At 74.1% G+C, this 225541-nt stretch carries 186 protein-coding genes, 5 tRNA genes and 5 pseudogenes; 55 read left to right on the top strand and 141 right to left on the bottom strand.

What is annotated here, in order from left to right:
* Together GQ466_RS31340 and GQ466_RS05660 are read right to left on the bottom strand one after the other, a co-directional pair.
* On the bottom strand, positions 1-7605 hold a 7605-nt coding region (locus tag GQ466_RS31340; protein ID WP_161101660.1), incomplete at its 3' end, for a type I polyketide synthase.
* Positions 7606-7618: 13 nt separating this feature from the next.
* On the bottom strand, positions 7619-22036 hold the full coding sequence (locus GQ466_RS05660) for a type I polyketide synthase (RefSeq protein WP_161101659.1): 14418 nt from the start codon (positions 22034-22036) through the stop codon (positions 7619-7621).
* A gap of 573 nt (positions 22037-22609) precedes the next feature.
* Here GQ466_RS05660 and GQ466_RS05655 point away from each other — a divergent pair.
* Positions 22610-24154: an FAD-binding oxidoreductase gene (locus tag GQ466_RS05655; protein WP_161101658.1), complete on the top strand. Its 1545-nt coding sequence runs from the start codon at positions 22610-22612 to the stop codon at positions 24152-24154.
* A gap of 99 nt (positions 24155-24253) precedes the next feature.
* Here the strand turns inward: GQ466_RS05655 and GQ466_RS05650 are convergent, their stop codons facing one another.
* The 14 genes from GQ466_RS05650 to smc form a co-directional block, all read right to left on the bottom strand.
* Positions 24254-27034 (bottom strand): AAA family ATPase, encoded by a 2781-nt coding sequence (locus GQ466_RS05650; protein WP_161101657.1) that lies wholly within the window; start codon positions 27032-27034, stop codon positions 24254-24256.
* A gap of 608 nt (positions 27035-27642) precedes the next feature.
* Positions 27643-28356, bottom strand: coding sequence for a ribonuclease HII (locus GQ466_RS05645; RefSeq protein ID WP_161101656.1), 714 nt, complete (start codon positions 28354-28356; stop codon positions 27643-27645).
* Between the two features lie 111 nt (positions 28357-28467).
* Positions 28468-29346, bottom strand: coding sequence for a signal peptidase I (gene lepB / locus GQ466_RS05640; protein WP_161101655.1), 879 nt, complete (start codon positions 29344-29346; stop codon positions 28468-28470).
* A 139-nt stretch (positions 29347-29485) separates the two neighbouring features.
* Entirely contained in the window at positions 29486-29839 is a 354-nt protein-coding gene (gene rplS, locus GQ466_RS05635) for a 50S ribosomal protein L19 (protein WP_161101654.1), read from the bottom strand.
* A 117-nt stretch (positions 29840-29956) separates the two neighbouring features.
* Entirely contained in the window at positions 29957-30739 is a 783-nt protein-coding gene (gene trmD / locus GQ466_RS05630) for a tRNA (guanosine(37)-N1)-methyltransferase TrmD (RefSeq protein ID WP_161101653.1), read from the bottom strand.
* Between the two features lie 20 nt (positions 30740-30759).
* Positions 30760-31311: a ribosome maturation factor RimM gene (gene rimM / locus GQ466_RS05625; RefSeq protein WP_161101652.1), complete on the bottom strand. Its 552-nt coding sequence runs from the start codon at positions 31309-31311 to the stop codon at positions 30760-30762.
* A 2-nt stretch (positions 31312-31313) separates the two neighbouring features.
* The gene (locus GQ466_RS05620; RefSeq protein WP_103563665.1) at positions 31314-31556 is read right to left on the bottom strand and encodes an RNA-binding protein; all 243 of its coding nucleotides are present in this window, start codon (positions 31554-31556) and stop codon (positions 31314-31316) included.
* Position 31557: 1 nt separating this feature from the next.
* Positions 31558-32013 (bottom strand): 30S ribosomal protein S16, encoded by a 456-nt coding sequence (rpsP, locus tag GQ466_RS05615; protein WP_161101651.1) that lies wholly within the window; start codon positions 32011-32013, stop codon positions 31558-31560.
* Positions 32014-32254: 241 nt separating this feature from the next.
* Positions 32255-33796: a signal recognition particle protein gene (ffh, locus tag GQ466_RS05610; protein ID WP_161101650.1), complete on the bottom strand. Its 1542-nt coding sequence runs from the start codon at positions 33794-33796 to the stop codon at positions 32255-32257.
* An 89-nt stretch (positions 33797-33885) separates the two neighbouring features.
* Positions 33886-36159: a [protein-PII] uridylyltransferase gene (locus GQ466_RS05605; protein WP_161101649.1), complete on the bottom strand. Its 2274-nt coding sequence runs from the start codon at positions 36157-36159 to the stop codon at positions 33886-33888.
* Positions 36159-36497 (bottom strand): P-II family nitrogen regulator, encoded by a 339-nt coding sequence (locus GQ466_RS05600; protein ID WP_103563669.1) that lies wholly within the window; start codon positions 36495-36497, stop codon positions 36159-36161. Before GQ466_RS05600 ends, GQ466_RS05605 begins: the two co-directional genes overlap by 1 nt.
* Entirely contained in the window at positions 36494-37813 is a 1320-nt protein-coding gene (locus GQ466_RS05595; protein ID WP_202419977.1) for an ammonium transporter, read from the bottom strand. The genes GQ466_RS05600 and GQ466_RS05595 overlap by 4 nt, the downstream gene beginning before the upstream one ends.
* 269 nt (positions 37814-38082) lie before the next feature.
* Positions 38083-39246 carry a signal recognition particle-docking protein FtsY gene (gene ftsY / locus GQ466_RS05590; protein ID WP_161101647.1) on the bottom strand — a complete coding sequence of 388 codons (1164 nt, stop codon included), beginning with the start codon at positions 39244-39246 and terminating at the stop codon, positions 38083-38085.
* 60 nt (positions 39247-39306) lie between these two features.
* Complete coding sequence (smc, locus tag GQ466_RS05585) at positions 39307-42975, bottom strand: chromosome segregation protein SMC (RefSeq protein WP_161101646.1); 3669 nt, start codon at positions 42973-42975, stop codon at positions 39307-39309.
* A 112-nt stretch (positions 42976-43087) separates the two neighbouring features.
* Between smc and GQ466_RS05580 the strand changes: the two genes are divergently transcribed.
* Positions 43088-43981: an alpha/beta hydrolase gene (locus GQ466_RS05580; RefSeq protein ID WP_161101645.1), complete on the top strand. Its 894-nt coding sequence runs from the start codon at positions 43088-43090 to the stop codon at positions 43979-43981.
* A 124-nt stretch (positions 43982-44105) separates the two neighbouring features.
* On the opposite strand, the gene GQ466_RS05575 is transcribed toward GQ466_RS05580, so the two are convergent.
* The 13 genes and pseudogenes from GQ466_RS05575 to GQ466_RS05520 form a co-directional block, all read right to left on the bottom strand.
* Positions 44106-44303: a hypothetical protein gene (locus GQ466_RS05575; protein WP_161101644.1), complete on the bottom strand. Its 198-nt coding sequence runs from the start codon at positions 44301-44303 to the stop codon at positions 44106-44108.
* 175 nt (positions 44304-44478) lie between these two features.
* Complete coding sequence (locus GQ466_RS05570; protein ID WP_161101643.1) at positions 44479-44769, bottom strand: acylphosphatase; 291 nt, start codon at positions 44767-44769, stop codon at positions 44479-44481.
* Between the two features lie 11 nt (positions 44770-44780).
* Positions 44781-45677 (bottom strand): bifunctional DNA-formamidopyrimidine glycosylase/DNA-(apurinic or apyrimidinic site) lyase, encoded by an 897-nt coding sequence (gene mutM, locus GQ466_RS05565; protein WP_161101642.1) that lies wholly within the window; start codon positions 45675-45677, stop codon positions 44781-44783.
* On the bottom strand, positions 45670-46377 hold the full coding sequence (rnc, locus tag GQ466_RS05560) for a ribonuclease III (RefSeq protein ID WP_237417753.1): 708 nt from the start codon (positions 46375-46377) through the stop codon (positions 45670-45672). Before rnc ends, mutM begins: the two co-directional genes overlap by 8 nt.
* Positions 46378-46684: 307 nt before the next feature.
* A complete protein-coding gene (gene rpmF, locus GQ466_RS05555) occupies positions 46685-46864 on the bottom strand; it encodes a 50S ribosomal protein L32 (RefSeq protein ID WP_103563677.1) in 180 nt (59 codons plus the stop codon).
* 1 nt (position 46865) lies between these two features.
* Entirely contained in the window at positions 46866-47474 is a 609-nt protein-coding gene (locus GQ466_RS05550) for a YceD family protein (protein WP_337193332.1), read from the bottom strand.
* Positions 47475-47627: 153 nt separating this feature from the next.
* Positions 47628-48104, bottom strand: coding sequence for a pantetheine-phosphate adenylyltransferase (coaD, locus tag GQ466_RS05545; protein ID WP_161101639.1), 477 nt, complete (start codon positions 48102-48104; stop codon positions 47628-47630).
* Positions 48105-48200: 96 nt separating this feature from the next.
* Positions 48201-49649: a penicillin-binding transpeptidase domain-containing protein gene (locus tag GQ466_RS05540; protein WP_161101638.1), complete on the bottom strand. Its 1449-nt coding sequence runs from the start codon at positions 49647-49649 to the stop codon at positions 48201-48203.
* Positions 49650-49703: 54 nt separating this feature from the next.
* Positions 49704-50276, bottom strand: a complete 573-nt coding sequence (gene rsmD / locus GQ466_RS05535) for a 16S rRNA (guanine(966)-N(2))-methyltransferase RsmD (RefSeq protein ID WP_337193396.1) — start codon at positions 50274-50276, stop codon at positions 49704-49706.
* 79 nt (positions 50277-50355) lie between these two features.
* Positions 50356-51342, bottom strand: coding sequence for a HEAT repeat domain-containing protein (locus GQ466_RS05530; protein ID WP_161101636.1), 987 nt, complete (start codon positions 51340-51342; stop codon positions 50356-50358).
* Between the two features lie 178 nt (positions 51343-51520).
* Positions 51521-53185: pseudogene (locus tag GQ466_RS31335) on the bottom strand (ATP-dependent DNA helicase RecG); the annotation flags it as partial.
* A 1020-nt stretch (positions 53186-54205) separates the two neighbouring features.
* Positions 54206-54733, bottom strand: a pseudogene (locus GQ466_RS33080) (OB-fold nucleic acid binding domain-containing protein); the annotation flags it as partial.
* 21 nt (positions 54734-54754) lie between these two features.
* On the bottom strand, positions 54755-56350 hold the full coding sequence (locus GQ466_RS05520) for a DAK2 domain-containing protein (protein ID WP_161101634.1): 1596 nt from the start codon (positions 56348-56350) through the stop codon (positions 54755-54757).
* A gap of 220 nt (positions 56351-56570) precedes the next feature.
* On the opposite strand from GQ466_RS05520, the gene rpmB reads away from it, so the two are divergent.
* The gene (gene rpmB / locus GQ466_RS05515; protein WP_103563682.1) at positions 56571-56765 is read left to right on the top strand and encodes a 50S ribosomal protein L28; all 195 of its coding nucleotides are present in this window, start codon (positions 56571-56573) and stop codon (positions 56763-56765) included.
* A 64-nt stretch (positions 56766-56829) separates the two neighbouring features.
* Here the strand turns inward: rpmB and GQ466_RS05510 are convergent, their stop codons facing one another.
* The 4 genes from GQ466_RS05510 to GQ466_RS05495 all read right to left on the bottom strand — a co-directional run bounded on the left by GQ466_RS05510 (position 56830) and on the right by GQ466_RS05495 (position 59614).
* Positions 56830-57039, bottom strand: a complete 210-nt coding sequence (locus GQ466_RS05510) for a hypothetical protein (protein ID WP_161101633.1) — start codon at positions 57037-57039, stop codon at positions 56830-56832.
* Between the two features lie 101 nt (positions 57040-57140).
* Entirely contained in the window at positions 57141-57950 is an 810-nt protein-coding gene (gene thiD, locus GQ466_RS05505) for a bifunctional hydroxymethylpyrimidine kinase/phosphomethylpyrimidine kinase (RefSeq protein ID WP_161101632.1), read from the bottom strand.
* Between the two features lie 19 nt (positions 57951-57969).
* On the bottom strand, positions 57970-58560 hold the full coding sequence (locus GQ466_RS05500) for a cellulose binding domain-containing protein (RefSeq protein WP_161101631.1): 591 nt from the start codon (positions 58558-58560) through the stop codon (positions 57970-57972).
* 115 nt (positions 58561-58675) lie between these two features.
* Positions 58676-59614, bottom strand: coding sequence for a thiamine-phosphate kinase (locus tag GQ466_RS05495; protein ID WP_161101630.1), 939 nt, complete (start codon positions 59612-59614; stop codon positions 58676-58678).
* A 118-nt stretch (positions 59615-59732) separates the two neighbouring features.
* Here GQ466_RS05495 and GQ466_RS05490 point away from each other — a divergent pair, with 118 nt between their 5' ends.
* The 4 genes from GQ466_RS05490 (at position 59733) to GQ466_RS05475 (ending at position 62159) form a co-directional block, all read left to right on the top strand.
* A complete protein-coding gene (locus tag GQ466_RS05490) occupies positions 59733-59966 on the top strand; it encodes an Lrp/AsnC family transcriptional regulator (RefSeq protein WP_161101629.1) in 234 nt (77 codons plus the stop codon).
* Complete coding sequence (locus GQ466_RS05485; protein ID WP_337193331.1) at positions 59959-60423, top strand: DUF3515 domain-containing protein; 465 nt, start codon at positions 59959-59961, stop codon at positions 60421-60423. Before GQ466_RS05490 ends, GQ466_RS05485 begins: the two co-directional genes overlap by 8 nt.
* A 23-nt stretch (positions 60424-60446) precedes the next feature.
* On the top strand, positions 60447-61211 hold the full coding sequence (locus GQ466_RS05480) for a hypothetical protein (RefSeq protein ID WP_161101628.1): 765 nt from the start codon (positions 60447-60449) through the stop codon (positions 61209-61211).
* A gap of 105 nt (positions 61212-61316) precedes the next feature.
* Positions 61317-62159: a lipase family protein gene (locus GQ466_RS05475; protein ID WP_161101627.1), complete on the top strand. Its 843-nt coding sequence runs from the start codon at positions 61317-61319 to the stop codon at positions 62157-62159.
* Positions 62160-62211: 52 nt separating this feature from the next.
* Here GQ466_RS05475 and GQ466_RS05470 read toward each other — a convergent pair whose 3' ends face one another.
* Together GQ466_RS05470 and GQ466_RS05465 are read right to left on the bottom strand one after the other, a co-directional pair.
* Positions 62212-63426, bottom strand: a complete 1215-nt coding sequence (locus tag GQ466_RS05470; protein WP_161101626.1) for a zinc-dependent alcohol dehydrogenase — start codon at positions 63424-63426, stop codon at positions 62212-62214.
* Positions 63427-63517: 91 nt separating this feature from the next.
* Positions 63518-64534, bottom strand: coding sequence for an SDR family oxidoreductase (locus GQ466_RS05465; protein ID WP_161101625.1), 1017 nt, complete (start codon positions 64532-64534; stop codon positions 63518-63520).
* Positions 64535-64639: 105 nt separating this feature from the next.
* Here GQ466_RS05465 and GQ466_RS05460 point away from each other — a divergent pair, with 105 nt between their 5' ends.
* A complete protein-coding gene (locus tag GQ466_RS05460) occupies positions 64640-66409 on the top strand; it encodes a thiamine pyrophosphate-binding protein (RefSeq protein ID WP_161101624.1) in 1770 nt (589 codons plus the stop codon).
* A 15-nt stretch (positions 66410-66424) separates the two neighbouring features.
* On the opposite strand, the gene GQ466_RS05455 is transcribed toward GQ466_RS05460, so the two are convergent.
* A complete protein-coding gene (locus GQ466_RS05455) occupies positions 66425-67501 on the bottom strand; it encodes an enolase C-terminal domain-like protein (protein ID WP_161101623.1) in 1077 nt (358 codons plus the stop codon).
* A complete protein-coding gene (locus tag GQ466_RS05450; RefSeq protein ID WP_161101622.1) occupies positions 67498-70395 on the bottom strand; it encodes an FAD-binding and (Fe-S)-binding domain-containing protein in 2898 nt (965 codons plus the stop codon). Before GQ466_RS05450 ends, GQ466_RS05455 begins: the two co-directional genes overlap by 4 nt.
* Before the next feature lie 141 nt (positions 70396-70536).
* Here GQ466_RS05450 and GQ466_RS05445 point away from each other — a divergent pair, with 141 nt between their 5' ends.
* Complete coding sequence (locus GQ466_RS05445; protein WP_161101621.1) at positions 70537-70896, top strand: DUF3140 domain-containing protein; 360 nt, start codon at positions 70537-70539, stop codon at positions 70894-70896.
* Positions 70897-70948: 52 nt separating this feature from the next.
* Here GQ466_RS05445 and GQ466_RS05440 read toward each other — a convergent pair whose 3' ends face one another.
* Complete coding sequence (locus GQ466_RS05440; RefSeq protein ID WP_161101620.1) at positions 70949-72130, bottom strand: RsbRD N-terminal domain-containing protein; 1182 nt, start codon at positions 72128-72130, stop codon at positions 70949-70951.
* 257 nt (positions 72131-72387) lie between these two features.
* On the opposite strand from GQ466_RS05440, the gene GQ466_RS05435 reads away from it, so the two are divergent.
* Positions 72388-74667 (top strand): FdhF/YdeP family oxidoreductase, encoded by a 2280-nt coding sequence (locus GQ466_RS05435; RefSeq protein ID WP_337193330.1) that lies wholly within the window; start codon positions 72388-72390, stop codon positions 74665-74667.
* 96 nt (positions 74668-74763) lie between these two features.
* Here the strand turns inward: GQ466_RS05435 and GQ466_RS05430 are convergent.
* From GQ466_RS05430 to GQ466_RS05415, 4 genes are all read right to left on the bottom strand, one after another.
* A tRNA-Tyr gene (locus GQ466_RS05430) sits at positions 74764-74848 on the bottom strand.
* Positions 74849-74863: 15 nt separating this feature from the next.
* A tRNA-Leu gene (locus GQ466_RS05425) sits at positions 74864-74940 on the bottom strand.
* A 179-nt stretch (positions 74941-75119) separates the two neighbouring features.
* Positions 75120-76184 carry a PDR/VanB family oxidoreductase gene (locus tag GQ466_RS05420; RefSeq protein ID WP_337193329.1) on the bottom strand — a complete coding sequence of 355 codons (1065 nt, stop codon included), beginning with the start codon at positions 76182-76184 and terminating at the stop codon, positions 75120-75122.
* Positions 76181-77059 carry a metal-dependent hydrolase gene (locus GQ466_RS05415; RefSeq protein ID WP_161101618.1) on the bottom strand — a complete coding sequence of 293 codons (879 nt, stop codon included), beginning with the start codon at positions 77057-77059 and terminating at the stop codon, positions 76181-76183. Before GQ466_RS05415 ends, GQ466_RS05420 begins: the two co-directional genes overlap by 4 nt.
* Positions 77060-77225: 166 nt before the next feature.
* Here GQ466_RS05415 and GQ466_RS05410 point away from each other — a divergent pair, with 166 nt between their 5' ends.
* Positions 77226-77546, top strand: a complete 321-nt coding sequence (locus GQ466_RS05410) for a DMT family transporter (protein WP_161102416.1) — start codon at positions 77226-77228, stop codon at positions 77544-77546.
* Here the strand turns inward: GQ466_RS05410 and GQ466_RS05405 are convergent.
* The 4 genes from GQ466_RS05405 to GQ466_RS05390 all read right to left on the bottom strand — a co-directional run bounded on the left by GQ466_RS05405 (position 77543) and on the right by GQ466_RS05390 (position 81306).
* Positions 77543-78223 (bottom strand): acetamidase/formamidase family protein, encoded by a 681-nt coding sequence (locus GQ466_RS05405; protein WP_337193328.1) that lies wholly within the window; start codon positions 78221-78223, stop codon positions 77543-77545. The genes GQ466_RS05410 and GQ466_RS05405 overlap by 4 nt on opposite strands.
* Positions 78224-78354: 131 nt before the next feature.
* A complete protein-coding gene (locus GQ466_RS05400; protein WP_161101617.1) occupies positions 78355-79467 on the bottom strand; it encodes a D-alanine--D-alanine ligase family protein in 1113 nt (370 codons plus the stop codon).
* 52 nt (positions 79468-79519) lie between these two features.
* Positions 79520-80509 carry an NAD(P)H-dependent glycerol-3-phosphate dehydrogenase gene (locus tag GQ466_RS05395; protein WP_161102414.1) on the bottom strand — a complete coding sequence of 330 codons (990 nt, stop codon included), beginning with the start codon at positions 80507-80509 and terminating at the stop codon, positions 79520-79522.
* Positions 80510-80526: 17 nt separating this feature from the next.
* A complete protein-coding gene (locus GQ466_RS05390) occupies positions 80527-81306 on the bottom strand; it encodes a lysophospholipid acyltransferase family protein (RefSeq protein WP_161101616.1) in 780 nt (259 codons plus the stop codon).
* An 84-nt stretch (positions 81307-81390) separates the two neighbouring features.
* Between GQ466_RS05390 and cofC the strand changes: the two genes are divergently transcribed.
* Both cofC and GQ466_RS05380 read left to right on the top strand, forming a co-directional pair.
* Positions 81391-82077 (top strand): 2-phospho-L-lactate guanylyltransferase, encoded by a 687-nt coding sequence (gene cofC / locus GQ466_RS05385; protein ID WP_161101615.1) that lies wholly within the window; start codon positions 81391-81393, stop codon positions 82075-82077.
* Positions 82078-82087: 10 nt separating this feature from the next.
* A complete protein-coding gene (locus GQ466_RS05380) occupies positions 82088-82291 on the top strand; it encodes a cold-shock protein (RefSeq protein ID WP_161101614.1) in 204 nt (67 codons plus the stop codon).
* Between the two features lie 55 nt (positions 82292-82346).
* Here the strand turns inward: GQ466_RS05380 and GQ466_RS05375 are convergent, their stop codons facing one another.
* From GQ466_RS05375 to leuC, 4 genes are all read right to left on the bottom strand, one after another.
* On the bottom strand, positions 82347-82625 hold the full coding sequence (locus GQ466_RS05375; RefSeq protein ID WP_103563704.1) for an HU family DNA-binding protein: 279 nt from the start codon (positions 82623-82625) through the stop codon (positions 82347-82349).
* 158 nt (positions 82626-82783) lie between these two features.
* Positions 82784-83023: an SCO5555 family protein gene (locus tag GQ466_RS05370; protein WP_237417598.1), complete on the bottom strand. Its 240-nt coding sequence runs from the start codon at positions 83021-83023 to the stop codon at positions 82784-82786.
* A 109-nt stretch (positions 83024-83132) separates the two neighbouring features.
* Positions 83133-83720 carry a 3-isopropylmalate dehydratase small subunit gene (leuD, locus tag GQ466_RS05365; protein ID WP_161101613.1) on the bottom strand — a complete coding sequence of 196 codons (588 nt, stop codon included), beginning with the start codon at positions 83718-83720 and terminating at the stop codon, positions 83133-83135.
* A 12-nt stretch (positions 83721-83732) separates the two neighbouring features.
* Positions 83733-85130 (bottom strand): 3-isopropylmalate dehydratase large subunit, encoded by a 1398-nt coding sequence (leuC, locus tag GQ466_RS05360; RefSeq protein ID WP_161101612.1) that lies wholly within the window; start codon positions 85128-85130, stop codon positions 83733-83735.
* 100 nt (positions 85131-85230) lie between these two features.
* Between leuC and GQ466_RS05355 the strand changes: the two genes are divergently transcribed.
* The 5 genes from GQ466_RS05355 (at position 85231) to GQ466_RS05335 (ending at position 87941) form a co-directional block, all read left to right on the top strand.
* Positions 85231-85950 carry an IclR family transcriptional regulator gene (locus tag GQ466_RS05355; protein WP_103563708.1) on the top strand — a complete coding sequence of 240 codons (720 nt, stop codon included), beginning with the start codon at positions 85231-85233 and terminating at the stop codon, positions 85948-85950.
* 86 nt (positions 85951-86036) lie between these two features.
* The gene (locus tag GQ466_RS05350) at positions 86037-86414 is read left to right on the top strand and encodes a YidH family protein (RefSeq protein ID WP_161101611.1); all 378 of its coding nucleotides are present in this window, start codon (positions 86037-86039) and stop codon (positions 86412-86414) included.
* Positions 86411-86719, top strand: a complete 309-nt coding sequence (locus tag GQ466_RS05345; protein WP_161101610.1) for a DUF202 domain-containing protein — start codon at positions 86411-86413, stop codon at positions 86717-86719. The genes GQ466_RS05350 and GQ466_RS05345 overlap by 4 nt, the downstream gene beginning before the upstream one ends.
* Before the next feature lie 11 nt (positions 86720-86730).
* Entirely contained in the window at positions 86731-87537 is an 807-nt protein-coding gene (locus tag GQ466_RS05340; protein WP_161101609.1) for an SAM-dependent chlorinase/fluorinase, read from the top strand.
* Between the two features lie 5 nt (positions 87538-87542).
* The gene (locus GQ466_RS05335; RefSeq protein ID WP_161101608.1) at positions 87543-87941 is read left to right on the top strand and encodes an NUDIX hydrolase; all 399 of its coding nucleotides are present in this window, start codon (positions 87543-87545) and stop codon (positions 87939-87941) included.
* Between the two features lie 17 nt (positions 87942-87958).
* On the opposite strand, the gene GQ466_RS05330 is transcribed toward GQ466_RS05335, so the two are convergent.
* A tRNA-Glu gene (locus GQ466_RS05330) sits at positions 87959-88031 on the bottom strand.
* Between the two features lie 172 nt (positions 88032-88203).
* Here GQ466_RS05330 and GQ466_RS05325 point away from each other — a divergent pair.
* Positions 88204-88668 carry an SRPBCC family protein gene (locus tag GQ466_RS05325; protein ID WP_161101607.1) on the top strand — a complete coding sequence of 155 codons (465 nt, stop codon included), beginning with the start codon at positions 88204-88206 and terminating at the stop codon, positions 88666-88668.
* 188 nt (positions 88669-88856) lie between these two features.
* Here the strand turns inward: GQ466_RS05325 and GQ466_RS05320 are convergent.
* From GQ466_RS05320 to GQ466_RS05300, 5 genes are all read right to left on the bottom strand, one after another.
* Positions 88857-88929: transfer RNA gene (locus GQ466_RS05320), tRNA-Glu, on the bottom strand.
* A gap of 25 nt (positions 88930-88954) precedes the next feature.
* Positions 88955-89026 (bottom strand) — tRNA-Gln (locus GQ466_RS05315).
* Between the two features lie 145 nt (positions 89027-89171).
* Positions 89172-89936, bottom strand: a complete 765-nt coding sequence (locus GQ466_RS05310; protein WP_161101606.1) for a fumarylacetoacetate hydrolase family protein — start codon at positions 89934-89936, stop codon at positions 89172-89174.
* A 44-nt stretch (positions 89937-89980) separates the two neighbouring features.
* Positions 89981-91147, bottom strand: coding sequence for a cellulose binding domain-containing protein (locus GQ466_RS32655; RefSeq protein ID WP_161101605.1), 1167 nt, complete (start codon positions 91145-91147; stop codon positions 89981-89983).
* 56 nt (positions 91148-91203) lie between these two features.
* On the bottom strand, positions 91204-91590 hold the full coding sequence (locus GQ466_RS05300) for a hypothetical protein (protein ID WP_161101604.1): 387 nt from the start codon (positions 91588-91590) through the stop codon (positions 91204-91206).
* A gap of 218 nt (positions 91591-91808) precedes the next feature.
* Here GQ466_RS05300 and GQ466_RS05295 point away from each other — a divergent pair, with 218 nt between their 5' ends.
* Positions 91809-92150 carry an antibiotic biosynthesis monooxygenase family protein gene (locus tag GQ466_RS05295; protein ID WP_161101603.1) on the top strand — a complete coding sequence of 114 codons (342 nt, stop codon included), beginning with the start codon at positions 91809-91811 and terminating at the stop codon, positions 92148-92150.
* 3 nt (positions 92151-92153) lie between these two features.
* On the opposite strand, the gene GQ466_RS05290 is transcribed toward GQ466_RS05295, so the two are convergent.
* The 18 genes and pseudogenes from GQ466_RS05290 to GQ466_RS05205 all read right to left on the bottom strand — a co-directional run bounded on the left by GQ466_RS05290 (position 92154) and on the right by GQ466_RS05205 (position 115120).
* Positions 92154-92435: a GNAT family N-acetyltransferase gene (locus GQ466_RS05290; protein ID WP_161101602.1), complete on the bottom strand. Its 282-nt coding sequence runs from the start codon at positions 92433-92435 to the stop codon at positions 92154-92156.
* A gap of 20 nt (positions 92436-92455) precedes the next feature.
* Entirely contained in the window at positions 92456-94033 is a 1578-nt protein-coding gene (gene cimA, locus GQ466_RS05285) for a citramalate synthase (RefSeq protein ID WP_161101601.1), read from the bottom strand.
* A gap of 233 nt (positions 94034-94266) precedes the next feature.
* Positions 94267-95367 (bottom strand): branched-chain amino acid aminotransferase, encoded by a 1101-nt coding sequence (locus GQ466_RS05280; protein ID WP_161101600.1) that lies wholly within the window; start codon positions 95365-95367, stop codon positions 94267-94269.
* Positions 95368-95536: 169 nt separating this feature from the next.
* Positions 95537-96592 carry a 3-isopropylmalate dehydrogenase gene (locus tag GQ466_RS05275; RefSeq protein WP_161101599.1) on the bottom strand — a complete coding sequence of 352 codons (1056 nt, stop codon included), beginning with the start codon at positions 96590-96592 and terminating at the stop codon, positions 95537-95539.
* A 382-nt stretch (positions 96593-96974) separates the two neighbouring features.
* Positions 96975-98564, bottom strand: a complete 1590-nt coding sequence (serA, locus tag GQ466_RS05270; RefSeq protein WP_161101598.1) for a phosphoglycerate dehydrogenase — start codon at positions 98562-98564, stop codon at positions 96975-96977.
* Between the two features lie 167 nt (positions 98565-98731).
* A complete protein-coding gene (locus GQ466_RS05265) occupies positions 98732-99334 on the bottom strand; it encodes a thymidylate synthase family protein (protein ID WP_337193327.1) in 603 nt (200 codons plus the stop codon).
* A 124-nt stretch (positions 99335-99458) separates the two neighbouring features.
* Complete coding sequence (locus tag GQ466_RS05260) at positions 99459-100988, bottom strand: DUF2079 domain-containing protein (protein ID WP_161101597.1); 1530 nt, start codon at positions 100986-100988, stop codon at positions 99459-99461.
* A gap of 52 nt (positions 100989-101040) precedes the next feature.
* Positions 101041-101592, bottom strand: coding sequence for a PadR family transcriptional regulator (locus GQ466_RS05255; RefSeq protein ID WP_161101596.1), 552 nt, complete (start codon positions 101590-101592; stop codon positions 101041-101043).
* A gap of 131 nt (positions 101593-101723) precedes the next feature.
* A complete protein-coding gene (gene ilvC / locus GQ466_RS05250) occupies positions 101724-102707 on the bottom strand; it encodes a ketol-acid reductoisomerase (RefSeq protein WP_161101595.1) in 984 nt (327 codons plus the stop codon).
* Positions 102708-102777: 70 nt separating this feature from the next.
* Positions 102778-103302, bottom strand: coding sequence for an acetolactate synthase small subunit (ilvN, locus tag GQ466_RS05245; RefSeq protein WP_161101594.1), 525 nt, complete (start codon positions 103300-103302; stop codon positions 102778-102780).
* A 5-nt stretch (positions 103303-103307) separates the two neighbouring features.
* A complete protein-coding gene (locus tag GQ466_RS05240; protein WP_337193395.1) occupies positions 103308-105143 on the bottom strand; it encodes an acetolactate synthase large subunit in 1836 nt (611 codons plus the stop codon).
* 195 nt (positions 105144-105338) lie between these two features.
* A complete protein-coding gene (locus tag GQ466_RS05235) occupies positions 105339-108380 on the bottom strand; it encodes a putative bifunctional diguanylate cyclase/phosphodiesterase (RefSeq protein WP_161101592.1) in 3042 nt (1013 codons plus the stop codon).
* A gap of 398 nt (positions 108381-108778) precedes the next feature.
* Positions 108779-109549, bottom strand: coding sequence for a DUF4253 domain-containing protein (locus tag GQ466_RS05230; protein WP_161101591.1), 771 nt, complete (start codon positions 109547-109549; stop codon positions 108779-108781).
* Between the two features lie 91 nt (positions 109550-109640).
* Positions 109641-111143 (bottom strand): Asp-tRNA(Asn)/Glu-tRNA(Gln) amidotransferase subunit GatB, encoded by a 1503-nt coding sequence (gatB, locus tag GQ466_RS05225; protein ID WP_161101590.1) that lies wholly within the window; start codon positions 111141-111143, stop codon positions 109641-109643.
* Complete coding sequence (gatA, locus tag GQ466_RS05220; RefSeq protein ID WP_378186635.1) at positions 111140-112651, bottom strand: Asp-tRNA(Asn)/Glu-tRNA(Gln) amidotransferase subunit GatA; 1512 nt, start codon at positions 112649-112651, stop codon at positions 111140-111142. The genes gatB and gatA overlap by 4 nt, the downstream gene beginning before the upstream one ends.
* Entirely contained in the window at positions 112648-112947 is a 300-nt protein-coding gene (gatC, locus tag GQ466_RS05215; RefSeq protein ID WP_103563731.1) for an Asp-tRNA(Asn)/Glu-tRNA(Gln) amidotransferase subunit GatC, read from the bottom strand. The genes gatA and gatC overlap by 4 nt, the downstream gene beginning before the upstream one ends.
* A 163-nt stretch (positions 112948-113110) precedes the next feature.
* A pseudogene (locus GQ466_RS05210) lies at positions 113111-113860 on the bottom strand (ABC transporter substrate-binding protein); the annotation flags it as partial.
* A gap of 48 nt (positions 113861-113908) precedes the next feature.
* Positions 113909-115120, bottom strand: a complete 1212-nt coding sequence (locus GQ466_RS05205) for an RNA-guided endonuclease TnpB family protein (RefSeq protein ID WP_161101588.1) — start codon at positions 115118-115120, stop codon at positions 113909-113911.
* Positions 115121-116016: 896 nt separating this feature from the next.
* Between GQ466_RS05205 and GQ466_RS05200 the strand changes: the two genes are divergently transcribed.
* Both GQ466_RS05200 and GQ466_RS05195 read left to right on the top strand, forming a co-directional pair.
* Positions 116017-117462 (top strand): ATP-binding protein, encoded by a 1446-nt coding sequence (locus tag GQ466_RS05200; RefSeq protein ID WP_202419976.1) that lies wholly within the window; start codon positions 116017-116019, stop codon positions 117460-117462.
* On the top strand, positions 117459-118133 hold the full coding sequence (locus tag GQ466_RS05195; protein ID WP_161101587.1) for a response regulator: 675 nt from the start codon (positions 117459-117461) through the stop codon (positions 118131-118133). Before GQ466_RS05200 ends, GQ466_RS05195 begins: the two co-directional genes overlap by 4 nt.
* A 19-nt stretch (positions 118134-118152) precedes the next feature.
* Here the strand turns inward: GQ466_RS05195 and GQ466_RS05190 are convergent, their stop codons facing one another.
* The 4 genes from GQ466_RS05190 to mnmA form a co-directional block, all read right to left on the bottom strand.
* Complete coding sequence (locus tag GQ466_RS05190) at positions 118153-120264, bottom strand: putative bifunctional diguanylate cyclase/phosphodiesterase (protein ID WP_161101586.1); 2112 nt, start codon at positions 120262-120264, stop codon at positions 118153-118155.
* 172 nt (positions 120265-120436) lie between these two features.
* On the bottom strand, positions 120437-122605 hold the full coding sequence (ligA, locus tag GQ466_RS05185; RefSeq protein ID WP_161101585.1) for an NAD-dependent DNA ligase LigA: 2169 nt from the start codon (positions 122603-122605) through the stop codon (positions 120437-120439).
* Positions 122606-122657: 52 nt separating this feature from the next.
* Positions 122658-123662, bottom strand: coding sequence for a uroporphyrinogen decarboxylase/cobalamine-independent methonine synthase family protein (locus GQ466_RS05180; RefSeq protein WP_161101584.1), 1005 nt, complete (start codon positions 123660-123662; stop codon positions 122658-122660).
* A complete protein-coding gene (gene mnmA / locus GQ466_RS05175; protein ID WP_161101583.1) occupies positions 123659-124729 on the bottom strand; it encodes a tRNA 2-thiouridine(34) synthase MnmA in 1071 nt (356 codons plus the stop codon). The genes GQ466_RS05180 and mnmA overlap by 4 nt, the downstream gene beginning before the upstream one ends.
* A gap of 77 nt (positions 124730-124806) precedes the next feature.
* Between mnmA and GQ466_RS05170 the strand changes: the two genes are divergently transcribed.
* Positions 124807-125868: a DUF695 domain-containing protein gene (locus GQ466_RS05170; protein ID WP_237417597.1), complete on the top strand. Its 1062-nt coding sequence runs from the start codon at positions 124807-124809 to the stop codon at positions 125866-125868.
* An 18-nt stretch (positions 125869-125886) separates the two neighbouring features.
* Here GQ466_RS05170 and GQ466_RS05165 read toward each other — a convergent pair whose 3' ends face one another.
* Positions 125887-126726, bottom strand: a complete 840-nt coding sequence (locus GQ466_RS05165) for a DUF1206 domain-containing protein (RefSeq protein ID WP_161101582.1) — start codon at positions 126724-126726, stop codon at positions 125887-125889.
* A gap of 62 nt (positions 126727-126788) precedes the next feature.
* A complete protein-coding gene (locus tag GQ466_RS05160) occupies positions 126789-127964 on the bottom strand; it encodes an aminotransferase class V-fold PLP-dependent enzyme (protein WP_161102409.1) in 1176 nt (391 codons plus the stop codon).
* A 108-nt stretch (positions 127965-128072) separates the two neighbouring features.
* Here GQ466_RS05160 and GQ466_RS05155 point away from each other — a divergent pair, with 108 nt between their 5' ends.
* The 3 genes from GQ466_RS05155 to GQ466_RS05145 all read left to right on the top strand — a co-directional run bounded on the left by GQ466_RS05155 (position 128073) and on the right by GQ466_RS05145 (position 131688).
* Positions 128073-128594: a TetR/AcrR family transcriptional regulator gene (locus GQ466_RS05155; RefSeq protein ID WP_161101581.1), complete on the top strand. Its 522-nt coding sequence runs from the start codon at positions 128073-128075 to the stop codon at positions 128592-128594.
* Positions 128595-128682: 88 nt separating this feature from the next.
* A complete protein-coding gene (locus GQ466_RS05150; RefSeq protein WP_161101580.1) occupies positions 128683-129879 on the top strand; it encodes an MFS transporter in 1197 nt (398 codons plus the stop codon).
* A gap of 60 nt (positions 129880-129939) precedes the next feature.
* The gene (locus tag GQ466_RS05145) at positions 129940-131688 is read left to right on the top strand and encodes a serine/threonine-protein kinase (RefSeq protein WP_161101579.1); all 1749 of its coding nucleotides are present in this window, start codon (positions 129940-129942) and stop codon (positions 131686-131688) included.
* Between the two features lie 57 nt (positions 131689-131745).
* On the opposite strand, the gene GQ466_RS05140 is transcribed toward GQ466_RS05145, so the two are convergent.
* From GQ466_RS05140 to GQ466_RS05110, 7 genes are all read right to left on the bottom strand, one after another.
* Positions 131746-132696, bottom strand: coding sequence for an electron transfer flavoprotein subunit alpha/FixB family protein (locus GQ466_RS05140; RefSeq protein WP_161101578.1), 951 nt, complete (start codon positions 132694-132696; stop codon positions 131746-131748).
* Positions 132697-132719: 23 nt separating this feature from the next.
* Positions 132720-133499 (bottom strand): electron transfer flavoprotein subunit beta/FixA family protein, encoded by a 780-nt coding sequence (locus GQ466_RS05135; RefSeq protein WP_161101577.1) that lies wholly within the window; start codon positions 133497-133499, stop codon positions 132720-132722.
* Between the two features lie 298 nt (positions 133500-133797).
* Positions 133798-135072 carry a hypothetical protein gene (locus GQ466_RS05130; protein WP_161101576.1) on the bottom strand — a complete coding sequence of 425 codons (1275 nt, stop codon included), beginning with the start codon at positions 135070-135072 and terminating at the stop codon, positions 133798-133800.
* A gap of 28 nt (positions 135073-135100) precedes the next feature.
* The gene (locus tag GQ466_RS05125) at positions 135101-136939 is read right to left on the bottom strand and encodes a serine/threonine-protein kinase (RefSeq protein WP_161101575.1); all 1839 of its coding nucleotides are present in this window, start codon (positions 136937-136939) and stop codon (positions 135101-135103) included.
* A gap of 179 nt (positions 136940-137118) precedes the next feature.
* On the bottom strand, positions 137119-138066 hold the full coding sequence (locus tag GQ466_RS05120; protein ID WP_161101574.1) for an acyl-ACP desaturase: 948 nt from the start codon (positions 138064-138066) through the stop codon (positions 137119-137121).
* A 216-nt stretch (positions 138067-138282) separates the two neighbouring features.
* Positions 138283-139062: an SDR family NAD(P)-dependent oxidoreductase gene (locus tag GQ466_RS05115; RefSeq protein WP_161101573.1), complete on the bottom strand. Its 780-nt coding sequence runs from the start codon at positions 139060-139062 to the stop codon at positions 138283-138285.
* Positions 139063-139200: 138 nt separating this feature from the next.
* Complete coding sequence (locus GQ466_RS05110; protein ID WP_161101572.1) at positions 139201-139977, bottom strand: enoyl-CoA hydratase-related protein; 777 nt, start codon at positions 139975-139977, stop codon at positions 139201-139203.
* A 126-nt stretch (positions 139978-140103) separates the two neighbouring features.
* On the opposite strand from GQ466_RS05110, the pseudogene GQ466_RS33075 reads away from it, so the two are divergent.
* The 3 genes and pseudogenes from GQ466_RS33075 to GQ466_RS05095 all read left to right on the top strand — a co-directional run.
* Positions 140104-143079, top strand: a pseudogene (locus GQ466_RS33075) (SNF2 helicase-associated domain-containing protein); the annotation flags it as partial.
* Complete coding sequence (locus tag GQ466_RS33070; protein ID WP_378186430.1) at positions 143059-144471, top strand: DEAD/DEAH box helicase; 1413 nt, start codon at positions 143059-143061, stop codon at positions 144469-144471. The pseudogene GQ466_RS33075 and the gene GQ466_RS33070, both read left to right, overlap by 21 nt.
* A complete protein-coding gene (locus GQ466_RS05095; RefSeq protein ID WP_161101571.1) occupies positions 144471-145148 on the top strand; it encodes an SWIM zinc finger family protein in 678 nt (225 codons plus the stop codon). Before GQ466_RS33070 ends, GQ466_RS05095 begins: the two co-directional genes overlap by 1 nt.
* A gap of 1 nt (position 145149) precedes the next feature.
* On the opposite strand, the gene GQ466_RS05090 is transcribed toward GQ466_RS05095, so the two are convergent.
* The 5 genes from GQ466_RS05090 to GQ466_RS05070 all read right to left on the bottom strand — a co-directional run bounded on the left by GQ466_RS05090 (position 145150) and on the right by GQ466_RS05070 (position 151697).
* Complete coding sequence (locus GQ466_RS05090; RefSeq protein WP_161101570.1) at positions 145150-146694, bottom strand: hypothetical protein; 1545 nt, start codon at positions 146692-146694, stop codon at positions 145150-145152.
* A complete protein-coding gene (locus tag GQ466_RS05085; RefSeq protein WP_161101569.1) occupies positions 146691-147551 on the bottom strand; it encodes an OmpA family protein in 861 nt (286 codons plus the stop codon). Before GQ466_RS05085 ends, GQ466_RS05090 begins: the two co-directional genes overlap by 4 nt.
* Positions 147548-150037, bottom strand: a complete 2490-nt coding sequence (locus GQ466_RS05080; RefSeq protein ID WP_161101568.1) for an Hsp70 family protein — start codon at positions 150035-150037, stop codon at positions 147548-147550. Before GQ466_RS05080 ends, GQ466_RS05085 begins: the two co-directional genes overlap by 4 nt.
* Positions 150034-150672 (bottom strand): nucleotide exchange factor GrpE, encoded by a 639-nt coding sequence (locus GQ466_RS05075; RefSeq protein WP_161101567.1) that lies wholly within the window; start codon positions 150670-150672, stop codon positions 150034-150036. The genes GQ466_RS05080 and GQ466_RS05075 overlap by 4 nt, the downstream gene beginning before the upstream one ends.
* A 254-nt stretch (positions 150673-150926) precedes the next feature.
* Positions 150927-151697, bottom strand: a complete 771-nt coding sequence (locus GQ466_RS05070) for a GntR family transcriptional regulator (protein ID WP_337193326.1) — start codon at positions 151695-151697, stop codon at positions 150927-150929.
* 157 nt (positions 151698-151854) lie between these two features.
* Between GQ466_RS05070 and GQ466_RS05065 the strand changes: the two genes are divergently transcribed.
* Positions 151855-152055, top strand: coding sequence for a hypothetical protein (locus tag GQ466_RS05065; RefSeq protein ID WP_161101565.1), 201 nt, complete (start codon positions 151855-151857; stop codon positions 152053-152055).
* Positions 152056-152321: 266 nt separating this feature from the next.
* Positions 152322-152702, top strand: a complete 381-nt coding sequence (locus GQ466_RS05060) for an ACT domain-containing protein (RefSeq protein WP_161101564.1) — start codon at positions 152322-152324, stop codon at positions 152700-152702.
* An 87-nt stretch (positions 152703-152789) separates the two neighbouring features.
* Here GQ466_RS05060 and GQ466_RS05055 read toward each other — a convergent pair whose 3' ends face one another.
* Entirely contained in the window at positions 152790-153677 is an 888-nt protein-coding gene (locus GQ466_RS05055) for an NUDIX hydrolase (protein WP_161101563.1), read from the bottom strand.
* A 135-nt stretch (positions 153678-153812) separates the two neighbouring features.
* On the opposite strand from GQ466_RS05055, the gene GQ466_RS05050 reads away from it, so the two are divergent.
* From GQ466_RS05050 to GQ466_RS05035, 4 genes are all read left to right on the top strand, one after another.
* A complete protein-coding gene (locus GQ466_RS05050) occupies positions 153813-154241 on the top strand; it encodes a DoxX family protein (protein ID WP_161101562.1) in 429 nt (142 codons plus the stop codon).
* Between the two features lie 82 nt (positions 154242-154323).
* Complete coding sequence (locus GQ466_RS05045) at positions 154324-155889, top strand: serine/threonine-protein kinase (RefSeq protein ID WP_161101561.1); 1566 nt, start codon at positions 154324-154326, stop codon at positions 155887-155889.
* A gap of 41 nt (positions 155890-155930) precedes the next feature.
* Positions 155931-157643 carry a signal peptide peptidase SppA gene (gene sppA / locus GQ466_RS05040; protein WP_161101560.1) on the top strand — a complete coding sequence of 571 codons (1713 nt, stop codon included), beginning with the start codon at positions 155931-155933 and terminating at the stop codon, positions 157641-157643.
* 38 nt (positions 157644-157681) lie between these two features.
* Entirely contained in the window at positions 157682-158140 is a 459-nt protein-coding gene (locus tag GQ466_RS05035; RefSeq protein ID WP_161101559.1) for a flavin reductase family protein, read from the top strand.
* Here GQ466_RS05035 and GQ466_RS05030 read toward each other — a convergent pair.
* Positions 158127-158681 carry a hypothetical protein gene (locus tag GQ466_RS05030; RefSeq protein ID WP_161101558.1) on the bottom strand — a complete coding sequence of 185 codons (555 nt, stop codon included), beginning with the start codon at positions 158679-158681 and terminating at the stop codon, positions 158127-158129. The genes GQ466_RS05035 and GQ466_RS05030 overlap by 14 nt on opposite strands.
* A gap of 63 nt (positions 158682-158744) precedes the next feature.
* Positions 158745-159296: a hypothetical protein gene (locus GQ466_RS05025; protein ID WP_161101557.1), complete on the bottom strand. Its 552-nt coding sequence runs from the start codon at positions 159294-159296 to the stop codon at positions 158745-158747.
* Positions 159297-159385: 89 nt separating this feature from the next.
* Here GQ466_RS05025 and GQ466_RS05020 point away from each other — a divergent pair, with 89 nt between their 5' ends.
* Entirely contained in the window at positions 159386-160039 is a 654-nt protein-coding gene (locus GQ466_RS05020) for a response regulator transcription factor (RefSeq protein WP_161101556.1), read from the top strand.
* Complete coding sequence (locus GQ466_RS05015) at positions 160036-161154, top strand: sensor histidine kinase (protein ID WP_337193325.1); 1119 nt, start codon at positions 160036-160038, stop codon at positions 161152-161154. The genes GQ466_RS05020 and GQ466_RS05015 overlap by 4 nt, the downstream gene beginning before the upstream one ends.
* Before the next feature lie 2 nt (positions 161155-161156).
* On the opposite strand, the gene GQ466_RS05010 is transcribed toward GQ466_RS05015, so the two are convergent.
* Genes GQ466_RS05010 through hutH form a run of 6 tightly spaced genes read right to left on the bottom strand, consistent with a single transcriptional unit; the run spans position 161157 to position 168624 of the window.
* On the bottom strand, positions 161157-161702 hold the full coding sequence (locus tag GQ466_RS05010; RefSeq protein WP_161101555.1) for a ferritin-like domain-containing protein: 546 nt from the start codon (positions 161700-161702) through the stop codon (positions 161157-161159).
* 58 nt (positions 161703-161760) lie between these two features.
* On the bottom strand, positions 161761-162927 hold the full coding sequence (gene hutI / locus GQ466_RS05005) for an imidazolonepropionase (protein ID WP_161101554.1): 1167 nt from the start codon (positions 162925-162927) through the stop codon (positions 161761-161763).
* Positions 162924-164231: a formimidoylglutamate deiminase gene (locus GQ466_RS05000; protein WP_161101553.1), complete on the bottom strand. Its 1308-nt coding sequence runs from the start codon at positions 164229-164231 to the stop codon at positions 162924-162926. Before GQ466_RS05000 ends, hutI begins: the two co-directional genes overlap by 4 nt.
* Positions 164231-165427, bottom strand: a complete 1197-nt coding sequence (locus GQ466_RS04995) for an allantoate amidohydrolase (protein ID WP_337193324.1) — start codon at positions 165425-165427, stop codon at positions 164231-164233. Before GQ466_RS04995 ends, GQ466_RS05000 begins: the two co-directional genes overlap by 1 nt.
* On the bottom strand, positions 165424-167067 hold the full coding sequence (hutU, locus tag GQ466_RS04990; protein WP_161101552.1) for a urocanate hydratase: 1644 nt from the start codon (positions 167065-167067) through the stop codon (positions 165424-165426). The genes GQ466_RS04995 and hutU overlap by 4 nt, the downstream gene beginning before the upstream one ends.
* Before the next feature lie 12 nt (positions 167068-167079).
* Positions 167080-168624, bottom strand: coding sequence for a histidine ammonia-lyase (gene hutH / locus GQ466_RS04985; protein ID WP_378186394.1), 1545 nt, complete (start codon positions 168622-168624; stop codon positions 167080-167082).
* Positions 168625-168718: 94 nt separating this feature from the next.
* On the opposite strand from hutH, the gene GQ466_RS04980 reads away from it, so the two are divergent.
* The 3 genes from GQ466_RS04980 to GQ466_RS31315 all read left to right on the top strand — a co-directional run bounded on the left by GQ466_RS04980 (position 168719) and on the right by GQ466_RS31315 (position 170704).
* Entirely contained in the window at positions 168719-169495 is a 777-nt protein-coding gene (locus GQ466_RS04980; protein ID WP_337193323.1) for an IclR family transcriptional regulator, read from the top strand.
* Positions 169496-169685: 190 nt separating this feature from the next.
* Complete coding sequence (locus tag GQ466_RS04975) at positions 169686-170507, top strand: helix-turn-helix domain-containing protein (protein ID WP_161101549.1); 822 nt, start codon at positions 169686-169688, stop codon at positions 170505-170507.
* On the top strand, positions 170504-170704 hold the full coding sequence (locus GQ466_RS31315) for a DUF397 domain-containing protein (RefSeq protein ID WP_161101548.1): 201 nt from the start codon (positions 170504-170506) through the stop codon (positions 170702-170704). Before GQ466_RS04975 ends, GQ466_RS31315 begins: the two co-directional genes overlap by 4 nt.
* Positions 170705-170756: 52 nt before the next feature.
* Here GQ466_RS31315 and GQ466_RS04965 read toward each other — a convergent pair whose 3' ends face one another.
* From GQ466_RS04965 to GQ466_RS04925, 9 genes and pseudogenes are all read right to left on the bottom strand, one after another.
* Positions 170757-171617: a methyltransferase domain-containing protein gene (locus GQ466_RS04965; protein ID WP_337193322.1), complete on the bottom strand. Its 861-nt coding sequence runs from the start codon at positions 171615-171617 to the stop codon at positions 170757-170759.
* Between the two features lie 406 nt (positions 171618-172023).
* Positions 172024-172878: a Scr1 family TA system antitoxin-like transcriptional regulator gene (locus GQ466_RS04960; RefSeq protein WP_161101547.1), complete on the bottom strand. Its 855-nt coding sequence runs from the start codon at positions 172876-172878 to the stop codon at positions 172024-172026.
* A complete protein-coding gene (locus tag GQ466_RS04955) occupies positions 172875-173387 on the bottom strand; it encodes a DUF6879 family protein (RefSeq protein WP_161101546.1) in 513 nt (170 codons plus the stop codon). The genes GQ466_RS04960 and GQ466_RS04955 overlap by 4 nt, the downstream gene beginning before the upstream one ends.
* Entirely contained in the window at positions 173371-173565 is a 195-nt protein-coding gene (locus tag GQ466_RS04950) for a hypothetical protein (RefSeq protein WP_161101545.1), read from the bottom strand. The genes GQ466_RS04955 and GQ466_RS04950 overlap by 17 nt, the downstream gene beginning before the upstream one ends.
* Positions 173566-173698: 133 nt before the next feature.
* Positions 173699-174613: an ABC transporter substrate-binding protein gene (locus GQ466_RS04945; RefSeq protein ID WP_161101544.1), complete on the bottom strand. Its 915-nt coding sequence runs from the start codon at positions 174611-174613 to the stop codon at positions 173699-173701.
* A gap of 58 nt (positions 174614-174671) precedes the next feature.
* Positions 174672-175370, bottom strand: a complete 699-nt coding sequence (locus GQ466_RS04940) for an ABC transporter permease subunit (protein WP_161101543.1) — start codon at positions 175368-175370, stop codon at positions 174672-174674.
* Entirely contained in the window at positions 175367-176074 is a 708-nt protein-coding gene (locus GQ466_RS04935; protein WP_161101542.1) for an ABC transporter permease subunit, read from the bottom strand. Before GQ466_RS04935 ends, GQ466_RS04940 begins: the two co-directional genes overlap by 4 nt.
* Positions 176074-176877 (bottom strand): annotated as a pseudogene (locus GQ466_RS04930) (ABC transporter ATP-binding protein); the annotation flags it as partial. The gene GQ466_RS04935 and the pseudogene GQ466_RS04930, both read right to left, overlap by 1 nt.
* A 255-nt stretch (positions 176878-177132) precedes the next feature.
* Positions 177133-178131: a substrate-binding domain-containing protein gene (locus tag GQ466_RS04925; RefSeq protein WP_161101541.1), complete on the bottom strand. Its 999-nt coding sequence runs from the start codon at positions 178129-178131 to the stop codon at positions 177133-177135.
* A gap of 115 nt (positions 178132-178246) precedes the next feature.
* Between GQ466_RS04925 and GQ466_RS04920 the strand changes: the two genes are divergently transcribed.
* The 3 genes from GQ466_RS04920 to GQ466_RS04910 all read left to right on the top strand — a co-directional run bounded on the left by GQ466_RS04920 (position 178247) and on the right by GQ466_RS04910 (position 180622).
* Positions 178247-179179, top strand: a complete 933-nt coding sequence (locus tag GQ466_RS04920) for an amidohydrolase family protein (protein ID WP_161101540.1) — start codon at positions 178247-178249, stop codon at positions 179177-179179.
* Entirely contained in the window at positions 179169-179747 is a 579-nt protein-coding gene (locus GQ466_RS04915; protein WP_161101539.1) for a cysteine dioxygenase, read from the top strand. Before GQ466_RS04920 ends, GQ466_RS04915 begins: the two co-directional genes overlap by 11 nt.
* Before the next feature lie 125 nt (positions 179748-179872).
* Positions 179873-180622 (top strand): SGNH/GDSL hydrolase family protein, encoded by a 750-nt coding sequence (locus tag GQ466_RS04910; RefSeq protein WP_161101538.1) that lies wholly within the window; start codon positions 179873-179875, stop codon positions 180620-180622.
* A gap of 6 nt (positions 180623-180628) precedes the next feature.
* Here the strand turns inward: GQ466_RS04910 and egtD are convergent, their stop codons facing one another.
* The 4 genes from egtD to egtA are packed head-to-tail and all read right to left on the bottom strand — an operon-like array spanning position 180629 to position 184825.
* The gene (gene egtD, locus GQ466_RS04905) at positions 180629-181579 is read right to left on the bottom strand and encodes an L-histidine N(alpha)-methyltransferase (RefSeq protein ID WP_161101537.1); all 951 of its coding nucleotides are present in this window, start codon (positions 181577-181579) and stop codon (positions 180629-180631) included.
* Positions 181564-182322: an ergothioneine biosynthesis protein EgtC gene (gene egtC, locus GQ466_RS04900; RefSeq protein ID WP_161101536.1), complete on the bottom strand. Its 759-nt coding sequence runs from the start codon at positions 182320-182322 to the stop codon at positions 181564-181566. Before egtC ends, egtD begins: the two co-directional genes overlap by 16 nt.
* Positions 182322-183629: an ergothioneine biosynthesis protein EgtB gene (egtB, locus tag GQ466_RS04895; RefSeq protein WP_161101535.1), complete on the bottom strand. Its 1308-nt coding sequence runs from the start codon at positions 183627-183629 to the stop codon at positions 182322-182324. Before egtB ends, egtC begins: the two co-directional genes overlap by 1 nt.
* Positions 183626-184825: an ergothioneine biosynthesis glutamate--cysteine ligase EgtA gene (gene egtA, locus GQ466_RS04890; RefSeq protein ID WP_161101534.1), complete on the bottom strand. Its 1200-nt coding sequence runs from the start codon at positions 184823-184825 to the stop codon at positions 183626-183628. Before egtA ends, egtB begins: the two co-directional genes overlap by 4 nt.
* Positions 184826-185004: 179 nt before the next feature.
* Here egtA and GQ466_RS04885 point away from each other — a divergent pair, with 179 nt between their 5' ends.
* Positions 185005-186225 carry an RNA polymerase sigma factor gene (locus GQ466_RS04885; protein ID WP_161101533.1) on the top strand — a complete coding sequence of 407 codons (1221 nt, stop codon included), beginning with the start codon at positions 185005-185007 and terminating at the stop codon, positions 186223-186225.
* Positions 186226-186295: 70 nt separating this feature from the next.
* Positions 186296-186946 (top strand): TetR family transcriptional regulator, encoded by a 651-nt coding sequence (locus GQ466_RS04880; RefSeq protein ID WP_161101532.1) that lies wholly within the window; start codon positions 186296-186298, stop codon positions 186944-186946.
* Here the strand turns inward: GQ466_RS04880 and GQ466_RS04875 are convergent, their stop codons facing one another.
* On the bottom strand, positions 186947-187612 hold the full coding sequence (locus tag GQ466_RS04875) for an endonuclease (RefSeq protein ID WP_161101531.1): 666 nt from the start codon (positions 187610-187612) through the stop codon (positions 186947-186949). It lies immediately after the preceding gene.
* Between the two features lie 135 nt (positions 187613-187747).
* On the opposite strand from GQ466_RS04875, the gene GQ466_RS04870 reads away from it, so the two are divergent.
* Positions 187748-187978 carry a DUF397 domain-containing protein gene (locus tag GQ466_RS04870; RefSeq protein ID WP_161101530.1) on the top strand — a complete coding sequence of 77 codons (231 nt, stop codon included), beginning with the start codon at positions 187748-187750 and terminating at the stop codon, positions 187976-187978.
* A gap of 20 nt (positions 187979-187998) precedes the next feature.
* On the opposite strand, the gene alc is transcribed toward GQ466_RS04870, so the two are convergent.
* From alc to uraD, 11 genes are read right to left on the bottom strand one after another with little or no spacing between them, the layout of a single operon-like run.
* Complete coding sequence (gene alc, locus GQ466_RS04865) at positions 187999-189030, bottom strand: allantoicase (protein ID WP_161101529.1); 1032 nt, start codon at positions 189028-189030, stop codon at positions 187999-188001.
* On the bottom strand, positions 189027-190337 hold the full coding sequence (allB, locus tag GQ466_RS04860) for an allantoinase AllB (protein ID WP_161102403.1): 1311 nt from the start codon (positions 190335-190337) through the stop codon (positions 189027-189029). The genes alc and allB overlap by 4 nt, the downstream gene beginning before the upstream one ends.
* Positions 190331-191467 carry a glycerate kinase gene (locus GQ466_RS04855; protein WP_337193321.1) on the bottom strand — a complete coding sequence of 379 codons (1137 nt, stop codon included), beginning with the start codon at positions 191465-191467 and terminating at the stop codon, positions 190331-190333. Before GQ466_RS04855 ends, allB begins: the two co-directional genes overlap by 7 nt.
* Complete coding sequence (locus GQ466_RS04850; protein ID WP_161101528.1) at positions 191464-192213, bottom strand: TIM barrel protein; 750 nt, start codon at positions 192211-192213, stop codon at positions 191464-191466. Before GQ466_RS04850 ends, GQ466_RS04855 begins: the two co-directional genes overlap by 4 nt.
* 13 nt (positions 192214-192226) lie before the next feature.
* Positions 192227-194527, bottom strand: a complete 2301-nt coding sequence (gene pucD / locus GQ466_RS04845; protein ID WP_161101527.1) for a xanthine dehydrogenase subunit D — start codon at positions 194525-194527, stop codon at positions 192227-192229.
* Positions 194528-195877, bottom strand: a complete 1350-nt coding sequence (locus GQ466_RS04840; RefSeq protein WP_161101526.1) for an 8-oxoguanine deaminase — start codon at positions 195875-195877, stop codon at positions 194528-194530. It abuts the gene before it with no gap.
* Positions 195874-196347: a (2Fe-2S)-binding protein gene (locus GQ466_RS04835; protein ID WP_161101525.1), complete on the bottom strand. Its 474-nt coding sequence runs from the start codon at positions 196345-196347 to the stop codon at positions 195874-195876. The genes GQ466_RS04840 and GQ466_RS04835 overlap by 4 nt, the downstream gene beginning before the upstream one ends.
* Before the next feature lies 1 nt (position 196348).
* Positions 196349-197224, bottom strand: a complete 876-nt coding sequence (locus GQ466_RS04830; protein ID WP_161101524.1) for an FAD binding domain-containing protein — start codon at positions 197222-197224, stop codon at positions 196349-196351.
* Positions 197225-197239: 15 nt separating this feature from the next.
* On the bottom strand, positions 197240-198124 hold the full coding sequence (pucL, locus tag GQ466_RS04825; protein WP_161101523.1) for a factor-independent urate hydroxylase: 885 nt from the start codon (positions 198122-198124) through the stop codon (positions 197240-197242).
* Between the two features lie 2 nt (positions 198125-198126).
* Positions 198127-198441 carry a hydroxyisourate hydrolase gene (uraH, locus tag GQ466_RS04820; protein WP_161101522.1) on the bottom strand — a complete coding sequence of 105 codons (315 nt, stop codon included), beginning with the start codon at positions 198439-198441 and terminating at the stop codon, positions 198127-198129.
* Entirely contained in the window at positions 198438-198953 is a 516-nt protein-coding gene (gene uraD / locus GQ466_RS04815; protein WP_237417595.1) for a 2-oxo-4-hydroxy-4-carboxy-5-ureidoimidazoline decarboxylase, read from the bottom strand. Before uraD ends, uraH begins: the two co-directional genes overlap by 4 nt.
* 138 nt (positions 198954-199091) lie before the next feature.
* Between uraD and GQ466_RS04810 the strand changes: the two genes are divergently transcribed.
* Entirely contained in the window at positions 199092-199346 is a 255-nt protein-coding gene (locus tag GQ466_RS04810) for a hypothetical protein (protein ID WP_161101520.1), read from the top strand.
* Between the two features lies 1 nt (position 199347).
* Here the strand turns inward: GQ466_RS04810 and GQ466_RS04805 are convergent, their stop codons facing one another.
* The 5 genes from GQ466_RS04805 to GQ466_RS04785 are packed head-to-tail and all read right to left on the bottom strand — an operon-like array spanning position 199348 to position 204704.
* Positions 199348-200280, bottom strand: a complete 933-nt coding sequence (locus GQ466_RS04805) for an NAD-dependent epimerase/dehydratase family protein (RefSeq protein ID WP_161101519.1) — start codon at positions 200278-200280, stop codon at positions 199348-199350.
* Entirely contained in the window at positions 200277-201764 is a 1488-nt protein-coding gene (locus tag GQ466_RS04800) for an AMP-binding protein (RefSeq protein WP_161101518.1), read from the bottom strand. Before GQ466_RS04800 ends, GQ466_RS04805 begins: the two co-directional genes overlap by 4 nt.
* The gene (locus GQ466_RS04795) at positions 201761-202954 is read right to left on the bottom strand and encodes a cytochrome P450 (RefSeq protein ID WP_337193320.1); all 1194 of its coding nucleotides are present in this window, start codon (positions 202952-202954) and stop codon (positions 201761-201763) included. The genes GQ466_RS04800 and GQ466_RS04795 overlap by 4 nt, the downstream gene beginning before the upstream one ends.
* Positions 202951-203703 carry a glycosyltransferase family 2 protein gene (locus GQ466_RS04790; RefSeq protein WP_161101517.1) on the bottom strand — a complete coding sequence of 251 codons (753 nt, stop codon included), beginning with the start codon at positions 203701-203703 and terminating at the stop codon, positions 202951-202953. Before GQ466_RS04790 ends, GQ466_RS04795 begins: the two co-directional genes overlap by 4 nt.
* Positions 203703-204704 carry a 3-oxoacyl-ACP synthase III family protein gene (locus tag GQ466_RS04785; protein ID WP_161101516.1) on the bottom strand — a complete coding sequence of 334 codons (1002 nt, stop codon included), beginning with the start codon at positions 204702-204704 and terminating at the stop codon, positions 203703-203705. Before GQ466_RS04785 ends, GQ466_RS04790 begins: the two co-directional genes overlap by 1 nt.
* A 754-nt stretch (positions 204705-205458) precedes the next feature.
* On the opposite strand from GQ466_RS04785, the gene GQ466_RS32215 reads away from it, so the two are divergent.
* On the top strand, positions 205459-205965 hold the full coding sequence (locus GQ466_RS32215) for a hypothetical protein (protein ID WP_161101515.1): 507 nt from the start codon (positions 205459-205461) through the stop codon (positions 205963-205965).
* 7 nt (positions 205966-205972) lie between these two features.
* On the opposite strand, the gene GQ466_RS04775 is transcribed toward GQ466_RS32215, so the two are convergent.
* Positions 205973-206314 (bottom strand): hypothetical protein, encoded by a 342-nt coding sequence (locus GQ466_RS04775; RefSeq protein WP_161101514.1) that lies wholly within the window; start codon positions 206312-206314, stop codon positions 205973-205975.
* Between the two features lie 619 nt (positions 206315-206933).
* On the opposite strand from GQ466_RS04775, the gene GQ466_RS04770 reads away from it, so the two are divergent.
* From GQ466_RS04770 to GQ466_RS04755, 4 genes are all read left to right on the top strand, one after another.
* Positions 206934-208142 carry a cytochrome P450 gene (locus GQ466_RS04770; RefSeq protein ID WP_161101513.1) on the top strand — a complete coding sequence of 403 codons (1209 nt, stop codon included), beginning with the start codon at positions 206934-206936 and terminating at the stop codon, positions 208140-208142.
* 273 nt (positions 208143-208415) lie between these two features.
* On the top strand, positions 208416-209711 hold the full coding sequence (locus tag GQ466_RS04765; RefSeq protein ID WP_161101512.1) for a glycosyltransferase: 1296 nt from the start codon (positions 208416-208418) through the stop codon (positions 209709-209711).
* A gap of 46 nt (positions 209712-209757) precedes the next feature.
* Positions 209758-210519, top strand: a complete 762-nt coding sequence (locus tag GQ466_RS04760) for a class I SAM-dependent methyltransferase (RefSeq protein ID WP_202420174.1) — start codon at positions 209758-209760, stop codon at positions 210517-210519.
* On the top strand, positions 210509-211636 hold the full coding sequence (locus GQ466_RS04755; protein ID WP_161101510.1) for a prenyltransferase: 1128 nt from the start codon (positions 210509-210511) through the stop codon (positions 211634-211636). Before GQ466_RS04760 ends, GQ466_RS04755 begins: the two co-directional genes overlap by 11 nt.
* Positions 211637-211662: 26 nt before the next feature.
* Here the strand turns inward: GQ466_RS04755 and GQ466_RS04750 are convergent, their stop codons facing one another.
* Positions 211663-212343: a class I SAM-dependent methyltransferase gene (locus GQ466_RS04750; RefSeq protein ID WP_161101509.1), complete on the bottom strand. Its 681-nt coding sequence runs from the start codon at positions 212341-212343 to the stop codon at positions 211663-211665.
* Positions 212344-212541: 198 nt separating this feature from the next.
* Between GQ466_RS04750 and GQ466_RS04745 the strand changes: the two genes are divergently transcribed.
* Positions 212542-214395 carry an endonuclease/exonuclease/phosphatase family protein gene (locus tag GQ466_RS04745; protein ID WP_337193319.1) on the top strand — a complete coding sequence of 618 codons (1854 nt, stop codon included), beginning with the start codon at positions 212542-212544 and terminating at the stop codon, positions 214393-214395.
* 137 nt (positions 214396-214532) lie between these two features.
* On the opposite strand, the gene GQ466_RS04740 is transcribed toward GQ466_RS04745, so the two are convergent.
* Together GQ466_RS04740 and GQ466_RS04735 are read right to left on the bottom strand one after the other, a co-directional pair.
* The gene (locus GQ466_RS04740; RefSeq protein ID WP_161101508.1) at positions 214533-216917 is read right to left on the bottom strand and encodes a sialidase/neuraminidase family protein; all 2385 of its coding nucleotides are present in this window, start codon (positions 216915-216917) and stop codon (positions 214533-214535) included.
* Between the two features lie 132 nt (positions 216918-217049).
* Complete coding sequence (locus tag GQ466_RS04735; RefSeq protein WP_161101507.1) at positions 217050-217616, bottom strand: DUF1707 SHOCT-like domain-containing protein; 567 nt, start codon at positions 217614-217616, stop codon at positions 217050-217052.
* 137 nt (positions 217617-217753) lie between these two features.
* Between GQ466_RS04735 and GQ466_RS04730 the strand changes: the two genes are divergently transcribed.
* A complete protein-coding gene (locus GQ466_RS04730) occupies positions 217754-218425 on the top strand; it encodes a cupin domain-containing protein (protein ID WP_161101506.1) in 672 nt (223 codons plus the stop codon).
* A gap of 58 nt (positions 218426-218483) precedes the next feature.
* Here the strand turns inward: GQ466_RS04730 and GQ466_RS04725 are convergent, their stop codons facing one another.
* Genes GQ466_RS04725 through GQ466_RS04710 form a run of 4 tightly spaced genes read right to left on the bottom strand, consistent with a single transcriptional unit; the run spans position 218484 to position 222363 of the window.
* Positions 218484-219089, bottom strand: a complete 606-nt coding sequence (locus GQ466_RS04725; RefSeq protein ID WP_161101505.1) for a GTP-binding protein — start codon at positions 219087-219089, stop codon at positions 218484-218486.
* A complete protein-coding gene (locus GQ466_RS04720; protein WP_161101504.1) occupies positions 219070-219486 on the bottom strand; it encodes a DUF742 domain-containing protein in 417 nt (138 codons plus the stop codon). The genes GQ466_RS04725 and GQ466_RS04720 overlap by 20 nt, the downstream gene beginning before the upstream one ends.
* 1 nt (position 219487) lies before the next feature.
* On the bottom strand, positions 219488-219919 hold the full coding sequence (locus GQ466_RS04715; protein ID WP_103563822.1) for a roadblock/LC7 domain-containing protein: 432 nt from the start codon (positions 219917-219919) through the stop codon (positions 219488-219490).
* Positions 219916-222363 (bottom strand): sensor histidine kinase, encoded by a 2448-nt coding sequence (locus GQ466_RS04710; RefSeq protein ID WP_161101503.1) that lies wholly within the window; start codon positions 222361-222363, stop codon positions 219916-219918. Before GQ466_RS04710 ends, GQ466_RS04715 begins: the two co-directional genes overlap by 4 nt.
* A gap of 279 nt (positions 222364-222642) precedes the next feature.
* On the opposite strand from GQ466_RS04710, the gene GQ466_RS04705 reads away from it, so the two are divergent.
* Positions 222643-223491 carry a sirohydrochlorin chelatase family protein gene (locus tag GQ466_RS04705; RefSeq protein WP_161101502.1) on the top strand — a complete coding sequence of 283 codons (849 nt, stop codon included), beginning with the start codon at positions 222643-222645 and terminating at the stop codon, positions 223489-223491.
* Positions 223492-223634: 143 nt separating this feature from the next.
* Here the strand turns inward: GQ466_RS04705 and GQ466_RS04700 are convergent, their stop codons facing one another.
* Together GQ466_RS04700 and GQ466_RS04695 are read right to left on the bottom strand one after the other, a co-directional pair.
* A complete protein-coding gene (locus tag GQ466_RS04700; protein WP_161101501.1) occupies positions 223635-224537 on the bottom strand; it encodes an SDR family oxidoreductase in 903 nt (300 codons plus the stop codon).
* 237 nt (positions 224538-224774) lie between these two features.
* Positions 224775-225491, bottom strand: a complete 717-nt coding sequence (locus GQ466_RS04695) for a DedA family protein (protein ID WP_337193318.1) — start codon at positions 225489-225491, stop codon at positions 224775-224777.
* Positions 225492-225541 lie beyond the last annotated feature (50 nt).

The raw sequence follows: 225541 nt of genomic DNA, 5'->3' as shown, positions 1-225541 counted from the left end.
CCGGTCGAGCGCTTCGGCGGTCTCCTGGATGCCGACGCCGAGGACGGGGTGGGAGCTGACCTCGATGAACGCCGAGAACCCGTCCTCGATCAACGCGGTCACCGCGTCCTGGAACCGGACGGTGTGCCGCAGGTTCCGGTACCAGTACGCGCCGTCCAGCGGCCCGTCGCCCAGCCAGTCGGCGGTCACCGACGACAGCATCGGGATCCGCGGCTTTTGAGGAGCGAGGCCGTTGAGAACGTCCAGCAGGTCGGTCTCGATGGCTTCCACCTGCGCGGAGTGGGACGCGTAGTCGACCGGGAGGCGGCGGACGCGCGTTCCCTCCGACTCCAGCGCCGCCAGCAGGGCTTCCAGCTCGGCGGGATCCCCGGCGGCCACGACCGAGCCGGGGCCGTTGACCACCGCGATCTGCACCGATCCGGACAGCCGCTCCCGCACCTGCTCGGCGGGCAGGGCGATGGAGGCCATCGCGCCGCGACCGGCCAGGACGCCCGCGATCAACTGGCTGCGCAGCACCACGACGCGCGCCGCGTCCCGCAGGCTGAGCCCGCCCGCCACGTACGCGGCGGCGATCTCGCCCTGGGAATGGCCGATGACGGCGTCCGGGGTGACGCCCAGCGACTCCCACAGCCGGGACAGCGCGACCATCACCGCGAACGACACCGGCTGGACGACGTCCACCCGATCCAGTGAGGGGGCGTCCTCGGCCTGCCGGATCACGTCCAGCACCGACCAGCCCGCGAACTCCTCCACGGCGGCCGATATCTCGGCCAGCGCCTCGGCGAACACCGGAGACTGCTCCAGCAGGTCCGCGCCCATCCCGGGCCACTGCGCCCCCTGGCCCGGGAACACCCAGGCCACGCGACCCGGGGCTTCGGCTGCTCCGACCGGGGCCGCGCCGGAGGCGAGAGCGTCCAGGCCCGCGAGCAGTTCCGGACGGTCGGAACCGAGCACGACGGCTCGGTGCTCGAAGACCGACCGGCCCGACACGAGCGACCACGCCACGTCCACCGGCCGCAGGCCGTCGTCGGCGCGGACGAACGCGGCGAGACGCGCCGCCTGCGCCCGGACCGCCGCCTCCGACCGGGCCGACACCACCCACGGCGTCACGCCGGGCGCGTCGTTCTCGACGGGCTCGACGGCGTCGCCCTGCTCCAGCACGACGTGCGCGTTCGTTCCGCTGACGCCGAACGCCGACACCGCGCACCGCCGAGCGCTCCCGGTCTCAGGCCACTCCCTCGCCTCGGCAAGGAGTTCGACGGCACCAGCGGACCAGTCCACGTGCGGCGTCGGCTCGTCCACGTGCAAGGTCTGCGGCAGAACGCCGTGCCGCATCGCCATCACCATCTTGATCACACCCGCGACGCCAGCAGCCGCCTGCGTGTGACCGATGTTCGACTTCACCGACCCCAGCCACAGCGGACGATCCACCCGAGCTTGTCCATAGGTCGCAAGCAGGGCTTCGGCCTCGATCGGGTCGCCGAGCGTGGTTCCGGTGCCGTGGGCCTCCACGGCGTCGACGTCCCCGGCGGTGAGCTGGGCGTTGGCGAGCGCCTGCCGGATCACGCGCTGCTGGGACGGGCCGTTCGGCGCCGTCAGGCCGTTGGAGGCGCCGTCCTGGTTCACCGCCGACCCGCGCACCACCGCCAGCACCCGATGGCCCCGGCGACGCGCGTCCGACAGGCGTTCCACGGCCAGCAGGCCGACGCCCTCGCCCCAGCCGGTGCCGTCCGCCGACGCCGCGAACGCCTTGCACCGCCCGTCCGCCGACAACCCGCGCTGCCGCGAGAACTCCACGAACGCGGTCGGCGTGGCCATGACCGTCGCGCCGCCGGCGAGCGCGAGATCGCACTCGCCCGACCGCAGCGCCTGGACCGCCAGATGCAGAGCGACCAGCGACGACGAGCACGCGGTGTCGACGGTCAGCGCCGGGCCGATCAGACCGAGCTGGTACGCGATCCGGCCCGACACGACGCTGGCCGCGTTGCCCGTCACGCGGTAGCCCTCGGTCTCGTCGGACGCCCGGGCCGCGATCGTCGCGTAGTCCTGCCCGTTCCCGCCGACGAAGACGCCGGTCGGCGTGCCGCGCAGGGACGCCGGGTCGATGCCCGCCCGCTCGAACGCCTCCCAGGCCGTCTCCAGCAGAAGCCGCTGCTGCGGGTCCATCCCGAGCGCTTCGCGCGGCGAGATGCCGAAGAAGGCGGTGTCGAAGTCCGCGACGCCGCTCACGAAGCCGCCCTCGCGGACGTAGCTCTTGCCCGGACGGTCCGGATCCGGGTCGAACAGCGCGTCGGTGTCCCAGCCCCGGTCGGACGGGAACGGCGTCAGCGCGTCGGTCCCGTCCGCGAGCAGGCGCCACAGGTCCTCCGGCGAGGACACGTCGCCGGGGAACCGGCAGGCCATGCCGACGATCGCGATCGGCTCGCCGTCGGCCCGCGCGGCGGCGATTGCGCCGGTGTCGGGGACGGTCCCGGCCAGCGCGGCGAGTAGATGGTCCGCGAGGGCCGTGGGCGTCGGGTGGTCGAAGACCACGCCCGCCGCGAGCGGCAGGCCCGTCGCCGCGCGGAGCCGGTTGCGCAGTTCGACGGACATGAGCGAGTCGAAGCCGAGGTCGCGGAACGGGCGTCCGGCGTCGACGCGCCGGGCGTCGGCGAAACCGAGGACGGAGGCCGCCTGGGCGCGGACGAGGTCGGCGAGGAACGGGCCGCGCTCGGGCTCGGGCAGGTCGGCGAGCCGCCGCGCGAGGTCGGTGCCGCCGGTCGCGGCGCGGCGCCGGATCGCCGTGCCGGTCAGGCCCCGCAGGACCGGCGCGAGGGCGTCGCCCTGGGCGCGCAACGCCCGGACGTCGAGCGCGGCGGGCACGGCGACGGCCCGGCCGAGCGTCCGGGCGGCGTCGAGCAGCGCGAGCCCTTCGCCGGGGTCGAGGGGCACCAGGCCGGTGCGGGCGATGCGCTGGACGTCGGTCTCTGACAGCTCGCCGGTGATCCCCCCGGCCTGCTGCCACAGGCCCCAGGCGAGGGACGTGGCGGGCAGGCCCAATGCCCGGCGGTGTTCGGCGAGGGCGTCCAGGAAGGTGTTGGCCGCCGCGTAGTTGGCCTGCCCGGCCCCGCCGATCAGCCCGGACACCGACGAGTACAGGACGAACGCCGACAGATCCAGGTCACGGGTGAGTTCGTGCAGGTTCCATGCGGCGTCGACCTTGGGACGGAACACCGTCGCCAGACGGTCGGGGGTCAAGGAGCCGAACACGCCGTCGTCCAGGACGCCCGCCGTGTGGATCACAGCCGTCAGCGGACGCTCCTCCGGAACGGCCGCCAGGATCATCGACAGCTCGTCCCGGTCGGCGGCATCGCCCGCGGCCACGGTCACGAGCGCGCCCGACGCCTCCAGCTCGTCGCGCAGCTCGACCGCGCCCGGAGCGTCCAGGCCGCGTCGGCTGACCAGCAGCAGGCTCCGCACGCCGTGCTCGGCGACGAGGTGACGGGCGGCCAGCGCGCCCAGCCCGCCGGTCCCGCCCGTGATCAGGACGGTTCCGTCCGGATCCCAGGACACCGGTTCACCGACGGTCGCGCGGGCCAGACGCGGGACGAGCACCGCGCCGTCCCGCAACGCCACCTGCGGCTCGCCCGACGCCACCGCCGCAGGAAGCCCGTCCAACGACCCGTCGGCGTCCACCAGCACCAACCGGCCCGGGTTCTCCGTCTGCGCGCTGCGCAGCAGGCCCCACACGCTCGACTGCGGTAGGTCGACCGCGTCGCCGTCCGTCGCCCGCACCGCGTTCCGGGTGACGACGACCAGCCGGGACCCGGCGAACCGCTCCGAAGCCAGCCATTCCTGCGCCAGCCCGAGGACGTCCGAGGTCACCGAACGCACGGCGCCCGGCACGTCGTCCGTCCCCGGCGTCGGCGAGGACACGACCACGACGTCGGGAACCGCGTCCGCCAGCGACGGCAGATCGGCGTGGGACGGGACACCGTCCAAGCCTGTCTCGCCGAGGGACGCCCAGTTCTCTGGAGAGGACGGCTCGGCGTCGACCGGCACCCAGTCGACCTGGAAGAGGGAGGCGGGCCGCGCGCCGCCGACGGCGCGCAGCCACTCGCGGGGCTCGGCGCGGAAGCGCACCGACTCGGCCGTCAGAACCTCGGCGCCGGTGTCGTCGGCCGCCGTGACGCGCACGCCGCCGTCCACCGCCGACAGCCGGACCCGCAGCCGCGCCGCGCCCGCCGCGCGCACCCGCACGCCCGACCACGCGGACGGCAGGCTCCCCGGGAAGGGGTGCAGCAGGGCGTCCCAGAGCGCGGGGTGGAGGACGAACCCGGCCGCGTCCTGCCCGTCGGGGAGGGCGATCTCGGCGAAGACGTCCCCGTCCCGGCGCCACACGCGCCGCAGCGCCTGGAACGCCGGGCCGTGCTCGTGCCCTTCGTCGGCCCACCGGGCGTAGACGTCCGCGGGGTCCTCCTCGGCGGCGCCGGGCGGCGGCCACGCGGCCGGTTCGGCGCCGGAGACGCCGGTTCCGGCGGTCGTCAGCGTGCCGGAGGCGTGCAGTGTCCAGGGCGACCCGTCGCCGGATCGGGAGTGCACCGCGACCGGGCGCCGTCCCGCGTCGCCCGCACCGACGGTCACCTGGACCTGGACGCCCGCGTCCTCCGCGAGCGGCAACGGCGCCACCGATGCCAGGTCCGCGACCCCGTCGCAGCCGACGCGGTCCCCGGCCGCGACGGCCAGTTCGAGGAACAGCGCGTCCGGGACGAGCGGGCCGCCGAACACCGCGCGGTCCGCCAGCCAGGGGTGGTCGCGGAGCGAGAGCCGCCCGGTCAGCACCAGGCCGCCGTCCGCGGCGAGTTCGACGGCGGCGCCGAGCAGCGGGTGCCCGGCGGCGCTCATCCCGGCGGCGGCCAGGTCGGCGGCGCCGGTTCCGGCGTCGAGCCAGTAGCGCTCCCGCTGGAAGGCGTAGGTGGGCAGGTCCGTGCGGCGGGCGCCGGGCAGGAGCGGGGTCCAGTCGGCGCCGGTGCCGCGCGCGAACGTCCCGGCGATCGCGGCCACGAACGAGGCGGGCTCGGGGCGGCCCGCGCGCGTCGCGGAGAACAGGGCCGTCGCGTCGGGGTCCGCCAGACAGTCCGCCGCCATCGCCGACAGGACGGCGTCGGGGCCCAGCTCCAGGAGCGTGGTGACGCCTTCGGACTCCAGGCTGCGGACGGCGTCCAGGAACCGGACGGGTTCGCGGATGTGCCGGACCCAGTACTCCACCGAACCGATCTCGTCCGGATCCGCGAGCCGCCCGGTCACCGCCGACACCAGCGGAATCGCCGGCCGCCCGAACGTCACGCCTTCCAACGCGTTCCGGAAGTCCGCCAGCATCGGATCCATCAGCGGCGAATGGAACGCGTGGCTGACCGTCAGGCGCTTCACGCGGCGTCCCTCGGCGCGCAGTGCCTCTTCGATGCGCGCGACCACGGAACCGTCGCCCGAGAGCACGACCGCCGCGGGCCCGTTCACCGCCGCGACGCCCACCTGCTCGTGGCCGTCCAGGACGCGCGCGATCTCGTCCTCGCCCGCCGCGACGGCCAGCATCGCGCCGCCCGCGGGCAGCCGCTGCATCAGCTCGCCGCGCGCGACCACCAGCCGGACGGCGTCATCGAGCCCGATCAGCCCGGCCACATGTGCGGCCGAAATTTCACCGATGGAGTGGCCCGCGACGAAATCGGGCCGGAGCCCCCACGATTCGGCGAGACGGAACAGCGCCACCTCAACAGCGAACAGCGCCGGTTGCGTGAACCGGGTCTCCCCCAGTTCCTCGCCCGAAGCGATCACCTCGCGCAACGAGCGCCCCAGCAACGCGTCCGCCCGCGCGCACACCTCGTCCAGCGCCGCCGCGAACACCGGGAACGCGTTCGCGAGTTCCGCGCCCATCCCGGCGCGCTGCGATCCCTGGCCGGTGAACACCACGCCGACCCGGCCGTCCACGACGGCGGGCGCGGCGCCGCCCGACGCCAGGCTCTCCAGCCCGGCCAGCAGCTCGTCCCGGTTCGCACCCGCGACGACCGCGCGGTGCGCGAACAACGACCGCTCGTTGACCAGCGACCATGCCACGTCCACCGGCCGGACGTCGCGCGCCGCGACGAACTCCGCCAACCGCGAAGCCTGCGCCCGGACCGCTTCCTCCGACCGACCCGACACCACCCACGGCACCACCGGCGCGTCGTCCGCGACGACCTCGGACGGCTCCTCGACGGCCTGCTCCAAGATCACGTGCGCGTTCGTCCCGCTGATCCCGAACCCGGAGACCGCGCAACGCCGCGTTTCGGACGGCCAGTCCCGCGCCTCGGTCAGCAGTTCGACGGCACCAGCGGACCAGTCCACATGCGGGGTCGGCTCGTCCACGTGAAGCGTCTGCGGCAGGACGCCATGCCGCATCGCCATCACCATCTTGATCACGCCGCCGACGCCGGCGGCGGCCTGAGCATGACCGATGTTCGACTTCAACGACCCCAGCCACAGCGGACGATCGTCCGCCCGGTCCTGTCCATAGGTCGCGAGCAGCGCTTCCGCCTCGATCGGGTCGCCGAGCGTGGTCCCGGTGCCGTGGGCCTCGACCGCGTCCACGTCCCCGGTCTCCAGCCGGGCGTTGGCCAGCGCCTGCCGGATCACCCGCTGCTGCGACGGCCCGTTCGGCGCGGTCAGCCCGTTCGACGCGCCGTCCTGGTTCACCGCCGTGCCGCGCACCACCGCCAGCACCCGGTGCCCCAGCCGCCGGGCGTCCGACAACCGCTCCACCGCCAGCAGGCCCACGCCCTCGGCGAAGCCCGTCCCGTCGGCGGCGGCGGCGAACGGCTTGCACCGGGCGTCCGGCGCCAGGCCGCGCTGCCGGGCGAACTCCACGAAGACGCCGGGGGACGTCACGACCGTCACGCCGCCCGCGAGCGCCAGCTCGCACTCGCCCGACCGCAGCGCGTCCACGGCGAGGTGCAGCGCCACCAGCGACGACGAGCACGCCGTGTCCACGGTCATCGCGGGCCCGGTCAGCCCGAACTGGTAGGCGATCCGGCCGGACGTGACGCTCAGCGTCGTGCCGGTCAGCAGATGCCCCTCGACCGCTTCGGGCGCCTCGTGCACGCGCGGCCCGTACTCCTGCGGGACGGCGCCGACGAACACGCCGGTCCGGCTGCCGCGCAGCGACCCCGGGTCGATGCCCGCCCGCTCGAACGCCTCCCACGCCGTCTCCAGCAACAACCGCTGCTGCGGGTCCATCGCCAGCGCCTCACGCGGCGAGATACCGAAGAAGCCCGCGTCGAACTCGGCCGCGTCATGGACGAACCCGCCGTCGCGCACGTAGCAGGTGCCGGACGCGCCCGGATCGGTGTCGTAGAGCGCGTCCAGGTCCCAGCCCCGGTCGCCGGGGAACGGGCCGACGGCGTCCCGCCCGGCGGCCACCAGGTCCCACAGATCCTCGGGCGACCGAACGCCGCCGGGGAACCGGCACGCCATGCCCACGATCGCGATCGGCTCGTGCCGCTCGTCCGTCAGGGCCTGCACCTGACGGCGGGCCTCCCGGCCGTCCGCGATGGACCGCTTGAGGTATTCGCGCAGCTTCTCTTCGTCAGCCATGGGGGCTCCCGGGTCAGGCGCGCTCGTCGACGAACGCGAACAGCTCGTCGTCGGAGGCGGAGTCGAGGTCTTCCTGATCGGCGTCGCCGGCCGGGCCGACGAGGTCCAGCAGTTCGCGCAGCGCCGCGGCGATCCGCCGCCGCGCGTCGTCGTCGTGCTCCCCGGACGCGAGGTCCGGCTTGAGGCGGGTGAGGCCGGCGAGGACGGACGGGCCGTCCGGCGCCGTGTCGTCCAGGCCGAGGCGCGCGCCGACGGCCGCCGCCAGCTCGCCGGGCGTCGGATGGTCGAAGACGACGGTGGCGGGCAGGCGCAGCCCGGTCAGCGCGTTCAGCCGGTTCCGCAGCTCGACCGCCGTGAGCGAGTCGAAGCCCAGTTCCTTGAACGCCCGGTCCCGGTCCACGCTGTCGCGTCCGGTGTGGCCGAGGACGGCGGCGGCCTCGTCGCGCACCACGTCCGTCAGGTGGCGGAGCCGCTCGTCCGGCGCCAGGGCGGCGAGCCGTTCGGTGAGGGCGGGCCCGGTGCGGTCCGGGCTCGCGGCGGCGGTCCGGCGGACGATGCCGCCCGCGAGGCCGCGCAGGAGGCCGCGCGGTTCGCCGGGCCGCGCCGCCGGGTCGAGCCGGGCGGGGACGACGGCGGCGAGCCCGAGATCCTGCGCCCGGTCGAGGAGGTCCAGGCCCGCCGGCGACGGCATCGGGACGAGGCCGTCGCGGGCCATCCGCCGGACGTCGCGGGCGTCGAGATGGCCGGTCATGCCGCTGGCGGCCTCCCAGTAGCCCCAGGCCAGGGACACGGCGGGCAGTCCCCGGGCGCGGCGGTGCTCGGCGAGCGCGTCCAGGAACGCGTTGGCCGCCGCGTAGTTGGCCTGGCCCGCCGTCCCCGCCACGCCCGCGAACGACGAGTAGAGGACGAACGCGGACAGGTCGCGGTCCCGGGTGAGTTCGTGCAGGTGCCACGCCGCGTCGACCTTGGGGCGGAACACCGTGGCCAGGCGGTCGGGAGTCAGCGCGTCGAGCACGCCGTCGTCCAGCACGCCCGCCGTGTGGATCACCGCCGAGAGCGGCACGTCGGCCAGGAGCCCGGCCAATTCGTCCCGGTCGGCGACGTCGGCCGCCGCGATCGTCACCCGCGCGCCCAGCGCCGTCAGCTCGTCGCGCAGTTCATCGGCGCCCGGTGCGTCCGGCCCGCGTCGGCTCACCAGCAGCAGGTTCCGCACGCCGTGTTCGGTGACGAGGTGCCGCGCCGCCAGCGCGCCCAGCCCGCCGGTGCCGCCCGTGACCAGGACCGTGCCGTCCCCGTAGGGCGCGGCCGGGACGGTCAGGACGATCTTGCCGATGTTGCGCGCCCGGGACAGGAACCGGAACGCGTCCGGGGCCCGGCGGACGTCCCAGGTGGTGACCGGCGGCACGTGCAGCACGCCGCGCTCGAACAGGCCGACGACCTCGCGCAGCATCTCCTGGACGCGGTCGGGCCCCGCGTCCATCAGCTCGAACGCCCGGTACTCCACGCCCGGGTGCGCGCGGGCGACCTCGGCGGCGTCGCGCAGGTCGGTCTTCCCCATCTCGACGAACCGGCCGCCGCGCGGCAGCAGCCGCAGCGACGCGTCCACGAACTCGCGGGCCAGCGCGTTGAGCACGACGTCGAAGCCCCGGCCGCCGGTCGCGGCGGCGAACGCCTCCGCGAAGCCGAGCGTGCGCGACGACGCGAGGCGGTCTTCGGTGAAGCCGTCCGCGCGGAGCACCGGCCACTTGCCGGGGCTCGCCGTGCCGTAGACGTCCGCGCCGAGATGCCGGGCGATCTGCGTCGCGGCCATGCCCACGCCGCCGGCCGCCGCATGGACGAGCACCGTGTCGCCCCGCCGCAGCCTGCCGAGGTCGACCAGGCCGTAGTAGGCGGTCAGGAAGACCACCGGGATCGCGGCGGCCTGGACGAACGACCACGCGGACGGCATCGGCGCGAGCATCCGCCGGTCTGTGACGGCCACCGGCCCGAACCCGCCGGTGAGGAAACCGAACACGCGGTCGCCCGGCGCGAGGTCGGTGACGTCCGGGCCGGTCTCCAGGACGATCCCGGCGCCCTCGCTGCCCGGGACCGCCGTCTCGTCCGGGTACATGCCGAGCGCGATGAGGACGTCCCGGAAGTTGAGACCGGCGGCCCGGACCGCGATCCGGACCTCGCCCGCCCGGAGCGGGCGCGCGGCGTCGGGGGCGGGCAGGAACGTCAGGTTGTCGAGCGTGCCCCGGGCGGTCAGGCCGAGCCGCCAGTGCGGGGTCCCGTCGGGCGGGACGAGGCTCGCGTCCGGGCGGGCGAGCCGGGGCGTGCGCAGCGCGCCGTCGCGGACCGCGATCTGCTCCTCGCCGGACGCGACGGCGGCGGGCAGCGCGTCCCGGGCGTCGCCGTCGAGGTCCACGAGGACGAACCGGCCGGGCTGCTCGGTCTGCGCACTGCGCAGCAGGCCCCACACGCCCGACGACGCCAGGTCGACCGCGTCCGCGTCCTGCGCCCGGACCGCGTTGCGGGTGACGACCACCAGGCGCGCGTCGGCGAAGCGCTCGTCGGCGAGCCAGCGTTGCACCACGTCCAGCACGCGGGCCGTGGACGACCGCACGGCTTCGGGCACGGAACCGGCGGCGGGTTCGACCTCGTACACCACCGTGCCGGGGACGTCTCCGGCCTCGGCCAGCGCCGCAAGGTCGCGGTGGGCGGGAAGCTCGGCCCCGCCGATCGTGACGGGCGCGGGGCCGATCAACGCCCAACCGGCGACGTCCGCCGCGTCGGCCGCCGGGACGTCGGTCCAGTCCAGGTGGAACAGGGAGTCGCGGTGCGGGCCGGCGGCCCGGCGGAGCGCCTGCTCGGACACCGGGCGCAGGACGAGCGATCCTGCGGTCGCGACGGGGGCGCCTTCGGCGTCGGCGGTGTGGAGGGCGTAACCGTCGGTGCCAGTGGGGGTGAGGTGGACGCGCAGGTGGGTGGCGTTGGTGGCGTGGATTTCGACGTCGGACCAGGCGAACGGGAGGCTCAGTTCGCGTTCTTCTCCGGCGATGCCCGGGAGAAGTGGGTGGAGGGCCGCGTCCAGGAGGGCGGGATGGACGGCGAACGCGTCCGCCGGTTCGTCCAGCGCCACTTCGGCGAAAATTTCCGCGCCGCGTTTCCACACGCGTTGGAGGCCCTGGAAGGTCGGGCCGTAGTCGTAGCCGCGTTCGGCCACGCGGGCGTAGTCGACGTCGACTTCGACCGCGTCCGCCGGGGGCCATTGCGTCAGTGTCGGCGCGCCCGTCGGCTCCCGGGTCAGCAGGCCGGACGCGTGGAGCGTCCAGGCGTCCTGCTCCCGGGGACGAGAGTGGATCTCCACCGGGCGGCGGCCGGTCTCGTCCGGGGCGCCGACGACGACCTGGAGCTGGACGTCGCCCTGCTCGGGGAGCGGCAGGGGCGCGGCCAGGGTGAGGTCGTCGATCCGGGCGTATCCGGCGCGGTCGGCGGCGGTGATCGCCAGTTCCACGAAGGCCGTGCCCGGGAGCAGGACGGTTCCCAGAACCGCGTGGTCGGCCAGCCACGGGTGCGTCTTGAGGGAGACGCTGCCCGTGAGGATCACGCCTCCCTGCTCGCCGGCCAGCTCCACGACCGCGCCGAGCAGCGGATGCTCGACGTCGTTCAGCCCGGCCGCCGTCACGTCCCCGGCCGCGCGGGAGCCGGGTTCGAGCCAGAACCGCTCGCGCTGGAACGCGTAGGTCGGGACGTCCACCCACCGGCCGCCCGCGCAGACCTCGGACCAGTCGACGGCGATGCCGTTCACGAACGCCTCGGCCGCCGAGGACAGGAACCTCTCCCATCCGCCTTCGTCCCGGCGCAGCGACCCGACCGTCACGACGTTCCGGTCGAGCGCTTCGGCGGTTTCCTGGATGCCGACGCCGAGGACGGGATGGGAGCTGACCTCGATGAACGCCGAGAAGCCGTCCTCGATCAACGCGGTCACCGCGTCCTGGAACCGGACGGTCTGCCGCAGATTCCGGTACCAGTACGCCCCGTCCAACGGCGAGTCACCGAGCCAGTCGGCGGTCACCGACGACAGCATCGGGATCCGCGGCTCCTGCGGTTCAACGTCCGCGAGGACGGTCAGCAGGTCGGTCTCGATGGCCTCCACCTGCGCGGAGTGGGAGGCGTAGTCGACCGGGAGGCGTCGCACCCGTGTTCCCTCGGACTCCAGCGTCGTCAGCAGCGTTTCCAGCTCGGTGGGATCTCCCGCGATCACCACCGAGCCGGGGCCGTTGACCACCGCGACCTGCACCGACCCCGACAGCCGCTCGTGTACCTGCCCGGCGGGCAGTGCGACCGACGCCATGCCGCCGCGACCCGCCAGGACGCCCGCGATCAGCTGGCTGCGAAGGACGACGACGCGCGCCGCGTCCCGCAGGCTGAGCCCGCCCGCCACATAGGCCGCAGCGATCTCGCCCTGCGAGTGACCGATCACCGCGTCGGGCGTCACGCCCAGCGACTCCCACAGCCGAGCCAACGCGACCATGACCGCGAACGAGACCGGCTGCACGACGTCCACCCGGTCGAGCGACGGCGCGTCCTCGGCCTGCCGGACGACGTCCAGCACCGACCAGCCCGCGAACTCCTGCACAGCGGCCGAGACCTCGGCCAGCACCTCGGCGAACACCGGCGACTGCTCCAGCAGCTCCGCACCCATCCCGGCCCACTGCGCACCCTGGCCGGGGAACACCCAGGCCACACGTCCGGTCGACGTGGCGGTACCCGAGATCGCTCCCGGGCCGTTCGCCGCGAGGCTTTCCAGCCCGGCCAGCAGTTCCCGCCGGTCAGCTCCCGTCACGACGGCGCGATGCTCGAAGACCGACCGGCCCGACACGAGCGACCAGGCCACGTCCACCGGCCGGACGTCGCTCGCAGCGACGAACTCCGCCAGCCGGGAAGCCTGCATCCGGAGCGCTTCCTCCGTGCGGCCCGACACGACCCACGGCACCACGGTCGCGTCGTCCGCGACGGGGTCGGACGGCTCCTCGGCGACCTGTTCCAGGATCACGTGCGCGTTCGTCCCGCTGATCCCGAACCCGGAGACCGCGCAGCGCCGCGTCCCGGACGGCCAGTCCCGCGGCTCGGTCAGCAGCTCCACGGCTCCGGCGGACCAGTCCACGTGCGGGCTCGGCTCGTCCACATGAAGCGTCTGCGGCAGGAGCCCGTGCCGCATCGCCATCACCATCTTGATCACACCGGCGACACCGGCGGCGGCCTGCGTGTGGCCGATGTTCGACTTGACGGAGCCCAGCCACAGCGGACGGTCGTCCGCCCGCCCCTGCCCGTAGGTCGCGAGCAGGGCCTCGGCCTCGATCGGGTCGCCGAGCGCCGTCCCGGTGCCGTGGGCCTCCACCGCGTCGACGTCGGCGGTGTCCAGCCCGGCGCTGGCCAGCGCCTGACGGATCACGCGCTGCTGCGACGGGCCGTTCGGCGCGGTCAGGCCGTTGGACGCGCCGTCCTGGTTGACCGCCGTGCCGCGCACCACCGCGAGAACCCGGTGACCCAGACGCCGCGCGTCCGACAACCGCTCCACGGCCAGCAGGCCGACGCCCTCGCCCCAGCCGGTGCCGTCGGCCGACGCGGCGAACGCCTTGCACCGACCGTCCGGAGAGAGACCGCGCTGCCGGGAGAACTCGATGAACGTCCCGGGCGTCGCCATGACGGCCGCGCCGCCCGCGAGCGCCAGGTCGCATTCGCCCGACCGCAGCGCCTGCACCGCCAGGTGCAGAGCGACCAGCGAGGACGAGCACGCGGTGTCCACGGTCAGCGCCGGGCCGGTCAGCCCGAGCTGGTAGGCGATCCGGCCCGAGACCACGCTGCCGGTGTTGCCGGTCAGCAGGATCCCTTCCAGGTCGGCGGGCATCTCGCGCGCCGACGGCGCGTAGTCGTGGTACATCAGGCCCGCGAACACGCCGGTCTGCGTGCCGTGCAGCGACGCCGGGTCGATGCCCGCCCGCTCCAGCGTCTCCCACGCGATCTCCAGCAGGAGCCGCTGCTGCGGGTCCATCGCCAGCGCCTCGCGCGGCGAGATGCCGAAGAAGCCGGGGTCGAAGTGGCCCGCGTCCCGCAGGAATCCGCCGTGGCGGGTGTAGGTGCGTCCGGGACGGCCGGGGTCGGGGTCGTACAGCTCGTCGAGGGCCCAGCCCCGGTCGGTCGGGAACGTCCCGATCGCGTCAGCGCCGTCGGCGACCAGGCGCCACAGCTCCTGCGGCGACGACACGCCGCCGGGGAAGCGGCACGCCATGCCCACGATCGCGATCGGCTCGTCCGTCCGCGCGGTCGTCGCCGTGACGGGACGGGCGGTGTCGGGGCCGTCGGCGAACTCGGCCGCGAGGAGGCCCGCGACCTCCGCCGGGGTCGGGTGGTCGAAGACCAGCGTCGTCGGGAGCCGGAGCCCGGTGGCGGCGTTGAGCTGGTTGCGCAGCTCGACGGACGTCAGCGAGTCGAAGCCGATGTCGGTGAACGGACGGTCGGTGCCGACGGCGTCCGGATCGGCGTACCCGAGGACGTCCGCGACCTTCCGCCGCACGAGGTCGAGCAGCTGCCGCGCCCGGTCGGCGGCGGAGAGCCCGGCCAGGCGTTCGGCGAGCGGCGAGGTGCCCGCGTCCCGGCCGCGCCGCGCCGGCGTCCGGACGAGGCCCCGGAACACCGCAGGAACCGCCGCGTTCCGCGCCCGCAGGGCCACGGCGTCGAGCTTCACCGGGACGACCGCGGCCCGGCCCGCCGCCGTCGCCGCGTCGAACAGCGCCATGCCCTCGGCGGCGTCCAGGGTCGCGACGCCGGAGCGGGCCATCCGCTGGACGTCGCTCGCGGACATCGCCGCCGTGAGTCCCCCGGCGTCGGCCCACAGGCCCCAGGCGAGGGACGTGGCGGGCAGGCCCAGCGCGCGGCGGTGCTCGGCGAGGGCGTCCAGGAACGTGTTGGCCGCCGCGTAGTTCGCCTGCCCGGCACCGCCGATCAGCCCGGACACCGACGAATAAAGAACGAACGCCGACAGATCCAGGTCACGCGTGAGTTCGTGCAGGTTCCACGCCGCGTCGACCTTCGGACGGAACACCGTGGCCAGACGCTCGGGAGTGAGCGAGCCGATCACGCCGTCGTCCAGGACTCCGGCCGTGTGGATCACGGCCGTCAGCGGACGCTCGGGAGGGATCACCGCGAGGAGGGTCGACAGGGTCTCGCGGTCGGCCACGTCACCGGCCGCCACCGTCACCAGCGCGCCCGACGCCTCCAGCTCGTCGCGCAGGTCGGTCGCGCCCGGAGCTTCGAGACCGCGCCGACTGACCAGCAGCAGGCTCCGCACGCCGTGCTCGGCGACGAGGTGGCGGGCGGCCAGCGCGCCCAGCCCGCCGGTCCCGCCCGTGATCAGGACGGTGCCATCCGGATCCCAGGACACCGGGTCGCCCACGGTCGCGCGGGCCAGACGCGGGACGAGCACGGCGCCGTCCCGCAACGCCACCTGCGGTTCGCCCGACGCCACCGCCGCGGGCAGCCCGTCCAAGGACGCGTCGACATCGGCCAGCACCAGCCGGCCGGGATTCTCCGTCTGTGCGCTGCGCAGCAGGCCCCACACGCCGGACGACGCCGGCTCGACCGCGTCGGCCTCCGCCGCGCGCACCGCGTTCCGCGTCACCACGACCAGCCGCGCGCCGGCGAACCGGTCGTCGGCCAGCCAGTCCCGCACCAGCGCGAGAACGTCCGACGCGACCGACCACGCGGCGTGCGGCACGTCGCCCGACGGTTCCGGCGGCTGCGCCACCACCACGTCCGGAACGTCGCCGGTCTCGGCGAGCGCGGGCAGGTCGGCGAAGGACGGCAGGCGCGTCCCGCCGATCGTCACCGGCGCGGCGCCGACCGACGCCCACCGCCCGGTGCCCGCCGTGGCCTCCCCGGTCGGCGTCCGCCGCCACTCCACGTGGAACAGCGAGTCCTGGTGCGCGGCCGTGGCCTGGCGCAGCGCGTCCTGCGACACCGGCCGCAGGACCAGCGCGCCGACGGTGGCGACGGGCGCGCCGGCGCCGTCGGCGACCTGGAGCGCGAGGCCGTCCGCGCCCGCCGGGGCGAGGCGGACGCGCAGCCGCGACGCGGCCTGCGCCGCGTGGACCTCGACGCCCGACCAGGCGAACGGCAGGCTCAGCTCCCGGCGCTCGTCGGCGAAGCCGGGCAGGACGGCGTGCAGGGCGGCGTCCAGCAGGGCCGGGTGGACGGCGAACGCGTCGGCGTGCCGTTCCTCGTCCAGCACGACCTCGGCGAAGGTCTCCGCGCCGCGTTTCCAGACGCGGCGCAGCCCGTGGAACGTCGGGCCGTAGTCGTAGCCGCGCTCGGCGACGCGGGCGTAGCCGTCCTGGACGTCGACCTCGACCGCGTCCGCCGGGGGCCACTCCGCGAGCGGCGCGGGATCCGCCTGGGCGGGGCCGAGGAGGCCGGACGCGTGGAGCGTCCAGGCGTCCTGCTCCCGGGAACGGGAGTGGATCTCCACCGGGCGGTGCCCCGCCTCGTCCGGGGCGCCGACGACGACCTGGAGCTGGACGTCGCCGTGCTCGGGAAGGGCGAGCGGCGCGGAGAGCGTGAGGTCTTCGACGCGTCCGCATCCGGCGCGGTCGGCGGCGCTGATCGCCAGTTCCACGAACGCGGTGCCCGGGAGCAGGACGGTTCCCAGCACCGCGTGGTCGGCCAGCCACGGATGGGTCTCCAGCGACACGCTGCCGGTGAGGATCAGGCCGCTCTGGTCGCCGGCCAGTTCCACGGCCGCGCCGAGCAGGAGGTGGTCGACGCCGTCGAGTCCGGCGGCGGTCACGTCCCCGGCGGTGCGGGGGCCGGGTTCGAGCCAGAAACGCTGCCGCTGGAATGCGTACGTCGGGACGTCCACCCACCGGCCGCCCGCGCACGCCGCGGACCAGTCGACGGGCACGCCGCGCGCGAAGGCTTCGGCCGCCGACGACAGGAACGCGTCCCATCCTCCCTCGTCGCGGCGCAGCGACCCGACCGTCACCACGGTCCGGTCCAGAGCCTCGGCGGTCTGCTGGATCCCGACGCCGAGCACGGGATGGGAGCTGACCTCGATGAACGCCGAGAAGCCGTCCTCGATCAACGCGGTCACCGCGTCCTGGAACCTAACGGTCTGCCGCAGGTTCCGGTACCAGTACGCGGCGTCCAACGGCGAGCCGCCGAGCCAGTCGGCCGTCACCGACGACAGCATCGGAATCCGAAGCTCCTGCGGCTCGACCTCGGCAAGGGCCGCCAGCAGGTCGTCCTCGATGGCTTCGACCTGGGCGGAGTGGGACGCGTAGTCGACGGGGAGGCGCCGGACGCGTGTCCCTTCGGACTCCAGGACCGTGAGCAGCGCCTCCAACTCGGTGGGATCCCCGGCGACGACCACCGAGCCGGGGCCGTTGACGACCGCGATCTGCACCGACCCCGACAACCGCTCCCGCACCTGCCCGGCAGGCAACGCGACCGACGCCATGCCGCCCCGGCCCGCCAGGACGCCCGCGATCAACTGGCTGCGCAACACCACCACGCGCGCCGCGTCCCGCAACGACAGGCCGCCCGCCACATACGCCGCCGCGATCTCACCCTGCGAGTGGCCGATCACCGCATCGGGCGTCACGCCCAGCGACTCCCACAGCCGGGCCAGCGCGACCATCACCGCGAACGACACCGGCTGCACGACGTCCACCCGATCCAGCGACGGCGCATCCTCGGCCTGCCGGACCACGTCCAGCACCGACCAGCCCGCGAACTCCTCCACCGCCGCCGAGACCTCGGCCAACGCCTCGGCGAACACCGCAGACTGCTCCAGCAGCTCCGCGCCCATCCCGGCCCACTGCGCACCCTGACCCGGGAACACCCACGCCACGCGCCCCGTCGACTCGGCCGCTCCGACCGGCGCCGCGCCCGACGCCAGAGCGTCCAGGCCCGCGAGCAATTCCTGACGATCGGATCCGGTCACCACGGCGCGACGCTCGAAGACCGACCGGCCCGACACCAGCGACCAGGCCACGTCCACCGGCCGGACGTCGTGCGCCGCGACGAACTCCGCCAACCGCGAAGCCTGCGCCCGGACCGCGTCCTCCGACCGGCCCGACACCACCCACGGCACCACGGGCGCATCGTCCGCGACGGCCTCGGCCGGCTCCTCGGCAGCCTGCTCCAAGATCACGTGCGCGTTCGTTCCGCTGACGCCGAACGCCGACACCGCGCACCGCCGGACGCTTCCGGTCTCAGGCCAGTCCCGCGCTTCGGTCAGCAGCCGCACGGCGCCCGCCGACCAGTCCACATGCGGCGTCGGCTCGTCCACGTGCAAGGTCTGCGGCAGGACGCCATGCCGCATCGCCATCACCATCTTGATCACACCACCGACGCCCGCGGCGGCCTGAGCATGACCGATGTTCGACTTCAACGACCCCAGCCACAGCGGACGATCGTCCGCCCGGCCCCGCCCGTACGTCGCGAGCAGCGCTTCCGCCTCGATCGGGTCGCCCAGCGCCGTGCCCGTGCCGTGCGCCTCGACCGCGTCCACCTCGGCCGCCGCGACGCGCGCGTCGGCCAGCGCGCGGCGGATGACGCGCTGCTGGGACGGCCCGTTCGGCGCCGTCAGCCCGTTGGACGCCCCGTCCTGGTTCACCGCCGACCCGCGCACCACCGCCAGCACCCGATGCCCCCGGCGACGCGCGTCCGACAACCGCTCCACCGCCAGCAACCCGACGCCCTCGCTCCACCCGGTGCCGTCCGCCGACGCCGCGAACGCCTTGCACCGACCGTCCGCCGACAGCCCGCGCTGCCGCGAGAACTCCAGGAACATGCCGGGCGTGGCCATCACGGTCACGCCGCCCGCGAGCGCCAGGTCGCATTCGCCCGACCGCAGCGCCCGCACCGCGAGATGCAGCGCCACCAGCGACGACGAGCACGCCGTGTCCACCGTCAGCGCCGGACCGGTCAGCCCGAGCTGGTAGGCGATCCGGCCCGACATCACGCTGGACGTCCCGCCCGTGAGGACGTGCCCTTCGACGCTCTCGGGCGCGTCGGCCATGCGCGGGCCGTAGTCCTGCCCGTAGCCGCCGACGAACACCCCGGCCGACGTTCCGTGCAGCGACGCCGGGTCGATGCCCGCCCGCTCCAGCGTCTCCCACGCCGTCTCCAGCAGGAGCCGCTGCTGCGGGTCCATCGCCAGCGCCTCACGCGGTGAGATGCCGAAGAAGCCCGCGTCGAACTCGGAAGCGTCGAGCAGGAACCCGCCGCCGCGCGCGTACGTGCGTCCCGAACGCCCGGGATCGGGGTCGTACAGGCCCTCGACGTCCCAGCCCCGGTCGGACGGGAACGCACCGATCGCGTCCCCGCCGTCGGCGACCAGGCGCCACAGCTCCTCCGGCGACGACACCCCGCCCGGGAAGCGGCACGCCATGCCCACGATCGCGATCGGCTCGTCTGATCCCGCAACGTCCGCGAGATCGTCCGGTTCGCCGGTCTCCCCGGCCAGCCGGGCGCGGAGATACCCGGCCAGCGCGTCGGGCGTCGGATGGTCGAACAGCAGGCCCGCAGGAAGGGCGAGCCCGGTCGCGGCGGCGAGCCCGTTGCGGAACTCCACCGCCGTCATCGAGTCGAACCCGAGGTCGGAGAAAGACGTGCGGAACGGGACGCGCTCGTCGGCGGAATAGCCGAGCGCCACCGCGACGTGCCGGGCGACGAGACCGGCCGTGTCCGTCGCGGCGCGGACGGGCTCGGGATCGGCGGACGGCGCCGGAGCGTCGACCCAGTACCGGCGGCGCTGGAACGCGTACGTCGGCAGGTCCACCGTGCGGGCGCCGGTCCCGGCGAACAGGGCGGGCCACGCCACGTCCACGCCCCGGACGAAGAGGTGCGCCAGGGCCGTCAGCGCCGCGCCCGGCTCGTCCCGGTCCGCGCGCAGCAGCGGCACGGCCCGCACCGCGCCGGGCGCGACGGCGCACTCGGCGGCCATCGGGGCGAGGACCGCGTCCGGCCCCAGTTCGAGCAGCGTCGCCGCGCCCGCCGCCTCCATCGCGCGGACGGCGTCGAGGAACCGGACGGGCACGCGGGCGTGCCGCACCCAGTAGTCCGGGGAGCGCAGCTCGTCCGCCGCGATCCGGCCCGTGACGGCCGAGACCACGGTCATCTGCGGCGCCGCGAACGACAGGTCCGCCACGACGGCGCGGAAGTCGTCCAGCATCGGGTCCATGAGCGGCGAGTGGAAGGCGTGGCTGACGTTCAGCCGCTTGGACCGGCGGCCCTGCGCGCGCACGGCGTCCCGGATCCGGTCGATCTCGCGCTCGTCCCCGGCCACCACGACCGACGCGGGTCCGTTGACGGCCGCGACGGCGACGCGCCCGCCGTCGCCGAGCAGTTCGAGCACGTCCTCCTCGGGCGCCTCGACGGCGAGCATCGCGCCGCCCGCCGGGAGCGCCTGCATGAGCCGTCCGCGCGCGACGACCAGCCGGACGGCGTCCGCGGCCGACAGGACCCCGGCGACGTGCGCGGCGGCGATCTCCCCGACCGAGTGGCCCGACACCCAGGCGGGCCGCACGCCCCACGACTCCACGAGCCGGAACGCCGCGACCTCGACGGCGAACAGCGCGATCTGGGTGAACGCGGTCCGGTCCAGGCCGTCCCCGGACGCGATCACCTCGCGCAGCGACCGGCCGAGCAGCGGATCGGCCAGCGCGCACACCTCGTCGAACGCCGCCGCGTAGGCGGGGAACGCCGCGTGCAGCTCCAGCCCCATCCCGGCGCGCTGCGCGCCCTGGCCGGTGAACAGCACGCCGAGCCCGCCGCCCGCGACCTCGCCGGACACGACGTCCGGCGCCGGATCCCCGGCGGCCAGCGCGTCCACGCCGGCGAGCAGCGCGTCCCGGGTCCCGCCGAGGACGACGGCGCGGTGGTCGAACAGGGTCCGGGTCGTGGCCAGCGACCAGCCGACGTCCGCCGGTGCGGCGGCCGGGGCCGCGTCGCTGAGCCGGGACGCCTGGCCGCGCAGCGCCTCCGCCGACCGTCCGGACAGGATCCACGGCGTCACGGGGACGCCCGTCGCGGGGGCCGGCGGCGCGGAGGCGGAGGCGGCCTCGCGCGGCCCTTCCGACAGGACGACATGGCAGTTCGTGCCGCCCATGCCGAACGCGCTGACGCCCGCGACGAGCGTCCGGTCCGCGTCCGGCCACGCGCCGGGCTCGCGCCGCACGGACAGGTTGAGGTCGTCCAGCGGGATGGCCGGGTTCGGCGCGGCGAAGTTGAGGCTGGGCGGCAGCTCGCGGCGGCGCAGGCTCAGCGCCGTCTTGATGAGCCCGGTGATGCCCGCCGCGCCCTCCAGATGCCCCACGTTCGTCTTCACCGAGCCGACCGGCAGCGGACGGCCGGGCGCGCGGCCCGCGCCGAGGACCGCGCCGAGCGCCGCCGCCTCGATCGGGTCGCCGAGCGGGGTCCCGGTGCCGTGCAGCTCGACGTACTGGACGTCGGCCGCCGCGACGCCCGCCCTGCGGTAGGCGGCGCGCAGGACGTCCTCCTGCGCGGGCGCGGCCGGGGTGGTCAGGCTGCTCCCGGCGCCGTTGTTGACGGCGCCGCCGCGCACGACGCAGTAGATCCGGTCGCCGTCGGCCAGCGCGTCGCCGAGCCGCCGCAGCAGGACCGCGCCGCCGCCCTCGCCGCGGACGTAGCCGTTCGCGCGGGCGTCGAAGGTGTAGCAGCGCCCGTCGGGTGACAGGCCGCCCCACGCGCCGGACACGACGGACGACTCCGGCAGCAGCGCGAGGTTCACGCCGCCCGCGACGGCCGCGTCCGCCTCGCCCCGCCGCAGGCTTTCGCAGGCGAGGTGCACCGCGACCAGCGACGACGACTGCCCGCTGTCGACCACCATGCTGGGCCCGCGCACGCCGAGGACGTAGGACAGCCGGTTCGCGATGATCCCCCGGTGCACGCCGGTCATCGTGTGCTGCGTGCTGGCCCGCGCCCCGTCGCGGTAGGCGAGCCGGGCGTAGTCGTCCCAGATCGCGCCGACGAACACCCCGACCCGGGCGCCGCGCAGGTCGGCCGGGACGATGCGCGCGTCCTCGACGGCCTCCCAGCCCAGCTCCAGCATGAGCCGCTGCTGCGGGTCCATCGCGGCGGCCTCGCGCGGCGAGAGGCGGAAGAACGCCGGGTCGAACCGGTCGACGCCGGACAGGAACGAGCCGTGCCGGGGCCACCGGTCGCCGTCGTCCGGCGCGCCCGTCGACGCCCAGAGCGCGCGCCGCTCGGCGGGCGTCTCGGCGACGGTCTGCCCGCCCGTCCGCAGCAGGTCCCAGAATTCGTCCGGATTCGCGGCGCCCGGATAACGGCAGGCCATTCCCACGATCGCGATCGCGTCCTCGGGATCGAAGGAGTGACCGTCATTCGCAGTCGCGCGGCTGCCCATAACCATCCTTCGCAAGGGAGCAAGAACGAAAGCGCGCACGGGGAGGCGGGAAAGAACGATGGCCCGTGGCGCCGGTGGACGCGGACCGCACCGGCATCTTCGCCGTGCGGCGGCGTTCGGGCTCCATGATGTGAACAGCCGCCGCGAGCCAACAACCCCTAACCCACCCCCCAATAACCCCCTAGCGCCCCTGACGATTTGTTGCGCCGCACCGGTTCAGTACATCGTTTGTGCAGGTCAGAGCGGCAACAACCCGAAGCCGACCACAACTCGACCCCCCTGCCCGCACGAACGAAAGGGACGCGTCCAATGAGCCGCAACACCCATGGCACGGACCTCCAGACCTTCCCCGATCCTCGGCCCGTGAACTCTTCCTCTTGCTCTACTCATGAGATAACGAATCAATAACGAACAATATCGCGTTGTTCCGCCGGGACGGCGCCGCGAGGTTTCATGCAGTCGAGCGCCCCCTGCCCGAGAACCCCGGACCCCGGCCTTCGCCGATCGCCCGGCGGCGTGCGCCGCGCCGCATCGACTTCCCGTGCCGACCGGCACCCACGAAAAGGTGTTCGCATGCGTGAGACATCCCGAGAACCGTCGCTGTCGCCCGTCGGCCCGGTCACGGTCACGCCGCACGACCGGCGCTACGCCGAGCTGCTGGACCGCGGCTACAACAAACGGACCGTGGGCAGCCCGGACCGCGTCCACGTCGTCGGGACGACCGAGCACGTCGTCGCGGCCGTGGACGACGCCGTCCGGGCGCGCCGGCGGATCGGCGTGCGCTCGGGCGGCCACTGCCTGGACGGCATCGTCGGCAACGACGAGGTCCGGGCGCTGATCGACTTCGCCGAGATGCGCGCGCTCGCCTTCGACCCGGAGATGAACGCGTTCGCGATCGAGCCCGGCGTGACGATGGGCGAGCTGTACCGCAGGCTGGAGTTCGGCTGGGGCGTCACGCTGCCCGGCGGGGACTGCAACGCGGTCGCGGCGGGCGGCCACATCCCGGGCAACGGCTTCGGGACGATGGCCCGCCGCCTCGGGCTCATCGCCGACCACCTCTACGCCGTCGAGGTCGTCGTCGTCGGCGCGGACGGCCGGGCGCGCGCCGTCGTCGCCACCCGCGAGGAGTCCGACCCGAACCGGGACCTGTGGTGGGCGCACGTCGGCGGCGGCGGCGGAACGTTCGGCATCGCGACGCGCTTCTGGATGCGCTCGCGCGACGCCGAGGGCACCGATCCGGCCCGGCTGCTGCCGACGCCCCCGCGCGCCCACGCGACCGGGCACGCGGTGTTCGACTGGTCGGCGATGACGGAGGAGGCGGTCGTCCGGCTCGCGGCGAACTTCGGCGCCTGGTGCGAGAACAACAGCGCCCCCGGCTCCCCGGGCACGCACCTGTACGCCACGCTGAGCCTGCGCCGGATCGAGGCGGGAATCGTGCAGGTCGTCGGGCACATCGACCCGACCGTCCCGGGCAGCGAACGGCTCCTGGACGACTTCCTCGGCGAGGTCACCGCCGGCGTCCCCGCCAAGGCCACGTTCGGCCGGTCCGCGACCCGGCCGTGGCTCACCGCCGCGCTCGGCTTCCCGGACTCGTCCGTCGCGCAGGGCGTCCTCGGGCCGCCGCGCTGGAAGTCCAAGATCGCCATCCTGCGGACGCGGTACACCGACGAGCAGATCGCCCGCGCCTACCGCCACCTGACCCGCGACGACTACGCCAGCCCGTCCTCGGGACTGTCGCTGACGACCTACGGCGGGCAGATCAACGCGCTCGCCGAGGACGAGACCGCCTTCCCGCACCGCGGCGGCACGATCCTCGCGGGCATCTACAGCGTGTGGGACGACGCCTCCCGCGACGCCGAGCACCTCGCGTGGAACCGGCTGCTCTACCGGGACCTGCACGCCGAGACCCACGGCGTGCCCGAGCCGGACGACCACACCGACGGCATCGCGCCGAACTGGCCCGACCTGGACCTGCTCAGCCCCGAGTGGAACTCCTCACCGATCCCGATCGGCGTCCTGTACCACAAGGACAACTACCCGCGCCTCCAGCGCGTGAAGGCCCGGTGGGATCCGCTCAACGTCTTCCACCACCCGCTCTCGGTGGCGCCGCGCCCCTGACCGTCCGCCGGGGGCCCTCCCGCTCGTCCCCGGCCGCGCACCGGGCGGGCGGCGACCCTCATCGGGGTCGCCGCCCGCCCTTTCGCGTGCGCACGCGCGTCACCGGCGCGCGGGCCGGCCCGTGCCCCGCAGCCCGAGGCTCACCGGCAGCTCCTCGCGCTGGCGCACCTTGAGCTTGCGGAACACCTTCGTCAGGTGCTGCTCCACGGTGCTGCTCGTCACGAACAGCTCCGCCGCGATCTCCCGGTTGGTGTAGCCGCGCGCCGCCAGCGACGCGACCTGCCGCTCGGCGTGCGTCAGCGACTCCACGCCCGCGTCCGAACCGGCCGGCGCCGCGTCGGGCCGGGGCGCCAGCGCCGCCACGCCGCAGTCCCGGGCGATCTCCTGGGCGAGCCTGGTCTCCACCCGGGCGCGCCGCGCGGCGCCGATCGAGCTGTGCACGGCGCCGAGGTCCATCAGCGTCCCGGCCAGCTCGAACCGGGCGCCGGACGCGCGCAGCAGCTCCTCGGCCTCGGTGAGCAGGGCGCGCCGCTCCTGCACGTCGGCCGCGCGGGCCAGGAGGCGCAGCGTCATCCCGCGCACCCGCGGATACCGGTCGCCGACGAGGGCGAGCTGCTCCTGGAGCAGTTCCCGCGCGCGCTCGGGGCGGCCGAGCCGGAGCAGCGCCTCGGCCGCCCCGGCGCGCCAGGGCACCAGGGTCGGCGCGTCGAGACTCCACGCGCGGGCGAGGTCGCCGCAGTCCACGAAGTCGTCCAGCGCGGCCTGCGGGTCGCCGGTCGCGAGCCGGAACCGCCCGACCGCGTACCGGTAGCCGAGCCCGCTGCGGCTCTGAAGGAACCCGAGCGGCACCCGCCGCTCGACCAGCTCCGCCGCCTCGTCCAGCTTGCCGAGCGCGATCTGCGCCTGGAGGAGGCAGCCCAGCGGGAGTTCGGACACCGCGCCCCAGCGGCGCTCGGCGAACAGCGCCGTCACGCGGCGGGCGGCGCGCTCGGCGGCGACCAGGTCCCCGGTCCGCAGATGGATCTCGGCGCGCAGGCCGAGGAGCATCGCGTGGCAGGGCGACCCGTCCCGCTGCGCCGCGACGGCGAGATGGCTGTCGCACCACTGCGCCGCCTCGGCGAACTGCTCGGAGTACAGCAGCGTGAGCAGGGCCGAATAGACCGACTCGAAGCTCAGCTCGCTGCACAGCTGGCTCTGGAGGACCTGGCGCGTGTGCAGCAGGACGTGCCGTCCCGCGCCGTTGGCCAGCACCTCGGCCAGCGCCTCGGCGGAGCGCATCCGGACGTCGATGCCGTTCAGGAGCGTTCCAGGGCACCCACTTCCCCCGCCCGGCGGCGGCAGGAGCCTTGCGAGCACCGGGAACGAGTGGAGCAACCACAACTGGAGGATCCGGACGAACGGCGACGACGCCACCGCCGGGTCGTCCATCGCGGGGGCGAGCGACGTCAGCGCCTCGGCGGCCTCGCTGATCCGCCCGCACCACAGCAGGTGCCGGATCAGCGTGACCGTGTGGCTCGCTTCGAGCCCGCCGTGCGCCATCGCCGCCGTCAGGCTCGCGACGTACTGCTCGGCGCCGTCGGGATCGACGCGCCACATCACGTCCAGGAGCATCGCGTGCGTCTCGGCGCGCCGGCCGCCCTCGCGGTCGTCCTCGACGGCCGTCCACGCCGCCAGCTCCAGACAGGTGCGGGCGGTGTCGGCGTCGTGCTCGGACGTCGCCAGGCGGGCGGCGGCGTGCAGCACGTCGATCGCCCACGGGGCCCCGGCCCGGTTGGCGGCGATGACGTGCCCGGCGACCGTCCGGGTGGACTCCCCCGCGTCGTGGAGCAGTTCCGCCGCGCGCCAGTGCAGGTCCGCGCGGGCCTGCGGCGCCATGGACGCGAGGACCGACCGGCGCACCCGGCCGTCGCGGAACCCGCCCCGGTCGAGCAGGCCCATGCCGGTCAGCTCGGCGATCCCCGCCTGGACCGCGTTCGGCTCCATCTCCACGAGCCGCGCCGGCAGGACGGACGCGCGCGCCGCGCCGAGCACCGCGATGCCCTGGGCGAGCTTGGCCACCTGCTCCGAACCGCGGTACAGGCAGCTCAGGACGGCCCGGTCGAAGGACTCGCCGAGAACCGGGTCGTCGCGGTCGGGACGGGCGAGCAGGTCCCCGACCGGGTTGTCGTCGAGGATCGCCTCGACGAGCCGGGGGCTGCCGCCCGTGATCCGGTGGCAGGCCGCCGCGAACGCGTCGACGTCGACGGTCCCGTCGAGCCGGGCGCCGACGAGCTCGCGCACCCCGGCGGGCGACAACGGACGCGTCCGGACCGACCGGTACCCGGCCTGGGACAGCAGTTCCCCGTGCGTCAGCGCGCTCTCCGCGGCCGGGCCGTCGGACCGGGCGAGGAGCATGATGAACTGTGGCGGCCGGAGCCTGCGCAGGGCGAAAAGCAGGCAGTGCGCCGACGCGGCGTCCATGTGGTGCGCGTCGTCCACGCAGACGACCACCGGGCACCGCTCGGTGAGGCGCTGGAAAAAGGCCAGGGTCTCGCGGCAGGCCGCGTTGACGAGGGCCCCCTCGGCTTCGGTGCCGACGGCGGACATGGCCCGCTCGACGAGCGCCCGGACGGCGGGTTCGGCCGCCGCGTGCGGCTCGCGGTCCTGGAGCAACTGGTGGACGGCCGCCAACGGCATGTCCTGTTCGAGGCGGGAGCACGCGGCGCTCAGCACCAGCGCCGCCGCGTCCGCCGCGTCCGCGGCGAAGGCCCGCAGCAGCCGGGTCTTGCCGCTTCCGACCGGGCCCTCGATCGCGACGACCGTGCCCGTGCTCGTCCCCGTGCCGTACTGGAAGGCGTCACGGAGAACCGAGAGTTCCGCACTCCGTTCGGTCAGCGTCATTCCCTGAAACGAGCGACTGGTCGACAACTCGCTGGTCCTCCCTGAGATCAGTGCGCCGGGCGACTGGGGAAGTGCGTATTCGCCGAGGAAACCTCGTACGGTGACCCTTGCACAGGATAGCAAGCGAGAGTAAAGGGCAAGTTAAGTAACGCGGCGTTCTCCGGCGCACACCATGAGTGAGAGCTATTCGGGACGCCGATATTCCGGCCGCGAAGAAACGGGCCGCCCGGCGCTTCCGGGCGGGCGGCGTCCCGGCGGGCGCGCGGCGCCCGCCCCGGCGCGCGCGACCGCACGTCCGGCGGCCGACCGCCTGCACCATCCCCCATGGAGTCAATATTGTAGGAAAAGGCGGAAATGACAATGCGGGGGTGACGAAGGCCACAGTGCCGCGTCCTTCAGCCCGGCCACGGCGCCGTACCGCTACCGAGACTCACCCAACGTCACCGGGCGAAAAGGGCCGTCGAGCGCGACGACAAGAGACGGCCGCACGATCGAACGGTCCAAATTCCGCGCCTCCCGCCATTACCGCGCGGCCGGGAATTACCCGGAGTTCCCGCCCGCTCTCGTTCCGCTGGGAACGCAGCCAATTCGCGGGGAACGGAACCGGGTCAGCGCAGTTCGGGTTCGGCGAGCGGGGCCGGAAAAGGCTCGTCCGCGGGGGCGCGGCGCTCGCTCGCGCGCAGCGCGCGGTCGACGTTGACGTAGGAGAACCGGTGCTCCAGGCACGGGCCGTGCTCGCTCAGGGCGGCGGAGTGCTCGCGCGTCACATAGCCCTTGTGGACGTCGAAGCCGTACGCCGGGAAACGCTCGTGGAGGTCCACCATGATGCGGTCGCGCGTGACCTTGGCGACCACCGAGGCCGCCGCCACGCACGCCGCCACGCGGTCGCCCTTGATGACGGGGAGGCCCGGGACGTCCAGGCCGGGGACGCGGAAGCCGTCGCTCAGCACGTAGTCGGGACGGACCGGCAGCGCCGCCAGCGCGCGGCGCATCCCCGTGATGTTGCACCGGTGGACGCCGATGCGGTCGATGTCGTGGCACGGGATCACGATCGCGCTCCACGCCTCCGCGCGCGCCACGACCTCGGCGTAGATCTCCTCGCGCCGCGCCGGGGTGAGCAGCTTGGAGTCCGTCAGGCCCTCGATGAGGCCGCGCCGCCCGGACGGCAGGATTACCGCGCCGACGACCAGCGGCCCCGCGCAGGCGCCCCGGCCCGCCTCGTCCACGCCCGCGACACGGCGGAAGCCGGCGTGCGCCAGCGACCGCTCGTACGCGTACAGACCCGCGTCACGGCGCGGCGTGAAACGAAGGGGACGGTCCATGCACCGCAGCGTACGTCCCCCCGCCGACACCCGCGCCGGAGCGCGGACGCACCGCACCCCGGCGACCAGGGACGCCGCGGCGCGGCGTGACCGAGATCACGCCCCGGCGCGTCAGGAGCGCTGGTGGCGCCGGACGCGGATGCGCCGCAGCAGCAGCGTCACCGGGACCGCGCCCACGAAGCCCGCCGCGAGCGGCGTCCCGGGCAGGACGGTCGAGGACGCGCGGACGCCCGGCTGCTTGAACGTCTCCGGAATCCCGAGCCCGCCCATGTGCCCCACCGGCCAGACGATCACGAACGCGCGCCCGATCACCTTGTCGACCGGGATCGCGCCGCCCCCCGGGTCGCCCCGGTGGTTGCGCGAGTCCCAGGACAGGTCCCGGTGGTCGCCCATGACCCAGATGTGGTCCTTGGGGACCGTCACGTCGAACGCGGTCTCGGACGGCTTGTTCTGCTCGTGCGTCACCGGATCGGTGAAGAGATAGGACGACTCCGACAGCGGCTTGCCGTTGACCGTCACACGGCCCGCCTCGCAGCACCGCACCCGATCGCCCGCGACCCCGATGACCCGCTTGATGTAGTCCTTCTCGTTCGGCGCTACGCCGAACGCGGACCCGATCGCGCGCAGCACCTTGGAGACCGGGTTCGACGGCTTCGGCACCGTGGTCTCCGGGTCCCACGAGTCGAGCCCGTTGAAGACGACGATGTCGCCCGGCTTGATCGACCGCGTGTGATAGACGATCTTGTTGACGAGCACCCGGTCGCCGACCTGCAGCGTGTTCTCCATCGACCCCGAGGGGATGTAGAACGCCTGCACGGCGAACGCCTTGATCACGAGCGCCAGCACGATCGCGACGACGATCAGGACCGGCAGCTCCTTCCAGAACGAACCCGGCTTCTTGCGCTTGGGTTCGTCCCCGGCGGCGGTGTCCTCGCCAGAGGTCACGGTCTCCTCATCTTCGGGCACCGCGCCCTCGGCCTCGGATCGCACGTCTCTCCGATCGTTCTCGCTTGTCATCAGGGCGAAAGCCTAGCGGCGCGCACGCCCCCGCACCGCGCGCACGCGCGTGTCGCCGCCGAAACGCCAACGCCCCGGGAAACGGCCGTGTTCCCGGGGCGCAGGCGAACGGTCAGAAGTCCCGCTTCTCCTTGATGCGCGCGGCCTTGCCCCGCAGGTTGCGGAGGTAGTACAGCTTCGCGCGGCGGACGTCGCCGCGGACGACCACTTCCAGCTTCTCGATGTGCGGGCTGTTCAGCGGCCAGGTGCGCTCGACGCCGTAGCCGCCCTTGCTCACCTTGCGGACGGTGAACGTCTCGCGGGCGCCGCCGCCCTGGCGGCGGATGACCACGCCCTCGAAGATCTGGACGCGGGTGACCTTGCCCTCGGTGATGCGCGCGTGCACCTTCACCGTGTCGCCGGGACGGAAGGCCGGGTGGTCGGAACGCAGCGCGGCCTTCTCGATCTCCTGGATCAGGGTGTGCATGACTTCCTCAAGGGTCGAACGCGGACGTCGAGAGGCTCCGGTGCCTGCGCTGAGGTGGGGCGTCGCGCCGCGAGAGGCGGAACAAGATCGCGCCGTGTGCAGGGCACACGGGACATCTCAGTGTGCCACATCTTCGCCGTCGACCGGAAAACCGGTGTCGGCGAGGACGGCCCGGTCACGGGCGTCCAGCCCGCCGGCGGCGAGGCGGGCGAGCAGCTCGGGACGGTGCCGGGCGGTACGGCGCAGCGCCTCGTCCCGCCGCCAGCGCGCGATCGCGCCGTGGTGGCCCGACAGCAGGACGTCCGGGACGGCGCGGTCCCGCCAGACGGGCGGCTTGGTGTAGACGGGCCCTTCGAGCAGCGACTCCATCGAGCCGGGCGCGAACGAGTCGTCGGCGACGGACTCGGCGTTGCCGAGCACGCCGGGCAGCAGCCGCCCGATCGCCTCGACCATGACCAGCACGGCCACCTCCCCGCCCGCCAGGACGAAGTCGCCGAGGCTGACCTCGTCCACCCGCATCCGCGTGGACGCGTCCGCGACGACGCGCGCGTCGATGCCCTCGTAGCGCCCGCAGGCGAACAGCAGCCACGGCTCACCGGCGAGTTCGGCGGCGGTGGCCTGGGTGAACGGACGTCCGCTCGGCGTCGGGACGACGAGCCTCGGCAGTTCGGGACCGGGCGCGATCGCGTCGAGCGCCTCGCCCCACGGCTCGGGCTTCATCACCATGCCGGGACCGCCGCCGTAGGGCGTGTCGTCCACGGTCCGGTGCCGGTCGTGGGCCCACTGCCGCAGGTCGTGGACGGCGACGTCCAGCAGCCCGGCGCGGCGCGCCTTGCCGAGCAGGGAGATCTCCAGCGGCGCGAAGTACTCCGGGAAGATCGAGACGATGTCGAGTTTCATGGCCTTCCTCGCGCGCCGGCTCAGACCGCCCCGTCGTCCAGGAGGCCGGGCGGAGGGGTCACGACGACGCGGCCCGCGGTCAGGTCGACCTCGGGGACGAGCGCGGACACGAACGGGATCAGCGCGTCGTCGGCGCCGGGGCGCGCGACGACCAGCAGATCCTGCCCGTGGTGCAGGACGTCGGTGACGGTGCCGACGTCCGCGCCCGCGTCCGTGACCACCGCGAGCCCGACCAGGTCGCGGTCGTGGAACTCGTCGGGGTCGGACGGGGCGGGGATGTCGGCGGGGTCGACGACCAGCCACACGCCGCGCAGTTCCTCGGCGGCGGTGCGGTCGCCGACCCCGGCGAAGCGCAGGAGCAGGCGCCCGGAGTGCAGGCGCGCCTGGGCGACGGTGAGCGGGCCGGCGGTGGCGGGATCGGTGGCGATCTCGGTGCCGACGGCGAACCGGGATTCCGGATCGTCGGTCCGCACGTCGATCGCGACCTCGCCGCGCACGCCGTGCGCCCGTCCGATCCGGCCGACGACGAGCCGCTCGCCCGACGGCCGGGCCGTGCCCCGGCGGGGCGGCACGGTCAGCGGACCTCGTTCACGTCGAGGAGGTCCACCCGCACGTACCGGCCCCCGGACAGGGCGCTGATCACGGTGCGCAGGGCCTTGGCGGTGCGTCCGCTGCGGCCGATGACCTTGCCGAGGTCATCGGGGTGCACGCGCACCTCGAGGACCCGGCCGCCCCTGATGCGGCGGGCGCGGACCAGGACGTCGTCCGGGCTCTCCACGATCCCCCGCACCAGGTGCTCCAGCGCTTCTTCGAGCACGTCAGCCCTCGACTTCGCTACTGCTGCTGTCGTCGGCGGCGGGGGCCTCGGCCGGCTTCTTCGGCTCCGCCTTCTTACGGGTGCGCGGCGCGGGCGCCTCGCCGGCGTCGGAGCCCAGGGACTCCTTGACGGCGTTCTCGAAGACGGCCTTCTTGTCCTGGCGCGGCTCGGCGACCTTGAGGGTGCCCTCGGCGCCCGGCTCGCCCTTGAACTTCTGCCAGTCACCGGTGATCTTCAGCAGGTTGAGCACCGGCTCGGTCGGCTGCGCGCCGACGCCCAGCCAGTACTGCGCCCGCTCGGAGTCGATCCGGATGAGCGAGGGCTCCTCCTTGGGCTGGTAGAGCCCGATCTCCTCGATGGCGCGGCCGTCCCGCTTGGTGCGGGCGTCGGCGACGACGATCCGGTACTGCGGGTTCCGGATCTTCCCCAGACGCTTGAGCTTGATCTTGACTGCCACGGGTGTGGTGTTCTCCAGACTTGGTACAGGTGCCCGATCCGGGCCAGGTGGGGAACACCGGCGCCATGCGGGCAGAGGATTCCGGCCGCGCAGGACGAGAGAGGGCGCCTCGCGCTGATCCGGGATTTCCAGTGTCACATTCTGCCAGACGATCCGAGCGGTGACGCAATCACACGGGCCCGGCGACGCCCCGGGCGTGGCGTCCGCCTCGCAAGTCACAACAAAGCGGACGCCCCGGCCGTCACTTCTTCTTGCGGCCCTGCAGCTTGCCGAGATCGGGCATCTGGAAGCCGGGCGGGAGCTGACCGCCGCCGAGGCCGGGCGGCAGGCCCGGGGGGACGCCGTCGGGCGCCCCGGCGGGCGTCTCGGCGCGTCCGGCGGCGCGCTTGCGCGGGTCACCGCTGCGCTGCTTGCCCTTCTTCTTGGCCGCCTTGGCGGCCTGCTTGGCCTTGCGGCGGCCGGGTGTACCGGGCAGGCCCATGCCGCCCGCCATCTGCCGGACCATCTTCTGCGCGTCGAAGAACCGGGTCACGAGGCTGCTGACCTCGCCGACGCCGACGCCCGAGCCGCGCGCGATGCGCGCCCGCCGCGACCCGTTGATGATCTTGGGGTTGCTCCGCTCCTCCGGCGTCATCGAGCGGATGATCGCGGCGACGCGGTCGAGGTCCTTGTCGTCGATCTGGCTGATCTGGTCCCGGACCTGGCCCATGCCGGGCATCATCCCGAGCAGGTTCCCGATCGGCCCGAGCTTGCGGATCATCATCATCTGCTCGAGGAAGTCCTCCAGGGTGAAGTCCTCACCCGAGACGAACTTCGTGGACATCCGCTGCGCCTGCTCGGCGTCGAACGCCTGCTCGGCCTGCTCGATCAGGGTGAGGACGTCGCCCATGTCGAGGATGCGCCCGGCCATGCGGTCGGGGTGGAAGACGCTGAAGTCCTCCAGCTTCTCGCCGGTGGACGCGAACATGATCGGGCGGCCGGTGATGTGCCGGACCGACAGCGCGGCGCCGCCGCGGGCGTCGCCGTCGAGCTTGGTGAGCACGACGCCGTCGAAGCCGACGCCGTCCATGAACGCCTGGGCGGTGTTGACGGCGTCCTGGCCGACCATCGCGTCCACGACGAACAGCACCTCGTCGGGGCTGACGGCGTCGCGGATGTCGACGGCCTGCTGCATCATCTCGGCGTCGATGCCGAGGCGGCCCGCGGTGTCGATGACGACGACGTCGTGCAGGGCGCGGTTGGCGTGCTCGATCGAGCGGCGCGCCACGTCCACCGGGTCGCCGACGCCGCTGCCGGGCTCGGGCGCGAACACCGGCACCCCGGCGCGCTCACCGACGACCTGGAGCTGCTGGACGGCGTTCGGCCGCTGGAGGTCGGCGGCGACGAGCAGCGGCGTGTGGTCGGCGGCCTTGAGCCAGCGGGCGAGCTTGCCGGCGAGGGTCGTCTTGCCCGCGCCCTGGAGGCCCGCGAGCATGATCACGGTCGGCGGGTTCTTGGCGAAGCGGATCTCGCGGGTCTCGCCGCCGAGGACGGTGATCAGTTCCTCGTTGACGATCTTGACGACCTGCTGCGCCGGGTTGAGCGCCTGCGAGACCTCGGCCCCCGCCGCCCGCTCCCTGATCCGGGCGATGAAGTCCTTGACGACGGGCAGCGCCACGTCGGCCTCGAGCAGCGCGACACGGATCTCGCGGGCCGTCGCGTTGATGTCGGCCTCGGAGAGCCGGCCCTTGCTGCGCAGCGACGAGAAGACCGTCGTCAACCGGTCGGAGAGCGTCTCGAACACGTGTCTGGACCCGTCCTTGGAAAGCTTCTGGGATCGCCCTTCAGACTATCGGGTCGCGCGCGCCGGTCGCCCGGTCGAAGATCGCCGGGTCAGCGCAGCGCGGCGAGGACGCGTTGCCGGACGTCGGAGAGCACGGCCGGGTCGGCGGGCGGTTTGCCGTCGGCGTCCACGACGTAGAAGACGTCCACGGCCTCGGCGCCGAGCGTGTCGACGCGCGCCGCGCGGACCTGGAGCCCGCACGCGCCGATGGCCTGCCCGACCCGCCAGAGCAGGCCGGGACGGTCGTGGGCGCGGACCTCGATCACGGTGGCGACGGCCGAGGCGTCCTCCACGACCGTGACGCGCGGCGGCGCGACGGGCACTCCGGGACGGACCCGGACGGACCGGGCGCGGCGTTCGAGCCGTTCGGCGACGTCCAGCCGGTCGGCGAGCAGGCGGCGCAGATCGGCCTCCAGCGCGGCGGGCTCGGGCGGCGTCCCGAACTCGGGCAGCGCGGTGAACTCCAGCACAGCGGTCCCGTGGTCGGCCACGGAGGTGATGCGGGCGCTGCGGACGACGAGCCGGTGCAGCGCCAGCACGCCCGCGACGCGCCAGAGCAGCCCCGGACGGTCCGGCGCCGCGATGGTGATCTCCGACCCCGCGATCCGGACGGCGGCCCCGTCGTGCCGGACGAGCGCGAGCCGGGGGGCGGGCGGCGGCGGCAGGGCGTCGCCGGACAGGGCGGCGCGGACGCGGCGGGTCAGCTCGGCGATCTGCCCGGCCTTCCACGCGTTCCACGCCGACGGCCCGGTGGCCTTGGCGTCGGCGACGGAGAGCGCGGCGAGCAGGTCCAGCAGCTCGGCCTCGCGCCCCGGGACGGCGGCGACGGCGGTCAGCACGGTCTCGATCGTGGCCGGGTCGTCGATGTCGCGGCGCGTCGCGGTGTCGGGCAGCAGCAGGTGGTACCGGACGGCGGCCTCCAGCACGGCGACGTCCCCGGCGTCGAAGCCGAGGTCGGCGGCGATGTCGCGGGCCAGCGCCGCGCCGGTCACCGAGTGGTCGCCGGGCGAGCCCTTGCCGATGTCGTGCAGGAGCCCGCCGACGAGCAGCAGGTCGGGCCGGGCGACCTCGCGGGTCAGCGCGGCGGCCCCGGCGGCGGCCTCGACCAGATGGCGGTCGACGGTGTAGCGGTGGAACGGGTTGCGCTGCGGACGGTTGCGGACGCGCTCCCACACCGGCAGCAGCCGCACGATGAGCCCGGCCTGGTCCAGGTCCTCCCAGACGGGGATCGCGGCGGGCCCGGCGCCGAGCAGCGCGACGAGGGCGTCGCGGGCGGACGCGGGCCAGGGCGCCGCGGGCAGGACGGCGTGCTCGGCGAGCCGGTCCACGGTGGCGGGCGCGAGCGGCAGCCCGGCGTGGGCCGCGCCGGCGGCGACGCGCAGCACGAGCGCGGGGTCGGCGAGGTCGGCGCCGCGCGCGAGGACGACCTCGCCGTCCTGCTCGACGGCGCCGTCGGCGACCGGGCGGCGCTCGGCGGGACGGCGGAGCCTGCCGCGGCGGCGCGCCGCGAGGAACCGGTCGACGTGGTGCCAGAGGTGGTCGGAGGCGTGGACGACCGTCCGGGCGGCCTCGGCGGTGGCGCGCAGCAGCCGGTCGGCGTCGCCGAGCCCGAGCGCGGCGGCGACCGGGTTCTGCTCCTGCAGCACGAGCCGGTCGGCGGAGCGCCCGGTCTGGTCGTGCAGGGCGTGCCGGACGTCCAGCAGCAGGTCGTGGGCGGCGCGGACGCGCTCGTCCGGCGCCGAGGCGACCCAGGACGCCCCGACGGCCTGCATGACGTTGACGTCGCGCAGCCCCCCGTGCGCCTCTTTCAGGTCGGGTTCGAGCAGGAAGGCCAGTTCGCCCTGCGACTCCCAACGCTCCCGGCACATCTCGCCCAGCTCGGCGAGGCGGGAGCGGGCGTCGGAGCGCCAGTCGGCGAGGACGGCGGCGCGCAGTTCGTCCACGAGCGCGTGCTCGCCCGCGATGCGGCGGGCCGACAGCAGCCCGAGCGCGGCCTTCATGTCCGCGCGGGCGACCTTGCGGGCCTCGGCGACCGTCCGGACGGAGTGGTCGAGGCGGAGCCCGGCGTCCCAGATCGGGTACCAGAGCCGGTCGGCGAGGGCGGCGACGTCGGACCGGCCCCGGTGGACGAGCACGAGGTCCAGGTCCCCGCCGGGGGTCAGCTCGCGGCGGCCGAGGCTGCCGACGGCGACGAGCGCGACGCCCTCGGGCACGACGCCGTCCCCGGCGGCCAGCAGGCCCGCGAGCCAGCCGTCCAGCTCCGCGCAGCGCTCGGCCCGCGCCGCCGCGAGGGCTGCGCGGGCCGAGTCGGGGGAAACGGTCACTACAGGGCTTCCGGACCGGTCTCTCCGGTACGGACGCGGACGATGGTGTCGACCGGGACCGCCCAGACCTTGCCGTCGCCGATCTTCTCGGTGCGGGCCGCCTTGACGATCACGTCGATGATCTCGTCGGCGTCGGCCTCGTCGACCAGCACCTCGACGCGGAGCTTGGGCACGAGGTCGACCTTGTACTCGGCGCCCCGGTAGACCTCGGTGTGGCCCTTCTGGCGGCCGAAGCCGCTGGCCTCGCTGACGGTGAGGCCCTTGACCCCGGCCGTCTCCAGGGCCGCCTTGACCTCGTCCAGCTTGAACGGCTTGATGACCGCCGTGATCAGCTTCACGCTTCCGCCTCCACCTTCGTCTGGTCGCTGCCGCTGCCGGCGAGCGTGCCGCTGGAAATCGCCGACCCGGCGTGGACCGTGCCGAAATCGTAGGCCGTCTCGGCGTGGGCGGCGCTGTCGATGCCGGAGATCTCGTCCTCGGCGTCGATCCGGAAGCCCATCGTCAGGTCGATGACCTTGGCGATGATGAACGTGACGACGAAGGAGTAGACGAGCGTGGCGACGACCGCGATCGCCTGCTTGCCGAGCAGGTCCAGCCCGCCGCCCGCGAACAGGCCCTTGGCGCCCGCCGGGTTCACGGCGGTGCTGCCGAGGAACCCGATGAGCAGGGCGCCGATGATGCCGCCGACCATGTGGACGCCGACGACGTCGAGCGAGTCGTCGTAGCCGAGCTTGTACTTCAGGCTGACGGCGAAGGCGCAGACCGCGCCCGCGATGAGGCCGAGGACGAGGGCGCCGAGCGGGGTGACGAACGCACAGGCGGGGGTGATCGCGACGAGCCCGGCGACGAAGCCGGACGCGATGCCGAGCGTCGTGGACGCGCCGTCGCGGAGCTTCTCGACGACGATCCAGCCGAAGCCCGCCGCGCAGGTCGCGACCATCGTGTTGATCAGCGCCACGCCGGCGATGTCGTTGGCCGCGAGGGCGGAGCCGGCGTTGAACCCGAACCAGCCGAAGAACAGCAGGCCGGCGCCGAGGAGGACGAACGGCAGGTTGTGCGGGCGCATCGGGTCCTTCGGCCAGCCGCGCCGCTTGCCGAGGACGAGGACGACCGCGAGGGCCGCGACGCCGGCGTTGATGTGGACGACCGTGCCGCCCGCGAAGTCGAGCGCCTTGACCTTGTCCATGATCCAGCCGCCGCCCCAGACCCAGTGGGCGATCGGCGCGTAGACGAGGGTGACCCAGACGAGGGAGAACACCACCCACGCGCCGAACTTGGTGCGGTCGGCGATCGCGCCGCTGATCAGCGCGACCGTGATGATGGCGAAGGTCGCCTGGAAGGCCACGAAGACGAGGCTCGGGATGCCGGTCCCGTCATCGAGGGTGGCGGTCTTCTCCAGGCCGACGAGACCCCAGTCGTCGAGGCCGCCGATGAACTTGTTCGCCCCGCCGCCGTCGTGGAAGGCGATGGAGTAGGCGTACACGACCCACGCCATGCCCACGACGGCGATGCTGACGAAGCTCATCATCATCATGTTGAGCACGCTCTTGGCTCGGCTCATCCCCCCGTAGAAGAACGCGAGCCCCGGGGTCATGAGCAGGACGAGCGCTGTGCTCGCCAACATCCAGGCAGTGTTGCCGCTGTCGATTTTCATCTCGGGGGCTGTCCCTCCTCGGCCACATGATTCTGATGGCTCAGAGACTCCGGCCCAGCCGTTTCGCCAGGGGGGCGGCAATGTTTCGATGGTGTGAAACCACACCAGAGAGTGTTTCGGCAGTGTTTCGGACGGATCACCAAACCGGTTGACGCTAGGAGACTTTGCCAGTGAGCGACGGTGTCAGGGCGCGGTTCCTCGTCTGCTCCTGACAAAAACACTCCGCCCGCGCGGTAAGGCGCGGGCGGAGGGTCAGGCCGTGCGGACGGTCAGTCGCCGAGGATCGCGTCCACGAAGGCTTCCGGTTCGAAGGGGGCGAGGTCGTCCGCGCCTTCGCCGAGACCGACGAGTTTCACCGGAACGCCCAGCTCCCGCTGCACCTGGACGACGATGCCGCCCTTGGCGGTGCCGTCCAGCTTCGTGAGCACCACGCCCGTGACGTTCACCACTTCGGCGAAGACGCGCGCCTGCTGCATGCCGTTCTGGCCGGTGGTGGCGTCCAGGACGAGCAGGATCTCGTCGATCGGGCTCTGCTTCTCGATGACCCGCTTGACCTTGCCCAGCTCGTCCATCAGGCCGGTCTTGGTGTGCAGACGGCCCGCCGTGTCCACGATGACCGTGTCGGTCTTGTCGTCCATGCCCTTCTTGACCGCGTCGAAGGCGACGCTGGCCGGGTCGGCGCCCTCGTCGCGCCGGACGACCGGGGCGCCCACCCGCGACCCCCACGTTTCGAGCTGGTCGGCGGCGGCGGCGCGGAAGGTGTCGGCGGCGCCGAGGACGACCGTCCGCCCGTCCCCGACCAGGACGCGCGCGAGCTTGCCGCAGGTCGTGGTCTTGCCGGTGCCGTTGACGCCCACGACGAGCACGACGGCGGGCCGGGTGCCGTGCGGGGCCGTCTTCACCGAGCGGTCCACGTCCGGGCCGATCTGCTTGATCAGCTCGTCCCGGAGCATCCCGCGCACCTCGTCCGGCGTGCGGGTGCCGAGCACCTGGACGCGGGTGCGCAGGTCCTCGGTGATCTGCCGGGACACCGCGACGCCCATGTCGGCGCCGATCAGCGTGTCCTCGATCTCCTCCCACGCCTCGTCGTCCAGCGTGTCGCGCGACAGCAGGCCGAGCAGCGCCTTGCCGAACGTCCCCTGGGAGCGGGCGAGCCGCGCGCGCAGCCGGACGAGCCGGCCCGCCCCGGGCGGCGGCCTCTCGATCTCCGGCTCGACCCGGGCCGACGGGACGGGCGGCGGCTTCTCGATGACCGGCGCGGTCGCGCGGCCGTCCTCGACCGTGGCCGCCGGGGCCTCCCCCGCCTCCGCGCGGGGCCGTTCCTCCGGTTCTACGGGTGGGCGCGGCCTGCGGCGCGCGGGACGCAGGAACATGACGCCGCCGACGACCACGATCAGCGCGGCGAGCACGGCGAAGAGGATGACGTATTCCATAGCCCGTCCAGTTTTCCAGACCGGCCGCGCCGCGCCGAACAGGAGCCGGTCGCGGCGCGGTCAGACGGCGTCGGCGTCGCGGAGCCGCTGGCTGATCACCTGGGTGACGCCGTCGCCGCGCATCGACACCCCGTACAGCGCGTCGGCGCCCTCCATCGTGCGCTTCTGGTGGGTGATGACGATGAGCTGGGACGACTCGCGCAGCTCCTCGAACACCGTGATGAGCCGCTGCGTGTTGGTGTCGTCGAGGGCGGCCTCGACCTCGTCCAGCACGTAGAACGGCGACGGACGGGCCTTGAACACCGCGACGAGGAACGCGATGGCCACGAGCGACCGCTCCCCGCCCGACAGCAGCGACAGCCGCTTCACCTTCTTGCCCGGCGGGCGCGCCGAGACCTCGACGCCGGTGGTGAGCATGTCGTCGGGCTCGGTCAGCGACAGGCTGCCCTCGCCGCCGGGGAACAGCCGCGCGAAGATCCGGACGAACTCGCGCTCGGTGTCGGCGTAGGCGGACCCGAACACCTGCTGGACGCGGTCGTCGACCTCCTTGACGACGTTCATCAGCTCGCGCCGCGTCTTCTTGAGGTCTTCGAGCTGCGTGGTGAGGAACGCGTGCCGTTCCTCCAGCGCGGCGAACTCCTCCAGCGCGAGCGGGTTGACCTTGCCGAGCTGGGCGAGCTGCCGGTCGGCGGTCTTGGCGCGCTTCTCCTGCGCGGCCCGGTCGTAGGGCTGCGGCACGGCGTCCTCCGCCGCCTCCGGGCCCGGCGGGACGGGCTGGTCCGGCCCGTACTCGGCGACGAGCGCCTCCACCTCAAGACCGAACTCCTCCAGCGCCCGCTGCTCGTACTGCTCCAGCCGCAGCCGCTGCTCGGCGCGCGCGACCTCGCTGCCGTGGACGACGTTGACGAGCCGTTCCAGCGTGCTCGACAGCTCCCGGACCTGGCCGCGCACGACGCGCAGCTCGGCGTCGCGGGCGGCGCGGGCGCGCTCGGCCTCCTCGCGCCGCGCGACGGCGTCGGCGAGCGACCGCTCGATGTGCTCCAGCGCGGTCAGCGCGCCCCGGTGGACGGCGGCGGCGACCTTGGCCTGTTCCTCCCGGCGGGCGCGGCGGCGGGCGGCGCGGGCCCGTTCCTCGCGCTCGCGGCGGGCGCCGTGCTCCAGCGCGTCCGCGCGCCCGGCGATGGCCTGGACGCGTTCCTCGGCGGTGCGGACGGTCAGCCGCGCCTCCATCTCCACCGACCGCAGTTCCTGGCAGCGGGCGTTCAGCTCGTCGCGCGCGGCGGTGTCGTCGCCCGCCTCGTCGGCGACCTCGGCGGCCTCCTCGGCCTCGGCGAGGCGCAGCGCCAGCTCCTCGGCGGCCTCGGTGTCGGCGGCGAGCGCGTCGGTGGCGGCGTCCAGCGCCTTGGACAGCCGCTCGGTCTCGCCGCGCGCCGCCCGCGCGTCGGCCTCCAGCCGCGCGGCGCGGCGGGCCTCCTGCGCGACCTCCGCCTCGGCCTCGCGGACGCGGGCGCGCACCCGGTCCAGTTCGGCCTGCGCGTGGTTGACGCCGGTCTGCGCCTCGGCGGCGGCGGCCTGCGCGGCGTCCAGCGCGGCCTGCGCGTCCTGCTCGGCGGCGGTGGACGCGGCGAGCGCGGCGGCGGTCTCGTGGGCGGCGGTCTCGGCGGCGGTGAGGTCGGCGGCGGTCTCGTCCAGCGTGGCGCGCATCTGCAGCAGGCCCTGCGCGCCGCCCGCCGCGCCGCCGCGCGCCCAGTGCGCCCCGACGAGGTCGCCGTCGCGGGTCACGGCGCGCAATGTGGGCTGCCGCCGGACCAGCGCCGTGGCGGCGGCCAGGTCGGCGGCGACCGCGACGTCGCCGAGCAGGTACGCCAGCGCGGGCCGGACGGCGTCGGGGGCGGTGACGGCGTCGATGACGTAGTCCACGCCGTCGACCCGGTCGGCGGCTGCTCCGGCTCCCCCGCCGACGAGCAGGTCCGCGCGGCCCGCGTCGCGGTCGCGCAGCAGGGCGAGCGCGGCCTCGGCGGTGTCCAGCGACCCGACGGCGACCGCGCCGGCCACGTCGCCGAGCGCTGCCGCGACCGCCGTCTCGTAGCCGGGCCGGACGGTGAGCAGCGCCGCGACCGTCCCGAGCACGCCGGGCAGCGACCCGTCGCCGGACGCCGCGAGCAGCGCCTCGCCGCCGTCCGCCGCCGTCGCCAGCGTCAGGTTCAGCGCCTCGACGCGGGCCTGGAGCGCGGCGACGTGCTTCTGCGCGGCCTGGTCGGCGGAGCGGGCCGCCGCGACGGCCGCCCGCGCGTCCTGGAGGCCCCGGCGGGGCGTCTCGACGGCGGCGCGGGCGGCCTCGGCGGCGTCCCGCGCGGCGGCCAGCGTGTCCTGCGCGGTCTCGTGCGCGGCGGCCAGCTCGGGGTCGACGGCCGTCTCGGACGCGAACGCCGCGAACTCCTCCTGCGCGATCTCGGCGCGGCGCTCGGCCTCGGCGCGGGCGTCGGTGAGCCGTCCGATCTCCGCCTGCCCGGCCTGGGCCTTGCTGCGCAGCGCCTCGACGCGTCCGCGCAGCCGGGCCAGCCCCTCGCGGCGGTCGGCGGCGGCGCGCGCGGCGGCCTGGAGGCGGCGTTCCTCGGCGGTCAGGGCGTCCTCGGCGGCGGAGCGCTCCCGGACGGCGCCGTCCAGCCCGTCCTGCGCCTCCTCCAGCGCGGCGCGCAGCATCTCCTCGCGCTCGCGGACCTCGGCGGCCTCGCGCTCCATGTCCTCGGGGTCGCGGCCCCGGCGCTCCTCGGCGCGGTCCTCGGCGGCGTTGCGGTGCCGCTCGGCGGCGAGGTCGGCGACGCCGCGCAGCCGCTCCTTCAGCGCCGACAGCCGGAACCACACGTCCTGCACCTGCGCGTACTGCGGCGCGGCCTCGGCCTCCTCTGCTTCGAGGACGGCCTCGCGCTCCTGCGTCTCGGCGAGCGCGCGCTCGGTCTCGACGCGGCGCTCGCGGATCCGCGACTCGTCGGCGGCCTCCTGGTCGAGCCTGGTCCGCAGCGTGACGAGGTCGTCGGCGAGCAGCCGGGCGCGGGCGTCGCGCAGGTCCGCCTGGATCACGGCGGCGCGCCGCGCGATCTCCGCCTGGCGGCCGAGCGGCTTGAGCTGGCGGCGCAGCTCGCCGGTGAGGTCGGTGACGCGGTTGAGGTTGGCCTGCATCGCGTCGAGCTTGCGCAGCGCCTTCTCCTTGCGCTTGCGGTGCTTGAGGACGCCCGCCGCCTCCTCGATCACCGCGCGCCGTCCCTCCGGACCCGCGTGCAGCACCCGGTCGAGCTGGCCCTGCCCGATGATGACGTGCATCTCGCGGCCGATGCCCGAGTCCGACAGCAGCTCCTGGATGTCCAGCAGGCGGCAGGAGTCGCCGTTGATGGCGTACTCGCTCTGCCCCGACCGGAACATCAGCCGGCTGATCGTGACCTCGGAGTAGTCGATGGGCAGCGCGCCGTCGGAGTTGTCGATCGTCAGCACGACCTCCGCGCGGCCGAGCGGCGCGCGGTTGGCGGTGCCGGCGAAGATGACGTCCTCCATCTTGCCGCCGCGCAGCGACTTGGCGCCCTGCTCGCCCATCACCCACGCGAGGGCGTCCACCACGTTGGACTTGCCGGACCCGTTCGGGCCGACGACGGCGGTGATGCCCGGCTCGAACCGCAGCGTCGTGGAGGACGCGAACGATTTGAATCCGCGCAGCGTCAGAGTCTTCAGGTACACGGCGCCGTCGACCTCCTCCCCGGGAACCCGTCGAACGATACCGGCGACCGGCCCCGGACACGGGATTCACCGGCGCGACGTGCCATGATCGGCGCCGGAACGGGGGACGCGGATGGTCGGCAGACGGCTGGTGCTCGGCGGCGCGGGCGGGCTCGCGGCGCTCGGTCTCGCCGGCCTCGGCGGCTTCGGGCTCGTGGAGACGCGCGTCCTGCCGGGCCGGGTGCGGCTCGACCGGGCGCTCGGGCGCTGCGGGTCGGCGCCGCCCGTCCCGGACGAGAGCGCGGACGTCCGCGAGGAGCGCTGGCGGTCGGCCGCGCGCGGCACCGACGTCGCGATGACGGTCGTCACGCCGCGCGGCGTCCCGGCGCGCGGACTGCCCGTCGTCGTCGCGCTGCACGGCGCGGGCGGCGACCACCGGGCCGTCCTCGCGCTGCGCCTCGACCGTTACCTCGCGCACGCCGTCGCGCACGGCACGCCGCCGTTCGCCGTCGTCGGCGTGGACGGCGGCGCGACGTACTGGCACCGCCGCGCGACCGGCGACGACCCGCTCGCGATGATCACCGGCGAGGTGCTGCCGCGGCTCGCCCGGCGCGGCCTGCGCACCGAGCGGATCGGTCTGCTCGGCTGGTCGATGGGCGGCTACGGCGCGCTGCTGTCCGCCGAACGGCTCGGCGCCGGGCGTGTCGCCGCCGTCGCCGCGTCGTCGCCCGCGCTGTTCACCTCGCTGGCCGCCGCGCGCGGCGCCAACCGCACCGCGTTCGACGACCCCGACGACTTCGCCCGCAACGACGTCTTCGCCGGACTGGACGCACTGCGCCCGGTTCCGGCGTGGATCGACTGCGGCACCAGCGACACGTTCGCCCCACTGGCCGGACGCCTGCGCGACCGGTTGCGGCCGAAGCCCGCGGGCGGCCTGTTCGGCGGCTGCCACGACGGGCCGTACTGGATGCGCCGCGCCCCCGGCCACCTGGACTTCCTCGGTCGCCGGCTGGCCCGCGGCGTCTAGCGGGCGGCCCGCCGTCCGGTGCGCGAACGGCGGGCGAACACGTGCAGGCACGTGTAGATGGGGACAAACAAAAGGGACGCCCGCGTCGCGGCGTCCCTGTCGTTGTTCTCGGTTTGGACGCTGATCAGGTCAGCGCCGGTTCACGGTCCTTCACCGCGAGCGACAGAACGTCGTCGCCGTTCGCCGTCGCGAGCTCGTCGTTCTCCTCCTGAAGCCGTACCAGCTCGGCTTCCAGATCCCGTACGCGCTGCTGAAGACGCCGCATCTCCGCGACCATCCGGGGGTCGGGACCGCCGACGTGGCCGAGTAGAGCCTTCGCCATGACTAAGGGTCCTCCACGCTGAGTAACCAGCAGGAATCGCGCCCGCAGAAGAGTTGTCGGTGCGCGTTTCATCTAGAGTCGCACCGGCGCGTGTCCGGGTCAAGATGGACATCACGGGCCGGTAACAACCTGTCTTCTCCAGTTTAGCAGGTTTAAACCGGGTCTCCCTACCCGATCACCTCTCCACGAAACCGGAGAGGCCCCCGCGCGGCTCCGACCAGCGGGACGCCGCGCCTTCGACGGTTCCCGGACGCCCGGGCGCGTCGGGCGCGGCGAGCACGTCCAGCAGCGCCGCGCACGCCGCGCGCGGCCCCTCGGCGACGACCTCGACGCGTCCGTCCCGCAGGTTGGACGCGCTGCCGACCAGGCCGAGCTCCAGCGCGCGCGACCGCACCCACCAGCGGAAGCCCACGCCCTGCACGTGCCCGCGCACCCAGACGGTGAGCCGCGCCGCGTCGGTCGTCATCGGCGGTCCTCTCAGAAGCGCGCCCGGCGCGGGCGCGGCTGGCAGACGGGACAGGTGAAGGACGAACGGTTCATGAACGCGTCGCGGCGGATCGGCGCGCCGCACCGGCGGCACGGCTGGCCCTCGCGTCCGTACGCCTCCAGCGAGCGGTCGAAGTAGCCGCTCTCACCGTTGACGTTGACGTACAGCCGGTCGAACGAGGTGCCGCCCGCCGCGAGCGCCAGCGCCATGACCTCCCGGGCGCCCGCGAGCGCCCGTTCGGACTCGGCGCGCGTCAGCGTCTCGGTCGGCCGCGCGCCGTGCAGCTTCGCCCGCCACAGCGCCTCGTCGGCGTAGATGTTGCCGACGCCGCTGATCAGCGACTGGTCCAGCAGCGCGCGCTTGAGTCCGGTGCGGCGGCGGCGCAGGCGGCGGACGAACTCGGCGTCGTCGAACGCGTCCTCGATCGGGTCGGGCGCGATGTGGCGGATCGGTTCGGGGACGGTCTCGTCCGGCGCGCCATGAGCGTCCGGGACGAGGTCGGCGACGAGCAGGTGCCCGAACGTCCGCTGGTCCACGAAGCGCAGGTCCAGGCCGCCGTCGGCGAACGTCAGCCGGACGCGCAGGTGCTTCTCGCGCTCGCGGCCGGGCTCGCCGACCAGGAGCTGCCCGCTCATCCCGAGGTGGGCGAGCAGGGCCTCCGACGGTGCGGCGCCGTCCCCGGTGAACAGCGGCAGCCACAGGTACTTGCCGCGCCGCCGCACGGCCGCGACCTCGGCGCCCGCGAGCCGTCCGGCGAAGTCGCCCGCGCCGGCGGTGTGGCGGCGCACGGCGCGCGGGTGCAGGACCTCGGCGGCGGCGACCGTCCGGCGCGCGACCCAGCGTTCCAGGCCGCGCCGGACGGTCTCGACCTCGGGCAGCTCAGGCATCGCCGGCGGCGGAGTCCGCTTCGGCGGCGCGGCGGACGGTGGCGGCGCGGATCGCCGTCCACGCCGCCTCGGCCGCGTGCTGCTCGGCCTCCTTCTTGCTGCGTCCCTCGCCCGTCCCGTAGGCCGTGCCGCCGACGTGCACCGACGCGCGGAACGTCTTCTGGTGGTCGGGGCCGCTCTCGGTGACGTGGTAGTCCGGCACGCCCAGTTCCTCGACGGCCGTCAGCTCCTGCAGCGAGGTCTTCCAGTCCAGGCCCGCGCCGAGCCCGGCCGAGCGGGCGATGAGCGCGTCGAACAGCCGGTGGACGAGCGCGGCGGCCTCGTCCAGGCCCCGGTCCACGTAGACGGCGCCGATCAGCGCCTCCAGCGTGTCGGCGAGGATTGACGCCTTGTCGCGTCCGCCGGTGCCCTCCTCGCCCCGGCCGAGCCGGATGTGCGCGCCGACGCCGAGGGCGCGCGCCACCCCGGCGAGCGCCCGCATGTTGACGACGGCCGCGCGCAGCTTGGCGAGCTGCCCCTCGGGCAGGTCGGGATGGCCGCGGAACAGCGTGTCGGTGACGACGAGCCCGAGCACCGAGTCGCCGAGGAACTCCAGGCGCTCGTTGGTCGGCAGGCCGCCGTTCTCGTAGGCGTAGCTGCGGTGCGTCAGCGCGCGGTCCAGCAGCTCGGGGGTGACCGCGACGCCGAGCGCGCGGGTCAGTTCCGCCGTGTCGGCGGCATGGCCGGGTTTCCTCCCGCTCACGTGCCCTCCTGGGAGCAGCGGCGACCGCGGTCGCCGATGAGGCGCGTGACGGACGGAACGCCCGGCGGTCTGGGAAGGTCCGCGGAGACGAGGTGCGCGCCGGTGGTGGAGCGGGCCCGGCGTGTACCACGGCTCCGGGCGCGGTCCCCGGAGACGGCCGTGGCACCGGCGTCAGCGCCGATGACGGACCGGACGGCGGGCGCCGCCCGGGACGGACGCGGTCACGGGGGACGGTCGGGCGACCGTCCCCCGTGCTCGCGGACGTTCAGGACGACGGGCTGATGACCTGCCGCCGGTCGTAGGTGCCGCACGTGGCGCAGGCCGTGTGCGGCAGCTTCTTGTCGCGGCACGTCGGGCACTCGACGAGGGTCGGCGCGACGGCCTTCCACTGCGAGCGCCGGTGGCGCGTGTTGCTGCGGGACTTCTTCCGCTTCGGGACGGCCACGTCAGCCCTCCTGCTTTCCTTCTCGTGGGTCGATCGGTCCGCGAGGGCCTTCGCCCCCGCTCCCCCCGGGGGAGGAGCCCGGCGCTGCGTTCGGCGTTGCGCCGTCGCCGGTCAGGTCCTTGAGCGCCGCCCATCTCGGGTCGGCGACATCGTGGTGGTGGTCCGGCTCGGCGTCCGCCAGCCGGGCACCGCACTCCGGGCACAGGCCGGGACAGTCGTCCCGGCACAGCGGGGACAGCGGCAGCGCGAGCACCACCGCGTCCCGGAGCACCGGTTCGAGGTCGATCAGGTCGTCCTCGAGCCGGAGTTCGTCGTCCTCGGCGTTCCCGCCGGAGCGGGTGTCAGGATAGACGAAGAGTTCCTGGAAGTCCGCCTCGAAGGTCGAGGAGATCGGGTCCAGGCAGCGGGCGCACTCCCCCGTGAGCGGCACCGACGCCGTGCCGCTGACGAGCACGCCCTCGAGGACGGCCTCCAGCAGCAGGTCCAGTTCGATGTCCGCGCCTTCGGGGACGCCGACCATCTCGCCGCCGAAGTCGGCCGGGGCGGGCACCTTGTGCTTCTCCCGGCGGGACGAGCCCGGCTGCCTGCCGAGAGCCCGGGTGTCGAGCACCAGCGGGGCGCTTGGATCGAGGCGAGACAGCGGAGACTCCAACGCTCAAGAGGAAGAGACGGCCCGGTGTTCGAGCACGGCGGATCGCAGCCGCCGTGCGGCCGGTACACCAGGGTATCCGACGGCGGGAGCGCCCCCCAACTCGGCGGGCGGTCACTCCTGGAGGCGCTCGGCGAGGCGCTGGTGGACCATCTCGGGAATGAGGCCGGTGACGTCGCCCCGGTATTTGACGATCTCTTTCATGAGGCTCGACGAAAGGTAGGAGTACAGCGGGTTGGTGGACATGAACATCGTCTCGACGCCCGCCATGCGGTGGTTCATCTGCGCCATCTGCAGCTCGTACTCGTAGTCGCTGACGGCGCGCAGCCCCTTGACGATCATCGGGATGTCGTTCTGGCGGCAGAAGTCGACCAGTAGACCGTGCCAAGTGTCGATCCGGATGTTGCCGTACTCCCGGGTGACCTCTTCGAGCATCGCGACGCGCTCGTCGATCGTGAAGAGGCTCTTCTTCGTCTTGTTGATGAGGACGGCGACGACGACCTCGTCGAACAGCCGCGACGCCCGGCTGATGATGTCGAGGTGTCCGTTGGTGACGGGGTCGAACGATCCGGGACATACGACGCGGCGCACGGGGTGGCTCCCATCCTGGCGACTCTGCCTTGGTGCAGGTGAGGACCCTGCGGCGCGACGGTACCAAATCCGTCTCAAGTGACTTTCACCCGGGCTTCAGTCCCTCAAAGCGCCCAGGATCCGCGCGGCGAGGCGGCCGGACTCGATGCCGTAGCCGTCCGCCTCGGTCATGACCGCGACCGCGTATTTCGGGTGGTCGCGGGAGTCGAAGCCGATGAACCAGCGGTCGTTGTACGAGGCGCCGTCGATGTCGGCGGTGCCGGTCTTGCCGCCGCCGACCGGGCCGCCGCGCAGCGTCTTGCCGGTGCCGGTCCGGACGACCTCGCGCATCATCGCCAGCAGGTCGGCCGCCTGCGCGCTCGTCAGCGGGCGCGACATCCGGCGCGGGCGGGCCTCCTCGACCACGCTGCCGTCCGCGCCGCGCAGCTTGTCGATCAGGTAGGGCCGCATGACCGCGCCGTCGTTGATCGTCGCCGCGGCGACCAGCGCCATCTGGAGCGGCGTCGCGACCGTGCTGCCCTGGCCGATCGAGCCGAGCGCGCTCAGCGACGGCTGGTCGGTGCGCTGGAACGAGCTGGCGGCGGACGTCATGCCCTTCTCGATCGGGATGCCTTCGTAGAAGCCGTATTTGCGCGCCTGGTCGGCGATGGCGGTGTTGCCGGGCTCCTCGGCGCCCATGCGCGCGAACGTGGTGTTGCACGACTGGGCGTAGGCGTCCAGCAGCGAGATCGCCGACCGGTCGCAGAGGCCGCCGATGTCGCCCTCGTCGTTGTTGATCGGACGGGTCGTGCCCGGCGGCAGGTAGCTGCGCCCGGTCCGCACGGACGTCTCCGTCGTCGCGCCCCCCACGAGGTCGGCGGCCGACACGATCGTCTTGAACGTCGAGCCCGGCGGGAACACCTCGCCGGTGGCCTTGTCCAGCAGCGGCTTGCGGGGCGCGGCGTTGAGCCGGTCGAACGCCCGCTGCGCGGCCTTGGCGTTCAGCGTCGAGACGTCGCCCGCGTCGTAGGACGGGTAGGAGGCCAGCACGCGGATCGCGCCGGTCGACGCGTCCAGCACCACGGCCGCGCCGCGCCGGGCGCCGCTGCCGCGCAGGGCGGCGTAGGCGGCGCGCTGCGCGTCCGGGTCGATCGTCGTGTCGGCGGTGCCGCCGGGGACGTGCTTGCCGGTCAGCTTGTCGAGGAAGCTCGTCGTCGCGAGCCGCGCGTCGGTGCCGTCGAGGATGTGGTTGGCGGCGTTCTCCACGCCGGTCTGCGCGAACAGCGAGAAGTAGCCGGTGACGGGCGAGAACACGAGGCTGTCCTTGTAGCGGCGCTCGTAGCGGTGCTCGCCGACCGGCACCGACCACGCCAGCCGCTCGCCGCCCGCCGTGATCGGCCCCCGGTCGGTGGTGTTGCGGTCCTGGAACTGGCGGGCGTTGAGCGCGTTGTCGCGCAGGTCCTGGGCCTGGAAACCCTGGACGTACGTCACGTTCACGAGCAACGCGACGACCATGATCAGGGTGAGGATCCACGCCCTTCTGACGGCTCTGTCGATGCCGTCCATGTCCGACCTCCGTCCCCGGGGAGCACAGTCTGATCCTCTCCAGGGAACGAACGATCAACCCGTGGCGCGCCCGTACCGGAAGACGGCCTCGCCGTAGCGGCGGTCGCGCTCGGCGGCGTACCCGTCCGGCCAGACCTGTTCGGGGCCGCGCGCGGAGCGTTCGAGCACGACCAACGCGCCGTCCGCGAGCCAGCCGTTGTCGCGCAGCGCGGCCAGCAGGTCCAGGACGGCCGCGTCGGCGAGCGCGTACGGCGGGTCGGCGAACACGAGGTCGTAGGGGGCGCCCGGGGCGCGGCGGACGACGCGCTCCACCCGGTCGGCGACGACCTCCGCGCCGGGCAGGCCGAGCGCGGCGGCGTTCTGCCGCACGACCTTCACCGCGCGCGGATGGGACTCGACCAGCAGCGCGTGCGCGGCGCCGCGCGACAGCGCCTCAAGGCCGACCGCGCCGGACCCGGCGTACAGGTCGGCGGCGCGCAGCCCGTCCAGCGGGCCGAGCAGGGCGCCGATCGTCGCGAACAGGCCCTCGCGGGCGCGGTCGCTGGTGGGACGGGTGTCGCGCCCGGCCGGGACGGCCAGCCGCCGTCCGCCCGCGCTGCCCGCGATGACCCTGCTCATGCCGTGAATCTTAGAGAGAACACAGAGCGGGCGAGGCGTCCCCACCCCAGGGCGCCCCGCCCGCGGCTCTGCGGTCAGGCCCGCGGCGTCATGCCAGCGCCCAGCGGGCCTGCGTGCGGACCCCGGGGTCGGGGTCGTTGAGGGTCTCGGTCAGCGCGGTCACCGCGCTGGGGACCTCGCCCGCCCACTGCTCCAGCGACTGGACGGCGGCGCGCCGCACGTCCACGATCGTGTCGCGCAGCGCGCGGACGAGGGCGGGCACGGCGGTGTCGGGATCGGCCGAGCCGAGCGCCAGCGCCGCGCGGCGCCGGACCTGCCAGCTCCCGTGCCCGAGCGCGGCGACGACGCGCGCGTCCAGCGGTTCGGGCACGCCGAGCGCGGCGGCGGCGTCGAGCGCGGCCATCCGCACCACGGCGTCGTGGTCGTCCAGCAGGTGGGCGAGCGTGCTCAGCGGGACGCCGGCGGCGGCGGGCTCGGCGAGCCGCGCCAGCCCGTCCACCACGGCGACGCGGACGTCGCGGGACGGGTCGTCGGCGGCCTGCGCCGTCTCGGCGACGGCGCGCAGCGCGACCAGCCCGAGGACGGCCTGGACGCGGATCTGCACCTCGTCGTCGGCCAGCCCCTGCGCGTACAGCTCCAGCGCGGCGCCGACGAGCCGACCGAGCAGCATCGACGCGGACTCGCGGGTCTGCGCGTCCAGGCCGCGCCCGGCGGCCAGGTGCAGCGCGGCCACGCCCTCCTCGCCGAGGAACAGCTCGGGCAGGCCGTGCAGGAGGCGGGCGGCCAGGCGGCGGACCTCGGGGTCGTCGTCGCTCAGTGCCCAGGCCAGCGCGTCGCCGGTGGCGCGCGACGCGGTGCCGCGCCGGACGGACCGGCCGAGCACCCGCAGCGCGGCGGCGCGGACCTCGGGTTCGCGGTCGGCGAGGTAGGGCCGCAGGTCGTCCAGGCCAGGGTCGGCGAGGCGGTGCAGTTCGATGACGCGGTCGAGCAGGCCGGGCGCGCGGTGCTCACGGGTTTCGGGCCGCTCGTGGCGGTGGCGGCGGCGGGCGGTGCGGGTGCGGTCGATCAGGGTCATGGTGGGTCTCCGGGTAGCCGTCGGATCCGGTCGGTCGGTGCGGGATCAGCGACGGGAACACAGGTCGCTCGCCTGCCGCCGGAGGTCCACGTGGCGGCGGGCGGTCAGGAGCTCGTTCGGAGTCACATGTTCATGATGACGCCTCGCCCGACCTTAGTCAACCAAATAAGTAGGATTACTAGGCTTTTTCGAGGAACCCGGCGCGCTCCTCGTCCAGCAGCGCCGCCAGCTCCGCCGCGAGCCCCGGATGCCGCGCCAGCTCCGGATCGTCGGCGACCAGCGCGGACGCCGCGTCGCGGGCGGCGTTGATGACGTCCTCGTCGCGCAGCAGCGTCAGCAGCCGCAGGCTGGACGACCGGCCCGCCTGCGCGGCGCCCAGCACGTCGCCCTCCCGGCGCTGCTCCAGGTCGAGGCGCGACAGCTTGAACCCGTCCGTCGTGGACGCCACCGCGTCCAGCCGCTCCCGCGCCTTACTTCCCGGCTCGGCGTCCGTCACCAGCAGGCACAACCCCGGCAGCCCGCCGCGCCCGACCCGGCCGCGCAACTGGTGGAGCTGGGACACGCCGAACCGGTCGGCGTCCATGATGACCATCACGGTGGCGTTCGGGACGTCCACGCCGACCTCGATGACGGTGGTGGCCAGCAGGACGTCCAGCTCGCCCGCCGTGAAGCGCGCCATGACGGCGTCCTTCTCGTCCGGGACGAGCCGCCCGTGCAGCACCCCGATCCGCAGACCGGGCAGCAGGTCGTCCAGCTTGGGCAGCAGATCCATGATCCCGAGCGGAGACCGCCGCTCCCCGTCGTCCAAGGGGACATCACCCTCATCCCCGTCCCCAATGCGCGGACAAACAAGATAAATCTGCCGCCCCCCGCGCGCCTCCTCCGCGATCCGCTCCCACACGCGAGCGAGGAAGTTCGGCTTCTCCGGCGGCACGACGACGGTCTGGATGCCCGCCCGCCCCGCCGGAAGCTGCCCGAGCACGGACGTCTCCAGATCCCCGAACACGGTCATCGCCACAGTGCGCGGAATCGGCGTGGCCGTCATGACCAGAACATGAGGCCGCCCAGCGCCGCCCTTCTCCCGCAACGCGTCACGCTGCTCCACCCCGAACCGATGCTGCTCGTCCACCACGACGAGCCCGAGATCGGCGAACGCCACCTTCTCCTGCAACAGCGCATGCGTCCCGACGACGATCCCCGCCGCCCCCGACGCGACGTCCAGCAACGCCGCCCGCCGCGCCTTGGCCCCGAGCGACCCGGTCACGAGCGCGACCCGCGTCGCCCTCTCCGCCCCGCCGATCTCCCCCGCCCGCCCGAGATCCCCGAGCATCGACTGGATCGACCGGAAATGCTGCTGCGCGAGCACCTCCGTCGGCGCGAGCAACGCCGCCTGCCCACCCCCGTCCACCACCTGCAACATCGCCCGAACCGCCACAATCGTGTTGTGGGTGGGCGTCCAGCCGTCGGTCACGTACTGGCGGTCGGGATGCGCGACGGAGATGCACTGCACCTCTTTGCGCCCGACGTACTCGATGGCGCGGATCGCCTTGCGGCGACGCTCGTACTTCGACCGCCGCCGGAGCCTTTCCGCCTTGCGGGCCAGGCGGAAAGGCGGGACGTCGTTCGGAAGCGCGACGCTCGTCAGCCAGTACGGCCGGCCGACCTTCGTGACCTGCCGGCAACGCGCGTACCCGCCGAGCGACCGGACGAGCCACGCGACGTCCTCGGCCAGGCGCCGCGACGCCGAGCAGAAGCTGACATCGCGGCCCTCCGCCCGGAGCGTCCCGTCCGTGTCCAGCAGCCCTTGCAGGAGCGCGTGCCGGTCCTTCACCGGCGCGGCGAGGTATCCGGCCGGGACGAACTTCTCATAGGCCCCGAGCCCGTAGACGCCGAGCGCGCGGAGGGCGGCGATGAGCGGGTTGCCCGCGCCGCGCCGCTCGCCGAGGATCTGCCAGTCCAGCGGCCGGTCCTTCTTCTGCCGCATATGGCATTCCGGCGGGATGAGATCGGCGACCGCCCGCACGATCTCGTCGTCCGCCGTCGAGATCTCGACCCGGCCGTACTTCGCGCTGCCGTCGCCGAGCAGGAGGCCGAGGAGGTACGGCGGCACCGGACGCGCGTCGAGGCCGTCCAGCTCCGGTGCCTCGACGAGCGGCAGGTACCACTTGCTGCCCCCGTTGCGCCGGTGCAGGTCCTGCCGGAGTTCGCGGGTCGTCAGGACCTTCAGGGGCGAGCCGCGATGCCAGCCGGTGTCGGTCTTCACGGGCCACAGGTGCTCGTCGTCGCACTCGACCCGCGTGCCGTCGGACATGACCAGCGCGTACACGTCGCGCGTTCCCTGCGGGAAGACGCCCGTGACGACCGTGACCTCGCCGGACGGCGTGACGACCTCGTCCCCCACCGCCATCTCGCCCATCGGGCGGAACCCGCGCGGCGTGAGCACCGGCGCGTCGAGCGGCTGCGCCTTGCCGGCTCCGACGTCGCCCTGGAGGAGACGGTGCATGGGGTGGGAGCGGGTGAGGTCGGCGGCGATCTCGGCGCCGACCGCTCGCTGGCCTTCGGTGAGGGTGAAGGGGAGTTGGCGGTCGAAGGCGTCCAGGAGGCCGTCGGGGGTCGCGGGGCGCGGGACGGCCGGGAGGGCGGCGGCGGCGCGACGGCGCTGGGCCAGGGCGATCTGGACGACGAAGGCCTCGTCCCACTTGAGGCGGTTGCGGGCGCGGGCGAGTTCTTCCCAGGCCTTCGGGCGGTGGATGCCCTCGTAGGCTTCGGCGAGGCCGATCAGGTTGCGGGACGCAAGCAGGTCGGCGGGCATCGGGTCCGGGCCGAGGTCGACGCGGTTGAGCGCGACCTCGATGGACTTGCCGATCGTCTCGATGTCCAGGCCCTTGGTGGACGGGTAGATCGAAATGATCTCGTCCGCCCACTCCTGCGCCGCCTCTTCGCCCGCGCGGTCGGGGACGACCTTGTACTGCGGGTGGGCGAGCTGGCGGCGGGGGCGGCCGGAGCGCGGGCGGTAGGTGCTGATCTTGCCGGCGAACAGGCCGCGCGTGCCGGGCGACAGGTCTTTCTCGGCGCGGTAGGAGCCGCGGCGGCCGAAGAAGCTGAGCGAGAGTTCGCCCGTGCCGTCGGTGACGGTGATCTCCAGGACGTAGCCGGGACTGCGGTTCAGGGAGCGGCCCTGCACTTTCACGACCTCGGCCATGACCGTGACGTGCTCGTCGTCGCGCAGCTCGGCGAGCGGCGTCAGCTCGCCCCGGTGCGCGTAGCGGCGCGGGTAGTGGTGCAGGAGGTCCCCGACCGTGTGCAGGTCGAGGCCCTTGGCGAGCACCTTCGCGGTCTTGTCCCCGATGACTTTGTGCAGCGGCTCGTCGAGATTCGGCACGTCGTCCATTCAAGCCCATCCCGGGGACGGTCACTCCACGCCGACGAGCAGCGGGTAGAGGACCTGGCCGCCGTCGTACACGCCGACCTCGACGTCCGGGTGGCGGTCGCGCAGGTGGTCCTCGAGGACGCCGACGAGCCCGGCGGCGGCGTGGACGCCCCCGATCAGCGTCACGAGTTCGCCGCCGCCCGACAGCATCCGGTCCAGGACGCTGCGCGCGGCGGTCTCCTGGTCGGCGGCGATCAGCGCGACGTCGCCCTCGATGAGGCCGAGGACGTCGCCGGGACGGCACAGCCCGACCGACGTCATCGCCTCCTCCCCCGCGATCTGCAACTGCCCGAAGCGGGTCGCGCCCGCCGCGCGGGTCATCGCGATGACGTCCTCGCCGAAGCGGCGCAGCGGGTCGTGGACGGCCAGCGCCGCGAGTCCCTGCACCGACGCCTTGGTCGGGACGACCGCGATGCGCGCCCCGGCGTCGCGGGCGCGTTCGGCGGCGGCCTCGGCGAGCGCGAGGACCTCGGGCTCGTTGGGCAGGACGGCCACCTCGTCGCCCGCCGCGAGGATCGCCTCGGCGAGGACGGCGAGCGGCGGGACCGCGCCCGGCTCGCGCCGCACGACCCGCGCCCCGCAGCTCTCGAACAGCGCGGCGAGGCCCCCGGCGGCGGTGACGGCGACGACGGCGCGTCCGGCGTGCGGTCCTGGGCGGTGCGCGGCGTCGTCGTCGGGCGGCGGCGCGTGCAGGTACGTCACGCGGACGCGGTGCGGTCGGCCCGCCGCGAGCCCCGCCTCGATCGCGGCCCCCGCGTCGTCGACGTGGACGTGGACGTTCCACAGCCCGTCCCCGCCGACGACGACGAGCGAGTCGCCGAGCCCGTCCAGGGTCTCGCGCAGCGCGGGGACGGCGGCGTCGGCGGCGTCGAGCAGGTACATGACCTCGTAGCCGGGCACGGGCGAGGGCGCGGCGGGCTCGGCGCGGACGATCCCGGGCACCCGCGCCGGGACGTCGTAGTGCTCGGGGTACTCGTCGGTGACGACGGCGACGAGAGCGTCCAGAACGACGCAGAGTCCGGCCGCCCCCGCGTCCACGACCCCGGCGGACGCGAGCGCGCCGAGCTGGCGCGGCGTCTCGCGCAGGGCCCGGCGCGCGTCGGCGGCGGCGGCCCGGACGGCGTCGGCCAGCAGCGCCTCCCGCCTCGCCGCCGCGGCGGCGAGGACGCTGAGGATCGTCCCCTCGACCGGATGCTCCACCGACCGCCGCGCCAGGTCGGACGCGTGGCGCAGCGCGGCGCCGAACGCGGGGCCGTCGGCGGGCCCGGCGTCGGCGAGCCGGTCGGCGAGGCCGCGCAGGACCTGGCTGAGGATCACGCCGGAGTTGCCGCGCGCGGCGAGCAGCGCGCCGCGCGCGAGGGCGCGCCAGGTCTCGGCGGTGCCGGCGGCGGGGACCGCGTCGAGGGCGTCGGCGGCGCCGAGGACGGTCAGGTGCAGGTTCGTGCCGGTGTCACCGTCGGGCACCGGGAAGACGTTGAGGGCGTCCAGGTCGCCGCGCACGCCGCCGAGGGCGTCGGCGGCGAGCCGGCACCAGCGCCGCACCGCGGCCCCGTCGAGAACGCCGAGGACCTCGCCCACTCTCGCTCCCTCCCGCGCCGGTTCCGCTCGTGTACCCCCGCGTTCCCCTCTGTACCGCGCCGGACGTGCCGGGGGGAAGCGGGAACGTGCCGATTCGCGTCGCGGTCCCGGGGTCGGCTAGTCTGGTCCGTGCGCCTCGTCCGAGGCGCCGCTGCGAGCATCCCGGCGACGACCGTCGGCCCGCTCGCCCTCACTGCTTCGACACCCACTTGGAGTTTCCGTGGCTTCCGTCTGCGACGTCTGCGGCAAGGGACCCGGTTTCGGCATGCGCGTCTCCCACTCGCACCGCCGCACCCCGCGCCGCTGGAACCCCAACATCCAGCGCGTCCGCGCCGTCGTGAACGGCGGGACCAAGCGGATCAACGCGTGCACGTCGTGCATCAAGGCGGGCAAGGTCACCAAGCCGTCCGTCTGACCGATACGTCCGCACCGGCCCCGTCGACCTTCGGTCCGGGGCCGGTTGTCGTGTTCCCGGGCGTTCACGGGTAGGAGACGAGCCGGACGCCCGGCGCGGTGTCGGCCGGGGGCGGGGTGACCTTGGCGGGCGCGGGGCCGCCGTCCCGGCCGAGCAGCCCGGCGTCGTGGGCGAGCAGGCCGAACACCGACGCGCAGGCGAGCAGCAGCAGGGCCAGCACGATCACCGCGAGCCGCGTCGGCCGCCCGGTGCCCGCGTGCGCCTCGTCCAGCATTGCTCTCCGCCCTTCCCGCCGGATTCGCCCGGCCCGGGGCATCATGGCACGAACAGCATGTTACTGGCACGGAACTGTCCGTCAGTGCGTAAATCCGGCGGTCAGCCGGGACGTTCCGCGCGGATTCGCCACCCGTGGTCGACCGGGCCGATGCCCGCGCCGAGCGGGAACCCGGCGGCGATCGCGCCGGTGACGTACTCCTTGGCGCGCGCGACGGCGGTGGGGACGTCCGCGCCGAGCGCCAGGTGGGACGCGAGGGCGGACGCGAGCGTGCAGCCCGTCCCGTGGGTGTGCCGGTTGTCGTGGCGGGGCGCGGTGAAGCGGTACTCGCGTTCGCCGTCGAACAGCAGGTCGGCGGGCTCGCCGGGCAGGTGGCCGCCCTTGACGAGCACCCAGGCGGGACCGAGCGCCTTGACCGCCTCGGCGGCGGGGCGCAGGCCGGTCTCGTCCACGACCTTGACGCCGGTGAGCTGCTCGACCTCCCACAGGTTCGGCGTGACGACGGTCGCGACCGGCAGCAGGACGTTCCGTACGGCGTCCACCGCCGACGGCTGCAACAGCGCGTCACCGTGCTTGGACACCCCGACCGGGTCCACGACGACAGGCGCCGCGACGTCCGCGAGCACGTCCGCGACGGTCTCGACCAGCGCGGCGGACGCGAGCATCCCGGTCTTCACCGCGTGGACGCCGATGTCGGACAGCACCGAGTCGAGCTGCGCGCGGACGGCCTCGGGCGGCAGTTCCCAGTACCCCTGGACGCCGACGGAGTTCTGCGCGGTGACGGCGGCGACGACGCTCATCCCGTGGACGCCGAGCGCGAGCATCGTCTTCAGGTCGGCCTGGATCCCGGCGCCGCCGCCGGAGTCGGAACCGGCGACCGAGAGGACGAGCGGCGGCGAGTTCTGCGGCATACCGCCCACTTTACGGGGATCAGATCCGATCGCAGGTGACCCGGTTGAGGACGCAGGTCGACGGGCTGTGCGGCGCGCCCGTCGCGCGGAACACGACCCGGACCGACGCGCCGGGCTCCAGCGCGGGCGCCGTCCCGGGACTGCGCACCCACGCCCGCCTGCCGAGCGCGACGACCTCCGCGCCCGTCGCGGACACCACGCGCGCCTTCGGGATGGTGAACGCCAGCGCCCACCGCCGGACGGCCCGTTCGCCCCGGTTGGTGACGGTGACGCTCGCGGTGAACGCCCCGGCCTGCCGCTTCAGCAGTGCGAAGTCGACGACGAGCCCGTCGGCGCGGGCGCTGCGGCGGCGCTGGGAGACCTGGCTGTCGTGGATGCCCTGGGCCTTCGGCTCGCGCGCGGGCGGGGCGAAGTTCAGCGAGATCTGCTTGGTGCTGTAGGCGTAGGAGACGACGCCGATCGCGATCGTGAGGGCGAGGATCGGGAGCAGGGGGACGGGGACGCGCCGTCGCGGGCGCTCGTCCGCGGGGGGCTGCGGCGGCGGCAGTGCCGCGTCGTCGCCGGGCGGCGGGTCGTCGTCCGGTTCCCCGAATCTGGTGTGTCGTCCCATCCCGTTCCTCATCGCGATCAGAGGATGTATACCAAAGCCGCCTCAACCCTGCCTACCGGATGAGGAATCGCGCAGCCCACCGCGCTCCCGGCTTCATACCCCCAAATCACCCCGGCTACCTGGGACGACGCGGGAAATGATCCCAGCCGCCGCCGTCGAACGGGCGCCCGTCCACGCGGACTCCGGAACCCTCGGCGACGCGGCCGATCGCCGTCCACGCGGCGGGGACGCGGCCGGGCGGGAACGCGGCGGCGAACCCGTGGTCCTCCCCGCCGGTGAGGACGTGCCGGACCCCGTCCGCGCCGAGCACGGCCGGGACGGGCAGCGCGGCCGTGTCGATCTCGACGCGCACGCCGGACGCCGCCGCGACGTGTCCGAGGTCGCGCACGAGGCCGTCGCTGACGTCGATGAGCGCCGTCGCGCCCGCCGCCCGCGCCTCCGCGCCCGCTTCGTAGGGCGGCCGGGGGCGGCGGTGCGCGGCGAGCAGTTCGGCCGGGCCGGACGCGCCGCGCTCCAGCAGGTCGAGCCCGGCGGCGGAGAACCCGAGCGCGCCCCGGACCGCGACGACGTCGCCGGGCCGCGCGCCGGAGCGGGTGAGCGGCGGCGCGCCGCCGAGGTCGCCGAGCGCGGTGATCGCGAGCGTGACCGCGTCGGCGCCCACGACGTCGCCGCCGACGATGGACGCGCCCGCCGCCGCGCACTCGGCGGCGAGCCCCGCGTACAGGTCCTCGGCCCACGCGGCGGGCGTCTCGGGCGGCAGCGCGAGCCCGACGAGCAGCGCGGTGGGCCGCGCGCCCATCGCGACGACGTCGGCGAGGTTCTGCGCGGCGGCCTTGTGCCCGATGTCGGCGGGCCCGGACCAGTCGCGGCGGAAGTGGCGGCCCTCGACCAGGAGATCGGCGGTGGCGACGACGCGGCCGTCGGGCGCGGCGACCACGGCGGCGTCGTCGCCGGGCCCGAGCGCGACCGCCGGCGCCTGCGGCAGGCCCCGGGTGAGCCGGGCGATCAGCCCGAACTCGCCGAGGTCGCCGACCCGTTCGACCGCCCCGCCCATCTCGCCCCGATTCCCGGTTATGTCCCGTGTGACCGCCTTCGACCCCGGGGGGCCGCAGTGGCGCACAACACGATACGGTGACCGTCCGACCGTTGAATCTCCGCCCGGGGAGGACGTGATGGTGCAGGCCTACATCCTCATCCAGACCGAGGTGGGCAGGGCTGCCGACGTCGCGGACCAGATCTCCGGGATCGCGGGCGTGATCAAGGCGGAGGACGTCACCGGCCCGTACGACGTGATCGTGCGCGCCGAGGCCCGGGACGTGGACGAGCTGGGCAAGCTCGTCGTCTCGCGCGTTCAGCGGATCGAGGGCATCACCCGGACTCTGACCTGCCCGATCGTCCGTGTCTGAGCGGAGGACCCGCGCGTTCCTGGCCGTCCCGCTGCTGGCGACGACCCTCGCGGGGTGCGGCGCGGGAGCGGTCGCGGTGCCCGTCCCGGCGGCGGACGCGACGACGACCCGGTTGTGCGAGGGGCTGCGGCTGCCCGAGCGCGTCCACGGCGAGAAGCTGCGCGGCACCTCGCCCGCGTCGCCGCTGACGGCCGCGTGGGGGTCGCCCGCGATCGCGCTGCGCTGCGGGGTGCCGCTCCCGGCGGGGCTGCGGCCGACGTCCCAGCTCCAGGACATCAACGGCCTGTCGTGGTTCGGGGTCCCGGCCGACCGTCCGGTCACCTGGACGGCCGTGGGACGCCAGGCGTACGTCGAGGTGACCGTCCCGCCGAAGTACGCGCCGCCCGGCGACGTGCTCATCGAACTCGGCGAGGCGATCGCGGCGACGATTCCCGCCAAGCCGGAGGGGCGGCTTTAAACGGTCCGGCTACGCTGGCGGCGATGGGCGTGGACTGGGTCAGGATGCGACCGCTGCCGGGCGTTCCCCGCGCCGTGCTCGACGATCTGGTCGAGGCGCAGGCCGACTGGTACGCGGCGTCCGGGGCGCTGCCCGACGATCTGCGGCATCTGCCCGTCCCGCCCAAGCCGCGCGCCGACCCGGCCGAGCTGCGCCGCCATGTCGCGCGGGACGGCACGTCGAGCTTCCGCGTCGCGGCGTTCGCGCTGAACCCGGTGTTCCCGGCCGAGTGGCGCCGCGCGGCGTTCCGCACCCACCTCCCCGGCGACCTGGCCCGGCGGCTGCGCGGCTGGACGCGGCATCGCGCCGAGGTGCGGGCCGGACGGCACCGTCCCTACCTGCGGGCCTGGCACGCGCACGTGACCGTCCGCAACCTGGTGGACGAGTGGACGCCGCTGCGCGAGCGCGCGTTCGAGGCCCGGGACCGGACCAGCGCGTGGGCGGTCCGGCCGGAGCTGGCGGAGATCCGGGAGCGGATCCTCGCGCTGCCCGTCCCGCAGCCGCCGCCCCCGCCGCGCTGGGACGACCCGCCCGCCGCCGGCCTGCCGCTGCCGTTCGAGGTCGCGCCGTTCGCGGCGCTGGCGCGCGAGTGGAACCGCCGCGTCCCGCGCGGGCAGAAGGCGTACGTGACGCCGCCGGTCGGGTTCGCGTCGTTCCTGGCCGCCGCCGTGGACGACGCGTGGCTCGACGCCTGCCTGGCCTGGCTGGACGACGCGGTCCGCGACGGATGCGGCGTCCTGCTCTGGTGACACCCGGCTTGCCATTCGGTGAGTCATTTGTCGCGACAGCGATAATCCCACTGTGGGTAATTATCCGATAGCGACATGTCATCAGGAAGAGACGGAGGCCACGTGATGCACGTGATCCCCTTCGATCGCTCCCGGCTCCCGTTCGCGCGCCACCTCGCCGAGGCGGCGCGGCTCGCCTACAAGGAACCCGGCGCGGTGCGGCGGCAGGCCGCCGCGTGGGGCTATTCCGACGTGCGGACCTTCTGCGTCCCGCACCAGGTGCCCTTCCCGCTGGAGGACACGCAGGCGTTCGCGATGGGGAACGCGGAGACGGTCGTCGTGGCGTTCCGGGGCACCGAGCCCGGCGAACTGCGCGACTGGCTGACCGACTGCGGCGCCCTCATGGTGCCGTACTCGTGCGGCGACGGAATGGTCCACCTCGGGTTCGAGCAGGCGCTGGACGCGGTGTGGCCGCAGATCCTCACGGCCGTCCGCGAACTGCGCACCGGAGACCAGAAACTGTGGTTCACCGGCCACAGCCTCGGCGGCGCCCTCGCGATGCTGGCGGCGGCGCGGATGTACTTCGCCGATCCGCGGCTGCTCGCGGACGGCGTCTACACGTTCGGGCAGCCCCGGACGTGCGACCCGGTCCTCGCCCGCGCCTACGACACGGCGTTCAAGGGGCGGATGTTCCGGTTCGTCAACAACAGCGACATCGTGCCGAAGCTCCCGCCCGACCCGCTGTACCGGCACGTGGCGCTGGAGCAGTACTTCGACGCGTCGGGGCGGCTGCTCCCCCGTCCGCCGTCGCTGCTCGTCCGGGTGTGCGACGCGCTGCGCGGCCATCTGCGCAGCCCGGCGTCGTTCGGCGTGGACGCGTTCCGCGACCACGGCATCGGCGCCTACATCACCTGCCTGGCGGCCAACGCCGAACCCGCCCACGAGGCGGACCTCCCCCGGGCCGCGTGAGCCCGGCGGCGGCGCGCCGGGGCACCGCGCCCCGGCCCGCCGGGCACCGGCGTCACCCGGCGACCTCCAGGGACACCTTCGTCCAGCCGGGCTCGCGCCGGTCGAACGCCTCGAACGCGTCCAGGACGTGCGGCAGCGCCTCCTGCTGCGTGATGATCGTCGTCGGGTCGGCGGCCCCGGTGGCGATCTTGGACAGCAGGCCCGGCACGTAGCGGCGGTGGTTGCAGTTCCCCGCCTGGACGGTCAGGTTCCGGTTCATCATCGTCCCGATCGGGAACCGGTCGAAGCCGGGCGGGTACACGCCGACGATGCCGATCGTCCCGGCCTTCGCGACCGCGTCCACGGCCCAGCGGATCGCCTGGCTCGGCGCGTCGCCGGGCCGCCACAGGTCGCCCTGGACGTTCGTCTCGGGCGCCGCGACGTGCACCTCCGCGTCGTACTGCTCGATGTGCTCGCCGGCCGGACCGGCGGCGGGTCCGCCGGACGGGCGCTGCGCGTCCACGCCGACCGCGTCGATGACCCGGTCCGCGCCGATGCCGCCCGTCATGTCCTTGATCGAGGTGACGGGGTCCTCGGCGTTGAAGTCGATCGTCTCGGCGTTCTGCAGCCGGGCCGTCTCCAGCCGGTCGGCGTTGCCGTCCACGATGAGGACGCGGCCCGCGCCCTGCATCCGCGCCGACAGCGCGGCGAGCTGCCCGACCGGCCCGGCGCCGAAGATCGCGACGACGTCGCCGGGCGTCACCTGCGCGAGCCGCGCCCCGAACCACGCGGTCGGGAAGATGTCGCTGACCATCAGCGCCTGCTCGTCGGTCACCCCGGGCGGGATCGGGACGATGTTGGTGTGCGCGAACGGCACCCGCGCGTACTCGGCCTGCAACCCGTCGAACGGCCCGGTCGAGATCGGGCCGCCGTAGAAGGACGTCCCGGCGTCGCGGCCCTGCGGGTTCACCACGTCGCACTGCGCGTAGTAGCCCGCGCGGCAGTAGACGCACCGGCCGCAGCCGAGCGTGGACGGGATCACCACCCGGTCGCCGACGGAGAAGTTGCGCACCTCGGGCCCCAGCTCCTCCACGACGCCGACGGCCTCGTGGCCGAGGATCGTCCCGGGCCGCATCCCCGGCATCGTGCCGCGCACGAAGTGCAGGTCGGTGCCGCAGATCGCGCTCCCGGTGATCCGGACGATCGCGTCCGCGGGCTCCTGGAGCTTCGGTTCGGGCACGTCCTCCACGGTGATGTCCCCGACGCCCTGCCAGATCACGGCCTTCATAGCGTTGCCTCCTGGTAAGCGGGTTCAGCGAAGTGCGGCCCCTTGCCAGTGACGCGGCGGCTGACACATGACCGAATCCCGGACGCGCGACTCACCGGGTCCGCAGGTAGGCGGCGCCGCCGACGCCCGCCAGGCCCGCCGCGCCCGCGGCGAGCAGGCCCCGGTGCTCGGACGCCCAGCGCTGGAGGCTGCGCGGGTGCGCGCGGTCGTCGAAGTCGCCGTGCGCGCCGAAGTCGTGGCCGCCGGTGTCGTCGGCGGGCCGCCACAGGTTGGCGGGCGCGTCCGGGTCGGCGGGACGTCCGGTCTGCTGCGAGCCGTAGCCGGTCCGGGCGAGGTAGCGGTCCAGCAGGCCGGGCGCGATCCGGTTCCCGAGGATCGTCCCGACCGTGCTGCCGCCGACCCAGTACTCGCGGCGGCGCGGGTGCGCGGCGGCGTGGACGAGCGCCCGCGCCGCCACCTCCGGCTGGTAGATCGGCGGGACGGGCTGCGGCCGGTCCGGCAGCCGGTTCTCCACCCAGTCGAACTGCGGGGTGTTCACGGCGGGCATGTGGACGATCGTCGTCCGCACGTGCGACCGCCGGTGCAGCAGTTCGGTCCGCACCGACTCGTGCATCCCCTGGACGGCGTGCTTGGCCCCGCAGTACGCCGACTGGAGGGGGATCCCGCGCTTGGCGAGCGCCGAGCCGGTCTGGACGATCGTCCCGCGGTCGCGCGGCAGCATCCGGTCCAGCGCGGCGCGCGTGCCGTGGACGAACCCGAGGTAGGTGACCTCGGTGACGCGGCGGAACTCGTCCGGGTCGATCTCGGTGAAGGGCGCGAACACCGAGGTGAACGCGACGTTGATCCACACGTCGACGGGGCCGAGTTCGGTCTCGACGCGCTCGGCGGCGGCGTCGACCTCCGCGAAGTCGGCGACGTCCACGGGGATGGGCAGCGCGGTGCCGCCCGCGGCCCGGACGTCGCGCGCCGCCGCGCCGAGCCCGGTCGCCCCGCGCGCCAGCAGCGCGACCCGGTCCCCCCGCGCGCCGAGCAGCCGCGCGGTCGCGCGGCCGATGCCGCCGCTCGCCCCGGTCAGGACGACGACGCGCGGCGCTCGCTGCCGAGCCATGAGCTCCACCTTCCTCCCGCCGGACGTGTCCGGGCGGCCTACCCGAGCGCGGCGCGCCCTAACGAACACCGTGTCAAAGGCGATTTCAGGGGCACGGGACCCCACATGGGGAAAATCGCATCGGAAGCGCTGATCGAACGGCTCATCGACTGGGGGGTCGACACGATCTTCGGCCTCCCGGGGGACGGCATCAACGGCATCATGGAGGGCCTGCGCCGGCACAAGGACAAGATCAGGTTCGTGCTCGTCCGGCACGAGGAGGCGGCGGCCTTCATGGCCACCGGCTACGCCAAGGCCACCGGGAAGATCGGCGTGTGCCTGGCGACGTCGGGGCCGGGCGCCGTCCACCTGCTGAACGGGCTCTACGACGCCAAGCTCGACCACACGCCCGTCCTCGCGATCACGGGGATGCAGGAGACGTCCGTCCTCGGCACCGGGTACCAGCAGGAGGTCCACACCGAGCACCTCTTCGCGGACGTCGCGGAGTACAACCTCGTCATCGACAACCCCGCGCAGCTTCCGGGCGTGGTGGACCTCGCCGTCCGGACGGCCCTGGCCCGGCGCGGCGTCGCGCACCTGACGTTCCCGAACGACGTCCAGGTCGCGGACGCCGACGCCGACCCGTACGCGCACGTCGCGCCCGCCCGGCCGCCCGCGACGGCCCCGGTGTTCCTGGAGCCGCCGGGGGTGCCGCGCGCGTCCGACCTGCGCGCCGCCGCGAACGTCCTCAACGACGGGAGCAAGGTCGCGCTGCTCGTCGGCGTCGGCGCGCTGCACGCCCGGGACGAGGTCCTGGCCGTCGCGGACGCGCTCGGCGCGCCGGTGATCAAGACGCTGCCCGGCAAGGCCGTCATCCCGGACGACTCGCCGTTCGCGGTCGGCGGGATCGGCCTGCTCGGCACCCGGCCCGGCGAGGAGCTGATCGAGGAGTGCGACACGCTCTTCATGGTCGGGACGAACTTCCCCTACACCCAGCACCTGCCCGAGCCGGGCAAGGTCCGGGTCGTCCAGCTCGAGGCCGACCCGTCGCGCGCCGGGGCGCGGATGCCCACCGAGGTCCCGATGATCGGCGACGCGAAGGAGGGGTTGGCGGCGCTGCTCCCCCTGCTGGAGCGCAAGAAGAAGCGCGGCCACCTGGAGAAGTTCCAGAAGTCGATGGACAAGTGGCGCAAGGACATGGACGCGCTGGAGAACCCCAAGCGCACGCCGATCGCGCCGCAGTACGTCATGGGCGTGCTGGACGACCTCGCGTCCGACGACGCGATCCTCACCTGCGACAGCGGCACGATCGCGACCTGGGCCGCGCGGCACTGGACGATCCGCGGCGACCGGGGCTTCTACCTGTCGGGCAACCTCGCCACGATGGCGCCCGGCCTGCCGTACTCGATCGCGATCCAGCACGCGTTCCCCGGCCGGCAGGTCATCGCCTACGTCGGCGACGGCGGGTTCTCGATGCTGATGGCGGACTTCATCACCGCCGTCCACCACCGCCTGCCGATCAAGGTGGTCATCAACAACAACAACTCGCTGGGGCAGATCCTCTGGGAGCAGATGGTCCTCGGCTACCCCGAGTTCGGCATCCGGTACTCCGACGAGCCGGTGGCCGACTTCGCCGCCTGGGCGCGGTCGTGCGGCGGCTGCGGGCTGAAGGTCACCGACCCGCGCGACGTGGAGAAGGCCGTGCTGGAGGCGCTGAACCACGACGGCCCCGCGCTGGTGGACGTCCAGGTCGACCCGGACGAGCCGCCGATGCCCGGCAAGATCCAGTACGACCAGGCCAAGAAGTTCGGCAAGGCGTTCCTCAAGGGGCAGCCGCGCCGGTCGTCCATCGCGACGACGCTGTTCAAGGACAAGATCCAGCAGCTCGGGAAGTGACCGGCGGGCACCGGGTCAGCGGACCCGGTGCCGCTCCGCGTCGGCGGCGCGGAACGTCAGGCCGTGGCCGGGCGCGTCGGCGTGCGGCCGGATCACGCCGTCCTCGACTTTCAGGGCGCCGTCGAACAGCATCCGCTCGATTCGCACGTGGTCGTGGAACCACTCGATGTGCCTTGCGTTCGGGAGCGCGGCCATCACGGCGGCGTGCTGGTTCGGCGCGCAGTGCGCCGACAGCGGCCGGTTGTGCGCGCGGGCCAGCGCCGCGACGCGCAGGAACTCGGTGATGCCGCCGACGCGCGTGACGTCGGCCTGCGGCTCGTCGACGGCGTCCAGCAGCCGCAGGTAGTAGGGCAGGTCGAAGCCGTACTCTCCCGCCGCGACCGGGCAGTCCACGGCGGCGCGGACGCGGCGCAGGCCGTCGGGGTCGTCGGACGACACCGGCTCCTCGAACCAGCCGAGCGGCGGCGCCTCCCGCGCGATCGCGACGGCCTGCTTCGGCCGGTAGGCGCCGTTGGCGTCGGCGTACAGCTCGGCGCGGCCCGCCGTAAGGTCGTGGACGAGCCGCAGCCTGCGCAGGTCGCGGTCCGGGTCGTCACCGATCTTGATCTTGACGGCCGCGGCGCCCTCGGCGAGCCATCCTTCGACCTGCTCGCGGGTGCGGGCGTCGTCGTAGGTGGTGAACCCGCCCGAACCGTAGATCCGGACGGACGCGTCCGGCGCCGCGCCGAGCAGCCGGTGCAGCGGGACGCCGAGCAGCCGCGCCCGCAGGTCCCACAGCGCGCAGTCCACCGCCGAGAGCGCCTTCCCTCCGATGCCGGGCCGGCCCGCGTTGCGCAGCGCCCGGCACTGCGCCTCGTGGACGGCGGCGGTCGCCAGCGCGTCGGCGCCGTACACGACGGTGGCGAGCAGTTCGGCCACCACCCCGGCCGTCGCGGCGGGGCCGTACGTCCAGCCGGTGCCGGTCGTGTCGTGGGCGGTCGCGGTGACGAGCACGAGCGTCGTCGCCGTCCAGGACAGGGTGCCGTCGGCCTCGGGCGCGTCGGTCGGGATCGTGTACGCGGCGGCCTCCAGTGCGGTGACCGGGGCGCTCACATCACGTCCCGGAGGAGTTCGGCGAGGTGGCGGGGGGCGGCGTCGGTGCCGGTCTCGATCTGGGTGCGGCAGGAGAAGCCGTCGGCGAGGACGGCCGTCCCGGGCGGCGCGGAGCGCACGGCGGGCCAGAGTCCGAGTTCGGCGGCCCCGACCGACACGTCGTAGTGGCCGCGTTCGAAGCCGAAGTTCCCCGCCAGGCCGCAGCAGCCGACGTCCAGCACCTCGGCGTCCACCCCGGCGCGCGCCAGCACGGCGCGGTCGGCGTTGAAGCCCATGATCGCGTGGTGGTGGCAGTGCGGCTGCGCGATGGCCTTCAGCTCGTGCGCGTTGGGGAACGGGACGTCGTGCTCGTCCAGCAGTTCGGCGAGCGTGCGCGTCCGGTCGCGGAGCAGCCCGATCTCCGCGTCGCCCTCCAGCAGCTCCGGCGCGTCGGCGCGGAACACGGCCGCGCAGCTCGGTTCGAGCACGACGACCTCCTCGCCCGCGCGCAGCCGGGGGCCGAGCACGCGGGCGGTGCGGCGCAGGACGCGCTCGGCGGTGCCGAGCTGGCCGGTGGAGATCCAGGTCAGGCCGCAGCACAGGCCGTCGCGGGCCGTCCCGAGCGCGGACGGGCGCGGCGGCACCTCCACCCGGAAACCCGCCTTCTCCAGCACGTCCACGGCCGCCTTCCCGGCCTCCGGATGGAACGAGTCGGTGAAGGTGTCCGGCCACAGCACGACCGGGCCGCGCCAGCCGGAGCCCTGGGGGCGCCGTCCCCGGAACCAGTCGCTGAACCTCTGCGCGGCGAAGCGCGGCAGCTCGCGCCGCCGGTCCACGCCGCCTGCGGCCTTGACGACCCGGGACAGCCCCGGCGCGTGCGTCACCGCGTTCGCGGCGCGCGGCGCGGCGCTCGCCAGGCCCGCCCACAGCGGCAGCCAGCCCATCGCGTAGTGCGCGGGCGGACGGATCCGTCCCGCGTAGTGGTGGGACAGGAACTCGGCCTTGTAGGTGGCCATGTCCACGCCGACCGGGCAGTCCTGGCGGCAGCCCTTGCAGGCCAGGCAGAGGTCGAGCGCGTCGGCGACGTCCTTGGAGCGCCAGCCGTCCTGGATCACCTCGCCGCGCATCATCTCGTTCAGCAGCCGGGCGCGGCCCCGCGTCGCGTGCTTCTCCTCGCCTGTCACGCGGTAGCTCGGGCACATGACGCCGCCGGAGCTGCCGCGGCAGTTGCCGATGCCGACGCAGCGCTCGGCGGCGTGGGTGAAGCGGTGGTGGTCGTGCGGGTAGGAGAAGTACGTCTTCGGCTCGGACGGGTGGTAGCCGTGCCGGTCCAGGTGGTCGTCCAGCCGTTCGGGACGCTGTTTGCGGCCCGGCGTCGCGACCTTGCCCGGGTTCATCCGGTCGTCCGGGTCGAAGATCGCCTTGAACCGGCCGAACAGCTCGACCATGGCGTCGCCGAACATCAGCGGCAGCAGCTCGGCGCGGGACTGGCCGTCGCCGTGCTCCCCCGACAGCGACCCGCCGTAGGACACGACGAGCCGCGCCGCGCGCTGCACGAAGGCGCGGTAGCGGGCGACGCCCGCGTCGTCGGACAGGTCGAACGGGATGCGCGTGTGGACGCAGCCCTGCCCGAAATGCCCGTAGAGGGAGATGGGTGCGAGGCCGAACTCGTTGACGAGCGCCCGGAAGTCGCGCAGGTAGTCGCCCAGCTTGTCGGGCGGGACGGCGGCGTCCTCCCAGCCCTCGTGCGTGTCCGGCTCGCCGGGCGGGTAGGCGGTGGCGCCGAGGCCCGCCTCGCGCACCTTCCACAGCTTGCGCTCCTCCGCCGGGTCGTGCCGGTCCTGGACGCTCGGCGGGTTCGGCGCCGTCGCCAGGGCGTCCACCAGCGCGTCGGCGCGCTCGTCGGCCTCGTCCTGCGACCGGCCGCCGAACCGGACCATCAGCCAGCCCGCGCCCTCCGGCAGCTCGCGCCACACGTCGGTGCTCATCAGCAGGTCGGCGCGGGCGAGGCGGACCAGCTCGTCGTCCAGGCCCTCCAGCGCCAGCGGCGCGTGCGCGGCCACGGCCGGGACGGCGTCGGCCGCCGCCGCGATGTCGTCGTAGCCGAGGACGACCAGCGCCCGGGCCTTCGGCGCCTCGAACAGCCGGATCTCGGCGTGCAGCACGGTGACGAGCGTGCCCTCCGAGCCGACCAGCGCGCGGGCGACGTTGAAGCCGTTCTCGGGCAGCAGCTCGTCCAGGCCGTACCCGGACACGCGGCGCGGGATGTCGGGGTACCGGGTGCGCAGCAGCGCCAGGCCGTCGTCGCGCAGCGCGCGCAGCTCCCGGTAGATCTCGGCGCGGCGGCCCCCGGCGGCGAGGATCCGCGCGTACTCGTCGTCGTCGGTGGGGCCGACCCACGTCCGGACGCCGTCGTAGGTCAGGATCTCCAGCCGCTCCACCGACGCGGTCATGCGCCCGTACGCCTGCGCGGTCGCGCCGCACGAGTCGTTGCCGATCATCCCGCCGATCGTGCAGGTCGCGTGCGTGGACGGCCGGGGGCCGACGGTCAGGCCGTGCGGTTCGAGGGCGGTGTTGAGGTCGTCCAGGCAGGCGCCGGGCTCCACGATCGCCGTCCGCGCCTCGGCGTCCAGCGCGACGAGCCGGTTGCAGTTCTTGGACCAGTCGAGGACGACGGCCGTGTTGCAGCACTGCCCGGCGAGGCTCGTCCCGCCGCCGCGCGACAGGACCGGGACGCCGTTCTCCCGGCACACCGCGACGGCCTCGGCGCCCGCGTCCACCGTGGCCGGCACCACCACCCCGAGCGGAGGCCATCGGTAGTTCGACGCGTCGTGCGCGTACATCGCCCGCGACCCCGCGTCGAACCGGACCTCGCCCGCCACCCGCGCCCGCAGCTCCCGCTCCAGCCTCTCCATGGCCGCGCGCCTACCCGGACGCAACGGCGTGAACCCGGCGGCCCGTCGGGCAAGGGCGCACCAAGAGTCCTTGGCCCGCCCCGGACTCTGCGCGGGGCGGCGGCCGGGAACGGGACAGGAAGCCGTGCGAAGGAGGCCAGGGTGAAGCAGAAGATCGCGCCGGACGTGGCAGAGCTGTGGGACGAGTTCCACGGGGCGGTGAACATGACGTCGGAGGAGCTGCGGGAATGGCTGCTCACCGACGCGTCGGGCGTGGACGCGCTGCCCGCCGCCCCCGGCTCGGGCGTGCCCGACCTCGGCCGCCACGTCGCGCTCATCCTCCGCAAGCGGAAGATGGACCTGACCCGCGAGGACGTCGACACGATGCGCCGCGTGGTGGACCGGATCCACGACTACCTGGCGAACCCGCCCGCCGAGGGCGCGTCCCGCGAGTCGTGGCGGCACGGGCTGATGAACCTCGGCCACGACCCGCTGAAGCCGGAACCCCACCTCGACGTGTGACGCTCACGGCGGCGGGGCGTCGAGGAACCCGCGCCAGGCAACAGGCGGGGGTTCAGGTCGCGGGGCCGAGACGCAGGGCCTGGACGGCGGCCACCAGTTCGGCGACGGACCCCGGGTCGGTCAGCGAGCGTCCAGTGAGTTCGCGGATCCGGCGCATCCGGTACCGGACGGTGTTCGCGTGGCAGTGCAGCACCTGCGCGGCCCGGTCCGCCGAGCCGCCGTTGCCGAGGTAGGCGTCCAGCGTCTCCAGCAGGAAGTCCCGTTCCTCGGCGGGCTGGTCCAGCAGGGCGCCGAGGACCGCCCGCGCCAGCCGCCGTCCCTCGTCCGGGTCGTTGGCGAGGAACGCGGCGAGCGGGCTGGACCCGAACGCGCGGACCTGCGCCGTGCCGGGCGGGAGGGCGGCGAGCGCCGTCCGGGCGAGGTGCAGGGCGCGGGGCGTGTCCGTCAGCGACCGGTAGGGCGGGCTCACGCCGGTGCGGGCCACGGCGGTCTCCCGCAGGACGTCCAGCATCGGGTCGAACTGCTCGTCGCGCACCGACACCACGCCCGCCTGGAGCGTCGGGGTGAGCTGCCACGCCGAGACGATGCCGAGCCGCGCGAGCCGCCGCTCGACGCCGGCCAGGCTCTCCTCGGCGAGGCCGCGCGTCTCCGCCGCGACCACGGCCAGCCGCCCGTCCAGGGACAGCCCGAGCAGCTTCCCGGCCTCCCACGGCCCGGCGCCCGCGACGCGGTGGCCGGTGAACAGCGCCTCCGCCAGCGCGGACCGCCGCCGCTGCTGCGCGACCAGCAGGTCCGCGTTCGCGGCCCGGTACGCCTCGGTGAGCCGCACCGCGTGCTCGTCGGTGACGCGCCAGAGCAGCCCGGCGAGGTTCACGAGCGCGTCCGCCCGCGCGCCGGTGCGGGCGTGCCGGACGAGCAGGTCCCACAGCATCGCGCAGGCGATCCGGTAGACCTGCAGCACCTCCGGCAGCGGCGCGCCCTGGTGCGCGCGGCGGCGGCCCGTCTCCTCGGGCGCGGCCTGGTCGGGGGCGGCGGTCCCGGCGAGCGCGGCGACCACGAAGCGCAGGTTCACCGCGATCGAGCGGCGCAGGTCGGCGCGCGGGACGATCTTCTCGTCCCGGTAGAGCGCGATCCGGTCGAGCACGGCCGCGTGGACGTCCTCGATCAGGCGCGGCAGCCGGGCCTCGGCCCACGTGACGAGTTCGGCCGGGGCCGTGTCCCTCGCCTCCGCCACGGCGCGGCCCGCCTTCCCTGAAAAGAGGTCCGAATTACGGGTGCGCCCCGTCCGGAAATCGATGCTCCACGGTCTACGTGCCGTCCGGAGAAGTGTCAAGCGGCCGACGGTCGCGCGCAGCCGATCGTCGGACGCGCCAAAGATGTTCGTCGCGCCGCACAAAGTGCCGCGTGAGCCCCGCCACGCGAGGAAATCTTCAATTTTTCCCTGACAAAGGTGTGTTTGAATCGGCGCACGGCGGCAGCGGGAGGGTGACGGTGGACGATCGGCGCGACAGCCGGAGACCGGAGTTCAAGCCCTACCGCCACCCGGCCGCGGGCTGGGGCGCGGCCAAGAGCGTCACGGGCTTCATCCTGCGCCAGCGCGAGCCGATCGACGGCGCGCGCGCCCTGCTGCGGATGAACCAGGAGAACGGCGGCTTCGACTGCCCCGGCTGCGCGTGGCCGGACGATCCGGGCGGCCTCCACCTGGACGTCTGCGAGAACGGCATCAAGCACGTCACGTGGGAGATGACCGGCAAGCGCGTCGGCCGCGACTTCTTCGCCGCCCACCCGGTGCGCGAGCTGGCGAAGTGGAGCGACACGGACCTGGAGGCGCAGGGACGGCTGACCGAACCGCTGTCCTACGACCCCGGGACCGACCGCTACGTCCCGATCTCCTGGCCGGACGCGTTCGCGCTGGTCGGACGCACCCTGCGCGACCTCGACAGCCCCGACCGGGCCGCGTTCTACACCTCCGGACGGCTCGGCAACGAGGCCACGTTCCTCTACCAGCTCATGGCCCGCGAGCTGGGCACCAACAACCTCCCCGACTGCTCGAACATGTGCCACGAGGCGAGCGGCCGGGCGCTGAAGGCGGCGATCGGCACCGGGAAGGGCACGGTCGACGTCCACGACTGGGAGCGCGCCGACGCGCTGTTCGTTTTCGGGGTCAACGCCGCGTCCAACGCGCCCCGGATGCTGACCGCGCTCGCCGGGGCCTGCCGGCGGGGCGCGCAGGTCGTCCACGTGAACCCGCTGGTCGAGGCGGGCGCGACGCGGACGATCATCCCGCACGAGTTCGCCCGCATGGCCGCCTTCCGCACCACGCCGACGTCGACCAAGAACGTCCAGCCGCGCATCGGCGGGGACATGGCGCTGGTCAGGGGCGTCGCGAAGGCGCTGCTGGAGCTGGCCGAGACCGACCCGAACGCGCTGGACGCCGACTTCCTCGCCGCCCACACCACCGGCTTCGAGCGGTACCGGGACGTCTGCGCCCGGACGTCGTGGGCCGAGATCGAGCACCAGTCCGGCGTCGCCGTCGCCGAGATCCGCGCCCTGGCCGCCGTCTACCGCGCCGCCGAGCGGACGATCGTGAGCTGGTGCCTCGGCGTGACGCAGCACGAGCACGGCGTCGACACCGTCCGCGAGATCGTGAACCTGCTGCTCCTGCGCGGGAACATCGGCCGGGAGGGCGCCGGGCCGTCCCCGGTGCGCGGGCACAGCAACGTGCAGGGCAACCGGACGTGCGGCATCGACCACCGTCCCGACCCGGCCTTCCTCGACCGGCTCGGCGCGGTCTGCGGGATCGAGCCGCCCCGCCGCCACGGGCTCGACACCGTCCGGACGATCGAGGCGATGCGCCGGGGCGAGGTGACGGTGTTCGTCGGCATGGGCGGCAACTTCGCGCTCGCCGCGCCGGACACGCCCTACACGGCCGAGGCCCTGCGGAACTGCGACCTGACCGTCCAGGTCAGCACGAAGCTCAACCGCAGCCACCTCGAACACGGCCGCCGCGCGCTGATCCTGCCGTGCATCGGCCGCACCGAGAAGGACCACCAGGCGGCGGGCGTGCAGGCCACGTCGGTCGAGGACGCGATGAGCATGGTCCACCTGTCGACCGGCATGAAGCGCCCCGCGTCGCCGCACCTGCTGTCCGAGCCCGCGATCATCGCCGGGATGGCCCGCGCGGCGCTGCCGGACAGCGCGACGCCGTGGGAGGGCTACGTCGAGGACTACGACCGGATCCGGGACACGATGGCGCAGGTCCTGGACGGCTTCGAGGACTTCAACCGCCGCGTCCGGCAGCCGCACGGGTTCCGCATCCACCAGCCCGCGCGCGACCGCGAGTTCCGCACCGCGTCCGGGCGCGCGGAGTTCTCGGCGGCGGGCCTCCCGGACGTCGTCCCCGCGCCCGGCACGCTGGCGCTCGGCACCATGCGGTCGCACGACCAGTGGAACACGACGATCTACTCCGACAACGACCGCTACCGGGGCATCAGGAACCTGCGGACGCTGGTCTTCATGAACCCCGACGACATGCGCGAACGCGGCCTGGCCGAGTTCGACGAGGTCGACGTCACGAGCGTCGCCAAGGACGGGAGCACCCGGTCTCTGCTGCGCTACCGCGCGGTGCCCTACGACATCCCCCGGGGCTGCGCGGCCGGGTACATGCCCGAGATGAACGTCCTGTGCGCGATCGGCGACTACAGCGCCCAGAGCGACCAGCCGCTGATGAAGCACCTCAAGGTCACCGTTGAGCCGTCCGGACGCGGCTGACGGCACGACCCCCCGGACGAAGGTCTCCGATCATTCCGCCGTTCCGGGGAGATTTCCCGGGCTCGTTCAACACTTCACGGATGGGCGGGCAAAAAGTGGGGCGGGCGGGATTCGAACCCGCTCAGCGCTGTGGCACCTGCTTTACAGGCAGGCCCGACTCTCCGAACGTCGGCGCCGCCCCGCGGAAAAAGGGGGATGGTGCGGCTCCCGGGATTCGAACCCGGAACGTCCACCTTCTGAGGATGGCCCCTCTGCCGATTGGGGTAGAGCCGCGCGTCGTGCCGGGGCGGCGTCGCCCCCGGGTCCCGCGCGGCCGATGACGGCTCAGCGATAGCGGCGGGAGACCGGAGACGACGCCTGGCGCAGTCGTAGCTTCACGGCGTCCTCCTTCCCAGGTCTCGGTGTGCCGACGTCCGCAACGATGCCAGCCGGGACGAACCCGGCGCAACGGATTAAAGGTCGAGCGTGAGCCGTCCCCCGGACGCGCGGGAGACGCAGATCAGCAGCCCGTCGTCGGCCGCGTCGGAGACGGCGCGCTCGTCGGCGTCGCCCGCGAGCAGCCCGACCCGGCACGTCCCGCAGAAGCCCTGGCGGCACGAGTACGCCACCTCCGGGACGGCCTCGCGGATCACGTCCAGCGCGGACCGGTCCGCCGGGACGGGCAGCACGACGCCCGTCCTGGCCAGGTCGACCTCGAACGGCCGCCCGTCGGTGATCGGCGCGGGCGCGAACCGCTCGAAGTGCAGGGTGGCGCCGTCGGGGAACGCGCCGCGCACCGCGTCGAGCATGGGCGCGGGCCCGCAGCAGTACACGGCCGTGCCCGGCTCGACTCCGGCGAGCAGATCCGCGCCGGACGGCGCGCCGTGCTCGTCGTCGGTCCGGACGATCACCCGCTCGGCGGGCAGGTCGGCGAGTTCGCCGAGGAACGCGAGCGAGGCGCGGGACCGTCCGGCGTAGACGAGCGTCCAGTCGGCGCCCGCCCGGTGCGCCGCCCGGACCATCGGCAGGATCGGCGTGATGCCGATGCCGCCCGCGACGAACCGGTACCGCTCGCGCGCGAGGAACGGGAACGCGTTGCGCGGCCCGGTGACGGTCAGCTCGTCGCCCGCCGCGACCGCGTCGTGGATCTCCCGCGAGCCGCCCGCGCCCGCCGGGAGCCGCCGGACGGCGATCCGGTACGACGTCCGGTCGCCGGGGTCGCCGCACAGCGAGTACTGGCGGCGCCGCCCGGACGGCAGCAGCACGTCCAGATGGGAGCCCGGCCACCAGCGCGGCAGGTCCCGGCCGTCGGGCGCGGCGAGCCGCAGCGACACGACGTCCTCGGCCTCCGGCACGACCGCGCGGACGACCAGCCGCAGCCCCCGGTCCACCGGCCGGATCGGCGGGGCGGGCGCCGTCCGCAGCGCCATGGCCCGCTCCAACCCGGTGAACACGGTGTGGACGGCCACCCAGAACGGGTCGCGGGAGCGCCGGCCGAACAGCGACGGCGGGATGCGGTCCTTCAGGCCGTCGCTCACCGCAGCGCCGCCTGCGCCGCCGGGGACGACGCCAGGTACGCGAGCGCCTGCGCGGTCGAGCCCTCGTTCAGCGGGGAGTAGTCCCGCCGCAGGTACCGCCGGATCGCCGCGAGCAGCGACCGCCGGCTCGGGCTCAGCCCGGCCGGGCCGGTGCGCCGCAGATGGCCGAGCCCGCCCCGCACGCGGCCCCGGACGACCGGGTCGGCGGCCAGCAGGTACCGGTGCCCGCGCTGCCACAGCGACCCGAGCATGATCACCGTCTCGGTCATCGCCCGCACCCGCGCGCCGTACGAGCCGTCCAGGTGCGTGAACAGGTCGTGCGCGACGTGCCGGTGCTCGACCTCCTCGGCGCCGTGCCAGCGCAGCAGGTCCAGCATCGTCGGGTCGGCCCCGGCGCGGTCCAGCGCGGACGCGTTGAGGATCCAGTCGCCGAGCACGCCGGTGAAGTGCTCGATCGCCGCGATGATCGCGACGCGCTCGAACAGCCAGACGCGCAACGCCTCGCCGGTGAGGTCGCGGTCGCCGAGCAGGCCCTCGAACATGAAGTCCACCTGCCGGACGAACGGCCCGACGTCCAGGCCCTGCGCGGTGAAGTGCTCCAGGACGCCGTCGTGCGACCGGGCGTGGACGGCCTCCTGCCCGATGAAGCCGAGCACGTCCTCGCGGAGCCGGTCGTCCCGGATGTACGGGAGCGCCTGCTTGAACACGCGGATGAACCACTCCTCGCCCGCGGGCAGCAGCAGGTGCAGCACGTTGATGAGGTGGGAGGCCACCGGGTCGCGGGGGATCCAGTGCAGGGGCACACCGGTCCAGTCGAAGCGCACGTCGCGGGCCTGGAGGACGATGCCCTCCGGCTCCTCGGGCCGTACGGTCATGGGGCCTCCCCCGGGGGTGGGTCAGCGAGGGCTTATTGAGAACTCGTCCAGAACGGTACCTCTGTCCCCTATCACGAACAAACAGACCAGTTCGTGAGGCTTGTCACCGGGACGCACACCGGCGGCGTCCGATAATGAGCGGGTGATCATTGCGAAGGGGGCGCGCATGGCCTGGCTGCTGCTCGCGGGGGCGATCCTCAGCGAGGTGACCGCGACGATCTCGCTGCGGCTCTCCGACGGGTTCAGCCGCGTGGTCCCGAGCGTGGTCGTCGTCGCCGGCTACGTCACGGCGTTCGCGTTCCTGTCGCTGGTGCTCAAGGCCGGGATCCCGGTCGGCGTCGCGTACGGGATCTGGTCGGCGTGCGGCGTCGCGCTCGTCGCGCTGATCGGCGCGCTGTTCCTCGGCGAGGCGCTCACCTGGGTCCAGATCGCGGGCGTCGCGCTCGTCATCGGCGGCGTCGTCGCGCTGGAGGCCGGCGGCTCCTAGAAGGCGGGCGTCGGGTCGGGCATCAGCATCGGCCCGGTGATCCGGAACCGCTCCACCCCGCGCCGCGTGAGGTGGACGCGCAGGTCGATCCAGCCCGCCGCCGCGCCGCTCCCGCAGTCGCGTCCGGCGGTCGGGAAGTGCAGGTCACCGGCCGACAGCTTCGCGCCCGCCACCAGCACCGGCAGCAGGATCCGCGAGCCCGCCGTCAGCCGCGCGATCGTGCAGCCCCCGACGGCCCGGCCCCGGTCCGCGCCGCGCACGGCCCGCGCCGCCACCGCCGCGTGCCGCGCCGTCCCCGGGACGAGCCCGCCGAGCATCGCCGGTCCCGGCGCGCACCCGCCCGCCGCCGCGAGCCCCGCCGCGTCCGGCGCGCAGCCGATCACCCCGGGGTGCCCGGACGGCGCCGGCCGCCCGTCCGCCCGGCCGAGCGCCAACACGTCCACCACGATCACGTCGCCCGGCTCGGCGCCGACGACGTCCAGCGGCCCGCACAGCAGCGGCTCGGCGCCGCGCTCGCGGGCCGGGCAGTCCAGCCGGACCGACCCGCCCGTGATGACCTCCGCGACGGCCGGAAGGTCCGGGTGCCAGCGGTCGTGGCCGGGGACGGCGCGGGCCGTGCTCGTGAACGGGACCGGAGCGGGCGGCGCCAGGGTCGAGGCGCTGGACGACGGGAGCACGGATCAGATCCTTCCGGAACGGCGGATGCTACTCATGATCCTGCCGAAACACCTGTTACCACGGGGTTTCGCTCATCGAAAGCTTGAGTAAGGGCGCATTCACCGGCGCGTCAACATCCGCGTGGCCCGCGTCAGCGCAGCCCCGAAGGACGGCGCAGCGCCGTCCGCACGAGCCGGTCCACCAGCGCCGGGTAGTCCAGCCCGCTCGCCTTCCACATCTGCGGGAACGCCGACGTCGGCGTGCAGCCCGGCATCGTGTTGATCTCGTTGAGGATCCAGTCGCCGCCGGGGGTGAGGAAGAAGTCCACCCGGGCCAGGCCCTCGCAGTCCAGCGCCTCGAACGCCCGCGCGGCCAGGCGCCGCACCTCCTCGACGGCGGCGGGCGGCAGGTCCGGCGGGATCGCCATCCGCGTCGTCCCGTCGAGGTACTTGGTCTCGAAGTCGTAGAACGCGTGCTCGCCGCCGACCAGCACCTCGGCGGGCAGCGACGCCTCGGGCGGGCCGTCGTCCAGGCCCTCCAGCACGCCGCACTCGATCTCCCGGCCGGTGATCGCGGCCTCCACGATCACCTTCGGGTCGTGCTCGCGGGCGAACTCGACGGCCGCCTCCAGGTCCGCCTCGTCGGCGACCCGGGTGATGCCCATGCTCGACCCGGCCCGCGCGGGCTTGACGAACACCGGTAGGCCGAGTTCCTTGATCTCGTCCAGCTTGCGCTTGCGCTCGCGCCGCCACTCGCGGTCGCCGACCAGCACGTACGGGCCGACGGGCAGGCCGCGCGCCTCCCAGACGAGCTTCATGAAGCCCTTGTCCATGCCGACCGCGCTGGCCAGCACGCCCGCGCCCGCGTACCGGACGCCGGCGAGTTCCAGCAGACCCTGGATCGTCCCGTCCTCGCCGAACGGGCCGTGCAGCAGCGGCAGCACCACGTCCACCTCGCCGAGCGCGACCGGCACCCGGCCCGGCTCGACCACCAGCAGCCCGCCCATGCCCGGGTCCATCGGCAGCGTCACCGCGCCGCCGGACCCGTCGACCTCGGGCAGCCGGCCGTCCGCGATCTCCAGCGACGCCGCCGACTCGACCAGCACCCAGCGGCCGTCGCGGGCGATGCCGATCGGCACGACGTCGTACTTCTCCGGATCCATCGCGGCCATCACGGCACCGGCGGTGACGCAGGAGATGGCGTGCTCGGAGCTGCGTCCGCCGAACACCACGGCCACGCGGATCTTGGAGGAAACCTCGGACATGGCTCCTGACCCTATCTGCTCCGCGCGCGGAGATCGTTTCGGCTGCGTTACCTCACATGCCGTACCGCTCGGCCTTCGGGCTGCGGGAGATCAGGGAGATCGCGGCCTCCTTGATCGGCATCCCGTGGTACAGCACCGCCGCGACGGCCTCGGCGATCGGCATCTCCACGTTGTGCTTGCGCGCCAGCTCCAGCACCGCCTCCGACGACTTCACGCCCTCGGCCGTCTGCTTCGTCACCGCGATCACCTCGTCCAGGGTCATTCCCCGGCCGAGGTTCTCCCCGAACGTCCGGTTCCGCGACAGCGGGGACGAGCACGTCCCGATGAGGTCGCCCATGCCCGCCAGGCCCGCGAACGTGTGCTCGTCCGCGCCGAGCGCCGCGCCGAGCCGCGCGATCTCGGCGAGCCCGCGCGTCATCAGCAGCGCCTGCGTGCTCGCGCCGAACCCCAGCCCGACCGCCATGCCGACGCACAGCGCCACGATGTTCTTGACGGCGCCGCCCAGCTCGCAGCCCACCACGTCCGTCGTCGTGTAGACGCGGAAGTACGGCGTCATCGTCGCGGCCTGCAGCCGCCGCGCCTGCGCCTCGTCCACGCACGCCGCGACCGCCGCGCCCGGCTGCCCGGACGCGATCTCGCGCGCCAGGTTCGGGCCGCAGAACACCCCGATCCGCTCCGCCGGGACGTCCGCCGCCTCGCGCAGGACCTCCGACATCAGCCGGGACGTCCCCAGTTCCACGCCCTTCATCAGGCTGACGACCAGCGCGTCCGGCGGCAGGTGCGGCCCCCACGCGGCGAGGTTGGCGCGCAGCGTCTGCGCCGGGACGGCCACCGCGACGATGTCGGCGCCGTCCAGCGCCTCCGCCGGGTCCACCGTGGCGCGCAGCGTCTCGGGCAGCGTGATCCCCGGCAGGTAGTCGGGGTTCTCGTGCCGCTCGTTGATCGCCGCGACGGCCTCGGGACGGCGGCCCCACAGCACGGCGTCGCCGCCCGCGTCGCAGAACAGCTTGGCCATCACGGTGCCCCACGAGCCCGCGCCCATCACGGCCGTCCGGACGGTCACGACCGTTCCTCCCCGTCCGCGGCGGCCCGCCGCCGCGCGACGACCTTGTGGTGGTCGTACAGCTCGGCGGGCGGCTCGGCGCCGCGCAGCTCGCCGAGCAGCCCGGCGATGTCGCGCATGATGTCGTCGGTCGCCGCGCGCAGGACGCTCTTGGTCAGCGGCTCCCCCGCGTACTTCGACAGGTCGACCGGCGGCCCCGCGATCACCTTCATCGTCTTGCGCGGGAACGGGTGGAAGCCCTTGCGCAGCGTTCCGGCGAGGCCCGTCCGCTCGGTCTTCGTGTAGGGCAGCAGCTCGTGCGCGCCCCACGACGCGACCGGGACGACCTTCGCGCCCGTCTTCAGCGCCATCCGCGCGACGCCCGTCTGCCCGGTCATCGGCCACAGCTCGGGGTCGCGGGTGCAGCTCCCCTCCGGGTAGAACATCAGGCACTCGCCGCGCCGCAGCGCCGCCTCGGCGTCGCGCAGCGCCAGCGCCGCGTCGGAGCGGTCGCGGTAGACGGGGATCTGGCCCGTCCCGCGCAGCACGGACCGGAACAGCGGGACGTCGAACAGCGTCGACTTCGCCAGGTACACCGGGTAGCGGCCCGCCTCGTAGACGAAGTGGGCGAGGGCCAGCGGGTCGGCCTCGGAGATGTGGTTGGCCGCGATGATGATCCCGCCCTCGCGCGGCACGTTCCGGGCGCCCCGCCAGTCGCGCCGCAGCAGCCCGTAGAGCAGCGGGCGCAGGATGACGATCGTGATCCTCCGCCACGTCGGCGAATAACCGTCGGTCATGCCCGTCCCTTCTTCCTCCCGGCCGCGCCGGGGCGCGGGGGGTCCTCCAGTGTCGCGGGTGTCTCCGCATAGTGTCGAGTCGCCATGTCTACAGCAGCGCAGGGTGCGCCCTCACTCCGTTGGTCGCTCGTCGTGCCGGTCAAGGTGCTGGCGCGGGCCAAGACCCGCATGTCCGCCGCCGCCGGGCCGCACCGCGCGGCGCTGGCGCTGGCCGTCGCGGCGGACACGGTCGCGGCGGCGCTGCGCTGCCCGCTCGTGGACGATGTGACGGTCGTCACCGACGATCCCCTTCCCGCCGCCGAACTGGCCGCGCTCGGCGCCCGCGTCGTCCCGGACGAGCCGGACGCCGGGCTGAACCCCGCCCTGGCGCACGGCGCCCGCCGCGCCCGCGAGGCCGCGCCCGCCGCCGGGGTCGGCGCCCTGTCGGCCGACCTGCCCGCGCTGCGGCCCGCCGAGCTGGCGACGGTGCTGGCCGCCGCCGCGGCCGTGCCCGAGGCGTTCGTGCCGGACGCGGCGGCCGTCGGGACGACGCTCTACACGGCGCGTCCCGGCACGGTGTTCGCCCCGGCGTTCGGCGGCGCCTCGCGCGCCGCGCACCGGGCGCGGGGCGTGCGGGAGCTGCTGCTGGACGGTACCGACAGCGTACGCCGTGACGTGGACACCCCGGCGGATCTGCGCGCCGCGCTCGTCCTCGGCACCGGCCCGCGCACGGCGGCGGTGGCGGCGCTGCTGCCCGGGCTCGCGGGCGACGCGCCCCGTCCCGCCCGATAAGGTCGGCGCCATGCAGGCGACGGTGCGGACGTTCGACGCGGCGACCCAGACGGGCAGCGTGCTGCTCGACGACGGCACGGAACTGCACTTCGACGCGGAGGCGTTCGCGGCGGGGGGCCTGCGGCTGCTGCGGCTCGGGCAGCGCGTCCGGCTCGGCGTGGAGGACGACGGCCGCATCGGCGCCGTCACGCTCGCGACCTTCCCGCTCCCGTAACGACGAACGCCCGGCCCCGCACGAGGCGGGACCGGGCGCGTTGGCGCGTCGCGATCTACTTGTTGCCGGCGACCAGGTTCTTGAAGTCCGCGCCCGCCTTGAACTTGGGCACGGACGTCGCGGGAACGTTGATGGTCTTGCCCGTTGCGGGGTTCCGGGCCGTACGAGCAGGCCGGTCGGCCTTCTCGAAGGACCCGAAGCCGGTGATCGCGACCTTGTCGCCCTTGGCGACCGTGGCCTGGATCGTCTCCAGGATCACGTCGACGGCCTCGGCTGCGGCCTTCTTGCTCCCCAGCCGGTCAGAGATGGCGTCGACCAGCTCTCGTTTGTTCATGGGTTACTCCTCTTGTTCCCCCCTTGCCCGAACGAAACTAAGGGAGCCTCGGCGAGGACACAATCACCTGAACGCGCAACGTTCCGTGTCGCAGGCGTTTTTGTCGGCCTCGCCCCCGTCTCACCCGGGCGCCGGATCAACGCCGGCCACCCGGCACGTTATCGGGCGGCGGGCGGCGGCCGGAAATCGGCGAGGAACGCGTCGAGCCGCCGGGCGGCCAGCGCGGTGTCGCGTTTGGCCAGGTCGGTGATCACCAGGAGCTGCCGGATCAGCCGTCGGCGGTCCTGTTTGGGGAGGGGCGCGACGAGCCGGTGGGCGTCGCGGAGCCGCCGCGCGAGGCGGGTCAGCTCGGGGTCGTCCCACTGCGGTCCATGCTCGGGGACCATGCGTGCGACCATGCGTGCGCGTCCTCCCTGCGGCGTGCCGTGCGTCCCTGCTCACCGTCGATTGTCGCCGGTGCGCGGGGCCGCCCGGCACGCCGGGGGGCGCGTTGCTCGGTCGGCGCGGTCAGGCCGTGGTGGGCAGCAGCGGCGACCGGGACTCCTCGAACCGCGCGATGTCGTCGGCGTGGCGCAGGGTGAGGCCGATGTCGTCCAGGCCCTCCAGCAGCCGCCAGCGGGTGTAGTCGTCGATCTCGAACGGGACGGTCAGGTCGCCCGCGCGGACCTCGCGCCGCTCCAGGTCGACGGTGATCTCCGCCTTCGGGTCCTGCTCGGCGCGGCTCTGCAGTTCCTCGACGGTCTCGGTGGGCAGGACGACCGGCAGCAGCCCCATCTTCGTGGAGTTGTTGCGGAAGATGTCCCCGAAGCGCGGCGCGATGACGACCCGGAACCCGTACTGCTGGAGCGCCCAGACGGCGTGCTCGCGGGACGACCCGGTGCCGAAGTCGGTGCCCGCGACCAGGATCGTCGCGCCGTCGTACTGCGGCTGGTTCAGCACGAACGCCGGGTCCTCGCGCCAGGCGGAGAACAGGCCCTTCTCGAACCCGGTGCGGCTGACCTGCTTGAGCCAGACGGCCGGGATGATCTGGTCGGTGTCCACGTTGCTGCGGCGCAGCGGGACCGCGCGCCCGGTGTGGGTGGTGAAGGCTTCCATGTCCGAGGCTCCTTACAGGTCGGCGGGGGCGGTCAGGCGGCCGGTGACGGCGGTCGCGGCGGCGACGGCGGGCGAGACCAGGTGGGTGCGCCCGCCGGGCCCCTGGCGGCCCTCGAAGTTGCGGTTGGACGTGGACGCGCTGCGCTCGCCGGGCGTGAGCTTGTCGGGGTTCATCGCCAGGCACATCGAGCAGCCCGCCTCGCGCCACTGCGCGCCGGACGCGGCGATGACCTCGTGCAGGCCCTCGGCCTCGGCCTGCTTCTTGACCTCCATCGAGCCGGGGACGACGAGCATCCGCACCCCGTCGGCGACGCGGCGGCCGTTCAGGACGTCCGCGACGGCCCGCAGGTCCTCGATGCGGCCGTTGGTGCAGGACCCGACGAACACGGTGTCGACGGCGATGTCGCGCAGCGGCGTCCCGGCCGTCAGGCCCATGTACTCCAGCGCGCGCTCGGCGGCCTGGCGCTCGACGGCGTCCTCGATCGCGGCCGGGTCGGGCACGGACGCGCCGAGCGGCAGGCCCTGCCCGGGGTTGGTGCCCCAGGTCACGAAGGGGGTCAGCGTGGAGGCGTCGATGACGACCTCCTTGTCGAACACCGCGTCCTCGTCGGTGGCGAGGGACTTCCAGTACGCGACGGCCTCGTCCCACGCGGCGCCCTGCGGGGCGTGCGGACGGCCCTTGAGGTAGGCGAACGTGGTCTCGTCCGGGGCGATCAGCCCGGCGCGCGCCCCGGCCTCGATGGACATGTTGCAGACCGTCATGCGGCCTTCCATCGACAGCGACCGGATGGCCTCGCCGCGGTACTCGATGATGTGGCCCTGGCCGCCGCCGGTGCCGATCTCGGCGATGATGGCGAGGATGAGGTCCTTGGCGGTGACGCCGGCGGGCAGCGCCCCGTTCACCGTGACGGCCATCATCTTCGGCTTGACCTGCGGCAGCGTCTGGGTGGCGAGGACGTGCTCGACCTCGCTCGTCCCGATGCCGTGGGCGAGCGCGCCGAACGCGCCGTGGGTGGAGGTGTGCGAGTCGCCGCACACGACGGTCATGCCGGGCTGGGTCAGCCCGAGCTGCGGCCCGATGACGTGGACGATGCCCTGCCCGGCGTCGCCCATCGGGTGCAGCCGGACGCCGAACTCGGCGCAGTTCTTGCGCAGCGTCTCGACCTGCGTCCGCGACACGGGGTCGGCGATCGGCGCGAGCAGGTCGGTGGTCGGGACGTTGTGGTCCTCGGTCGCGATCGTCAGATCGGGCCGGCGCACCTTGCGGTCCGCCAGGCGCAGCCCGTCGAACGCCTGCGGGCTCGTCACCTCGTGGACGAGGTGCAGGTCGATGTACAGGAGATCCGGTTCGCCGTCGGCACGTCGCACGACGTGCGCGTCGTACACCTTGTCGGCCAGTGTGCGGCCCATCGCTCCACCTCACCTGAAGTCTCGTCCCCGGACGCGTCGGTGCGCCGGGGTCCCGTGCGCCTGACTTGCATCTCAAATGACGAGACGGCAATATCAAGACATGGACAACTCTAGCGGAGTCGGCGTACTCGACAAAGCGGTTCTCGTGCTGAACGCGCTGGAAGCCGGGCCGGCGTCCCTCGCGCAGCTCGTCCAGACCACCGGTCTGGCCCGGCCCACCGCCCACCGGCTCGCCGTCGCGCTGGAGCACCACCGGCTCGTCCACCGCGACACGCAGGGCCGGTTCATCCTCGGCCCGCGCCTCGCCGAACTGGCCGTCGCGGCCGGCGAGGACCGCCTGCTGGCCATCGCCCAGCCGATCCTGACCCAGCTCAGGGACCTGACGGGCGAGAGCGCGTCGCTGTTCCGGCGGCAGGGCGACGTCCGGGTGTGCGTGGCCGCCGCCGAGCGCGCGAGCGGCCTGCGCGACACGATCCCGGTCGGCGCGGCGCTGCCGATGGCCGCCGGGTCGGCCGCGCAGATCCTGCTGGCCTGGGAGGAGCCGGACCGGATGCACCGGGGCCTGCGCGGCGCCAAGTTCGAGGCGACGACGCTCGCGGCCGTCCGGCGGCGCGGCTGGGCGCAGAGCGTCGGCGAGCGCGAGCCGGGCGTCGGCTCGGTGTCGGCCCCGGTGCGCGGCGCGGGCGGACGGGTCATCGCCGCCGTCTCGGTGTCCGGCCCGCTGGAACGTTTGACGCGCTCCCCCGGGCGCCTGCACGCCGGCCCGGTCGTCGCCGCCGCCGAGAAGATCACCGAGGGGATGCGGCGCGGGGCGTCCTGACCGCCCCACGACCATTCCGGCATCAATACTGGGAAGGTTGGAAAGTATCGTGAGAAGAGAGGAGTAATCCACAGAAAGAGCCTGAAATGACCGCGTCGGACTCCCCCGGCGGCTGGGCCGGACGGCTGCTGGCCGAGGGCGAGGACCCGGATCCGCGCTTCTCGCTGGCCAACGAGCGGACGTTCCTCGCCTGGATCCGCACCGCCCTGGCCCTCATCGCGGGCGGCATCGGCCTCGCCGTGAGCGGCGACCTGGTGGCCGACCCGCTGCGGACCGTCCTCGCCGTGGGCTGCTCGGCGACCGGCGCGCTGGCCGCCCTGCTCGCCTTCCGCCGCTGGCTGACCACAGAACGCGCCCTGCGCCGCGCCGAGACGCTCCCCCCGCCCGCGCTGGCCCCCTACATGTCCTACGGCCTGGCGGCCCTGGCGGTGGCCGCGCTGGTGACGCTGCTGGTGACCCGATGACCGTCCGGGACCCAGGAGCACAACCGGAACGCACAGCACTGGCCTGGTCCCGCACCACCCTCTCGTTAGTGGTCGGCGGCCTGATCTGCGTCCGCTTCGCACCGTCCAGCACAGCAGCCGGCCTCGCGGCGGCCGTGGTGTGCGGGGCGGCGGCCGTCCACCTGCACCGGACACGCCACCGCCACGCGACCCGCCACCGCCTGATGAACACCGGCGCCCCGGTGGCAGACCCGGGTTCGGTCCTCCTGATGACGGCCGTGACCTTGGCACTGGGCATGATGGGAATCGTCTTCGCCCTGGGCTGAGGAGGATCCGCGTGCCGCCGTTCGCCAGCATCGCCACCGATTTCGGCGCCGCCTACACGGCGATCTGCTCCGGCGTGGTGCAACGGCTGGCACCGACGGCGAAAGTGCTGGTCCTGACCGACGAGATCACCCCCTACGCGATCGTCGAAGGCGCACTCTTCCTGAGCCAGGCCCTCCCCTACCTCCCCGAAGGCGTCCACATGGCGGTGGTAGACCCCGGCGTAGGCACCGCGCGACGCCCGATAGCCGTACGCACCGAACGAGGCGACGTCCTGGTAGGACCCGACAACGGCCTGCTGATGCCCGCAGCAGAAGCACTGGGCGGCGCACAAGAGACCCACGCCCTGGAAAACCCGGCCTACCAACTCGAAAAGCCGTCGACAACGTTCCACGGCCGAGACATCTTCGCCCCCGCCACGGCCCACCTTCTGAACGGCGCGGACCCAGCCGACATGGGCCCGAAAATAACGCCGCTCCCCCTGAACCTCCCAACTCCAACCAGGGCTCGGGAAGGCACTCTCACCACGACGATCCTGTACGTGGACCGCTACGGAAGCCTGATCCTGTCGGCACGGGCGGACGACCTGGACGCACAGGAATTCGGAACCCCACTGACCGTCTCGTGGACGTCAAAAGACGGGACCCCAACAGCCATCCGCGCCACCTACGAACGAACCTTCGGCAGCGTCCCCAAGGGCGACCCGCTCCTCTACACGGACTCGTCCGGAGCCTTGGCCCTGGCCATCAACCAGGGCTCAGCGGCAGACCACTACGACCTCACACCGGGCACGGACCTGACGCTGCGTCCGCCACACTGAGGACCATGAACGATCTCCGCGTCGTCGCCTGGATCCACGTCGTGAACGGCCGCCTCACGGCAGTACGCGCAAGAGGCAGAAACCTCCTCTACCTCCCGGGAGGAAAAGCAGAACCGGGCGAAGACGACCGAGAAGCACTGGCCCGCGAAGTGCAAGAAGAAGTGTCGGCAACGATCGCCCCAGCGGCATTCATCGAACTGGGCACGATCAGAGCAGAGGCCCACGACCAGCCGAACCACACCCACGTCAGCATGACCTGCTACACAGCAGACCACAACGAACCACTGAGCCCAGCAGGAGAAGTGAACGAAATCCGCTACCTGACCAAGGCGGAAAGAAACGAACTGGCCCCGGCAGGACGAGCAGCATGGGACCTGGCAAAAGAAAAAGGCCTGCTCCCCTGAACAGACCCGAAAAAAGGTACCCCCGAGCGGATTCGAACCGCCGTTACCGCCTTGAGAGGGCGGCGTCCTAGGCCACTAGACGACGGGGGCGCAAGGACCCGGACGAAGCATCGTCCGAACACCCCCAAGCCTAGCGGATCCAACCCACCACCCGAACCGCGTCACGACCCGCCGGGTTGTTTGCACCCGGAGGAGAGGGGCAGACGGGAGGACGTCGGAAACGGAGCGGTCCGCGATGGGCGGACCCCCGGAGGGAGGAGACATGGCCACCGTAGAGCAGTCGATCGACGTGGACGTCCCGGTGCGCACGGCGTACGACCAGTGGACGCAGTTCGAGGAGTTCCCGCGCTTCATGGAAGGCGTGGAGCACGTCGAACAGACGACGTCGACGAAGACGCACTGGGTGACGAAGATCGCGGGTGTCACGCGGGAGTTCGACGCGGAGATCACCGAGCAGCTCCCGGACGAGCGGATCGCGTGGAAGTCCACCGACGGCCCCAAGCAGGCGGGCGTCGTGACGTTCCACCGCCTGGCCCCGGACAAGACGCGCGTGATGCTCCAGCTCGAACACGACCCCGAGGGCCTGGCCGAGAAGGCCGGTGAGGCCCTGAAGCTCATCCCGCACCGCGCGAAGGGCGACCTGGAGCGCTTCAAGTCGTTCGTCGAGAGCCACGGCACCGAAACCGGCTCCTGGCGCGGCGAAGTCCCCCAGGACCCCACCCACTGACGCCAGATGAGAAAAAGGCCCCGGCGAAAGCCGGGGCCTTTTCCTCATAGAAAGAACCGAACAGAACAACAACCCGCACCCGACCAGGTGAGGGCCGCCAGGCCCGAACACCGGGGGTTCCAGGGGGTCGTCCCCCTGGGCAAGCACGGAAACTGCGGGAAGGTGAGCCGAAGCTCAACGAACAGGGGTACCCCCGAGCGGATTCGAACCGCCGTTACCGCCTTGAGAGGGCGGCGTCCTAGGCCACTAGACGACGGGGGCTTGCCTTGGTCCCTGACGGGATCCGCTGGGGTACCAGGACTCGAACCTAGACTAACTGAACCAGAATCAGTCGTGCTGCCGATTACACCATACCCCAGTGCCGTGAGCTGGCCTTCCGGTGGAACCGGCCGGGTCGCTCGCGCCTCGATGAGAATACAGGAGTCCGGGGCGCGGACCAAAACGGTTTGGGCGACGGGGGAACGCCGTCCGCCCCGGGGCGTCCGGGGCGGCGGCGCGGTGGATCACTCGCGGGCTACGACGCGGTTGGTGAGGTCGCCGACGCCCTCGACGGTGACGGTGACCTCGTCGCCGATCTCCAGGGGGCCGACGCCGGCGGGGGTGCCGGTGAGGATGACGTCGCCGGGCAGCAGCGTCATGACCTGGCTGACGTAGGCGACGAGGTCGGGGATCGCGTGCAGGAGCTGCGACGTCCGGGCGTCCTGCCGGGTCTCGCCGTTGACGCGGGTGGTGAGGGCGACGTCGGACGGGTCGAGTTCGGTCTCGATCCACGGCCCGAGGGGGCAGAAGGTGTCGAAGCCCTTGGCGCGCGTCCACTGCCCGTCGCGTTTCTGCAGGTCGCGGGCGGTGACGTCGTTGGCGCAGGTGTAGCCGAGGATGACGTCGGCGGCGCGGGCGGCGGGGACCTCGCGGCACAGGCGGCCGATGACGACGGCCAGCTCGCCCTCGTAGTCGACGCGCTCGGACAGCTTCTCCGGGTAGGCGACGGCCTCGCCGGGGCCGATCACGGCGGTGGACGGCTTGCTGAACAGCACCGGCTCGGCGGGCGGTTCGGCGCCCATCTCCCGGGCGTGGTCGGCGTAGTTCTTGCCGATGGCGATGACCTTGCTCGGCAGGATGGGCGCCAGCAGCCGCACGTCGGCGAGGGGGAACCGGTGCCCGGTGAAGGTCAGTTCCCCGAAGGGGTGGGCGCGGACGGCGGCGATGGTGTTCTCTTCCACCACTCCGAAAGACACGCTCTCGTCGATGGCGAACCTCGCGATACGCATGCGGGGCAGCCTATCGGGCGGCTTCGGGCGGACATCCGGGCCGGTCAGAACCCGCAGGACCGTCCGTTGACCCGGCAGTCACGCGGCGTGGCGGGCGCGCCCTCGACGCCGAAGCGGACTTCCCAGGACGCACCGGCGGGAACCGGCGCGGCACCGGGCGCCGGCTGGATCTCGGCCTTCGCGCCGCCGTGGACGAGCCGTCCGCCCCAGACGTTCTTCACCTTGCCGTCCGGCGCGGTGAACGTGAGCTTCCATTTCCCGAGCGGCTTGCCGGTGGTGTTGGTGAAGACGATGCGGCCTTCGTAGTACCCGGCGTCCTGTTCCACGAGCTGGTAGGTCACGCCGCCGGTGCCGGTGACGACGGGCGCGGGCGGCTGCACGGGAGTCGGCGCGACCCCGGGCGGCGGCGACCCCGCGGTCGGTGCGCCGGTGGTCGGCACGGCGGCGGGCGGTGTGCCGGACGGCTGTGCCGACGGCGCGCCCGGCTCCTGCGACGGCGGGACGGAGGAGTTCGCGGACGGCGCCGCGACCGACGGCCCGCCCTTCGGCGTCCCGTCCCCCGACCGGTTCATGAACACGAGCACGCCCCCGGCGAGCAGCAGCACCAGCACCAGCGCCGCTCCCCCGCCGATCAGCAGCCCGCGACGGCCGCCGGACGGCCCCGGCGGCGGCACGGGCAGCGGCACGGGCAGCGGCACGGGCGACGGCACGGGCGGCGGTCCCGGCGGAAGCGTCGCGTCGGGCGGCGGCGCCGAATGAACGGCGGGCGGCCCGGGAGGCGGCGGGACGGGGACGGCGGGAGGGCGGGGCGGCATGGGCGGCGGCGGTGCGGCGGAGACCTCGGGACGCGGCGGCGGTGCGGTGGGCACCTCGGGACGCGGCGGAGGCGGCGGCGCGGCACTGGCCGCCACCACCGACACCGGCGGCGCGGGCGGCGCGGGCGGCTCCGGGGCGTCCTCGGCGCCGAACTGGGCCGTCCAGGGCCCGGGCTCGGGCACCGGACGGTCCACGATCGTCGCCGGCGCCTCCTCGTCCGGCTCGGCGTCGTCCTCGGGCAGGTCGGTGACCGTGGCGCCCGTCGGCGGCGCGTCGGCGAGCGTCGCGGGCGCCTCGTCGGTCAGGGTCTCGTCGGCCGCCGGGGCGCCGGGCACGGCGAACTCGGCGGTGGTCCTGTGGTCCGGGGGGACGTATCCGGGTTCCTCGCCGCTCACGTCGTCATCCTCCAGGGTCGCTCACCTGCATCCGACGACGGCGGAGCGCGTTCGGTTCACCGGGGCGCGGCGTTCTCCAGCGCCCGCCGCGCGGCCTGCCGCTGCTGCCGGTTGAGCATGTCGGTGATCAGCCCGATCCCGGCGGGCGTGGCGGCCTCGGGCGAGCCGGTGAGCCAGCGCGCGGCCTCGGCGAGCAGGACGCCGGGGTCGGGCGTCCCGGCGTCCGGCCGGTCGGCGAGGCTGTCGGCGAGCCGGCCGAGGACGGCGCCGAGCCGCAGCCGCGCGCCGGGGCGGCCCGCCTCGGCGGCCTCGCGGAACCACTGGGCGGCCGTCCAGAGGTCTCCGGCGCGTTCGCAGACCTCGCCGACGCGGAACGCGGCCTCGGCGTAGCGTCCGTCCGCGGCGGACCCGGGCGTGCCGGGGCTCCAGGATCGGACGTCCATGACGATCACTCCGTGGTGCGGTTCGGTTCCGGCACGGCACGGCCGGGGCCACATATCGTCGCGCCAGATGCACAAAAATGCCAGTACTTCTCCCGAATCCCCCAGGATTTTTCATACGAATCGAACAATCCGTCGAGGTCACAGCCGGTCACGGCCCCGGAACACCGAGCCGCCGCGGCCGGATATGGTCGTCCCGACCGCCGAGCCAAGGGGAGATCATGTCCGTCGTCAAGATCAACGTGCTGACCGTCGACCCCGCCCTGCGCGACGAGCTGGAGCGCCGGTTCGCCGGACGCGCCGGCCTGGTGGAGTCGGCCGACGGCTTCGAGGGGTTCGAGCTGCTGCGCCCGGTGGAGGGCACCGACCGCTACCTCGTCTACACGCGCTGGCGCAGCGAGGACGACTTCCGCGCCTGGACCGAGAGCCGGGCGTTCCAGCACGGCCACGCCCGCGCCGCCGCCGAGAGCGGCCACGGGCACGGCCTCGGCGGCCCCGCCTCGTCCGCCGCCGAGCTGTGGAGCTTCGAGATCGTGGAGACCGCCGCGCCGAAGGGCGCCTGACCGCTACCGGACGACGAGGTCCTGATAGTCGGGGTGCTTCTCGATCCACGCCCGGATGAACGGGCACAGCGGCACGACCCCGAGCCCGCGGGAGCGCACGTCGTCCAGCGCTCCCCGGGCCAGGGCCCCGCCCACGCCCTGGCCCTCGAAGGCGGGATCGACCTCGGTGTGGGTGAAGACGACGGCGTCCGGCCGCGTCCGGTACTCGGCGAATCCGGCGAGGACGCCGTCCTGGTGGATCTCGTACCGGCCCGCGGCGGCGTTGTCGGTGATCGTTCGGTTCATGCCCCGATTGTGCCCGGCGATCAGCCCGCCTCGTAGCCCGCGTTCAGCAGGCCGTAGCTCACGGCTTCTTCCAGCGCCTGCCAGGACGCGGCGATGACGTTGTCCTCGACGCCCACCGTCCCCCACTCGCGGGCGCCGTCGCTGGACTCGATGAGGACGCGGGTCCGCGCGCTCGTCCCGTGCGAGCCCTCCAGGATCCGGACCTTGTAGTCCACCAGCTCCATCGTCGCCAGCTCCGGGTAGAGGCGGCCGAGCGCGATCCGCAGCGCGTTGTCCAGCGCGTTGACCGGCCCGTTGCCCTCGCCGGTCGCGATGATCCGCTCGCCCTTGGCGTGGAGCTTGACGGTGGCCTCGCTGACCATGACGCCGTCCGCGCGGCGCTCCACGATCGTCCGCCACGACTCGACCTCGAAGTGCCGCTGCCGGACGCCGGTCAGTTCCTCGCGCAGCAGCAGCTCGAAGGACGCGTCGGCGGCCTCGAACGTGTGCCCGGTGGCCTCCAGCTCCTTCACCCGGTCCACGACCTGCTTGGCCTTCTCGCCCGACAGGTCGTAGCCCAGCTCGCGGCCCTTCAGCTCCACCGACGCCCGCCCGGCCATGCCGGACACGAGCATCCGCATGTCGTTGCCGACGGCCGCCGGGTCGATGTGCTGGTACAGGTCGGGGTCCACCTTGATCGCGGACGCGTGCAGCCCGGCCTTGTGCGCGAACGCCGACAGCCCGACGTAGGGCTGCTGCGAGCTGGGCGTCACGTTGGTGATCTCCGAGACGGCGTGCGCGATCCGCGTCATCCGGGCGAGCTGGTCCCCCGAGACGAGGTCCATGCCGCGCTTGAGCTGCAGGTTCCCGACCAGCGTGAACAGGTTGGCGTTGCCGCTGCGCTCCCCGTACCCGTTGGCGCATCCCTGGACGTGCGTGGCGCCCGCGCGGACGGCGGCGAGCGAGTTCGCGACCGCGCAGCCGGAGTCGTCGTGGCAGTGGATGCCGACGCGCGCGCCCGTCCCGACGACGTCGTGGACGATGTCGGCCAGCTCGTCCGGCAGCATCCCGCCGTTGGTGTCGCACAGCGCGATCACGTCCGCGCCCGCCTCGGCGGCCGTCCGGACGACCTCCAGCGCGTACGCCCGGTTGGCGCGGTAGCCGTCGAAGAAGTGCTCGGCGTCCAGGAACACCCGCCGGCCCTCCGCACGCAGGTGGGAGACCGTGTCGCGGATCATCGCGAGGTTCTCCTCCAGGGTCGTGCGCAGGGCCAGCTCGACGTGCCGGTCGTGGCTCTTGGCCACGAGCGTCACGACGCCGGCGCCCGAGTCGCGCAGCGCGGCCACCTGGGGGTCGTCGGCGGCGCGCGTTCCGGCCCGGCGGGTCGCGCCGAACGCGGTGAGCTGCGCGTTCTCCAGGTCGAGCTCGGTCAGAGCCCGCCGGAAGAACTCGGTGTCCTTGGGGTTGGCGCCGGGCCAGCCGCCCTCGATGAACCCCACCCCGAGCCCGTCGAGGTGCCGCGCGATCGCGAGCTTGTCGGCGACGGTGAGGTTCAGGCCCTCCTGCTGGGATCCGTCGCGCAGGGTGGTGTCGTAGAGGTGGAAGGCGTCGCGTTGCATGGGTCCTGGTGACCTTTCGGGGATGTTCCCGGCGGGAGACGGAGGCGCTGGAGGCAAACAAAAAGACCCCCCACGGACGTGAGAGGTCTGCGCGCCGGCGATGTCCCGTCAGGTGCCGACGCGCCAGCCGATAATGATCTGGCCGCTGCGCATGATGGTTCCAGTGTGCCACAGCGATCACACCGCCGTCACATGCCCGTCTCGGCTGGCGAGACGGGCATGCGGCGCCGACGTCAGACGATCTTGTGGACCCAGCCGTACGGGTCCGGACGGGTGCCGTACTGGATGCCGACCAGCTCCTCGCGCAACCGCATCGACACCGGGCCGGGCTCGGTGCCGATCGTCCACTCGCGGTCGGCGGCCTTCACCGTGCCGACCGGGCTGATGATCGCGGCGGTGCCGCAGCCGAACACCTCGGTGATCTGGCCGGACTCGCAGCCCGCCTGCCACTCCTCGATGCTGATCTTGCCCTCCTCGGCGGGGATGCCGAGGTCGGGCGCGAGCGTGAGCATCGAGTCGCGGGTGACGCCGGGCAGCAGCGTGCCGGTGAGGGCCGGGGTGAGCAGCCGCGCCTGCGCGCCCGAGCCGTAGACGAACATGAGGTTCATCGACCCGACCTCCTCGACCCAGCGGTGCTCCACCGCGTCGAGCCAGACGACCTGCTCGCAGCCGTTGGCGACGGCCTGCGCCTGCCCCGCGAACGACGCCGCGTAGTTGCCGCCGGTCTTGGCCTCGCCCGTCCCGCCGGCGGCGGCGCGCGTGTAGTCCTGCGACAGCCACACCGAGACGGGCTTGATCCCGTTCCGGTAGTACAGCCCCGACGGCGACGCGATCACCGCGAACGTGAACTCCTGCGCGGGCTGGTTCACGCCGAGCGCCCGCGTCGTGGCGAACATGAACGGACGCAGGTAGAGGCTGTAGCCCTCGGCCGTCGGCACCCAGTCGCGGTCGACCCGGACGAGCTGCTCCAGCGCCGCGACGAACAGGTCCTCGGGGATCTCCGGCATCGCCATCCGCCGCGCGGACCGGTTCATCCGGGCGGCGTTCATGTACGGCCGGAAGGTGACGATCGAGCCGTCGTCCTGCCGGTACGCCTTCAGGCCCTCGAACAGCTCCTGCGCGTAGTGCAGGACCTGGCTCGCCGGGTCCAGCGTGATCGGCCCGTACGGGCGCAGCCGCGCGTCGTGCCAGCCGCGCTCGGCGTCGTACTGGATCGTGACCATGTGGTCGGTGAAGGAGCGGCCCCACCCGGGGTCGGCCAGGATCCGCTCCCGCTCGGCGGCGGGGACGGGCTGCTCGGTCAGCGTGACGTCGAAGTCCGGGATGGTGCTCATCGCGTTGGTCCTCTCGCGGGTCGCCGCCCGGCCTCCTCGCCGCCGCGGCATGGTCCATCATCTGCCAAATCGACTCCTCGCGGCCACGGCGCACGACGAAAACCGGGCGCGCCGCGGGGGCGCGCCCGGAGTGTCGGGCCCGCCGGACGCCCGGCGGGGAGGCGCGCCGCTAGCCGGATACTCGCTTGGCGATGGCGTCGCCGATCTGCGCGGTGGAGCGGGCGCCGAGCCCGGCCCGCTCGCTCAGGTCGTCGGAGACGGCGCGCTCGACGCGGCGCGCCGCGTCCGCCGCGCCGACGTGGTCGAGGAGCATCGCGACGGACACGATCGTGGCGGTCGGGTCGGCCTTGCCCTGGCCCGCGATGTCGGGGGCGCTGCCGTGGACCGGCTCGAACATCGACGGCGCGGAGCCGGACGGGTTGACGTTGCCGGACGCGGCGAGCCCGATGCCGCCCGCGATGGCCGCGCCGATGTCGGTGATGATGTCGCCGAAGAGGTTGTCGGTGACGACGACGTCGAACCGCTGCGGCTGGCTGACGAAGAACATGGTGGCCGCGTCGACGTGGCAGTAGTCCACGCTGACCTGCGGGTACTCGGCGCCGACCTGCTTGACGATCCGCTGGTACAGCTCACCGGCGAAGGTGAGCACGTTGTCCTTGTGGACGAGCGTCAGCTTGCGGCGGGGCCGGGCCGCGGCCTTCTCGAACGCGTACCGGACGACCCGCTCCACGCCGAACGCCGTGTTGACGCTCTCCTGCGTGGCGATCTCGTGCGGCGTGCCCTTGCGCAGGACGCCCCCGACGCCGGTGTACGGCCCCTCGGTGCCCTCCCGGACGACGATCATGTCGATGTCGTCCGGCCCGACGTCGGCGAGCGGCGTCCGCACGCCCGGGAACAGCTTCACCGGGCGCAGGTTGACGTAGTGGTCCAGCTCGAACCGGGCGCGCAGCAGCAGCCCGCGCTCCAGCACCCCGCTCGGGACCGACGGGTCGCCGACCGCGCCGAGCAGGATGACGTCCTGGCCGCGCAGTTCCTCCAGCACCGCGTCGGGCAGGGTCTCGCCCGTCCGGTGCCAGCGCGCGGCGCCGAGGTCGTAGTGCGTCTGCTCGAACGTCAGACCGGACGCCGGGCCGACCGCCGCGAGGACCTTGAGTCCCTCGGCGACGACTTCCGGGCCGATCCCGTCACCGGGGATGACCGCGAGGCGGATGCTGCGGGAAGGCATGACGGCACTCTACTGCAAACGTCTCAGGAATTGGTCGTTGGTCTCAAAATTTGAGACGTCCGGGTCAGCCGCGCCGGTCCAGGGACTTCTGCAGGGCGGAGCGCAGGTCGCGGTCGGTGTCGTGGTCGTTCTGGTTCATGGCGTGCTCCATCCGGGCGAACGGTGTCGGGTTTGCGGCGCCGGGCCGGCTGCGTGGATCGCACGGCGTGGCTCCGGACGGGACCGGCGGGGCGGGCGGACGGTGGTCGCGTGCCGTCGCGGGTCCCTTCCACGGTACCTCCGGCGCGGCGGAACGTCCCACCAGGTGTCCGCCTATCTCACATGCTGAGACGAAAACGGCCCCCGCGTCCGACGGACGCGAGGGCCGTACGACCAGGTGAGATCAGGCTTCGAGGTCCACCCGGCGGCCCATGTCCGCGCCGACCTCGGCCGAGATCGCGTCCACGAGCTGCGTCGGTACGGCCGAGTCGACGGTCAGCGCGATCAGCGCCTTGCCGCCCTTGGCGTCCCGGCCGACCTGCATGCCGGCGATGTTGACCTGCGCGTCGCCGAGCAGCTTGCCGACCGCGCCGACGATGCCGGGCCGGTCGGTGTAGGAGAAGAACGCCATGTGCGCGGTGGGCACCAGCTCCATCGCGTACCCGTTGATCTCGATGATCCGCTCGGCGTGCCGGGGGCCGGTCAGCGTGCCCGACACCGAGACGACCGCGCCGTCGGCCATGGTGCCGCGCACCTGGACGACGTTGCGCCAGTCGGGGCTGTCCTCGCTGGTGGTCAGCGTGACCTCGACGCCCCGGTCGCGGGCGAGCAGCGGCGCGTTGACGAACGTGACCGACTCCTCGGTGACGTCCAGGAAGATGCCCTTCAGCGCGGCCAGCTCCAGCACCTTGACGTCGTGCGCGGTGATCTCGCCGCGCACCACGACGTCCAGCCGGACCGGGACGCCCCCGGCGAGCGCGGTGAAGATGCGGCCGAGCTTCTCGGCGAGCGGCAGGCCGGGCTTGACGTCCTCGGCGACGGCGCCGCCCTGGACGTTGACGGCGTCCGGCACGAACTCGCCCGACAGCGCCAGCTTGACCGAGCGCGCGACCTGCGTGCCCGCCTTCTCCTGCGCCTCGTGGGTGCTCGCGCCGAGGTGCGGGGTGACGACCACGCTGTCGTGGTGGAACAGCGGGCTCTCGGTGCAGGGCTCGGTGCTGAACACGTCGATGCCCGCGCCCGCGACCCGGCCGTCCTTGATCGCCAGGTCCAGCGCGGCCTCGTCCACGATCCCGCCGCGCGCGGCGTTCACGATGCGGACCGACGGCTTGACCTGGTGCAGCTCGCGGTCGCCGATGAGGCCGAGGGTCTCGGGCGTCTTCGGCAGGTGGACGGTGATGAAGTCGCTCTCGCGCAGCAGCTCGTCCAGCGTGACGAGCTTGACGCCGAGCTGCGCCGCGCGGGCGGCCTGCACGTACGGGTCGTAGGCGACGACGTTCATGTCGAACGCGGCGAGGCGCTGGGCCACGAGGACGCCGATGCGGCCGAGGCCGAGGACGCCGACGGTCTTGCCCGCCAGCTCGACGCCGGTGTACTTGGAGCGCTTCCACTCGCCCTGCTTGAGGGCGGCGTGGCCCTGTGGCACGTTCCGGGCGGTGGCCAGCAGCAGCGCGATGGCGTGCTCGGCGGCGGTGACGATGTTGGACGTGGGCGCGTTGACGACCATGACGCCGGCCTTGGTGGCGGCCTCCACGTCGACGTTGTCCAGGCCGACGCCCGCGCGCGCCACGACCCGCAGCCTGCGGGCGGCGGCGAACACCTCGGCGTTGACCTTGGTGGCGCTGCGGACGATCAGCGCGTCGACGTCGGCGACGGCGGGGAGCAGCAGGCCGCGGTCGGCGCCGTCGACGTGCCGGACCTCGAAGTCCGATTCGAGGACGGCGATGCCGGCCGGGGAGAGTTCTTCTGCGACGAGGACGACGGGCTTGCTCAAGGAAGAGTCCTTACACACGTGGGCTTGTGGGGTGCTGTGATGCCGCGAGTCCACCTCGTCGTGCGCTCGCCTCCAGCGAGTCTATCCCCCGGGCGCGCAGCCGTTCGCGACTGCGGTGACACACACCCGAACACCCTATATGCCGTGTAAATCCGTAATTCCCGGAATCACGCGGCATGCGGTTCGGGCTGCGCCGCCAGGACCTCCGCCACCCGGTCGATGTCGCCGATCTCGACGTGCGGGACGTCCGCGAAGATCCGCAGCGGCCCCGGCGGCAGCCCCAGCTCGGCCGCCACCCGCACCCCGACCGCGTGCAGCGGGATGCACGTCAGGTACGCCAGGCTCACGTTCAGGGTCCGGAACATGGCCGTCATGACCAGCCGGTAGCCCCGGATCCGGAACGACAGCGCCGTCACGCCCGGCATCGCCTCGCCCGGGACGGTCAGCGAGATCCACGCGCTCGTCGTCCACGGCCGCGCCCGCAGCAGCTCCACCACCCAGCGGAGCTGCCCCGCGCCGTGCGCGCCGCCCGTCCCGGCGGGCAGCGGGGCCGGCTCCCGGTCGCGCGCCCGCGCGATCAGCCGCCGGTCCCCGAACTCGCGCAGGACGGGGTCCTCCCAGCTCAGGGAGGCGATCTCGAACATGATCGGCGGCCCTTCGATGACGGGTCCGGGATCGTCCATCCCGGCCTCGCCCGCCGCCCACACGTGCCGCAGGAGTCCGATCCAGGCTCCGCCGCAGGTCTCATAGCGGTGGACTCCGAACTCCACCGCGCGTTCCCGGCCTCCGCGATCAGTCACCAGCCTCGCCCCAACCGCCGCTCGGGGCGCGGGCTACGGGAGTGACGCTGCTGCGCTGCGAGACGCGCCGCGGCCCTCACGACTTCTGTTGTAATTATCGGTCAGAGAACGCGAAATGGGTAGGGATTTCTTTCCACGGAGCCATCCGCTCTCGCGCGGCGGCGTCGCCCCGCAGGATCACGAAGCCCCCGTCGCGGTAGACCTCCCGGTAGCCGGCGTCCCGCAGGGCCCGCACGCGCTCGCGCTGCCGCTCGACCGAGCCGAACGGGAACTCGTGCGCCCCGACGTCGGCGGCGACCCACTCGGCCCCGCGCGGGACCTGGTCCCACAGCAGGACGCGGGCGCGCCCGGTGAGCGCCGGGCCGAGGTGGTTGGCGGCCTCGACCTCCACGCCGGCCGGGACGTGCGCGACGGCCCGCGCGGCGGCGGCGCCCCGCGCGTCCCGGACGTACAGGCTCGGCTCGGCCAGCTTCTTGAACCCGAAGACCGGGACGAGCGCGCACGTCACGCCGAGGATCCCCCCGAACACCGCCCGGCCGTTCCAGCGCGGGCCCGCGCGGTCGCGCAGCCGGGCGGCGCCGTCGGCGGCGGCGAGCGCGAGGACCGCGACCAGGAAGGCGTTGTAGTGGTAGTGCGGCTCCCACCAGTTCTCGAACCGGTCGGCGAGCATCCGCTCGGCCAGCAGCGGCACGACCGCGAGCGTCAGCGGCGACAGCAGCGGGAGCAGCAGGAACGGCAGGACGAGCAGCCCCATCGTCGCGAGCTTCTCCGGCGGGGCGCCGAGCGCGAGCACGAAGTCCCAGGGCCGGGTGACGGCGTGCCGCGCGACGCCCGGAAGGTCGTCGCCGAGCCGCCCGTAGGCCCAGTAGTAGGCGTTGTCGCCGCCGAACTCGGCGATGAGGACCCGGGACGCCACCCAGGTCGCCGCGAGCCCGCAGCCGGCGAACAGGGCGCCCGCGCGCCGCTCCCCGCGCCGGGTCAGCAGGACGAGCCCGAACCCGGCGACGAGCAGCCCCATGTCCTCCTTGGCGAGCAGCAGCGCGGCGGCGGCGAGGACGGCCTGCCCGCGCCGTCCGGCGTCCCAGCGCTCGATCATCAGCGCCGAGAGCAGCGGGACGAACGCGACCTCGTGGAAGTCGAACGCCAGCGCCTCGGCGACCGGCCACGACAGCGCGTACGCGGCGGCGACGGCGTAGGCGGCGCGCTCGCCGACCCGCCGCGCCGCGAAGAGGAACACCGGCACGATGGCGAGCGCGAACAGCACGGCCTGCGCGGTCAGCAGCGTCGCGGGCCCGTCGTGCAGCCGGTAGAACGGCGCGAGGACGGCCAGCAGCGGCGAGAAGTGGTCGCCGAGGATCGAGAAGTCCGGCCCGAAGCCGTTGTGGACGCCCTTCACCGGCGCGACCGGCGCCCCGAACCGGCTGTAGGACCGGACGGCCTGGTCGAAGATCACCAGATCGTAGGTGGTGGTGCGGAACGTCCGCAGGCGCAGCAGCGCGTAGACCGTGTAGACGACCGCCGCCCCGGCCACGAGCGCGACGAGCGCCGGACGGGGCCGGGATGCGCGAGGCGTCCGGCCGGACCGCGCGGCCCGCCTCTCCCCCACCGTGAACGCCTCGGCCACGTGCCCGGACGCTACCAGGACCCGGCGCCGCGCGCGCGTCCGGTCCCGCCCCTCAGCGGCCGGGTTCGGGGCCGCCCGCGGGCTGCGGCGCGGCGACGGCCTCGCAGTGGTCGAGCCAGCGGACCTCGGCCTCCGCCTGGAAGATCATCGAGTCGAGCACCAGGCCCCACGCGCGGGCCTCCCGGTCGGCGGGGGCGCGGTCGGCGTCGGCGCGGGCGCGGGTGAGGTCGCGCAGCGTGCGCAGGGTGGCGGCGCGCTGGATGCGGACGACGTCGGCGACGTCCACGCCCGGGGTCGTCACGGCCATCGCGAGCTTGATCGCCAGCTCGTCGCGGGGCCGGTCGGCGCGCGCGATCGGGGTGGCGAACCAGCCCTGGACGTCGTCCCGCCCGGCCGGGGTGATGCGGTAGACGAGGCGGCCCTCGCGGTCGGCGCCGACCCGGGTGATCAGGGCGTCGCGTTCGAGCCGCGCGAGCGTGGAGTAGACCTGCCCGATGTTCAGGGGCCAGGACGCCCCCGTGGAGGACTCGAAGTCGGCGCGGAGCTGGTAGCCGTAGCGGGGGCCGCGGGCCAGGAGCGCGAGCAGGCCGTGACGGATCGACATGCCAGCCAAGTATGCATACCGCGTATCCGGCGAGCAATACCGCGTATGCAGAACGGTGCGTGTCGTCCCGAAAACAGCGGGTCCGCCGCCCCCGGCGAGGGGAACGGCGGACCCGGTGCGACAGCCGACGGTCAGTCGTTGAGCCAGCTCATCATCGGACGCAGGGTCGCGCCCGTCTTCTCGATCGGGTGCTCGGCCAGCTCCTGCCGGAACTTGCCGAACTGCGCCTGGCCGCCCTCGAACTCGGCCATCAGCTCCTTGGCGAACTCGCCGGACTGGATCTCGGCGAGGATCCGCTTCATCTCGGCCTTCGTCTCGGCCGTCACGACGCGCGGGCCGCGCGTGTAGCCGCCGAACTCGGCGGTGTCCGACACCGACCAGTACATCTTCGACACGCCGCCCTCGTAGATCAGGTCCACGATGAGCTTCATCTCGTGCAGGCACTCGAAGTAGGCGACCTCGGGCTGGTAGCCCGCCTCGATCAGCACCTCGAACCCGGTCTTGATCAGCTCGGACACGCCGCCGCACAGCACGGCCTGCTCGCCGAACAGGTCGGTCTCGGTCTCCTCGGTGAACGTGGTGCGGATGCCGCCCGCGCGCAGGCCGCCGATGCCCTTGGCGTAGGACAGCGCCAGCGGCCAGGCGTTCCCGGACGCGTCGGACTCGACGGCCACGATCACCGGCACGCCGCGCCCGGCGGTGAACTGGCGGCGCACGAGGTGGCCGGGGCCCTTCGGCGCGACCATGCAGACGTCCACGCCCGCCGGCGGCTCGATCAGCCCGTAGCGGATGTTCAGGCCGTGGCCGAAGAACAGCGCGTCGCCCTCGACCAGTGCGGGCTTGATGTCCTTCTCGTAGATCCCGCGCTGGAGGTGGTCCGGCGCCAGGATCATGATCAGGTCGGCCTCCTCGGCGGCCTCGGCCGGGGTGAGGACGCGCAGGCCCTCGGCCTCGGCCTTCTCGCGGCTCTTGGAGCCCTCCGGGAGGCCGATCCGGACGTCCACCCCCGAGTCCCGCAGGGACAGCGCGTGCGCGTGCCCCTGGCTGCCGTACCCGATGACCGCGACGTGCCGGCCCTGGATGACGCTCAGGTCCGCGTCGTCGTCATAGAACATCTCAGCCACTGTGCTGCTCTGCCTTTCGTTGTGTGCGGTCCACGCGGCCGGGCGGGCCGGGTCCGTGGGGTCAGGCGCTGCGCTCGATCGCGCGCAGCGACCGGTCGGTGATGGAGCGGGCGCCGCGGCCGATGGCCACCATGCCCGACTGCACCAGCTCCTTGATGCCGAACGGTTCGAGGATGCGGATCAGCGCGTCCAGCTTGTCGCGGTTGCCGGTCGCCTCGACGGTCACCGCGTCCGGCGCGACGTCGACGACCTTCGCGCGGAAGAGCTGGACGGTCTCCAGCACCTGCGAGCGGGTCTCGGCGTCCGCGCGGACCTTGATGAGCACCAGCTCGCGCTGCACCGAGGTCCCCGGGTCCAGCTCGACGATCTTCAGGACGTTCACCAGCTTGTTGAGCTGCTTGGTGACCTGCTCCAGCGGCAGGCCCTCGACGTTCACCACGATCGTCATCCGGGAGATCTCCGGGTGCTCGGTGGTGCCGACGGCCAGCGACTCGATGTTGAACCCGCGGCGGGCGAACAGGGCCGCGACGCGCGTGAGGATGCCGGGGGTGTTCTCCACCAGCACCGACAGGGTGTGCTGCGTCATCGCGGTCAGTCTCCGTTCTCCCACTCGGGGGCCAGGTCCCGAGCGATCTTGATGTCGTCGTTGGAGGTGCCGGCCGCGACCATCGGCCAGACCATCGCGTCCGGGTGGACGACGAAGTCGATCACGACCGGGGTGTCGTTGATCTCCATCGCCTTGGCGATGACGGCGTCGACGTCCTCGGGCCGCTCGCACCGGAGCCCGACGCAACCGTACGCCTCCGCCAGCTTCACGAAGTCGGGGACCCGGTTGGTGTGCAGCTTGGTGTTGGAGTAGCGGCCCTCGTAGAACAGGGTCTGCCACTGGCGGACCATGCCGAGGTTGCCGTTGTTGATGACGGCGATCTTGACCGGGATGCCCTCGACGACGCAGGTCGCCAGCTCCTGGTTGGTCATCTGGAAGCAGCCGTCGCCGTCGATCGCCCAGACCTGGGTGTCGGGCGCGCCGACCTTGGCGCCCATCGCGGCCGGGACGGCGTAGCCCATCGTCCCGGCGCCGCCGGAGTTCAGGAACGCGCCCGGACGCTCGTACTTGATGAACTGCGCGGCCCACATCTGGTGCTGGCCGACGCCCGCGACGTAGTAGGCGTCCGGGCCGACGAGCGCGCCGATCCGCTCGATGACCTGCTGCGGGGACAGCGAGCCGTCCTCGGGCAGGTCGTAGCCGAGCGGGTAGGTGTCGCGCCAGGCGTTGAGCTGCCGCCACCAGGCCGCGTAGTCGCCGGTCCGGCCCGCGTCGTGCTCGGCCTGCACCGCGACGATCAGGTCCGCGATGACCTCGCGGGCGTCGCCGACGATCGGGACGTCCGCGTGCCGGTTCTTGGAGATCTCCGCCGGGTCGATGTCGGCGTGGACGACCTTGGCGTCCGGCGCGAAGGTGTCCAGCATCCCGGTGACGCGGTCGTCGAACCGGGCGCCGATCGCGACGAGCAGGTCCGAGCGCTGGAGCGCCCCGACCGCGCCGACCGTGCCGTGCATGCCGGGCATGCCCATGTGCTGCGGGTGGCTGTCGGGGAACGCGCCCTTGGCCATCAGCGTCGTGACGACCGGGACGCCCGTCAGCTCCGCGAGGACCTTCAGCTCCGCCGACGCGCCCGCCTTCAGGACGCCGCCGCCGACGTAGAGCACCGGCCGCTCCGCCCCGGTGATCAGCCGTGCCGCCTCCCGGACCTGCTTGGAGTGCGGCCGGGTCACCGGACGGTACCCGGGCAGGTGCATCTGGACGGGCCACTCGAAGTCGAACGTGGCCTGGAGCGCGTCCTTGGCGATGTCCACCAGGACCGGGCCCGGACGGCCCGTCGAGGCGATGTGGAACGCCTCCACGATCGTCCGGCCGATGTCCTTGGCGTCGGTGACGAGGAAGTTGTGCTTGGTGATCGGCATCGTGATCCCGGCGATGTCGGCCTCCTGGAAGCCGTCGGTGCCGATCAGCGACGTCGCGACCTGCCCGGTGATCGCCACCAGCGGGACGGAGTCCATGTAGGCGTCGGAGATCGGGGTCACGAGGTTCGTCGCGCCCGGGCCGCTCGTCGCCATGCAGACGCCGACCTTCCCGGTCACCATCGCGTAGCCCTGCGCCGCGTGCCCCGCGCCCTGCTCGTGCCGGACGAGGATGTGCCGCAGCTTCACCGAGTCGTAGAGCGGGTCGTAGGCCGGGAGGATGGCGCCGCCGGGAATGCCGAACACGGTGTCGACGCCGACGTTCTCCAGGGCGCGCACCAGCGCCTGGGCTCCCGTCATCTGTTCGGTCGTCATGTCCTTGGGTTTCCTTGGGGAGGGGTGGGGCCTTCCGAACGCGGAGGCTGGAGAGGCAGCACGGCCAACAAAAAACCCCCGCCGCCGGATGGCGGTCGAGGGGCGCGCGCAGGGGTGAAGACTTGATCAGCCTGCGCGCCGACCAAGTACTACGATGAGGTTGAGACTGCTCTGCACGTAGGCCACTCTCGCCGACTTCGCCGCCACGGTCAAATCCGTGGACACAATATCTCAGCTCGTGAGACGGACATCCCGCCGGGGGCGCGTCCGGGCGAAAACCGCCGGTCAGCCGGGTGACAGCGCCGAGCCGGCCGCCGAGTCCGCCTGCTCCCCCGCGTCGGTGAGGCCGTCCGCGCCGAGCGGGCGGCCCGGACGCAGGTTGGTGCGCACCAGCGGCTCCACCCGGCCGACCGTCATCGGGCGGGCCACCAGGAACCCCTGCCCGCGCGGGCAGCCCATCGCGCGCAGCCGGTCCAGTTGCTCGGGCCGCTCGATGCCCTCGGCGACCACCGTCAGCCCGAGGTCGCGGCCGAGCCGGACGATCGTCTCGGTCAGCAGCGTCAGCGTCTCGTCCGAGCCGAGGCCCGCCACGAACGACGGGTCGATCTTGATGATGTCGACCGGGAGCTGCCCGAGGTAGGCCAGCGAGGCGTACCCGGTGCCGAAGTCGTCGATCGCCAGCCGGACGCCGAGGTCGCGCAGCGCCGACAGCCGCCGGACGTTCTGCCCGCCGTCCTCGACCAGGACCTCCTCGCGGACCTCGACCGTCAGCGCCTGCGGCGGCAGCCCGGTCTCGGCCAGCGCCTCGGCGACCGACTCCACGAAGCGCGGCGCGGCGATCTGCCGGGCGGTGAAGTTCACCGACAGGCCGACCTCGAACGACTCCTCGCGCCACCGCGCGACCTCGCGGCACGCGCGGCGCAGCACCCAGTCGCCGAGCGGGATCATCAGCCCGGACTCCTCGGCGGGCGCGATGAACTCCTCGGGCGGCACCGACTCCCCGGCCCGCCACCAGCGCACGAGCGCCTCCACGCCGGTCACGCGGGACGTCGCCAGCTCCACCACCGGCTGGAACTCGACGGTGAACTGCTCGTCGGCGAGGGCGCGCTGCAGGTCGCTGCCGAGTTCGAGGCGCCGGACGACGTCGGTGTGCATGTGCGGCGCGTACACCTCGACGCGGGCGCCGCCGAGCTCCTTGGCCCGGGCCATCGCGAGGTCGCCGTTGCGGATGAGGTCGGCGGCGTCCCGGCGGAGCCTGCGGCCCGCGTCCCCCCGGTCGGGGTCGCCGCCGCCCGCGCTCACGTCGCCGACGCCGACGTCGCCCGCGAACGCGATGCCGATGCTCGCCGACAGCGCGATGTCCTTGCCGCCCACCCGGTACGGCTCGGCCGACAGCAGCCGCAGCATCCGCTCGGCCAGCTCGACCGCGGCCTGCGAGTCCGTGCCGCCCGGGCCGTCGGGGGGGAGCTGGACGAGCACCGCGAACTCGTCCCCGCCCCAGCGCGCGACCGTGTCGTCGGCCTGGACCGTGCCGCGCAGCCGCCGCGCGGCCTGCGCGAGGACCTGGTCGCCCGCCGCGTGCCCGGCCGAGTCGTTGACGGCGGTGAACCCGTCGATGTCCACGAACAGCACCGCGACGCGTCCCTCGTCCGGACGGGACAGGACCTCGCGGGTGCGCTCCTCGAAGTACGCGCGGTTCGGCAGGCCGGTGAGGCCGTCGTGGAAGGTCAGGTGCGCGACCTGGCGCTGGAGGGCGGCCTGCTCGCTTAGGTCGCGGGTCGTGATCAGCAGGCTGGGCGCGCCGAGGCCGCCGTAGCGGGAGATCGTGGACTCGGTGGGCAGCCAGGTGCCGTCCGCCGCCCGGACGCGGCACGCCACCCGCATCGAGCCGGGCGGGACGAAGCCGGGCCCGGCGTCCTCGGCCTCGGGGGCGTCGGCGTCGGGGTCGGTGCCGACGAAGGAGAGGAACGCGGCCCGGACGCGCGGCAGGTCCTCGGGGTGGACGACCTCGTGCAGCGAGCGGCCGACCAGCTCGTCCGGCGTGTACCGGTACGTCCGCAGCGCGCCGCCGCTCGCGAACTGCACGACGCCGTCGGTGTCGCAGATGACCACGGCGTCGTTGATGCTCTCCGACAGGGCGCGGAAGTCGTCGTCGCCCGCCGCGACCGTGCGGCGCAGCGCGTCGTTCTCGCGCAGCAGCGCCGCCAGCCGGGCCAGCAGCACGAGCGTCGCGAGGCCCGCGACGATCGACACGACCGGCTCCATGCCGTGCTCGGCGGTCAGCGAGCGGCCCGCCACGAACAGCGCCGCCGCCGCGGCCACCGCCGCGACGCCCACGCCCGGGCCGATCATGCGGCCGGGCGGCTCGGCGGGGGCGCCCGGGTCGCCGGGCTCGGCGGCGCGGCCCGTCCACGGGACGAGCAGCAGCAGCGCCAGGCCCGCGATGCGCAGGATGTCGGACGGGTCGTCGGCCGGGTCCCCGCCGCGCAGCCGGACGACGGTCGTCACGATGTCGGCGACGGCGAACGCGCCGAGCGCCCCGTAGCCCATCCACGCCGAGCGGCGCCCGCCGCGCGCGGCGCCGAGCACGAACGGCAGCGCCCCGCAGACGAGCACGATGTCGATCAGCGGGTACAGCAGCTCCAGCAGGAACGACGACGCCGACTCGCCCGACCGGTGGTACAGGTCCCCGAACAGCGCGACCCAGCCGAGGACGAACAGGGCGCTGCCGCAGACGTAGGTGTCGGCGACGTAGCGGACCCACGTCCCGGCGTCGCGCGGCGGCCGGATCGGCGCGATCAGCCCCGCGACCAGCGCGATCACCGCGCCGAGGTAGAACAGGTCGGGCGCCGACAGCGACAGCGCGCTGCGGGACTGGACGGTCGCGGAGATCGCCGACCCGATCGCGCCCGCGCACCACGCCGCCGCGCCGAGCCCGAACCAGCGCCAGGACGTGCGGCGCGGGTGCGGCGCGGCGGGCTCGGGGTCCCCGGACGCCCGGTCACCGCCGAAGCGCGGGATCCCCGCCCGCAGGCCGCGCCGGAACACCCCGACGGGACCGGGCTCGGCGACGGCCTGCGCGACGGCCTTGGCCGGGACGGGCGGCGGCGCGGGCTCGGGGTCGTCGGACGGCGGCCCGGGACGGCGCCGGGAGGCCAGCAGCAGGGACGCGGCGGCGGCGCCCGCCGCGACGGCCTCGGTCCAGGCGAGGAACGCGACGCCGCCCCACTCCAGCACCGAGCCGAGCGCGTACACGACGGCCGCGGCGGCGACCAGGGCGACGGGCACCGCGCCGCGCGGTGCCCGCCTGGGAAAGCCGCCGCTCATCGCGCCTCGTGTCCCTTCCTGCCCCTCGGGGAAGGGGCGTCCCACGGTCGTTCGCGGGACTGGTGGTGGATTTGTCGGTGATTCGTGCCCGGCGCCCGGACGAACGTCCGGAGCCGGGTGGACGTGCCCGGCGCGGTGGCGCGGTCGCTCGGTCCCGGACCGCGCGAGGCCGGACCAGCGCCGTTGCTGCGGTGCGGGATCACCGTGATGTTCACCGTACGTTCCGTAGGTCACGGTGCGATTGAGGCTCAGCCTCCACCCGGCGACAAAGGGCGGCGCGGAACCGCCCGCCGACGGGCAAACCCCCTGATCATGGGCCAGAGAGCGCGGCCGTGGACCGTACCGATCCGCCAGGGCCACCGAACCGCACAGCGACGGACATCACGCCCTTTCGCTGGTCAATCCCACCAGAACGTCCAGCAGCGGGTGTCGACCAGCGCGTCGGCGTACGCGTCCAGGCCGAGGCCGCTCTGGTCGATGTTGTCCGGGCAGAACGCGTAGTGCTCGGCGGCGACCGCGCGGGCGTGCTCGACCGTCGCGGGCGGCGCCGCGACCGACAGGTTCAGCGTGTCGAAGCCGACCTCCACGACCCGCGCGCCGAACCGGTCCTCCCAGGAGCGGACGACGGCCGCGAGGTCGCCGATGGCGTTGGTGTGGTTGCACGGGCCGTCCCAGCCCGACATGGCGAGCGCGTCCGCGCCCCGGTCCACCGGGACCAGGCCGACGCGCCGCTTCTCGCCGAGGAACAGGGCCAGCTCGCGGGCCTCCTCGTCGGGGTCGCCCGCCATCGTTCCGGGCGCCGCGAGGCCCGGCCAAGCGCCGGACGGGCCGTCGTCCTCCAGGTACTCGGCCCACAGCTCGGCCAGCGCCTCGCCCGGATCGACCTCGTCCACGTCGTCGACCGGGACGAAGCCCAGCTCCTCGGCCAGCCACGGCCGCGTCGTGTCGCCGCTGAGGCCGCTCAGCAGCAGCGGGTAGAGGCCGGTCTTCTCGCGTTCGCCGTAGAGCCGCGTCCACAGCCCGGACGCGTCGGGAAGCTCGTCCGCGGTGAGCCACAGGATCGGGCGGCCCGCCCAGCGCGGCTCGGTGAATCCGTCGCACGCGCGGACGACAACGCCCGCGGGGAGCCCGTCCGGGACGGACGGAAACGGGGGGTGAATGACTGCCATGCGGGAACCGTAGCCGCCGCCCCCGACAGTCCGGGCGGAAATCCCGTGGCGGCCCGGCGACCGCCACGGGACTCCTCGCGGTACGCGCCGGTCAGGACACGCCGAGCTTCTCCAGGATCAGCGCCCGGGCGCGGCCCGCGTCCGCCTGGCCCCGGCTGGCCTTCATCACCGCGCCGACGAGCGCGCCCGCGGCGGCGACCTTCCCGCCGCGCACCTTGTCGGCCACGGCGGCGTTGTCGGCGATCACCTGGTCCACGATGGCGCCGAGCGCGCCGTCGTCGGACACGACCTTCAGGCCGCGCGCGGCGACGACCTCGTCCGGCTCGCCCTCGCCCGCGAGGACGCCCTCGAACGCCTGCCGGGCGAGCTTGTCGTTCAGCTCGCCCGCCGCGACCATCGCCTGGACGCGCGCGACCTGCACCGGCGTGATCGGCAGCTCGGCCAGCTCCACGCCGAGCGCGGTGGCGCGCCGCGACAGCTCGTTCATCCACCACTTGCGCGCCGCGCCCGCGTCCGCGCCCGCCGTGATCGTCTCCTCGATGAGGTCGAGGGCGCCGGCGTTGACGACGTCGCGCAGCTCCAGGTCCGACAGGCCCCACTCGGCCTGCACCCGGCGGCGGCGCGCGGCGGGCAGCTCGGGCAGCGCGGCGCGCAGCTCGTCCACCCACTCCCGCGACGGCGCCATCGGGACGAGGTCGGGCTCGGGGAAGTAGCGGTAGTCCTGCGCCTCCTCCTTGCTGCGCCCGGACGTGGTGGTGCCGGTGTCCTCGTGGAAGTGCCGGGTCTCCTGGACGATCTTCCCGCCCGCGTCCAGCACGCCCGCCTGCCGCTCGATCTCCGACCGGACGGCCCGCTCCACCGACCGCAGCGAGTTGACGTTCTTGGTCTCGGTGCGCGTCCCCCACTCGGCGGCGCCGCGCGGCATCAGCGACACGTTGACGTCGCAGCGCAGCGAGCCCTGCTCCATCCGGACGTCGGAGACGCCGAGCGCGCGGACCAGCTCGCGCAGCTCGGTGACGTACGCGCGGGCGACGAGCGGGGCCTTGTCGCCGGTCCCGGTGATCGGCCGGGTGACGATCTCGACGAGCGGGATCCCGGCGCGGTTGTAGTCCACCAGCGAGTAGTCGGCGCCGTGGATGCGGCCGGTGGAGCCGCCGACGTGCAGCGACTTGCCGGTGTCCTCCTCCATGTGGACGCGCTCGATCTCGACCCGGTACGTCTCGCCCTCGACCTCGACCTCCAGGTACCCGTCGACGCACAGCGGCTCGTCGTACTGGGAGATCTGGTAGTCCTTCGGCATGTCCGGATAGAAGTAGTTCTTCCGGGCGAACCGGCACCACTCCACGATGTCGCAGTTCAGCGCCAGGCCGATCTTGATGATGCCCTCGATCGCCGCGCGGTTGGTGACCGGCAGCGATCCGGGCAGGCCCAGGCACACCGGGCAGACCTGGGTGTTCGGGTCGGCGCCGAAGTCCGTCCGGCAGCCGCAGAACATCTTGGACGCCGTGCCCAGCTCGATGTGGGTCTCCAGGCCGAGCACCGGCTCGTACTTCGCCAGCGCCGCGTCGTACGTCGTCACCGTGGGCGCGCTCATCGGGCAGCCTCCGCGAGGTCGGGGGCCTTGGCCAGCAGGGGGCCGCCCCAGCGGTCTTCGAGCGCCCGCTCCACGGCGGCGCCGACGCGGTACGCGCGGTCGTCGCCGAGGACGGGCGCCATGATCTGCAGGCCGACGGGCAGGCCGTCGTCGGCGAGGCCGCACGGGACGGAGATCGCCGCGTTGCCCGCCAGGTCGGACGGGATCGTCCACAGGTCGGCCAGGTACATGGCCATCGGGTCGTCGGCGCGCTCGCCGATCGGGAAGGCGGTGGACGGCGTCGTCGGCGAGACCAGGACGTCGACGCGCTCGAAGGCGGCGTCGAAGTCGCGGTTGACGAGCGTCCGGACCTGCTGCGCCTTGCCGTAGTAGGCGTCGTAGTAGCCCGACGACAGCGCGTAGGTGCCGAGCATGATCCGGCGCTTGACCTCGGCGCCGAAGCCCTCCGCGCGGGTCAGCGCCATGACCTCCTCGGCGCTGCGGGTCCCGTCGTCGCCGACGCGCAGGCCGTAGCGCATCGCGTCGAACCGGGCGAGGTTGGACGACACCTCCGACGGCGCGATGATGTAGTACGCGGGCAGCGCGTAGGTGAAGTGCGGGCACGACACCTCGACGACCTTCGCCCCGAGCGACTCCAGCAGCGCGACGGCCTCGGTGAACCGGGCCGTGACGCCGTCGTCGCCGCCGGACCCGGCGAACTCCTTGACGACGCCGACCGTGAGGCCCGCGACGTCCGCGCGCCGGGCGGCCTCGACCACCGGCGGGACGGGCCGGTCGATGGACGTCGAGTCGCGCGGGTCGTGGCCGCTCATCGTCTCGTGCAGCAGGGCCGCGTCCAGGACGTTGCGGGCGAACGGGCCGGGGGTGTCCAGCGACGACGCGAACGCGATCACGCCGTACCGGGACGAACCGCCGTAGGTCGGCTTCATGCCCACGATGCCGGTCACGGCGGCGGGCTGGCGGATCGAGCCGCCGGTGTCGGTGCCCGTCGCCAGCGGCGCCTCGTAGGCCGCGACCGCCGCCGACGACCCGCCGGACGAGCCGCCCGGGATCCGCGCCAGGTCCCACGGGTTGCGGGTGACCTGGTAGGCGCTGTTCTCGGTGGACGAGCCCATCGCGAACTCGTCCATGTTCGTCTTGCCGATGATCACCAGGCCCGCCGCGCGCAGCCGCTCGGTGATCGTCGCGTCGTAGGGCGGACGCCACCCCTCCAGGATCTTCGACCCGGCGGTGGTGGGCATGTCCGTGGTGGTGAAGACGTCCTTGTGCGCGATCGGGACGCCCGCGAGCGGACCCAGCTCCTCGCCCGCCGCGCGGCGCTCGTCCACCGCGCGGGCCTGCGCGCGGACGTTGTCCGGATCGACGTGCAGGAACGCGCCGACCGCGCCGTCCACGGCCGCGATGCGGTCCAGGTGGGCGTCGGCGACCTCGGCCGCCGAGGTCTCCCCCGCCGCGATCAGCGCGCCGAGTTCGGCGGCGGTCCTGCCGACCAGCTCGTTCACGCTCACGCCTCCTCGTCCAGGATCCGCGGGACCCGGAACCGCTGCTCCTCCACGGCGGGCGCGCCCGCGAGCGCCTGCTCCGGCGCCAGCGACGGGCGGACCTCGTCGGGCCGGTAGACGTTGGTCAGCGGCAGGGCGTGCGAGGTCGGCGGGATGTCCTCCGCGGCGACCTCCTGCACCCGCGCGACCGCGGAGATGATCTGGTCGAGCTGGGCGGCGAGACGATCGAGTTCGTCGTCGCCGAGCGCCAGCCGGGACAGCCGGGCGAGGTGCGCGACCTCGGCACGGGTGATCGCGGACATGTGCGAACCGTTTCCTGGATGGAGTTTCCCCAGGCCAGAGGCAGTGCTAGGCGCCTCATGGCCCGAACTTGGCGAGAGCTATTTCGTCCCATCCTAGGGCGCGGTCCGCGGTCACGCTCTCCGACAGGTCGGGCGTCCCGCCGGCGGCGGGACGCCCGGGTGCTCAGGACTTCGCGGCGGCCTTGCGCGCGAACTCGGTCGTGTAGGTCTTCGACAGGTCGATCGTCCCGGCCTTGCCCTTGACGTTCGGCGAGAACGACGAGAGGACCTTCAGGACGTTCTTCGCCCCGTCCTCCGGCATGATCCCGTCGGGCGTGAACATCCCCATCGAGTCGTGGACGGCCTTCTCGTAGAGCTTGGGGTCGCCCCCCGCGTACTCGGGCGGCATCTTCGCCGCGATCTCGGCGGCCGAGTGCCCCTTGATCCAGCCGAGCGTGGCGACGAACGCGTTCGCGAGCTTCTGGACGGTCTTCGGGTTGGCCTTCACCCAGGCGCAGTCCATGTAGAGCGAACTGGCCGGGTACAGGCCGCCGAGGGCGGCGCGCGTCCCCTCCTCGGTGCGCAGGTCGAGCAGGACCTTGCCCTTGCCGGTGGACGTCAGCCGCGCGATGGTCGGGTCCGTGGTCATCCCGGCGTCGATCCCGCCGTTCTCGATCGCGGCGACGAACGTCTGTCCGGCGCCCGCCTTCACCGTCGTGTAGTCGTTCTGGGTGAGCCCGGCGGTCGCGGCGAGGGCCTGGGTGAGGAAGTCGGTGGACGAGCCCGAACTCGTCACGCCGAGGCGCTTGCCCGCGAAGTCGGCGGGCTTGGCGACCGCCCCGGCCTTCCCGGCGGCGACGACCTCGGCCTCCCCGGGCACGTCGGCGAACTGCACGACGCTCTGGATGCACTTGCCCTTGGTCTGGAGATCGACGGTGTGGTCTTGACGTCCTCCCCTTCAAAAAGAGGGGATTCTCCCCTGCTACACCCGTGCGGGCGTGGGCGGGGAGAGGGTTCCTGCTTCGCGGCGCGGTGCCGGAACGAGTTCCGGTCTTACCTGCGCTCCACAGGCGTTTACCCTGTCCGCCCGTCCGGCGGCCAGCACGTTTCTTGCCGCGTTCACGTCGCGGTCGTGGACGGTCCCGCACGCGGGACACGTCCAGTCGCGGACGTTCAGCGGCTTCGGGCCGTCTTTGGCCCCGCACACCGAACAGACCTGCGACGTCGGCTCGAATCGGCCGATCCGGCCGAAGGTCCGCCCGTACCGCTTCGCCTTGTACTCCAGCATCGCAACGAATTGCGCCCAACCCGCGTCGTGGACGCTCTTGGCCAATCGGCTGCGTCCGAGACCTGCCACGCTCAGATCCTCCGTGTAGACCGCTTGGTTGTCGCGGATCAACGCGGTGGAGAGCTTGTGTGCGTGGTCGCGGCGCGTGTCGGCCACGCGGGCGTGGAGTCTCGCCACCCGGGCCCTGGCCTTGGCCCGGTTCGCGCTGGCCTTCTGCTTGCGCGACAGTGCTCTTTGCGCCTTGCGGAGACGCCGTTGCGCGCGTCGCAGGATCCGGGGGTTGGTGACCTTGCGGCCGTCCGACAGCACCGCGAAATGCGTCAAACCCAAGTCGATACCGACCTCGCCGGTCGTCTCCGGCAGCGACTCGTGACCGGCATCGACCACGAACGAAGCGAAATATCGTCCGGCCGCGTCCCGGACCACCGTCACCGACGACGGTTCGGACGGCAACGCGCGCGACCAGCGGACCGGGACGTCCCCGATCTTGGGGAGCCGGAGTTTGCGACCCGCCGTCACCGCGAAACCGGCGTTGCGCGTGAACCGGACTGCCTGCCGAGAATCCTTGCGAGACCGGAACCGAGGCGGCGCGACCTTCCGACCGTTGCGCTTCCCGCTCACGGACGCGAAAAAATTCCGGTAAGCGCTGTTGAGATCCGCCAAAGCCTGCTGCAAGACGACGGCTGATACCTCGCAAAGCCATGCCCGGCCCGGCGCTTTCTTCGCCTCGGTGATCACCTGCTTGGACAGATCCCCGTCCGAGATGTAGGGCAGCCCTGCCGCGTGCGCGTCCTGACGAGCACGGAGGCCGTCGTTGAACACCACCCGCGCGCACCCGAACGCCCGAGCCAGCGCTTCCCGCTGGTCAGGCGTCGGATAAACACGGAAGTTGTACCGGAGCTGCACACGCCCACGCTATCGGCCAGGTCCCGGCAGAATCACGGGGTTCGTTAGAACACTCATGGGTCTGGACGCCAAGGCGCCGAGCGACTCGCCCATCAACAGGGTCGCCAGCCGTTTGATCAGCGCCAGGGCGAGCGTGACCCGCTTGCACATGCTGCCGGAGAGCTGCTGCGAGAAGTAGCGCTCGAAGCCGCCGAGCCCGAGCTGCCGGACCCAGTCGCGGGCCTCCTCACGGGCGGCCGACCGGGAGGCGCCCAGGCAGCGATGGTTTGCGGCGATTTCGTCCGAGATGGTCCGCTGCGGCAGCAGGAAATGTAACCCAGCCCGCCGGGGATGCCCCGAACGGGCCCGCCGTTCACGCGGATGTCCCCTGTAGTCGCGGCGGCGAGCCCGGAGATCAGCGACATGCACGTCGACTTGGCACAGCCGGTGGGCCCGACGACGCTGACGAACTCGTCGGGCGCGACGGGCTGGTCGACGTCGCGGTCGGCTATGCATTCGACGCCCCCGTGGGCGGGAATGCTCTTGGTGGCGACGCGCAGCTCGATCGCGGCGCCGTTCGGGTATAGCGTTCGCCTCGGTGGTCTCCGACATGGTCCGGGCGGTAAGCGGGCCTTTCCCGCCGGGCCTTCCTTATGTCGCTTCTTTGACAAAGAGGCATAACGCCCGTTCTGCGTGTCTTGTCCTGCCCCTGCTGGTGGATACGGGCATTCCTTTCTTTGCATGTTGCGCAGGTCACCCCGATTCGCCACCCGGGCGCTGCTGCTCCAGCTCGCGGTGCTGCTGCTCGTCGTGGGGTCGGGGTTCGCCCTCATGGCGGTCCTGCTGCGGTCGGAGATGCGGCACCAGTACCAGCAGCGGACGCTGGCGGTCGCGAGCGACCCCGGCTCGCGACCGGCGTGCTGCGGGGCGACCCGGCGCTCGTCCGGGCGGCGGCCGAGGCGGCGCGCGCCCGCACCGGGACGCTGTTCATCGTCGTCACCGACGCCCGGGGCATCCGCTTCTCCCACCCCGACCGGTCCCGCATCGGGCAGCCGGTGAGCACCGACCCGTCCGAGGCGCTGCGCGGACGCGAGGTCGCGCTGACCGAGCGCGGGACGCTCGGCTACTCGGCGCGCGGCAAGGTCCCGCTGCGCGCCGCGGACGGGCGGATCGTCGGCGAGGTCAGCGTCGGCATCGACGCCGCCGAGGTGAGCGGCCGGTCCGGCGCCCTGCTCCGGCTGGCCGCGCTGTTCCTCGTCCTCGCGCTGCTGCCCGGCGGCGCGGGCACGGTGCTGCTCGCCCGCCGCCTCCGCCGCCAGACCCTCGGCCTGGAGCCGGTGGACCTCACCGACCTCGTCCGCGAACGGGAGGCCGTGCTGCACTGCGTGGACGAGGGCGTCCTCGCCGTCGACCGCGACGGGCGGGTGACCGTGTGCAACGACGCCGCCGCGCGGCTGCTCGGCCACGCCCCCGCGCCGGGCACCCCGCTCGCCGACGCCGGCCTGCCGCCCCGCCTGCGCGCCACCCTCGCCGAGCGGCGCGCCGAGCGGGCGGCGCAGATGGTCGCCGGGGAGCGCGTCCTCGTGGTGACGGCCCGACCCGTGGCGCACGGCGCGCACGACCTCGGGCACGTCCTGACCCTGCGCGACCGAACCGAACTCGACCAGCTCACCCGGGAGCTGGGCGTCGTCCGGGCGCTGTCGGACGCGCTGCGCGCCCAGACCCACGAGTACACCAACCGCCTGCACGCCCTCGCCGGGCTGCTGCGGCTCGGGCACGTCGAGGAGGCGCTCGCCTACCTGCACGACCTCGCCCACGATCCGCTGGCGACCGAGGACGGCGCCGACACGCGGCTCGGCGACCCCTACCTGCGCGGTCTCCTCGCCGCCAAGACGGCCGTCGCGTCCGAGCACGGCGTCCGGCTGCGGCTCGCCCCCGAGTCCTATCTGCCCGAGCCGCTGGCCGAGCCCCTGGACGTCGTCACCGTGCTCGGCAACCTCACCGACAACGCCGTCACCGCCGCGCGCCGGGGCCGCCGCCGTCCGGCGTGGGTGGAGGTCTCGGTGCTCGGCGCGGGCGCGGACCTGCACCTGGCCGTCGCCGACAGCGGCGACGGCGTGCCCGCGGGCGCCCGCGACCGCGTCTTCGAGGACGGGTTCAGCACCAGCGCCGACCGGGACCGCCCGCACGGCATCGGCCTGGCGCTCGCCCGGCAGGTCGCGCGGGCGCGGGGCGGGGACGTGACGCTCGACCGGGCGTCCGGACCCGGCTGCGGGGCGACGTTCGCGGCGCGCCTGCCCGGCGCGGTCGCCGTCCCGCCCGGGACGGGCCGCGCGCCCGCCGCGCTGGAGGAGGCCCGATGATCCGCGTCCTCGTCGTGGACGACGACTACCGCGTGGCGGACCTGCACGCCCGGTTCGTCGCCGCCGTCCCCGGCTTCGAGACGGTCGGGATCGCGCACACGGCCGCCGCCGCGCTGCGCGCCGCCCGCCGGGACCGGCCCGACCTCGTGCTGCTGGACCAGTACCTGCCCGACACGTCCGGCACCGAGATCATCGGCGCGCTCGGCTGCGAGGTGATCATGCTGACGGCGGCCGGGGACGCGGCGACCGTCCGCAGGGCGCTCGCCGGCGGCGCGGTGAACTACCTGGTCAAGCCGTTCACGCAGCGCGACCTCGCCGACCGGCTCGCCGCCTACGCCCGGTACCGCGCCCATCTGGACGGGAGCCGTCCGCTCGACCAGAGCGCGATCGACCGGGCCGTCCGGCTGTTGCACCAGGGCGACCGGCTCGACTCCGGCGCCCGCAAGGGCCGGTCCGCGCACACCGCCGGGCTCGTCGGCGACGCCGTCCGGACCGCCGGACGGCCGACGACCGCCACCGAGATCGCCGACCGGCTCGGCCTGTCGCGCGCCACCGCGCAGCGCTACCTCGCCGACCTCGCGGCGGACGGCCGGGTGTCGGTGCGGCTGCGGTACGGGTCCACGGGACGTCCCGAGCACCGCTACTCCTGGACCGGCGACCCGGCGGACTGAGTCGGCTGAGCCGGACGCGTCAGGCGGCGGGCTCGGGGGCCCGTTCCATCCGGCGGCGGAGCCAGTCGGTGGCGGTCGCGGCGTCCATCGGGCGGCCGAAGTGGTAGCCCTGCGCGGCGTCGCAGCCGAGTTCGCGCAGCGCGCCGGCGGTGCCGGGGTCCTCGACGCCCTCGGCGACCGAGCGCAGCCCGAGGGTCCGGACGAGATCGATGATCGACCGGACGATCACCGCGTCGTCGGGCGACCGGGTCAGTCGCCGCACGAACGAGGCGTCGATCTTGATCTCCTCGACGGGCAGCCGCCGCAGCCGCACCAGCGAGGAGTAGCCGGTGCCGAAGTCGTCCAGGCTGAGCGGGATGCCGAGCCCGGCGAGCTTGCCGACCGTCTCGGACGCGTACGCCGACTCGTTCATGAGGATCCGCTCGGTGATCTCCAGCTGGAGCGCGGCGGCGGGCAGGCCGTGCCGGGCGAGGCCGTCCTCGACGACCTCGGTGAGGCCCGCGTCGAACAGGTCGCGGCCCGAGGCGTTCACCGCGACCTGGACGGTCAGGTTCTCCCGCCACCACGCGGCGGTCTGCGCCAGCGCGGCGTGGACGACGTAGCCGGTGATCGACCGCATCAGGTACGTCTGCTCGGCGACCGACAGGAACCGCTCCGGCCCGATCAGCCCCTCGTCGGGGTGGCGCCAGCGCAGCAGCGCCTCCATGCCGACGAGCTTGCCGTCCCGCAGCGCGACCTTCGGCTGGTAGTACAGCTCCAGTTCGCCGCGGTCCACGGCGCGGCGCAGGTCGCCGAGCATCCGCAGCCGAGCCGGGGAGTTGCGGTCCTGCGCGGGCGCGTAGACCTCGACGCCGCCGCGCGTCTGCTTGGCGTGGTACATCGCGACGTCGGCGCGCTTCAGCAGGGACTCGAAGTCCTGCGCGTGGTCGGGGCACAGCGCGATGCCGACGCTGCCGTCCAGGTCGAACGTCATGCCGTCCAGCCGGACGGGCTCGCTCAGCGCGGCGCGCAGCCGGGCGGCGACCTCGCGGGCGGCGGCCTCGTCGCGGACGGACGGCAGCAGCACCGCGAACTCGTCCCCGCCGAGCCGCGCGACCAGGTCGCCGGGCCGGACGGCGTGGGTGAGGCGGTGCGCGACGAGTTGGAGCAGCCGGTCCCCGGTGAGGTGCCCGAGCGTGTCGTTGACCTCCTTGAAACGGTCCAGGTCGAGCAGGAACAACGCCGCCCGGGCACGTGTCTCGCCGCGCCGCCCTGGCACCGCGCGCCCCGCCACGGCCCGCATCGCGCGGCGGTCGGCCGTGCGGACGCGGGCCAGGGCCTCCTCGGTCCGCAGCGTGAGCAGCTTGCGGTTGGGCAGGCCGGTCAGTCCGTCGTGCAGCGCCTGGTGCTCGCGCCGCACCGACGCGGACGCGTTCAGGTAGACGGCGATGAACGGCAGGACGATCAGCGGCAGGAACGCGGCCGAACGGTCCATCGCGGTGACGACGAGCGGCGCCAGCCCGAGCAGCGCCAGATGGACGAGCACCTGGTAGGCGAGGTCGCCGCGCACCGCGCGCAGCGGCGAGATCCGCTCGTGCAGCGCGACCGCCCCCGCGACCAGCGCGTCGTTGCAGACGAAGTACGCGGCCCCGGCGAGCGCGATGGCGACGAGGTCGTCGCCGTCGGGGACCCAGGGGTGGAGCGGGGAGCCGCCCGTCCCGAACGCCGTCAGGACGAGCTGCCCGGCGGCCAGGCTCAGCGCGTACTGGGCGACGTTGAAGCCGATGCGGTGCGGGGCGCGGCGCCACAGCCCGCCGCAGACGACCAGCGAGACCGCCCGCAGCGCGAGCGCGGCGGGCAGTCCCGCGTAGAGCAGGGCGGCGAACGAGAAGGTCGTCGCGGTGCTGGCGCCGCTGTCCTCGGTGGAGCCCGGCGTGACGATCGGACGCAGCTCCCCGGCCAGTACCAGGCAGGCGAGGATCCCGAACACGGGGCTCGTCGCGAGCGCGTCCCGCGCGCCGCCGCCGAGGCCGGCGAACGCCGCCGCGCACACGGCGAAGCCGAGCAGGGTGACGGTCGTGAGGTAGATCCACAGCGGGGAGCCCCGGCGCGGCGGCGTGTTCCGCGTGTTGTTCGGGTCCTTCATCACCATCTCGGGGGGTTCGGGAACCTTGATGACTGGGAGGGTACGACCTGGAACCAACCTCGCGAAACCGATTGGGCACGTTCCGTTATGCCGATTCGTGGTGATGCGCCCCGAAAAGCCCGCCCAGCGGTACGCTTGGGTAACTTTACGCTGGTAGGACCGCCCGGGGCGCGAGGCGTCATTCCTCCGGCGGGATCGCGGCGTTCGTGGCCGCTTCCGGCCCCCGGTCGAGAAGGATCCGGAACCCCGACTCGTCCAGGACGGGCACCCCGAGCTTGATCGCCTTGTCGTACTTGGACCCCGGGCTGTCGCCGACGACGACGAACCCGGTCTTCTTCGACACCGAGCCGGTGACCTTGCCGCCGCGGTCCTGGACGGCCTCGGTCGCCGAGTCGCGGCTGAACTCCTCCAGCGACCCGGTGATCACCACGCTGACGCCCTCCAGCGGACGCGGACCGGTCGGCCCCTCGTCCGCCATCCGCACGCCCGCCTCCTCCCACTTGCGGACGATCTCCCGGTGCCAGTCCACCTCGAACCACCGCTTGATGGACGCCGCGATCGTCGGCCCGACGCCCTCGACCGTCGCCAGCTCCTCCTCGGTGGCGGCGCGGATCGCGTCCATCGACCGCAGCGAGCGGGCCAGGTCCTGCGCGGCGCGCGGCCCGACGTGCCGGATCGACAGCGCGACGAGCACCCGCCACAGCGGCTGCTTCTTGGCCTTCTCCAGCTCCTCGAACAGCTTCTCGACCGTCTTCTTCGGCTCGCCGTCCTTGGTGGCGAAGAACGTGACGATCTTCTGGTCGCCGGTCTTGTCGTCGATGCGGGGAAGGCCCGTCCGCTGGTCCCGGACGACGGACCGGATCGGGAGCAGGTCGTCGACCGTCAGATGGAACAGGTCGCCCTCGTTGCGCACCGGCGGCTCGGACGGCTCCAGCGGCTGCGTCAGCGCGGTCGCCGCGACGTACCCGAGCGCCTCGATGTCCAGGGCGTTGCGGCTGGCGACGAAGAACAGCCGCTCGCGGAGCTGCGCCGGGCAGTACTGCGCGTTCGGGCAGCGGATGTCGACGTCGCCCTCTTTCTCGTAGGCGAGCGTCGTGCCGCACTCGGGGCATTTCTCGGGCATCGAGAACTCGCGTTCGGAGCCGTCCCGCAGGTCCGCCACCGGCGCGACGATCTCGGGGATCACGTCGCCCGCCTTGCGCAGCACGACGGTGTCGCCGATGCGGACGCCCTTGCGCTTCACCTCGCTGCCGTTGTGCAGCGTCGCGTACGCGACCACCGACCCGGCGACCTTGATCGGCTCCATCACGCCGTACGGGGTGACGCGCCCGGTGCGGCCGACGCCGACCTTGATGTCGAGGAGCTTGGTGTTGACCTCGTCCGGCGGGAACTTCCACGCGATCGCCCAGCGCGGCGCCCGCGAGGTGGAACCCAGGCGCCGCTGCAACGGGAACTGGTCCACCTTCACCACGACGCCGTCGATCTCGTAGGACGGTTCGTGCCGGTTCTCGCCGTAGTGGGCGATGTACTCGCGGACGGCGTCGAGATCCGGCAGCACCTTGTACCGGTCGCTCACCGGCAGGCCCCAGCCGCGCATCATCTCGTACGCCTCGGCCTGGCTGTCGGGGTGGACGCCGCCCTCCCACCGGCCGAACCCGTGGACCAGCATCTCCAGCGGGCGCTGCGCCGTGACGCGCGGGTCCTTCTGCCGCAGCGACCCCGCCGCCGCGTTGCGCGGGTTGGCGAACGGCGGCTGGCCCGTCTCGACCTGCAGCTCGTTGACCTGCTGGAACCCCTCGACGGGCAGGAAGACCTCGCCGCGCACCTCCAGCAGCTCCGGCCAGCCCTCCCCGGTCAGCCGGTCCGGGATCGTGTCGATCGTGCGGACGTTGTTCGTGACGTCCTCGCCGGTGCGCCCGTCGCCGCGCGTGACGCCGCGCACGAGCCGTCCGTTCTCGTAGACCAGGGCGATGGCCAGCCCGTCGATCTTCAGCTCGCACAGGTACGCCGCGACCTCGCCGACCTCCTTCAGGACGCGCTCGTCCCAGGCGAGCAGCTCGTCGGCGTTGCGCGCGTTGTCCAGGCTCTGCATCCGCTCCAGGTGCGCGACCGTCGCGAACTCGGTGATGATCGGCGCGCCCACCCGCTGGGTCGGCGAGTCCGGCGTGACCAGCTCGGGATGCGCGGCCTCCAGCGCCTGGATCTCCCGCATCAGGTCGTCGTACTCGGCGTCGCTCAGCGTCGGCCGGTCGAGGACGTAGTAGCGGTAGTTGGCCTCGTCGATCCGCTCGGCGAGCTCGGCGTGCCGCGCCGCGGCGCCGTCGGGAAGTCCATCGCTCAAGGTCATGGCCCTATTGTCGCCGGTGCCAGTGACATTTTTCGACCTTGCCGGGCCGGGCTCAGTCGGCCGCCTCGTACAGCATCCGGGCCGTGTCGCGGCAGCGTTTCAGGGCCGTCCGGACGTACCGGGGCGACGCGCCCGCCATCCCGCACGCCGGGGTGATCACGACCTGCTCGGCCAGCCGGGCGGGCGGGAAGCCGAGCCGCCGCCACAGGTCCCGGACGGGCCGCGCGGTCGCCGCGAGCGGCGGCAGCGCCGTGTCGGTGGCGGGGACGGCGCCGAGGAACAGCCCGACGCCCGCGTCGATCGCCTCGCCGACCGGGTCGTCGTCGCGCGCGGGGATCAGCGCGAGGTCCACCGACAGCGCGCCGAACCCGGCCCCGCGCAGCAGCCCGTACGGGACGCGCCGCGCGCAGCAGTGCGCGATGGTGAAAACGTCGCCGGCCTGCTCGCGCACCGAGCGCAACGCCTCCTGCGCGACCGGCTCCTCCACCGGGCGCAGCCGGGACAGGCCGCTCGCGGTCGGGACCGTCCCGGCGAGGACGGCGGGCAGCGACGGCTCGTCGATCTGGAGCAGCAGGGTCGCGCCGGGCAGGCGGCGCCGCACGTCGGCGACGTGCCGGGCGACGCCCTCGGCCAGCGACGCGGTGAGGTCCCGCACGGCGCCCGGGTCCTTGAGCGCGCGGTCGCCGGTGCGCAGCTCGATCGCGGCGGCCAGCGTCCACGGCCCGCACACCTGGATCTTGAACGGGCCGTCGTGCGCGCCCGCGACCTCCTCCAGGACGTCGAGGTCGCGCGCGAGGTGGTCCAGCGAGCGGCGCGTGTCGCGGCCCGGCCGGTCCCCGAAGCGCCATCCGGACGGCTCGACCCGCACCGCGAGGTCGACCAGCAGCCCGGCCGTGCGCCCGATCAGGTCCGCGCCGACCCCGCGTCCCGGCAGTTCCGGCAGATGCGGCAGTTCGGGCAGCTCGCCGAGGACGACGCGCAGCGCCTCGGCGCCGTCCTCGCCCGGGTACGAACCGACGCCGGTGGCCGTCCCGGGCCCCCACGAAAAACTCGTCACGGGCGCAGCGTAGTGGCGATCGTCGCCGAGCCGAGGACGCGGTCGCCGTCGTAGAGCGCGGCGGTCTGGCCCGGGGCGACGCCGCGCGCGGGGGTCGCGAGCAGCAGGCGCAGGCCGTCCGGGCCGGGCTCGACCGTGCAGGGGTGGACCTCGCCGTGCGCGCGGAGCTGGACCGAGCAGCCGAACGGCCCGGCGGGCGGCGGGGCGAGCCACACCGGCGCGCCGGTCGTGATCTCGGTGACGTCCAGGGCCTCGCGCGGGCCGACCGTGACGGTGTTGGTCGCCGGGGAGATGTCCAGGACGTAGCGGGGCCTGCCGTCCGGCGCGGGCGTCCCGATGCGCAGGCCGCGCCGCTGCCCGATCGTGTAGGCGTAGGCGCCGTCGTGGTCGCCGACGCGGGCGCCCGCGGTGTCCACGATCGGCCCGGGCGCCGCGCCGAGCCGCTCGGCGAGGAAGCCGCGCGTGTCGCCGTCGGCGATGAAGCAGACGTCGTGGCTGTCGGGCTTGGCCGCGACCTGGATGCCGCGCCGGTCGGCCTCGCGCCGGATCTCGGCCTTGGTCGTGTCGCCGAGCGGGAACAGCGCGTGCCGGAGCTGCTCGGGCGTGCAGACCGCGAGGACGTACGACTGGTCCTTGCCGGGGTCGACGCCGCGCCGCAGGACCGTCCCGTCCGAGCGGGCGTAGTGCCCGGTGCAGACGGCGTCGAACCCGAGCGCGAGCGCCTTGTCGAGCAGCGCCGCGAACTTGATCTTCTCGTTGCAGCGCAGGCAGGGGTTCGGGGTGCGGCCGGCCGCGTACTCGCTGACGAAGTCCTCGACGACGTCGCGGTGGAAGCGCTCGGCGAGGTCCCAGACGTAGAAGGGGATGCCGATGGCGTCGGCGGCGCGGCGCGCGTCCCTGGCGTCCTCCAGGGTGCAGCAGCCGCGCGCCCCGGACCGGTAGGACTGGGGGTTGCTGGACAGGGCCATGTGGACGCCGGTGACGTCGTGCCCGGCCTCGGCGGCGCGGGCGGCGGCCACCGCGGAGTCGACGCCGCCGGACATGGCGGCCAGTACGCGCAGAGTCATAGCCCCTCCAGAGTAGGCGGTGACCTTGGTGACGCGGCCTCGGAATAACGCGTGATCCGCGTACGATGTGACGCGCCATGGGAATCTTTCGCCGCCCCCGCGACATGTCCGCCGCCGCCCCCGCGGCCATCAGCGAGTTCTGGGAGTGGTGGGCGCAGGCCCGCCCGTCCATCGAGTCCGCGCTGGAGCGGCAGCAGGACGAGGACGACGTCGACGGCCTCCCGACCGAACTGGTCGAGGAGCTGTCGCACCGCGTCGGGCGGATCCATCCCGACCTGGAGTGGGAGATCGGCGGCTCGGACGGCCGCGGCCCCGCGCTGACCGTCACCGGCGGCGGCGACCCGGCGCTGCGCGGGCTGGCCGAGCGCTGGCACCGGGCCGTCCCCCGCTCGGCGGGCGCGCACTGGCGGTACTACCCGGCGCGCCAGCCCGACCCGGAGATGCTGGCGCAGCGGCTCGTCCTCGGCGACCACGAGTTCGACCTGGAGTACGCGCGGTTCGGGATGCGCGCCGACCAGGCCCGCGCCCGCGTCGACATCACCGCCTACCACCCCGACTTCCTGTTCGTGTCGGAGGAGCAGCGGCTCCAGGTGGCGCGGCACCTGCTGGACTGGGCGCTCGGCGAGGACGACGCGGCCCGCTGGATCGGCCGGATCACGACGGCCGAGGAGGCCCCGATCGACGCGCTGCCGCCCGCGCTGCTCGCGGCGGTCGTGGAGCAGGTCGCCGAGCCGTTCGCCGACCAGGCGTGGCTGACCGGGGAGGGCCGGACGCCGCGCGGGCACCCGTCCCGCGTCATGGTCCGGTTCCCGCTGCACCGGCAGGACCATCCGCTGTGCGACCTGCACGTGACGGTGGCCGTCCCCTACCGGCACGCCAACCCCGACCGGCTGCCGGTGGAGCCGTCGTCGGGCGCGCTGCGCAAGTTCGAGAAGCGGTTCGGCTCGCTCGGCGACCGGGCGGTGCTGGCGGCCATCGAGACCGGCGACGGCCTGCGCGTCTTCCACCTGTACGCCGATCCGGGGTCGTCGGTGCTGGCCGAGCTGGACCAGCTCGCGGCGGGCTGGGACGAGGGCAAGGCCAAGGTCGCGTCCGCCCCGGACCCGGCGTGGAGCGCCCTCGCGCCCTACCGTCCCTGAGCAACCGGCCGTAGCGGCTCAGCGGGCGGCCTCGACCTTGCGCCAGCGCGCCTCGCACAGCGAGTAGGCGCCGAACGTGACGAGGCCGAGCGCGACGGCGACGAGCAGCCACGGCCCGGCGGGCGTGCCGGCGAACTCGCGCAGCGTGCCGTCCAGGCCGCGCGCCTGGTTCGGGTCGAAGGCGATGGCCGCGCGGGCGAGGAAGACGCCGACGCCGCCGAAGACGAGGCCGCGCGCGCTGCGTCCGACGATCCCGAGCGTCTTGACGACCGGCGCGGCCGTCGGGCCCATCGGGCGCAGCTTCTTCAGGAACGTCCGCCGGACGGCCCCGACGATGTTCCCGATGCCCCAGGCGACGAATCCGAGCCCGACGGCGAGGACGAGCCACCGTCCGCCGGGGTGCTCCATCGCTCGCGCGGTGTAGGAGTGGGACTGCTCGTCGCTGGACTGCCCGCCCTGGCCGAGGATGAACCCGAGCATTCCGGCGAAACCGGCGGTGTAGAAGACGCCCCGGCCGAACGAGGCGAGCCGCTTCACGGGCTTGCGGCCGTCGGCCTGCGGCTGCCCGTACGCGGCCTCGGCGAACCGCCACAGGGCGAGGCCGAGGAAGCCGAGCGTCAGCGCCCACAGCGCGACCGTCCCGCCGGGCTTCTCGCCGACGAGCTGGAGCGCGCCCTTCTTGTCCGCCTGCTCGCCGCCGTCGCCGAGGCCGATCTGCACGGCCAGCCAGCCGATCAGCAGGTAGATGGCGCCGCGCGCCGCCAGCCCGGCGCGCGACAGCCGGTGGAACCAGGGGTGCCCGGCGGCACGGCGGAACCCGTCCCCGGCCGCCGCCGTGACCTGCTGCGTCGACGTCATATGTCGTTCTCCTCCCGCGTCGGCGGCAGGGTTCCCGCCTGGCGGGGACGCAAACGCGCCGGTCAGGTGAGGCCCGCGCGGCGCGCCCGCTCCACGACGGGCGCGATGGCCTCGGCGAGCGCCGCGACGTCGGCCTCGGTGGAGGTGTGCCCGAGCGTGAACCGCAGCGAGCCGCGCGCCCGCGCCGGGCCGGCGCCCATCGCCAGCAGGACGTGGCTCGGCTGGGACACGCCCGCCGAGCACGCCGAGCCGGTGGAGCAGGCGATGCCGCGCGCGTCCAGCAGCATGAGCAGCGCGTCGCCCTCGCAGCCGGGGAAGGAGAAGTGGGCGTTGCCGGGCAGCCGGTCGGTGGGGTGGCCGTTGAGGACGGCGTCGGGCACGGCCGCGCGGACGGCGTCGATCAGCTTGTCCCGCAGGACCGCCAGGCGCGCGGCCTCGGCCTCCCGGCGGGCGACCGACTCCTGGACGGCGGCGGCGAACCCGGCGATCGCGGGCGTGTTGAGCGTCCCGGACCGGACGTCGCGCTCCTGCCCGCCGCCGTGCAGGACGGGCACCGGGTCGGCGTCCAGCCGAGGGCCCGGCTTGGCGAGCAGCAGCGCGCCGACGCCGAGCGGGCCGCCGAGCTTGTGGCCGCTCAGCGTGAGCGCGGCGGCGCCGGACGCCCCGAACGCGACGGGCAGGTGCGGCGCGGCCTGGACGGCGTCGGTGTGGAACGGCACCCCGCGCTCGGCGGCGACGGCGGCCAGGTCCGCGACGGGCTGGACGGTCCCGACCTCGCTGTTGGCCCACATGACGGTGGCGAGGGCGACGTCCGTGCCGTCGCCGAGCGCGGCTTGCAGCGTCTCGGGGGCGATCCGGCCGTGCTCGTCGCAGGGCAGCCACTCCACGACCGCGCCCTCGTGCTCGGCGAGCCACTGGACGGCGTCCAGCACCGCGTGGTGCTCGACGGCGCCCGCGAGGATCCGGCGGCGGCGCGGGTCGGCGGCCCGCCGCGACCAGTAGATCCCCTTGACGGCCAGGTTGTCGGCCTCGGTGCCGCCGGAGGTGAACACGACCTCGCTCGGCCGGGCGTCGAACGCCTCGGCGACGATCTCGCGGGCCTCCTCGACGGCGCGCCGGGCGCGGCGGCCCGCCGCGTGCAGCGACGACGCGTTGCCGAGACCGCTCAGCTCGGCGGTCATCGCGGCGACGGCCGCCGGGAGCATCGGGGTCGTCGCGGCATGGTCGAGGTAGGTCACCACAGCACCAACAGTAGCCGCGCGGCACCGGTTCCCTTCCGCCGGGAATGACCATGGCGCCGGGCGTGTTGGCAACTGTACCGTCCGGTCGGTACAGTGGAGTCCGCCATGAGGAAGAACGCCCTGCTCGACGCCGCCGAGTCCCTGTTGTCCGAACAGGGGACCCAGGCGCTCACGCTCGCCGCCGTCGCCGACCGCGCGGGCGTCAGCAAGGGCGGGCTCCTCTACCACTTCCCCACCAAGGAAGCGCTGGTCCAGGCGCTCGTCGCCCGCGTGATCGAGGACTTCGACGACCTCATCGGGTCGTCCATCGACGACGCTCCGGGCGCGTACACGCGCGCCTACGTCCGGGCGACGTTCGAGATCCTCACCGGCGAGGCCCGGGCGTACCGGCGCTGGTCGGCGATCATGGCGGCGGCGACGGACCCCGAGCTGGCCGCGCCGCTGAACGCCGCGATGCGCCGCTGGCACGGGCATCCCGACCCGTCCGATCCCGATCCGGCGGCGTCGGCGATCGTGCGGCTGGCCGCCGAGGGGCTGTGGGAAGTGGTCAGCCACGCCCCCGGCCTCTACGACGACGAGCAGCTCGCCGCGCTGGAGCGCCGGATGCTCGCGCTGCTGGACCGCTGACCCACCCTTGAAATCGCCCGGCCTCGGGTAGGCCGGGCGTCCGCACGTCTCCGGGCGCGTCCCGGCCGATCAGAGAAAGAGGTGAGCCATGCTGCTCCGTGCCCGCGCTGGAACGTTCCTGACCTTCCTGCTGGCCGGGCTGCTCTGCGGGGTCTGGACGGCCCGGATGCCCGCGCTGGCGGCGAAGTTCCACGCGGACGAGGGCGCCGTCGGCGTCGTCGTCCTCGTCTGGGGGCTCGGGGCGCTGGCCGCCATGCAGGGCCTGCGGACGGTCCTCGGCCGCTTCGGCAGCCGCGCCGTCCTGCGGGTGTCGCTGCCGCTGACCGCGCTGTCCTACCTCGGGGTCGCGTTCGCGCCGGACTACGCGGCGCTGCTCGTCGCCGTCGGCGTGTTCGGGATGGCGTTCGGGGTCACCGACGTCTCGATGAACGCGCAGGGCAGCGTCGTCGAGCAGGCGTACGGCCGGTCGGTGATGAGCGGGATGCACGCCGGCTGGTGCGTCGGCGCGATGAGCGGCGGCCTGCTCGGCGTCGCGACCGCCGCCGCCGGGCTCGGGTTCACCCCGACCGTGCTCGTCGCGGCGCTCGCCGCGCTGCCCGCCGGGATCGCGCTCGGCCCGACCTACCTGCCCGACCGGGCCGCGTCCCGCGCGGCCTCCCGGCGCCGGACGCGCATGCCGCTGGCCGTCTACATCATCGGCGGCCTGGCGTTCATCGCGTTCATGACCGAGGGCTCGATCGCCGACTGGAGCGGCCTGTTCCTGCACGACGAGCTGGGCACCACGCAGGCCGTCGCCGCGCTCGGCTACCCGATGTTCGAGCTGGCCATGCTGTTCGGCCGGCTCGTCGGGGACCGGCTGCGGATGCGGCTCGGCACCCGCCGCCTGCTGGCCTGGGCCGGGTTCGGCACGGCCGCCGCGATGACCGTCGTGGTCACCGCGCCGTCCGCGCCGGTCGCGATCGGCGGGTTCTTCGTCACCGGGCTCGTGATCTGCACGGTCGTCCCGACGACGATCTCGCTGGCCGGGTCCGCCGCGCCGGACGCCCCGGCGGCGGCCGTCGCCCAGGTCGGCGCGATGGGCTACGGCGGGCTGCTGCTCGGCCCGGTCGTGATCGGGTTCCTGTCGCAGGCCACGTCGCTGCGGTTCGGCGTGGGCGTCGCGGTGCTGCTGGCGCTGGTCGTCGGGTTCGGGGCGCGGTACGTCCCGCTCGGCGGACGGCGCGACGTCGCGGCCCGCGAGCCGCTGCCCGTCCCCGAGCCGGAGGCGGGCACCGTCGCCGCCTGAACCGTCCTCGCGTGACCGGCATCCGATAGAAACGGACGTCGACCACGGAAAGAGGGCACGATGACGGACTGGCGGGTTCCGGGGTACAGCGAGCTGGGCGTGCTCGGGCAGGGCGGCCAGGGACGGGTCGTCCTCGCCCGGCACGACGCCACCGGGCGCACCGCCGCGATCAAGTACCTGGCCCCGGACCTGGCCGCCGACGCGACGTTCCGCGACCGGCTCCGGGACGAGGCGGGCCTGCTGAGCCGACTCGACCACCCGCACGTCACACGGCTGTACGGGCTGGTCGAGACGGGCGACGGCGCGGCGATCGTCATGGAGGCCGTGGACGGCGTGCCGCTGCGGACCGTGCTGGACGAGCGCGCCCCGCTGGCCCCGGAGGCGGCGCTGGCCGTCCTCAGCGGGTCGCTGCGGGGGCTGGCGGCGGCGCACGGGCTCGGAATCGTCCACCGCGACTACAAGCCCGCCAACGTGATCGTCCGGGCGGACGGGCTGAGCAAGCTCATCGACTTCGGCATCGCCGCCGACGCCGGGGCCGCCGACCGCTCCGGCACCCCCGCCTACATGGCGCCCGAGCAGTGGCGGGGCGAGCCCGCGTCCCCGGCCACGGACGTGTACGCCGCGACGGCCGTCTTCTACGAGTGCGTGACGGGGCACAAGCCGTTCTCCGCCCCGAACCAGGCGGCTCTGATGAACGCGCACCTCGGCGCGCCGGTGCCGCTGGACGGGCTGCCGCCGGGCGTCCGGCCGCTGGTGGAGCGGGGGCTCGCCAAGGACCCGTGGAGCCGTCCGGCGGGCGCCGCCGCGTTCGCCGCCGAGCTGGCCGCCGCGGCGGGCGCCGCGTACGGGCCCGACTGGGAGCACCGGGGCGTCCGCGCGCTGGCCGGGGCCGCCGCGACGGTCGCGGCGGCGTTCCCGCTGGCCGCGCTCGGCCTCGCCCCGGCCGGAAGCGCGGCGGCCGGGAGCGCCGCGGCCGGAGGCGCGGCGGGCGGCGCGGGCGCCGGGGCGGCGGGGCAGGGCGCGGCGCTGGCCGGGCTCGGCGGGGCCAAGGGCGCGGCGCTCGCGGCCGGGGCGGCGGTCGCCGTCGCGGCGGCGGGCGGCGGCGCCGTCTACGTGGCGACCCGCGACGAGACCAAGCCCCCGCCCGCGCTCGCGTACACGACCGTCGCGCTGAACGAGCCGGGGAACCCGCTGACGCTCACCGGGCGGCTCCCCCGCGTCACCGGCGGACGCGCGGGCCTGGCGCAGAAGATCAACGCGGCGCTGCGCGCGCCCGTGGACGCCCGCGCCGCCGAGTACCGCCGGGGCCTCGCGCAGTACGGCGCGAGGCCGACGAAGATGATCGTCAAGTCCGGCTACCTGCAAGACGGGCCGCGCTACCTGTCGGTCAAGTACGACATCACGCAGGAGGGCGCGGTGCTGACGCACTCGACGTGGGCGCGGTCGCGGCTGGTCACCGTGGACCTCGCGACCGGACGGGCCGTCCCGGCGGCGGCGATCTTCCTGCCCGCCGGGCTCACCGCGTCCGGCCTGCGGACGTTCGTGGAACGCCTGCGCGCCCGGCCGGACTCCAACTTCGCCTGCCTGGAGGAGACCGCGCCCGCCGTCCTGACGCGGGCGCAGGTCGAAGGGCGGGACGGCACCGTCCAGCTCGCCCTGGAGCGCGACGCGCTGCACGTGATGGTCGACCTCGTCGCGCTCGGCGGCATCACCGCGTGCGGCCAGGACGACCTGCGCGTCCCCTACGCCGAGCTGACGGGCCTGGTGAACCCGCAGGTCACCGCCGCGCCGACGCCACGGCGCTCCTGAGAACGCCGAAGCCCCGGCGACGGGAACGTCACCGGGGCGTCGGGCGCGGAGCCACCGTCACTTGCGCTTGGTGATCTCCTCGGTGAGCTGCGGGGCCACCTGGAACAGGTCGCCCACGACGCCGAAGTCGACCAGCTCGAAGATCGGGGCCTCGGAGTCCTTGTTGATCGCGATGATCGTCTTCGAGGTCTGCATCCCGGCCCGGTGCTGGATCGCTCCCGAGATGCCGACCGCGATGTAGAGCTGCGGCGACACCGTCTTGCCGGTCTGGCCGACCTGGAACTGGTGCGGGTACCAGCCCGCGTCCGTCGCGGCCCGGGAGGCGCCGACGGCCGCGCCGAGCGAGTCGGCCAGGCCCTCGATGATCTTGAAGTTCTCCGCGCCGCCGACACCGCGGCCACCGGAGACGACGATCGCGGCCTCGGTCAGGTCCGGGCGCTCGCCCTTCTCCTGGACGACCTTCTCCACGATCTTGGTGCCCTTGTCGGTGTCCGACAGGGCCACGGTCACCTGCTCCTCGGCCGGGGTCGCGGGGGCGGCCTCGGCGGCGACGGCGTTCGGGCGCACCGCGATGACGGGCGTGCCGGTGGTGACCTTGGCGTGCGCGATGGTGCCGCCGCCGAAGATCGAGTGCTCGGCGACGAAGCCGTCGGCCACGTCCACGACGTCGGTCAGGACACCGGAGCCGATCTTGACGGCGAGCCGCCCGGCGACCTCCTTGCCCTCACCCGTCGCGGCGACCAGCACGGCCGCCGGGGACTTCTCCTGGACGAGCTGCGCGAGCAGCGCGGCCTTCGGGGCGACGACGTAGGAGGCCAGCTCCTCGTCCGCGCCGACGTAGACCTTCTGCGCGCCGTACTCGGCCAGCTTGTCCTTCGCGCCGTCGTAGCCGGCGCCGACCCACACGGCCGAAGCCTCGCCGAGCCGGTTGGCCAGCGTCAGCAGCTCCAGCGTGACCTTCTTGACCTCGCCGTCGACATGATCGACGAGGACGAGAATCTCTGCCATCTTCCCTGACTCCCCTTCCCCGCTCAGACGAACTTCTTGGCGGCGAGGAAGTCGGCGATCTTCGTGCCGCCGTCACCCTCGTCGCTGACGATCTGACCCTGTGCGCGCGGCGGGGCCTCGGCGAAGTCGACCACGGCGGTCGCCGCGTTGGCGAGACCGACCTGGCCGGCGTCGATCCCGGCGTCGGCGACGCCGAGCGTCTCGACCGGCTTCTTCTTGGCCGCCATGATCCCCTTGAACGAGGGGTAGCGCGGCTCGTTGATCTTCTCGACGACGCTGACGACCGCGGGCAGGGTCGCCTCGACGCGGTCGAAGCCGTAGTCGGTGATCCGCTGGGCCTTGATGGACGAGCCCTCGATCTCGACCTTGTTGGCCAGCGAGACCTGCGGGACGCCGAGCCGCTCGGCGAGCATGGCGGCGAGCACGCCGGTGCGCGCGTCGGTCGACTCCGAGCCGAGGATCACGAGGTCGAAGCCGGTGCGGCCGAGGACCTGCGCGATGGCGTAGGAGGTCTGCAGCGCGTCGGACCCGGCGAGCGCGTCGTCCAGCACGTGGACGGCCTTGTCCGCGCCCATCGCCAGCGCCTTGCGGATGGACTCGGTGGCCTTGCCGGGGCCCAGGGTGACGACGGTCACCTCGCCGCCGTGGGCCTCCTTGATGCGCAGCCCCTCCTCGATGGCGTACTCATCGAGTTCGTTGATAACACCGTCCGCGGCAGCGCGGTCGAGCGTGCTGTCTTCGGACTTCAGCTTGCGCGGGCTCTCCGTATCGGGAACCTGCTTCACCAGGACGACGATGTTCATGGCCGGTGGCCGACCTCCCTGCACTCCATTGGCCGCCCGAGGAGCGGACTGAGGTGCGCCGCCCGGGGCGGGTCGACGCGTGAGTCGCAACACAGCCTGCCAAAGACCCGAACGTGCTTCGGACGGGGGTCCTCGTTTCGACCGTGCGATCCTGATGTTACCGATCGGTAGCCTGGTGGCAAATCCAGGTCGGTGAGACCTTACCCACGCTCCACGGCGACTGTTCCGTTGTGCGAACACAGTCCCCCGAACAGCTCACTTCATGCCAACGGGCGCACGGAAATGTCCGCCGGGACAGTCACCCGAGCCGCGCCTGCAGCCGTGCGAGCGACGCCTCCAGCGAGCTCTGGGTTCCGTAGAGCGGGGCGAAGCTCGGCTGCAGCGACAGCGCCGCCGCGAGGACGACGAACGCGGCGAGGCCGAGGACGATCCCGGCCGCCGCGATCCGGTGCGGGACGCGGGCCGTCCGCAGGAACGCCCGCTCCAGCCGCTTGCGGGGCAGGGACGCGCCGGGGGCCGTCCACAGCGCGACCGTGCCCGCGCCCGCGCCGAGCGCGGCGGCGTCCAGCGGCTCGATCGCGGCGCCGCCGACGGCCAGCGCGACCAGGCCGAGTGTCCCCGCGACCGCGACGGCGGCGGCATAGGGCAGCGCGCCCGCCGTCCGGCCGACCGCCGCGACCGCGCCCCACGCGCGCGGCCGGACGCCCGTCGCGCGCAGCACCGTCACGGCGCCGAGCGACAGCACCGTCCCGGGGACGGGCGCGAGCACGCTCACCCCGGCCGCGATCACCACGACCAGCACGGCCAGCAAGCGCGCCCACCCATGGGCGACCGCCAGCTCATGCCGCGCCCGCGCGTCGTCCACCCCCCGCACCGGCACCCCGCCCTCCGGCCGCGCAGGCACCCCGTCCACTCCCTGCACGGCCGGAGTGGGCGCGGGCGGGGTCGGGGCGGGGCGTGGGGGTGGGACGGGGGGCGTGCCGAGGTCGAGGGCGGTGAGCGCGGTGACCAGGGCGGCGGCCGTCGTGCCGGGTTCGGTCGCGGTCCGGAGCAGGGCAGCGAGGGGGGCGGGCGGCTCGTCGGCGGCGGACGTCACCACCTGAGCCCAGGCGGCCAGGTCGGCGGCGGGGTCGCCGGGAACGAGCCCGACGTCGATCACCACCGGCGCGCCGTCCACCATCACGATCGTGTCCGGGCCGAGGGCGCCGTGCGCCAGGCCCTCGGCGTGGATCGCGGCGAGCGCCTTGGCCAGGCCCAGCGCCAGCGTCCGCAGCGCCGCGCCGTGGACGGCGCCCTGGTCGGCGAGTTCGGCGGCCAGCGGACGGCCCGGGACGAACCGGAACACCAGGTAGGCGGCGCCCGCGTCCTCGCCCCCGTCCAGCACGTCGGCGGCGTAGGGGCTGCGGATCGCGGCGAGGCGCGCGACGTCCGGCGGCGGCGCGTCCGGGCGCAGGAAGCGGATCGCCACGTCGCGTCCGTCCGGGCCGGCCGCGCGGTAGCCGCCGTGCGCGCCGTCGGACAGGGGCCGCAGCAGCCGGTAGTCGCCGAGTCGTTCCCGTGTCTCCCCGCTCATGGGTCCGCCACCCTATCGATCGATGGCGTCACATGAACGGGATGCCGCCGTCGACGAGGTCGCGGACGTTGCCGCGCAGGTCGTCCAGGCTCTGGCTCATCCCGTCGACCGGCGTGGTGTCCGGCGGACGGCCCTGGGACAGCACGACGAGCACGGCCGCGAACACGCCGAGCACGACCGTCCCGCCGAGCGCGACCTCCGAGCGCGGCAGCAGCGCGCCCCACACCCGGGCGAGCTGGCGGCGCGGCGCCCCGCTGCCCGGCGCGAGCGACAGCAGCAGGATGACCAGCATCGCCGCGTACGCGGTGGCGGTGGACGCGCCCATGTCCGGTTTGACGAACATCAGCACGACCAGCAGCACCAGCCCCGCGAACAGGCTGAGCCCCGACAGCAGCGCGGTCGTCAGCACCGCGCCGGGCAGGTGCAGCGGCGAGCGAATGGCCGCGCCGACGGCGTCGCCCGTCCGGGGTCCACGCCGGGTGCGGCGGTCCTCCATGCCCTTGGCGGCCTTGTCGGCGGCGCGCAGCACGAGGACGCCCGTCATCGTCACCAGCACGGCCAGCACCGGCGTCATCCGGGCGAACCCGAGCAGCGCGACGAGCACGAGCCCGCTCATCACCCGGTACAGCGCGAACGGCTTGCGCCGCTCGGGCTCCGGGCCGGCGTGCGGACCGGGCCGCTGCTGGTGCGGCGGCGGCTGCGGCGGTGGTTGCTGCGGCGGACGGTACGGGTCGTACGGGACGGGCGGCTGCGGCGGCGGGGTCGGCGCCGTCGCGGGCGGATACCCCGACCGGTTGTACGGGTTGTCGAACGGGTTCGTGCCGGACGGGCCGAACTGCCGTCCCGTCTCGTGCGGCGCGGGGCCGGGCGGCGGGACGGGCGGCGGCGGCGCGACCGGCGGCAGCAGCCCCCGGAAGTCCTTCGGCTGAAGCGTGGGCGCGGGCGCCGGGGCGGCGAACGCCTCGGGCCGGTCGTTGCCGGTCTCCACGATCGTCTCGGCCGGGCCGGCGGTGTTGCGCGCCGGGTAGTGGTCGTCGATCCGGGTGCCGTCGGTGATCGTGGAGTCGATGTGGATGCGCCGTGCGATCTGGACGAGGTCCACCGCGGTCGGCCGCTCGGCCGGGTGCCGCGCCATCGCCGACCGCAGCATGGGCAGCAGCGCGGCGGGCACGCCGTCCAGGTCCGGCGTCCCCGACATGATCTTGTAGAAGATCGACTCGAAGGTGCCGGAGCCGAACGGGGGCCGTCCGGTCGCGGCGTAGGCGACCGTCCCGGCCCAGGCGTGTATGTCGGACGGCGGCCCCGCGTCCTCCCCCTCGATGATCTCCGGGGCGAGGTAGCCGGGCGTGCCGATGACCATGCCGGTCGCGGTGAGCCGGGTCGCGTCGGCGCCCTGCGCGATGCCGAAGTCGATGACGACGGGCTCGCCGTCCACCAGCATGACGTTGCCGGGCTTCATGTCGCGGTGGACGATGCCCGCCCCGTGGATCGCCGACAGCGCCGACGCCAGCCCGAGCGCGAGCCGCTGCAGCCCCGCCGGGTCGATCGGGCCGCGCTCCTCGACGATCTCCTCCAGCGTCCGCCCCGGGACGTACTGGGTGACGATGTAGGGCCGCTCGGCCGTGACGTCGGCGTCCAGGATCTCCGCGACGTGCGGGCTGTGGACGCGCCGCATCGAGTCGACCTCGCGGGCGAGCCGCCGCCGCGCCGTCGCGTCCCCCGCGACCGCCGGCCGCAGGACCTTGATCGCCACGTTCCGCCCGACGGGGTCGGCGCCGAGGTGGACGACGCCCATGCCGCCTTCTCCGAGGGTCTGGAGAACGCGGTACTCGCCGATCATCTCCCCGGACGTGACAGCCCCCTTCATCGTTTCCGAAACCCTACCCTCGCGCATCGCGCGCGGCGGTCTCCACCCGGCGCCCCCCGGCGCCCGGCGTCCGCCGCGTCCGCGGCGCGGTCACGATGCCCCCGTGTCCCCACGGACTGTTGGACGTCCCGGAAGCCCGATGCGTTCCGGCGCGGGGTAAGGGAAGGGTTTCCGGGGGGTCAGTTCTCCCGCGCGGCGAGGCGGGCGCGGCGCTCCTCGCGGCGCGTCTCGAACTTGGTGGCCGCCGCGTCGAGCTGCTCCATGAACTCGGCCAGCTCGTCGCGGGCCTTGGCGCCGTCGCCGGTGAACGTCCGCTCGAACACGCCCCACTTGCGCAGGCAGGGGGTGAGGACGTCGTCGTGGTGCAGCCGCAGGTCGTAGATGCCCGCGTTGGCGATGATGACCGACTTGCGCAGGAACCCGTCGATGCCGTACCCGGGCATCTGGAACTCCTTGACGACCTCGGTGATCGCCCGCATCGTCTCGTTCGGCGCGATCTCCAGCGCCGCGCCCATGAGGTTCCGGTAGAAGATCATGTGCAGGTTCTCGTCCTTGGCGACGCGCGTGAGCATCTGCTCGCACACCGGGTCGCCGGAAGCCTTGCCGGTGTTGCGGTGCGCGACGCGCGTGGCCAGCTCCTGGAACGAGACGTAGGCGTTGCCGTGCAGGAACGCGGTGCCGTGCGCGGCCTCGTAGCCGAGCTGCATGTGCTTCATGCGGGCGCGTTCCAACGCCACCGGGTCGACGGCGCGGGTGACCGTCAGGTAGTCGCGGATGACGATGCCGTGCCGGTTCTCCTCGGCCGTCCACCGGTTCACCCAGGTGCCCCACGCCCCCTCGTTGCCGAAGACGTTGGCGATCGCGCGGTGGTAGCCGGGCAGGTTGTCCTCGGTGAGCAGGTTGACGATCAGGGACTCGCGGGCCTCGGTGCTGAGGGTGGAGTCCTCGGGCGTCCAGCCGTCGCCGTCGAGCGGGCCGTCGTAGTCACGGCCGAGCGACCAGGGGACGTACTGGTGCGGGAACCACTCGTCCGCGGTGGACAGGTGCCGGTTCAGCTCCTTCTCGGCCACCTGCTCCAGTTCGAGCATCAGGCCGGTCTGGAACTTCTCCTCGGGGGTGACGGACATGCTGTTCCTTCGCTGGGTGGACGGCGGGGGCGGGGCTCCCCGCTTCCGGACGGCGCCGCGCCGTCGGAGGGGACCGGCCGCGCAACCTACTAAAGCGTAGGTTGATGGTCGCGAGGCGGGGCAATCCCCGTCAAGCTCCCCGACCACAAGCGAAACCCGGTTTTCTTGTAGCCCACCGGCAAACAGGCGGCGCGCGACCCGTCGCCGAGTGCGCGTCTACGCGCTTCCGGACTGGGTCGCGGCGGCCTGCCGCCACATCCGGTTCGCCGCCGCGCGCAGCAGCGGACGCGGCATCAGCCGCAGCGCGGGCAGCGCCGCCTTGTACTGCGCGCCGGGCACGCACAGCGCGCGGCCCGCCTCGACGGCCGCGAGGCCCGCGTGCGCGACGTCCTCGCGGCGCAGCCAGAGCAGGTTCGGCGGGGTCTCCTCGTCGGTGCGGGTGAAGCCGGGGCACAGGGCCGTCACGTGGACGCCCCGTCCCGCCACCTCCGCGTGCAGGCTCTCGGAGAACGCCGTGACGTACGCCTTGGTCGCGCCGTACGTCGCGCTGCCCGGTGACGGCGTGTAACCGGCCATCGACGCGACGTTCAGCACGCCGCCCCTGCCACGTTCCAGCATTCCCGGCAAAGCGGCGTGCGTGAGCCGGACGAGCGCCGTCACGTTCAGCTCGATCTGGCGGAGCTGGTCGTCCAGGGCGGTGTCGGCGAACCCGCCGAACGCGCCGAAGCCCGCGTTGTTGACCAGCAGGTCCACCGGGTCGGTGCGCAGCCGTTCCTCGACGGCCGCGCGCTGCTCGGGATCGGTGAGGTCGGCGGCGACGACCTCGACCGCGACGCGGTACCGCTCGACCAGGTCGCGGGCGAGCGCGTCCAGGAGGTCGCCGCGCCGCGCGACGATCACGAGGCCGGTGCCGCGCCGGGCGAGGAGCCGCGCGAAGCTCTCGCCGATGCCGCTGGACGCGCCCGTCACGAGGGCCGATCGGTACGCCTGTCGCATGGCGGCTGATGCTACCGACCGGGGACAGGTTTGACCGGGAAAGTAGCGGGTAACCCCGAACGCGAGGGTTGAGGGCTCTGGACGCCGGGGTCGTCCGGGATGTTTGCGGTACATCTCGGACGGCTCCGGCTTCTCTCGTCAGCGGCCGGTGAATTCGGCCTTGCCCTTCTCCGTGAAGGCCTTCATCCCGATCTTCTGGTCCTCGGTGGCGAACAGCGCGGCGAACTGGACGCGCTCGATCTCCAGGCCCGTCGCCAGATCGACCTCCAGCCCGGTGTCGATCGCCTCCTTGGCCGCGCGCAGCGCCGCCGCCGGGCCGCCGACGAACGTCCGCGCCCACGCGACCGCCTCGGCGTACACGCGGTCGTCGGGGACGACCCGGTCCACCAGGCCGATGGCCAGCGCCTCGTCCGACGTCACGTGGCGTCCGGAGAAGACGAGATCCTTGGCGCGGGACGGCCCGACGAGGCGGGCGAGCCGCTGCGTCCCGCCCGCGCCGGGGATGATGCCGAGCTGGATCTCCGGCTGCCCCACCTTCGCGCCCTCGCCCGCCACGCGGAAGTCGGCCGTCAGCGCGACCTCCAGGCCGCCGCCGAGCGCGTACCCGGTGATCGCGGCGATCACGGGCTTGGGGATCGCGGCGAGGGCCGTCGTGAACTCCTGGAGCCGCCGGGACCGGGCGCCCGCCATGTCGGCGGCCGACAGCGCGGCCATCTCCTTGATGTCCGCGCCCGCCGCGAACACCCGCTCCCCGCCGTACAGGACGACCGCCGCCACCGCGTCGTCGTCGCCCACCTGGGCCGCCGCCTCGGTCAGCTCCGCCTGCATCTGCGCGTTCAGGGCGTTCATCTTCGGCCGGTCCAGCCGGATCGTCGCGACGCCGTCCTCGATCTCCACCCGCACGAACTCGCCCACGTCCGCCCCTTCCCGCACGCTCGTCATCGTCACGGTCACCGTCGCGGCGAGCTTAACGAGCGTTCTGTCGGACGCCTGTGGCAGGCTCGTGCGACACGACCCCTCGACCTCCGGGAACCGCCGATCATGCTCGTCGCGCACGCCGCCTGGCACGGGGGCGCGCTGTGCCTGTGGGCCGAGCGCACCGGGCCGCCCGACGACGGCGGCGGCGGCACGCACCCGTTCGCCACCCGCGCGTTCCGGGGGACGTCCTACGAGCCGCTGGTGGCCGGGGCGCCCCGCGTCACGCTCACGCTGACCCTGCCGACCCTGGACGGCCTGCCGCTCCCCTCCCCCGAACTCGGACCGCGCCCGCACGACGGCGACCCCGGGCTCGCGGCGTGGCGCGTCCCCGCGCTCGTCCTCGACCCGTTCGCCGCGACCGCGCTGCTGCACGCCGCCGAGGACGCGGGCGACGTCGTCCCCGGCTCCGACCTGCGCTACCTCTGCCTGCTCGCCGCCGAGGCCGGCCGACTCGCCGCGCGCGGCCGGGTGCTGCCCGCGCTCGTCCGCGAGGACGGCGACCTCGCCGCGCGCTGGCGCCCCGTCCTGGACGACGCCGCCCGGCTCCGCGACCTCGTCCGCGCGATGCCCGGCGCCTGCCGCGCGGCCGACGGCGGACGCCCCGCCGCCGACGTCCTGCGCGAAGCCCTCGACGGCCTCACCGACACGGCCGTCCGAGGCGTCGTGCCGCACCCGCTGCTGCCCGCGCGCCGGGGCCGCGAACCCGACCGGGTGCCGCTCGCCGAACGCTGGATCGCCGCGCTCACCGGCCCCGACCCGGCCGTCGCCCGCGAACCCGGCGACGACCCCGCCGACCTCATCGCCGACCTCGACGCCTGGGCGACGGCGGCGCGACGCCCGTCCGGCCCCCTCGGCGTGTGCTTCCGGCTGGCCGAACCGGGCGCCGAGGACGCCGACGCCTGGCGCGTCGAGTTCGCCCTGCGCAGCGCCGACGACCCGAGCCTCTACGTCCCCGCGTCCCTCATCTGGGCAGGCGAGGCCCCCACCCTCACGGCCGCCGGAGACGCCCTCCTGACCGGCCTGGCCCGCGCCCTGCGCCTGTTCCCCGACCTGGCCCAAGCCCTGGACACCCCCACCCCCACCGACCTACCCCTCACCACAGCGGGCGCGTTCCGCTTCCTCCGCCAGACCGCACCCGTCCTCCAGGCGGCGGGCTTCGGCGTCCTGCTCCCCACCTGGGCGGGCCGCACCCGCCTCGGCCTCAAGCTCACCGCCCGCACCGACCCCGAACCCGGCGCGGCGACGTCCTCGGGCTTTGGCCTCCAGGACATGGTCGACGTCCGCTGGGACCTGGCCCTCGGCGACGAGACGATCGACGAAGACGAACTGGCAGAACTGGCCCGCCTGAAAGCCCCGCTCGTTCGCCTGCGGGGCCGCTGGGTCGAACTGGACGAAGAACAACTCGAAGCCGCCCTCGACTTCCTCCGCCGCCCCCGCCAGACCCGCATGCCCGTCGCAGCGGCCCTACGCGCGGCCGTCCACGCCGGCGACCCGTCCCTCCCCCTCCACACCGTCGACGCCGACGGCCCCTTCGGCGACCTCCTCTCCGGCGAGGCCGACCACCGCCTGACCCCCCAGCCCACCCCGTCCGGATTCAACGGAACGCTCCGGCCATTCCAAGAGCGCGGCCTGGCCTGGTTGAAATTCCTGGACGATATCGGACTTGGCGGGATTCTCGCAGATATGATGGGACTTGGTAAATGCATTATTAAAAATGATCTTGTACTCATTAATGGCACACCCATCCGCGCATGCGACGCATGGGGCCGTTTCGCCGGGACACCCGAATGGGACGGCCAAGGGGAATGGGCCACGCCGACCCGCCCGGTGACCATCAACTCCCTGGACAAGTCCGGCCGTATGGCGACGACTCAAGTTGCACGTCTTTACCGGCAACACGTCAGCGAGCGAGTCCGCCGCGTGAGTCTTGACGATGGCAGTGAAATCACCATCACACGACGGCACCGCCTTCTTGGCATCGACGAATGGACCCGGGACCTGAAGCCAGGAATGAAAGTTTGCGTGCCGGCACGGCTCGACCATGCGGGCCATCCCGTCGATCCCGACCTGACCGTCCTGCTCGCCTGGCAAATTTCCGAAGGACATGAGACTTCGCACAACACGGCATCCATCACCCAGAACAACACGGCCGTGCTGTTCGACTTGCGCGAAAGACTGATGGCGGTCGGCGCGCGGTTCGGCCTCGAAATCGGCCGCTGCGACTTGATACAGATCCCAGGCAAGACAGCAGCTCGGCTGATTTTCTGCAGTAGAGATTATCGCCACTTCCTGGAACACGATCTCGACTACCGCTGGGGACACAACTCACCACACAAGAAGATTCCAGAATCCGTCGTCTCCGCCGACGCGCCGACCTTGCGACTTTTTCTCCGAAATTTTTTCGCCGCAGAATGTTCGGTCAACGAAAGAATGCGGGTCGTCGAGATTTCCTCCGCGTCACCGTTCCTTATGCACCAGCTATCCGTGATGTTGCGGCGGTTTGGAGTGTGGCTTCGCTTCACAACCAAGTGGAAGCACGCCACGAACGGCACCCGCATCAAACGCCCCTACCAGGTCGGCATCATCGGCGGGCCGGGGCTCCGCGCCTTCCGTGACCACATCGGCATCGAAGATCCGGTCAAGCAGGCCAAGCTCGAAGCCGTTTGCGACCGCCCGCACAACACGAACGTCGAGGGCGTCCCCGGCAGCGACCTCCTCAAAGAGGCGCGCGACGTCACGGGTCTGCCCATGCTGCACTTCGGCGTGCCGTGCGTCTATTTCAACGGAACGCAGGAACTCGGCCGGAACGTCGCGCGGCAGGCCGTCCAGGGCATGGACCGCATCCTGTCCGGCGCGGCGGCGGTGGAGTACGCGGCGCTGAAGCGGAGCAAGTGGACGGAGCGCACGCTCGCCGCCTACGAACGGCTCGATCGCGACGCATTGCGCGCGATCCGCGACCGGCTCGACGCGCGGGCCGAGCGCGAGGTGTTCTACGCGACGGTCGTCTCCGTCGAGGAGATCGACTACGAGGGCTACGTCTACGACTTCGAGGTCGCCGAGCACCACAACTACGTGGCCGGCGGAATGCTCTGCCACAACACCGCCCAGACGCTCGCGCTCCTGGCGTCCGAGCGGGCGGACGGCGAGAAGCCGGGGCCGACGCTCCTGATCGGCCCGATGTCGTTGGTGGGGAACTGGCAGCGGGAGGCGGCGCGGTTCACGCCGAAGTTGCGGGTGTACGTGCATCACGGGGGTGGGCGGCGGCGCGGGGACGGGCTGGCGGAGGCGGTGCGGGATGTCGATTTGGTGCTGACCACGTATGGGACGGCGGCGCGGGATGCGGAGGTGTTGGCGGGGGTCGCGTGGCGGCGGGTCGTGTGCGATGAGGCGCAAGCGCTCAAGAACAGTGGGACGCGGCAGGCTCGGGCGGTGCGGGGCATTCCGGCGCGGACGCGGATCGCGTTGACCGGGACGCCCGTCGAGAACCATCTGACCGAGCTGTGGTCGATCATGGAGTTCGCCAATCCGGGGCTGCTCGGGCCGCGCGCGGCGTTCCGGGAGCGGTTCGCGGTGCCGATCGAGAAGGACGGCGACGAGCAGGCCGCCCGCGCGCTGAGAAGGATCACGCAGCCGTTCGTGCTGCGGCGGTTGAAGACCGATCCGGCGATCATCTCGGATCTGCCGGAGAAGCAGGAGATGAAGGTCTACTGCAACCTGACGGCCGAGCAGGCGTCGCTGTACCAGGCGACGCTGGAGGACATGCTGCTCCAGATCTCGGAGGCCGACGCGAAGCAGCGGCGGGGGCTCGTCCTCGCGACGATGGCGAAGCTCAAGCAGGTCTGCAACCATCCGGCGCAACTCCTTAAAGACGGGTCGCGGCTGCCGGGACGGTCCGGGAAGCTGGAGCGGCTGGAGGAGATCTGCGCGGAGGTGCTGGCGCAGGGCGAGAAGGCGCTGGTGTTCACCCAGTACGCCGAGTTCGGGTCGATGCTGCGGCCGTATCTCGCGGCGCGGCTGGAGCGGCCGGTGCTGTGGCTGCACGGCGGGACGTCCCGGCAGGCGCGCGACGACCTCGTCCGGCACTTCCAGGAGGATCCCGAGCCCGCGATCTTCCTGCTGTCGCTGAAGGCCGCCGGGACGGGCCTGACGCTGACGGCCGCGAACCACGTCGTCCATGTGGACCGCTGGTGGAACCCGGCCGTGGAGGACCAGGCGACCGACCGCGCGTTCCGCATCGGGCAGACGCGGGACGTGCAGGTCCGCAAGTTCGTGTGCGCGGGGACGCTGGAGGAGCGCGTGGACGAGATGATCGAGCGCAAGAAGTCGCTGGCGGAGGCGATCGTCGGCACCGGGGAGGACTGGCTCGCCGACCTGTCCGTCGCGGAGCTGCGGGACGTCCTGCGCCTGTCCCCGGACGCGGTGAGCGGCTGATGGCGCCCGACCGCTGGTGGTCGCGCAGGTTCCTGAGCCTCGTGGACGCCGACGGCGAAGGCGACGTGCGGAACCTGCGCGTAGCGCCCGGCGAGGTGACCGCGCGCGTCGACGGCCACGACGTCGCGCTCGGCGTCGAGACGGTCGATCCGGCGGGCTGGGCGGCGGTGGACGCGGCGCTGGCCGCGCATCCGGTGGTGCGGGCGCGGCTGCTGGAGGGGGACGTCCCGCCGGAGATCGAGGTGGTGTTCGCCGAGACGGGCCGTCCGCTGTTCCCGATGCACGCGGGCGCCCTGCACGTCATGTGCGACTGCGACGACTGGGGCGACGGCCCGTGCGCGCACGCGGCGGCGGCCCTGCGCGCGCTGGCGGACGCGTTCGACGAAGACCCGTTCCTCATCCTGGAGTGGAACGGGCGCGCCCGGAACGACCTGCTGACCGCCCTCCGCCGGAGACCCGCCGAACCCGAGAAGGACGACGACGCCGAACCCCTCGACGCCGAAACCTTCTGGACGGCCGACCTCGGCCTCGCCGCGCTGCGCGACCCGCCGCCCGCGCCCCCGGCCCCGCCCGGCCTGGTCCTGCGGGTCGCGGCGCCGCCCCCGGTGAAGGTGCGGCGCCGCGACCTCGCGGACGTCCTCGCCCCCGCCTACGACGCGCTCGCCGGGGACGGCTGACTCAGCTCACTCCGGGCGGCTTCTCGCCGTACTTCCAGCCCGCCCTGATGTGCTCGCGGACGGGCTCGAACTCCTCGATCGTCCGGTGCTCCTCGTTCGGGATCCCGTACTTGCCGGAGAAGTGCGTCCCGAGGAACCCGGCCGCGATCGCGACCCCGATCATGATCACGCCGCCGAGCGGGATGCCGGACGCGAAGAACGCGACGGCCAGTCCGAGGAGCACGACCGCGCCGCCGCAGCCGAAGCCGAGCGACGTGCGCTTGTTGTTGTCGTGCCGGGCTTTGCACGCGGCGCAGCGCGGGATCTCCAGCGTCTTCTTCTGCCAGGTCGTGCGGGTGCCGCCCGCCACGTACTGCCGCTGGACGTTCGAGTGCATCCCCTGCTTGAACGTGCTGGGCTCGTCGTAGGGGCGCTCCTTGCAGAACCAGCAGCGCGAGTACGTCAGGTTGTTGCGGACGGTGGTCAGGTTCTCCTCGATGCGCGTCCGCGTCGCGTCGGTGGCGGCGCCGGCCCGCGCGCGTTCGAGGAGCGCGACGGCCGTCCCGTAGTCCTTGGTGTCGTTGACGTGCATGACGACGCACCGCATCGCGCTCCCGGCGACGTCGTCGCGGGCGCCCTGCAGCAGCGGGTGGTCGGCGGGCAGCAGCTCCACCAGGCCGTGCAGGACGGGCTCGGCCTGGTCCAGGAGCCGCCGCGCCTCCTCCGCGCCCCGGGACACGTCGGCCTGCGCGGCGCGCAGCGCGTTGTCGGCGAGGCTGCGGACGAGCGCGGTGTCGGGCGCGACGGCGGCGCGGACGGCGTCGTCCAGCACCGCGCCGTCGAACCCGCTGCGCCGCGCGATGCCGATGTGGGCGGCGGCGGTGCGGCGCTGCCCGTCGCGGGCGCTCTCGGCGGCGAGCCGGGCGCTGATGGACAGCAGCGCGCCGGGCAGGTCGCGGCGCAGGTCGGCGGACGTGACGTTGGCCAGGCGCGGGTCGTTGAGGTCGGCGATCCGGGCGTCCAGCAGGGGCCAGAACGTGGCCTCGGTCAGGAGTTGCCGCCAGGACGCGTAGGCGGCCGTCCAGAGCCGTCCCTGCTCGTCGTCGAACGGGCCGCCGCGCCGCGCGTCCAGGGCGCGGGCGTGGGCGAGGACGGCGAGGTTGTGGACGGCGACGGCCGCCGCCCGGCCCCCGTCGGCCGCGCGCCACGCCGCCTCGGCGGCGGCGAAGTCGCCGCGCCGGAGCGCGTCGAGGGCGTCGTCCCGGCCGCTGCGGTCCATCGGCCAGAACCAGAAGAACTCGTCCTCCAGCCGCCGGACGGGGTCGCGGAGCCGTTGCAGGGCCTCCTCGACGGCGTTCTGGTCGGGCGGCTCGGGCAGCGGCAGCAGGGGTGAGCCCGAGCCCGACGCGGTGCCGAGCCGGGCCTGGACGCGCTGCTGCTCCGAATGCTTGCGGATGTCGCGGGCCGTCGCGGTCACCGCGAGGCCGGTGACGCGGAACGCGTTCTGTGCGTAGAGATCGGGTCCCGCCTCGGCGAAGAACATCCCGGCGTCGGTGTCGGTGCTCACGATCCTCCCGTCGCGGAGATCCGCAGGGTGACCGTCCGGTTGCGGGCGTCGCCGGCCGCGCCCTTGAAGGGCCGCAGTTCGCCGCCGAGCGACGAGACGGCGAACCGACTGGTCGGGATGCCCGCGGACGCCCGCAGCGCCTCCCGGACGACTGCGGCCCGGACGGACCCGAGTTCGGCGTTGGCGGTGTAGTCGCCGCCCGCGCCGTCGGTGTGCCCGATGATCGAGACGCGCAGCCGGTCGGCCTCCGGACGCAGCCGCCGGCCGAGCGCGGCGAGGACGGCCCGGCCGCGCGGCGACAGCGTCGCGCCCTTGTCGAACAGTCCGCGCCGGAACGTCACCGACAGCTCCCCGGCCTGCCGCACGACGCGGACGCCCGGGACGCGCAGGTCCAGGGCGTCCAGCGGCGACCCGGACGCGAGCGACGGCGGGGGCGGCGGCGCGGCGGGCGCCACCGCGACCGGGTCGGAGTCGGACGCGCGGGTGACGGCGAACGCCCCGCCGCCCGCGACGAGCGCCAGCACGAGCGCGATCCCGGCCGCCGCCGGCCACCCGAACCGGGTGACGCGCCGCCCGCGCAGCGCCGCGACGCGCGCGCGGGCCGCGATGACGTCCGGGTCGCCGGGGGCGAGGCGTTCGGCCTCGGCCCAGTGCCGGTCGGCGGCGTCCAGGTCGCCCTGCTGGGCGCGGACGCGGGCGAGCAGGTCCAGCACCGGCGCCGTCCGCTCGCCGTCGGGGAACGCCTGCTCCAGCAGGTCGCGCGCCTCGGCGAGCCGCCCGGCCCGCGCGAGGCGCGTCGCCTGCGCGAGCGCGACCTCCCGGGCGGCGAGCCGGGCGGTGGCGTGCAGCTCGTTCATCGGCCCCGCCGCACGGTGCTGAACGGGTCCGGCGCGGGCGGCGGCGTCGGGAGCTGCCGGCTGAGCATCGCGTTGACGTGCCGCAGCGTCGCGATGTCGCGGTTGGCGGCGGCGCGCCGTCCGGTCTCGACGAGCTGCCGCGCCTCGTGCGGGTCGTTCATCTCGCCGGTGAGGGACTGCAGCTCGTCGAACGCCAGCAGCGCCAGCTCGCCGGTCTCGTCCATGACGCGCAGCGCGAGCTGCCGCATCTCCTCGGCGCGCTGGCGCAGCAGGTCGGCGTCGTGCGCGGTGATCGCCGCCTCGACGGCCTCCTCGGCCGACGCGAGCATCCGCGCGTGGTTCGGCCCGCCGCTGTTGCGGACGACCTGCCGGACGGCCTCGGTGATCTCGCGGACCTCCTGGACCAGGCGCGGCCACTCCAGCTCGTCCTCGGCCTCGTCGATCGCGGCCTTGAGGTCGAGGAGCCGCTTCCCGCAGGTCGTGGCGGCGTCGGGGTCGACGCGGGCGGCGTCCACCATCGCGTCGATGTCGGCGACGATGTTCTCCGCGTCGATCCGGGCGAGGACCTCGCGGGCGCGCTCGTCGCGGTACTCGTCGGCCTGCCGCCGGACCGCCGCGAGCCGCTGCTTCTCGGCCGCCGCGTCGCGCGCCAGCTCCTCGTGGGTCGGGACGGTCTCGGTCTGCAGGTTGATGGCGTGCTCGAACTCCTCGTCCAGGATCGGCACGTAGGCGCGCGCGACGACGAGCCGCGACTCGTCGATGACGAGCGTCAGGTCGACCTCGCTGCCCTCGGGGACGTCCCGGCGGACCTGCTGCGGGTCGACCTCCAGCCGGCCGATGCGCCGGTTGCGGTCGGCGCGGTGGTGCTCGCCCTCCAGCACCGGGATCCGGATCATGCCCTCGGACGCGCCCCGGCTGAGCCCGACCGTCGTGCGGAGCAGGACGCGGCGGCGCGCGGGCAGCGGCGTGCCGCGCCGGATCAGCCACTCGACCTCGTTGCCCGCGAGGCCGACGCCGATCGAGTGGGTCAGCGGCGGCTGGGTGTCGACGACGCCGACGGTGTAGGTCAGCGTGTTCGGCGTGATGTCGCGCGGCGCGCCGGTCGCGTCGGAGAACTCGATCGTGAACGTGTTCGCGCGGCCCCGCTCGGCCCACAGCGTCGTGGTGAACGCGCCGTCGTCGGTGAGCGGGATCCGGCCGCTGCGCCACGGCGGGAGCGCGTCGCTGACGAACTCGACGGTGCAGCCCGCCACCGGCCCGCCGGTCACCTTCCCGCCGACGAACGGCTCGGTGTCGGGGCCCATCGGCTTGTACTCCAGCTCGACCGCGTACGCGCCGGGCGCGACCGGGGCCGACACCGGCAGCGCCGCCTCCGACAGCCGCTGGCCCGCCGCGAAGATCGCCGCGCCGCGCGCCACGACCGTCATCGGGTCCTGGCTGTGGTCGAGCGGGATGCCGAGGCCCTCCTTGGGGTCGGCGAGGCGCTCGCGCAGGTACGGCGTGAGCGTCGGGCCGCCGACGAGCAGGACCTTCTGCAGGTCGCCGGGCCCGAGGCGGCTCTCGGTGAGCGCCTTGCGGCACAGGTTCACCGACCGGACGATGAACGGCTCGATCAACCGCTCCACGTCCGCGCGGCGCAGGTCGTACTCGAAGTCGAACTCGCGGCCCGCGTCGTCCAGCAGGTCTTCCAGGACGATCGCCGCGGACTCGGCGCGCGACAGCTCGATCTTCGCCGACTCGGCGGCGCCCTTCAGCTTGGCGATCATGCCGGTGCGGCGCTCGTTGCCGCGCCGCAGGTCGGAGACGCGGTGGTCCTGGGTGAGCGCCGGGATCAGCAGCTTCTCCACGATCGCCCAGTCGATGAGCTTGCCGCCGAGGAAGTTGTCGCCCCGGTGGTTGACGACCGTGAACTCGCCGTCGCGCACGTTGACCACGGCGGCGTCGAACGTTCCGCCGCCGAAGTCGTAGACGAGCCAGAACGCGTCCTCCTCGGACTGGAACCCGTAGGCGAGCGCGGCGGCGGTCGGCTCCTGGAGCAGCGGCGCGTAGGTGAGCCCGGCGAGTTCGGCGGCGCGGCGCGTGGCGTCGCAGGCGCTCAGCTCGAACGCGGCCGGGACGGTGATCACGGCCGAGGTGATCTCCTCGCCGGTGGCCATCGCGACGTCGCGGCGCAGCGACTTCAGCACCTCCGCCGACAGCTCCTCCGGCTCCATCGTCCGGTTGGCGGCGCTGAACAGCTTGGGCTGGCCGGTCGTCCCCATCCGCAGCTTGAACTCGACACAGGTGTTCTCCGTGTCGACCTCGCTGCGCTCCTTGGCGGCGCGGCCGACCGACAGCCGTCCGCGCCGGTCGACCATGACGGCCGACGGCGTCGTGTCCGAGCCGGCGTTGTTCTTGATGATCTCGGCGCCGACGCCCTGGATCTTGGCGATGGCGCTGTTGGTGGTGCCGAGATCGATACCGAAGTCGATCGTGGTCCTGGTCATCGGGTGTGCGTTTCCTCCGCTCCGGCCTTCTCCTCGGACTTCTCCGGCGTCCCCACGATCACCTCGCCCATCTGGAGGGTCCGCCCGTGCAGGAACACGCTCGGGCGCAGGGTCTCGATGACCTCCTCGCGGCGCAGGCCCGGCGTGGCCTCGTAGGCGGCGACGGAGATCGACAGTCCCGGGTCGAAGGGCTCGTGCAGGTGGTCGCGGATCACGATCCCGGCGTCGGCGAGCGTGTCCCAGGCGGTGTCCACATGGCGGACGAGCGCGCGCGGCGCGTCGGGGGTGGCCGCCAGCTTCGCCCGCAGCCGCCACACGCTCGTCGCGAGGTCGGCGGCCGACGAGCCGGGCAGGCCGTCCGCGGCGGGCGCGGCGTCGCGTTCCGGCGCGTCCACCGCCCACGCGGGTCCGGGCGCGTCCGCCGGCCGCTCGGGTTCGAGCGCGTCCACCGGCCGCTCGGGTCCGGGCGCGTCCAGCGCCGCCCGGTGCGCCGCCGTCTCCGCCTCGATCGCGCGGACGAGGTCCGCGAGGACCGCGAGCGCGTCGTCGGGCCACGGCGCGGGCCTGATGCGGAACTCCCGCGGTCGCGCCCACTGCCGCGCGGCGGCCCTCAGCCGCCCCGGTCCGGTCCGCATGCCGCCCGGTCCTCCTGATCGCCGGTGAAAGGGGGGTCGACGCCGCCGTCCACCACGGGGACGCCCGCGCGACGTTCCCCTGTCACCACGGGTGGCCGTTCATTGCATGGCGGGGCGGCCAACGCCGAAAGCCTAGGCGTCGGCCGCGACGGGCCGAGGGGAAACGACCGAACTCGGCCAGTTCCCCCTTTGCCGCGAACTTTCCGGGCCCCCCGCGCGATCGAAAGGGAGGGCACGGTCTGCCCGGCCGTCCGTCAGAGGTCGATGGCGTAGTCCAGCAGGACGCGGTCGGCGGGGATGACGATGTCCCGGCACACCTCCATCACCTGTCCGTCGGAGATCAGCCGCCGCGTGATCGTGACGACCGGCGTCCCGGCGGCCATGCGCAGCGTCTCGCCCTCTTCGGGCGTCGGCATCCGCGCGCCGACCGACTCCTCGACGCGGGTGACCGCGCGGCCGAGGAAGCCGAGCTGCGCGAGCGTCCCGCCGGGCCACGGCTCGCGGTCGGGATCGGCGACGGGCGTCCCGCCGACGAGCGACCACGGCAGGTAGTTCACCGAGATCTGGTGCGGCTTGCCGCGCGAGTAGAACACGAACCGGCGCCGCAGCAGCTCGGTCCGCGCGGGCAGCTCGAACAGCGCGGCGAGGTCGGGCGCGGCGCGGACGCGCGTGAACTCGCGGTCGAGCCGGTACTCGTTCCACGCGATGCGCTGGTCGTGGGTGAACGTCGTCGCGGGCTCGGGGGCGGGCTCGGGCGCGGCCCCGGCGAACCGCCGGTACCGGTCCATCGCGACGCGCCGGACGGGCGGCGACGCCCGCACGACCGTCCCGCCGCCGCGCCGGGTCTCCACCAGGCCCTCGCCGCGCAACAGCGCGACGGCCTGCCGGACGACGATCTCCGACACGCCGTGCCGCGCGCTGAGCTGCGCGAACGTCGGCAACCGCTCGCCGGGCGGGTGCAGGCCGTCGCGGATCCCCGCGCGCAACGTGTCGGCAATGCGTTGGTAGGCCGGACGCTCTGCCACCGGCGTCACCTCCTTCGTCCCGGCAGGCACGCCGCGGGCGCGAACGCTCCGGGCGCTATCCCGAGGGAGACGGTCCGCTTACGGATAGCTTGACACTCCTTTGACCGAGTACGACTTTTGTATACAGAAGAACCTCCGCGGGGAAAGGACGACCTTGATGGGCGACTTCGCGGACCAGAAGGCGGCCATCGAACGTGAGTTCCCCGGCTGGCTCGTCTGGCGCAGCGACGCCGGGCGCTGGTACGCGACGCGCGGCGGGGACCTGACCGAGGAGCGGTTGCGATCCGGTGCCGCGACCACGCTGTCCGCCGACGACGCGGCGGGCCTGCGGTCCCGGCTCGCCGCCGAGGACGGCTGACCGTGGCGGTGGACGGCGGGCGGCCCGGTCCGCGAGCGGGGGCGGACCGGGCCGACGCGACCGGGCCGCGGCCCGGCGCGATCGGCCGGGACGGCAGCGACGTCTGGCGTCCCGGTGAGCAAGGAGTGGAGTCCCGGTCGGCGGGGTGGTCCTCACCGCGCGGGACAGGAGAACGTGGCCGCACGGACCCCGCATCGGCGCGACCCCCGCGTGGGAGGGTCCGTGCGGTCGCACCCGGCCGTCCGCCGCGCACTAGGCTGCGCGGCATGGTCCCCGACGTCTCCGCGCAGCGCCTCCACCGCGTCCCCGGCCGGTTCGTGGTCGAGCACCTGGCGCACGCGACGCTGCCCGAGGACGACGAGTGGATCGCGCTCGTGCGCGCCCCGGAGGGCCTGACGGTCGTCCGGGAGGCGCCGCCGTGGTCGGAGGCCGAGCACTGGACGGGCTTCTACGGCGACTCCCCGCACGGCACGGACGTGCCCGGGATGCTCGCCGCGCTGGTCGGCCCGCTGGCCGCCGCGGGCGTGCCGGTGTTCGTCGCGTCCACCTACCACGCGGACCTGGTGCTGGTGCCCGAGCACCGCGCGGACGAGGCGGCGCGCGTCCTCGCCGACGCCGGCCACCGCCTCGTCGTCCGCCCCGGCTAGCCCCGCCGGGCGGCCGACCGCGCACGCGGCCGGCGCCGCCGGGCGGGCGTGCGAGCGGTGCGCGGTCCGCGTCCTCCGCGCGGGCGGCTAGCGGGCGGGGCGGGTGCGGGGCGGGAGGCGGTCGAGGAGCCAGCGCGGGCCGAGGACGGACGCGCCCGCCGCCTCGCAGCGCGCCCGCAGCTCGCGGTCGGCGGTCACGACGACGCGCCGCGCGCCCGGGTCCGGGCGTGAGACGAGGTCGACGATGTGGTCGTCGCCGCTGCCCGGCGCGGCCGTCACGTGGACGCCCGGGAACGGCTCGCCCGCGACCGTCCGCGCCTGACCCTCCACGACCAGCACCACGTCAGGCATGACGGTGGTGTACGGGACGAGCCCGGCGGGCAGCCCGCGCACCCCGGACGCCAGCGCGGCGAGGTCGTCGCGGAGCCGCGCGTTGGCTCCGGCGCGGTCCTTCCACCAGCCGTCCGCGCGGGCGCCGACGACGTTGGCGGCGTCCACGACGAGTTCCACGCGGACGAGCGCGTCCCGGAACGGCGGCCACGAGCGGCGGAAGGGCGGGAAAAGCCGGAGGCCGTCGACGGCGTCCACGCGCACCCACTTCGCGCGGCGGGTCTCGCGCGACGCGGCGCCCACGTCCGCGCGGTCGGCGACGGACCCGATCACCGACGTGAACGACCAGCCGCCGTGGTCGTCGGTGGACGCGCCGTGCAGCCGCACCGACGCGACGTCCAGCGTGCACTCCTCGGACGTCTCGCGCAGCGCTCCGGCCACCGGGTCCTCATGGCTGTGCAGCGCGCCGCCGAACATGCCCCAGGTGCCGCCGCCGATCCCCCACCACGCGCGCTGCTGGAGCAGGACGCGGACGGTCCCGTCGTCGTCGCGGTGGAAGACGAGCAGACCGGACGCCCCGAACCGCCCCCAGTGCGTGTGCCCCTGCCCGCAGCGGGCCCATCCGTCGCCATCGCCGTCCGCCATCCCCCGACCCTAACCACCGGAGTCAGGGAGACTGGCATCACATGTCGATGTACTTTTCAACATTGGTAAGGGCTACCTAATCTTGGGGCGCTCACTTCCGCCGACTGTTCTGCCGACCGAAGGAGTCCCCCCACTATGAACGCACGTCTCACCCAGGCTCAGCCGTATGTGCTGGGCCTGTTCCGCATCGTCGTCGGGCTGCTGTTCGCCTGCCACGGAGCCGCCTCGCTGTTCGGCGTCCTCGGCGGCGCCCAGGGCGGCGGCTCGATCGACGCCTGGACCTGGCCCGGCTGGTACGCGGCCGTGATCCAGCTCGTCGGCGGCGGTCTCGTGCTGCTCGGCCTCGCGACGCGGCCCGCCGCGTTCGTCGCCGCGGGCTCGATGGCCTACGCCTACTTCAAGGTCCACCAGCCCGACGCGTTCTGGCCGATCCAGAACCACGGCGAGCCCGCCGCGATGTTCTGCTGGACGCTGTTCCTGCTCGTCTTCACCGGCCCGGGCGCGTTCGCGCTGGACGGGCTTCTGTCGCGGCGCGCGGCGCAGCCGGCGCCCGCCGCCGCCTAGCCGCCGGTGCACGGCCGGTGGCGCGCCCGGCCGTGTACCGTGGCGGTGATCTTGTGCCGCCGCCCCCCGATTCGAGGTCGCCATGGCCGCTCCGCTGGACCCCGGCGATCCGCCCGAGATCGGCGGCTACCGCCTGACCGGACGCCTCGGCGAGGGCGGCCAGGGCGTCGTCTACCTCGCGACCGGCCCGGGCGGCGAACGCGTCGCCGTGAAGGTGCTGAAGACCGCCGACCGGGCGGCGCGGGCCCGGTTCGCGCGCGAGATGGCCGCCGCCCGCCGCGTCGCGCCGTTCTGCACCGCCGCCGTCCTGGACGCGTCCGCCGACGGCCCGCTGCCCTACCTCGTGTCGGAGTTCGTGGACGGCCCGTCCCTCGCCGACCGCGTCGCCGCCCGGGGGCCTTTGGACGGCGACGACCTGCACCGGCTCGCCGTCGCCGCCGCGGGCGCGCTCGCCGCGATCCACGCGGCCGGGATCGTCCACCGCGACCTCAAGCCCGCCAACGTCCTGCTCGGCCCGGACGGTCCCCGCGTCGTGGACTTCGGCATCGCCCGCGCCGTCGACGCCGACACCAGCACCGGGCTCGTCGGGACGCCCGCGTACTTCGCGCCCGAGTGGCTGGAGGGCGCCGCGCCGACCGCCGCGTCCGACGTGTTCGCCTGGGCCGGGACGATGGTGTTCGCCGCGACGGGACGGCCGCCGTTCGGACGCGCGGCAACCATCCCGGCCGTCCTGCACCGCATCGCGCACGGCGAACCCGACCTGGACGGCGTCCCCGCACCGCTGCGCGCGGTGCTGGCGGACTGCCTGGACAAGGACCCGGCGCGCCGCCCCGACGCCCGTCGCCTCATGACCCGCCTCGTCGACCCGTCCGAGACCACCCGCCCGGCGGAGACCCCGGCGCAGGCGACGCCCCCAGCCGAGGCGCCGCCCCCAGCCGAGACCACGCGGACGGCCGAGACCACGCGGACGGCCGAGACGGCGCGCCCAGCCGAGGCGACGCGCCCAGCGGGGGCGACGCGTCCGGCCGAGACCACGCGGGCGGCGAAGGCGACGCGCCCAGCGGAGGCGGCGCGCAGGGCGGAGGCGACGCGCCCGGCGGAGGCTGCGCGCACGGTGCCTGCGCGGCGCGGCCGGGCGGTGCGGTGGCTCGTGGCGTGCGCGCTCGTCGCGGGCGCCGCTTGGGGCGCGCAGGCGGTCTGGCCGGACGGCGGCGGTAAACCGCACCGCGAACGACCGGCGGCGGTCGTGTCGAGCACGACGCACTCCTCGTCGTCCACGACCGTGACCACGTCCGGCGACCCGGTCGAGCCGGTGGCCGCCGCGACCGCCGCGTTCGCCGGGACGTGGACCGGGACGATGCGGCGCGCCGAGGGGTTCGGCGAGCCCGCGTCCGGCACCGAGGCGACGCTCACGCTGCGGGCGGGCAGCGGACGCGGCACGATCGCCTACCGCGCGTGGGGCTGCACGAACGCGCTGGCCGTCCTGTCGGTCAGCGGCGACACGCTCACCGCGCAGGAGTCCCCGCCGGGCGGGCGGACGAACCGGGCGGCCTGCGCGGGCGGCACGGTCACGCTGACCCGCACCGGCGCGGGCCTGGCGTACTCCGGCCGGACGCTCGTCGCGATCTCCGGCACCCTGCGCCGGTGACCCCGGCGGGCGCCGCGACGGCATTGCATAGGCTGGGAGCCATGGTGGACCCCGGTTCAGTCGTCACCCTCGTCCGGCAGGCGCGCGAACGGCGCACGGCCCCGCTCGTCCTCGAACTCGACCTGACCGACGGTCTGGTCGAGACGTCGCCGCCCGACGCGGTCTCGGCGCTGCTGTCGATGCGCCGCACGCACCTGCGCGACATCCTGGACGGCCTGCGCCGCGCCCGCACCGACCCCCGCGTGAAGGCGCTCGTCGCCAAGGTCGTCCCCGGCGTCGCGCTCGCGCAGGCGCAGGAGCTGCGCGACGCCGTCACCGCGTTCCGCAGGGCGGGCAAGCTGACCGTGGCGTGGGCGGAGACGTTCGGCGAGGGCGGGCAGGGGACCGTCCCGTACTACCTGGCGAGCGCGTTCGAGCAGGTGTGGATGCAGCCGACCGGCGAACTCGGGCTGACCGGCGTCGCGCTGGAGGAGCCGTTCTTCGCGGGCGCGGCGGAGAAGCTCGGCGTCCGGCCGCAGTTCGCCAAGCGGTCGGAGTACAAGACCATGGCGAACACGTTCATGGAGCGCGGCTACACGCCCGAGCACGAGGAGTCGTCGCGGCGGCTCGTGGAGTCGCTCGGCGAGCAGATCACGGCGGACGTCGCGGCGGCGCGGAACCGGTCCGCCGCCGAGGTCCGGGCGTGCGTGGACTCGGGGCCGCTGCTGGCGTCCGAGGCGCTGTCCACCGGCCTGGTCGACCGGCTCGGGTACCGCGACGAGGTGTACGCGCACGTCCGCGCGAAGGTCGGCGGGGAGCCGCTGCTGCGGTACGTCACCCGCTACCAGCGGACGCAGTCGGTCGCGCGCCGCCTCCCCCAGCCCGGCCGCCGGGACGGGATCGCGCTCATCAACGGCATCGGCCCGATCCGGCTCGGCCGCAGCGGACGCGGCGGACCGCTCCCGTCGCAGGGACCGGCGATGGGTTCGGACACGATCGGCGCGGCGTTCCGCGCGGCCGTCCGCGACGAGCACGTGAAGGCGATCGTGTTCCGCGTGAACAGCCCCGGCGGGTCGGCCGTCGCCTCGGACGCGATCTGGCGCGAGGTCGTGCTCGCGCGCGAGGCGGGCAAGCCGGTCGTGGTGTCGATGGGGAACGTGGCGGCGTCCGGCGGCTACTACGTCGCGATGGCGGCGGACACGATCGTCGCGCAGCCCGGAACGATCACCGGGTCCATCGGCGTCGTCGTCGGCAAGGCCGTGGTCACCGACCTGCTGGACCGGCTCGGCGTCGGGCTCGGGCACGTCGCGTCCGGCGAGCACGCGCGGATGTTCTCGGCGACCAAGCCGTTCAGCGAGGACGAGTGGGCGCGCATCGACAGCTCCCTCGACGCGATCTACGCCGACTTCACCGGCAAGGTCGCCGACGGGCGCGGCCTGTCCCGCGACCGCGTCCACGAGCTGGCGCGCGGCCGGGTCTGGACCGGCGCGGACGCCCGCGAGAACGGCCTGGTGGACGAACTCGGCGGCCTGGAGCGCGCGTTCGACCTCGCCCGCTCCCGCGCGGGCCTGCGCGCGGACGCGCCCGTCCGGACGTTCCCGCACACCTCGCCGCTGGACCGGCTGCGTCCGCCCGAGTCCAGCGACGACCGCACGGCCGCCGCCGCGCGGTTCGACGCGTTCTCCGGCTGGGGCGCGCTGCGCGGCGTCGCGGCCCGGCTCGGCCTGCCCGCCGCGGGCCCGCTGACCCTCCCCGGCCACTGGGAGTTCCGCTGACCGCGAGCCGCCCGGCGCGCGAGGACTTCACCGCGGCCATGGCCGGGTTCGCGACCGGCGTGGTCGTCCTGACCGTCCGCGACGGCCGCGACGACCACGGCGTGACGGTCTCGTCGTTCCTGTCGGTGTCGGCCGACCCCCCGACCGTCCTCGCGAGCCTGACGACGACGTCCTACCTCGCCGAGGTCCTGACCCGCCGCGACCGCTGGGCCGCGACGATCCTGTCCGCCGACCAACGCGCCCTGGCGGGCCGCTTCGCCATGCCCGGCCGCCCCGGCGCCCGCATCCTGCTCGCCGCCGAACCCCACCACCGCGGCCCGGCGTCCGGCGCCCTGATCCTCGACGGCGGCGTGACGGCCTTCGAGTGCGCGACCCGCGACCGCGTCCCCGCCGGCGACCACACCCTCTTCATCGCCGACGTCCTCGCCATCGACCCCGCCCCGTCCGCGAGAACCCCCCTCCTCCGCGTCAACCACCACTACGTCAGGGTGGGGTGACGTGTTGGAGGAGGCCGTGGACGAAATCGGCGCGGTGGGTTCCGTCGTGCCAGGGGATCAGGACGGTCCAGCGGGTCGGGGCTGAGCCCTCCTGGTCGCGGGCGTCGGGGAAGCGCTCGGTCACGTCGGAGACCACGCAGGACCAAGGGGTCAGGTCCGGTGGGGGCGGCAGGTCGGGGGGCGGGCTGGACGGCGGGCGGATCAGCCAGTCGTTCCAGACGTCGCCGTCGGGGCCGGTCAGGACCTCGAACAGCAGGTCGGGCCAGAGCGGGAGGGGCCAGCGGGCCACGCCGCAGGTCAGGTCGCCGAAGCGGCGGCGGGTCGTGGTCGCGGGCGGGCCCAGGGCCCATTTGTAGCGGGTGAGGCCCCGGGGGGCGCGCCGGGCGTGGGCCATCGCCAGCCAGCGGCGGTAGGCCGCGCGCATCTCGGCGCGTGTCGCGTCCAGGTCGGTCAGGGCCTGTTCTACGCGGTCGGGCGCCAGGTCCGCCATGCGCGGCAGCAGCGTGAACTGGAACTCGCGCACCCCGAAGTCGACGGCCATGCGGAACGGTCTATCAGAGGGCGCGGGGACGGGGCCCCCGTGGCGGCCCGTCCCCGCGCCGGGTCAGGGGCCGGGCTGGACGCCCTTCGGGCCGCCCGCCTTGCCCACGTTCTTCGGGCGGTAGGCGGCGCAGGCCTTGTCCGCCGCCTGGAACGTCGGCGACTTCGGGTCGATGCCCGAGTCCTCGTCGATCATCGGCGGCCTGCCGTCGCCGGACGGGTCCGGGAACTGCGGGAAGCCGTGGGCGCGCATGCACTGGGAGTACTTGAGCTGCTGCGCGGCGGGCCACGGGTTCTCCATGTGCGGCTGCTGGCCGCCGCCGGGCGGGGCGCCGGCGTAGGCGCGGCACGCCTTGTCCGCCGCCTTGAAGGCCGGGGACTGCGCCTGCGCGCGGGTGACGCCGACGCCGCCGGACGCGTCCGGGTCCTTGAAGTCGGGCACGCCGTGGCTGCGCATGCACCGCGCGAACGCCAGAAGGTCCGGTTTGCCCGTCGCGGCGGTGGCGGACGGCTTCGCGGCCTTCAGGCTCGGCACCGCCTTCCCCGGCGCGTTCCCCGAGCACGCCGCGGCCAGCAGCGCGACGGGGAGCAGCACGGCGATCCTCTTGGTGGTCATGCCGCCCACCCTGGCGCGCGGACGTTTGCGCGGCCGTGAACGCGGGCGTTAACGGTGGTGTTACGTCCCGCGCGGTAGGACTTCGGGGCATGCGAGTGCTCGTGGCGGAGGACGAACGGGACTTGGCGGATCTCGTCGCCGAGGGCCTGCGGCGGCACGCGATGGCGGTGGACGTCGCCCACGACGGGACCGCCGCCGTCGAGCGCCTGTCCGTGAACGACTACGACGTCCTGGTCTTGGACCGGGACCTGCCGGGGATCCACGGCGACGCCGTCTGCCGCGACCTCGTGGAGAGCGGCGCCCGCACGCGGATCCTCATGCTGACGGCCGCCGCGTCGGTGTCCGAGCGCGTCGCGGGCCTCGGGCTCGGCGCCGACGACTACCTGCCCAAGCCGTTCGACTACGGCGAGCTGGTCGCGCGCGTGCAGGCGCTCGGCCGGCGCAGCCACACGCCGTCCCCGCCCGTCCTGCGGCGCGGCGGCATCACGCTGGACCCGCGGCGCGTGCAAGCGTTCCGCGACGGCCGGTTCCTGCGGCTGTCGCTGAAGGAGTTCGCCGTGCTGGAGGTGCTGCTGCGCGCGAACGGGACGGTCGTGAGCGCCGAGACGCTGCTGGAGCAGGCATGGGACGAGCACGCGGACCCGTTCACGACGGCCGTCCGGGTCGTGATGAGCCGGCTGCGCGCCAAGCTCGGCGACCCGCCGTGCATCGAGACCGTCAAGGGCGCCGGATACCGGTTGTGATCCCGGGGCCGCTGCGGACGGTCCGGATGCGGCTCACGCTGTTCTCCAGCGGCCTGTACCTGCTGACGTCGCTGATCGCGCTGACGGTCGTGAACGTGCTGCTGCGGGAGATGCTGCAACACCGCGTGGACGGGCTCATCAAGCAGGGCGGCGACATCCCGCCGCCCGGCGGCGTCGTCCCGCCGCCGCGGATGCTCGCGGGCACGTCCGTCATCCAGTCACTGCCCGACCAGGTCCTGCACTACCAGTGGGGCGTGACGGGCGCGACGCTGGCGGTGCTGGCGGTCGTGTCGCTCGTCCTCGGCCGGTGGATCGCCGGGCGGATGCTGCGCCCGCTGCACGACATCACCGCCGCCGCGCGCCACCTGTCGCTGTCCAACCTGCACGAGCGGATCGCGCTGGACGGCCCGCGCGACGAGCTGAAGGACCTCGCCGACACCTTCGACGCGATGCTGGAACGCCTGGACCGGTCGGTGCGGGCGCAGCGGCGGTTCATCGCCGACGCGGCGCACGAGCTGCGGACGCCGCTCGCCGTGCAGCGCGCCGCGATCCAGATCGGACTGGACGACCCGCTGCCCGACCGGCTCGTCCCGGTCCGGACGAAGCTGCTCACCGCCAACCGCCGGACGGAACGGCTGATCGACGCGCTGCTCATCCTCGCGCAGGCCGAGCACGGGCTGGACGGGACCGAGCCGGTGGCGCTGGACGTCCTCGCCCGGCAGGCCGCCGAGGAGCTGCCCGCCGGGGACGTCACGGTGACGCTCACGACCGAGCGCGCCGTCGTCGCGGGCGATCCGGTGCTGCTGAACCGGCTGCTGGCGAACGTGCTCGGCAACGCCGTCCGGTACAACCGGCCGGGCGGGACGGTGCTGCTCGCGCTGTCGGCGGCGGGGACGCTCACCGTCCGCAACACCGGACCCGAGGTCCCCGCCGACCGCGTCGCCGAGCTGTTCCAGCCGTTCCGCCGCCTGCACGCCGACCGCTCCGCGGCGGACGGGACGGGCCTCGGCCTGTCGATCGTCGCGTCCATCGCGCAGGCGCACGGCGCATCCGTCGACGCGCGGCCGAACCCCGGCGGCGGGCTGGAACTCACGCTGCGGTTCCCGGTGCTCTGACCCTAGGACTCCAGCGCGGCGGGCAGCCGCTCCAGCAGGCCGCGCAGGTCGTCGGCGTGCTCCTCCTCCTGCGCGAGGATCTGCTCGAACAGCCGCCGCGTCGTCGGGTCGTCGTCGCCGAGCCACTGGATGATCTCGGTGTAGGACGCGACGGCGATCCGCTCCGCGACCAGGTCCTCCTTGATCATCTCGGCGAGGTCCAGGCTCGCGTCGTACTCGGCGTGCGCGCGGGACGTCAGCGTGTCCGGCGCGAAGTCCGGCTCGCCGCCGAGCTGGACGATCCGCTCGGCGAGCAGGTCCGCGTGCTCCTGCTCCTCGGCGGCGTGCTCGGCGAACTCGGCCGCGACGCCCTCGGCGTGGATGCCGGTCGCGGTGAACCGGTGCCGCTTGTACCGCAGGACGCACACGATCTCGGTGGCCAGCGCCTCGTTGAGCACCTGGATCACGCGCTGGACGTCCGCGCCGTACGCCGACGTCACCGGCCCCTTCGCGATCTCCTCGCGCGCCCGCTCGCGCAGCACCTTCATGTCGGTCAGGAACTCGGCCATTCGCGCCTCCCCGTGCCCGGTCGGATGGACGCGACCCGTCGTACCCGCCCTGCGCGATTCACACCTGCCGGACGCCGTCCTTCCAGACGGCGGCCGTCAGCGGCACCCCCGGACGGTACGCGAGGTGGATGTGGCTGGGCGCGTCGAGGAGCTGCGCGTCCGCGCGGGCGCCGGGCGAGAGGCGTCCGACGTCCCCGCGCCGCAGCGCACGCGCCCCGCCCGCCGTCGCCGCGAGAACCGCTTCCGCCGGGCTCATCCCCATCTCCCGGACGGCCAGCGCCACGCAGAACGCCATGCTGGAGCTGTAGCCGGACCCGGGGTTGCAGTCGGTGGCGAGCGCGACGGCGGCGCCCGCGTCGAGCAGGCGGCGCGCGTCCGGATACGGCTGACGGGTGGAGAACTCGACGGCGGGCAGCAGCGTCGCGACCGTCGGGGACGAGGCGAGGGCGTCCACGTCGGCGTCGGCCAAGAACGTGCAGTGGTCGGCGGACGCCGCGCCCATCTCGACCGCGAGCCGCACGCCGGGGCCGGGCCCGAGCTGGTTGGCGTGGACGCGCGGCACGAGCCCCGCCGCCGCGCCCGCCGCGAGGACCGTCCGGGCCTGCGCGGCGTCGAACGCGCCGCGCTCGCAGAACACGTCGATCCAGCGCGCGTAGGGGGCGCACGCGGCCATCATCGCGCCCGACACCAGCCGGACGTACCCGCCCGGGTCGCCGTCGTACTCGGGCGGGACGACGTGCGCGCCGAGGAACGTCACCTCCCCGGTCACCTCCGCCGCGATCCGCACGCACCGCCGCTCCTGCTCGACCGTCAGGCCGTACCCGGACTTGCACTCGACGGTCGTGGTGCCCTGCCGCGCCATCTCCGCGACGAGCCGCCGCAGGTTGGCGCGCAGCGCGTCGTCGGACGCGGCGCGCGTCGCCTCGACGGTCGTCCGGATCCCGCCCGCCGCGTACGGACGCCCCGTCATGCGGGCGGCGAACTCGTCCGCCCGGTCCCCCGCGAACACCAGATGCGCGTGGGAGTCCACGAACCCCGGCAGAAGGCAGCGCCCGCGCGCGTCCACAGCCTCATCGGCGGCAGGCGCGGCACCCGACGCGCCCACCCACGCGACGCGTCCGCCGTCGAACACGACCGCCGCGTCCCGCAGCACCCCGAGCGGCCCGTCCCCCGCCGCCGGATCCGCCGTGACCAACTCCCCGATCCCATGAATCACCAGACTCATAGGACCTCCCGGAGGGCGGACGGGACGTCGATCGTCAGATGGCGGCCGTCGCGGACGATCTCGCGCCCGGACGCCACCACGGTCGTCACGTCGGCGGCGGTCGCGGCGAACACCGCCGTCTCCGGCGACGGCGCGCAGCCGGCGGTGCGGGGCGAGTCGAGGCGCAGGGTCACGAGGTCGGCGTGCGCGCCGGGTTCCAGGCGCCCGGCGGACGGCCAGCCGAGCGCCGCGTGCCCGTGCCACGTCGCGGCGGCCAGCAGCGCGCTCGCCCGGAAGTGCCCGCGCTCGCCCGTCCGCAGCCGCTCGTGCAGTTCGACCGCGCGGGCCTCCTCCAGGAGGTCCACAACGGCGTGCTGGTCGGAGCCGACGCACAGCGGGGCGCCGGCGCGGACGAGGTCCCCGGACGGCCCGAGCCCGTCGGCGAGGTCGCGTTCGGTCGTCGGGCACAGGCAGACGGTCGTGTCCGTCCCGCCGAGCAGCGCGACGTCGGCGGCGTCGAGATGGGTCGCGTGGACGGCCGTCGTCAGCGGCCCGAGCGCGCCCGCGTCGCCGAGCAGCCGCACCGGCGTGACCCCGTAGGCGTCCAGGCACGCGGCGTTCTCGGCGGGCTGCTCGGACACGTGCACGTGCAGGGGCACGCCGTGCTCGCGCGCGAAGTCCGCGACGACCGGCAGCGCGGCGCGCGGGACGGCCCGCACCGAGTGGATCGCCGCGCCGATCCGCACGTCAGGCCCGGCCCGGGACAGCAGGGCGCGGACTCGGTCGCGCCAGGCGCCGGGGGTGCCGTCCCCGAACCGGCGCTGCGTCCCGGCGAGCGGCGTGCCCGGGGCGCCGGTCAGGTAGCAGGCGTCGAGCAGGGTGATCCGGATCCCGGCCGCCGACGCCGCCGCGAGCAGCGCGTCGCCCATCGCGTTCGGCTCCGGATAGGCGCCGCCGCCGGGCCGGTGGTGCAGGTAGTGGAACTCGCCGACGCAGGTGACCCCGGCGAGCGCCATCTCGGCGTACACGGCCGTCGCGAGCGCCCGGTAGGACGCGGGGTCGAGCCGGTCGGCGACGGCGTACATGCGCTCCCGCCACGTCCAGAACGTGCCCCGGCCGGACTGGACGCCGCCGCGCAGCGCCCGGTGGAAGGCGTGCGAGTGGGCGTTGGCGAGGCCGGGGATCGTCAGGCCGGGCAGGCGCCGCGCGTCCGGCGGCGGCGCCTCGCCGGGGACGATCCGGGCGAACCGGTCGCCGTCGGCCTCCAGTAGCACGCCGGGCAGCACGGCGTCGTCCACCCACGCGTACTCGGCGAACCACCGCATCACGCCTCCGCCAGGTCGGCCAGGACGGCGGCGAGCGCCGCGACGCCCGCCCCGACGTCGGACGGTTCGGCGTGCTCGGCGGGCGCATGGGACACACCGGTCGGATTCCGGACGAACAGCATCGCCGTCGGGAGCCGCGCGGCGAGCACTCCCGCGTCGTGCCCCGCCCCGGTCGGCAGCACCGGCACCCCGCCGAGCACCCGGGCGATCCGGTCGCGCAGCTCGCGCCGGAACGCGACGGCCGGGCTGTAGGACTCCTCGGCGACGTCCACGGTCACGCCGTGCGCGGACGCGGCGTCCCGCGCGGCGCGCTCGACCTCGGCGACGGTGCGGCGGACGGCGTCGTCCACCGGCCCGCGCGCGTCCAGCCACGCCGTGACCGACGACGGGATCGCGTTCACCCCGCCCGGCACGATCTCCGCCTTCCCGACCGTCGCGACCGCGCCGAACCGCTCGGCCGCCGACCGCGCCGCGAGGACGGTCCGCGCGAACGGCAGCATCGGGTCGCGGCGGTCGGCGAGCGCGGTGGTGCCCGCGTGGTCGCCCGCGCCGGTGAAGCCGAACCGCCAGCGGCCGTGCGGGACGATCGCGCTCGCCGCCCCCACCGGGACGTCCAGCGCCCGGCCCTGCTCGATGTGCAGCTCGACGAAGCAGGCGCACCGGCCGAGCAGGTCGTCGTCCGGGCCGATCAGCGCCGGGTCGAGGCCGTGCTCGGCGAGGACGGCCGCGAACGAGCGCCCGTCACCGTCGCGCAGCGCCCGCGCCCGCTCCGGGTCGATCGTCCCGGTGAGCAGCCGCGACCCGAGGCACGCGACGCCGAACCGCGCGCCTTCTTCTTCGGCGAACGCCGCCACCCCGACCGGCCGGGCCGGCACCGCGCCCCGCTCCCGCAGGACGTCGATCGCCGCGAACGCCGACACGATCCCGAGCGGCCCGTCGAACGCCCCGCCGCCCGGGACGGAGTCCAGATGGCTGCCGGTGAGGACGGCCCCGTCGCGCCGCCCGTCCGGCGGGAGCCACCAGGCGAACAGGTTGCCGTTCGCGTCCCGCTCGACGTCCAGCGCCCGCCGCCGCGCCTGTTCGAGGAACCACGCGCGGCACTCCAGCTCCGGCGGCGTGAACGCGAAACGCCGGTAGCCGCCCGCCGGGTCCCGGCCGACGGGCAGCAGCTCCGCCCACATCGCGTCGAAGTTCACGGGATGTGAACGCCTCGCTCGTCGGCCACTTCGGCGGCCCGTTCGTATCCCGCGTCCACGTGCCGCATGACGCCCGTGCCCGGGTCGTTGGTCAGCACCCGTTCGAGCTTGCGCGCGGCGAGGTCCGTGCCGTCCGCGACGCAGACCTGGCCCGCGTGGATGGACCGGCCGATCCCGACGCCGCCGCCGTGGTGGATCGACACCCAGGTCGCCCCGGACGCCGTGTTGAGCAGCGCGTTCAGCAGCGGCCAGTCCGCGATGGCGTCCGAGCCGTCCGCCATCGCCTCGGTCTCCCGGTACGGCGACGCGACCGACCCGCAGTCCAGATGGTCGCGGCCGAGGACGATCGGCGCGCTCACCTCTCCGCGCGCGACGAGATCGTTGAACACCGCGCCCGCCTTGTCCCGCTCGCCGTACCCGAGCCAGCAGATCCGCGCCGGAAGCCCCTGGAACCGCACCCGCTCCCCCGCCATCCGGATCCACCGCGCGAGCGGTTCGTTCTCCGGGAAGAGGTCGAGGATCGCGCGGTCGGTGCGGGCGATGTCCGCCGGGTCGCCCGACAGCGCCGCCCACCGGAACGGCCCCTTGCCCTCGCAGAACAGCGGCCGGATGTACGCCGGGACGAACCCGGGGAAGTCGAACGCCCGCGCGTATCCGGCCGTCCGCGCCTCGCCCCGGATCGAGTTGCCGTAGTCGAAGACCTCGGCGCCCGCGTCCTGGAACCCGACCATCGCCGCGACGTGCTCGGCCATCGACTCGCGCGCCCGCGCGGTGAACCCGGCGGGGTCGCGGTCGCGCTCGTCCGCCCAGGCGTCGAACGCGACGCCGCGCGGCAGGTAGGCGAGCGGGTCGTGCGCGCTGGTCTGGTCGGTGACGACGTCGATGGGCGCGCCACGCCGCAGCAGTTCCGGGACGACGTCCGCCGCGTTCCCGAGCACCCCGATCGACAGCGCCCGCCGCCCGGCCTTCGCCGTCTCGGCCAGCCGCAGCGCCTCGTCCAGCGAGTCGGCGCGGACGTCGCAGTAGCCGTGCGCGACCCGCCGGTCGATCCGGGACGGGTCGCACTCCACGCACAGCGCCACGCCGCCGTTCATCGTGACGGCGAGCGGCTGCGCGCCGCCCATCCCGCCGAGCCCGGCGGTCAGCGTGATCGTCCCGGCGAGGCTCCCGCCGAACCGCTTCGCCGCGACGGCCGCGAACGTCTCGTAGGTGCCCTGGAGGATCCCCTGCGTGCCGATGTAGATCCACGACCCGGCCGTCATCTGCCCGTACATCGTGAGCCCGTCGGCCTCCAGCCGCCGGAACTCCTCCCACGTCGCCCACTCCGGGACGAGGTTGGAGTTGGCGATGAGGACGCGCGGCGCCCACTCGTGCGTCCGGAAGATCCCGACGGGCTTGCCGGACTGGACGAGCAGCGTCTCGTCCCCGTCCAGGCGGGAGAGCGCGCCGACGATGCGGTCGAACGCGTCCCAGCTCCGCGCGGCCCGTCCGGTGCCGCCGTAGACGACCAGCTCGTCCGGATGCTCGGCGACCTCGGGGTCCAGGTTGTTCTGGAGCATCCGCAGCGCGGCCTCCTGCGGCCAGCCCCGCGCGGTGAGCGCGGAGCCGCGCGGCGCGCGGACGGGACGGGGACCGGACATGGCGGGGCTCCTTCAGGCGAGCGGGCCGGTGACGGACTCGGCGGCGGCGACGAGCGTCCCGTCCCGGACGAGCGCGGTCGCGGCGTCGATCTCGGGCGACAGGTGGCGGTCGGGGCCGGGCGGCGGGACGTGCCGGCGCAGCGCCGCGAGGACGGTCGCGGTCGCGGGACCGGGGCGCAGCGGGGCGCGCAGGTCCAGCGCGCGGGCGGCGGTGAACAGCTCGATCGCGACGACGCGCGCGTACCCGTCCACGGCCCGGCGCAGCTTGCGGGCGGCGTTCCAGCCGAGGGACACGTGGTCCTCCTGCATCGCCGACGACGGGATGGAGTCGACACTCGCCGGGACGGCCAGCCGCTTCAGCTCCGCCACGATCGACGCCTGCGTGTACTGGGCGATCATGTGGCCGGAGTCGACGCCGGGGTCGGCCGCGAGGAACGGCGGCAGCCCGAACGAGCGGGCCTTGTCGAGCATCCGGTCGGTGCGGCGCTCGGCCATCGACGCGGCGTCGGCGAGCGGGATCGCGAGGAAGTCCAGCGCGTAGGCGATCGGGGCGCCGTGGAAGTTGCCGTTGGACTCGACGCGTCCGTCCGTCAGCACGACCGGGTTGTCCACGGCCGCCGCCAGCTCGCGGTCGGCGACCAGCGCGGCGTGCGCGACGGTGTCCCGGAACGCGCCGTTGACCTGCGGCGCGCACCGCAGCGAGTAGGCGTCCTGGACGCGCGTGTCCTCCGGCCCCCGGTGGGACTCCACGATCGGCGACCCGGCGAGCAGCAGCCGCAGGTTCGCCGCCGACGCGGCCTGGCCGGGATGCGGGCGCAGCGCCTGGAGGTCGGCGTCGAAGACGCGGTCGGTGCCGAGCAGCGCCTCCACGCTCATCGCGGTCGCGATGTCGGCGGCGGTGAGCAGGCCGCGCAGGTCGTGCAGGGCGAGGACGAGCATCCCGAGCATCCCGTCCGTGCCGTTGAGCAGCGCGAGCCCTTCCTTGGCGCCGAGTTCGACGGGACGCAGATCGGCCCGCTTCAGCGCGTCGGCGGCGGGGATGAGGCGGTCGTCGGCGTCCCGGACCCGTCCCTCGCCGAGCAGCGCCAGCGCGACGTGCGCGAGCGGCGCGAGATCCCCGGAGCAGCCGAGGCTGCCGTACTCGTGGACGACCGGCGTGATCCCCGCGTTGAGCAGCGCCGCGAGCGCCCGCGCCGTCTCGGGCCGCGCGCCGGTGCGGCCGGTGGCGAGCGTCTTCAGCCGCAGCAGCATCATCGCCCGGACGACCTCGCGCTCCACCTCCGGACCCGTCCCGGCCGCGTGCGACCGGACGATGTTGAGCTGGAGCCGCGTCCGCAGCTCCGGCGGGATGTGCCGGGACGCGAGCGCGCCGAACCCCGTCGACACCCCGTAGACGGGCGTCGGCCGCGCCGCCAGCTCCTCGATGTGCGCCCGCGACGCGGCCATGGCGCGCTCGGCGGCGGCCGACAGCCCGACCCGCGCACCGTCCCGCGCCACCGCCACGACCTCGGCGGGCGACGGCGGCGCCGTCCCCACCTCGATGCTGTGTGCCCCCATAACGGACGTCATACCCACCATTGGACCGATGCGACGCGCCCCCGCACGAGCCCCGCGAGCCTCGATCTGTCTCGGATACGAGACAATCGCCCCTGTGGACCAGGTACCCGCCGCCCGGCGGACCCTCGCGGTGCTGCGCCTGCTCGCGGCGTCGGCCGGACCCCTGCCCGCCTCCACGATCGCCCGCGAACTCGGCCTGCCCCGCTCCAGCACCTACCACCTGCTGGCGGAAATGGCCGCCGAAGGCTTCGTCGTCCCACTCCCCGAAGAACGCCGCTGGGGCCTAGGCGTGGCAGCGTTCGAGGTCGGCTCGGCCTACCTGCGGCACGGCCCGCTGGAACGCCTGGCCCGCCCGCTATTGCGCCGCCTGGTGGACCGCACGGGCGAGATCGTCCAGCTGGGCGTCCTGCACGGCGCCGACACGCTCTACCTGCTGAAAGAGCAGCCGCCCCGGCACGCGACCCTGGTCACGGACGTCGGCGTCCGCATCCCCGCGCACCTCACCGCGAGCGGCCGGTCCATGCTCGCGCACCTCCCGCCCGCCCAGCTCCGAGCCCTGTTCCCGGCGCCGCTCGTCACCCGGACGACCCGCGCCCCGATGACCCTGACCGCCCTGCGCCGCGACCTGCGCGAGGACGCCGCACGCGGCTGGTCCGCCGAGGACGGCCTGGTCACCGAGGGCTTCGCGAGCATCGCGGCCTGCGCGTTCGACCACACGGGCCACCCGGCGGCGGCTATCACCGTTACCTTCCGCCGCGCCGCCCGTCCTCCGGAAACCTGGCCCGACCTGGCGGCGCCGGTAAAGGCCGCCGCCGCGTCTTTGACGACCCGCCTCACCGGCCGCCCACCCGTTAGTGGGCCGTGGAAATAACCGTCCACGCACAGTGCGGTGCTAAAGATTGGACAGAAAGGAAAGTTAGGAAAAACCGCCTCGCAGCATTTCCGCAGAACGCTTGCCTTCAGCCGGGATCTCGGTTTTTTCGCAGAACTTCCATCCCTTTCGCGGCCTCCTGCCGTAGTCTCCGCAAGGACGGCCGAGGAACCCCCGAAAGGAAAGCGACATGGCCCGCCCCCCGAAGAAGACAACCCCCAACGAGTCCTTCGCCCAGTACTACGGCAACGAGATCCGGGAAAATCGGGAGAAGAAGGGCTGGACGCAGGGAGAGCTGGCCGCGAAGCTCATCTGCGACGACTCCCAGGTCAGCCGCTACGAACTCGGCTACCTCACCCCACAGCCGCCGACGGCTCGACTCCTAGACGAACTGTTCGGGACGGGCGACTACTTCACCCGTCACCGCGAGGTCGCCAACGTCTCCCGCATCCCCGAGCAGGCCCGGGCGCTCGCGTACCACGAGAAGGCGTCCAAAACGATCAAGGCGTTTTCACTCGCGGCTGTCTTCGGACTCTTGCAGACGGAGTCCTACGTGAAGGCGCTCGCCCTCGACGGCCTGATCCCGTTGGCCGCAGAGAGCGTCGCCGAAGAGCGGGTCCGCCGTCAGGGGATCCTGGACGGCGAGGACCCCGCCAGGCTCCTGGCGATCATGGACGAAGGAGTGTTCCGGCGCCTCGCGAACCGGCCGGATCTCGCCCGTGACCAGATCGACGCGATCCTCAAGCGGACCGAGCAGTGGAACGTTCAGGTTCAGATCGTCGCGCAGACGAACGTCACCTACCCCGGCCTCCACGGCGATTTCCAGCTCATGGAACCCCGCAAAGGCAGTTCGCTGGCCGCTTGGCAGAGCGCGGTCGGCAAGCTGGGCCGGGTTATCGAAGACCCCGATATCATCGCAGACCTGGTGGACACCTACGACCTCATCAGGTCGAAGGCCATGTCCACCGAGGAGAGCCACCAACTGCTGAAGAATATTCGGGAGTCTTTGTGAGCACGTTTGAACCCCGCAACTGGCGCAAGTCCCGCCACTCCAACGGTGAGTACGGTAGTTGCGTCGAGGCCGGTTCCGACCAGGGCCGAGTGGGCATCCGCGACACCACCGACCGCCAGGCAGGCGCGATCATCCTCCCCGCCCCCCATTTCGCCGCCGTCCTGACCGCCGCCCGCACCGGCGCCCTCGACCTCTGACCCACCCGAAACCCCCGCCCCGGCGGGGGTTCCTCATGCCGCACGGGCGGGATCAGAGGACGTCGCGCGGGTCGTCCAGCCAGATGCGGTCGCCGTCGGCGGTGACCGTCATGCCGAACCGGTCGCGCCCGGGGCCGCCCCAGGAGACCCAGCGCAGGAAGACGTCCCGAAGCTCGTCCCACAGATCGCGCGGCCCACGCTGCGCCACCGCCGACCGCCGGTAGTCGGGCGCGTAATGAACGTGCGCGCTGGAATCACCGGCCCACAACCACAGATCGAACGATCCGTCCTCGGCGGCCGTGTGGTTGCCGTAGACGTCGGGCAGGGCGCCCGCGACGGCCACGTCCGCTCCGGCGGAGGTCCGCACGACGCGCCGGGGATCCAGGTCGGTGGACGACCGTCGCACCTCGCCGTCCACGGCGGGCGCGGGAGGACGCTGGGACCGCAGCATCATGAACGCGCTGCCGCCATGGAAACGCCCTACAGCGGTCCCATCACCGACGACGGTCAACCGGGTGCGGTGGCCGCCTTCCCACCCCGGCATCCACGGAAACACGATCATCCCGCCGGGCCGCGTCTGCTCCAGCCAGGCGTACGGCACCCGGCGAACCCCCGCCGTGACGTGCACCCGGTCGTAAGGAGCCCCGTCCGGGCATCCGTCCGCCCCATCGCCGAGGACGAGCCGGGGCGAGCGCCCGGCCCGCCGAAGATTCCCGGCCGCCACCTCCAAGACGGCCCGGTCGACCTCGACACTGGTGACGCTCCCGTCCCCGAGACGCTGCGCCAGCAACCCCGCCGTCCACCCGGTGCCCGTACCGATCTCCAGCACCTCGTCACCGTCGTAAGGGTCCAGCAGCTCCAGAAACGCCAGCACGACACCCGGCGCGGAGAGCGACGAGCTGTACTCGCCCACTCCCGTCGCAACGTCACTCGCGCCGTCGTCCAGTTGCGTGACGACCGAGCAATCCGCGTAAGCCGCCGCAGCCCACCCCTCCGGATCAGCCGACCGGTCGATGAGCCGCCCCACCCCGTCCCCGGAAACACACCACCCGCGTTCCGGCACGAACAACTCCCGAGGCACCGCCTCGACCGCCGCCCGCCATGCCCCGTCCGCCCACCCGGCGCCCGCGCCCGGCACCGGCCTCACTTGCCCTTCTCGTGCGCGCCGCCCTTGTCGGGCCGGTCCCCGTCCGGACTCGGCTTGATCGGCTCGAACGGCTTGTCCACCGGCTTGTCCCCCGCATGCTTCCCCACGCCGCACTCCTCACCTCGAAGCGTTCGCACACGACGCTAGGCCGCCGGTGACGAAGGCTGCAGGTTCAGTCACGTTCCCGCATGAATTCTCGGGAGAAATCGGCCAGCAGCGCCCTCGCATCGTCTCCCCAGAGGGCGTGACGCTCGAAATAGGCGAAGAGCCGCCGATGGTAGGCGATGTCCTTGGGATCGCGCAGCACGACACGTCCGGTGAAGATCTCCACGGTCACCAATCGGTCGTCGTAAACCGTGAACGTGTTCATCGGCCCGACTTCGACGTCCCGGCCCGGATGAACGACTCCGATGCGCACGTTGTCGAGCCGCGAGAGGGCGATGATCCGGTCGATCTGCTCACACATGGTCTCGGGCGGACACAGCCGCCACCGGACGGCCTGCTCGGTCAGCAGGAAATCGAAGGCTTTCGACGCGTCATGCAGGACCGCTTGGCGTTCGAGCTTGAGCGCTATGGCGCGTGCCGTGTCGCCTTGAGCGGGCTCCACGGCCATGTCCATCGCTCTTTTCATGTACGCCGGCGTCTGAAGGAGCCCGGAGATCAGGGCGGGAAGGAAAAAGCTCAGCCTTCGGGCGTCCGCATCGAGTCCGGCCAGTTCGCGTTGCCGGTGGTGCAAGCCCTGCCGGACCGAGGCCCTGACGTCCTGGTACTCCGTGTTCGCAGTCCGCGCGAGGCGGACGAGTTCCTCTCCGGTATCACGGTCCGCGCCGAGTGCGTGGAGTATGCGTTCGACGTCCGTGATCGAAGGCAGCGTTCTGCCGTTCTCGATCCGTGAGATTTTCGACTGGCTCATGTGGCAGCGCCGGGCCAGCCGTTCGCCGGACAGGCCCGACGCCGAGCGCAGGTCGCGGCGGGCCGCCGCGAGTTGTCTGCGGTCGGCTCCGGCCCGCCCTGGATCCAGCGTCACGCGTCGCGGTACTCCGAGAACGGTACCGAGTCTCTGAGCGCGCGCCGCTTCCACTCCACATAAGGCGCCGGATCCGCACCCTCAAGCAGTTCGCGTCCGGTCTGCGTCCCATCGTCCGCGTAGTGCATGAGGACGACTTTCGATTCATCGAACAGCCAGAAGTCCTGTGCGCCGGCGACCGGATTGGCGCGACCGGTGACATCGAGAATACGGATGCTCTCGCCGGCCGCCGAACTGTACGGGTAAAAAGCGAACTGGTACCTCATGTACTGCGTCAGCGGGCGCGCGAGAACGCGAACGCGGCCGATCGTCCGCCCGGCCGACCGGAACGCGCGCAGGCGCACCAGCCATTCATCGTCGGCGGGGACGTCGAGGCGTCCGGTCTCCCGCCAGATCCGGTACTCCGTCTCTTCGCTCGCGACGCCGTAGGCGGGAAGTGTCTCCAGCCGAAAGGCGTCCCGGTGGAAGGAGTCGAAGAAACGCGTCCAGTCGTCACCCTCCAAGCGCACGGGCCGCCTCCAGAAGCAACCAGTCGGGAATCTCGACGATCGCTTCTCCGGCGGGCGACTCGTTGCCGGAGAGATGATTCCCCTGGACGGCGAGCGTCCCCCTGTCCGTGCGGTAGACCGTCGGACAGTCTCCACGGGTGCAGGTACCCGCGAGACGCGTCAGCTCGACCGGCTCCATCGCGACCTCCGCTCCTGCGTGAACGTGACCACGACGCTAGGGAGCGCCCGCGCGCCGGTCAACGCCTATGCACGTACACGCATGGGCGGCGGGTGCGGGCCGCGCGGCCGGTGGGGTCGCGCGGCCCGGTGGGTCAGATCAGGCCGTTGTCGGTGAGCCACTTCTTGGCGACCGTGGCGGGGTCGGCCTTCTTGTCGGCCATCTCGGTGTTCATGGCCAGGAGGCCGTCGGTGGTCAGCTTGGCGGAGACGGCGTTCAGGGCCGCCTGCGCGTTGGTGTCCACCTTCGTCTTGTTGATGAGCGGGACGACGTTCTGCGCGCCGAACACGTTCTTCGGGTCGGTGAGCGACAGGAAGCCGTTCTTCTTGATCGCCGGGTCGGTGGAGAACAGGTTGGCGATCTGGACCTTGCCGTCCTTGAGGTTCGCCACGCTGATCGGGCCGGCGGTGTCGAGCGACTTGAAGTCCTTGAACGTCAGGCCGTAGACGGACTGGAGGCCGACCACGCCCTGCTTGCGGGTCTTGAACTCCGGCGGGCCGCCGAGGACGAGCTGGCCCGCGACGGGCTTCAGGTCCTCGATCGTCTTCAGCTTGTACTTGGCGGCGGTCGCGGCCGTCACGGCGAGCGTGTCCTTGTCCTCCGCCTGCGCGGGGTTCAGGATCGTCAGGTCCGCCGGGAGCTTCTGCTTGAGCGCGGCGTCCACGGCGTCGCTGGTCGTGGCGGCGTCGTTCTTGTCGAGGAACGACAGGAGCGCCCCGTTGTACTCGGGGAACACCTGGATGGCGCCGCTGCGGACCTGTTTCATGTAGACCTCGCGCGAGCCGATGCCGAACTTGCGCTGCACCTTGACGCCCTTGGCCTCCAGGGCCTGCGCGTAGATCTCGCCGATCAGGCCGCTCTCGGGGAAGTCGGCGCCGCCGATGACGACCGCGCCTCCGCCGCCGCCGCTGCCCCCGCCCAGCGGGTCGTCGTCGCCGCCTCCGCCGCAGGCGGCCAGTGCGAGGACGGCGGCGGCGAGCACGGCCGCGCCGCGGATGATCCGGGACATGTTGGGTTTCCTTCCTCCGGGGGCGCGGTCCCGCGCCCGGTCGGCAAGCGTGCGGGCGTCAGTCCGACGCGGCGCGGCGGCGGACGCCGGGCGACACCGCGAACCGGTGCAGCGCGGCGAACGCGGCCTGGGTGAGGACGGCGAGGACGATCACGAGGATCGCGCCGCCCGCCATGCTGTCGTAGTCCTGGCGCGAGTAGCCGTCCACGATGTAGCGGCCGAGGCCGCCGAGGCCCACGTAGGCGGCGATCGTGGCGGTCGAGACGATCTGGATGAGGGCCGTGCGCAGCCCGAGCAGGATGAGCGGCAGCGCCACCGGCAGCTCGACCTGGAACAGCACCTGCCGGCCGCGCATCCCCATGCCCTCGGCGGCGTCGCGCAGGCCAGCCTCGACCTGCTGCACCCCGGCGTAGGTGTTGACGAGGACGGGCGGCACCGCGAGCAGCACCAGCGGCACGAGGATCGGGACGATGTCCCCGGCCGTCGAGACCACGACGACGAGGATGAGCAGGCCGAGCGTCGGCAGCGCCCGCGCCGCGTTCGCCGACGACAGGACGAGGAACCCCGACACGGCGGCGGGCCGGCCGCGCCGCAGGTGGCCGAGCAGCAGCCCGAGCGGCAGCGCGATCGCCACGGTGATGGCGAAGGCGAGCAGCGAGTACCAGAGGTGCTCGGCGATCCGGTTCGGGATGCCGTCCGACCCGGACCAGCGGCCCGCGCCGCCGAACCAGCCGAGAGCGTTCCACAGGGCGTTCACCGCGTCACCTCCGCGGGCCGCCGGGACCGCCGGACGCGCTCCCACGGCATGAGGAACCGCTGGAGGAGCAGCAGGAGCAGGTCCGCCAGCAGCGCCAGCACGACGATCAGGACGATCGCCACGACGATCGGCGTCGGGTACGCGCCGCCGGGCCACTTCATGCCGGTGACCATGAGCTGCCCGAGCCCGCCGATCCCGATGAGCGCGCCGACGCTGACCAGGCTGATGTTGGCGACCGTCGCGACGCGCAGCCCGCCCATCAGGACGGGCAGCGCGATCGGCAGCTCCACCTGGACGAGCCGCCGCAGCGGCCCGAAGCCCATCGCGACCGCCGACTGCCGGACGTGCTCGGGCACCGAGCGCAGCCCGTCCACGACGCTCGGGACGAGCACCGACAGCGTGTAGAGGGCCAGCGGGACGACCACGGTCGTGTAGGTGAGGCCGGTGAACGCGACGAACACGACGAACAGCCCGATCGCGGGGATCGCGTAGAGGACGCTCGTCGCCGCCAGCACCGGCGGGTACAGCCGCCGCCACCGCGCGCAGGCCAGGCCGAGCGGCAGCGCGATCGCGAGGCCGAGCAGGACGGGCGTGAAGGACAGCACCAGGTGCTCCTTCAGCGCCTCCCAGATCACGCCGTCGTAGTTGTCGCGGACGTAGCTCCACCGCAGCAGCGGTTCGCCGCCCGTCCCGAACGCGGTCACCGCTCGCCCGCCCGCTCGGCCTCGCGCTCGGCGTCGCGCTCGGCGTCGAGTTCCTGAGTGAACCGGAGCCGCCGGATGCCGCGCTCGCCGCCGAGGAAGTCGCGGACGAAGTCGCTCGCGGGCGCCGCCAGCAGGTCGTCCGGCGCGGTGAACTGGGCGAGCCGCCCGCCGACCTGGAAGACCGCGATGCGGTGGCCGAGCTTCACGGCCTCGTCGATGTCGTGGGTGACGAACACGATCGTCTTCTCCAGCTCGCTCTGCAGGCGCAGGAACTCGTCCTGGAGGCTGGCCCGGACGATCGGGTCGACGGCGCTGAACGGCTCGTCCATGAGCAGGATCGGCGGGTCGGCGGCGAGCGCGCGGGCCACGCCGACGCGCTGCTGCTGCCCGCCGGAGAGCTGCGCGGGGTACCGGCCGGCGAACGCCGGGTCCAGCCCGACGCGGTCCATGAGCGCGCGGGCCTCGGCGCGAGCCTGCTTCTTGTCGCGGCCGAGCAGGAACGGGACGGTCGCGATGTTGTCCAGGATCGTCCGGTGCGGGAACAGGCCCGCCTGCTGGATGACGTAGCCGATGCCGCGCCGCAGCGTGGGCGGGTCGACGTCGCGGACGTTGCGCCCGTCGACGGTGACCGTCCCCTCGGTGGCCTCGACCATCCGGTTGATCATGCGCAGCGTGGTCGTCTTGCCGCAGCCGGACGGGCCGACGAGCACGGTGATCTTCCCGGCCGGGATCTCCAGGTCGAGGTGGTCGACGGCGACGGTGCCGTCCGCGTAGCGCTTGGTCACGCCCGCAAAGGTGATCAAACGACTCACGTCCTCATCGGCGCCGGTCGCGCCGTCGTTCCGTCGGGTGTCCACCCAGCTCTATGCCCAGACTAGTCATTCCCGATCTTTTGGACACCCTGCGTGACCGAGACCCGCCAAATCTTGTGCAATTCGACCAGGATTGCCAAGAACCTACCGCAACCCCGCTGGGAAACCGCCGATTCGCCACCGAAGGGCATGTATCGGCCACCCGCGGGCACCCCGCAGCGACGTGACGATCGCCATAGCGGAGCGTCAGCGCACGGTGGACGCGCGGGCGCGCAGCGAGGGCTCCCGGACGACCCGGCGCGTCGCGGGCGTCCCGTCGATCACCTCGACGACGAGCCCGACCGCCGCCTGGACGATCCCGTCGATGTCCCAGTCGACCGTGGTGAGCGGCGGCGTCAGCAGCGCCGACATCGGGTGCGCGTCGTAGCCGCAGACCGCGAGGTCGTCCGGGACCGCGAGCCCGAGGTCGCGCGTGGCCGCGTACACGCCGTAGGCGATCACGTCGGAGAAGCAGAACACGGCGGACGGCCGGTCCGGGCGGTCCAGCAGGGCGTGGGCGGCGGCCGTCGCGCCGTCCAGCGCCTGCGGGGCGACCGCGACGTCGACCCGGAGCCCGAGCCGCAGCGCCTCGGCGTGGACGTGGACGTCGGCCGGACGGTCCGGCGTGCTCGCCCGCGTCGGCGTGAGGACGCCGATGTGCTCGTGGCCGAGGTCGCGCAGGTGCTCCAGCGCGAGCGTGACGCCGCGCCGGTTGTCGAACACGACCTCGCCCTGCGCCCGTCCGCCGCGCAGCGAGTCGCCGATGGACACGACGGGCACCGCGTCCGCCAGCTCGGCCCACAGGCCCGCCGCCGGGTCCAGGGGCTGGACGATGAGGCCGTCCACCCGCTGGTCGCGCAGCCGCCGGGCCAGCGCCCGCTCGCGGTCGGGGTCGCCGCCCGCGTCCACGATCAGCGCGTAGCGGTCGCGGGCGAGCAGCGCGCGGCCGATGCCGGTGGCGAGGGACTGCTGCCAGTAGTCCTCTAACGAGCCGCACAGCAGCCCGACCATGCCGGTGCGCCCGCTGGCGAGCGCGCGGGCGATCGGATGCGCCTCGTAGCCGAGTTCCTCGGCCGCCGCGCGGACGCGCTCCTGGGTCTCCTCGGAGGTCTGGATGCCGCGCAGCGCGTACGACACGGCCGCCGGGGAGAGGCCCGTCGCCTGCGCCACCTCCCGGATCGTCGCCCGCTTCCGCTTGTCCGCCACGCTCCCCACACTAGGCGCCGCCTCCGACGCTTTTGATATTTCCAACTTGAATGGTAGGCTTTTGAAGCGGTTCACTGAACCGGTTCACCGCGAGGTCCGGCGGAGGGGGTGGAGCATGTCCGGAAACGGGGAAGGGGACGGCCCGCAGGCCGTCGACGTCCACCAGCACCTCTGGAGCCCCCCGTTCCTCGCCGCGCTCCGCGCCCGCTCCACTCCGCCTTACCTCAAGGAGTGGACTCTCTATCTCGACGGTGAGCCGCCCTTCACTGTTCACCCCGAGGACCACGACGTCGCGGCCCGCGCGGAGCTGGCCCGCGCCGACGGCCTCGGCCGCGCGCTCGTCTCGCTGTCCACGCCGCTCGGGATCGAGGCGCTGCCGCCCGGCGAGGCCCGGCCGCTGCTGGACGCCTACCACGAGGGCGCCGCCGCGCTGCCCGCGCCGTTCGGCGCCTGGGCCGCCGCGAACGTCCACACCGTCGACGCCGACGCCGCCGCCGAAGCCCTCGACCACGGCTTCGTCGGCCTCCAGCTGCCCGCCACCGCCCTGGCGGACCCGGAGGGCTTCGACCGCTGCACGCCCCTGCTCGACCTGCTCGACGACCGGGACCTGCCGCTGTTCGTCCACCCCGGACCCGCCGCGCCCGCCGGGGACGTGCCCGGCTGGTGGCCCGCGCTCGTCCCGTACGTCCAGCAGATGCACGCGTCCTGGTACGCGTTCCGCGCCTTCGGCCGCCCCCGCCACCCCCGCCTGCGCGTCTGCTTCGCCATGCTCGCCGGGCTCGCCCCGCTGCACGGCGAACGGCTGACCGCGCGCGGCGGCGGACGCGGCGCGGTCGATCCGGACGCGTTCCTCGAAACCTCGTCCTACGGCCCGAAGGCGGCCGACGCGACCGTCCGCGCGCTCGGCGTGGACGTCGTCGTGCACGGCACCGACCGGCCCTACGCGGGACCCCGCGACCTCGCGCTCGGCGAGGCCGCACAGCACGGGTTCCGCGTTTCCAACCCGCACCGCCTGCTCACCGGAGAGGAGCGAACCCATGCCGCGTGACCTGCTCGACCACGCCGTTCCAGCGATCGGTGGCGGTTCGTGTCTGGACGGCCTGCCCGCGCGCGCCCTGGACCGGGAGGAGCTGCGGGAGCTGGTCGACCGTCTGGCCGACGAACCGGGCGTCTGGCGCCAGCACGTGGCGTTCTCCGACGACCAGCGGCACTACGCCTCGCTGTACCGGGACGAGTTCGTGGACGTCTGGCTCCTGTGCTGGACGCCCGAGAACGACACCGGCTGGCACGACCACGACGTCTCGTCCGGGGCCGTCCGGGTCGTGCAGGGCGCGCTGGAGGAGAACAACCCGCGCATCGGCGGCGACCACCTGACCGTGCGCGTCGGCGAGGGGACGTCGTTCGGCTTCGGCCCGGACCACATCCACCGGCTCGTCGGCGCGGCGGACGCGAGCGTGTCCATCCACGCCTACTCGCCGCCGCTGTGGCGCCTCGGCCAGTACTCGGTGAGCCCGTCGGGCGTGATGCGCCGCGTGTCGGTCAGCTACGCCGACGAGCTGCGCCCGCTGGACGAGCCCGCGAACGACCCGGCGAACGACCCGGAGCCCGCCGGGTGACCCGCCGGGCTCCGCCCCCTGCGATCCGGGGCGGAGCCCGGCGGATCGGCACATCGTGAACGTTCCGCCACAGTAGGATTCGGCTCAGTATTTCCCCCCGAAACCACCCCGGCGGAGTCCCCCACATGCGATCTCGCCGCGCGCGCCGTGCCGCCGCGTCCGCCGCCCTGTGCGCGGCCCTCCCGCTGACCGGCTGTTCGGCGTTCGGCACCGACGTCCGGGGCGGCGCCGAACGCGCCGCGGTCAGCCCGGCGCCCGCGAGCGCGGCACCGGTCGTGATGTTCTTCGGCGACTCCTACACGGTCGGCAAGAAGGGGACGCTCCCGGAGAACACCTACGCGGCGGCGACCGCGCGGCTGCTCGGCTGGCAGGTCGTGCTGGCCGGACGCGCCGGGACGGGCTTCGTCTCCACCGGCACCGGCACGGTCGCGTTCAAGCCGCTGTTCGAGAGCCAGCTCGGCTGGCGGCCCGCGCCGGACCTGCTGATCATCTCCGGCGGCCACAACGACGCCCGGTTCCCGCCGCAGCGGGTCGCGGCGGCGGCCCGCGAGCTGCTCGACCTCGCCGCGCAGCGCTGGCCGGGGACGCGGCGGCTGCTCATCGGCCCGCTGTGGGGCAACGGATCGCCGCCGCCGGACGCGCTGGCCGTCCGGGACGCCCTCGCGCTCACCGCCGAGCACGCCAAGATCCCGTTCGTGGACCCGATCTCCGAGGGCTGGATCACCGGGAACCACGCCGACGGGACGGGCAACGCGCCGCGCTACATCCTCCCCGACGGCACGCACCCGACCGTGGCGGGCGGCCGGTACGTGGCCGCCCGCCTCGTCCAGGACCTGCGTCGGCTGGGGCTCACCCACCCGCAGCGGGGCCGCTGAACCGGGTCAGGCCGGACGCGAGAGGCTGAGCGAGAAGTCGCCCGCCGCGTCCGTCCAGAACTCGGTGAGCGCGAGCCCCGCCGCCGCCAGCTCGGCGGAAAGCCGCTCCCGGCGGAACTTCGCCGAGATCTCCGTGCGCATCTCCTCGCCGCGCGCGAAACGGACGGCGAGGTCGAGCGCCGGGATCCGGACGTCCTGGTCGCGCCGCGAGCGCAGCCACATCTCGATCTGCTCGTCCTCGGCGTTCCACTTGGCGACGTGCTCGAACGCGTCCGGGTCGAAGTCGGCCCCCAGCTCCCGGTCGATGACCCGCAGGACGTTCCGGTTGAACTCGGCGGTCACCCCGGCCGCGTCGTCGTAGGCGGCGACGAGCCGCCCGGGGTCCTTGACGAGGTCGGCGCCGAGCAGCAGGGCGTCGTCGGGCCCCATCGTGGCGCGCAGCCCGCCGAGGAAGGCGATCCGCGCGTCGGACGGCATGTTCCCGATCGTCCCGCCGAGGAACGCGACGAGCCGCCGCTCCCCGGCCGGCAGCAGCGTCAGGTGCCGCTCGTAGTCGGCGACGACGGGCCGGACGGTCAGCGCCGGATGGTCGGCCGCGATCTTCCCGGCCGCGTCGGCGAGGAAGTCCCCGCTGACGTCCACCGGCACATACGTGCGCAGAGCCGGGGCCAGGGCGTCCAGCAGGATCCGGGTCTTCTCCCCCGAGCCCGCGCCCAGCTCCAGCAGCGTCGCCGCGCCGGTCGCGGCGGCGATGTCGGCGGCCCGCGCGGTCAGGATTTCGCGCTCGCGCCGCGTCGGGTAGTACTCGGGCAGCTCGGTGATCTTCTCGAACAGCGCGCTGCCGCGCTCGTCGTAGAACCACTTGGGCGGCAGCGTCTTCGGGTCGGCGGTGAGCCCGGCCCGGACGTCGCGGCGCAGCGCGGCGGCGAGGTCGTCGTCGGTCAGGAAGCGGTCCACGTGTCTCCTTCGAGTGGGGTGGTCACGGCGCCCGCGGCGGTCGCGCGCACGAGCGCGCGGTCGGGGACGGGACGCCAGCCGGGGGCGCCGTCGGTCGGCTCGGAGGCGATCTCCACGGCGCCCGGCGTCTCCCGGACGAACAGCGAGTCGCCGCAGGTCGTCGCGGCGAGCCCGGTGCCGTCGGCGGCGAGCAGGTTGTACCGGCCGCCGGTGAGGCCGGTGACGGTCCGGACGACCTCGGCGAGCCCGGTCCCGAGGTCGGCGCCGTCCGCCCAGTAGCGGGCGGCGAGGGCGAGCAGCAGGGCGGAGTCGACGGGCGCGCGGGCGTCGGGCTCGACGGGGCCCCCGGCGGCCAGCTCGCGCAGCTTGCCCTCGACGCCCGCGAAGCCCTGGACGATCCCGTTGTGGCTGAACAGCCGCGTCCCGGCCCGGAACGGCTGGGCGCAGCTCTCGTCCACCGGGAACCCGACGGTCGCCGAGCGGACGGCCGCGACCGCGCAGCCCGTCGCGACCGAACCGGCGATCTCCCGGAACGAGACGTCCGTCCACAGCGGGTCGCGCCGCCGGAACCGGGACGGCGCCGGCCCGTCGCCGTACCAGCCGATGCCGAACCCGTCCGCGTTGAGCACGTTGCCGACGTTCATCCGCGGCGCGTACGACTGGTGCTCCAGCGAGTGGTCGCCGTCGAACACCAGCGACCGCAGCGTGCGGGACGGGCCGACGTACGCGAGGTGGCGGCACATCAGCGGGCGTCCCGGGCCGTGCGGAAGCCGGTGAAGATCTGGCGGCGGATCGGGTAGTCCCAGTTCCGGAACGTCGTCCGGACGGCCACCGGGTGCGTCGCCCACGACCCGCCGCGCAGCACCTTGTACTCGGGGCCGAAGAACACCTCGGAGTACTCCTTGTACGGGAAGGTGCGGAAGCCGGGGTAGCCGTGGAAGTCCGAGGACGTCCACTCCCAGACGTCCCCGACCATCCGCCGCACCCCGTACGCGGACGCGCCCTCGGCGTAGGCGCCCGCCCGCGACGGCCGCAGCGCCCGCTGGCCGAGGTTCGCCCGGCCCTCCTCGTAGGCGTCGCCCCACGGGTAGCGGCGCGACCGCGCGGACTCGGGGTCCCACGCGGCGGCCTTCTCCCACTCGGCCTCGGTCGGCAGGCGGCGGCCCGCCCAGCGCGCGTAGGCGTCCGCCTCGTACCAGCAGACGTGCTGGACGGGCTCGTCGGCCGGGACGGGCTCGACGCGGCCGAACCGGCGGCGCGTCCAGGCGCCGTCCTCGCGCGTCCAGAACGCGGGCGCGCGCTTGCCGGACGAGTGCCGCCACTCCCACCCGCGCGGATCCCACCAGCGCGGGTCGTCGTAGCCGCCGTCGTCGATGAACGCCTGGTAGGCCGCGTTGCTGACGGGCTCAACGTCCAGGTAATAAGCGGGGAGGTCCACGATGTGGCCGGGACGCTCGTTGTCGTAGGCCCACGGATCGTCCGAGACGCCCATCGTGAACGGCCCGGCGGGGATCAGGACCTCGTCCGCCGGGGCCGGCGCGCCGGGCGCCGCTGGGACGCCGTCCTCCAGCAGCGCCGCGCCCTCGGCCCGGAGCTGGTGGGTGGCGAGCATCGTCTCGTCGTGCTGGTGCTCGTGCTGGACGACCATCCCGTAGACGAACCCGCCCGCCGTCAGCGGGTCGGGCGTGTCGAACCGGGCACGGTCCAGCGTGTCCAGGACCCTCGCCCGGACGGTCTCGATGTACGCGCGGGCCTCGCGCGGCGGCAGCAGCGGCAGCGACGGGCGCTCGGCGCGCGGGTGCTCGAACGCGTCGTACAGCCCGTCGATCTCGGGCCGCAGCGCGTCCGCGCCCGCCGCCGCGCGCAGCAGCCACAGCTCCTCGTAGTTGCCGACGTGGGCGAGGTCCCAGACGAGCGGGGACATCAGCGGCGACACCTGCGCGGTGAGCGCGGCGTCGTCCAGGACGTCGGTGGTCAGGCCGAGGCTGCGGTCGCGCACGGCGCCCAGCTCCTCGGCGATGCGTTCTTTCAGGGCGTGGTCGTCGGTCACGACACGGCCTCCCGGGGGGTCAGGGCGCCGAGGGCGTCGTCGGCGGGGCAGCGGCCCCGGTCGACGTAGCGGTCGGCGTATTCGGCGACGAGCGGGCGCAGCGCGTCCGCGCCGAGGCGGGGCAGGGCGTCCAGCGCGGCGGCCAGGCACGTCCGGGCGGCGGCGGCCAGCGGGGCGTCGCCGAGCGCGTCGCGGGCGGCCTGCTCCCACCGCTCCCGGACGGGCTCGACGGCCGCCTCGGCGACCGCCGACGCGACCGGGTCGTCCAGCAGCGCGGTCGCGACCGCCACCGGGACGGGCCAGTACCGCACCGGCAGCGCGTCGATCATCCGCAGCTCCAGCCAGCCGCGCGGCCGGACGGGCGGGAACAGCGTGGACAGGTGGTACACGAGGTCGTCCAGCGTCGGCTCGCCCTTGGCCAGCCACTCGCCGAACGTCATGCCGGGGTCGGCGACCCAGTCGCCCGCGTCGGTGTGGACGACCATGACGCGGGCGTCCAGCGCGTAGCGGGTCCAGGACTCCTCGGGCGCCTCGCCGTCGCGCAGGACGGACCCGGTCCGGCTGGGGTCGAGAGCGTTCCAAACGCTCTGCCGGGTGGACCGCAGGCCCGTCCTGCGGCCCCTGCGGACCGGGGAGTTCGCGAACGCCGCGACCAGCACCGGGCCGAGCGCGTGCGCGAGCCGCCAGCGCCGGGCCGCGTCGGCGGCGTCCGCGCCGATGTCGACGCACACCTGAACCGAGGCGGTCGTGCACATCATCGTGAGGCCCGCGTCCTCGAAGCCACCGGCGACGAAATAATCGCGCATGCAGTGATAACGGGGATGCTCGGCCTGGAACGCCGGACCGCGCACCGGATCGACCCCGTATCCGGCGAGCGCGAGCCCGGCGGGGGCCAGGGTCTCGCGCAGGAACGTCACGTCGCGCGACAGCGCCGTGTGCAGTTCGCCGAGGCTCGGGAACGGCTTGGAACTGAGTTCCACCTGCCCACCCGGCTCGTAGGTGACCGCGCTGCCGCCCGGCGGGGCGCCCGCCGCCGCCACCAGCGCGCGGACCCCGGACGCGTCGACACGGGCCGCCGGGTCGTCCACGGCGCGGACGAGCCATTCGGTCTCCGCACCGACCGTCCCGGGCGGCCCCTTCTTGAAACAAACACCGCATATGTACTGGTAGACACCGTCCACCGTCAGTCGGGTCATCGCATCCCTCCTCCAACGAGGGAGGAGCCTTCCCTGCTGAACCGGATCAGGAATCACGACTTGTCATGAAACTTCAAAGACAAGCGGGAACGCTGGGACGGGCTTCTCAGACTTGACCCTGTCCGTTAGAGTCCGCGATACCCAGCAGTTTCACCCGCCGGACGCAGCACGGAGGCCACATGCGAGGGGACCTGGGCTCCCTCTTCGACGCGCACGCCGGACGGCTGCACGCCTACGCCTGGTCGCTGCTCGGCGACCGGCGGGCGGCCGACGCCGTGGCGGACGCGTTCGTCGCGACGCTCCAGCACCCGCCGCGCGGCGACGACGTGCTGTGGCTGTACGCGCTCGCCCGCTCGGCCTGCGCCGAGCGCGGCGCCTTCGACGGCACCCCGCCCGCCTTCGCCGGCGCCGGTTCGGACCCGCTGCTGCGCGCGGCGGCGGCCCTGCGCGCCGACCACCGCGAGGCGCTGCTGCTGTGGGCCGGCGAGTGGCTGAACGTCGCCGACCTCGCCCGCGTCCTCGGCGTCGCGCCCGACACCGCCCACCAGCTCCTCCAGCGGGCGCGGTCCCGGCTGGAAGCGCTGGTGCTGGACGTCCTCATGCGCGGGGCGGCCCCCGCCGACCTCGACCTGATCGAGGCGTTCGAGGAGGGCCGGCTGCCGCACCTGCTCGCGCGCCGCGCCCCCGACACCGCCCCGCCCGGCCTGCGCGACCGCCTGGTCGACCTCGGCCCGGAGGACGCCCTGGCGCTCCCCCGGATGACGGCCCCGAACCCGGTCGTCCTCATCGGCCCCGGCCCGGCGCCGAAGGCGCGCAAGAGCGCGGTGCCGCGGGCGGCGGGCGCCGTCGCGGGCGTCGCCGCCTCGGTCGCGGCGGCGATCGGGATCCTGGCCGCGTGGCCGGGCGGCAAGACCGCCGGGGTCAGCGCGCTGCTGCCGTCCGCCGGGAACGGCGAGACGCCGACGACGTCGCACACGATCCAGAACACGGCCGCCAACGACCCGACGCCGGGCAAGCCCACGCCGACCCACGACGGCGGGCCGCTCACCCAGTACGAGCAGGACCCGGCGCCGATCGTCCCGCCGGCGGCGGGCCAGGGGCACCAGGCGCCGCCCAAGAAGGACAAGAAGAAGAACAAGCCGGACACGGTCGAGGCGCCCACGACGCCGCCGGCCTCCGGCACGCCGACCACTCCGCCGCCCTCGGACCCGCCGCCGTCGGACCCGCCGCCGAGCGGGCAGCCGTCGGATCCGCCGAGCGACCCGCCGTCCGACCCCCCGTCGGACCCGCCCAGCGACCCGCCGAGCGACCCGCCGAGCGACCCGCCGTCGAACCCGCCGCCGTCCGACCCGCCGACGGCGCCGACCGGCGACCCGGCGCCCGCCCCCTCGGGCGGCTGACCGGAGGCTTGCGCAGGTCATCCGGCTTGTCATGGTTGGATCGTGATCGCCGGGTGACTAGCATGCGTCCATGATCGCGAGCGCGCCCGGCACCGGCGGCCCCGCCGGGACGGCGGGCCGGCGGGAACGCAAGAAGCAGCGCACCCGCGAGGCCCTCATCGACGCCGCCTTCACGCTGTTCGCGGCCAAGGGCTACGACGCGACGACGGTCGAGGAGATCGCCGACGCCGTGGACGTGTCCGCGCGGACGTTCTTCCGGTATTTCGCGTCCAAGGAGCACGTCGCGCTGACCGTCCAGGAGGAGCAGCGGACGGCCCTGCTCGCCGCGCTCGCCGCCCGGCCCGCGCAGGAACCGCCGCTCACGGCGCTGCGCAACGCGGTCGTCGCGGTCACGCGGCTCCACGAGTGCGGCGTCCCCGGCCCGGACCGCGACCGGTTCCGGCTGCTGCTGAAGCTGCTCGGCGACGGCGGCGGGCTGCTGGCCGGGAGCCTGGAGCACGCCCAGCGCGGGCTGCGCGACATCGCCGAGATCATCGCGCGGCGGACGGGCGCGGACGCGGCGTCCGACCTGCGGCCGTACGTGCTCGCGTCCACGATGGTGGCGGTGTTCCAGGCCGCGCTGATCGGCGTCAAGGACGACGCGATGGGCTACACCTCGCTCGCCGACGCCCTGTCGGACGCGTTCGCCGCCCTGATCGACGAGGCCGGACGGCCCGGCTGATCAGCGGACGGCGGCCTCGATCTCGCCGTACTCGTCGTGCGCGTCCACCAGGGCCAGCGCGCCGACCAGCCAGGACAGCTCCTCCTCGCGCTCGCCGCGCGCCACGTCGGTCAGCAGCGTGTCGGCGCGGTCGGGCAGGCCGAGGCGCCGGGCGGCGCGGGCGGCGTGCGCGTCCAGGAACGGCCCGGCCTCGGGCCAGAAGATCTGCGCCTCGCGCAGGAAGACGGCACGGCCCGCCTCGTCCATCCCGGGGATCTCGCCGAGCAGGGCGTCGAGCTTCCGGGCGTCGCCGCCGTCCTCGCGGTGGATCGCGTTGACGTCGCCGTTCCACCGGTCGCGCACCAGGCGGGCCGCCGCGCACAGGTTCCGCGCGCCGTACTCGGGATCGGGGTGCCCGGCGCGGGCGAGGGCGTCGCCGACCTCCCGCTCGTCGGCCTCGGCAAGCGGGGCGACGGCGTCGAAGCCCCGGCGCAGCATGGCCCGCATCCCGGCCATCGCGCCCTCGGACGGCGTGCTGTCGTCGGCGAGGATCCCGAGGCACAGCAGCCGGAAGATCCCGGTCGGCGAGTCCGTCACCGTGAACCCGGCCTCCTCGGTGGCGTAGCCGCTCGGGTACCGGTCCAGCAGGGCGCGCACGGTCTGCTTCGTCCGCGGGTCCATCGGCATGGCGTGCCTCCTCCGGTCGACGGGTCCGGCCCCGCCTCCCCCGTTCCGCCGCACGCCAAACACCGGGTCCCGTGAAGCCTTCGGCCATTACTCTGGAGACGACCCTCAGCAAGCCGAACGGAAATGGATGCGCCAGTGAGCGAGAGAGAGCCGTTCATCAGCGACGGCCTGATCATCGAGTTCATCGACGGCAAGGACGTCCCCGTGAACCACAAGGAGTTCGGTGACCGCGCCGTCGTGATGCGCGCGACGAACGACGAGGGGCCGACCCTCTACTTCACCGAGGCCGAGTGGGAGGCGTTCATCGCGGGCGTGAAGGACGGCGAGTTCGACGACCTGCTGGAGGAGCCGGCCGAGAACGGCTGATCCCGTCCCGCCGGGAGGTGTCAGCCCTCCCGGCGGGTCAGCGCGGCGAACCGGTCGGCGAGGGCCCGCTCCCCGGCGGGCGTGAGGTCGCCGAACAGGCGCAGCCGGGACATCCCGCCGTCGGGGTGCAGGCCGAGCCGGACGTGCGTGACCTCGGGCCCGCCGTCGAGCCGGAACCGGTGCCGTCCGTCGGGCTGGACGCGGGTGCGGGGCAGCAGCGGCGTCCAGTCGTCGGGGTCGCCGGCGCGCGCGTCCCGGCCGTCGAGGGTGACGTGGCCGGGCGCGTTGAACTTGAGGTGGGTCGTGTCGATCTCGGCGAGCCGGACGGTCCCGGGCGCGGCCAGCCGGACGACCGCCCAGTCGTGCCCGCCGTCGCGGCGCCGCGCGGTCTCCCAGCCCTCGGACTGGTCGCGCGCCGAGCCGGGGTACAGCATCCGGTCGGGCGCGGAGTAGAAGCTGTTGGAGCACTCGACGACGCGGGCGCCGTTCTCCAGCGCGGCGAGGTCGACGGTGAGGCCGGTGAGCGGGCGCGGGTCGGGCACGACGTCGCCGTGGACGCGCAGCCGCGCCACCCCGCCGTCGGGGAAGATGTTGAGCCGGACGTGCGTGAACCGCCGCGCGACCGCCACCGGGAACGCGTGGGCGGTGCCGCCCTGGAGCGCGGCGCGCGGGACGATCTCGGTCCACTCGGCGGCGGCCAGCTCGTCCGGGGACGGGTGGCCGTCGACCCCGCACGCCTCGACGGACGCGTGCGGCGGGTAGTTCCCGGTGAACCAGGCCGTGTCGATCACGACGCCCCGGATGACGCCGGGCAGCCCGAGCCGGACGACCGCCCAGTCGTGGCCGTAGTCGCCGTCCGGTCCCGGCCGGCGCCGCGCGGTCTCCCAGCCGTCGTACTCCTGGCCCTTCGGCCCGAACGTCGCGGGGCGGAACTCCGGCGCCCACGGGTTGATCAGGTTCTCCTTCTCCTCGAAGGACTCGTCGCTGGCCGCGACGACCGAGCCGCCGAGGGTCCGGACGGCGAGGTCGGGCAGGTCGGGGAAGTCGCTCACGGGGCTCCGTTCCGGGTCAGCAGGGCGCCGCGCGGGACGTCGTCCACCGGGACGCCGCGCAGCCAGGTGGTGACGGCGCGGCCGGCGAGCGTCCGGCCCGCGTAGGCGGTGACGGGGTTGCGGTGGTGCAGGTCGGCGGGGTCCACGACGCGGACGGCGCCGGTGTCGAACGCCACGAGGTCGGCATCGTTCCCGACGGCGATGGCGCCCTTGCGCGGCAGCCCGGCGAGGGCGGCGGGCGCGGCGGCCATCCAGCCGGTGACGTCGGCGAGCGTGCGCCCGCGCTCGCGCGCCGCCGTCCAGACGGCCGCGAACCCGAGCTGGAGCGAGGACACCCCGCCCCACGCGGTCGCGAAGTCGCCCTGTTTGAGGTCGGGCGTGCAGGGCGAGTGGTCGGTGACGACGCAGGTGATCACCCCGGCCGCCAGGCCGTCCCAGAGCGCGTCGCGGTTGGCGGCGTCGCGGATCGGCGGGCAGCACTTGAACGCGGGCGTGACGGCGTCGGCGTCCGACAGCGTCAGGTAGTGCGGGCAGGTCTCGGCGGTGATCCGGACGCCGCGCGCCCGCGCCGCCGCGAGCGGTTCCAGGCAGTCGGCGGCCGACAGGTGCAGGATGTGCGCGCGGACGCCCGTCCGCTCGGCGAGGGCGATGACCCGTTCGACCGCGCGGCGCTCGGCGGACGGCGGACGCGACGCCAGGAACGCGCCGTACTCCCCGGACGCGGGCTCGGTGAGGACGCCCGGATCCTCGGCGTGGACGATCATGAGCCCGTCGAACGCCGCGACGGCCGCGAACGCCGCCGCCATCCGCTCGGCGTCCAGCGGCGGGAACTCCGGAACGCCCGAGTCGGACATGAAGCACTTGAACCCGTACACGCCCGCGTCGTGCAGGGGCCGCAGGTCGGGCAGGTTGCCCGGCACCGCGCCGCCCCAGAACCCGACGTCCACGCCGATCTTGTCGCGGGCCGCCGCGCGCTTGATCCGCAGCGCCTCCACGGTCGTGGTGGGCGGCAGGGCGTTGAGCGGCATGTCGACCAGCGTCGTGACGCCCCCGGCCGCCGCCGCGCGGGTCGCGGTCGCGAAGCCCTCCCACGCGGTGCGGCCGGGCTCGTTGATGTGGACGTGGGTGTCCACCAGGCCGGGCAGCAGCGCGAGGTCGCCGAGGTCGCGGTCGGCGGCGGCGGGCAGGACGGCGTCGTAGGGCGCGACGGCGGCGATCGTCCCGGCGCGGACGGCGACGGCGGCGGGCCGTTCGCCGTCCGGCAGCACGGTCCGGCGGGAGCGCAGCACGAGGTCGTGGGTCACCAGGGTCCTCCCGGGAGGTCGCGGGCGATCGAGGCGGCGAGCGCCCGGAGCATCTGGCCGGGCCCGTTGGCGACGATCCAGGCCAGCGGGTCCCCGGCGCCGGCCGGGACGAGCGAGGTCAGCGTGTGGACGGCCGCGAACCCGGCCTGCCGCGCCTCGGCCTCGCTCAGCTCGCTGCGCCCGGCGAGCACGACGACCGGCACCCCGGCGCGGGCGGCGGCGCGCGCCACGCCGTAGGGGGCCTTGCCGCGCAGCGACTGGTGGTCCAGCGACCCCTCGCCGGTGATCACGACGGCCGCGTCCGCGAGCCGGTCGGCGAACCCGAGCAGGTCGAGGAGGTAGTCGATGCCGGGCCGGATCGTCGCGCCGAGGAACGCCAGCGCCGCGAAGCCCGTGCCGCCCGCCGCGCCCGCGCCGGGCCGGTCGGCGACCGAGGGGTCGGGCGCCAGCACGGCGAGCCGGGCGAGGCCCGCCTCCAGGACGGCCACGTCGCCGGGCGTCGCGCCCTTCTGCGGGCCGAAGACGGCGGCGGCGCCGTCCGGGCCGAGCAGCGGGTTGTCCACGTCGGTCGCGACGACGATCTCCGCCCCGCGCAGCCGGGCCGCGACGCCCGCGAGGTCGAGGGCGGCGAGGTCGCGCAGCGCGGCGCCGCCGGGCGGCAGCGGATGCCCGGCCGCGTCGCGGAACCGGGCGCCGAGCGCGGCGGCCAGCCCGGTGCCGCCGTCGGTGGTGGCGCTGCCGCCGAGGCCGAGGACGATCCGGGTCGCGCCGCCGCGCAGCGCCGCGTCGATCAGCTCGCCGGTGCCGCGCGTGGTGGCGGTCAGCGGGCTCGGCCGCCCGCCCGGCAGGCGGCGCAGCCCGGACGCCTCGGCCAGCTCGATCACGGCGGTCGTCCCGCGCACCGCGTAGGACGCGTGGACGGGCGCGCCCGCCGGGCCGGTGACGGTCGCGGTGCGCCGGGCGAACCCGGCGGCGACGACGGCGTCCACGGTGCCGTCGCCGCCGTCCGCGACGGGCAGCGGGACGACCGGCAGGCCCAGCCCGGCCAGCCCGTCGGCGATGCGCGCGGCGGCCTCGGCGGCGGTCAGCGTGCCCTTGAACTTGTCGGGCGCGACGAGGATGGTCCCGCTCACCAGGCCGCCAGCCAGCCGAAGTCGGCGGGGCCGACGTACTCCAGTGAGATCCAGCCGTCGTAGCCCGCGTCGTCCAGCGCGGCGAGGACGCCCGGGAAGTCCACCGTGCCGGTGCCCGGACGGCCCCGGCCCGGCGCGTCCGCGACCTGCACGTGCCCGAGCGTCGGCTCGTGCGCCGCCTTCACCGGGTCGTCGCCGTTGCTCGCGAGGTGGAAGGTGTCCAGCAGGAACGCGGCATCGGCGCCCGCGTCCCGCGCCCGCTCCACGACGGCCACCGCCTCGGCGGCCGTGGCCAGCGCGTACCCGCCGTTGAACTCGCGGGCCAGCGGCTCGATCAGCGCGGTCCCCGGCACCACGCCCGCCATGTGGACGAGGTTCGCGGTCGCCGTCGCGGCCTCTCCCTGCCCGTAGAGCGTGTTGAAGCGGCGCACGCCCGTCCGCTCGGCGATCCCGGCGAGGACGGGCAGGCTGGACCGGAACTCGGCGACCCGGCCCGGATGGGCGAGGACGCCGCGCTCCCCGGCGGGCATGTCGCCCGCGTAGGCGTTGAGCGCGACCAGCTCGACCCCGGCGTCCGTGACGGCCGCGCAGAACGCGTCCACCTCGGCGGCGCCGGGCACGGGCACGCCCGGCCACGGCCACCAGAACTCCACGGCGCGGAACCCGGCCGCAGCGGCGGCGGCCGGACGGTCCAGGAGCGGCAGCTCCGTGAACAGGATCGAGCAGTTGACCGCGAAGCGTCTCACGGCGGGCCTCCCATCAGCCCACGAGGTGTTCCGGCCGGACGGGCACCCGCGTGAGCGCCTTGCCGGTCGCGTCGCGGAGGGCTGCGACGATCGCGGGCGTGGACGACAGCGTCGGCGGTTCGCCCGCGCCGCGCAAGCCGTAGGGGGCGTGCGGGTCCGGATATTCCACGATGTCCAGGCGCATCGGCGGCATGTCGAGGATGGTCGGGATGAGGTAGTCGGTGAACGACGGGTTCCGGATCGCCCCGTCCGCGACGACGATCTCCTCCATCACCGCGAGCCCGAGGCCCTGCGCGGTGCCGCCGTGGATCTGGCCCTCCAGCGACTGCCGGTTCATGATCCGTCCGACGTCCTGGACGGCGGCCAGCTCGACCACCTTGACCAGGCCGAGTTCGACGTCCACGTCCACGACCGCGCGGTGTACGCACAGTGCCAGCTGGGTGTGGCTGGAGCCCTGGCCCGTCACCGGGTCGAGCGGCGTCGTCGGCCGGTGGTGGTACTCGCGGGTCTCCTCGATCGGGTCGTCCCCGAGGATCTCCGCGACCGTCGCGACCTCGCCCGCCGCGCGCGACACGATCACGCCGTTCCGCACCGACAGGTCGCCGCGGCCCGTCCGGCGCGCGGCCCGCGCGAGCAGTTCCGCGCGCACCGCCTCGCACGCGGCCTTCACCGCGCCGCCCGTCATGTACGACTGCCGGGACGCGCTGGACGACCCCGCGTTGCCCACCGCGTTGTCGGCCGGGGCGATCGTCACCCGGTCCACGCCGAGTTCGGTCCGCGCGATCTGCGCCTTGAGCGTGACGAGCCCCTGCCCGACCTCGGCGGCGGCGGTGTGGACGAGCACGGTCGGCTCCCCGCCGATCGCCTCCAGCCGGACGCGCGCGGTGGACAGGTCGTCGAACCCCTCGGAGAAGCAGATGTTCTTGATCCCGACGCCGTAGCCGATCCCCCGCACGACGCCCTCGCCGTGCGTGGTCTGCGCGACGCCGCCGGGCAGGTTCCGCAGGTCGGAGGTGTCCGCGACGGGCGGCAGCGGCATCGCCTCCAGCCGCTCCAGCATCGGCGCGAGCGGCGCCGGGGAGTCGATGATCTGCCCGGTGGCCAGCCGCGACCCCTGCGTGACGGCGTTGCGGTGCCGGATCTGGACGGGCGTGAGCCCGCACGCGGCGGCCAGCCTGTCCATCATCGACTCGTAGGCGAAGCACGCCTGGACGGCCCCGAACCCGCGCATCGCGCCGCACGGCGGGTTGTTGGTGTACGCGCCGTACCCGTCGATGCGGAGGTTCGGGAACTCGTACGGCCCGACGCCGAGCGACGCCGCGTTGCCGACCACGTTCATGGACGACGAGGTGTACGCGCCGCCGTCCAGGACGATCTGGACGTCCGCGTACAGCAGCCGCCCTTCCTTCGTGGCGCCGTACTCGTACCGCATCCACGCCGGATGCCGGTGGACGTGCCCGAAGAACGACTCCCGCCGGTTGTAGGACATCTTCACCGGGCGTCCGGTGCGCAGCGCGAGCATCGCGGCGTGGATCTGCATCGACAGGTCCTCGCGCCCGCCGAACGCGCCGCCGACCCCGGCCATCGTCATCCGGATCCTCTCGGCGGGCAGGTCCAGGCAGGGCGCGATCTGCTCGACGTCCCGGTGGATCCACTGCGTCGAGACGTACAGGTCGACGCCGCCGTCGTCGGCGGGCACCGCGAGCCCCGCCTCCGGTCCGAGGAACGCCTGGTCCTGGATGCCGACCTCGTACTCGCCGGTGACGACGACCTCCGCCTCCGCGCGGGCCCGGTCGACGTCCCCGACCCGGACGGGCTGGTGCCGCACGATCCCGCCGTTCTCCTGCACCCGGTACCGCTCGGGGTCGGCGACGACGGCCCGCGCGTCGGTGACCGGCTCCAGCACCTCGTAGTCCACGACGATCCGGTCCAGCGCGCGGCGGGCGATCTCCGGATGGTCGGCGGCGACGAGCGCGACCGGCTCGCCCTGGTAGCGGACCTCGTCCACCGCCAGGACGGGCTGGTCGGGCAGGTCCAAGCCGAACACCTTCGCGCCGGGCACGTCCTCGTGCGTCAGGACGGCGTGGACGCCGGGCGTCGCCAGCGCGGGACCGACGTCCAGCGACCGGATCCGGGCGCGCGGGTGGGGGCTGCGCAGCGTCGCGCCCCACAGCATCCCGCTCATCCACAGGTCGGACGCGTAGGCGAACTCGCCGGTGACCTTGAGCGTGCCGTCCGGACGCGGCGGGCTGTCGCCGACGCGGCCCCGGCCGGGCGCGTCGACCCGGCCCGGCGCCTTCACGGGAGCGGCCATCTAGAGCACCTCCCGGGCGAGCGTCATGAGGCGGCGGTGGGCGGCGGCGCCGCGCCGTCCGGCCTCGTCCTGCGCGATGGTGACCAGTTCGTCGCCGCGTACGACCGTCCTGCCACCGACCAGCAGCCGTTCCAGCGGCGGCGTCGCCCCGTAGGCGAAGGCGAGGACGGGATCGTCGGCGGCGGCGTGGAACCCGTCCACCCGCCACAGCGCGACGTCGGCGAGCTTGCCGGGTTCCAGCGAGCCGATCTCGTCCGCCCGGCCGAGGCAGCGCGCCCCGCCGAGCGTCGCGATCTCCAGCGCCTGCCGGGCGGTGAGGGCGCGCGGGCCGTAGCGGGCGCGCTGCATGTAGACCGCCTGGCGGATCTCGCCGGCGAGCGGGACGAACTCGGCGGACGCCGCCCCGTCCACGCCGAGCCCGACCGGCGCGCCCGCCTCCAGCAGGTGCGCCACGCGGGCGATGCCGGAGCCGAGCCGGGCGTTGGAGCTGGGGCAGTGCGCGGTGCCGGTGCCGGTGTCGGCGAGCCGCTTCACGTCGTCGTCGTGCAGGTGGACGCAGTGCGCCAGCCACACGTCCGGGCCGAGCCAGCCCAGCGTCTCCATGTACTCGACGGGGGTCAGGCCGAACTCGCGGCGGGTGTAGTCCTCCTCGTCCAGCGTCTCGGCGAGGTGGGTGTGCAGCCGGACGCCCTTGTCCCGCGCCAGCTCCGCCGACCGGACGAGCAGGTCCTTCGTCACCGAGAACGGCGAGCACGGCGCGACCGCGACCCGCAGCATCGACCCCGGCGACGGGTCGTGGTGGGCGTCGATCGCGGCGGCGGTCTCTTCGAGGATCGTGTCCAGGTCCTCCACGATCTCGTCCGGCGGGAGGCCGCCGCGCGACGCGCCGAGGTCCATCGACCCCCGGCACGGGTGGAACCGGACGCCGACCTCGCGCGCCGCGTCGATCTCGGCGGCGAACAGGTCCCCGCGTCCCTTGGGGAAGATGTAGTGGTGGTCGGTCGTGGTCGTGCAGCCCGACTTGGCCAGCCACGCCAGCCCGGCCGTCGCGGCGCCCGCGACGACCTCGGCGTCCATCTTCGACCACGGCCGGTAGAGGGTCTTCAGCCACTCGAACAGCGTCGCGTCGGGCGCGAGGCCCTGGCTCGCCCACTGGTACAGGTGGTGGTGGGTGTTGACGAGGCCGGGCGTCGCGAGGCAGCCGGTGCCGTCGATCCGCTCGCCGCCGGTGACCGGCGCCGGGCCGGGGCCGACGGCCGTGATCCGGTCACCCTCGATGACGACATGGCCGCCGGGGTGCTCGGCGCCGGAGACCGTGACGACGTGCGCGTTCTCGATGACGACGGTCATGCGTCCTCCCGCCGGCGCGCGGCGGCGAGGCGGACGGCGTCGAGGATCTTCTCGTAGCCGGTGCAGCGGCACAGGTTGCCCGCCAGCGCCTCGCGGATCTCGGCGTCGTCCGGGTCGGGGACGCGGTTGATCAGGTCGTGCGTCTGGACGATCAGGCCCGGCGTGCAGAAGCCGCACTGCACCGCGCCCGCGTCCACGAACGCCCGCTGGACGGGGTCGAGCCCGTCCGCGCCCGCCAGGCCCTCCACCGTCCGGACGGCGCGGCCCTCGGCCTGCCCCGCCGCGACCAGGCACGAGCAGACCGGCAGGCCGTCCAGATAGACCGTGCAGGACCCGCATTCGCCCTGCTCGCAGGCGTTCTTCGAGCCGGGCAGCCCCATCCGCTCGCGGAGCATGTAGAGCAGGCTCTCGCCCTCCCAGACGTCGTCCACGGTCGCGGCGGACCCGTTCACGGTGACGTTCACGCGCATGTCAGGACGCCTCCCTTCGCGTCTGGCCGGTATGTTCGCGCCACGCCCAGCCCAGCGTGCGGCGGGCCAGCACGCCGAGCGCGTGGCCGCGGTACGCGGCGGTGCCGCGCACGTCGTCGATCGGGGACGCGGCGCCCGCGACGAGGTCGCCGAACTTGCGGGCGACGACGTCGTCCAGCGGGCCGCCGCCGTCCCAGTCCAGGTGCGCGGCGAGGAAGTCCTCGGCCTCGCGCGCCCGCAGCGGCGTCGGCCCGGCCGAGCCGATGCCGGTGCCCGCGCGCCGCCGCGCCGGGTCGAGCGCGACCGCGAACGAGCACACGGCGATCACCATCGCGTTCCGGGTGCCGATCTTGGCGAAGTACTGCGGGCCGGGCGCCGTCGGGACGCGGATCGCGCGGATCAGCTCGTCCGGCTCCAGCGCGCTGCGCTTCGGCCCGGTGTAGAACTCGCCGACCGGGATCTCGCGGACGCCCCGCGCGGCGGACTCGGCCTCCACGGTGGCGCCGGACGCCAGCAGCGGCGGATGGCTGTCGCCCGCCGGGGACGCCGCGCCGAGGTTGCCGCCGACCGTGCCCCGGTTGCGGATCTGCGGCGAGCCGACCGTCCGCGCCGCCTGCGCGAGGCCCGGCAGCCGTCCGCCCAGCTCGGCGATGATCCGCGCGTACGGGACGCCCGCGCCGATCCGGATCGCGTCGCCGTCGGCGTCCCAGCCGCGCAGCTCGGCGACGCCGGTCAGGTCGAGCAGCGCGGCCGGGCGCCGGACGTCGAAGTTCAGCTCGACCATGACGTCGGTGCCGCCCTGGATCGGCAGCGCGCCGGGGTGGGCGGCGCGGGCGGCGAGCGCGTCGTCCCAGGTCGTGGGCCGCAGGAATTCCATACCGTCCAGCTTTCCTCAGTTCCAGGCGAACGACGCGTCCGGCGCGTCGCCGGTGAGGACGGTTCCCTCGATCAGCCCGTACGGACGGTCCGCCGCGAAGAACACCTCGTTCGGGTTGTCCAGGCCGAACGGGCTGAGATCGACGTCGAAGTGGTGCTTGTTGGGCATCGCCATCCGGACCTCGCACAGCTCGGTGCGTTCCGTCAGCGCCTTGCGTCCCATCGCGTACAGCGTCTGCTGGAGCGACAGGCTGTACGTCCCGGCGAACGCCTCCAGCAGGCAGCGCCGCGTCTCGCGGAACGACTCCCCGTAGTCGGCGGTCGCGGTGCCGCGGTGCCGCCAGGTCGCGGTGACCTCGGTCGCGAGGACGCGGTCGCGGGTGGGCGGCAGCGTCGTGTACTCGTCCTCGACGTAGCCGTGGAACTCGCTGGCCGTGGAGTTGAGGACGACCAGGTTCTTCAGCCCCGACACGACCGTCTCCGCCCCGCCGGTGCCCTCGCTGTGGACGAGCGCCGTGCGGACCTCCGTCCCGGCCCGGACGAACGAGTGCCGCTCCTCGCTGCCCGGCACGAGCACGCGCTCCCACGCGTACTCCTCGATCTCCACGCGGGCGTGGTGGATCGTGGGCTGGGAGTCGACGAAGTGGCGGGCGAGCAGGAGCGCGAAGTCCTCGATCTCCCCGATGCCGTGCTTGCGGGCGAACGCGAACACGGTGTTCTTCTGGCTGTCGGTGGGCAGGACGGGCGCGTTGTCGCCGGACAGGAACACCTCGTCCAGGTCCCCCGCCAGCGCCACGCTCACGTTGAGGTCCTTGAGGGAGTGGACGGGGCCGTCGCGGTCCACGCGGACGACGCGCGTCTCCGCCTTCCCGTAGCGGTTCGGACCGAGAACGATGGACATTCCTAGCTCCCTCGGTAGGTCGAGTAGGCGAACGGGCTCAGCAGCAGCGGGACGTGGTGGTGCCCTTCATCCGCGACGACGAACGCGACCGCGACCTCCGGGTAGAACGTCGAGAGGGCTTCGGTGTCGAACGTGAGCCGGTGGACGCCCGGGTGGACCGGTCCGAAGTCGCGGACCCGTCCGTCGTCGTCGGTGACGGCCGTCGCGAGGACCGTCCAGCCGTCACGCCGGTCGTCGCAGCGGCGCTCCAGCGTCACCGGGACCCCGGCGGCGGGACGTCCGGCCGCCGCGTCGAGGACGTGCGTGGAGAGCGTCATCGGCCCCCTCCGGTGATCCGGTCGAGCCGCAGCGCGGTGATCTTGGCGAGTTCGGCGCGGACGACGGCGCGCTCGGCGCCGGGGTCGTTGCCGAGCCGGACGCGCAGCGCCGCGAACAGCGCGCCCGGCCCGAGTCCGCTGGCGCACACCAGGTACACGTGGCCGAACCGCGCCTCGTAGGCGCGGTTGCCCTCGGCGAGGGCGCGGCGCAGGGCGTCGTCGGCGGCGTCCATCCCGGACTGCTCGGCGCGCGACCAGGCGGCCTCGCGGTCGGGTCCGGCGGCGCGCTCGCCGATGCGGGGGTGGGCGGCGAGGGCGTCGGCGACGTCGTCCCAGTCGAGCCGGGCGAGGGCGGCGGCGGCGACGCGGTGCAGGTCGGCGGCGTCGCTGTAGGGGCGCCGGGCGGTCACCTCGGCGGCGAACACCGGGGACGCGCAGCAGGCGAGCAGCGCGGCGTGGGCGGCGTCGCCCGGCAGCGCGTTGAACGCGTCCACTCCCGCAGGCTCGGTCAAGAACGTCCCTCCTCCCTGTCTACCTGCAGTAGATCGCCGCGCGGGCGTTCGCGTCGAGGGACGAACTTCCGAACCCGCCGCCGGCGTGCCGCCGCGCTTCGTGCGTTGCTCCAAGCGCTCACGGGGTAGGGGCCGTCCATGCCGCACGAGACGCCGCACCACAAGTGCCGCCATGCCCATGTCCAGGGCGAGAGCGACGGACTGATCGAGACGCAGGGCATCAACGCCGGCCCGCCGATCGACGCCCCGCCGCCGCCCGCCGCCGCGCCCGCGCCCGCCGCGGATCCGCCCGAGCATCCGGCGACGGCGGGCGATCTCTACGACGAGCGCGTCGGCCTGCCGGGCCAGAAGCCCGGCTATCCGGGGCAGCAGAACTCGATCGAGACGAGCTGACTCACCAGCGCGCGGCGCCCGCGAACGACGTCGGGGCCGGGCGCAGGCCGAGGACCGTCCGGGCCGCCGTGAGGTCCAGCGTCCGCTCGACGGCCAGGTGCGCGATCGCGTACCGGGTCAGGCGCGGCGGTTCGCCGCGCCCGGCGAGCAGGTACGCGCCCTCGGCCGCCGCCGCGAGCGGGCGCAGCGCGGCGTGCGGCAGGTAGACCGGACGTGCGCGGACGCCCCGCTCGGCGAGGACCGCGCGCAGGGCGTCGTCCAGCGCCATTGGCTCGGCGTCGGCGACGTTGAAGACGCCGCGCACGGCCGGTCCCGTCGCGGCTCGCACGCACGCGGCGGTGAGGGTGTCGATCGAGGTCAGGCTGATGCGCTGGCGGCCCGTCCCCACGGCGGGCAGCACCGGTCCGCGCACGGCCGCCAGCACGCGCGGCAGCAGCGTCGTGTCGCCGGGGCCGTAGACGGCGTGCGGGCGCAGGACGATCGCGTCCGGCCGCGCGGCCAGCACGGCCCGCTCGGCGGCGGCCTTGGACGCGCCGTACGCGTCGGGGTAGCGGGCGACGGGCGCCTCGTGCTCCTTCGCGCGGACGGTCGGGCGGCGCGGGTCGTACACGCTGGCCGTGCTCACGTGGACGAACCTCGCCGCCGGGAACGCCGCGAGCACCCGGCGCGTCCCGAGCAGGTTGGCGGCGAACAGCCCGGCCGCGCTCCCCCAGTCGGTGACGCTCCCGGCGCAGTGGACGACGGCGTCGACGTCCGGCGCGTCCGGCAGCGGCCCGGCGGTGATGTCCCACGACCGGTAGGGCGCGCCGCCCAGATGCGCGGCGGGGACGCGGGCGCGGCGCCCGAACGCGAGCGCCGCGACGCCCTGCCCGGCCAGCGCCCGGCACACCGCCCCGCCGACGAACCCGGACGCACCGGTCACCGCGACCCTCATCGGACCAGCTCCCGGAGCGCGGCGCGATCGAGCTTGCGGGACCGTCCGGCGCGCGGCAGGGCGGGCAGCACGACGATCTCGTCGGGCAGCGCGGCGTGGTCGAGGACGTCCGGCAGGCGGCGGCGCAGCGCGGCGGGGGTCGCCGTCCCGGTGATCGCGAGGACGACCCGCTCGTCCCCGGTCTCCGGGTCGGGGACGCCCGTGATCGCCGCCTCGTCCACGCCGGGCAGCGCCGCGACCGCCGGTTCGTACAGGCCCGGGTAGAGGTTGAACTTGCCGCGGATCAGCATGTCCTTCTTGCGGGCGGTGAGGACGAGCCGTCCCGCGTCCAGCCGGGCGAGGTCGCCGGTCGCGAGCCGGTCCAGCGGCGGGTCGCCGAGGTAGCCCCGGCACAGGTTCGGGCCGGACAGCAGCAGCTCCCCGTCGTCGGCGAGGGTCGCGTCCGCGAGCGGCGTGCCGAGCAGGTCGCCGTCCGCGCCGGACGCCGTGTGCGCCAGCTTCTCGGCGGCCGTCGCGAGCGCCACCGGCAGGATCTCCGTCATCGCGTACACCGACAGCACCTCGGCGGCGGGCGCGGCGGCGACGGCCCGGCGCAGGATCGCGGCCGGGGCGGGCGCCGCGCCGAGCAGGACGTACCGGAGCGAATCCGGCAGCCTGGGCGCGACGTCCAGGATCTCGGCGAGATGGACCGGGACGCAGAACGTGTGCGTCGCGCCGCGCGCGGCCAGGTCCCGCGCGAACCGCTCCGGGGACCCGCCGAGCGGCGGCAGCGACCAGCGCGCCCCGGCGATCAGCGCGGGCAGGCCCAGCATGAGCTGGTCGGTGTGGACGACGTCGCCCGGCCCGAGCGGCAGCCGCGCCCGGAACAGGTCGAGCGCGGCGGCCAGCGAGCCCTGCGTGTGGACGACCGCGCGCGGGTGCTCGGTCGTGCCCGAGGTGAAGATCACGGCGGCGGGGGCGTCCGGGTCCCCGTCCGCTCCGGGCTCGGGCGCAGGGCCGCGCTGAAGCGCCGCCAGCGACAACGCGCCGCGCGGCACGCCCGGCAGCCAGCGTCCGGCCCGGACGTGGTGCGGGATCCCGAGGTCGGCGAGGTTCGGCAGCAGCAGCCCGCGCTGCCGCGCCCACGCCCGGACGGGCGCCAGCCGCGTCCCGGCGTACAGCAACGACTCGGCCGCCGACCACCTTGGGCCCGCCAGCCGCAGCCGCGCCGCGAACATCTCGGGCCCGGCGCCGGGGTCGGCGAACACGACCACGCCGCCCGCCGCGACGACGCCGAGCGCCAGCACCAGCGACTCCGGGGACGGCCGCACCGAGAACAGCATCCGGTCGCCGTCGCGCAGCCCGGCCGCGAGCAGCCCGTGCCGGACGGCCAGCACCCGCCGCCGCAGCTCCCCGAAGCTCAACGTCGTCCCGTCGGCCGCGACGAGCGCGACGGCGTCCGGCGCGGCGGCGGCCTGATCGAGCAGCCGACGAACAAGCGTCACGACCCAGCCTCCGTCCCGAACGACGCGGACGGCGCGGGGGTGGTGCGGCGTTGCACGAGCAGGCGGCGGTAGGCCGGGATGAGCACGCGCCGGGCGGCGGTGCGGGCGGTGACGGTGAGCGGGCCGGCGTCCAGCAGCGTCCCGGCGACGGCGCGGATCTCGGCCTGCGCGAGCGGGTAGCCGAGGCAGAAGTGCGGCCCGGCGCCGAACCAGAGCCGCCGCAGCTCCGGCGGGTGCGGCCGGTCCAGGTCGAACGGCCCGTAGGCGCGGCAGCAGTTGTGGGTCGCGATGAGCACCCGGTCGCCGGGCTTGACCGCCACTTTGCCGATCTTTGCCGGACGCGCGACGCTCCGGAGCATCACCGGCGTCGGCGTGGTGACGCGCATCGCCTCGTCGATCGCCGGGTCCAGCAGGGCGCGGTCGCGGGCGACGGCGGTGAGCGTCCCGGTGTCGTGCAACAGGGCGAACAGGCGCGGCAGCAGCGTCGCGACCGTCTCGGTGCCGGTGAGGAAGAACGCCCCGGCGGCGCCGCGCGCCTCGTCCGCCGAGAGGCCGAGGGAGCGCATCCGGCCCATGACCGTCCGGTCGTCCCCGGCGGCGTAGGACGCGGCGGCGGCCTCGCCGAGCGGGTCCAGGACGGCGCGGGCGCGGGCGACCTGCGCCGGGGACAGCGTCCGGGTGCGGAGCGAGACCATCGCGACGATCCGCTCGCCGTCGGCGAACAGCCGCCGGTGGTCGACGTCCGGCAGCCCGATGACGGTGGCGATCACGGCGCCCGCGACGGTCTTGGCGACGTCCACGAGGTCCACGGCGTCGCCCCGGTCGAGGCGGGCGGCGAGGTCGGCGAGCGGCCCGGCCAGCACGCGCCCGCACAGCGCGGCCGTGGACGCGGGCGTGAACAGCCCCGTCAGCCGGGCGCGCAGCGCGCGGTGCGCCTCCCCCTCCATGTTGAGCAGGACGGACGGCCCGAGCACCGGCGTCCACAGGTCGCCCGGCGAGCCGGGGCCGTCCTTCCGGAACACGGTTCCGTTCATGAGGACGTCCCGCGCCGCCGCCGCGTCGTTCACCACCACGCCGACGCCGGGCACGCGCACGACCGGCCCGGCCTTCGCCAGCCCGCGCAGGAACGGGTACGCCACCGGGTGCGCGGCCAGGTACAGCCGCCGCTCCCAGTTCACCGGCCGGTTCACCGGACGTCCACGACGTCGGGCCGGTAGCGGTGGTCGGCGTACCAGCCGAGCGTCCGGACCAGCCCGAACGCCCGCAGCCGCCGCACCGACCCGTGCACGACCACGTCCGGCCGCAGCCCGTAGGCCGAGGTCAGGCGGCGGACGCGGTTGACGAGCGCCCGGTCCTCGTGGACGTCCTCGATCCGCGTGCGCGGGAACCCGCCCGACAGCTCGTACAGCGCGGCGGTGATCGCCATGTTGCAGCCGGGCATCATCACGTACGGGCCGAGCGCGAGCGGGTCGCGGTTGCCGGGCCGCAGCCGCCCGAACAGCGCGGCGACGCCGATCACCGCGGGCAGCAGCCGCCGCTCCCAGAGCCGCAGCGGAAACTCGTCGGTGCGCGGACGCAGCGGGCCGCTCACCATCTCCAGGCCGCCGTCGAACGCGCGCTTGACGGCCGCGACCCAGTCCGCCGCCGGCAGGCAGTCGGCGTCGGTGCGGGCCAGATGGGTCGCGCCGGAGCGGATCGCGTGCCGCATCCCGGTGTCGGCGGCCGAGCCCGTCCCCTTCTCCGCCTCGCCGACGAGCCGCAGGTCCAGCTTCGGGTGCGCGGCGGCGAACGCGCGGACGACGCCCGCCGTCCCGTCCCGGCTGCCGTTGTCCACCACCAGCACGGTGAAGTCCGGATCGGTCTGCTCCGCCAGCCGCGCCAGCGTCGCGCCGATGGACCGTTCCTCGTCGTAGGCCGGGACGACCACCCAGAGCCGCATCACAGCTCCGCGAACAGCACGCCGAGGCTGACGCCGCCCGCCAGCCCGAGCAGCGCGACCCGGTCGCCGGGACGGCAGCGGCCCGTCCGCAGCGCGGTCGCGAGCTGGAACGGCAGGCTCGCCGACGCCAGGTTCCCGTGCTCGGGCAGCGTGACGACGAGCTTGCCCGCCGGGATCTCCAGCATCGTCCGCAGCAGCTCCAGGTAGGGCATCGTCACCTGGTGGACGGCGACGATCGCGAAGTCGTCCCAGGTCAGGCCGGTCTTCTCCAGGGCCGTCCGGAAGATCTCCGGCCCGGCGGCGACGAAGACGTCCTTCAGCCGGCGGCCGTCGCCGCTGAAGTAGGTGAACTCGGGGTCGCGCGGGTGCATGGACCCGCCGCCCGGGAGCGTTCCCACCTGCCACGCGGACGAGACGGCCGCGAAGTCCCGGTAGAAGATCCCGCCGTCCGGGGCGGCCTCCAGCAGCACGGCCGCGCCGCCGTCCGACAGCGTGTAGCCCGCGAAGGCGTCCACGAACGCGGCCCGGTCGGCGACGTTCCACCGGATCGCCCGCGACGGCGACTCGCCGGTGCAGACGAGCGCGCGCTCGGCCTGGCCGGTGCGGATCAGCGCGTCCGCCGTCTGGACGCCGTTGAGCAGGCTGTTGCAGGCGTTCTTGACGTCGAAGACCGGGCAGGACGCGCCGAGCTTGGCCGCGACGATGTGCGCGGTCGCCGGCTCGATGAGGTCCTGCGACGCCGACCCGAAGACGAGCAGGTCGAGGCCGTCCGGCGTGAGCCCGCGCTCGGCGAGGGCCGTGCGGGCGGCGGCGACCGCGAGGTCGGACGCCTGCTCGCCGGGGGCCAGGACGTGCCGGGACCGGATCCCGGTCATCCGCTCCACGATCGTCGGCAGCGGCCGGAACCCTCCGCTCGCCGCCGCGACGCGGGCCTCCACCTCGGCGCTGGTCAGCGTGGTCGCGGGCAGGTGCGCCGCCGCCGCGGTGATGCGCGCTCTCATGCTCGGCCTCTCGGGGTCGGGCCCATGGGTCGTTCTCCTCGTGCTCGGTGCCGCTCGATACCGCCGCTGACACCCTCGCCGGACCGCGCGTCCGGCGGCAGAGCACCGGGACGCAGGGACGAGTACGCAAAATAACCCGGTTTGCCCTGAGTACAAGACCTGAGTACCCCACCAGAGCCCCCCGTACCCGGCGCCGCCGCCCGGCGGCCGGCCCCGAAAACAAGATAAAAGAACACGATATTTCCCGCCTCCGAAGCGCGTGCGCGCCAAATCCGACATCGCATCGCACGGGCGTCCGCCTTCGTCCGTCCCGGCCCTGGACGACCCCAGGTGACGGGGTCTTGTCGTGTCGACCCGAAAGCATTTACTGTGTCCACGACTTTTCGGAGAGGAGCGGGGACTTGGGAAAGCACAGCAAGCCGGAGGAATGCGCGGAGTGCGAAGGAACGGGAATACGCGCCGAAACGGAGGAGGACGCTCCGGTCGAGGTGCCATGTCCGGAGTGCAATGGTTCGGGGCGGAACTGAACGGGCACGGCCCGGCACCTCCCGCCGTTTTTGCGAAACCTAGGGGATTTCCTGGGTCGGCGACCGTTTCGCGGCGGTGCGACGTCGGGGACGCGCGGGCGGACCCCCGTCCGCGCGTCCGTCCGCCCTTTCCCGGACGCGAATTCCCCGCTCCCCGCGCTCCCGGAAGTTTGCGCCGCCGTCTGGCGGCGAGGGAGAGGGCAGATGCGAAGGGAGGGCACGCAGACATGGCACGACAGAACGACGATCCCGAGTTCGTGAACGACGGGATCCTCGATCCCGGCCTCACGCTGGACGGCACGCCCGACGACGACCCGCTCGACCAGGGGATCACCGTCCCCGACCGCTGGTCCACCGCCGAGCGCTTCGGCGCGACGGCGGGCGAGCAGCAGAGCGGCGAGACCCTCGACCAGCGGTTCTGGCAGGAGGAACCCGACCCGGCCCTGGACACGGCCGCCCCCGGGGACGACGCGTGGGCGTCCGACACCGAGCCGCCGCCGAGCCGGATCGAGCCAGACCCGTCCGCCGACGGCCAGGTCCTCGCGGGCGAGCTGCCCGGCGGGGCGCTCGGCGCGGGACCGGAGGAGAAGGCGCTGAACTACACCGACGAGGACACCGACCGCGCGGCCGTCCAGGACGACCCGCCGGGCGAGCCGCTGGAGCAGGCCGAGGAGAGCCAGGCCCTGGACATGGCGCGCGACGCCGAGCCCCGGGACCCGCACGTCAGCGACTGACGCCCGCTCAGGCCGCCGCCCGGCACCGCGCCGCGCGGCGGCCGGCCGCCGGCCCGAAGTCGGGCCGCAGCCGCACCCCGGCACAAGTCGCGCCCGTGGCACTGAACGACGACCGCTCCAGCCGCAGCACGACACCCGGCCCCGCCCGCCGAATCGTGATCACCGTGACGCGCCGGACGACCACACGCCGCACCGTCCCGGCATCATGAGGCGCCCGGACGGCGTAGACGTACGCGTGGTCCGCCCGCACCCGCACGACCCCCGCCCCGGCCCGCCGCGCACTGATCGTCCCCCGCACCTTGACGGTCTCGGCCGCAGAAACCGCCGACCCCGGAACGAACGCGGTCACCCAAGCCCGCCCGCGCCCATGCGTCAGCACTCGCCGCTGCGCAGGCTCCAACAACCCGGCGAGCGGCCCGACATCACCCCGATAAACAGTGCGCGAATCGAGACTCGCGGCCGACAGCATCCGCCGCACATGCCAGTAAGCGAGTTCCAACTCCTCCCGAGTGAACCCGCCCATGGCCCGCGCCCGAGGCGTGACCAGCCCGAACTCCCCGTCCGCATACCGGGCCGCATCCATCCCGGCGAACGGCGCCCCTGGATCCACCGTCCGCCCGGCACCCGCCGCGTCCCCCCGCGACTCGGGCACCTCCAACGGCCGCGCCAACCACAACGCCGCCGACATGACCCCGACCAACGCCAAAACCACGCTTACACGCCCAAATCCCCACACCGCCATCGGCCCAGCATCCCGGCACCACCGCGCCGCCACAACCCCGTCCGCCACGAACCCGAGGCAGTGATTTTTGAGCGAGTTTCCTGGGGCCGAAACCGGCCGGGAGCCCGCGCCGGGCGGCGGGAGGCCGGACGGGCGGGTGCCTTGTGGCCGTTCGTCGTGGTTCAGGGGTGGAAATCGACGATACTCAAGACTAGACTCGCGTCTCATCCCGGGAGGGGGTCGTCCCATGACCGAGTCCGCCGGCGTTCCGCGGGGCTTCGACTTCGCTGACGCCGATCTGCTGGCCGAGCGTGTTCCGCTGGCCGAGTTCGCGGCGCTGCGGGCGTCCGGGCGGCCCTGGTGGAATGCGCAGCCGCGCGGTGAGACCGGATTCGACGACGACGGGTTCTGGGTCGTCAGCAAGCACGCGCATGTCCGGGAGATCAGCCGGGACCACGCGTTGTTCTCCGCCAACGCCAACGGGGTCGTCGTCCGGTTCAACGGCGTGGATCCCGACGAGCTGGCGCTGCAGCGGGAGAATCTGCTGCTCAATCTCGACCCGCCCAAGCACACCAAGCTCCGCCGCATCATCGCGCGCGGCTTCACCCCGCGCGTGATCGACGGGCTGCGCGGGGCGCTGGCCGAGCGCGCCGACCGGATCGTCCGCGCGGCGCGGGTGCGCGGCGGGGGCGACTTCGTCTCCGAGGTGGCCGCCGAGCTGCCGCTGCAGGCGATCGCCGACCTGCTCGGCGTCCCGCAGGACGACCGGGGGAAGCTGCGCGACTGGTCCGACCGGATGCTCGGCGACGCGGACCCGGCCGTGCCCGCCGCCGAGCTGGTCGGCTACGCGATGGACCTGGCCGAGCGGCGGCGGGCCTGCCCGGCGCACGACATCGTGACGAAGCTCGTCCAGGCGGACGTGGACGGACGCGGCCTCACCGACGACGAGTTCGGCTACTTCATGATCCTGCTCGCCGTCGCGGGCAACGAGACGACCCGCAACGCGATCGCCCACGGCATGATCGCCTTCCTGGACGACCCGGACCAGTGGGAGCTGTTCAAGGCCGAGCGCCCCGCCACGACGGCCGACGAGATCATCCGCTGGGCCACGCCCGTCACCGCCTTCCAGCGGACGGCCACCGAGGACACCGAGTTGGGCGGCGTCCCAATCCGGGCGGGCGACCGCCTCGCGCTGTACTACAGCTCCGCCAACTTCGACGAGGACGTCTTCGAGAACCCCGGGACGTTCGACATCACCCGCGACCCGAACCCCCACCTGGCCTTCGGCGGCGGCGCCCACTACTGCATCGGCGCCCACCTCGCCCGGCTGGAGGTCGCGCTGATCTTCGAGGCCGTCGCCGACCGGATGCCCGGCGTCCGCGCCGCCGGACGCCCCGAGCGGATGCGCTCGCCGTGGGTCAACGGCATCCGCGCGTTCCCCGTCGCGTACGCGTGAATGTGACCTTCGTCGCTCTGCTGTCCGCCGACCAACGAACCTCGGCCGACCTCCCGTAGCGCCCGGGCACAACCTTGACGGAAAACGACTGTTTCCGGCCTTCCGGACCACCCGGGTTGCGTCCGGCCTTCCAAACACTCTTAGACACCCTGCCCAATACGGGGTCGCCGGGTACCGTAAGGTCTGATTTCAACATCCACTCACGGGGACGCCTGTGCGGACGTGCAGGGCGGCCACGCGACGGACGGGAGTGACTCGTGACAAGGGGCTTGCGTGGCTGAGGCAGTTGAGCCGTCGGATCGTCCACTGCGCGTGGCCCTGCTCTCCTACCGGAGCAAGCCGCACTGCGGCGGCCAGGGCGTGTACGTGCGGCACCTGAGCCGCGAACTGGTCGATCTCGGGCACAGCGTCGAGGTGTTCTCCGGGCAGCCGTACCCGGACCTGGACCGCGACGAGATCACCCTGACCAAGGTCCCGTCGCTGGACCTGTACCGCGACGAGGACCCGTTCCGGACGCCGGCGCGCGAGGAGTTCCGCGACTGGATCGACGTCCTGGAGTTCGCCCACATGAAGACCGGCGGCTTCCCCGAGCCGCTGACCTTCAGCCTCCGGGTGCTGCGCGAGCTGCGTCGGCGGCGGCGCGACTTCGACGTCGTCCACGACAACCAGGTCCTCGGCTGGGGCAACCTCGCCATCCCGCGCACCGGCCTGCCGATGGTCACGAGCATCCACCACCCGATCAGCGTGGACCGGCGCATCGAGCTGGAGGCCGCAGAGAACGGTCTCGCCAGGTTCGGCAAGCGCCGCTTCTACAGCTTCGTCGGGATGCAGGCGCGGGTCGCGCGGCGCGTCGGCCCGGTCCTGACGGTGTCCGGCTCGTCCAAGTTCGACATCGTCCGCGACTTCCGCGTGGACCCGTCCGACATCGAGATCCTTCCGCTCGGCGTCGACACCTCCGTCTTCCACCCGCGCGGCGAGCGCGTCCCCGGCCGGATCGTGGCGATGGCGAGCGCCGACGCCCCGATCAAGGGCGTGGACGTCCTGCTGCGCGCCGTCGCCAAGGTCGCCACCGAGCGTGACGTTCATCTCGTCGTCGTCAGCCGGCCCCGCGAGGACGGCCCGACCGAGCGCCTCGTCCGCGAGCTGGCCCTCACCGATCGGGTACGGTTCGTGAGCGGCATCAGCGACGATGAGCTGGGCGAGCTGCTCGCCTCCGCGGAGATCGCGGTGGTCCCCTCCCGGTACGAGGGCTTCTCGCTCCCCGCCGTCGAGCACATGGCGTCCGGGACGCCGCTGGTCGCGAGCCGGGCGGGCGCGCTGCCCGAGGTCGTGGGCGACGCGGCGCCGCTGGTCGAGCCCGGCGACGTCGAGGAGCTGGCGGCGGTCCTGCTGCGGCTGCACGACTCCCCCGCCGAGCGGGAGCGGGTCGGCGCGGCGGGCCTGGCGCGCGTCCTCGAACGCTACGCCTGGCGCGCCGTGGCGCAGGCCACCGTCGACCACTACCGCGCCGCGATCGAGCGGCGGGACTACCTGCGGCGGGCCGCGGCCGGGCGCACGGCCGCGCGTTGAGTTGGAGGGGCCGCCCCGGCGGCCCCCGTACGGAAGGAGCACGACCCTGCTGACCGTGGATTTCCAGCGGTTCCGCGTGGCACCCGGCGAACGCGTCCTGGACATGGGCTGCGGCGCCGGACGGCACGCGTTCGAGCTGTACCGCAGGGGTGCCGACGTGGTGGCCTTCGACCTCGACCCCGGGGAGCTGGACGGCGTCGAGAAGATGTTCGGCGCGATGCGGCTGGAGGGCGAGGTGCCCGCCGGCGCGTCCGCGACGACCGTCCAGGGCGACGCGCTCGACCTGCCGTTCCCCGACGACCACTTCGACAAGATCATCGCGTCCGAGGTGCTGGAGCACATCCCCGACGACATGCGGGCGATGCGCGAGCTGCTGCGCGTCCTCAAGCCGGGCGGGCACCTCGCCGTGACGGTGCCGAGCTGGCTGCCCGAGCGGCTGTGCTGGGCGCTGTCGGAGGACTACCACACCGCCCCCGGCGGGCACGTCCGCATCTACACGCGGGCGGAGCTGGAGGCCAAGCTGAAGTCCCTCGGTTTCCGGGTCGGGGGGCACCACCACGCCCACGGCCTGCACGCGCCCTACTGGTGGATCAAGTGCGCGGTCGGCGTCAACAACGACAAGCACCCGCTGGCGAAGGCGTACCACCAGGTGCTCGTCTGGGACATCATGAAGCGCCCGCTGGCGACCCGGCTCGCCGAGCGCGCGCTGAACCCGCTGATCGGCAAGAGCGTGGTCGTGTACGTCACCAAGCCCGCGACTCCCGAACGTCCCGCCGAGGCGGACAGGGAGATCGCGGATGCGGTCTGAGGCCGCGTCCACGCCGCCGCCCGTGCCGCCGTCCGTCCCCGGAGTGCTGACCGCCGACGACGTCGTCGCGACGGCGCGCAGCATCGTCGCCCAGCAGGAGCCGTCCGGAGCGATCCCGTGGTTCACCCCCACCGGGGGCGTCGCGGGGCACGTGGACGCCTGGAACCACGTCGAGGCCGCGATGGCGCTGACGGTGGCGGGGCTGCACGAGCCCGCCCGCCGCGCCTACACGTGGCTGGCGAGCGTCCAGCGCCCGGACGGGTCCTGGCCCGCCAAGTGGGTGCTGGGCGAGGTCACCGAGCCGGGCGGCGAGTCCAACCAGGCCGCGTACGTCGCGGTCGGGACGTGGCACGAGCTGGAGATGACGGGCGACGAGGAGTTCGCCAAGGCGATGTGGCCGACCGTCCGGCGGGCGATCGAGTACACGCTCGAACTCCAGACCCGGCGCGGCGAGATCCTGTGGATCCGGCACGAGAACGGCGTCGCGGCCGACGAGGCGCTGCTGACCGGCTGCTCGTCGATCTACCAGTCGCTGCGCTGCGCGGTCGCGCTCGGCGAGCGGCTGGGCGAGCCCCGGCCGGAGTGGGAGCTGGCCGCCGACCAGCTCGGGCACGTCGTCGCGGCCCACCCGGAGGCGTTCGCCGACAAGAGCCGCTGGTCGATGGACTGGTACTACCCGGTGCTCGGCGGCCCGGTGCGCGGGCCGGACGCCCGCGCGCGGCTCGCCGACGGCTGGGACACCTTCGTCGTCCCGGGCCTCGGCTGCCGCTGCGTGTCCGACCAGCCGTGGGTGACGGCGGCGGAGAGCTGCGAGCTGGTGATGGCGCTGGACGCGGCGGGCGAGCGGGACCGGGCGCTCAAGCTGTTCACCGAGATCCAGCACCTGCGGCACGAGGACGGCTCGTACTGGACGGGCTGGCAGTTCGCCAACCAGCGCCACTTCCCCGGGGACCGGTCCACGTACACGGCGGCGGCGGTGATCCTGGCGGCCGACGTCCTCGCGGACGCGTCGCCGGGCGCGCGGCTGTTCAAGGAGATCGCGGGGCGGCGGCTCGGCCCGTCCGCGCCCGCCGACCCCGACGCGTGCGGCTGCGCGCTCGCCCCCGTCCGCCGCTAGCGGACGCGCGCCGCCCCGGTCCTCGCCTAGCGGACGTCGGCGGCGGAGACCCGCTCCAGGATCCGCAGGGAGCCCTGGACGCGGCGCTCCGCGAACGCCCCGCTCGCCAGCGCCCGCTGGTAGACGTGGTACGGCGCCTGCCCGCCGTCGGCCGGGTCGGGGAACACGTCGTGGATCGCGAGGGCGCCGCCGACCGCGACGTGCGGCGCCCAGGCGGCGTAGTCGCCCTGCGCCCACTCCTCGGCGTGGCCGCCGTCGATGAACAGCAGCGCGAGCGGCGTGTTCCAGAACCGCGCGACGGTCGCGGACGCGCCGACGATCGCGACGACCTCGTCCTCCAGCCCGGCGTTCCCGATCGTCCGGCGGAAGGTGGGGAGGGTGTCCATCCGGCCCGTCAGCGGGTCCACCAGGGACGGGTCGTGGTGCTCCCAGCCCGCCTGGTTCTCCTCCGAGCCGTGGTGGTGGTCCACGGTGACGGCGGTGGAGCCGAGCGTCCGCGCCGCCGCGCCGAGGTAGATCGCCGACTTGCCGCAGTAGGTGCCGACCTCCAGCAGCGGCCCGGCGACGCGCGCGCCGTACTCCAGCGCGGCGGCGTGCAGGGCGCGGCCCTCGTCGTCGGGCATGAACCCCTTGGCCGCCCGCGCCGCGCGCAACAGGTCGGCGGGAATTTCGGCGGCCGGGGGCGCGGACGCGGTGCTCTCAGTCATCGGACCTCCGGACGGGAACTCTAGCCGACCCGGTTCGCCCCGGTTTCGCCCGTGTCCCCCTTATCCTGCGTGGCACGTCCCGGCGCGGAATGTTGCGCCGCTGAGCGCGCGCGCCGTTTTTCCCTGCGCCGCGCGCGATGCGGGGCGGCGGCGTCCGTGCTGGAATGGACGCCCCTACGAAGTGATCATGGAGGCGGGGTGGAGCGTCCACGCGGACGGCGGCTGGTGGCGGCGGCTCTCGTCGCGGGCCTGCCCGCCGCGCTCGTGCCGAGCCCGCCCGCCGCCGCGGCGCCCCGGCAGGTCCGGATCCACGACGTCCAGGGCGACCGGGCCGTGTCGCCGCTGGACGGCCGGACGGTGCAGGGCGTCCCCGGCGTCGTGACGGCGGTCGTCCCGAACGGGTTCTGGATGCAGGACGAGCACCCGGACCGCAGCGAGGCCACGTCCGAGGGCGTGTTCGTCCACACCGGCACGCCGCCGCGCGCGACCGTCGGCGACGCCGTGCGGGTGAACGGACGGGCCGTCGAGTACCGTCCGGGCGGCCCGGCGTCGGCCTACCTGTCGCGGACGCAGATCGAGGCGGCGGCCGTCGCGGTGGACCGGCACGGGGTGCCGCTGCCGCCGCCCGTCGTCGTCGGTCCCGGCGGGCGCCGCCCGCCCGCCGCGCTCTACCGGGGACCCGCCCGGGCCGCCGAGGGAACGGCGCGGCTGAACCCGCGCCGCGACGCCCTGGACTTCTACGAGGCGCTGGAGGGCATGCGGGTCCGCGTGAACGACGCGGTCGCCGTCGGCCCGTCGCGCGGCGGCGAGGTGCCGGTGCTGCCCGCGAACGGCCGGGGCGTCCCCGGCCGGACGGCGCGCGGCGGCGTGCGCAGCGAGACCGGCCCGTCCCCCGCCCGGATCGTGCTGGACGACGCGCTCGCCCCGCTGCCCTCGCTGGACGTCGGGGACCGGCTGCCCGGCGCGTCCGACGGCGTCCTGGACTACGGCTTCGGCGACTACACGCTGCTGCTCACCGCGACGCCGCCGCGCGTGGCCGCCGAGCCGTCCCGCGAGACGACCCGCGCCCAGCGCCCCGGGGAGCTGGCGGTCGCGACGCTCGCGCTGGACGGCGTCAACCCCGACACCCCCGCCGACCGGCTCGTCGCGCTCGCCGCCGACATCGTCCACGGCCTGAACGCGCCCGACCTCATCACCGTCTCGGGCCTCCAGGACAACACCGGCGCCGACGACGACGGCACGACCGCCGCCGACCAGTCCGTCGCCGAGCTGATCAACGCGATCAGCGCGCTCGGCGGCCCCGCTTACGACTGGCGATCGGTCGATCCGCGCAACAACGCCGACGGCGGTCGGCCGGGCGAGAACGCGCGCCTCGGGTTCCTGTTCCGGACGGACCGGGGGCTCGCGTTCACCGACCGTCCGGCCGGGCCGCCCGCCGGGGCGCTCGGGGACGGTCCGGGCGAGCTGCCGCGCACGCCCGTCCGGGTCGTCCCGGCGGGGAAGGGCGTGCGGCTGTCGCGCAGCCCGGGCCGCGTCGAGCCCGCCGACCCGGCGTGGAACGCCACCCGCAAGCCGCTCGCCGGGGAGATCACCTGGCGCGGGCACCAGATCATCGTGGTGACGACGCAGTGGTTCCCGACGACGTCCGACGACCAGCCCTGGTACGGGCGCCGCCAGCCGCCCGCGCGGCCGTCGGCGTGGCGGCGGGACGCGCAGGCCAAGGTCATCGCGGGGTTCGTGCGGGCGGTGCGGCGCGCGGACTCCGACGCGGCCGTGATCGTCACCGGGGACCTCAACGAGACGCCGTCCGGCGGCGCGGTGCGGACGCTCGTCCATGACGGCGGGCTGACCGACACGGCCGCGCGGATCCCGGCGCGGCGGCGGTACACGTCGGTGGGCGGGGGCATCGCGCGGCAGCTCGACCACATCCTCGTCAGCCCCTCCCTGGCCGGACGGGTGACGGGCGCGGACGTCGTCCACCGCGTGGCGGAGTTCGCCGAGAGCGACGGGGACCGGGATCCCGCGCTCGTCCGCATCGCCTTCGGTGAGTGAGGGTCGCCTTACTGCGGCAGTCATAGACGGTTCGGACAAACCGCAGCTAACTTCCCACTCATGAGCAAAGGTGCATGCAGTTGCGGACACGCCAGCGGTTGCTCCTGCCCGAAGGGCTGCGGCTGCCGCTGTAACGGCTAGCGGGACGGGAGCGGCGCGCGCCACAGGAAGGGCACGTCCCCCCGGTGGCCCGCCGCGCTCCCGACGGCGACGAGGTCGCGGCCGACGACCGTCAGCGCCGTGACCGTCCCGTCGCCCTTCGCCGCGACGCGTCGCCAGGCCGTGCCGTCCGGCGACACGAGCACCGTGAGCCGTCCGCCGGACGTTCCGGCGAGCGCGAAGCCCTGCGGCGTCGCCGCGGCCGTGACGTTCGCCTCCGGGCGGAGCGCGGCCGTCCAGTGGGCGCCGCCGTCCGCCGAGGACGCGACGAACCCCGCAGGACCGGACGCCGTCGTGCCCCGGCCCACCGCCACCAGCCTGTTCCCCACCGCGACGACCTGCGTGAACGAGCCGGTGACCAGGCCCGGCGGCAGCGCCGGCGGGGTGGCCTGGGTCCAGGTCAGGCCGTCCGGGGACGTCCACAGCACCGGCGCGTCCCGGCCGGCCGTGCGCCGCCCGCCGACCGCGACGTAGCCGGACGCCGTCGCCGCGACCCCGGCCAGCCACGAGCCCTTCGCCACGCCCTTGGGCGTCGGGGCGCCCGTCCAGCTCACGAGATCGGTCGTGCGCCACGCGGCGGCCGTGCCGAACCCGGTGCCGACGGCCACATAGCCCGCCGGGCCGTAGGCGACGGCGGCGACGCGCGCGTTGGTGGCCGCCTTGGCGCGCCAGGTCAGCGCGTCCCCGGACGTCAGCAGGACCGAGTCGGCCGGACGGGCGTCGTTGCGGCCCGCCACCAGCCACCCGGCGGGGCCGTGGACGACGGCGGTCAGCGCGGTCGCCGGGACGTCCGGCCGCGCCGCGCGGATCCAGCGGACGCCGTCGGCCGACGTCCACAGCGCCGCCGCGCCGTTCGTCCCGCCGACCGCGACGACGCGGCCGGGGACGGCGGCGAGCGCGGCCACGTCCCGGCGGACCCCGATCGCGCCCGGCACGGCCCGCAGGTCCACCGGGGCGCCGACCGCGAGGTAGGGGTCGTCGGCGGCGCGTCCGGCGAGGACGGGCACGCCGCCCGCCGTCACGCCGAGGCCCGCGACGGCCGGGGCCGTCCCGGGGACGGCGCCGGGGCTCCAGGTGCGTCCGTCGGTGCTGCGCAGCACGGTGAGCGCGCCCTTGGCCCGGACGACGGCCGCGAGGCCGCCCGCCGCGCCGCCGAAGCGCTCGACGCGTTCCAGGCCGTCCACGGCAAGCCGTCCGGCCGGTGCCCAGCGGGCGCCGTCGGGGGCCGCGAACACGACGGCGTCGGCGACCGTCCTGCGGCGCTTCTTCGACCCGGTCGCGCGGCGGGCGTCGCGGACGGCGTAGAACCCGCCGGGACCGGCCGTCAGCCCGCGCACCGGCCCGGCCGAGCCGTCGGCCTGCGGGACGGTCACGGGCGTCCAGGACCGTCCGGCGTCGGCGGACCGCCACAGGCCCTCGGCGGTCGTGCGGACGGTGCGCTTCTTGACCCGCCTGGCCGTGACGGTCGTGCCGTGCGCGAGCAGCGTCGTCCCGGACGCGGCGACGGCGTCCAGGGCGGTCGCCTGCGGCGCGGCGGCGTGCTGCCACGTCCGGCCGTCGGGCGACGTCCACACGACGGCGCGGGTCCCGTCCGTGCCGACCGCCGCGAAGCCCTGCGCGGTGCGGGCCAGGGCGGACACGCGCCCGCCGGGACCGGAGCCGCGCAGCGTCCAGGTGCGGGCGTCGGGGCTCGTCCACAGCGTGGTGCCGTCGGCGCCGAGCGCGGCCCACGCGCCGGGCGCCCCGGCGAGCAGGACGGGCGCGGGCCCGCGCGGGGACTCCGCGCCGTCCGGGGTGCGGACGTCGGCGAGCGTCCAGGCGCGTCCGGCGTCGCGGGAGACGAGGAACTCGGCGCGCGCGGCCTGCGCCCCCGGGGCGGTCTCGGCGCCCGCGACGACGATCACCTGGCCCGCGACCGCGACGGCCCGCAGGTCCTGGACGAGGCCGTCGGGGAGCGTCGCGTCGGCCGTGAAGAGGGCGTCCGCCGGGCGCGCGGCCGGGACCGGCGGGGCGTCCGGACCGCCGCGCGTGAGCGCGTACGCCGCGCCGCCGGCGGCCAGCACGACGACCGCGACGGCGCCGGTCACGAGCCGTCCGCGCCGCGCGACGGGCCTTTGCCGGGCCGGGCCCTGCACGGGGGCGGCGGGCGCGGGGCGCGACGTCACGAGGGCCGGGCCGTCGTGCCAGCTGATGCCCGCGTCCTGCCAGGCGTCGTGGGAGCGGCGCCAGGGCGAGCGCCCGTCGTCGTCGGCGGGGGCGTCGGCGGGGGCGTCGCCGAAGGCCAGGAGGCGCCGGACGTGCCGCGACCCCGGAGCGTCCGCGCCGACCCGGGCGGAGCCGTCCTGGGGGATCCTCGCTGCCACTCCCGCTCCTCCACCCGTCGGCCTGTGTTCCGGGGCACATTACTCCCGCACGGGCCGATCACGCCGAACCCGGTTCAGGCGAGCAGTAGAGCGAACATCACCCCACGACTCGCCGGAAAGGTTCATATCACTTCAGGCGCGGGCGGCGTGATCCTTCACGGTGATCGACCCCTTGTAGCCGAGGCCCTTCACGCGCAGCACCGGGGCGCCGTCGCGCACCGCACCGCGCACGTCGGACGACACGCCGACGCCGCCCGCCTCCACCCGCACGCCCGGCGGCACGATCAGCTCGACGCCCGACTTGTAGGCGATGACGCGCAGCCGCGTGAGCGCCCCGGCGAACTCGGCGGACGTCAGGTCCAGCACGCCCGAGCCCTTGTAGACGACGACCGTCGCGCGCTCCGGCAGCGTCCACCGTCCGGTCCGGCTCAGCGCGCCCTTGTAGGCCAGATGGAGCCGCGCGCCGCGTCCCGCCGAGGGCGACGGGCCGGACGCCTGGGCGGGCGCGGCGGGCAGATCGGCGGAAACGACGCTCAGCTCGCCGTGCGTGCGGGAGGCGAGGGTCCGCTCGATGCGCTCGTCGAGTTCGCGCTCGTCCAGGCGGCCCTCGGCGAACGCGGTGTGCAGCCGGACGAGCACGGCGTCGCGGTCGCCGTCGGACGCGCGGGCGCGGGGGTCGGCGGGGGTGTCCAGGCTCATGATCGTTCCTCCGGGAGCGGGGATGGCGGCCTGCGACTCACCGGCCGGACGCCGGAAGTCGAGATGTATCGTAACTTGTCCGCCCGTGCCGCCGCCGTTCCCGAGACCGCCTCCGGCCACGCCCCTAGGCTGGACCCGTGCTCCTGACGACGCTCGACAACTGGCGGACCGCCGCCGCATCCCGTCTCCCGCTCGCCGACCCCGTCTGGGCGCCGGACGAGCCCGCCGCCGCCCTGGAGGCCGCCGACGCCGCCTTCCCGGCGGGCCAGGTCGTGGCGGCCGACCTGGCGCCCGTCCCGGCCGACGCCGTGGACGTCGCCGCCCTCGACGACGCCGCGCTGCGCTACCTGCGCCGTGCCCCGGACGGACGCCACAGCGCCCTGCTGGACCGTCCGGACACCGCCGCCGCCCTGGACCTGCTCCCCCACCCCGAGGGCGGCTGGTTCCGCGAGACGTGGCGCACCGCGCACCGCTTCACGCCGTCCGGCTACCCCGGCGAACGCGCGTCGGCCACCGGCATCCACTTCCTGCTGCCGCCCGGCGAGGAGTCGATGTGGCACGTCGTGCGCTCCGACGAGCTGTGGCTGTGGCACCACGGCGGCCCGCTGACGCTGCTGCTCGGCGGCACCGGAGACCGTCCCGGCCCGCCGACGCCGTTCACCCTTGGCCCCGACCTCGCGGCGGGCCACGCCTTCCAGGCCCTGGTTCCGGCGGGCCACTGGCAGGCCGCCCGCCCCGCCACCGCCCAAGAGGTCCTGGTGAGCTGCATCGTCTCCCCGGGCTTCGACTTCGCCGACTTCCGCGCCTAGCCGCGAGACGAACGACCGCCCGGGGCCGCTCTCGGCGTCCCCGGGCGAAGAACGGCCGCTAGATGCGGCTCGCCTGCTTGCCGCTCATGGAGCGCATGATGTGCTCCACCAGCGTGATGAGCACGTGCTTGGCCGACTCGCGGTCGCGCACGTCGCAGTCGATGACGGGGATGTCGGCGGGCAGGTCCAGCGCGTCCCGGACCTGCTCGGGCGTGTGCGCGCCCGCGCCGTCGAACCGGTTCACGCCGATGATGAACGGCACGCCGCGCCGCTCGAAGTAGTCCACCGAGGGGAAGCAGTCGGCGAGCCGCCGCGTGTCCACGAGGACGACCGCGCCGAGCGCGCCCTTGGCCAGCTCGTCCCACATGAACCAGAAGCGGTCCTGGCCGGGCGTGCCGAACACGAACAGCACGAGGCCGTTCGGGAGCGTGATGCGCCCGAAGTCCATCGCGACGGTCGTCGTGGTCTTCTGCGAGACCGCCGACGTGTCGTCGATCCCGATGCTCTTCTCGGTGAGCGCCTCGTCGGTCCGCAGCGGCCGGATCTCGCTGACCGCGCTCACCAGGGTCGTCTTGCCGACGCCGAAGCCGCCGGCGACCAGGATCTTCACGGTCAACGCGGAATCGCCCTGCCGGGGGCCTGGGTCAGAGCGCACGGATTCCATCGATCACTTCCTTGAGTACGCGTTCGCCGGGGAACCGGGCCACCGGCGCGGGCCGCCGGACCTCGATCAGCGAGCGGTCGAGCAGGTCGCCGAGCAGAACCCGGACGACCCCGAGGGGGAGTTCCAGTTCCGACGCTATCTCGACCACCGACAGCGGAGTGCGGCAAAAGCCCAAGATCATCTCATGTTCGGGATCGGGGGACCAGATCGGCGGCGGCGCACCGGGCGGAACGGGACGAACCTCCCCGTCCGCCTCGGCGTCCTCGTCGTCCCGGGTGACGATCAGCGCGACCATGTCGAAGACGTCCGCGCCGTCGTACTTCGTCCGGCCGCCGGTGAGCGCGTAGGGGCGCACCACCGGACCGGCGTCGTCATCGAACCAGGCGGAACCGGGCATGTCACGCGTCCGGGTCGGCGGTGCGCGGGTCGGCGGACAGATGGCGTCCGACGCGGGTGACGAGCATCGCCATCTCGTAGGCGATGAGGCCGAGGTCGGCGTCGGCGTCCGACAGGACCGCGAGGCACGCGCCGCGCCCGGCCGCCGTGACGAACAGGAACGCCGACTCCATCTCCACGATCGTCTGCCGCACCGCGCCGCCGCCGAACGCCTCCCCCGCGCCGCGCGCGAGGCTCTGGAAGCTCGCGGCGACCGCGGCGACGTGGTCGGACTGGGCGCGGTCCAGGCCGCTGGACGACGCGATGCGCAGCCCGTCGCTGGACAGCACCACCGCGTTCTGCACCTGGGCGACGCGCTGGACGAGGCTGTCGAGCAGCCAGTTCAGGTCGTCGGCGCCCGCGGTCTCGGGACCGGCCTGCTGGGCTTGTGTCATCGGGTCTCGTCCTCCTCGGGGTGGATCGGCTCGTCGGGGGCGGGGCCGGGTTCCGACCGGCCGCGCTCCCAGCCGCGCTGCATGGCGGACAGCTTGGACCGCATCGCCTCGGGTGAGCGCGGCGGTTCCTGCGGGGGTGCCGCGTCGTCGGGGACGGGCGCGGCGAGCGGGACGGGCGCCTCGGCGACGGGCGCGGCGACGGGGGCGCGGTGTCGGCCCGCCCCGCCGTCGTCGCGCGCGTCGAGGCGCTCGCGCAGGGCGGGCGCCAGGTTGGCCTGACGGCGGCGGCGCGGCAGCCCCGCGTCCGTCGCCTCGTGGACGGCGGGCCGCTCGGCGACCGGCGCGGGCTCGGGTTCGGGCGCGGGCTCGGGTTCGGGCTCGTCCGGGACGGGCTCGGCGACGAGCCGCACGACGCCCTTCTCCTCCCGTTCGGCCGCGACCGCCATCGCCGGGCCGGGCGTGAGCGCCAGCGGCCCGGACCGCCGCACGGCGGGCTCCGGCTCCGGCACCGCCACCAGCAGTTCGCCCGGGATGAGCGCGATGGCCGTGACGCCCCCGTACGCCGACGCGCGCAGCGTCACCCGGATCCCGTGCCGCCGCGCGAGCCGCGCGACGACGAACAGGCCGAGCTGGGCGCTGTCGGACGGGTCGAACTCCGGCGGGTCGGCGAGCCGCGCGTTGGCCGCCGCGATCGCCGCCTCCTCCATGCCGAGCCCGCGGTCCTCGATCTCGATCGCGCAGCCCTGCCCGACGCGGTGCCCGTCGATGACGACCGGCGACCCCGGCGGCGAGAACGCGGTGGCGTTCTCCACGACCTCGGCGAGCAGATGGACGACGTCGGCGACGGCCGTCCCGAGCAGCGCGACGCGCGGCAGCGGGCGCACCCGGACGCGCGGGTAGTCCTCGACCTCGGCGACCGCGCCGCGCACGACGTCCACCAGCGGGACGGGATGGCGCCAGCCGCGGCCCGCCGTCTTGCCCGCGAGGATGACCAGGCCCTCGGCGTGCCGCCGCATCCGGGTGGCGAGGTGGTCGAGGCGGAACAGGTCGGCCAGCTCGGCGGGGTCCTCGGTGCGGTGCTCCATGCGGTCGAGCAGGCTGAGCTGGTGGTGCAGCAGCGACTGGTTGCGCCGGGCGAGGTTGACGAACACCTCGCTGATCCCGCGCCGCGCGGCGATCTCGCCGGCGGCGGCGAGCAGGACCGCGTCGCGGGTGACGACGAACGCCGCCGCGATCCGCTCGATCTCAGTGATCGTGAAGTCGGGCGTCGAGAGGTCGACGTCCTCGGGGTCCACGGTCTCCCCGGACCGGACGCGGGCCGACAGATCGGGCAGCTTGCGGTGGGCGAAGTCGACGACGGCGTCCGCGAGCGTCCGGCACTCGCGCAGCAGCCGCCGTCCGACCCGGTAGGCCAGCAGCGCGGACGCGATCACCGCGAGCAGGCCGAGCCCGCCCGCGATGGCCAGCCGCGCGAACGCGCCGACCGCGATGTCGGTGGCGCGCTCGGTGACGCCGGAGAGCGTCCCGTTCTCGAACGTGTAGAGGCCGTGCTCGACCGCGTCGGCGGTGGCCCACCACTGCCGGACCGTCAGCGGCTCGCGCGCCGCCGGGGTCCGCGCGGGCTTGCGCGCCACCGGCTGGACGGTCCGCGCGCCGCGCACGATCTCGTCCTCCCACAGCCGCAGCCGCGCGAACTCGGGCCCGGCGACGAGCCGTCCGTAGCGGGCGCGGTCGGGGCCCGGCAGGTTCGGGACGGCGTCGAGGTAGGTGTACCGCTGCGCGCCGACGAGCTGCGCGAACTCGGCGCGGTCGGCGCCGGTCAGGCGCCCGGCGGCGAGCGCGCCGGTGAGCAGGGCGTCCTCGCGGGCCACGTACTCGTGGGCGCGGCCGATGGCGGTGAGGGCGCGGGCGTCGCTGGTGATGCGGCCGTCCGGGGCGACGACCGAGGAGTACACGCCGAACGCGGCGTCGATCATTCCGTCGTACTCGCGCAGGACGTCGGCGCGCCCGGCGCGTCCGGTGTCCAGGTCGCGGCGGATGGCGTCGAGCGCGCCGAGGCCGCGCACCAGCGCGTCGATGTGCGCGAGCAGCGCGGGGTTGGACCCGGCGACGTCGCGCAGGCCGGAGTCGTTCGCGCTGGTCCGGACCTTCTCGCGGACCTGGTCGGTGTCGCGGCGGCGGGCGGCCAGGTCGGCGTCCTCGGCGCGCGTCGCGCGTCCGGCGCCGGCCCGCCACATCGACAGCCGCCGCTCCTTCTGGAGGGCGGCCACGAGGCCCTGGGTGGGCAGCAGCGACTTCTGCTCGAACGTGCGGCTGCGCAGGAGCTGGTCGGCCTCGCCATAGGTGATCCCGGTCGCGAAGACCCACAGTCCGCCGAGCGCGAGCAGCGGGACGAGGGTCAGCAGCGTGATCCGCGCCCGGATCGAGGAGAGGCGCCCCTTCATCGCGGCTCGCGGGTCGGGCCGCCGGCCGGGGGCTGTGCGACGAAATGGCGCGACATGCGGGGGGATCCCTCCCGAGACGGGCGTGCGGGGATCTGCGGAGCCTACTACGTCGCCGTGGACGCCCGGCGAAGCACGCGGCGCCGGGAAGCGACGTCTTCCGCGATTTCTGCCGTACGCCGATAAATAACCCGGTTCCGCCCGGGGTCGGGCGCGCCACACTTCGCGTCGGCGGAGCAGCGGAATGTCCGTGGCGGGCCGCGCGGCGTTACGATTCCCGCCGTGAGTCCCGAAAGCCAGGCATCCGAGGCACTTCCGTCGCGTCGCCGCCGCACCCCGCGCGGCGGACGGCACCGCGGCGACGAATCCTTCCTGCTGCCCCCCGACTCCCCCGCCCTGGTCCTCGCGGTCCCCGGACCCGCGGACGGCCCCGGCGCGGCCATCGCCGCCGAGGTCGCCCGGCTGGTGGAGATCGAGCACACCGGCCAGCCCGCGCACATCGGCCATCTGGCGGGCGACCGGGCGGCGCTCGGCCCGCTGCTGGCCGGGTTGACGCGGCATCGGCCGGACGAGCCCGCGGCGGTCGTCGTGCCGTTCGCCGCGCTGCCCGATCCGGACGTCGCGGCGGCCGTGGGCGCGGCGGCGGCCGGCGCGCCCGTCCCGGTCGTGGCGGCCGAACCGCTCGGCCCGCATCCGCTGCTCGCCGAGGCGCTGCACGACCGGCTCGCCGACGCGGGCCTCGCCCGCGCCGACCGGATCCGCATGATGACGATGGTGACGGCCGCCGGGGGCGTGATCGTCGCCGCGCCGGGCCCGGGCGCGGACGCGGCGGCGCAGGCCGAGGTCACCGCCGTCCTGCTGGCGTCCCGGCTGGCCAGCCCGGTCTTCACGGCGTCGCTGGCCGACCCGGCGGCGCTGCGCGCCGCCGCCGACCGGCTGCGCGCGTCGGGGGCGGCCTCCGTCGCGATCGCCCCGCACCTCATCGGCCACGAACCCGAGATCGCCCTGCTGGCCGAGGCCGCCGCCGCGCTCGGCGCCGGCCACTCCGCCCCGATCGGCGCCCACCCGGCCCTGGCCCGCCTCGCCGCCCTGCGTTACGTCGAGGCCCTGGCCGGCGCCCTCACCACCTGACCGCCCGCACCCGCCGCCCCGCCCCAGACGTCCCGGGCCGGGGCGGCGGCGCACGGCCCAGCGCACGGCGTGCGCGACACCGCACGGCGGGTGCGCGGCGGCGCGGGACGGGGTGCTCGGCGGCGTCCCGTCCCGCGGGCGGGTCAGGACGTGAGCTGCTGGATCAGCGGGCCCATCTGCTCGCCGACGTTGTTGAAGACCGCGAGGGGCTCGGCGGCGTTGATCGCGTCCCAGTGGTCGCGGACGGACTCGACCGACAGCGTCTCCTTGGTGCCCCAGCCCGGCCCCTCGGCGACGAAGATCTTGGCGATCCGGCCGCCGCCGACCGTGTAGACCTGCCCGGACTCGGCGACGCTCTCGTGCGCGAGGAACGCCACCAGCGGCGTCACCTGCTCGACGCCGAGCGCGGCGGCGAAGTCGGCGGGCAGCAGGTCCTCGGTCATGCGGGTCCACGCGACGGGCGCGATGGCGTTGGCCCGGATGCCGTACTTGGCGCCCTCGTGGGCGAGCGTCTTGGTGAACCCGACGAGGCCCATCTTCGCCGTCGCGTAGTTGGCCTGGCCGAAGTTGCCGAACAGCCCCGCCGGGGACGAGGTGTTCACCACGCGGCCGTAGCCCTGCTCGCGCAGGTGCGGCCACGCGGCGCTGGTGACGAGGAACGAGCCCCGCAGGTGGACGGCGATGACCGCGTCGAACTCCTCGACGGTCATGTTCTTGAACGACTTGTCGCGCAGGATCCCGGCGTTGTTGACGACGATGTCGATCTTGCCGAACGCGTCCAGCGCCGTCCGGACGATGCCCGCCGCGCCCTCGGGGTCGGCCACGTTGCCCGGGTCGGCGACGGCCTCGCCGCCGGCCTTGGTGATCTCGTCCACGACCTCCTGCGCCGGACCGGCCGACGCGCCGACGCCCGACCGGTCGCCGCCGAGGTCGTTGACGACGACCTTGGCCCCGCGCGCGGCCAGCTCCAGCGCGTGCCGGCGGCCGAGCCCGTGCCCGGCGCCGGTCACGATCGCGACCCGCCCGTCGTAGCGCAGTTCCGACATCCCTGTCTCCTCACATCGCCGAGTCACTGCGGTCGTCCGCCGGTCGTCCCGCCGAACGTCCCCCAGGTAACCACCAAAGGGTTACCCAGTGGTACCACCTGACCGAATCCGACTCGGTAACGACCCCGCCCACACGGCCCGCACCCTGTCTGGAGGGCCTACGCGGTCGACGTGCGCGAACGGCGTGCGCGATCGACGTGCGCGATCGACGTGCGCGATCGACGTGCGCGAAGAACGTCAGCGCGGGACGGGAGTGTCGTGCTCGGCGTCCTCGCGGGCCTCGTCCTCTTCCTTCGCCTCGCGGCGGCGCTTGCGGACGCTCCACACCACGAGGCCGACGACGACCAGCACGGCCAGCGCGATGGCCAGGCCCCGGCCGACCATCGTCGCGGCCCGGTCGAACGCCTGCCCGGCGAAGTAGCCGCCGAGCGTGTACGCGACGACCCAGGACACCGCGCCGATCGCGTTGAAGACCAGGAAGCGCGGATACGGCATCCGCGAGGCGCCGACCAGCGCGGGCATCAGGGCGCGCAGCAGCGCGGTGAACCGGCCGAGGAAGACCGCGAACGCGCCCCGGCGGCGGATGAGGTCCTGCGCCTTCGCCACTTTCGCCTTGTGTTTCTCCATCGGCCGGGTGGCGAGCAGCCGCGTCCCGTATTTTCGGCCGATCTCGTACCCGACCGAATCTCCGATGATCGCCGAGCCCACCGCGATGACGAGCAGCAGCGGCAGCGACAGATGGCCGCTCGCGGCGAGCACCCCGCCCACCACGATCGCGGTCTCGCCCGGGAAGAGGAACCCGAAGAACAGGGCCGCCTCGGCGAACACGAGCGCGGCGATGATCAGGTAGACCACCGCAGGCGGCAGCCCGTCCACCAGGGCGTTGAAGTTCTCCAGCATCAGGCCCCCCGAGCCCTCGTGCGTCCGCTTCCCCCGGACCCGGATTCGGCCCACTCGCCATCGTAGCCGGGGGTCTCCGCCGGTCCTTCCCCTTGCGGGAGGAT

Source organism: Actinomadura rayongensis, from assembly GCF_009831215.1.
GTDB lineage: Bacteria > Actinomycetota > Actinomycetes > Streptosporangiales > Streptosporangiaceae > Spirillospora > Spirillospora rayongensis.
This window is presented reverse-complemented; position numbering and strand designations above follow the sequence as displayed.

Excerpts from the sequence above, each read along its gene's own strand:
- GQ466_RS05660 (WP_161101659.1), bottom strand. The coding sequence starts at position 22,036 with ATGGGCAGCCGCGCGACTGCGAATGACGGTCACTCCTTCGATCCCGAG.
- GQ466_RS05655 (WP_161101658.1), top strand. The coding sequence starts at position 22,610 with ATGCGTGAGACATCCCGAGAACCGTCGCTGTCGCCCGTCGGCCCGGTC.
- GQ466_RS05650 (WP_161101657.1), bottom strand. The coding sequence starts at position 27,034 with ATGACGCTGACCGAACGGAGTGCGGAACTCTCGGTTCTCCGTGACGCC.
- GQ466_RS05645 (WP_161101656.1), bottom strand. The coding sequence starts at position 28,356 with ATGGACCGTCCCCTTCGTTTCACGCCGCGCCGTGACGCGGGTCTGTAC.
- rplS (WP_161101654.1), bottom strand. The coding sequence starts at position 29,839 with ATGCACACCCTGATCCAGGAGATCGAGAAGGCCGCGCTGCGTTCCGAC.
- trmD (WP_161101653.1), bottom strand. The coding sequence starts at position 30,739 with ATGAAACTCGACATCGTCTCGATCTTCCCGGAGTACTTCGCGCCGCTG.
- GQ466_RS05595 (WP_202419977.1), bottom strand. The coding sequence starts at position 37,813 with ATGAAAATCGACAGCGGCAACACTGCCTGGATGTTGGCGAGCACAGCG.
- ftsY (WP_161101647.1), bottom strand. The coding sequence starts at position 39,246 with ATGGAATACGTCATCCTCTTCGCCGTGCTCGCCGCGCTGATCGTGGTC.
- GQ466_RS05580 (WP_161101645.1), top strand. The coding sequence starts at position 43,088 with ATGGTCGGCAGACGGCTGGTGCTCGGCGGCGCGGGCGGGCTCGCGGCG.
- GQ466_RS05575 (WP_161101644.1), bottom strand. The coding sequence starts at position 44,303 with ATGGCGAAGGCTCTACTCGGCCACGTCGGCGGTCCCGACCCCCGGATG.
- GQ466_RS05570 (WP_161101643.1), bottom strand. The coding sequence starts at position 44,769 with ATGACGACCGACGCGGCGCGGCTCACCGTCTGGGTGCGCGGGCACGTG.
- mutM (WP_161101642.1), bottom strand. The coding sequence starts at position 45,677 with ATGCCTGAGCTGCCCGAGGTCGAGACCGTCCGGCGCGGCCTGGAACGC.
- GQ466_RS05540 (WP_161101638.1), bottom strand. The coding sequence starts at position 49,649 with ATGGACGGCATCGACAGAGCCGTCAGAAGGGCGTGGATCCTCACCCTG.
- GQ466_RS05530 (WP_161101636.1), bottom strand. The coding sequence starts at position 51,342 with ATGACCCTGATCGACCGCACCCGCACCGCCCGCCGCCGCCACCGCCAC.
- GQ466_RS05510 (WP_161101633.1), bottom strand. The coding sequence starts at position 57,039 with ATGCTGGACGAGGCGCACGCGGGCACCGGGCGGCCGACGCGGCTCGCG.
- thiD (WP_161101632.1), bottom strand. The coding sequence starts at position 57,950 with ATGCCGCAGAACTCGCCGCCGCTCGTCCTCTCGGTCGCCGGTTCCGAC.
- GQ466_RS05500 (WP_161101631.1), bottom strand. The coding sequence starts at position 58,560 with ATGGGACGACACACCAGATTCGGGGAACCGGACGACGACCCGCCGCCC.
- GQ466_RS05495 (WP_161101630.1), bottom strand. The coding sequence starts at position 59,614 with ATGGGCGGGGCGGTCGAACGGGTCGGCGACCTCGGCGAGTTCGGGCTG.
- GQ466_RS05490 (WP_161101629.1), top strand. The coding sequence starts at position 59,733 with ATGGTGCAGGCCTACATCCTCATCCAGACCGAGGTGGGCAGGGCTGCC.
- GQ466_RS05480 (WP_161101628.1), top strand. The coding sequence starts at position 60,447 with ATGGGCGTGGACTGGGTCAGGATGCGACCGCTGCCGGGCGTTCCCCGC.
- GQ466_RS05475 (WP_161101627.1), top strand. The coding sequence starts at position 61,317 with ATGCACGTGATCCCCTTCGATCGCTCCCGGCTCCCGTTCGCGCGCCAC.
- GQ466_RS05470 (WP_161101626.1), bottom strand. The coding sequence starts at position 63,426 with ATGAAGGCCGTGATCTGGCAGGGCGTCGGGGACATCACCGTGGAGGAC.
- GQ466_RS05465 (WP_161101625.1), bottom strand. The coding sequence starts at position 64,534 with ATGGCTCGGCAGCGAGCGCCGCGCGTCGTCGTCCTGACCGGGGCGAGC.
- GQ466_RS05460 (WP_161101624.1), top strand. The coding sequence starts at position 64,640 with ATGGGGAAAATCGCATCGGAAGCGCTGATCGAACGGCTCATCGACTGG.
- GQ466_RS05450 (WP_161101622.1), bottom strand. The coding sequence starts at position 70,395 with ATGGAGAGGCTGGAGCGGGAGCTGCGGGCGCGGGTGGCGGGCGAGGTC.
- GQ466_RS05415 (WP_161101618.1), bottom strand. The coding sequence starts at position 77,059 with ATGACCGTACGGCCCGAGGAGCCGGAGGGCATCGTCCTCCAGGCCCGC.
- GQ466_RS05410 (WP_161102416.1), top strand. The coding sequence starts at position 77,226 with ATGGCCTGGCTGCTGCTCGCGGGGGCGATCCTCAGCGAGGTGACCGCG.
- GQ466_RS05400 (WP_161101617.1), bottom strand. The coding sequence starts at position 79,467 with ATGTCCGAGGTTTCCTCCAAGATCCGCGTGGCCGTGGTGTTCGGCGGA.
- GQ466_RS05395 (WP_161102414.1), bottom strand. The coding sequence starts at position 80,509 with ATGGGCGCGGGCTCGTGGGGCACCGTGATGGCCAAGCTGTTCTGCGAC.
- GQ466_RS05390 (WP_161101616.1), bottom strand. The coding sequence starts at position 81,306 with ATGACCGACGGTTATTCGCCGACGTGGCGGAGGATCACGATCGTCATC.
- cofC (WP_161101615.1), top strand. The coding sequence starts at position 81,391 with ATGTCTACAGCAGCGCAGGGTGCGCCCTCACTCCGTTGGTCGCTCGTC.
- GQ466_RS05380 (WP_161101614.1), top strand. The coding sequence starts at position 82,088 with ATGCAGGCGACGGTGCGGACGTTCGACGCGGCGACCCAGACGGGCAGC.
- GQ466_RS05375 (WP_103563704.1), bottom strand. The coding sequence starts at position 82,625 with ATGAACAAACGAGAGCTGGTCGACGCCATCTCTGACCGGCTGGGGAGC.
- GQ466_RS05370 (WP_237417598.1), bottom strand. The coding sequence starts at position 83,023 with ATGGTCGCACGCATGGTCCCCGAGCATGGACCGCAGTGGGACGACCCC.
- leuD (WP_161101613.1), bottom strand. The coding sequence starts at position 83,720 with ATGGAAGCCTTCACCACCCACACCGGGCGCGCGGTCCCGCTGCGCCGC.
- leuC (WP_161101612.1), bottom strand. The coding sequence starts at position 85,130 with ATGGGCCGCACACTGGCCGACAAGGTGTACGACGCGCACGTCGTGCGA.
- GQ466_RS05355 (WP_103563708.1), top strand. The coding sequence starts at position 85,231 with ATGGACAACTCTAGCGGAGTCGGCGTACTCGACAAAGCGGTTCTCGTG.
- GQ466_RS05350 (WP_161101611.1), top strand. The coding sequence starts at position 86,037 with ATGACCGCGTCGGACTCCCCCGGCGGCTGGGCCGGACGGCTGCTGGCC.
- GQ466_RS05345 (WP_161101610.1), top strand. The coding sequence starts at position 86,411 with ATGACCGTCCGGGACCCAGGAGCACAACCGGAACGCACAGCACTGGCC.
- GQ466_RS05335 (WP_161101608.1), top strand. The coding sequence starts at position 87,543 with ATGAACGATCTCCGCGTCGTCGCCTGGATCCACGTCGTGAACGGCCGC.
- GQ466_RS05325 (WP_161101607.1), top strand. The coding sequence starts at position 88,204 with ATGGCCACCGTAGAGCAGTCGATCGACGTGGACGTCCCGGTGCGCACG.
- GQ466_RS05310 (WP_161101606.1), bottom strand. The coding sequence starts at position 89,936 with ATGCGTATCGCGAGGTTCGCCATCGACGAGAGCGTGTCTTTCGGAGTG.
- GQ466_RS05300 (WP_161101604.1), bottom strand. The coding sequence starts at position 91,590 with ATGGACGTCCGATCCTGGAGCCCCGGCACGCCCGGGTCCGCCGCGGAC.
- GQ466_RS05295 (WP_161101603.1), top strand. The coding sequence starts at position 91,809 with ATGTCCGTCGTCAAGATCAACGTGCTGACCGTCGACCCCGCCCTGCGC.
- GQ466_RS05290 (WP_161101602.1), bottom strand. The coding sequence starts at position 92,435 with ATGAACCGAACGATCACCGACAACGCCGCCGCGGGCCGGTACGAGATC.
- cimA (WP_161101601.1), bottom strand. The coding sequence starts at position 94,033 with ATGCAACGCGACGCCTTCCACCTCTACGACACCACCCTGCGCGACGGA.
- GQ466_RS05280 (WP_161101600.1), bottom strand. The coding sequence starts at position 95,367 with ATGAGCACCATCCCGGACTTCGACGTCACGCTGACCGAGCAGCCCGTC.
- GQ466_RS05275 (WP_161101599.1), bottom strand. The coding sequence starts at position 96,592 with ATGCCTTCCCGCAGCATCCGCCTCGCGGTCATCCCCGGTGACGGGATC.
- GQ466_RS05255 (WP_161101596.1), bottom strand. The coding sequence starts at position 101,592 with ATGTCGATCCGTCACGGCCTGCTCGCGCTCCTGGCCCGCGGCCCCCGC.
- ilvC (WP_161101595.1), bottom strand. The coding sequence starts at position 102,707 with ATGTTCTATGACGACGACGCGGACCTGAGCGTCATCCAGGGCCGGCAC.
- ilvN (WP_161101594.1), bottom strand. The coding sequence starts at position 103,302 with ATGACGCAGCACACCCTGTCGGTGCTGGTGGAGAACACCCCCGGCATC.
- GQ466_RS05235 (WP_161101592.1), bottom strand. The coding sequence starts at position 108,380 with ATGAGCGGCGGCTTTCCCAGGCGGGCACCGCGCGGCGCGGTGCCCGTC.
- GQ466_RS05230 (WP_161101591.1), bottom strand. The coding sequence starts at position 109,549 with ATGGCAGTCATTCACCCCCCGTTTCCGTCCGTCCCGGACGGGCTCCCC.
- gatB (WP_161101590.1), bottom strand. The coding sequence starts at position 111,143 with ATGAGCGCGCCCACGGTGACGACGTACGACGCGGCGCTGGCGAAGTAC.
- gatC (WP_103563731.1), bottom strand. The coding sequence starts at position 112,947 with ATGTCCGCGATCACCCGTGCCGAGGTCGCGCACCTCGCCCGGCTGTCC.
- GQ466_RS05195 (WP_161101587.1), top strand. The coding sequence starts at position 117,459 with ATGATCCGCGTCCTCGTCGTGGACGACGACTACCGCGTGGCGGACCTG.
- GQ466_RS05190 (WP_161101586.1), bottom strand. The coding sequence starts at position 120,264 with ATGGTGATGAAGGACCCGAACAACACGCGGAACACGCCGCCGCGCCGG.
- ligA (WP_161101585.1), bottom strand. The coding sequence starts at position 122,605 with ATGACCTTGAGCGATGGACTTCCCGACGGCGCCGCGGCGCGGCACGCC.
- mnmA (WP_161101583.1), bottom strand. The coding sequence starts at position 124,729 with ATGACTCTGCGCGTACTGGCCGCCATGTCCGGCGGCGTCGACTCCGCG.
- GQ466_RS05170 (WP_237417597.1), top strand. The coding sequence starts at position 124,807 with ATGGGAATCTTTCGCCGCCCCCGCGACATGTCCGCCGCCGCCCCCGCG.
- GQ466_RS05165 (WP_161101582.1), bottom strand. The coding sequence starts at position 126,726 with ATGACGTCGACGCAGCAGGTCACGGCGGCGGCCGGGGACGGGTTCCGC.
- GQ466_RS05155 (WP_161101581.1), top strand. The coding sequence starts at position 128,073 with ATGAGGAAGAACGCCCTGCTCGACGCCGCCGAGTCCCTGTTGTCCGAA.
- GQ466_RS05150 (WP_161101580.1), top strand. The coding sequence starts at position 128,683 with ATGCTGCTCCGTGCCCGCGCTGGAACGTTCCTGACCTTCCTGCTGGCC.
- GQ466_RS05145 (WP_161101579.1), top strand. The coding sequence starts at position 129,940 with ATGACGGACTGGCGGGTTCCGGGGTACAGCGAGCTGGGCGTGCTCGGG.
- GQ466_RS05140 (WP_161101578.1), bottom strand. The coding sequence starts at position 132,696 with ATGGCAGAGATTCTCGTCCTCGTCGATCATGTCGACGGCGAGGTCAAG.
- GQ466_RS05135 (WP_161101577.1), bottom strand. The coding sequence starts at position 133,499 with ATGAACATCGTCGTCCTGGTGAAGCAGGTTCCCGATACGGAGAGCCCG.
- GQ466_RS05130 (WP_161101576.1), bottom strand. The coding sequence starts at position 135,072 with ATGAGCGGGGAGACACGGGAACGACTCGGCGACTACCGGCTGCTGCGG.
- GQ466_RS05125 (WP_161101575.1), bottom strand. The coding sequence starts at position 136,939 with ATGAAGGGGGCTGTCACGTCCGGGGAGATGATCGGCGAGTACCGCGTT.
- GQ466_RS05120 (WP_161101574.1), bottom strand. The coding sequence starts at position 138,066 with ATGTCCGTCACCCCCGAGGAGAAGTTCCAGACCGGCCTGATGCTCGAA.
- GQ466_RS05115 (WP_161101573.1), bottom strand. The coding sequence starts at position 139,062 with ATGCGACAGGCGTACCGATCGGCCCTCGTGACGGGCGCGTCCAGCGGC.
- GQ466_RS05095 (WP_161101571.1), top strand. The coding sequence starts at position 144,471 with ATGGCGCCCGACCGCTGGTGGTCGCGCAGGTTCCTGAGCCTCGTGGAC.
- GQ466_RS05085 (WP_161101569.1), bottom strand. The coding sequence starts at position 147,551 with ATGAACGAGCTGCACGCCACCGCCCGGCTCGCCGCCCGGGAGGTCGCG.
- GQ466_RS05080 (WP_161101568.1), bottom strand. The coding sequence starts at position 150,037 with ATGACCAGGACCACGATCGACTTCGGTATCGATCTCGGCACCACCAAC.
- GQ466_RS05075 (WP_161101567.1), bottom strand. The coding sequence starts at position 150,672 with ATGCGGACCGGACCGGGGCGGCTGAGGGCCGCCGCGCGGCAGTGGGCG.
- GQ466_RS05065 (WP_161101565.1), top strand. The coding sequence starts at position 151,855 with ATGGGCGACTTCGCGGACCAGAAGGCGGCCATCGAACGTGAGTTCCCC.
- GQ466_RS05060 (WP_161101564.1), top strand. The coding sequence starts at position 152,322 with ATGGTCCCCGACGTCTCCGCGCAGCGCCTCCACCGCGTCCCCGGCCGG.
- GQ466_RS05055 (WP_161101563.1), bottom strand. The coding sequence starts at position 153,677 with ATGGCGGACGGCGATGGCGACGGATGGGCCCGCTGCGGGCAGGGGCAC.
- GQ466_RS05050 (WP_161101562.1), top strand. The coding sequence starts at position 153,813 with ATGAACGCACGTCTCACCCAGGCTCAGCCGTATGTGCTGGGCCTGTTC.
- GQ466_RS05045 (WP_161101561.1), top strand. The coding sequence starts at position 154,324 with ATGGCCGCTCCGCTGGACCCCGGCGATCCGCCCGAGATCGGCGGCTAC.
- sppA (WP_161101560.1), top strand. The coding sequence starts at position 155,931 with ATGGTGGACCCCGGTTCAGTCGTCACCCTCGTCCGGCAGGCGCGCGAA.
- GQ466_RS05035 (WP_161101559.1), top strand. The coding sequence starts at position 157,682 with ATGGCCGGGTTCGCGACCGGCGTGGTCGTCCTGACCGTCCGCGACGGC.
- GQ466_RS05030 (WP_161101558.1), bottom strand. The coding sequence starts at position 158,681 with ATGGCCGTCGACTTCGGGGTGCGCGAGTTCCAGTTCACGCTGCTGCCG.
- GQ466_RS05025 (WP_161101557.1), bottom strand. The coding sequence starts at position 159,296 with ATGACCACCAAGAGGATCGCCGTGCTGCTCCCCGTCGCGCTGCTGGCC.
- GQ466_RS05020 (WP_161101556.1), top strand. The coding sequence starts at position 159,386 with ATGCGAGTGCTCGTGGCGGAGGACGAACGGGACTTGGCGGATCTCGTC.
- GQ466_RS05010 (WP_161101555.1), bottom strand. The coding sequence starts at position 161,702 with ATGGCCGAGTTCCTGACCGACATGAAGGTGCTGCGCGAGCGGGCGCGC.
- hutI (WP_161101554.1), bottom strand. The coding sequence starts at position 162,927 with ATGAGTCTGGTGATTCATGGGATCGGGGAGTTGGTCACGGCGGATCCG.
- GQ466_RS05000 (WP_161101553.1), bottom strand. The coding sequence starts at position 164,231 with ATGCGGTGGTTCGCCGAGTACGCGTGGGTGGACGACGCCGTGCTGCCC.
- hutU (WP_161101552.1), bottom strand. The coding sequence starts at position 167,067 with ATGTCCGGTCCCCGTCCCGTCCGCGCGCCGCGCGGCTCCGCGCTCACC.
- hutH (WP_378186394.1), bottom strand. The coding sequence starts at position 168,624 with ATGGGGGCACACAGCATCGAGGTGGGGACGGCGCCGCCGTCGCCCGCC.
- GQ466_RS04975 (WP_161101549.1), top strand. The coding sequence starts at position 169,686 with ATGGCCCGCCCCCCGAAGAAGACAACCCCCAACGAGTCCTTCGCCCAG.
- GQ466_RS04950 (WP_161101545.1), bottom strand. The coding sequence starts at position 173,565 with ATGGAGCCGGTCGAGCTGACGCGTCTCGCGGGTACCTGCACCCGTGGA.
- GQ466_RS04945 (WP_161101544.1), bottom strand. The coding sequence starts at position 174,613 with ATGTCCCGGATCATCCGCGGCGCGGCCGTGCTCGCCGCCGCCGTCCTC.
- GQ466_RS04920 (WP_161101540.1), top strand. The coding sequence starts at position 178,247 with ATGTCCGGAAACGGGGAAGGGGACGGCCCGCAGGCCGTCGACGTCCAC.
- GQ466_RS04915 (WP_161101539.1), top strand. The coding sequence starts at position 179,169 with ATGCCGCGTGACCTGCTCGACCACGCCGTTCCAGCGATCGGTGGCGGT.
- GQ466_RS04910 (WP_161101538.1), top strand. The coding sequence starts at position 179,873 with ATGCGATCTCGCCGCGCGCGCCGTGCCGCCGCGTCCGCCGCCCTGTGC.
- egtC (WP_161101536.1), bottom strand. The coding sequence starts at position 182,322 with ATGTGCCGCCACCTCGCGTACGTCGGCCCGTCCCGCACGCTGCGGTCG.
- egtA (WP_161101534.1), bottom strand. The coding sequence starts at position 184,825 with ATGACCCGACTGACGGTGGACGGTGTCTACCAGTACATATGCGGTGTT.
- GQ466_RS04885 (WP_161101533.1), top strand. The coding sequence starts at position 185,005 with ATGCGAGGGGACCTGGGCTCCCTCTTCGACGCGCACGCCGGACGGCTG.
- GQ466_RS04880 (WP_161101532.1), top strand. The coding sequence starts at position 186,296 with ATGATCGCGAGCGCGCCCGGCACCGGCGGCCCCGCCGGGACGGCGGGC.
- GQ466_RS04875 (WP_161101531.1), bottom strand. The coding sequence starts at position 187,612 with ATGCCGATGGACCCGCGGACGAAGCAGACCGTGCGCGCCCTGCTGGAC.
- pucD (WP_161101527.1), bottom strand. The coding sequence starts at position 194,527 with ATGGCCGCTCCCGTGAAGGCGCCGGGCCGGGTCGACGCGCCCGGCCGG.
- GQ466_RS04840 (WP_161101526.1), bottom strand. The coding sequence starts at position 195,877 with ATGACCGTCGTCATCGAGAACGCGCACGTCGTCACGGTCTCCGGCGCC.
- GQ466_RS04835 (WP_161101525.1), bottom strand. The coding sequence starts at position 196,347 with ATGCGCGTGAACGTCACCGTGAACGGGTCCGCCGCGACCGTGGACGAC.
- GQ466_RS04830 (WP_161101524.1), bottom strand. The coding sequence starts at position 197,224 with ATGGAATTCCTGCGGCCCACGACCTGGGACGACGCGCTCGCCGCCCGC.
- pucL (WP_161101523.1), bottom strand. The coding sequence starts at position 198,124 with ATGTCCATCGTTCTCGGTCCGAACCGCTACGGGAAGGCGGAGACGCGC.
- uraH (WP_161101522.1), bottom strand. The coding sequence starts at position 198,441 with ATGACGCTCTCCACGCACGTCCTCGACGCGGCGGCCGGACGTCCCGCC.
- GQ466_RS04810 (WP_161101520.1), top strand. The coding sequence starts at position 199,092 with ATGCCGCACGAGACGCCGCACCACAAGTGCCGCCATGCCCATGTCCAG.
- GQ466_RS04805 (WP_161101519.1), bottom strand. The coding sequence starts at position 200,280 with ATGAGGGTCGCGGTGACCGGTGCGTCCGGGTTCGTCGGCGGGGCGGTG.
- GQ466_RS04790 (WP_161101517.1), bottom strand. The coding sequence starts at position 203,703 with ATGCGGCTCTGGGTGGTCGTCCCGGCCTACGACGAGGAACGGTCCATC.
- GQ466_RS04785 (WP_161101516.1), bottom strand. The coding sequence starts at position 204,704 with ATGAGAGCGCGCATCACCGCGGCGGCGGCGCACCTGCCCGCGACCACG.
- GQ466_RS32215 (WP_161101515.1), top strand. The coding sequence starts at position 205,459 with ATGGCACGACAGAACGACGATCCCGAGTTCGTGAACGACGGGATCCTC.
- GQ466_RS04770 (WP_161101513.1), top strand. The coding sequence starts at position 206,934 with ATGACCGAGTCCGCCGGCGTTCCGCGGGGCTTCGACTTCGCTGACGCC.
- GQ466_RS04755 (WP_161101510.1), top strand. The coding sequence starts at position 210,509 with ATGCGGTCTGAGGCCGCGTCCACGCCGCCGCCCGTGCCGCCGTCCGTC.
- GQ466_RS04750 (WP_161101509.1), bottom strand. The coding sequence starts at position 212,343 with ATGACTGAGAGCACCGCGTCCGCGCCCCCGGCCGCCGAAATTCCCGCC.
- GQ466_RS04735 (WP_161101507.1), bottom strand. The coding sequence starts at position 217,616 with ATGAGCCTGGACACCCCCGCCGACCCCCGCGCCCGCGCGTCCGACGGC.
- GQ466_RS04725 (WP_161101505.1), bottom strand. The coding sequence starts at position 219,089 with ATGGAATCCGTGCGCTCTGACCCAGGCCCCCGGCAGGGCGATTCCGCG.
- GQ466_RS04720 (WP_161101504.1), bottom strand. The coding sequence starts at position 219,486 with ATGCCCGGTTCCGCCTGGTTCGATGACGACGCCGGTCCGGTGGTGCGC.
- GQ466_RS04715 (WP_103563822.1), bottom strand. The coding sequence starts at position 219,919 with ATGACACAAGCCCAGCAGGCCGGTCCCGAGACCGCGGGCGCCGACGAC.
- GQ466_RS04710 (WP_161101503.1), bottom strand. The coding sequence starts at position 222,363 with ATGAAGGGGCGCCTCTCCTCGATCCGGGCGCGGATCACGCTGCTGACC.
- GQ466_RS04700 (WP_161101501.1), bottom strand. The coding sequence starts at position 224,537 with ATGTCGGAACTGCGCTACGACGGGCGGGTCGCGATCGTGACCGGCGCC.